Origin of the sequence: Streptomyces sp. CA-294286, from assembly GCF_050947155.1 — a bacterium.
Lineage (GTDB): Bacteria > Actinomycetota > Actinomycetes > Streptomycetales > Streptomycetaceae > Streptomyces.
Map to the genome: position 1 here is coordinate 3,368,510 of NZ_CP192005.1, position 228,265 is coordinate 3,596,774.

The following is a 228,265-nucleotide window of genomic DNA, read 5'->3' on the forward strand; positions in this document are numbered from 1 at the left end:
CGACGACACGCGCCACGGCAGGGTGGCACGCGCCGTCCTCACCTTCTGACGCTCGGGCAACGGTGAGGCGGATGGAGCTGCTACAGCTGTCGCCCCGTCAACGCTGCTTTGTCCGGCCGCCGGAGAGGTCTTGATCACGACGACCCCGAGCGACGGGGCTCGCGGCTAAGCGCGCGGAAGCGCCTGCCCGGGGGCGGTGCGGAAGGTGCGGCGATAGACCGTCGGCGGGACGCCGAGCGCGGTCTGAAGGTGCTGGCGCATCGACTGGGCGGTGCCGAAACCGGCTTCCCGGGCCACCTGGTCGATCGACAGGTCGCTGGACTCCAGCAGATGGCGTGCGCGTTCCACCCGCTGCTGGGCCAGCCACTGTCCGGGGCTGACGCCGGCCTCCTCGCGGAAGCGACGCGTGAACGTCCTTACGGACATCGCCTCCTGCTCCGCCATGTCGCGCAGTTGGATGGGCTCGTGCAGGCGGCCCAGCGCCCACGCGCGGGCCGTCGTCGTCGTGGCCAGTTGCGGTTCCGGGACCGGACGTCGGACGTACTGGGACTGCCCGCCGTCACGGTGCGGCGGCACGACGCTCCGCCGGGCCACGTCGTTCGCCACCGCCGCCCCGAAGTCCCGCCGCACCATGTGCACGCACAGGTCGATGCCTGCGGCGACGCCCGCCGAGGTGAGGACGTCGCCCTCGTCCACGTACAGCACTTCCGGGTCGACGTGGACGGCGGGGAAGAGGCGTTGGAAGGTCTCCGCCCAGTGCCAGTGCGTGGTGGCGCGGCGGCCGTCGAGGTAGCCGGCCGCCGCGAGGACGAACCCGCCGGTGCAGATGGACGCCATCCGGGTGCCGGGGCGTACGTGCCGGAAGAGGTCGGCGAGCTCGTCGGGGAGCAGGCCCTCCTGGTGCAGTGAAGCGGGCTCGTACGCGGCCGGGATCATCACCGTGTCGGCGGTGGCGAGCACCTCCGGCCCGTGCTCGACGAGCAGCTTGAAGTCCGCCTGTGTGGATACCAGTTGGCCGGGTCGGGTGCCGAAGGTGGTGACCTCGTAGAGGGGTGAGCCGTCGGCGGCGTAGGAGCGGCCGAAGATCCGGTGCGGGATGCCCAGCTCGAACGGGATGACCTCGGGCAGGGCGAGGACGGCGACCCGGTGCGGAGCCTGCCGTGGACGCGCGGAGGAGTGGGGCGCGGAACGCATGGCCCGATCGTAGCGAATGCTGTCCTTCGGGCCACTCGTTCGGGGCGGCCGGGGTCCGGAAGCTGGGGTCGTGACTCAGACGACACCACCCGCCCAGCCCACAGACCCCCAGCCCACAGACCCCCAGCCCACGGACCCCCAGCCCACGGACCCCCAGCCCACGGACCCCCGGCTCACGGACCCCCGGCTCACGGATCCCCGGCTCACGGGGCCCGCGCCTACGGGGCCTGCGCTCACGGGGGCTGCGCCTACGGGGGCTGCGCGCGTGGGGCCTGTGCCTACGGGGGCTGTGCCTACGGGGCCTGCGCGCGTGGGGCCTGTGCCTACGGGGGCTGTGCCTACGGGGCCTGCGCGCGTGGGGCCTGTGCCTACGGGGCCTGCGCTCACGGGGACGTCATGCGGCGTCGCCGTGCCTCCGGGGGAGTTGCCCGGTGAGGCGCCGAGTGAGCCGCGTGGTGCCGGTGTGCCCGGCAGGGTGCCGCCCAGTGACGCTGTGCCCCTCGGTGCTGCGCCCGGTGATGTGCGGGGCGATGTGCCCGGTGGTCGTGGCGGGTTCCGCAAGCGGCCCCGTGTTCACCGGGCCTGGTTCGTCGCGGTCGTCGCCTTCGTGACGATCATCGGCGCGGCGGGCTTCGCTTCGCTTCCGGGCCTGCTCATCGAGCCGTTGCACAGCGAATTCGGCTGGTCGCGCGGCACGATCGGGTTCGCGGTCTCGGTCAACCTGGCGCTGTACGGGCTGACCGCACCCTTCGCCGCCGCGCTGATGGACCGGTTCGGCATCCGGCGGGTGGTCGCCTGCGCGCTGACGGTCATCGCGGTCGGCTCCGCGCTGACGGTCACCATGACCGAGGCATGGCAACTGGTGCTGTTCTGGGGCGTGCTGGTGGGCCTGGGAAGCGGCTCGATGGCGCTCGCCTTCGCGGCGACGGTCACCAACCGGTGGTTCGTGGCCCGTCGGGGGCTGGTCACCGGAATCCTCACGGCGGCGGGCGCGTCCGGGCAACTCGTCTTCCTGCCCCTGCTGGCCTGGCTGATGAAGGACCACGGATGGCGGCCCGCCTCGATCACCGTCGCGCTCGCCGCCCTGGTCGTCGTCCCGTTCGTATGGCTGCTGTTGCGCGACCACCCGGCGGACGTCGGCCTGGCGCCCTACGGGTCACCGGACTTCGTGCCCAAGCCGCCGCCCGTTCCGGGAGCTGCCCGGCGCGCGGTCACCGTCCTCTTCTCGGCCGCGCGCACGGGCCCGTTCTGGCTGCTCGCCGGAACCTTCGCGATCTGCGGCGCGTCCACGAACGGACTGGTCAAGACGCACTTCGTGCCCGCCGCGCACGACCACGGCATGCCGGTCACCGCAGCGGCCGGACTGCTCGCCGTCATCGGTGTCTTCGACATCATCGGCACGATCGCGTCCGGCTGGTTCACCGACCGCTTCGAGCCCCGCCGCCTGCTGGCCGTCTACTACGCCCTGCGCGGCATCTCGCTCCTCTTCCTCCCCATACTCCTCGCGCCCACCGTCAACACCCCGATGATCTTCTTCATCGTCTTCTACGGCCTGGACTGGGTGGCCACCGTCCCGCCCACCATCGCCCTGTGCCGCGAGTACTTCGGTGCGGACAGTGCGATCGTCTTCGGCTGGGTGCTCGCGTCGCACCAGGTGGGAGCGGCCCTGGTCGCCTTCCTCGGCGGCCTGGCCCGTGACGTGTTCGGGGCGTACGACGTGGTCTGGTACGCCTCGGGCGCACTGTGCGCGGCGGCGGCGCTGATGGCCCTGATCATCCGGAGGCCGACCGTGAAGCCGGCTGCGTGAGGGACGCCTCACCCGCCGAGGGTGGCGAACGCCCCCCGGTGGAAGAGCAAGGGCGCGCCCCCGGCATCGTCCGCGGGCAGCGCGTCGAGCGCTTCGACGCGGCCCACCACGATCAGGTGGTCACCACCGGTGTGCACGGTCTGGATCGTGCAGTCGATCCAGGCCGGTACTCCGGCCAGCCGCGGCGACCCGGTCACCGGGGCAGCGTCGTACTCGACGCCCGCGAACTTGTCCGTACCGCTGCGGGCGAAGGCAAGGCACAGCTCGCCCTGGTGCGCGCCCAGGACGTTGACGCAGAAGACCCCGGCGCGGGCGATACGGGGCCAGGTCGTCGACGTGCGGGCCACCGTGAAGACGACCAGCGGCGGGTCGAGCGACAAGGACGCGAAGGACTGGCAGGCGAACCCGGCGGGCGGTTCGCCGTCCGGCCCGGACGCTTCCGATGCCTGCGAGGGCGCCGGCGCGGTGCTTTGTGGTGCGGTGCTTTGTGGTGCGGTGCATTCCGGTGTCGGGCTTTCCGGACGAGCACCGTCCGGCGCGGTGCTTCCCGGTGCCGTGCTTCCCGGTGGGGCACTGCTCGCGGAGGTGCTCCCCGGCGAGGTGACAACGGTGACGCCGCTCGCGAAGTTCCCGAGTACGCGCCGGAATTCGGTCGGATCAAGCGGAGGCCGTTCGTCCGGGCGTACGGCCCGCAGCTCGGGGCGCGGCAGCGCGTCCACCGTGCGCGGCTCGGCAACCGTCGCGGCGCCGACGGACCTGAGGTAACGAACGGCGGTGGCCGCCATCCCTGCGTGTCCCATCACACCGTCCATTGAAGCTGACGGCCCGTCAGAAGAGAAGCGGGCGGACCGCCCGCGACGCCCTTGCCTCACAGCCCCGTGTCACACCCGCAGCGTCATGCGCACAGGGCCATGCCCACGACGTCACGCTCTTGGGAGGCGGGTTAGGGCGGGGGCGGCCGGAAGACGTTCACAGTCCGCGATAGCGCGGAGTGCGGCGTTCCGCGAAGCTCGATACGCCCTCGTGCGCGTCGGCGGTGGTCATGTTGATCTCCTGGGCGGCTGCTTCGGCGGCCAGTGACGTGGCGCGGTCCGCGTCGAGGGAGGCGTTGACGAGCTGCTTGGTGAGGGCGAGGGCGCGGGTCGGGCCGGTGGCGAGGCGCTCCGCCCAAGCGCGTGCCGTCTTCTCCAGCTCTTGCGGTGGGACGACGCGGTTGACCAGACCCAGACGTTCCGCTTCGACCGCCGGGAGTGCGTCCCCGAAGAACATCAGCTCCTTCGCGCGTTGCGGGCCGATGAGGCGCGGCAGGAGATAGGCGCCACCGCCGTCCGGGACCAGCCCGCGGCGTACGAAGACCTCGATGAACGTGGCGCCTTCGGCGGCGAGGACGAGGTCGCAGGCGAGGGCGAGATGGGCCCCCAGGCCGGCCGCCGTGCCGTTGACGGCGGCGATCACCGGCTTCTCGCAGTCGAGCACGGCGGTGATCAGGCGCTGGGCGCCGAGGCGGATCGTCCGGGCGACGTCGCCGGGGACCCGAAGGGTATGGGGATTGCTGGAGGTGCCAGGGGTACGGGGGGCGCTGGAGGTATGGAGGGTGCCGGAGGTACCAGGAGCGCTGAGAATTCCAGAGGTACTGGAGGTGGCCGAGGTGCCCGGGGTGCCGCTTCTTCGCAGGTCGGCTCCGGCGCAGAAGCCCTTGCCCGTCCCGGTGAGGACAACGGCGCGGACGGCGGGGTCGGCGGAGGCTTCGAGGAGAAGCGAGATGATGCGTTCGCGCAGGTCAGGGGTGAGGGAGTTCATCGCGCCGGGGCGATTGAGGGTGATCCAGGAGACCCCGTTGTCAGTGGCGTGGAGTATCAATTGAGGCACGGAAAGTGACGGGGATTCCGAGGGGTCTACGGGGGAGGAAGTCATGGACGCAGGGCTCCAGTCGAGGGAGTGGTGCAGGGGGACGACGGCGGCCGTGAGGCCGGTCGTGTGGGTGAGGGCGAGGGCGGTCGCGGCGGCAGGTGCGGCACGGCGGGTGCGTGCGGGGCCGTCGGCGGTGGTGTGGCCGTTGCCCGGTCGGTGGCCGGGGGCGGGGGTTTGGCTGTGGTGGGGGCGTCGACCGTCGCTGCGCGCGTACCTGCGGAGGGGGGCGTGGCCGTGGGCGGGTGGGCGGCGGGTGCGTACGGGGTCGTCGGTGGCGACGCGCTCAGCGGCAGATCGCCAGGGCGTCCAGGGCCACGGCGCCCTGGCCGCGCGGCAGGACCATCAGGGGGTTGATGTCCAGTTCGGACAGGGTGTCGCCGAGTTCGAGGGCCATGCGCTGGATCCGGAGGATCACCTCCACGAGGGCGTCCACGTCGGCCGGGGGCGCCCCCCGGACACCTTCCAGCAGCGGGTGTCCGCGCAGTTCCGTGAGCATCGCGCGCGCGTCGGGCTCACCGAACGGCGGCACCCGTACCGTCGCGTCCCCGAGCACTTCCACGAGTACGCCGCCGAGCCCGACGGTGACGGTCGGACCGAAGAGCGCGTCGTGCCCCATCCCGACGACCATCTCCACGCCACGTTCGATCATCTGGCAGACGAGGACGCCGTCGAGCCCGACGCCCTCGTAGGCGGCGATGTCGGTCAGCTCCCGGTACGCGTCCCGCACCTGGCTCGCGGAGGTCAACCCGACCTTGACGAGGCCCAGTTCCGTCTTGTGGACGAGCTGCCTGCCGGATGCCTTCATGACAACCGGGTAGCCGACCTGCGCGGCCGACCGGACGGCCGCCGCCGCGCTCGTCACCAACTGCTCGCGCGGCACCCTGATCCCGTATGCCCGCAGCAACTGCTTCGCGGCGTGCTCGCTCAACTGCTCGCCGGGGCGCATCAGCGCCTGTGCCTTCCGGAAGGAGGGCGACGGGGTGCGCGGCGCGTCGTCGAAGGGCGACTGGTAGCCACGGACGAACCGGTGGTGGTCGAGGTAGGCCCGTACGGCGGTGACGCAGTTGCCGAACGTACGGAAGGTGGCGAGCCGGGAGGACCCCAGCAGGGTCTCGCGGTAGGCGGCCTCGGTTCCGACCGGCGAGCCCCACACCACGCAGATCAGCTTGTCCGTCGTCTCGGCAGCCTCCGCCAGGTCCCGGGCCAACCTGTCGCTCATCGGCGGGAAGGGCCCGGTGATCGGGCAGATCAGCACCCCCACCGCCGGATCGGCGAGGATCGCGTCGATGATCTTCCGTCCCCGCCAGTCGCCGGCCGGGTGGCCGCCGTTGTCGACGGGGTTCACGACGCTCAGGTGGTCCGGTATCCAGGTGTGCAGCTCGGCCTGCTTGGCGGCGGACAGCGCCGGCAGGCGGAGCCCCGCCGCCGTCGCCAGGTCCGCGAAGTGCGCGCCCGTTCCGCCCGAGATCGAATACACGGCGACCCCGTCGGCGGTCGGCCGCTGGGCGCGGGCCAGCAGGGTGGCGGTGTCCTGCAACTCGTCCAGTCCGTCCACCCGGATCACGCCGTACTGCCGCATCGCCGCGTCCACCACGTCGTCCGCGCCGGTCAGCTTCCCGGTGTGTGAGGCGGCGGTGCGGGCCCCGGTCTCGGTGCGCCCGACCTTGACGGCGACCACGGGGACCTTGTTGCGGGCGGCGCGGTCGGCGGCGAGGAGGAAGGAGCGGCCGTCCTTCAGGCCCTCGATGTAGGCGGCGATCGCCCCGACCTCGGGACGGGAGGAGAAGTAGGAGATGAAGTCGGCGGTTTCCAGGTCGGCCTCGTTGCCCGTCGGAGCCCAGTGCGACAGCCGTATGCCGATCTGCTGAAGGGAGAAGACAGGCCGCCCTTGGTGGCCGGACTGGGTGATCAGAGCGATGGCGGGACCTTCGAGGTCGTTCCGGAACTCCTCGAAGGCGTTGAGGTTGGTGTTCGGGCCCAGGAGACGCAACCCGGAGTCGGTGGCCGCGACGGCGGCGGCCAGGCGGGCCTGGGCGGCGGCCCCCTCCGCTCCGGTCTCGGCGAAACCGGAGGCGAAGGTCACGGCGAACCTGACCTTGCAGTCGGCGAGTTCGCCGACGAGCGGAAGGGGGTCCTTGACCAGTAGTACAGCGAGATCCACCGGCTCGGGAAGAGCGGAGAGGGAGGGTGCGCAGGGCAGGCCGAAGACGGACTCACGGGTGGGGTGTACCGGGTGCAGGCGGGCCCCGACGCGTTCGGCCCACGAGAGGAGCTGACGCGTGATGCCGGTGTTCGGGCGGCCCTCGGTGTCGGACGCGCCGACGACGGCGACGGACTCCGGCCGGAACAGGCGGTCCAGGTCGGGGACCGGGGCGTGCAGTGGGCGCCCGCTGACGTCCAGGTCGCCGGGGGTGGCGGTGGCGTGCGGAGCGGAACCGTGGACGGCGGCCGACCAGGATTCGTCGCCGCAGGCGACGACGCGAGTGCGGAGGCCGGAGGTGAGGGTGCCGTGCGTAGATCCAAGCATCGCTGAGCCCGCTCCTGCTCGTTGACCGGCAAGTCGAATCACTGACGCTCTGTCAGATTACTTAATTGACGGTCTGTCAGGAACAGTGCGGGACGCACGGGTTCGGTCGCACCTGCTGTGTGTGGAGTGTGCCCGTCACGAAGCCGGGAATTCGGCGCGAGGCGGGCGGGTTTCGGCCGGGGTTGCCGGAGGGGGTTCGGGGCGGGGTTGCCGGAGGGGGTCGGGCTGGGGTTGCCGGACGGGGTTCAGGTCCGGTTCCGCGCGGGTGGATTCTGGGTGCGGGTGCGGGTGTGGCTTCGTTGCACGCTCCGGGCGATGCGGTCCGCGTCGCGGGCCATCTCGCGGAGCATGCCGGAGATCGGGTTGGTGAAGCCCGTGAAGTGGAGGCCCGGGGCCTCGGGTGAGGTGCGGGCGCCGTGCACGGTGGGGCGGCCCCGGTCGTCCAGGACGCCGAGGTGACCGACCAGGCCCTCCAGGGCCCGACGGTAGCCGGTGGCGGCGACCACGACCTCCGGGGCGAGCAGGGTGCCGTCGTCGAGGACGGCCTCGCCGGTCGCGGGGTCGAAGGCGGTCAGAGCGGCGACGGGCTCGACCCTGCCCGCGCGGACCGCTGCGACGAGTCCCACGTCCTGCACGGGAATCGCGCCCTCACGGACCCGGGTGTAGACGCCGCCGGTGGCGCGGGGGAGCCCGTGGGCGGAGAGGTCGGGGACGGAGACGCGGACCAGCACGTCACCTATCCGGTCCACCAAGCCGGCCGGGAGGCGGCGCACCAGGACGGCGGTGCGCTGGGCGGGCCAGCCCGCCGTGGTGCGGCGCAGGATGTAGGGAGGGGTGCGGACGGCCAGGCGTACCCGGGACGCCCCGCCCTCGGCGAGGTCGACGGCGATGTCCGCGCCCGTGTTGCCTGTCCCGACGACCAGCACGTCCTTGCCGCGGTAGGGGGCGGGGTCGCGGTAGGCGGCGGCGTGGATCAGCTCGCCCGGGTAGGCGCTGCGACCGGGCCACTCGGGCAGGTGGGGCGTGTGGTTGTAGCCGGTGGCGACGACGACCGCCGCCCCGGTCAGCTCCCGCCCGCCGCTCGCGTGCAGCACCCAGCCGGTGCCGTCCGCGGCCGGGTCGACGCGGGCCACCTCGACACCCGTGACGATCTCCAGCTCGTGGTGCTCGGCGTACTTCTCCAGGTAGCGGACCACGTCGTCGCGCGACACCCAGCGCCCGAACGACCGAGGCATCCTGAGCCCCGGCAGGGCGGAGAGTGCGCGGGTGGTGTGCAGCTGGAGGCAGGCGTAGTGGTTCCGCCAGGAGGTGCCCACCTGGTCCGACTTCTCCAGCACGACGGCCCGTACGCCACGGGCGCGGAGCGCCGCCGCCGTCGCCAGGCCGCCCGGTCCGCCGCCGATGACGTACACGGGACGGTCGTTCGTGGTGGTGATCGCGGAAGCGGCCGGAGGGCGGGGGGAGTTGGGAGGCATGAGTGGTGAGGGTATCGGCGCTGCCGTGCGGTGGGTCTCGGGCGAGGGGGGAATCGGTTGCGAATTGATCACGCGGCGTCGTGGTGGCGGCGTACGGGCGGGACGAGGCGGGGTGCGCCCGTTGCGCACGACTGCCGCATCGGGCGGGCGTACGAGGCGGGGTGCGCCCCTTGCGCACGACTGCCGTATCCGCTCAACTGACCTACCGTCAGGAGAATGCGGGAAGGCAGAGGAGCGGAGGCTCATGCAGGCGTTCGTGGTCCTCGACCGGGCCGAGCAGGGCAGAACGCGATGACGGCGCCGATCTCCGTCGTCGCACTGCTCGCGACGGCCTGGCAGCTGCTCGCGACGGCCTGGCAGACCTGCTCCTCTGCCGCCGCGAATGGACTGTTCCCGTGACGGCGACCCCTGCGGCGGACGCCGCGACCCCCGACATCGACGCCTTCACCCGCCCGTACTGGACGGCCGCCGCAGAAGGCCGCCTGCTCGTCCGGCGCTGCGCGAGCTGTTCCCTCGCGCACCACTACCCGCGGGAGTTCTGTCCGTACTGCTGGAGCGAGGACGTGCGGTGGGAGCGGGCGAGCGGGCGCGCCGTCCTCTACACCTGGTCCGTCGTGCACCGCAACGACCTGCCCCCGTTCGGCGAGCGCGTGCCGTACGTTGCCGCCGTCGTCGACCTGGCGGAAGGGCCCCGCATGATGACGGAGATCGTGGACTGCGTGACGGGGGAGCTGTGGGTGGGGGCGGAGCTGGAGGTGTGTTTCCGGACGGGTGAGGGGATCGTTCGGGGCCCGGACCACGGGGCCCCGCCGGAGTACGCGGTGCCGGTGTTCCGGTGGCGCGGGCCGTCCGCCGTCCCGGCCGGCGATGCTCACGGCCACAGCAACTCGCGTACCCACGAATCGCCTTCGCGCCGGTAACGCAGTCGTACGTGCTGCCGCCTCTCGTCGCCCTGGAAGAACTCGACCTCCGTGGCGGCCAGGACGTACAGCGTCCAGGTCGGGGCGAGTGCGGTCGGTTCGGACTGCGCGCGGGACCAAGCGGCCTGTGACGCGGCTTGCAACTCGGCGCGTGAGGAGAGGACTTCGCTCATACGGCCGGTGAGGGCGGCGGCCAGCGCTCCCGTCGAGCGGGCGTGCAGATCCGCTGCGGCGGCCTCCGGTGTGCCGGAGCTGACCTGTCCCTCGACGCGGACCTGGCGGCCCAGGGCCTGCCAGTAGAAGCCGAGCGCGGCGTCCGGGCGGGCGGCGAGGTCGCGTCCCTTGCGGCTGGTGGCGTGGGTACCGAAGTGCCAGCCTTCGTCGTCGGCGTCGTGGAGCATGACCGTGCGGACGGAGGGGCGACCGTCCGCGTCGGCGGTGGCGAGGCTCATCGTGTGGGGTTCCGGCTGGCCTGCCTCGGCGGCTTCGTGGAGCCAGGCGCGGAACAGGGGAAGAGGGGTCGTGGGGGCGGTCTGCGGGTCGAGGGCCGGGAGGTGGACGCCGTCCCAGACGCGGAGTGAGTGGAGCAGAGCACGGAAGTCGCGGGAGGCTTCGTCGTCGTTGGTCATGGGGCGATTGTGCCGTCGGAGCGGGTGCGACGGGGGCGACGGTGCGAAGGGGGCGACGGCGTGACGGGACCGGCGCCACCGCGCGGGATCTGCCGGGCCGTGTGCGCTCGGTGTGCGATGGTGGCGCGCGGCCACCGCGTGGGGTCCGCCGGGCCGTGTGCGCTCGGTGTGCGATGGTGCCGCGCGGCCACCGCGCGGGATCTGCCGGGCCGCCTGCGCTCGGTGTGCGATGGTGGCGCGCGGCCACCGCGTGGGGTCCGCCGGGCCGCCTGCGACCAGCATGTGCGGGTGGTGCGCGCGGCCACGGTGTGTGGTCCGCCGGTCTGCCTGCGCCCGGCAGGGGATGGTGGTGCGCGGCCACCGCACGAGGGCCGCCGGGCCGCCTGCACCCGGCAAGCGCACATGGCGCACCGCCTCCCGGGCACGGTGTGTGTACCGCCTGCCGGGCGCGGCGTACGTACCGCCTCCCGGGCACGGCGTGCGCACTCCCTGCCGGGCACTGCCTGCGCCGCACCGCTTCGTTCCTGTGCCGGTGCGTCCGGCTGCGACGATTCGGGTGGTCAGCGGCCCAGCAGCACCGTCGCCGACGAGCAGAACCAGCCGCCGGTGCCCGAGACGGAAGCGATCTCCGGCAGGCGGCCCCCCGCCTTGCGGACCTGGCCCTCGCCCGCCTCGCCCCGCAGCTGCCTGACCGCTTCGACGAGAAGGAACAGCCCGCGCATTCCGGGGTGGCAGGCGGAGAGGCCGCCGCCGTCCGTGTTCACGGGGAGTTCGCCGTTCCGCAGCAGGCGGCCCTTCTCCACGAAGGCCCCGCCCTCGCCCTTCGCGCAGAACCCGAGGTCTTCGAGCGTCACCAGGGTCATGTAGGTGAAGGCGTCGTATATCTCGGCGATGTCCACATCGGCGGGCGTCAGGCCCGCCCGCTCGTAGGCGATCCGGCCGCTGGTCGCCGCCGGGGAGGTCGTGAAGTCCTCCCACTGCGACATGGCGGTGTGGGAGACGGCGGAGCCCGCTCCCAGGACCCACACCGGGGTCTTCGCCGTGTCGGGCACGTACTCCTCCGCGACCAGCAGCACCGCGCAGCCGCCGTCGCTGCGCACGCAGCAGTGCAACGTGGTGAAGGGGTCGGCGATCATCGGCCCCCCGAGAACGTCGTCCACGGTGATCGGGTCACGGAACATGGCGTCCGGGTTCGTGGCCGCGTTCGCCCGCGCCTGGACGGCGACCGAGGCGAGCTGTTCCAGGGTCGTCCCGTACTCGTGCATGTGCCGACGGGCGGCCATCGCGTACTTGGCGACCAGGGTGTGACCGTACGGCACCTCGAACTGGAGGGGGCCCCGGCCGCCGAAGGAGAGGTTGGCGGTGCGTCGGCCCGCCCTGACGTCGGCGCGGGCGGTGGATCCGTACACGAGGAGTACGGCACGCGCGTGACCTGCGGCGATGGCGTCCACCGCGTGGGCGGCCATGACCTCCCAGGTGGCACCGCCGACCGAGGTCGAGTCCACCCACCGGGGTCTGAGGCCGAGGTACTCCGCGACCTCGACCGGTGCGAGCGTGCCGAGCCCGGCCGAGGCGAAGCCGTCGATCACCGACCGGTCGAGGCCCGAGTCGGCGAGCGCACGGCGGGCGGCCTGCGCGTGCAGGGCGTACGGCGTGACTGCGTCCACCCGGCCGCAGTCGGAGAGAGCGACACCGACGACGGCGGCTTTGCGAGCGGCGGCGGTCATGTCTCTGACGGTACATCAGGTGCGCAACCATGGCAGAGGGTAAGTGGATTGAGGCGGACGCGTACGCCTGTGACGTGGACCCGGCCCCCGGGAACGCCGATGGCGGACCACAGGGGTGTGGTCCGCCATCGGGTGACAGGACTTCGTGGGGGTTCGTCCGGTACGGGTGCTACTTGGTGGGCTTCTTGCCGGTGATGCCCAGGTGTACCAACTGCGCCAGATTCGGCCGTAGTTCGGACTGCTTGACACCCCAGGTGGTGAAGCCCTTCTGGTGGGAGGCCACGGCAGCGAGCATGGCGACCAGTGAACCGGCCATCGCCGCCGGGCTGATGTCCTTGTCCACCTTGCCCTTCGCCTGGAGCTCCTTCACCGATTCCGTGAGGGAGTTGGTGACGGAGTTCAGGATCTTCATGCGGATCTTGTAGAACCGCTTGTCGCCCTCGGCCGCACCGAGGTCGACGACCCGCAGGATCGCGTCGTGCCGGCGCCAGAAGTCGAGGAAGCCGTCCACCAGCTCCTCGGAGGTGGCCCACCCCGCCTTCCCGACCCAGGAGCGACCGGCGACCAGGTCGGTCAACCCCGCACCCTCCTTGGCCATTTCCTCCGCGATCTCAAGGACGGCGCCCTCGACGTCGGGGAAGTACTGGTAGAAGGTCGCGGGCGAAGTCCCGGCCTTGCGGGCCACGTCGATGACTTTGACGTCCCGATAGGGGGACGAGCTGAGCATTTCACTGAGGCAGTCGAGCAGCTTCTGCCGCGTCGCCTGACCGCGTCGACCGGCCACGCGGCCGTCGACGGTGCGTACTTGTCCTGTCATGCCGTCAGCTTACCGAGGGGTGATCGGAGCGCGATTCGACGAGTGCAAATGGGTTTCCGGCCAGAGTTGGCGTGGTGGGCGGCCGGTTGTGAGCGGTGCGTGGGGTCGAGGGCGGGGGCGGGGGCGGCCTGGGACGGGCGTGCTACCGGATGGCGGTACGTGAGGCGGCGCCCGGAGCCCTACCCCAATAGTGTTATCAACAGCCTGTGGACAACATCGGTGGACATCCCCGAGCGGGGATGTCCGGGAGTGTGGAGGATCGGTCCATGACCGCAAGCGGAGAATACGCAGAAGGCGTGCCCTGCTGGATCGACGCGAGCCTCCCGGACGTCCAGGCGGGCAAGCGGTTCTACGGTGCGCTCTTCGGATGGACCTTCGACGACGGCGCGGACAAGGAGCACGGCTACTACACGCAGGCGTACACGGGCGAGGGCGTCGACCGGGCCTGCGTCGCCGCCCTCGCCGCCAAGGCCGACGGCAGGATGCCCACCGCCTGGGGCGTCTACCTGGCCACCCCGGACGCGGCGGCGCTCGTCCGCCGGGCGCGGAAGGCGGGCGGGCAGATCGTCACGGACGCCGTGCAGGTCGGCCCGTACGGCACGATGGCGCAGATCGCCGACCCCGGCGGGGCGGTCTTCGGGGTCTGGCAGGCCGACAGCCACCCCGGCTTCGACAAGAAGGCCGCTCCGGGCTGCTTCTGCTGGACCGAGGCGCACGTGCGCGCCGAGGACAAGGAGCGCGTGGACGCCTTCTACGATGCGGTCTTCGGGTTCGGCACGTACGACCTGCCCGAGGAGTCCGGGGCGGACTTCCGGGTCTGGTCGCCCGCCGGGACCGAGCCGGGGGACGAGACCGCGGTCGGCGGCCGGGCCGTCATCTCCCGTGACCTCCCGGCCGAGCTGCCCGCGCACTACCTCTCGTACTTCCTGGTGGAGGACTGCGACGAGGCGGTGGCGAAGGTTCAGCGGCTGGGCGGGCGGGTCGGCCAGCCGCCGTTCGACACCCCGTACGGACGGATGGCGGTCGTCGTCGACGACCAGGGCGCGGTCTTCGCGGTCATGGCGGAACCGGAACCGGAACCGGAAGCGGGTGTCGGCGCAGGCCGGGAGGAAGCGGAAGCGGGTGCCGGCGCGGACCGGGAAGAAGCGGAAGCGGCGTCCGGTGCGGGCCGGGAGCAAGCGGGAGCGGCGTGGGGTGCGCGTCCGGCGGAAGGGGAGGGGGCGGCTCGGGCGGTGCCGGAGGAAGGGAAGCCGTAAATCACACGGAAGCGGGGAAATGGGGGGAAACGCCAGATATTGGCCCCGGGTTAGCCACCGAGCCGGGAGACCGCAAGAATCAGGGGGGAGCGCACCGCTGGGGGTGCCCAGCGGTGAGACGCTGCACAGGGCTGTGTGACGCGGCCTGTGTACGGGGAGGTGGCAGGGCAAGTGGAGCAGCTGACGCAGCACGATCCGCGCCGGATCGGCCCGTTCGAGGTCCTGGGACGGCTCGGAGCCGGCGGGATGGGGCTCGTCTATCTGGCGCGGTCCGCGTCCGGGCGCCGGGTGGCGATCAAGACCGTACGGACGGAGCTCGCCGAGGACCAGCTGTTCCGGGTCCGCTTCACGCGGGAGGTCGAGGCGGCCCGCGCGGTCTCCGGCTTCTACACGGCGGCCGTCGTCGACGCCGACCCGCGCGCCGCGGTGCCCTGGCTGGCCACCGCCTATGTCCCCGCACCCTCCCTCGAAGAAATAGTGAACGAGTGCGGGCCGATGCCCGCGAACGCGGTGCGCTGGCTGGCCGCCGGCATCGCCGAGGCCCTGCAGTCCATCCACGGGGCGGGCCTGGTCCACCGCGACCTCAAGCCCTCCAACGTCCTCGTCGTCGAGGACGGGCCGCGCGTCATCGACTTCGGCATCGCGTCGGGCGTCTCCAACACCCGCCTGACCATGACGAACGTCGCCGTCGGCACGCCCGCCTACATGTCGCCCGAGCAGGCCCGCGACTCGCGCAGCGTCACCGGCGCGAGCGACATCTTCTCGCTCGGCTCGACCCTCGTCTTCGCCGCGACCGGGCACGCTCCCTTCCACGGGGCGAACCCCGTCGAGACCGTCTTCATGCTGCTCCGCGAAGGCCCCGACCTGGACGGACTCCCCGACGAGCTGCGTCCCCTGATCGAGTCCTGCATGGGCATGGAGGCGGCCCTGCGGCCCAGCCCCGCCGACCTCCAGGCGCAGCTCGCCCCGCATCTGTTCTCCTCCGGGGGAGACGACAGCGGCACCGCCTCCGCGTGGCTGCCCCCGCGGGCGACCGCCATGATCGAGCAGCGCAGGGGCGGCGGCCGGACCGCGCCGCCGGTCGCTCCCGTCGTTGCTCCGCCACGGCGCGCACCGTCGCCGCCCCGCCCGCAGAACCCGCCGCCGTACCCGCCGCCGCGCGGCGGCGGCCGTGACTGGGGGGCGGACCCGCGTACGGGACAGGCCCCTCCGCCGCCCTCGTACGCGGACGGGCCGGTGCGGCTCGGCAGCGCCAAGGTGCCGATCGGGCCGGGGCCCCGGGTGGCCGACGGACACGGTGCCGCCGCGGCTGCCGCCCTCGCGGAGGCCGCCGGTCCGGCGACGGGCTGGGTGCGTCCGCCGGGCGGCGGGGGCGCGCCGGGAGGTGCGCTGAACGGCGTACCGGCACCGGCGCACGGGCCCGCGCACGGCGGCGGGAACCCGATTCCTGCGGAGAGCCCCGCGCCCGCCGGGTGGCGGCCGTGGCGGTTCCGGATGTCGAACGACGTGTGGGGCACCCCGCAGGTCGCCGACGACCTGGTCTACGTCACCTCCTTCGAGGTGCACGCGCTGGACGTGGCATCGGGCCGCCGACAGTTCAAGACGCGCGACGTGGCGTGGGCGATGGCGGTCTCCGGCGGCCGCATCCACGCCTCCGACGGGCCGACCCTGTACGCGCTCGACGCCTCGGACGGCGCGGAGCGGTGGCGGCTGCAGACGGATGCCTGGGTGTACTCGCTCAAGGCGGCCCGGGGCACGGTCGTCACCGGCACGCGCGGCGGCGGCGTGCAGGCGTGGGAGGCGTCCAACGGCCAGAAGCTGTGGGGGATCACCGGCGCGCAGACGGACTTCGAGACGCCGGAGGCGGGCCCCGACGTCCACGGGGACACGGTGTTCGTCTGGCAGGACGCACGCCTGAGGGCCCTCGACTCCCGCTCCGGGAGGGAGCGTTGGTCGTACCCGATCGGGGACGCCGCGTCCTGCGGAGGGGTGCCGGTCCGGGTGACGTCGGCGGACGACGGATACGTGTACGTCTCCGCCGGGACGCGGGTGCTCGCCGTCGACCGGGAGTCGGGGCACGTGCGCTGGCACTTCGAGGCCCCGGCGGTCTTCCTCTGCGCACCGGCCTTCGCACCGGGGCCCGCCGTCACCGGCGGCGGTGTCTACCTCGCCGACTACCTCGGCACGGTGTACGCCCTGGACGCCTCCACCGGCAAGGACCGCTGGCGCATCGCCACCGAGTCCCGCCAGTCCATCGAACCGGTCCTGGTGACCGGCGGGCACGTCCACGTCGGCAGCGGAAGCGCGCTGTACACGCTGGACGCGGTGACGGGAACGCCGAAGTGGCGCTTCGCGGCGGGCGGCGAGGTGGTCGGCGCACCGGTGGTCGCCGACGGCCGCGTCCACTTCGGCTCCGCCGACCACTGCCTCTACACGGTGGACGCGGTGGGCGGTCAGCTGCGCTGGAAGCTCAAGACGGGCGGCGAGATCACGGGCTCGCCCGTGGCGGAGGCGGGCATCGTGTACGCGTGCAGCAAGGACAGGTGCGTGTACGCCCTGGACGCGGTCAAGGGGACGGCCACGGGGCGGGCGGCCAGGTGACCCGAGCGGGGGGCGCGGGGGCGTGCGGCGGCGAGGCGGTCGCCGACCGGCTCTCGCGTCCCCTCCCCGCTCACTGGAAGGGGCGCATGTCGTCCCTCGGCGGCCACGTCTCCCGCTGCGGCGGCCCCTGGTCGTTCGTGGGCCCCGGTGCGCCGTACGGGTTGCTCGCGTCGTAAGGCCGGCGTTCGTGGTCGGGCCTGCCGCCTTCGTACGGCCGGCCGCCTTCGTCGGGCCTGCCGCCTTCGTACGGCCGGCTGGCGTCGGACGATCCCGTTCCGTCGTAGGGTCCCGTTCCGTCGTACGCCCTGCCCTCGTCGTACGGCCTGCCCTGGTCGTAGGGCCTGCCCTCGTCGTAGGGCCGCGCTCCGTCGTGCGGGCTCGCCGCGGCGGCGGGCCGGTTCTCGTACGGCCCGCTCTCGTCGTACGGCCCGTCCTCGACGTACGGCCGTGTCCTGGCCGTGCGCCGCCTCGGTCGGCGGCCGGACATCAGGGCGGAGGCCAGCAGGAGCGCGATCCCGCCCGCCACGGCGTACGCGACCCCCCAGCCGAGCCCTGTTCCGTCCGCCCGCAGCGCCAGGCCGGAGGCCGCCTGACCCTGGCGGACCATCCAGAGGACGGTGAAGCCGAGGACCACGAGCCCGGCCAGGCCCATCAGCAGCCGCGACCGCAGCAGAACCGCCACCAGCGTGACCAGGGCCGCGAAAAGGAACGGCAGCAGCAGGGAACCGGCCAGCTCGGCCTCGGCGTCTGTGACCCCGTTGAAGAGATCCGCAATCCGGTAGTCGCGCCCGTGACGACCGTCGTACCAGGCTCGGAACGGGCTCCAGACGGCGGCCGTGGCTCCGGCGAGACCGAGGATCGAACCGAGAACATTCCTGACCATCTCGCACTCCCGGTGTGACGTTCTGTCGAGTGTGTCTCCAGGTCTCAGGGCTTCGACGGTACGCCCGGGATTCCGGACATGCCACGCGACAGCCGCTGCTAGGGTGTCATGCACACGTCCTTACGAGAACCTTATGTCGGGCGACTCCTCGCGAGTCGTATCCAAACGCTTCAAAACAACGGGGGTTGGAAGCATGAAGCTTCGCCATGTCCGCGCGGTGGCTGTGTGCGGTGTCGTCGTGTTCGCTCTCACCGGCGCACGGGGTTCGAGCGGTGGCAGTTGCGGTGGCAGCAGTGGATCCAGCAGCAGTTCCGGCTCGTCGAGCAGCGGCGGCAGCGACAGCGGCTCCAGCTCGTCGGACGGCGGGTACCAGGCGTCCACGGGCGGCTACGACGGCAGCAGCTCCAGCAGCGGTGGCGACTCCACCTCGTCCACCGGCGGCTTCGGCTCGTCCACGACGTCCGGCGGCACCGACAGCTCCGCCTCCTCCAGCACCGGCGGCTCCGTGCCGGGCGTCGGCGGCGGCAACCGAGGCTCGCGCGACCTGCGCATCTCGGGGTGCAAGTACGACCCGTCGCGCGGCATCGTCGCGAGCGTCACCGCCACGAACCCGAGTTCCTCGCAGACCTACAGCTACAGCTTCACGGTGAAGTTCACCAACGGCGGTTCCACCGTCGGCACACGTCTGTCGAGCATCGTGGCCGTCGGCCCCGGCCAGAGCCGCACCACCGACGTCTCCACCGTGTACGTGAAGAAGTCGACGGAGACCCTGTCCGGTCGCTGCGAGGTCAAGGACGTCGTCCGCTCCAGCTCCTGAGGCGAGTGCCCGGCACGCGCCGTACGGACGCGTGCCGGGTGGGCGGCCCCGCCTGCCGGTGCTCACCTGCCGGTGCCCATCCGCCCGCACGCACCTGCAAGAGAACGTCAACGGCCCGGGGCGGCTTCCCGCCGCGGGCCGCTTCGGCTCAGTCCGCGAGGCCGGCCCGCACCAGCGCCATCAGCTCGTCCTCGGACATCCCCAGCGTCCGGGCCTCCCGCACCAGTTCGCCGACCCGCTCCAGCAGGCGTGCGCGGCCGGGTGCCACAGGAGCGTCGACCACCACCGCTCCCCGCCCTCTGCGCAGCTCGATCAGACCTTCCTCGCGGAGCCGCTGGTAGCCGCGCAGCACCGTGTGGACGTTGATGCCGAGGGAACCGGCGAGGACGCGGGCGGCGGGCAGGCGCTCGCCCGGTTCGACCGTGCCCGCGGCGATCGCTCCGCGCACCGAGGAGGCGATCTGGTCGCCGAGCGGCACGGTCGAGGCAGGGTCCAGCTTGAACAGCATCAGGTCTCAGCGGCTTTCTCGGCGGTCCAGCAGGGTGGCGAGGAGGGCGGCCCCGGTGGCCGAGTCGCCCACGGTGACCGCGAACTCCCGGCCGTTCGTGCGCCGGACGACGATGGCCTCGCCCGCTCGCACGATGAGCCCCGTGCGATTGTGCCGGACGCGGTAGCCCCAGCCGCCGTACTCCGCGACGGGATTGACGTCACGGTTCGACACGGCCTCCATCGACTTGAGCGGGATGCGCACGGCCGGGCGGGACAGCAGGGCGGGCGCCACCGTCAGTCCCCTGCGGTCCACGGACACATGTGCGGAGGACAGCCACAGGGCCGGCAGCCCGACCGCCAGGAGCGGCAGCGCGACCGCCCAGTACCCCAGGGCGCCGCAGGCGACCGAGCCGCCGAGGAGGGCCACGGCGGCCACCACGGCCGCCCCCGGGGTGAGCCGCCGGGACCAGCTCGCCACCTCGCCCCTGCCGAGGTCGATCCGGCCGGTGGCCGTCCGGTCGTCGGAAGCGTGCGCGGGCACCGGCACCGTACGGGCGACCAGCAGCCCGGCCGCGCAGGTGGCCGAGGCGACCGCCGCGCCCACCGCGATCTGCCAGAGCGGGAAGCGGGCGTCGGCGGCGTCGGCGACCCCACGGTGGACGAGGGTGCTCACCGGCAGCAGATAGCCGAGGAAGCCCGCAAGGCCCCAGCCCCAGGCCAGCGTGGCCCGGATGCCACGGGCGGTGAGCTTGCCCCGGAGGGCGGTGAACGCCGTTGTCCCGGCGAGGAGGGCGAAGAGTGCGGAGCCGGCCAGGATCGAGCCGGTCCGGGACAGGTAGCTGACCGGTTCGCCCGAGACGTCGAAACGGCTGGCGAGCGGGTCGGGAAGGTGCTCGCTGACGAGCAGGAGCGCGGCGAGGTGGGCGAGGAGTGCGAGCGCCATCGGCATGGTGCTCAGGGCCAGGAGGCGCAGACGCCCCCGGTTCATGTGCAAGGTCATGATGAACCTCCAGTTGTTTGCATATTACTAGAACAACTGGAGGCGAGGGAAGAGTTGTTGGCTTCCCATGCGAACAATCAGCCGTGTGGGTGGCTCGGCGCGCGTCACCGGACGCGGAAGCCGGGCCCCCGCTCCCGTGCGCGGAACAGTTCCGTCTGCCGTTCCACCCCGAGGTTCCCCAGGGCGATCAACTGCGGCGCATGCGCGATCGCCCGCTCCCGGGCCGCCTCCTTCGCCGCCCACACCGCCCGTACCGTCCCCTGCACGGCCTCCGTCGGATGCCCGGCGATCACCTCGGCGCACCGCACCGCCGCAGCCAGCTCACCCCCGTCCTCCGTCAGCTCCGAGACCAACCCCACCTCGTACGCGCGCCGCGCCGACATCCGCTCGGCCGTGCCCATCAGGGCCAGCCGCGCCACCTCCCCGTACGGCATCCGCTGCGCCAGCAGGGCCGTCTCGTACGCGCTGACCATCCCGTACGACGTATGGGGATCGAAGAACGTCGCCCCTGCCCCCGCCACGACGAACTCCGACTCGCCCAGCAGGTAGAACGCCCCGCCGCACGCCATCCCACGCACCGCCGCCACCACCGGCTTCCACAGGTCGTTCGCCTTCGGGCCGACGGTGAGCAGCGGATCGTCGAGGGAGTACGGCGAGGACGGCTGCGGAACCTCGACCGCACGGTCGACGCCGGTGCAGAAGGCCCGGCCCCCCGCGCCGGTCAGCACGACGGCCCGCACGGCGTCGTCGCGTCTGAAAGCGCGCCACACGTCGGCGAGTTGTCGTGCCGTCGGCAGGTCGAGGGCGTTGAGCCGGTCGGGCCGGTCCAGCGTGACGACCGCGACCCCCGTCGCCGGGTCGGCCTCCACCCGTACACTCACGGCCGTTCCAGCTGCCAGCGCGGCACGGTCGTCCCGTCCGGCAGCTCCGCGAACACCGCCCGCACCCCGGCCCCGATCCGCAGCCGCCCCGCATCGACCGAGTCCAGCCGCGCGTCCGCCGCCGCGACCACGTTCCCGACCAGGCGGATGCGCGGCGCGTCGGCCAGCTCCACGACCACCGCGTTGTACGGGGCCTGCGCGGCGTAGGCGGGCAGCAGGGGCGGGTGCGGCACGACGTACGACCAGACGGCCCCCCGCCCGCTCATCCGCCGCCACTCGCTTCCGAACGCATGGCAGTGCGGACAGCACGGCCGGGGCGGGAAGCGCAGCTCGCCGCAGTCGGCACAGGCCTGGACGCGTAGCTCGCCGCGAGCTGCGTACGCCCAGAACGGAGCGCCGTCGTCGTCCACGACGGGGGAGAGGAGGTGAGGGGATGGCTCGGGCGCGGCGGGGACGAGGAGGTCCGGGGAAGGGGCGGGTGAGGAGGACACGGCGGGGGAGGGGAGGCCCGGGGAAGGGTCGGGTGAGGAGGACACGGCGGGGGAGGGGAGGTGGGAGGGGGGATCGGGTGAAGAGGACACGGCGGCTCTCAACTCCTCAGCAGCAGTGCGGAAGTGGGGACGCCCTCTCCGGCCGTCACCAGGCAGGTGGACGCGTTGGGGACCTGGGCGGTGGAGGTGCCGCGCAGTTGTTTCACGCCCTCGTTGATGAGGTTGAAGCCGTGCACGTACGCCTCGCTGAGCCCGCCGCCACCCGTGTTGACCGGCAGCCGGCCCCCGCTCTCCAGTGCCCCTCCCTCGGTGAACGCCGCCCCCTCGCCGCGCCCGCAGAAGCCGTACCCCTCCAGCGACAGCGGGATCAGCGGCGTGAACGCGTCGTAGATCTGTGCCACGTCGACGTCCTCGGGGCCGAAGTCGGCCTGCTTCCACAGGTGTCGGGCCGCTGTCCAGGCCGGCCCTGTGAGCGGATCGTCGTTCCAGTAGTTGACCATCCCGTGGTGCTGCGCGGGCAGCCCCTGGGCGGCGGAGTGCACGTACACCGGCCGCCGACGGCAGTCCCGGGCCCGCTCGGCGCTCACGACGACGCACGCCAGCGCCCCGTCCGTCTCCAGGCAGTTGTCGAAGAGGCACAGGGGCTCGCTGATCCAGCGGGAGGTCATGTAGAGGTCACGGGTCAGGGGGCGCTCGTACATCATCGCGGCCGGGTTCTGGTTCGCCCGGTTGCGGCAGGCGAGGGCGACGTTGAAGAAGTGGTCGCGGGTCGCGCCGTACTCGTGCATGTAGCGGCGGGCGAGCATGCCGATCTCGTCGGCGGGCCGCAGCAGGCCGAACGGGCGCGTCCACTGGGCGGGCGTCGGCAGCTGAACCGTGGTGCTGCGCCAGGGTCTGGGGCCGCTGCCCCGCTTCCGCGACCGCCAGGCGACCCCCACGCTCGCCTGCCCCGTCGCGACGGCCGCCGCCAAGTGCGCGACCGTCGCGCACGAACCGCCGCCACCGAAACCCACCTTGGAGAAGAACGTCAGGTCCCCCGCCCCGATGGCCTTCGCCACCTCGACCTCGTCGGTCTCCTCCATCGTGTACGAGGCGAGTCCGTCGACCTCGGCGGGAGCGATGCCCGCATCGTCGAGGGCGCCGAGGATCGCCCGGCAGGCCAACTCCCTCTCCGATTGCGGCAGGTGTTTGGCGAAGTCCGTCTGTCCGATGCCGACGATCGCCGTCGCGTCCTTGAGTCCCCGCATGTTCCGCCGCCACCTCCGCAACACCACGGCCTGCTGACAGCGCGTCAGGCTACAGCTAATCTGACGGTTAGTCAGCAGATGGTTCCAGGGAGGCCCGCGATGCGGTTCGACGCGCAATGGACCACCGTGCCGGAGCTGATCCGGTACGCCACGACGCGGTACGGCGAGCTGGAGGCGGTGGCCGAGGCCCGCACCCGTACCCGCATCTCCTACGCGGAACTCGGCGAGCGCGTCGAACGCGCGGCGGCGGCGTGCCTCGCCCGGGGCGTCGAGAAGGGCGACCGGGTCGCCGTCTGGGCCCCCAACACCCTCGACTGGATCGTCTGCGCCCTCGGCGCGGTCACCGCGGGCGCGGTCCTCGTCCCGCTGAACACCCGCTTCAAGGGCGCGGAGGCGGCGGACGTCCTGGCCAGGTCCGGTACGAAACTCCTCTTCGTCACCGGCACCTTCCTCGGCACGTCGTACGTCGCCTCCCTCCGCCGGGCGGCAGCGGAGGCCCCGGACAACGTGACGGCGGGCGAGCCCGGCGGCGGCACCACGGCCGGGCCCGGCGGGGGCTCGACGGCCGGCTCCGCGGTCCGCCCCGACGGTGCGGAGACCGGCCCCGCAACCGTCCCCCACAGCGGCCTCCCGAACGGTCCCGGCGCCCGGCCCGGCCGCGGTCCGCTCCCGGGGCTCCCCTGCCTCGCCGACGTGGTCGTCCTCGGCGACGACGCCGTCCCGGCCGACTTCCTGACCTGGAAGGACTTCCTCGTGTCGGGCGAGTCCGTGAGCGGTGCCGCGGTACGTGCACGCGCCGCCGAGATCGACCCCTCGGACCCCTCCGACCTCGTCTACACCTCCGGCACCACCGGCCGCCCCAAGGGTGCGGTGATCACCCACGCGCAGACCGTCCGCGCGTACGACATCTGGGCCGACCTGGCCGGTCTGCGGCAGGGCGACCGCTACCTGATCGTCAACCCGTTCTTCCACACCTTCGGCTACAAGGCGGGCGTCATCGCCTGCCTCACCCGGGGCGCGACGATGATCCCGCAGCCGGTCTTCCACGTGGACACCGTCCTCGCCAACATCGCCGCCGAGCGCATCTCCGTCCTCCCCGGCCCCCCGACCCTCCACCAGTCACTCCTGGACCACCCCTCCCGCTCCGCCCACGACCTCAGCGCCCTCCGCCTGGTCGTCACGGGCGCCGCGGTCGTCCCGCTCCGGCTCGTCGAGCGGCTGCGCACCGAACTGCGCATCGGCACCGTCCTCACCGCGTACGGCCTCTCGGAGGCGTCCGGGATCGTGACGATGTGCCGCCGCGGCGATGCCCCGGGCGTCATCGCCGCCACCTCGGGCCGCGCGATCCCCGGCACCGAGGTGCGGGTCGACGCGCCGCCGGGCGCCCCCGGCGAGGTCCTGGTCAAGGGCTTCCACGTGATGCGTGGCTACTACGAGGACCCCGCCGCCACCTTCTCCGCCCTCACCCCCGACGGCTGGCTCCGCACCGGCGACGTGGGCGTCCTCGACCCTGCCGGAAACCTGCGGATCACCGACCGGATCAAGGACATGTTCATCGTCGGCGGCTTCAACGCGTACCCCGCCGAGATCGAACAGCTCCTCGGTCTGCACCCGGACATCGCCGACGCGGCCGTCATCGGCGTCCCGGACCCCCGCCTGGGCGAGGTCGGCAGGGCGTACGTGGTGTGCCGCCCCCGCTCGCTGCTGACGGCCGACGACGTGATCGCGTGGTCCCGCCGCGAGATGGCTAACTACAAGGTCCCGAGGTCCGTCGAGTTCGTCCCCGACCTGCCGCGCAACGCGAGCGGGAAGGTGGTCAAGGGCGAGCTGCGGACACGTCACGGCTGACGCGACGCCCCGGGACACGTCACGGCCGACGCGACGCCCCGTGCGCCCCCGCGTCCCGTACGCACCCCCGCGTCCCGTGCACCCCCGCGTCCCGTGCACCCCCGAGTCCTGTGCACCCGTGCGCCCCCGCGCCCCTACGCCCCGTCCGCCGCCAGTGCCTTGCGGGCCTTCGTCTGGAGGTCCCGGATCTCGTCCATCGCCGTCCGCCACGCCGGGTCGTCCTGGCGGACCGAGCGGGCCGTGTGCTCCGCTTCCCGCAGGCGCGCCGCCGCCCGGGGGAAGCGAATGATCTCCACCGTCACCGCCCAACCGTCCAGGAACCGGGTCAGCGGGGCGAGCGTGCCGGTGCGGGCCGCGAGGCTGAGCGCCTCGTCCATCTGGCGCTCCATCTCCGGGAGCTGCTGCGGGGCGAGGCGGGCGAGGGCCGCGCGCAGGCCGGCGGTGGTGCGGTCGGGGCGGGGAAGGAGCGGGGTGCGGCCGTCGTCCGGCTCGCTGCCGGTGACGGAGGGGGTGGTCGCGGCGGCGTTGCGCTGGGCGGTCATTCCGGTCCTTCCAGGGCGGTACGGGACGGACGGTCCGGCCCGCCCGGCCTGGCGGCCTGCGGGTGCGGCGGAGCGCGCGTCCTGCGGGTCTCGTACGGGAGGAGGGCGGAACAGGCGTGCGGGTTGCGCCGGATGCGTACGTGTTCGTGGCGGGCGCACCGGTGCCGGCTTGACCCGCGCCCGGAAAAGCGACGGCCGCGGCGGCTCCCCCTCCGCGCCGCCGCGGCCGATCCCCGTGCAGGAAGGTCTACTTGGTGGGCTCCGAGGTGGCGTGCAGGTCCTCGGTCTTCGCCGGCTCCGAGGTGGCGTGCAGGTCCTCGGTCTTCGCGGGCGCGGACGTGGCGTGCAGGTCCTGCGGCTTGACCTCGGGCTCGGGCTGCTTGGCGTCGCTCATGGTGTGGGCTCCCGTGTGTGTGGTGCGTGGTGGTGAGGTGGGGGGCCCGCCCGGTCGTTCCCCCGTGGACGGCTGGACGGACCCCTCTTCGGGCCGCACCCTGTCCGGGCCGCCCCGTACTCGGCCCCGTCTGCCCCCCGACGCGACGGATTCGATGAACACGAGCATGCCTGACGGCGATAAACGAACGATGAACGCCCTACGCCGCGGCGGTCCGCGCGGCCATGAGCCTGCGGACCTCCTCGGCCTGCGGGGCGTCCGCCTCCTCGAAGATGGCCAGGGCCTCGTGCCAGCACACCTGGGCACGGCCGTCCTGCCCCACCTCGTGCAGGGCGCTCCCCAGCACGGACAGGACGTTGCCGCGCCGCCACTCGCCGCCGATGCCCCGCAGCACCGTCAGCGCCTGTTCCGCCTTCGTCGCGGCCTGGGCGGGGCGGTGGGCCGCCAGGTCGACCTCGGCCATCCGGAAGAGCGTCATCCCCTCCCAGAGGCGCTGGCGGGTGTCGCGGAACACGTCCAGGGCCTGGTGGAGCTGGGCCGACGCCGCCTCGTGCCGGCCGTCCTCGGCGAGTGCCAGGCCGAGGGCGTACCTGCCGTTGGCGCCGCGCAGATGGTGCCCCATCTTGTCGTAGACGCGGATGCCCTGCTGGGCGAGCGAGACGGCGCTGGTGGTGTGCCCGGTCGCGAGGCGGATGCGGGAGAGGTTGCACAGGGCGCTGGCCTCGCCGGGCTGGTCGTCCAGCTTGCGGAAGCCGGCGATGGCGCGGGTGAGGTGGCCCTCGCCCTCGTGGTGGTGGTTCTGGTAGATCGCCATGATGGCGAGCGCGTTGAGCGCCCAGCAGCTGGTCAGCAGGTCGCCCGCGGCCGTGGCGAGCACCCCGGCCTGCTCGGCCTCCCGCTTGGCCCGACCGAACCGTCCGGAGGTGCTGTGCACATCGGCCAGGTTCAACAGGGCGCGCCCCTCGGTCCGTTCGTCGCCGAGCGCGTGCGCGGCGGTGCGTACCGCCTGCGCCGTGGACTCGTACTCCCGGGCGTTGGCGCCCGACTCGCCCAGGTCGCGCGCCGCCCACAGCAGGTCCGCCGCCCGGCGTACCGTCCCCGCCCCGGCCGACTGCCGTACGCAGGCCAGCAGCGGGCCCGCCTCCCGGTACAGCCAGTCCTGGGCGTCGTGCCGGTCGGTGAACTCCAGCCCGGCCCGGCCGACCGGCTCCAGATGGTCCACCAGCCGGTCCCCCGGCCGCTCCAGCGCATAGACCCCCGCCGCCGTCGCCAGGTAGAAGTCGAGCAGCCGCGACAGGGCCGACTCCCTTTCCCCCGTCGGCTGTTCGTCGCGCTCGGCGCACGCTCGCGCGTACAGCCGTACGAGGTCGTGGTAGCGGTAGCGGCCGGGGGAGGCCGACTCCAGCAGGGACGTGTCGACCAGGGCCTCCAGCAGGTCCTCCGCGTCGTACAGCGGCAGGTCCAGCACGGCCGCCGCCGCGGCGAGCGAGACGTCCGGGCCGTCCGCGAGCCCCAGCAGCCGGAACGCCCGCGCCTGAGCGGGCTCCAGCTGACCGTACCCCAGCTCGAAGGTGGCCTTCACCGCGAGGTCGCCCGCCTGGAGTTCGTCCAGCCGCCGCCGCTCGTCCGCCAGCTTCGCCGCGAGCACGGAGACCGTCCACGTCCGCCGTGCCGCGAGCCTGGCCGCCGCGATCCGGATCGCCAGCGGCAGGAAGCCGCAGGCCCCCACCACGTCCAACGACGCCTCCCGCTCCGCCGCCACCCGCTCCTCGCCGACGATGCGGGTGAAGAGCTGGAGGGCCTCCTCGGGCGACATCACGTCCAGGTCGACGAGGTGCGCGCCCGCCAGGCCGACCATGCGGGTACGGGCGGTGACGAGGGCCGCGCAGCCGGGAGTGCCGGGCAGGAGGGGTCTGACCTGGGAGGCGTCGCGCGCGTTGTCCAGCAGGACGAGAACGCGGCGGCCGTCGAGGGTCGAGCGGTAGAGGGCCGCGCGGTCGTCCAGGGAGTCCGGTATCGCGGTGTCGGGGGTGCCGAGGGCCCGGAGGAAGGAGCCGAGCACCGTCTCGGGTTCGGCGGGGCGGGCACCCGCGCCCTGGAGGTCGACGTAGAGCTGTCCGTCCGGGAAGTGCGGGCGGGCCGCGTGGGCGACGTGGACGGCGAGGGTGGTCTTGCCGACGCCGCCGATTCCGGCCAGCGCGGACACCGCCATCACGCTGGTCTCGGCGTGCGCGAGGCGGTCGCCCAGCTCGTGCACGAAGGTGGCGCGCCCGGTGAAGTCCGGTACCGAGGCCGGGAGTTGGGCGGGGCGTACGACCGCGGGCACGGCGCTGGGCGGCGTTTCGACGGGCTGGGCCAGCTCCGTGTCCGCCGCGAGGATGCGCTGCTGGAGGCGGGAGAGCTCCGGGCGGGGGTCCACGCCGAGCTCGTCCGCGAGCAGCCGGCGCGTGTCCGCGTACACGGCCAGCGCCTCCGCCTGCCGTCCGCACCGGTACAGCGCGAGCATCAGGAGTTCGCGCAACCGCTCCCGCAGCGGGTGCGCGGCGGTCAGCGCGGTCAGCTCCGCGACCGCCTCGGCGTGGCAGCCGACCTCCAGGTCCAGGTCCAGCCGGGTCTCGGTGAGCTGGAGGAGCCACTCCTCCAGCCGGGCCCGCTGCGACTGCGCGTACGGGCCCGGTACGGAGGCCAGCGCCTCGCCCTCCCACAGCCCGATCGCCCTGGCCAGCAGGGTCCGCGCCCCGCAGCGGTCGCCGGCGGCGCGGGCCGCCTCCGCCTCCGCCGCCAGCTGCTGCGCCACCGCCAGGTCGAGGGCCTCGCGCTCCGGCCGGATCGCGTACCCGCCGGACTCGCTGACCAGCACGTCCGCACCGAGCGTCTTGCGCAGCCGGGAGGCGTACGTGCGCAGGGCGGCCAGCGCCTGCGAGGGCGGTTCGTCGCCCCAGATGCCGTCGATCAGCTCGGCGGCGGTGGCGGTACGGCCCTCGCGCAGCAGGAGCAGGGCCAGCAGGGCGCGCTGCTGCGGGGACCCGGCGGGCACCGGCTCGCCGTCCCGCCAGGCGCGGACCGGGCCCAGCAGGCTGAAGCGCACCCCGGGGCCCGCCACGGCCTCCGCGCCCGTCGTCGCCTTCGTCCCGTCCGACATGCCGTCGACCATCCCACTCCCCCTCGCCCTCGCCGATCCGTGCCCGGAAGCGGGCCGATCCGTTGCCCGGTACGGCTCGTACGGACCCGTACGGCAAGGGCCAGTTTGCCTTGTCCGCGCCGAGCGCGTCAGCACGCAAACCTCAGAGGAAGCTCAAGGAAAGGCGAAGGGGTCGTACCCGCCCCGTCCGCACGCACCCACCCCGCAGGCACGGTCCCGCCGAAAGGTCCCCACCCACGCACCTGACGGATCGTCAGATCGGCGCTACCGTACGGGACATGGACAGCTTTCCGAAGATCATCTCGGTGGACGACCACACGGTGGAGCCCCCCGGCGTCTGGCAGGACCGGCTTCCACGGAAGTACCAGGACAGCGGCCCGCGCATCGTCCGGGCCCCGCTCAAGGAAATGACCTTCCTCGGCGGCAGGTTCGCGCCCGTCATGGGCGGGAAGGGCGACGAAGGACCGCTCGGCGACTGGTGGGTGTACGAGGACCTGCACCGCCCCCTCACCCGCCTGGACACCGCCGTCGGCTACGACAGGGACGAGATCAAGCTCGAAGTCATCACGTACGAGCAGATGCGCCCCGGTTCGTTCTCCGTCCCCGACCGTCTCGCCGACATGAACGTCAACCACGTCCAGTCCGCGCTCTGTTTCCCCACCTTCCCGCGCTTCTGCGGCCAGACGTTCACCGAGGCGGCCGACCGCGATCTGGCCCTGCTCTGCGTCCGGGCCTACAACGACTGGATGGTGGAGGAGTGGTGCGGCCCCGACGCCCACGGCCGCCTCCTCCCGCTCACCCTCATCCCCCTCTGGGACCCCGTACTGGCCGCCGCCGAGGTCCGCCGGAACGCCGCACGCGGCGTCCGCGCCGTCGCCTTCTCGGAAATCCCCCCGCACCTGGGCCTCCCGTCCATCCACACGGACGCCTGGGACCCGTTCCTCGCCGCCTGCGCCGAGACGGACACGGTCGTCGCCATGCACATCGGCTCGTCCTCGAAGATGCCCTCGACCTCCGCCGACGCCCCGCCCGCCGTCGGCTCCACCCTCACCTTCGCCAACTGCTGCTTCTCCCTGGTGGACTGGCTGATGAGCGGCAAGTTCGAGCGCTTCCCCGGCCTGCGGATCATGTACGCGGAGGGCCAGATCGGCTGGATCCCGTACATCCTGGAGCGCGCCGACGTGGTCTGGGCGGAGAACCGGGGCTGGGGCGGCGTCGCCGACAAGGTCCACCGCCCCCCGTCCGAACTCTTCGCCGAGCACGTCTACGGCTGCTTCTTCGACGACGCGTTCGGCCTGCGGAACCTGGACGCGATAGGCGTCGGCAACGTCCTGTACGAGACGGACTACCCGCACTCGGACTCGACCTGGCCCAAGTCCAAGGAGGTCGGCGAATCCCAGATGGCCCACCTGGACGCGGCCGTGGTGGAACGGATCGTCCGGGGCAACGCGATCGAACTGCTGGGACTGACGGGGGAGGGCTTGTGGGTGGGGGGAACGGGGGTCGTGGGGCTTCAGCCGTAGTGGTAGCGGGCCTGGAGGACCACGATCTCGCTATCTCCGGGCAGGGGCAGGTAGATCAGCCGGTGTTCCTCGGTGATGCGACGCGACCAGGCTCCGGCGAGGGCGTGCTTAAGGGGTTCCGGCTTCCCGATGCCGGTGTACGGATCGCGGAGCGCATCGTCGAGCAACCGATTGATGCGCTTGAGGATCTGCCGGTCGGCGGTCTGCCAGTGGACGTAGTCCTCCCACCCCCGGGCCGTGAAGGCCAGCTTCAATTCCCCTCCTCGTCGCGGACCAGTTCGTGGTACTCGGTCCGACCCTCCTGAGCCTGCTGGTACGACTCCAGGAGTCGGCGCGCGTTCGCCGGGGAGCGCAGCAGGTACGCGGTCTCCTGAAGAGCCTCGTATTCTGCTGCGGCCACGAGGTAGGCGCTGCCGTTCTTCGAGACGATCTCGACGGCGTTCCTGTCGCTGTTGACCTCTTCGATCAGAGGGAACAGGCGACGACGTGCCTCACTGGCAGTTATTGACATAGCGGACACCTCCGTAGTGGTACCAAAAACAGTACCACTTGCTGACTGGCTGGGCGCGACGCTCGGCGGGGGGCCTGGCGGGCGGCGCTCGAAGGGGTCCGAACTCGGCACGCACCCTTTTGGCCGGAGGGGTTTCCGGGGTACAGGCCCGTAGCTCTCCCGCAAATTCCGCCGAGGGAGAAACAGGTGCGGGAGCGGTCTCCGTTCAGAAGGGTGCGGGAGGGGCCCACAGCGCCCCCAGCGGCGCCCACTCGCCACCGCGCTCCTCGTTCACGTGGGCCGCCAGTTGCGGCCACTCGCGGCGGCACGGTGGGCACATCGTCTCGTCGCCGACGGGACGGAACCAGTGCTCACCGGGCCGCCCGGGGCCCGTGCACTCGGCGATGTCCTTCTGTGCGGGCGGCACGGCCCCGCCCTCGTCCGGCGGAGGGACGACGGCCGCGCACACCCCCGCGTCGGGCACCTTCGTCCGCAGCCGGTTGGTCACGAAACCGGCGGCGTTGCGGATCTCCTCCTTGGGGAGGCCATGGGTCACCGCCTGGTACACCTCCCAGACGGGCACCCCGCGCCGCAGATGCTCGGCGACGGCACCGGCGAGGTACCGGACGTTGTGAAAGCTCATCCGCAGATCGGGGCGTTCGTTGCCGAGCTGGCGCAGCATGCGCTCGGCGGTGAGCCGTTGACTGTCGGGCTCGGGCTCGGGCTCGGCCACGGCGTCGACTTCGGGGCCGTCCTCCCCGGCCGGGGCCGGCTCTTGGGGTGGGCGGGTGGGAGATGTCTTGCTGCTGTTGGTCTTGGAAGTACCGGTAGAACGGCCGACGGGCCGAAGGGCCGCTTCACCGACGGTCGGCTGCCGTCCGTCGGTGCGCAGTGCGAGGAACTGGTCGTCCGTGAGAGGCACATTGCTGACCCACTGCTCGGTGAACCAGCGCCCGTTCGCTCCCTGTTGGCGGTGATCGTGGACGTACCCGTGCTGTACGAGTTCCTTCTTCGCGCGTTTGTACACGGCGGGCTTGAGGCCCAGCTCGTCCGCGTAGTGGGAGAGAGGATGGTAGTCCTCGGCCGGCGGCAGCCCGCTGACGTGGGCGATCAGCAACCGCCCGGCCGCGTCGAGACGCTTGTCGCGCACCACGGACTTGGAGACCTTGATGTAAGCGCGCACGGGGGAGATAACATGCAGGAACATTGCCCTGGCTCCTTGTGTAAGCCTCGGTGGTGAGGCCCTCGCCCGGTGTTGGTAGCACCGACGGGGGCCGCTCTACGCGTACGGGCGTGTGCGGAGAGTGATGATGCGGTCACCGTACCGCATCAACTGCACGGTGTGTGACCGCACTTGTGAAGTCGCAGGTGGAGGAGGTCGCGCGAGTACGTCCCTGATGTGCCAGTACCGTGCGCCGGAACCTGCTCAGGCCCTGATCTCGTCCATGAGCATCCGCAGCGTCAGTGAGTGCTTCTCCGTAGGGAGGGCGGCAAGTGCCGACTCGGCGTAGGCCACGCCCCCCGAGCGGTCGCCGGAGCGGGCCAGCATGAGGCCCCGGTGCATGTCGAGGTGCGTGGCGAACCTTGGCAGCGACGCCGGCAGTTCCGTCCGGGCGGCATCCTGCGCCGCGGCTGCTCCCTTTTCGTCGCCCAGCCGTGCCAGCAACAGGGATCGGAACACGTTCAGCCGCCAGTAGGGCACGGCGTAGTCGCTGGTCTGCTCGTGCGACCCGGCGGCGTCGAAGACGCGCCGCCCCTGTTCCGCCAGGTCGACAGCCGTAACCGTGTCGCCCCGCAGTGCGGCTGCGTGGGCCTTGCCGTAAATGGCGTTCAAGAGACCCAGGGAGGGCCGCTCGGTGATCGCCATGGCCTGGTCGGCGAACACGTCGGCGACACCCAGCGAGGCACCCTCGTAGCCGAGCGCGATGGCGGCTCGCCCCCGCACCCACACCCGCGTCGTGTCGTCCCCGGACTCGTCGGCGGCCCGGGCGGCCATCCGGTACCAGTGAACGGCCTTGGAGCCGTCCGTCCCCGGGAAGGTCTTCGCGTACAGGGTCATCAGGCGCGCCGCCACGGACCACAGCTGCGGCTTGTCCAACTGCTGCTGAACGACCACCAGCTCGCCGGCCACCCGGCGCTGGATGTCGGCAGCGCCGAGCGACATGTAATCGGTGCCGTACGTGGCGAGCTTCTGCTCCCACCCCTCCAGCGACGGCCCGCCGGACAGCCGGGCGGCGAACCCGTCCGACAGGAGGTCCGATGCGATCACCGGGGCTATGGCGACCCCGGCGACATCGGTCAGGAAGGTGCGCCGATCCACTTCGCTCTCCAGGACAGCTAGGGGTACGTCCAGCACTGCCGACAGCGCCCGAAGGTAGTAGGGCCCCGGCTGATGCTTCAGCCGTTCCCACCCCGACACGTATTCCCGGGTGAGCGCCGTCCGGTACCGCTCGTTGACCACCGAGGCGAGTCGCCCCTGGGACCAGCCGCGCGCTTGCCGGAGCTCCCGGATCAGCTCTCCGATGTCCATGCGCCCATCTTGCCCCCACGCCTGCCACGTGCCCGGCAAGTCCCGCAGGGCGCGCCCCACTTGCCCCTACCCATGCCACTAGGACGGTGGTGGCCCTCCCGGGAGGGTGGTGTCACACCACGCAACGGAGCGAGGAATGTCCCCATGCGCAATCACCGTCACGTCCAGGAGACGTCCACCGAAGTCCTCCCCCCGGTCGCCCGCTCCTGGTCCACCGAGTGCGCCCTCACCCCGCGCGCAGTGGCCCTCGCCCGCACCCGCGCGCGTACCCACCTCACTGCCCTCCGCTGGACCGGCGATGTCGACGACGCCGTACTCGTCGTCTCCGAACTCGTCACCAACGCCGTCCGGCACGCCCGCGTCCCCGGCCGGGTGGGCTGGCTTCGGCTGGCGGTGCTGGAGGGCGGGGACCTGCTGGTGGACGTGTCCGATCCGGTGGCCGGGTTCCGTAGGGGCGGGGGTGGCATGGACGTACCGGCGGGGCCCGAGGGGGAGGGTGGCCGGGGGCTTCATCTGGTACGGCGACTTGGGGAGTTGACCTGGTTCCTGCGGGGCGGCGCAGCGCAGGAGGAGGGCAAGACCGTACGGGTACGACTTGCGCCCGAGCCGCTCGCGGCCCGCTGAGGGCTGCCTGCATCGACCCGGCTCTGATCCATCAGTGCCCCTCTGCTCGTCACGACGGTGTGCGTCCGCACAGAAGGCGCGGAGCGTGCAGAACAGCCGAAACCGGAGGTCGGTCGCAGGTGTACGCGTTGGGGACCGGTCCTGCGATGTGCCCGGCGGGACTGATGCCCCCTTGACCGAAACGGGACCTACTCCGCCGCCGCCACCCGCAGCTGACGCACCGCACCGGGGGCCGTGTACGTCGTCTCGCCCGCCGCCATGCGGGCCTTCAGGGCCGCCACCGTACGGTCGAAGTGGGACGCGTCCACTCCCGCTTCGCGGGCCGCGGCGCCCATGTTCTCGGCGGCGGCGACCACCAGGTCCATGGTCTGCTCGTAGTCGGGCGGGCCGACCGAGTCGATGTCCGCCGCCATCGGGGGCAGCATGCCGATCATGCTCTGCAACCAGGCCGCCACGTGCGGCGTGAAACTCGACGCTGTCGTGTCCTTGTCGGACGTCGCGACCGCCACCGCGTGGAAGAAGCCCGCGAACATCATGTCCATCGCGCTCAGCAGCGCCAGGTCGTAGAGGGACGCCAGGCCGACGTCCTGGCCCAGGTACTTCGGGGCGCCGAAGGTGGCGAGCGTGGACCGGTGCGCCTCGAAGGGATCCGACGCACCGCTGTAGAAGAGGAACGCCTCCGGGGTGGCGATCTGCTCCGGGACCGCCATGATGCCGCCGTCCAGGTAGGACGCGCCCAGGGCGTGCGCCCAGGATTCGGTGGCGCGGGCCTGTGCGGGGGTGCCGTTGGTGAGGCTGACGAGGGTGCGGCCGTGCAGGGCGCCCGCCGCCGGGGTGAGCAGGGCGTGCTGGGTTTCGTAGTCCAGGACGCAGGAGACCGTGAGGGGACTCGCTTCGATCGCCTCGCGGACCGTCGCGGCCTGGGTCGCGCCGCGTGCGACCAGCGGAGCGGCCTTGCTGGGGGTGCGGTTCCAGACGGTGACCGGGTGGCCGGCGGCGAGGAGCGCCTCGGCGAGGGCCGTGCCCATCAGGCCGAGGCCCAGGATCGTCACGGGGGACGGGGACGGGGAGGGGGGAGGGGAAGGGGAGGAAGTCGGGCGGGTGGAGGTAGGGGGCGTTTCGGGCATGCTGGGCATGGGGCTCCCTTGGGTGAGGTGTGGGGTGTGCCCGAGTGGGCTGCTCCCAGCCTCGTGGCCCGGCGGTGCTTCCTCAAGTACGCACAAAAAGGTGGGTGGCCCTCGGGCAGCGGGTGAACCTTCCGGCGGCAGGTGCGCGGAACGGTCGCATCCGGGTACACGGAAGGAGACGTCCGACGGGCGGTGGTACGAGGAGTGAGCACATGAGTGACGGGACGATCGTTCTGCTGGTCGTGGCGGGCCTCGCGGTCCTCGCGATGTTCGTGGGCGCCGTGATCCTGCTGGTCAAGATGGTGAAGGCGCGGAAGCTGCTCACCGATGCCGGGGTTCCGGTGGAGAACAAGTTCCTGTTCTGGGGTGCCGTGGCCTACCTGGTCAGCCCGGTGGACCTGCTGCCCGATCCGATCCTGCTGGACGACATCGGCGTGATGATGATCGCCCTGCGGTCCCTGTACGCGGCGGCGGACAAGGCCGGCATCACACGGCGCCACGACGCGCTGCCCGCGTGGGAGGAGGACACCCGGGGGCGGGAGGTGCGCGGGGTCAGGTAGCGGCATGTGCGGCATGGCCCGATTGCGTCCCGGATGCGTCAGGGAGCCTGTCACCTGAACGGCAGCGTCCGCGTCCGGCTCGGCGGACCCGCCGTCGCCCGTTCCCGCACCGTTCGACGGGCTGCTGTTGCCCTGCCTGGGCCTGCGGCCGGACACCAGGACCGCGACCGACCCCGAGGCCCGATGACTGTTCCCGGGCCGCCGGGCCCGACGAGCCATGACCCCGGAAGAGCACGGCCGGACCCGGGCGTCCCTCGCGTCCTCCCACCCGGCCAACGACCACGGCAGGGACATGGGCAGGACGCGAACCCCGCGCAGCACTCAGGAAGGACAGGGGCTGCACCCCGGGTGACCACTCACGGTGCTCACGAGCCGCCGGAAACCTGAGGAACGCGCGACTGCCGGACACGCACGGTCGCCAGTGTCCTGCCACGCAGCGAGGGGGCGGGGAGGGGCTCTCGGCGGTGGAGGGGAGGGATGGGGCGCGGTGGGCGGGCGGAACCCGACCGGATCGCACCCTTGTCTGATGGAGTGTCAGCTATGACGATGTGGACGTGGCAGGGAGGGTGACGACGCGCGTCGGCTCCCGGTGTGCGCGACCGGACGAGGGGTCTTCTCATGGTGCGGGTCCTGCCCGAGGGGCGGCTGGCGTACGGCATGCAGTTGCCCGTGCAGTCGCAGAGCGCGCTCTACGCCGAGAGCTGGGAGGTGGCGGCCGGGGCCGAGGACCTGGTGGAGGTGGCGCGGGCCGCTGACCGCGGTGGGTTCGCGTACGTCGCTGTGTGCGACCACGTGGCGATACCGAGGCGGCTCGCGGACACGATGGGCACCACCTGGTACGACCCGGTCGCGACGCTCGCCCACCTGGCGGCCGTCACCGAGCGCGTACAGCTGCTGAGTCATGTGGCGGTGGTCGGGCTGCGGCATCCGCTGGCCACGGCGAAGCAGTACGCGACGCTGGACCACCTGAGCGGCGGACGGCTGATCCTCGGAGTGGGGGCCGGACACGTGACGGAGGAGTTCGCCGCGCTCGGCGTCGACTTCGCGCGCCGCGGAGCGCTGCTGGACGAGACGATCGACGCGTTGCGGGCGGCCCTCGGGCCGGAGGAGTTCCCGGAGTTCGCGGGGGAAAGGTACGCCTTCAGCGGGCTGGGGCAGAAACCTCGGCCCGCCCGGGAGCGGGTGCCGGTATGGGTGGGCGGGTCCTCGCCCGCCGCGGTGCGGAGAGCCGCGGTACGGGGGGACGGGTGGCTGCCGCAGGGCGACCCGCGACGCGACCTCCCCTCGCGGATAACCAGGTTGCGGGAGCTGCGTGAGCGCGCCGGACGCACCGGCCCCTTCGCGATCGGCGCCCTCACCGAACCCCTGTACGTCGGCGACGCGGGACGGGACCTGGGGCGGCGCACCCTGAGCGGGAAGCCGGAGGCACTGGCCGAGTCCCTGCGGGCGTACGGGGCGATGGGCGTGCACCAGATCCAGGTCCGCTTCCGCAGCCGCAGTCGCGGCGAACTCACCGACCAGATGGCCGCGTTCGCCGCCGACGTGGCCCCGCATCTCGACGGATGACGTGGGACGAGCCCACCCGCGTTCCGGTCACGCACCACGACGGGTGACCCGGCTCCACATCTCGACGGACAGGGAGTGCACGGGCATGGGCAAGCTGGACGGGCGGGTCGTCGTCATCACCGGGGCGGCGCGCGGGCAGGGGGAGCAGGAGGCGCGGCTCTTCGTCGCGGAGGGGGCGCGGGTGGTGCTCGCCGACGTACGCGACGAGGAAGCGGCGGCGGTCGCCCGGGAGCTGGGGAAGGACGCGGCGCTCCCCGTCCATCTGGACGTGAGCCAGGAGGCCGACTGGGCGGCGGCGGTCGCTGCCGCGAAGGACACCTTCGGGAAGATCGACGGGCTGGTCAACAACGCGGGCATCCTGCGCTTCAACGAGCTGGTCAACACCCCGCTGGAGGAGTTCCAGCAGGTCGTCCAGGTCAACCAGGTGGGCACGTTCCTGGGCATCCGTACCGTCGCACCCGAGATCGAGGCCGCGGGCGGCGGGACGATCGTCAACACCTCCTCGTACACGGGCCTGACGGGCATGGCGTACGTGGGCGCGTACGCCGCCACCAAGCACGCGGTGCTCGGACTGACCCGGGTGGCCGCCGTCGAGCTGGCGGCGAAGGGGATACGGGTGAACGCCCTGTGCCCCGGAGCGATCGACACGCCGATGACGAACCCGGCGGTGCTCGATCCGACGGCGGACCCCGAGGCGTCGGCCGCAGGGGTGGCGGAGCTGTACAAGAGGCTCGTTCCGCTCGGCCGGATCGGGAGGCCCGAGGAAGTCGCGGCCCTCGCGCTGTTCCTGACCTCGCAGGACTCCTCGTACATCACGGGACAGCCGTTCGTGGTGGACGGGGGATGGCTGGCCGGCGTCGGTCTCGCCTGAGCGCGCGCAACCCGGTTGTCTGACGGGCCGTCAGTATTGACGGTGTCCTGGCGCGGTGGAACAGTCGGTCGCATCAGCCGAAATCTGATGGTGCGTCAGAAAACGCAAAGGACGGTGGACTTCCGTGGAGTTCGGTCTCTTCGTGCAGGGCTACGTGCCTGCCGCGCGCGCCAAGGTCGACCCCGAGGCAGAGCACCACGCTCTGATCGAGGAGACCGAGTACGTCATCCAGGCGGACAGGTCCGGGTTCAAGTACGCCTGGGCGAGCGAGCACCACTTCCTGGAGGAGTACTCGCACCTCTCCGCCAACGACGTGTTCCTCGGGTACCTGGCGCACGCCACGGAACGCATCCACCTCGGATCGGGCATCTTCAACCCCCTGGCCCCCGTCAACCACCCGGTCAAGGTCGCCGAGAAGGTGGCCATGCTGGACCACCTGAGCGGCGGACGCTTCGAGTTCGGGTCGGGCCGGGGGGCCGGGTCGCACGAGATCCTCGGGTTCATGCCGGGGATCACCGACATGGACCACACCAAGGAGATCTGGGAGGAGACGATCGCGGAGTTCCCCAAGATGTGGCTCCAGGACGAGTACGCGGGCTTCCAGGGCAAGCACTGGTCGCTGCCGCCGCGCAAGATCCTGCCCAAGCCGTACGGGAAGGGCCACCCGGCCATGTGGTACGCGGCCGGTTCGCCGTCCTCGTACGCGATGGCGGGCAGGAAGGGGCTCGGCGTGCTCGGCTTCAGCGTCCAGAAGGTCTCCGACATGGAGTGGGTCGTCGAGTCGTACAAGACGGCCGTGAAGGACGCGGAACCGGTGGGGGCGTTCGTCAACGACAACGTCATGGTGACGTCGACCGCGATCTGCGCGGAAACGCACGAGAAGGCGGTGCAGGTGGCGGTGAGCGGCGGACTGAACTACTTGCAGTCGCTGCTGTTCCGGTACCACGACACGTTCCCCCGGCCGGAGGGGATCCCCAAGTGGCCGGAGCTGCTGCCGGAGTACACGGAGGAGATCATCGAGCTGCTGATCGCCGAGGAGCTGATGATCTGCGGGGACCCGGACGAGGTGCTGACGCAGTGCAGGCGGTGGGACCGTGCGGGTGCGGACCAGTTGTCGTTCGGGCTGCCGATCGGGGTGTCCAAGGAGGACACGATGACCACGATCCGCCTGATCGGCGAACACGTCATCCCGAAGATCGACACCGACCCGGTCCACCGCACCTCCCGCATGCGAAACGGGTCCTCCTGACCTCGGCACCGTAGCCGGGAGCGCCCCTTCAGGGGCGCGGGGAACTGCGCATCCACCCCGCCACTCCGCGCCCGGCGCGCCCGCGCCCCCCGCACGCCCGCCCCCGAAAGGAGCCCCATGCTCGACCACCTCATCCGCCACGCGACCCTCGTCGACGGGACCGGGCGCCCCGCCCGCCCCGCCGATGTCGGGATCCGCGACGGCCGCATCGCCGTCCTCGCGGGCCCGGGGGCGGTCCGGGAGCCGGCCGGGACCGAGGAGGACGCCACGGGCCTCGTCCTCGCCCCCGGCTTCGTCGACCCGCACACCCACTACGACGCCCAGCTGTTCTGGGACCCGTACGCCACCCCCTCCCTCAACCACGGCGTCACCACCGTCGTGGGCGGAAACTGCGGTTTCACCCTCGCGCCGCTGCACCCCGACCGTCCGGAGGACGCCGACTACACGCGTCGCATGATGTCCAAGGTGGAGGGGATGTCCCTGGCGGCGCTCGAAGAGGGCGTCGACTGGTCCTGGTCGTCCTTCGGCGAGTACCTGGACGCACTCGAAGGCCGGACCGCCGTCAACGCGGGCTTCATGGTGGGGCACTGCGCGTTGCGCCGGTACGTGATGGGCCCGGACGCTGTCTCCGACCGCCCGCCCACGGACGCCGAACTCGACCGCATGGTCGCGCTGTCGCACGACGCGATGCGCGCCGGGGCCTGGGGGCTGTCCACCACCCGGTCCTCCACCCACTCCGACGGCGACGGCGCACCCGTCGCCTCCCGCCACGCCCGTCCCGCCGAGCTCCTCGCGCTCTGCCGGGCGGTGGGCCGGCACGAGGGCACGCAGATCGAAGCCATCGTGGCGGGCTGTCTCGACCGGTTCGACGACGCCGAGATCGACCTGCTGGTCGAGATGAGCGCCGCCGCCGGACGCCCACTGAACTGGAACGTGCTGACCATCGACGCCGCCGTCCCCGACCGCGTGCCCCGCCAGCTCGTTCCCAGTGCGCGCGCCCGCGAGGCCGGTGGCCGGATCGTCGCGCTGACGATGCCGATTCTCACGCCGATGAACATGTCCCTGGGTACCTTCTGCGCCCTCAACCTCATCCCCGGCTGGGGCGAGGTCCTGTCCCTTCCCGTTCCCGAGCGGATCGCCCGGCTCCGCGACCCGGACGTGCGCGCCGGAATGCTGCGGCGCGCCGGCTCCAGGGAGGCCGGGGTGTTCCGGCGGCTCGCCGACTTCGAGCGGTACGTCATCGGCGACACGTACAGCCGCGAGAACGAGGGTCTCACCGGCCGTGTCGTCGGGGACCTCGCCGCCCGACGCGGTCAGGACCCGTTCCAGTGCCTCGTGGAGATCTGCGCCAACGACGACCTGCGCACCGTCCTGTGGCCCATGCCCCCCGACAACGACCCCGCCTCCTGGGCGCTGCGCCGCGAGACCTGGGAGCACGAGGACGTCCTGCTGGGCGGCTCCGACGCCGGCGCCCACCTGGACCGGATGTGCGGAGCCCCGTACACCACGCGCTTCCTGGGCGACTGCCTGCGCGGACGTCGACTCGTTCCGCTCGAAGCCGCCGTGCGGATGCTCACCGACGACCCGGCCCGGCTGTTCGGGCTGCGGGAGCGGGGCCGCGTCGAGCAGGGTTTCCACGCGGACCTCGTCCTCTTCGACCCGCAGCGCATCGACGCCGCCCCCGCCACCCTCGTCCACGACCTGCCGGGCGACAGCCCGCGCCTGGACTCCAAGGCGCTCGGCGTCGTGAGCGTCCGGGTCAACGGCGTGGAGACGATACGGGAGGACCGGGTGACCGGCGCCGTCCCCGGAACGGTCCTGCGCTCCGGCCGCGACACCAGGACGGTGTCCACCAAATGAACGCTCCTCAGCGGCTGTTGATCGACGGCGAGTGGGTCGAGCCCGCGGGCGGCCACTACGAGGTCGTCGACCCCGCCACCGAGGAGGTCGTGGGCCTGGCCCCCGAGGCGAGCCCCGAGCAGGTGCGGCAGGCCGCCGACGCCGCCCGCGACGCCTTCGACTCCTGGTCCCGTACGCGCCCCGAGGAGCGGGCCGCGATCCTCGACCGGGCGGCCGACGTCGTACGGCGCGAGTCGGACCCGTACACCCGGCTCGCGCGGGCGGAGACCGGCGCGACGACCGGCACCGCGCGCGCCCTCCAGGTCGCCGTCGGCGAGGCCCGCTTCCGGCGGTACGCGAAGGGGGCGCTGGAGCCGACCGCGACGCCGATCGCCCCGCAGGTCAACGAGGCCGGGCCGATGGGCCGGGCGGGCGTCCTCGGGGCGGTCGAAGTGCGCCGCCCGGTCGGGGTCGTCACCTGCATCACCTCGTACAACAACCCGTGGGCCAACCCCGCGGGGAAGATCGCGCCCGCCCTGGCCATGGGCAACACGGTGTTGGTCAAACCGGCCCCGCAGGACCCGCTCTCCGTCTTCAGGATGGCGGAGGCGCTGACGGAGGCGGGGGTTCCGCCGGGTGTGGTGAACGTCGTCAACGGCACGTCGGTGGGCGTGGGCGAGGCGGCCGTCGACTCCCCTTGCGTCGACATGGTGAGCTTCACGGGCAGTACGCGGGTGGGCCGGCGCATCGCCGAGGTGTGCGGGCGGGGCATGAAAAGGCAGCTGATGGAGCTGGGGGGCAAGGGCGCGGCACTCGTCTTCGAGGACGCGGACCTGGACGCGGCGGTGAGCGGGATCGGGACGACGTTCTCCTTCTACAGCGGGCAGATCTGCACCGCGCCGACCCGCGTGATCGCGCAACGGGGCATCTACGAGGTTCTGTTGGAGAAGCTGCGGGCGTACATGGGGCATCTGCGGGTCGGCGACCCGGCCGATCCGGACACCGTCGTGGGGCCGCTCATCTCCGCAGCGCACCGCGACCGGGTCGAGTCGTACATCGAGCTGGGCAGGAAGGAGGGGGCCCGGCTGGTGGCGGGCGGCGGGCGGCCGGACATGCGGCGCGGCTTCTACGTCGCGCCGACCCTCTTCGCGGACTGCACCAAGGACATGCGGGTGGTGCGGGAGGAGATCTTCGGTCCGGTCGTCGTGGTCGTCCCCTTCGGCGAGGAGGACGAGGGGATCGCGCTCGCCAACGACAGCGACTACGGACTGATCGACTACGTGTGGTCGGGCGACGTGGCGCGCGCCTTCCGGGTGGCCGGGCGGCTGCGCGCCGGGGGCGTCGGCGTCAACACCGTCGGCCGCAACATGGAGGCCCCGTTCGGCGGCTTCAAGCAGAGCGGGGTGGGCCGAGACGTGGGCTCGTACGCGCTGCGGGCGTACAGCGAGGTGCAGGCGGTGGTGTGGCCGGGGTGAGGGCGCCGGAGAGGGCCCGGACATGATCGGCCGCACGGCGGCCGGGGCGGGGACGGGAAAATTTAGAACCCGGACAAAGCGGGCGGGCCTGCGGTTTGCGTATTCAGGCGGACGTCATGTTCCTCTGTGTTCAGAAGGTGTACCTTCGATTTGCGCCTCAAGTTCCTTGATCGTTGGGTGGTTTGACCCCGCCAAGGAAAGGTTGGAAGACCGGAGTCTGTTCCTCCGTATGTGGAAACCGCAGGACTTAACGTCCTGTTCATGACTCAGGTGGAAACGAACCCGCAGGCCGGAGATGCGGTAAGGGGCGTCCCCGAGGGGGCGGGCCCTCGCCTCTCGGGCGACCGTTCATCCGGCGGGGCCCGGAACGGCCACGACGGCGTACGCGGCAAGGGGCTGGGCGGAAACTCCGTCGGTCTCGTCGGCAGCGCCGTCATCGGCGTCTCCACCGTCGCCCCCGTCTACTGCCTGACCTCGACCCTCGGCTCCACGGCCGGTGAGGTCGGCCTCCAGATGCCCGCGATCTTCCTCGCCGGGTTCCTGCCGATGCTGCTGGTCGCCTTCGCCTACCGCGAGCTGAACAAGGTGATGCCGGACTGCGGCACCTCCTTCACCTGGACGGTGAAGGCATTCGGGCCGCGCCTGGGCTGGATGTGCGGCTGGGGCCTGGTGGTCGCCACGATCATCGTGCTGTCCAACCTCGCGGGCGTCGCCACCTCGTACTTCTGGCTCCTCGCGGGCGAGCTCACCGGCAGTGCGGCGATCACCGCCCTCGACGACAGCAAACCCGTCCACATCCTCACCTGCCTCACCCTGATCGCCCTGGCGACCCTGGTCAGCTACCGCGGGATGACCGCCACCAAGGGCGTCCAGTACGCCCTGGTCGGCCTCCAGCTCGTCGTCCTCGCGCTGTTCGTCGGGATGGCGTTCAGCAAGGCCGGCGGCCGACTGCCCGAGTTCGCGGGCGGCGTCGACTTCTCCTGGTCGTGGTTCAACCCCCTCTCGGTGGGCTCCTTCGCCGCCTTCACCGCGGGCCTCTCCCTCTCGATCTTCATGTACTGGGGCTGGGACGCCTGCCTGACCGCCAACGAGGAGACCACCGGCAGCGAGAAGACGCCCGGCCGCGCCGCCCTGATCGCCATGGTCGTCCTGGTCGGCTCGTACCTCGCCACCGCCGTCGCCGTGCAGATGGCCGTCGGATCCGGCGACACGGGCCTCGGGCTCGGAAACCCGGAGACCTCCGACAACGTCTTCGCGGCCCTCGCCGGACCCGTCATGGGCCCCTTCCTGGGCATCCTGCTCTTCGTCGCCGTGGTCGCCTCCGCGACCGCCAGCCTCCAGACGACGTTCATCCCGGTCGCCCGCACGGTCCTCGCGATGTCCGCGTACGAGGCCCTGCCCGCGTCGTACGCCCGCGTGAACCCCCGCTTCAAGAGCCCCGGCCGCGCCACCGTCCACGCGGGCGTGGCGACCGGCCTCTTCTACACGGTCATGACGCTGGTCAGCGAGAACGTCCTCATCGACACCATCTACGCGCTCGGCCTCATGATCTGCTTCTACTACGCGCTGACGTCCTTCGCCTGCGCCTGGTACTTCCGCCGCGACCTCACCGCCTCCGTGCGCGACGCGTTCTTCAAGGGCGTCTTCCCGGTGCTCGGCGGAGTCCTGCTGGCCGCCGTGTTCTGCAAGACGCTGTACGACATGTGGGACCCGGCGTACGGCAGCGGCTCGTCGGTGTTCGGCGTCGGCTCGGTCTTCGTGATCGGCGTCGGACTGCTGCTCGTCGGCCTGGTGATCATGCTGGTGATGCAGCGCCGCAGCCCGGCCTTCTTCCGGGGCGAGGTGCTGACGAAGGACACCCCGGCGCTCGTCGTGCGGGACTGAGCCACCCGGCGGCGCGGTCCGGGCCCGTGTTCACGCGACGCCGCGCAGGAACACCGGATTGCTGAACGCCGCCAGCGGCCCCGGCAGCCCCGCCACCGCGACCGGGTGGCGGACCTCCGCCCGTACGTAGGAGGCGTACGAGGGCGTGGACGTCCACTCGGTCCCGCCGGTCGGCCCGCTGCGGACCGTGCCCTGGTCGGTGACCAGGTGGGTCGTGCACCCGGGAGCGGCCCCCTCGACGGTCAGACGCACCGTGACCGGGGCGGTCCGCGGCGCGGCGAGCCGCCCGCCCAGTGTGGCGGTGCGGCCCCGCGCGTCGCTGACGGTCAGGGTGAGCGAGAGCGCCGAGGACTCCGTGACGTACGAACGGCCCGAGCGCAGACCGGCGAGGATCGCCTCGCGGGAGAGCGCGTCGGCCAGTACGACGGTCTGCGGGTGCCCGATCCGGTCGGGGTCGCGATGGGCGTCGCTGTTGCCCATCGCGGGAAGCCAACGGCCGCCGCTGACGAGGGACTTGTCCCACATCTGGAGGGACACCTCGTCGTCCGGGGTGTACGGCCCGTTCCGCACCTCCACCGCGTCGGCGTCCGCGAAGCCGAACTGCCAGGCGCAGCCCAGGCAGGTGGCGTGCGGATGGGCCGGTACGACCAGGCCGCCCGCCCGGCGGATCTCCCGGGCGAACCGCGGGAAGCGCCCTTCGCGGGCCCGGTAGCGCCAGTCGGTGTGCGTGCCGAAAGCCGTGCCCAGAGCCAGGACGTGACCGTTGCGGGTGGTGACCTCCTCGCCGGCCAGCACGAGGAGATCGTCCGGCGCGTCTCCCCAATGGGCGTGCGAGGACGAGGTGTTGTGCTCGGTCGTGGCGATGAAGTCCAGTCCCGCCGCCCCCGCCAGAGCCATGATCCCGGCGGGCGTGCGGCGGCCGTCCGAGTGGACCGAGTGCAGGTGGCAGTCGCCGCGGTACCAGGCCCGGCCCCGGCCCGCGAGACGGTCCGGCGGATACACCGGGCGGGGCGTGGCGGCGGCCGGGCCGGGCGTGAGCGTGAGGGTCACGGTGTACGCAAGGCCCTGCGGGGCCACCGTGTAGGGGGCCAGCGCGATGTGCCAGGTGCCGGGGCGGACGGGCCCCGGCAGGTAACCGGGCGTCGCCGCGTCGCCCCGTACGAAGAACTCCGTGCGCGCACCGCCCGACCAGCCCCGGAAGCCCCGGCCGCCCAACGCGGTGCCGCGCTCGTCGAAGAGCCCGATGTCCAGCGCGTTGCCCAGGGCGCCGGACGGGACGGGCGGCCTCTCGTACGTGTACGAGACGTGCAACTGCCGTATCCCGCGCGGCACTTCGACCGGCAGATAGGCGAAGTCCGGCGCGCCGGGCGGCAGGGTGCCCCGGACGGTACGGGTCCACGGTCCTTCTCCGCTGCCGCCGCCCGCCGCGTGCGCGAAGCTCACCGTCGTCAGGGTGAGGGCGGCTGCCGCGCCCGCGGTGAACAGGGCACGGCGGCTCGTCGGGCGGGCCGGGCCGGTGGGTTCCGTCCAGGAGGGATCGTCCATGGGGCAATCGTCGCCGGGTCAGCTCTTGCGGCGGTTGCGGCGAACCGTCCACAGGATGACGAGGACGAGCACGATCAGGGCGAGCACACCGAGGACCAGCCCGATCAGGAGCCCGATCCCGAAGCCCTTCTTCTTTTTCTTCTTCGGCTTGGCGAGGGAGGCGGTGGAGCCGCTGTCCTGCGCCTGGGCCTGTGCGGCCGGGGCGAGGCCGGTGCCGGTCGTCGACGTGCCCGGTGCCGCCGTCGTGACAGTGGCCGTCCGTGCCGTCGGCGTCGCCGCCGCGGCCGACGACAGCGACACGGCGGGCGCGCCCACCGCCAGCGTGCCCGCGAGCAGCAGCGCCGTGAGGGTCCTGGTACGCATGAGCATGGCGTGACGCCTCTCCCCGGTCCGGCCGGGGACGTGGACGGCCCCTCGGCTTTCGGCACCGTACGCCCTAGCTTGAGATCATCAACAGGCCCTCGACGAAGGAGTTCGCATGCGGATCGCCACCACGATCTTCCTGACCGACGAGACGATCACCCCCGTGCGCATCGCCAGGGAACTGGAGGAGCGCGGCTTCGCCGGTCTCTACCTGCCCGAACACACCCACATCCCGGTCAGCAGGGAGTCCCCCTACCCGGCGGGCGGCGAGCTGCCGCGCGAGTACGGGCGGACGCTGGACCCGTTCGTCGCCCTCGGCCAGGCGGCGGCCGTGACCGAGCGGCTGGCCCTCGGCACCGGGATCACGCTCGTCGCCCAGCACGACCCGATCGACCTCGCCAAGCAGATCGCCACCCTCGACCACCTCTCGCAGGGACGCTTCACCCTCGGCGTCGGCTTCGGCTGGAACAAGGAGGAAGCCGCCGACCACGGCGTGAGCTGGGCCACCCGCCGCGCGCTCACCCGCGACCGGATGGGCCTGATGCGGGCCCTGTGGAGCCCGGAACCCACCGCGTACGAGGGCGAGTTCGCCTCCGTACAGGCCAGCCAGGCGCACCCCAAGCCGGTCGGCGGCGCCCCGCGCGTCCTGGTCGGCGGAGCGGCCGGTCCGAAGCTCTTCGCGGACATCGCCGGATACGCGGACGGCTGGCTGCCGATCGGCGGGCGCGGCCTCGGCGAGTCGATCCCGGCGCTGCGGGAGGTGTGGGAGGCGGCCGGCCGCGACCCGAAGGACCTGCACATCGTGCCGTACGCGGTCCTGCCGAGCCCCGGCAAGCTGGAGCACTACGCCGCGCTGGGCATCGAGGAAGTGGTGCTCCAGCTCCCGCCGGCGGGCGAGGCGGACGTCCTGCGCACCCTGGACACGTACGCGCCGTACCTTTAGCGGCCCGTCCGGGGGCGGTGGACGGGATGCTGCGAACGGGCCCGGGGCGAGCGCGGCGAACGGGGATGCCGTCAGGGAAGCGGGGCGCGGATCGCGGCGGGCGGCGCGTCCGGCACGCGGGGAGCCGCGTACCCGAGGGGCCGCCCGCCCCTCCGTGGCCCGCTCGTCGCGCCCTACGGCTGCGCCGCGTCGCGGTACGGCGACTTCGGCTTGGTGGGCGTCGCCTGCGTGTGCGGCAGGAGCGGGACCATCGCGTCCCACCGGGAGATCTCGCACCCGTTCGTGCGGCTGTACGCCGCGTCCACCGGACGCCCGGCCCAGGTCCCCGTGAGGCGGGCGGTCGCCGGGCCGCCGTACTGGTGGGTGCAGAGCGCGTCCGCCGCAACCGGGGCGAACGGGTCCTTGCCGTACACCGTCACCTCGTTCAGGCGGTCGCAGGCGAGCTGCGCCTCCGGGTGGCTGCCGCCCGTCGGGTGGCAGGTCAGCTCGTACGTTCCCTCCGTCCCGGGGAAGCCGGTCCCGGCGACGGTGAGGGTGAGCCGGTCCCCGGTGTGCGGTTCGGGACCCGCCTGGGCGGGGGCCGCCGTGCCCAGCACGGCGAGCAGGGGCAGGGCGGCGGCTGCGAAACGACGCGACATTGCGGGTCTCCAGGGGAGTCGGAGGATGTGCTGCGTCTAACGCCCCCGCATCCCGAACGTCACGTGCACGTCGAACGTATCCTCGGGGGATGACCAGCTCCGCAGCGCAGCCCCCCCGCCAAGGTCCGACGGAGAACGCCATGCGCCGGGCCCTCAGACGCGCCCGGGACGGAGTCGCCCTGGACGTCACGGAGGCGGCCGTGCTCCTCCAGGCGCGCGGTGACGACCTCAGTGATCTGTGCGCGTCCGCGGCGCGGGTGCGCGACGCGGGACTCGAAGCGGTGGGACGGCCGGGAGTCATCACGTACTCCAAGAAGGTCTTCATCCCGCTGACGCGGCTGTGCCGCGACAAGTGCCACTACTGCACCTTCGTCACCGTCCCCGGCAAACTGCGCCGCGCCGGTCACGGCATGTACCTCTCCCCGGACGAAGTCCTCGACATCGCCCGCGCCGGAGCCGAAATGGGCTGCAAGGAAGCCCTGTTCACGCTCGGCGACCGCCCCGAGGACCGGTGGCCCGAGGCGCGTGAGTGGCTGGAGGCGGAAGGGTACGACGACACCCTCGCGTACGTACGGGCCATGGCCATCCGCGTCCTGGAGGAGACCGGGCTGCTGCCGCACCTCAACCCGGGCGTCATGACGTGGACGGAGCTCCAGCGGCTCAAGCCCGTCGCGCCGTCCATGGGGATGATGCTGGAGACCACCGCGACCCGGCTGTGGTCCGAGCCCGGCGGCCCGCACCACGGCTCCCCGGACAAGGAGCCCGCCGTCCGGCTGCGTGCCCTTGAGGACGCCGGGCGCTCCAACGTCCCCTTCACCACCGGCATCCTCATCGGCATCGGCGAGGACTACGAGGAGCGCGCCGACTCCCTCTTCGCCCTGCGCAGGACGGCCCGCGCCTACCACGGCATCCAGGAAGTCATCGTGCAGAACTTCCGCGCCAAGCCGGACACCGCGATGGGCAGGATGCCGGACGCGGAGCTGGAGGAGCTGGCCGCGGCCATTGCCGTCGCCCGGCACGTCCTGGGGCCGGCCGCCCGCATCCAGGCCCCGCCGAACCTCGTGGACGACGAGTACGCGCTGATCATCGGCGCCGGCATCGACGACTGGGGCGGCGTGTCCCCGCTGACCCCCGACCACGTCAATCCCGAGCGCCCGTGGCCGCACATCGAGCAACTCGCCGAACGCACCCGGGAGTCCGGCTTCGAACTGCGCGAACGCCTCACCATCTACCCCGAGTTCGTCCAGCGCGGCGAACCGTGGCTCGACCCTCGGCTGATCCCCCACGTGTCCGCCCTCGCCGACCCCGGCACGGGACTCGCCCGGCCGGACGTCCGGCCCTCGGGCCTGCCCTGGCAGGAGCCCGACGAGGCGTTCACCGCCGCGGGCCGCACCGACCTGCACCGCACCATCGACACCGAGGGCCGCACCGGCGACCGGCGCGACGACTTCGACGCCGTGTACGGCGACTGGGAGGCCCTCCGCGAGGCCGCCGCACCCGGCATGGTGCCCTCGCAGCTCAGCGGCGACGTCAGCCGCATCGACGGCGAGGTGAAGGCGGCGCTCTCCCAGGCCGCTGCCGATCCGACGAAGCTGACGGACGCCCAGGCGCTCACCCTGCTGCACGCCGACGGACCCGCGCTCGACGAGCTGTGCCGGATCGCGGACGCCCTGCGGCGCGACGTGGTCGGCGACGACGTCACGTACATCGTCACCAGGAACATCAACTTCACCAACGTCTGCTACACCGGCTGCCGTTTCTGCGCCTTCGCACAGCGCCGCACGGACGCCGACGCGTACACGCTCTCCCTCGACCAGGTCGCCGACCGGGCCGCGCAGGCGTGGGACGTCGGCGCGGTCGAGGTCTGCATGCAGGGCGGCATCCACCCCGACCTGCCCGGCACCGCGTACTTCGACATCGCCAAGGCCGTCAAGGACCGCGTACCGGACATGCACGTGCACGCGTTCTCACCGATGGAGGTCGTCAACGGGGCCACCAGGACCGGGCTGTCGTTCCGCGAGTGGCTGACCGCCGCCAAGGAGGCCGGCCTGGGGTCGATCCCCGGCACCGCCGCGGAGATCCTCGACGACGAGGTGCGGTGGATCCTCACCAAGGGCAAGCTGCCGACCGCCCAGTGGATCGAAGTCGTCCAAGCGGCCCACGAGGTGGGGCTGCGGTCGTCGTCCACGATGATGTACGGGCACGTCGACCAGCCCCGGCACTGGCTCGGCCACTTCCGGACGCTGGCCCGCATCCAGCAGGAGACCGGCGGCTTCACCGAGTTCGTGACGCTTCCCTTCATCCACACCAACGCGCCCGTCTACCTCGCCGGCATCGCCCGCCCCGGGCCGACCGTCCGCGACAACCGGGCCGTCACCGCCATGGCCCGCCTGCTCCTGCACCCGCACATCACCAACATCCAGACCAGCTGGGTGAAGCTCGGCGCGGAGGGCGCGGCGGAGATGCTGCGCTCGGGCGCCAACGACCTCGGCGGCACGCTGATGGAGGAGACCATCTCCCGGATGGCCGGGTCCAGCTACGGCTCGTACCGCTCCGTCCAGGACCTCGTCGCGATCGCCGACGCCGCGGGCCGGCCCTCGCGGCCCCGCACGACGCTGTACGAGGAGGTGCCGCAGGAGCGGGTGGCGGCGGCGCACGCCTCGGACGGGCACCTTCCGGAACTGCTGCCCGTACTGGGCGACTGAACAGGAACCGCGCGCCCGCGCGGGGGCGTCGTCGCTGGTGCGGTGACGCCCCCGCGGGGCTCTCCGCACCTTGATCGTCCACCGCTCGGCGTCCGGCATCAAGAACGTGTAAAGATTGCCGGTACCAGGCAATGTCGAATGTCAGTGCTTCGTGCGACGCTTCGGTCACGTCAACGGATCGGCGCGTACGGAGGGAAGGAGCACGCATGACACTGTTTCTCGGTCTCGGCATCGCGGGCATTGCCCTGCTGCTCTTCGCGTTGGTCTTCGACGGGCTGCTGGAGAGCCTGTTCGACGGTTTTTCCGCCATGGAGGGACTGTTCGACGGGTGGCTCTCGCTGCCGGTCATCGCCGGGTTCACGGCGATGCTCGGCTTCGGCGGCGCGATCACGCTGGGCACCACCGGCCTCGGTGCCGCCGCCGCCACGGGGGTCGGCGTCGTCGCGGGGGCCGGTGCTGCCTGGCTGACGTGGAAGTTCAGCCGGGCCCTGATGCGGGACCAGACCGACGCGACACCGCGCGGCACGGACCTGATCGGAAGCTCGGGCTCGGTCGTCACGGCCATCCCGGCCGGGGGGTACGGCGAGGTGCTCGTCCACCTCGGCGGACAGCCGGTGAAGTACGCGGCGAAGAGCGAGACGCCGGTGGCGCGGGGCGCCGAGGTGTGGGTGGAGTCGGCCCTGTCGACGACCTCCCTGGCCGTACGTCCCGTCGAACGCTGACCCCGCCCTCGCCCGTCCGTAGCACCGCGCGCCCCGTCCATTCGTCACCGCACACCCATCACGAGGGATCTGCCCATGAGCCCAGTCGCACTCGCGGTCGTCGGAGTCGTCGTACTCCTCGTCCTGCTCGGCCTCGTCGTCGTCACGCGCTACAAGGTCGCCGGGCCGAGCGAGGCGTTCATCATCACCGGGCGGCGCGGCAAGAAGTCCACCGATCCGGTCACCGGCCGGACCATGACCGACAACAGCGGCCAGAAGGTCGTGGTCGGCGGCGGCGTCTTCGTCGTCCCCTTCGTCCAGCAGAAGTTCACGCTCGACCTGTCCAGCCGGCACATCCCGATCGCCGTGCGCGGCGCGGTCACCCTGCGCGGCGTCAAGGCCAACCTCGAAGGCGTCGCGATCGTCAAGGTCGGCGGCAACGAGGACGCCATCCGGGCCGCCGCCCAGCGCTTCCTCCAGCAGCAGGACGGCATCGTCGGCTTCACGCAGGAAGTGCTCTCCGGCGCCCTGCGCGCCATCGTCGGCCGGATGTCCGTCGAGGACATCATCCGGGACCGGGCCGCGTTCGCCGGTCAGGTCGCCGAGGAGGCCGAGGCCAGCCTGTCCGGGCAGGGCCTCATCCTGGACGCGTTCCAGATCCAGGACATCACCACCGAGGGCTCCTACCTGGAGGACCTGGGCCGGCCCGAGGCCGCCCGTGCCCGCCAGGAGGCCGACATCGCCGAGGCCATCGCCAAGCGGGCCTCCGAGCAGGCCCGGCTGAAGGCGGCCGAGGAGATCGCCATCGCCGAGCGGACCTTCTACCTCAAGCAGGCGGAGATCCGCGTCGAGACCGAGGCCGCCGCCGCCAAGGCGAACGCCGCGGGCCCCCTCGCCGACGCCGCCCGCCAGCAGGAAGTCCTCGCCGAGCAGGAGAAGGTCGCCCAGCGGCAGGCCGCCCTGACCGACCGCGAACTCGACACCAAGGTCCGCAAGCCCGCCGACGCCGCCCGCTACCAGGCGGAGCAGGAGGCGGAGGCCCGCAAGGTGGCGCTGGTCAAGGAGGCCGAGGCGGACGCCGAGCGCTCCCGGCTGACCGGTGAGGGCGAGAAGCTGCACCGTGCGGCGCTCGCCGAGGCCGTGCGCATCGAGGGCGAGTCCGAGGCCGCCGCGATCTTCGCGAAGGGTTCCGCGGAGGCCGAGGCCATGCAGAAGAAGGCGGACGCGTTCGCGCAGTACGGCGACGCCGCCGTCATCCAGATGCTGGTGGAGGCGCTGCCGCAGGTCGTCGCGAAGGCGTCCGAGCCGCTGAGCGCCATCGACAAGATGACGGTGATCTCCACGGACGGAGCCTCCCAGCTCTCCCGCACGGTCACCGACAACGTCGCCCAGGGCATGGAACTGCTCAGCTCCACCACCGGCGTCGACCTCGGCGAGCTGCTGAAGGGCATCGCGCAGAAGAAGGGCGGCCCCGCGGCGGAGCCGGCCACCGCGTCCACCACTCCCAACGGTCAGATCCCGATCACCGACTGACCCGGCCCGAGCGACCAGCTGCACACAACTGACCGACCGTGGCTCCTCAGGACCCGTAACCGATCGTTACGGGACCTGGGGAGCCACAAGTCGATCGGCTACCGTGGCGCGCCATGAGCAGCAGTCGTGCCAGCAGTGCGGCAGCCCCCACCGGCGCCCCCGCCCATGCCCCCGCCGGCCCCGCACCCTCGCCCGGCGCCTCCGGCACCCCCGGCGGAACGGCCGCCGTCGTCTGGGGCCGCGCCGAGCAGCAGGACTTCCGCAGCCGGGTGCGCGGCGCACTCCTCGGCGGGGCCGTCGGCGACGCGCTCGGCGCGGCCGTCGACCCGCTGCCCCTCGCGGAGATACGCCAGGCGCACGGCCCCACCGGAGTGCTCGACCTGCTGCCCGCGTACGGCAGACGCGGCGCGATCACCGCCACCACCCAGCTCACCCTCTTCACCGTCGACGGCCTGATCCGCGCCCAGGTCCGTCGCGACACCGGCGCCTGGCATCCGCCCACCGACCTCCACCGCGCCTACCTCCGCTGGTCCGCCACCCAGCACGACTGGGGCCCCGACGAACGCCGCGCCGACGACGGCTGGCTGGCCCGCGAGGAATGGCTCTACCAGCGCAGGTCACCGGGGCGCGACACGCTGGGAGCCCTCCGGGAGCCCACCATGGGCACCCTGGCGGACCCCAGGAACCCCGACTCACCGGACCCGGCCGCCGTCGCGCGCTCCGCACCCTTCGGGCTGCTGGTCGGCTGGGAACCGCAGCTCGTCTTCCAGCTCGCCGCCGAATGCGCCGCCCAGACCCACGGCAGCCCCGCCTCCCTCCTCGCCTCCGGGGCGTTCGCCGTCCTGGTGCACGGCCTGACCCGCGGCGAGGGCCCCGCCACGGCCGTCCAGCGGGCCCTGGCACAGCTCGCCGCCCGCCCGGGGCACGAGAGCGTGACCGCGGCGCTGGGGGCCGCCCTGGACGCCGTACGGCAGGGCCCGCCCACCCCGGAGCAGGTCACCGGCCTCGGCGACGCGCGGACGCCCGAGGGGGTCCTCGCGGTGGCGCTGTACTGCGCGCTCGTCGGAGCCGACCTCCGGCACGGGCTGCGGCTCGCGGTCAACCACGACGGGGCGTCCGCCACCACCGGCGCGCTCTGCGGGGCCCTGCTCGGCGCGATGCACGGCGAGACGGCCCTGCCGCCGGACTGGGTCGCGGAGCTGGAGGGGCGGCCCACCGTCCTGGAACTCGCCGACGACTTCGCGATGGAGATGACCCAGGGCCCGGCCCTGCACGGCCCGACGACGGGCGCACCCGGCTGGCTGGCCCGCTACCCGCGCGCGTGAGCCCGGACCTCCCGTACCCGCCTGCTCGCCGCCCACGAGCCACCGCCGCCGGTTGCACCGCTGCGGGGCCCGCCCCTGCCGGGCCTACCGCCGCGGGGCCCCTCTGCCGGGCCTACCGCTGTCGGACGCACCGCTGCCGGGCCTACCGCTGTCGGGCCCGCCCCTGTCGGACTCGCCGCTGCCGGGCCCGGCGTGCCACCCGCGCGCGTCTGCCCGCGCTCCGCGGGGCGGTGCTTCCGTACGGTGCGGTCCCGGTGCTCCCGTCGGCTTCGTGCGGCACGCCGTACCCCTAACGCATCACCTCGCCCAGGTGGACGTTGGGGCGACGGGTGCAGCCAGCGCTGCCCGGAGTGTGGTCGGCGACGGTGATGGGGCCGTTGCCGGTGTCGACGTCGGCGTGCGTGTCGTGCGCGGCGACGTGGACGACCGCGTCGATCGCGCCGAACCTCGCCACGGCCAGCTCCGCGAGGCGCAGGCAACTGTCCTCGTCGGTGATGTCCGCGACCCGGTACGCGGTCCGCTCGCCGTCCGGGTCCAGCTCCGCCGCGCAGGTGGCCAGCCGGTCCTCGGTGCGGGAGCCGAGCACCGCGTTCCCGCCGTCACGGAGCACTGCGGCGGCGACCTGGCGGCCGAGCCCCTCGCCCACCCCGGACACGACGACGGTCTTTCCCTCGACGAGCGCCACGACGGCTGCCTCCGACCTCTGGAAGTGGACCTGACGGTACGTCAGAGTAGGGAGCCGGCAACGCACTTGGAAGGAGCACGGCATGGGCGAGGACACCCGCAGTGAGGTGTACGCGGAACTGGCGGCCGTCGGGCCGTACGGAGCGAAGCCCGGCCACGCCCTGATCACCATGGTGGAACCGCATCCGGGCCAGGAGCGCGCGTACAACCGCTGGTACGAGGACGACCACTTCGTGGCGGGAGCGATGGCGATGCCCTGGATGTTCGCTGGACGGCGCTGGGTCGCCACCCGCGACCTGCAACTCCTGCGCCGCCCGGCCGATTCGGCGGTGGCCCGGCCGGTCACCACCGGCTGCTACCTCAGCACGTACTGGGTCACCGAGGGCCGCTACGACGAGCACATGCGGTGGACCGTCGCCATCAACAAGCGCCTGAACCGCGACGACCGCGTCCATCGGGCCCGCACCCATGTCTTCACCGCGTTCCACGACCACGAGACGACCGTCTACCGCGACGGCACCGCCGGTCCGCGCGACGTCCACGCCCTCGACCACCCCTACCGGGGCCTGGTGTTGGAGGTCGTCGACGCTCCCTCGCCGGAGCGGCGCGGGGAGCTGCTCGCATGGCTGCGGACCGAGCACCTGCCCGAACGGCTCGCCGGGTCACCGGCCGCGATGGTCACCGTCTTCGCGCCCACGCCGCTGCCGGGGGACCGAATGACGTACGTCAAGCAGGTCGAGGGTCTCGGCACCCGGCTGACACTGCTGTGGTTCCTGGAGGGGGACCCGCGCGAGCAGTGGCGGGAACGCTTCGGCGGACTGGGGGAGGCGGTCGCCGGAACGGGGCTCGGGCGGGTGGAGCTGGTGGCGCCGTTCATCCCGACGGTGGTGGGGACGGACCGCTACGTCGACCAGCTCCGCTAAGTGCTGCGCGACGGGGTGGCGACGACGAGGAGCCCCCTCGGCCAGGACGGCGGGCCGGTCGAGAGGGCTCTGCGGTCGTACAGGTGGTGTGCCTGTGTGGCGCGCTCGTCGCTCGGCGCGTCAGCGGCTGAAGGAGCCCTGGCCGACTTCCGTGATGAACGAGGTCCACGAACCGGGGACGAACGAGATCGAGGGTCCCTCGGGGGCCTTCGAGTCCCGCACGTCGATGGCGTGCACCGCCGGGGACTTCACTTCCACACACGCTCCGTTGCCACCGGAGTACGAGGACTTCGTCCACTCGGCCGTCGCGCCCTTGAGAATTGCCATGTCCCTACCGCCTTCACCAGTCGTGCGTCGGTCATCTTTCGAGCTGCCAACGAGCTTGCTTGGCGTGATCGACGCTACGCCTCAACTCCGCTGTCCACAGGAGTCGTTCACTCGACCGGATGGCATATTCCGGAGGCTCTACCGGCGATACGGGTGCAGGGTGTACGGTACGCGCCCGAGCTTGTCGGGTCGATGGGTCAGGCGGCCGGTTCCCCGCTCGCGTACCGCTTGGCGATCTTCTCGATGTGCCGCTGGGACTCCTCCGTGCTCAGCGCCTTCGCCCTCAAGTGCTCGTACATGCCGGTGTACTTCTGCACGTCGGGCGTCTTCTCCAGGTACAGGTCGCTGGTCACGCCCTCGATGTAGACGACGCTGGAGTCGGTCGTCTCCGGGAACTCCAGGATCGCGTAGTGACCGCTGAGCCCGGTGTGCGCACCCGCGCTGAACGGCAGTACCTGGATGGTGACATGGGGCAGCTTGGACAGCTCCTGCAAGTGCTCCAGCTGCGCCAGCATCAGGTGCCGGTCGCCGACCACCCGGCAGAGTGCCGCCTCGTCGATCACCGCCCACAGACGCAGTGGCGAGGTGGTCGTGGTGATGCGCTCCTGCCGGCGCAGCCGGACGCCGACGCGCTTGGCCCACTCCTCCGGCGTGGTCTCGGGCAGGCTGCCGGAGATGACCGCCTCCGCGTACTGCGGCGTCTGGAGCAGGCCGGGCACCACCTGCGGCTCGTACACGCGCAGGTTGTCGGCGTCGGTCTCCAGGCCGATGTACACGCTGTACGGGATGTCGCCGAACGCGTGCCACCAGCCCTGCTGACGCGAGTCCTTGGCCATCTGCATCAGCGACTCGACGACCCTCGGATCCTCCACCTCGTACACCCCGCACAGGTCGCGGACGTCCCGCGGGCTGATGCTGCGACGGCCGTTCTCCAGTCGGCTGATCTTCGACTGGGAGACCAGGAGCCGCTCGGCGACCCCTTCCGCCGTCATGCCCTTCAACTCGCGGAGCCGACGCAGCTCCTGACCGAGTCGGCGTCGCCTGACGGTGGGATTGACATTGGGGGACGCCACGGAACTGCACCTCCGGCTACGTGCTGCGCTTGTCTCTTGACCAGCAGACTGCCACCAACTTGCGCGGGCGCGCTGGTAAACGACAACACAGGGTGGGGCGACGGGCACGCATCCGTACCGGCACGGGCCGTGGAAACGCGCACGCGCGGGGCGTCGGGGCCGGCCCCCTCACGGACGGCCGGCCCACATGCCCCGCGCGCCGGGTGCGGCTCCGAGCCGGGTCCCGGTGGGACGACGGACGGTGCGGCGGTGTGCAACGGGTGGTGCTTTCAGTGCCTGTTCGGCGTGCGGTGCGTCAGTGGGCGACCGCCCTCGCCATGCTGCCGCGGTGCGGCTGGTGCTGCATGGCCAGAGAGGTCGGCCGCTCAGACGGATGCGTCGGCTGACGCGTGCCTCCGCCGCCGTTGCCGCCGCCCGGACCGCCCGGAGCACCGGAGGTGCCGGGCGCGGCACGGCGCGGCTGTGCGGCCACGCCGTTCTGGACGTCCATCACGGCATGCGCCACGAGTCCGCCCATCGGGTCGTGCCGAATCAGGTCCCGCAGGCGGGACCTGGACGACCGGCCCTCATTGCCGGGGTACAGGTGCTTGCCGAGCCCCACTGCGTGAGCGAGCGCGGCGAGCGCCGCGGTCCGCGGGTCCGGCGGAACGCCGGTGCGGATCGCACTGTCCAGCCGGGCACGGATGTCCCGGCTGATTGCCGTTTCCGTCGCCTGATAGCGAGTCGTCGGCAAGACCCCGCACATCTGTCCCGAGACGGCATGCACCATGCCGCACCGCTCCAGGTGCGCGAGATAGATCTGGCGCAGCCCCAGCCGGGGCCCGCCGATCCAGTGGACCGCCCGAACCGGACTGCCGCGACGGCGCAGCAGTTCCAGTGCGGAGTCCAGTGTCGGATCTCCGGTCGGCCGTGGCATCACCACGGCGATACGATCCCCGTCAGGGGCTATCCGTCCTGCCAGAGCCAGCTCCACTAGCTGTGCCCCGGCCAGGCCGAGGTCGAGCGACTGCGGCTGCGCTGTGGTACCCGTTGCCGGGTCCAGAGCGAGCAACAGAAGCTCCTCCGGAATTGTTCTGCGGCTCCTGCCCATCCATGCCTCCCCGCGTGGATGAATGACAGGGTGACCCCTCTCACATTCATCTGTCGAGAGTGCCTGAGTGCTTTGGACGGGAACCAGTAGGTATGTCGTTCTCGTCTAGCACATGGGTCCGGTGCCCGTAGCGGGACACTGGTTCATGGATCGGACAGGCGGGGGGCGGCCCCCGTACACGGCGTGTTGGCGTTCAGGAGGCATCGGTGGCGGGCGAGTCCCCCGGCAAGTCGGAGCAGCGGAAGTCGTCGGGGGAGACGGCTGACAACGAACGCGATCCCCGGCTCGCGATGTTCCGCGAGACGTCGCCGAAGCCCCCGGAACGGGCTGCGGACGACCCCGTGCGCGCGGAGACGGACGCGTCCCCGGACGAGGCCGCCGTCCCGGACGTACGGGCGGACCACGCGTCCGGGCCCGTACCCGAACCGGACTCCGCCGCGGGAGCGCAGGCGGCGAGAGGCACCGACGGCGACGACGGCCCGCCCGTAACAGACGACGGTCCGCCCGTGACAGCGGCGGAAGCCGACGCGGAACGTGACGCCGAGCAGGCGAAGGGCTCCGGACCGGCTGAGGCCGGCGAGCCCGACTCCCGGCTTCGTGCGGCGGTGGCCGCCTGGGTCGCCACCGCGGACGAACCCGCCGGGGACGGGACGGTCACCGCGGACGACGATGCCTCGGCCGATCCCGTGGCGGCCGACCCGGCCGCCGGTACGGGGAAGCCCGCGCCCCGGAAGCGGGACGCGGCCCTAGGGGCGGCAGACGACCGGGCCGACGCGGACGAGTCGGAGAGTGTGGCCGGTTCCGGCTCCCGTGCCGGTGCCGAGGGGGCGGAGGGCGCGGCCGATGCCGGCCTTTCCGTCATCCCCGCAGCGACCGGAGCCGACGACGCCCCGGCGGGAACGGAGCCGGAGGAGCAGCAGGAGCCGCGCCCGGCCGACGATTGCCCGGCCGGTACCGAGGGTTCCGCCGCGACGGCGGACAGCGGCGACACGGCCAGCGCGACCACGCGCGGCGCGACGGGGGGCAGCTCGACCACGGACCGGGCGACTGGGGCCAGCACGACCTCGCACGGGGCGACGGGGGGCAGCTCGTCCGCGGGCGGCGCGTCCGCGGGCGGCTCGACTGGGGGCGGCTCGTTCAGGGACAGTTCGACCACGGCCGTGTCCAGCGCGGACGCCGACGCCCTGGACACCGAGGATGCCGCGCCCGAAGACGGCGCGACCGAGCCCGCCGCGGCCGAATCCGCCTCCGTCGAGCCCGCTGGCACACGGGGCGATGCCTCCGCCGAGCCCGTTCCCACCAAGGGTGGCGATTCCGCCGGGGGCGGTGCCGGTGACGGTGGCGCGGGGGAGGACCGCGGTGGGATCGATCAGGCCACCGCCGTCTTCAAGGCCGTGCCGCCCGCTCCGGCAGCCGAGGAGGTCGATCAGCCGACGGCCATGCTCAAGCTCCCCGCCAAGGACCCCAAAAACCCCGAGAACCCCAAGGGCGGCACGGGAGCCAAGCCGGAGTCGGACGTCGAGCGGACCAGCACGTTCGTACCGCTCAAGCCCGCCGACGTACGACCGGCCGGCCCGCCGCGCAGGCCCGGGGAGACCGCCGCACAGCCGGGGCAGCCGGCCAGGCCGGACCGGACAGGGCAGCAGCCCGGCCCGGGGGCCCGTACGGGGGAGCAGGCGCGTCCCGCGGACCGGCGGACCGGACCGGCAGCCGCGGGAACCGGCGCGGGAGCCGGTGCCGCAGGGCTTCCGGAGGCCGAGCGGACCAAGCAGCAGCCGTTGCCTCCCAAGCCGCCGCTCGACCTGCTCGCCGAGCTGACCAACAAGCCGGCGCCGCCGGAGACCCCGGTGCGGACGACCGTGCGCCGGGTCAAGATCTGGACGCCGCTGCTCCTGCTCCTGGTGATCGTCTTCGCGGCCGTGCAGCTCCTGCGTCCGCCGCCGGAGACCGAGCTGGAACTCAGCGCCACGCCGTCGTACACCTTCGAAGGCGGCAGGACCGAGATGCCGTGGCCCGGCGAGGGGCAGTCGGCCATCGAGGTCGAGGGCGTCGGCAGCCTGGGTACCGAGGGCCCGCAGAAGCCCGCGCCGATCGCGAGCGTGGCGAAGGCCATGACCGCGTACGTGATCCTCAAGGACCACCCGATCAAGGGCAAGGAGAACGGCCCGAAGATCAAGGTCGACCAGCAGGCGGAGGACGACGGCAAGAAGGGCGACGAGTCGACGGCGCAGGTCAAGGCGGGTCAGGAGTACACGCAGCGGCAGATGCTCATGATGCTGATGATCCCGTCGGGCAACAACGTGGCGCGGCTGCTGGGCCGTTGGGACGCGGGTTCGGAGGAGAAGTTCGTCGAGAAGATGAACGCCGCCGCCCAGGACCTCGGTATGACCAACACCAAGTACACCGACTCCAGCGGTTTCGACACGGGCACCGTGAGCACCCCGGTGGACCAGATCAAGCTGGGCCGGGCAGTGATGAAGAACGACGTCTTCCGCGAGATCGTGGACATGCCGGAAGTCGAGATTCCGGGCCTGCCGAAGAAGATCTACAACAACAACAAGATCCTGCTGAAGCCGGGTGTCAACGGCATCAAGACCGGCTCGACGACCCCGGCGGGCGGCAACCTGCTGTTCACGGCGAGCACGGTCGTCGACGGCGAGACGCGCAGGATCATCGGCGCGGTGATGAACCAGAGCAGCGGGGCGCTGCTGAACGACAAGCTCGACAAGGCGATCTTCGACAGCCTGAAACTGATCCAGAAGGCCCAGGAGGCCGTCACGTCGGCGACGGTCGTCAAGAAGGGCGACGTCGTCGGGTACGTGGACGACGGGCTCGGCGGGCGGACGCAGGTCGTCGCGACGAAGGACCTCAAGGCGGTGGGCTGGCCGGGTCTGAAGGTGGACCTCGCGATCGGGGCCGCGGCCGGCAAGTCCGTGCCGCACACCGGCAAGAAGGGCGATGTGGTCGGGGAGGTCACCGTCGGTACCGGGCCGGGGCAGGTCCGGGCACCGGTTGCCTTGCGGAGCGACCTGGCGGAACCGGGCTTCGGCGCGAAGCTGACCCGGGTGGGGTGATGCGGTCGGTGTGGGGGCGCGGGTGACGTACGTACGTCACCCGCACCCCCGCACCCCCGCGCGCTCCGGGCGTCGGCGCCGCCACATCGGTGCGGCGAAGCAGGTTAGGTTCGCGCCCTCGGGGGTACATTCATCCGCGCACTCCGCGGGGTGGCAGGGCGCGAACGAACTTCTTCAATTCTCGCCGTGCCGAGAGGCTCGCGGCATGCTACGGTTTTAGTAGTTGCAGTTGTGGTTCCCGAAAAGACTTACAAGTGCTCTCCTCGGATTCGTCACATTCGTCTCCGTTGGGCGCACTTTTCTTTTGTATTTCCGGTGCTTTTCTCCCGGACGGGGTCATCATCGCGCGACGTGGGACATGCACAGTGTGTGTTCCCCGGGTTTTCACCCCGAAGGAGATTTGACATGGCTACTGGCACCGTGAAGTGGTTCAACTCGGAAAAGGGCTTCGGCTTCATTGAGCAGGACGGCGGCGGCGCCGACGTCTTCGCCCACTACTCGAACATCGCCACCTCTGGCTTCCGTGAGCTCCAGGAAGGCCAGAAGGTGAACTTCGACGTCACGCAGGGCCAGAAGGGCCCGCAGGCGGAGAACATCACCCCCGCCTGATCATCGGCTTCGTGCTTGATCAGCGGTGACAGCGCGGCTGGGACCTGCACCTCGGGTGCAGGTCCCAGCCCGTTTTTGCGCCCGAGGGAATGAAACGGGTCCGTTCGTTGTTCATACGAACCGGACCTACTTTTCGTTTTTAATTCATTTCGGCTCGTTCTTGAAATGCGGCCCGCCCGGCGGGATCGGCTTTTCCTCGATGCGTGCCGTATCGAGGAGGATTCTCCGTGAGTACGAACTACGCCCGCTTCGGCGGCAACCGCGACACCAGTGCAGGGAAGAAGAGCGGCGGCGGGAGCGGCACGCGTGCTGCGGGGGCCGGCGGCCGTGGCGGCAACCGCACCGGTGGAAGCAGCGGTGGCGGCGGCCGGTCGCGCCGCCCGGCGCCGCTGAAGGGCGAGTTCGCCCCGCCGGTGTCCGTCACCCCCGCACTGCCCCCGGTCGCGGGCTTCGCCGAACTGGACATGCCGGACAGCGTGCAGCGGGCCCTGGTCGCCGAAGGCGTCACCGAGCCCTTCCCGATCCAGGCCGCGACCCTCCCCAACGCCCTGGCCGGACGCGACGTCCTCGGCCGCGGCCGTACCGGCTCCGGCAAGACCCTCGCCTTCGGCCTCGCGCTGCTCACCCGTACGGCCGCGTACGGCAGGCGCGCCCAGCCGAAGCTGCCGCTCGCGCTCGTCCTCGTACCGACGCGAGAGCTGGCGCAGCAGGTGACGGACGCGCTCACGCCGTACGCGAAGACCCTGAACCTCAGCATCGCCACCGTCGTCGGCGGCATGTCGATCGGCCGGCAGTCCTCCGCGCTCCGCCGCGGGTCGGACGTGGTCGTCGCCACCCCCGGCCGGCTCAAGGACCTCATCGAGCGCCGCGACTGCCGCCTGGACCAGGTGCGCATCACCGTCCTCGACGAAGCGGACCAGATGGGCGACATGGGCTTCATGCCGGACGTCACCGAACTGCTCCAGCAGGTCAGGGAGGACGGCCAGACGATGCTCTTCTCCGCCACCCTCGACCGCAATGTCGACAAACTGGTGCGTACGTTCCTCACCGACCCGGTCGTCCACTCCGTGGACCCGTCGGCGGGCGCGGTCACCACGATGGAGCACCACGTCCTCGAAGTGCACGGCGCGGACAAGCACGCCACCACCATCGAGATCGCGGCCCGCGACGGCCGCGTCCTGATGTTCCTGGACACCAAGCACGCCGTGGACCGCCTCACCAAGGACCTCCAGGACGCCGGCGTACGCGCGGCGGCCCTGCACGGCGGCAAGTCGCAGCCCCTGCGCACCCGTACCCTCGACCGCTTCAAGACCGGCGAGGTCAACGTCCTCGTCGCCACGAACGTCGCCGCCCGCGGCATTCACGTCGACAACCTCGACCTCGTCGTCAACGTCGACCCCCCGACCGACCCCAAGGACTACCTGCACCGCGGCGGACGCACCGCCCGCGCGGGCGAGTCCGGACGCGTCGTCACCCTGGTCACCCCCGGACAGCGCCGCGACCTGCACCGGCTGATGCGCGAAGCCGGCATCCACCCCCAGACCGCCGCCGTCCGCTCCGGCGACGCGGAACTGAGCCGGATCACCGGCGCGCAGGCCCCGTCGGGCGTACCGGTCCGCGCCCCGAGGTCCCCCGCCCCGGAGGAGACGCGCACCCGCGCGCCGCGTGCCCGCCGCTCCCCGGCCCCTTCGCGCGGACGCCGCGAGTCGGCGGAGATGGCCGCGGCCCGCAAGGCGGCGGCGGTGCGCAGGGCTTCCTAACCACGACGCCGGGGGCCGGTCCCGCAGCCGCGTACGGCCGGTCTCCGCCCAGTGGCACACGAGTGGCACGGCCGCGATCACGCCGAAGGGCCAGTACCCGGGGATGACACCCCTGGTACTGGCCCTTCTCGCTGTGCCCCCGGCAGGATTCGAACCTGCGACACCAGCTTTAGGAGAGCGACCCTCAGCCCATACCCCCACTGAACTGCACTTCTGCCCTCCCTGAAGGGCCCTTTTGCCTAGGGAGGCCGACGTCGGCGGCCTCCCGCTACGAGGCCGCCGAGGGCGTGAAATGGCAGGTCAGCGCCCTGATGAGGGCGGTTTCGCAGAGGTTCGAGGCTCCGCTTCAGCCCTGCCCTTTCCTTGCCTTACTGGATCTGTCTGCGCCCTTCCGTCCCCCGCGTGTCCCCCGCGTCCCCCTCTGTCCCCCCGCTGTCCCCCTGAAGGGCGGAGGGGCCGGGCACCCAGGAGCAACGGAACCAGAGACGCAGGTCACGCCCCGTGACGTGATTCGGGGAGTGCCGCAGTCCCTTCGTTCTCGTCAGGGCTAAGCGGTGCCTACGTAGCGCCTACGAAGTCGGACAGTCGGCAGGAGCGCGGTGCTCCTTAGGGGTTCAGGCCGCTTACTCGCTGCCCCGCTTGTGCTCCGCAATGGTGATGACGCGACCGCCCTTGAGTGTCCGTTCGGACTGCCTGACCGTGTGCCTGACGGGGGACTTACGCTTCTCGTCCCCGGCTGGCTCGGCCTCGGTGGGTTCTGTGGAAGCGTCGAGGCTGGTGGGCCATTGGCCCTCGTTGAGGGCCGGGTCTTCGACGCGGTTGGTTTCCTTGGCGAGGGCTTCACGTGCCATGACGGTGAGGACCGCTCCGCCGATGGCGACGAGGACTCCACCGGCGGCGCGGATCTTCGGCTTGTGCTTCTTGTACAGGCTCTTCGCGGCTTCAGTGGCCGTGGCGGGTTTGGAGCCGGCGGGGATGCTCTCGCCGTCCTCTGGGGAGTCAGTCACGGGTACAGATTTACCGGGCGGCTCTAGCCGCTGTCAGGCGGTCTATTGAAGTCGTCTGGGCTGAGATGGTGGAGAGGGCCCCCGGGGGCCGGGCTCTGGGCTGGGCTGCTCTGTTCCGATTTAGGTGGGGAGCACCATGCGCTGTGTGGCGATGTCCCAGGTGCACACGGTGTAGAGGCGGTTGAAGTCGTGGTCGGCGCCGGGGTCGTCGGCGCTGCACTGTTCGTATCCGTTGGGACCTATGTGCCAGTAGAAGCCGTATTCCTCGCATTCCTCCTGACCGGGGTACTTGCCGGTCCAGATGGTGTTGCAGTCCGGGTGGCAGCCGTACCGCTGTCGTCCTGTGAAGGCGCAGCGGGCCATGTCGCAGTGGTCGGCGTGGAAGGTGTGGGGCGGTGCCAGGCAGTCGGGGCAGTGGTCGTCGGGGAGGGTGGGGGTTGCCGGTGTGGCGGTGGTGAGGTTGCCGGTCCACAGGGTGTGGAGGGTGCGGTCGAGTTTGCGGGTGTCGGCGATGGTGTGCAGGCCGAGGGTGCGGTGGAGGAGTTCGCGGAGGAGGAGGGTGGGGAGCTGGGCGGTTGCCCAGTGGAGGGTGATGCCGCGGGTGGGGTGGTGGGTGGTCCAGTTGGCGCGGAGGCGGGTTGAGGTAGTGAGGGGCATGTCGGGGTTGTTTGTGAATCGGGTGATGTGTGCGCCGTGCCTTTTGAGCCATTCTTGGCCTTGCCGGGCGTAGAACTGTGTCAGGGTTCGGCGTGCTTTGTCGGGGTTGATGGCGTGGCTGCGGTGGAGGTGGATTTCGTTGCGTCCGGGGGTGAAGTGGAATCGGTCGACGGGCTTGCTGTCGGAGTTATCGGGGACGATGCGGAGCTTGTAGGGGCGGCCGAAGAGGTGGAAGATCTCGCCGTTGGCGAGGTGGAGGGTGGGGTGGTCGGGGATGTTCTCGGCGATGTAGGCGAGGCGCCGGTAGATCCAGGTGCGGCGGCGTTCTACGAGTTCGAGGGCTGCCGTGTCGGTGGTGCCGTGGGGGGCTCGTACGACGATGTCGGCTTTGGTGGTGACGTAGAGGTCGAGGGTGGTGCGGTCGGTGGTGCGGATGGTGACGGGGTTGCCGCTGCGGGCGGTGATGGTGCGTTCTTGGGGCTGGTTCATGAGGCGTCTTTCCGTTGGGCGGGGTGAGGTGGGAGGGGGCGGCACCCCCTCCCAGTCGTGCGATTTCTACTATGAGTAAGCGGGGGATAGCCCCCTCCGACGTTTTTTCCGGCGTCAGTCGTGGAGGCCGCGCGCCATGGCGGATTGCACGGCCTCCACTTCAGCGGCCAGGCCCGCCTTCGCCTCCTCCAGCCTGGCCCTGGCCGCCTTCAACGACTTCGTGGTCCGGGCGACCCGCTTGGCCTGTGCGGCTCTCAGCGCCTGCAACCGCTCTACCTGCTGCTGATGGTGCTCGACCTGAGCCGCTCGGATCTTTGCTCGCGGCCTCGCAGGCGTCTGCTTCTGCCCCGCCCGCGTCCCATACTGGCGAGGTGTGCCGATCTGCTTGGCGGCGAAGGCAAGGAACTCCGCGAGCGGAACGAACTTCACCGGCTTCGGGTGGGTGCCGGTCAGCAGTGCCACCTGGGGGAAGTCCTCGTGCCGCGCTGCCCAGTTGGAGACCGCGGAGCGGGTGACGCCGACGAGCTTGGCGGCACCGCTGAGGTGGATCAGCTCGGCCTCGCGTCCGATGAACTCCGGGCGTATCCACGTTCCCGTGCCGTGGCTGCCGGTCGTCACTTGGCACCTGCCTGGGTGTGGCTGTCCACGAGGCCGAGGAGGAAGGCGAGATCGTCGGCGGCTTCGGTGAACAGTCCGGCCGCGGCGACGGCGCGTGCCTTGGCTCCGGCGGGGTCATTGCAGTCGTCGGGGTCGTGGTTGCAGGTGACTTCGGCGATGACGCTGCCCGGCGCGTCGACGATGGACAGGATCGTCCGTACGGCGTCCGGGTGGTTGCCGTCCACCTCGGTGCCGGCCGCGTTCCAGGAAGCCCGGTCGGTGAACAGGGTGGGGAGGGCCGCTGCGTTCAGGCGGGCGCGGATGCTGTCGAGGCGGGCGCGGGTTTCGTCGTGTTCGCCTCCCCACCGGGTGTGCTGCTCCGGGGTGGCGTACCAGTGGTAGCCGCTGCGGTGGTGCAGGGAGTCGGTGGTGAACTGTGCTCCCAGGAGGGAGCGCCACGTGCTGGCGGTCTGGAGGGTGAGGGTTCCTTCGGCGCGCATGGTGTCGATGAGGCGGGTCGTGGCGGATACGTCGCTGGTGTTGATGTCGCGGATGTGGCGGTGGGTCTGCTCGTCGTAGCCGGTGGTCCACAGGGCGCGAAGAGCGAGGTCGTACCGCTGCATGGGGTGGTCGTGTGCGATGAGGACACGAAGGATGTCGGTCCGGGTGGGCTGGTGCATGGCGCTGTTCTCCGTGGGTGGGTGGTGGGAGGGGCGGCCCGACGTCGTGTGCGGGGCCGCCCCGTCGGCTGAGATAAGGCTCAGGCGGCGTCGGCGTCGGCCGACTTCTTCGCGGCGTGCTCGGCTTCTTCCTTGTGGGCGCGCTCGTCCTTCTTCCGGCGCTTGGCGAGGATTTCGGCCTCGATCTCGCTGAGCGCGTAGCCGTGCGTCTTCAGGAGTTCGAGCCAGACGGCGGTCTGGTGGTCGGGGGTGTCCCAGTGCCGGTCGCTCATGTGCTCGTGCTCGAACATCGCTGCGACCTGGGCGAAGAGGAGACGCCAACGCCGCGTCTTGCCGGTGCGGTTGATGAGGTCTTGGAACGGCTTGGGTACCCGGTTCCACTGGTTGCGGTCGTGGTTGGGGTCTTCGACCTTGAGGAAGCGGGCCATCAGGTCGGTGCGGTGGCGGGTGAGGTAGCGGGAGTACTCGTGTGAGGTGCTGGTGATGACGGAGAGGATCAGCGCCCACATGTCGTCGGGGGCCTCTCCGGGCTTGTCGCACAGGGAGGTGATGAACGCCTGGCGGACCTCCCGGGCCGCGCGCCACGCCTTGTTGTAGCGGATGACCTTGCGGCGTGCCTCCTTCGCAGCTTCCTTGGCCTTGGCGTCTTCGGTGCCGTCGGTGCCGGGAAGTTCGTGCTGGTGCTTCTTGAAGTCAGCGCACAGCCAAGTCACTTCCGTGTCGCGGGGGTGCAGTGCGGCGGCGTGTCCGGGGCATCGGGCGTGGATGTCGGGGGTGAGGGGTGTGCCGAGCTGGGAGAGAAGGTCTTCGAGGGGGCGGGCGGGGGTTTCGCGCCAGCTCCATTTCCACTCCAGGAGGGTGATGCCGGAGGCGGTGAGTTCGGCGAGGAGCTGCACCCGCCGGGCCTGCTCGGCTTTCCGTTCGCGGAGATCTGCCATGGTGTGCGCCCAGGTGCCGCCGCTGGAGCCGTCGGCCAGGTCGCGGCGCTTGGCGTTCGACAGCTTGCGGTGGGCGTCGGCGATGTTCTCGACTTCCTGGAAGTCGGCCAGCTCCAGGAGGTCGAAGTCGGCGTTGACGCCTTGGGCGAGGCGGGCGTCGTTGAGCTGGGACGCCTTGTCGGCTGCGGCCATTTCGGCGGGGGAGATGCCGATGGTGCGGGCGTGCTTGTCGCGGACGGCCGGCGGGAGGTTCATGAGGGAGAGCTGCCGGGCGGCGTCGATGTAGTCGCGGGCGTGGGCGTCCTTGCGGTGCTTGTTCTCCAGGACAGACAGGGCCAGCGCCTCGTCGTCGACGCCCGCGAGGTCGTCGCGGACGAGGGCAGGCACCAGCCGGTAGGGGCGCCCTTCGGCCTTGGCCTTGTCCGCGGCGAGGATGGCGGCCTTGTTGCGGCGCTGTCCGAAGACGATGCCGAGGCGGCCCTCGTTGTCGCCGGTCTGCGGGCGCAGCAGCAACAGGCTCTGTACGCCGACCTCTTCGACGGAGGCGATCAGGTTCGGGTCGGGTTCGGTGCCGTCGCTCTTTCCGTCCTCGCGGTGGCGGCGGTGGTTGTACGGGTCGACGACCAGGTCGTACGGGTCGACCCAGGTGAAGTGGCCGGTGAAGCCGGGGACCGAGACGGTGGTGTCGAGGACTGGGGCGGTGTCGGTGGTGGTCATGGTGGTTTCCCTGGTGGTGGGGTGCGGGCAGGCCGGGGCCTGCCCGCACCGGTGAACGTGGGCTGGGGTCAGGCGGTGGGCGCGGGGGCCTTCGCCTTGCCCCTGGCCGGGGCCTTTGCCTTCGTGGACGGCTTCGCGGCCGTGGTGCGCGCGGCGGCCTTCTTGCGGGGTGCGGCCGGTGCGGACTTCTTCGGCGCGGCCTTGCGTACGGCGGGCTTCTTCGCCGGGGCCGTCGCGGGGGCGGGCTTGGTGACAGGAGCGGTGACCGGCGCGGACTCGTCGACCGGCGGCGCTGGGGCGGCGGGCTCGGCGGGTGCCGCCGCGGTGTCGGCGGCCACCGGCTGGGGGATGATGCGGGCCCCGCCCTGGGTGAGGGGGAGGCGGTGGCCGTAGAAGGCGGGGAAGAGTTGGATTTCAAGGGTGTGCATGACCGTGTCGAGGGCCGGGGTGGAGCCGTCGAAGTACCCGGAGGCGTGGTAGCGGGGGGCGTCGGGGCTGGTGCTGAAGGTCTGGAAGCCCTGGCCCCGGAACTGGCGGCGGATGCCGATGGTGCGGCCGTCCGTGTGGGCGAAGCGAACGGTCTCCTGGTCATCGACATCGGCGGTGTCGTCCCTGTCCCAGCTGTCGCCGAGGGCCTGGGCGACCTGGTCGGTCAGGACGTAGAAGTCGATGAGGGGCAGGCCGGTGAGGGGGGCGGTGCTCACGGGTGGATCTCCAAGAGGTGTGGTGTGCAAGGTGCGCGTAGGCCAGGGCGGTCGGTGCTCCGCCCTGGGGCGGGGTCAGAGCGGGATGTGGACGAGGACGGGGACGCCGGCGAGGTGGTCCGGGCGCAGGATGTGACGGATGAGGGCGGCGACCTCGGCGGGCAGGGAGGTCAGGTGTCCGTCGGCGGTGATGCCCGCGAAGACGACCGGCCCGTGGACGGGTTCGAAGTCGAAGGTCAGCTCGGTCTGGATGACTGCCGCGTACAGGTTGGGCAGGCGTTGGGCGCGGTGGAGTCCAGCGAAGATGACGATGCTGGCGCGGCCGGGGCAGTCGAGTTCGACGACGGCCTGGGGGGTGTCGAGGAGGGCGCGGGCGAGGGTCTTGGCCTGCTCGGGGCGGGTGTCGCCGAGGGTGTACTCGGTGACCTGGCCGTCGAGGGCGACGCGAAGGGCGGTGGCGGTGTCGGGCACGGGATTCTCCTTGGTGTGGGTGCTGGGTTTCCCCCCAGCTCTTAATCAAATTCTACTATCAAAGGAGGGAGGGTCAACTACGTTCATTCAGGTCAGAGGGAGTGTGCGGGTTACGTCATGCACCATCCGGAATCGCACCCGACGTCGTACGGCAGCGTCTCCTGCGCCGCCTCGACTGCCTGGATCAGTGGGCGGCCGGCACGGGTAAGGAACACCGGGTCTGCTCCCTTGCCGTCCCATGCCCGCATCTCGTTCAACACCGTCTCCAGCGCGCATGCCTTGGAGAACAGGGCGGGCCGGTCGCGGCGCATTTCCCTCCAGCTCCCCAGCGGCTTCAGAGGGCAGAACCAGCACGCCGACTTCGGCGGCATCGGCAGACCGGCATCCGCGATGACCCGCTGGCAGTCCGTCCGACGCATCCCCACATCCAGCAGCGGATAGACGACGTCCTCGTAACGCTCGGTGCGCCGGTTGCTGGCCCGGCTGATCTCGTCCAGGGAGATCCCGACCGCGACCGTCGCCGGATCGGCTGCGCACGCCCCGTGCGCCCGCAGCCACCGCCCCGTCACCTGGATCTTGAAATCCCGGGTGCAGCCACGAGTTCCAGGGGCCCCGTTCGACATACGGATCGGGATCGGCAGCGCCCGCGACCCCTGCCGGGTCATGCGACCCCACAGCGTTTCCGTCTCCCCGCTGCGCAGGGTGCGGTCCAGTAGGTGCAGGGCCAGGCCGTGGGCCTTCGCGTAGGGGACGGCGACCCGGCGCACGTACTCCAGAGTTTCGGGGTCCTCGCTGTCCTCGCCGACGTTGGCGAACAGGAACGTCTTGTAGGGGAGCTCCCCGCGGGCGGCAAGCACCATCAGGGCGGTGCTTTGCACCCCGCCGCCGTAACTCACCACACGCAGGCTCATGCGGCGGTCCCCGCAACCCGCCCCAGGAGCCCCTGCATCTGGCGGACCGCGGCGATCATCTTCGCCTGCCCGAGCGTCCTGTCCCTGTGCTCGAACGCCCCACGCGCCTGCTTCATTGCGTCCTCAACGGCGCGAGGATTGGCCAGGGAGTCGTCGCAGGCCACCGTGACGCGCGGTCCGAGCCCCCACACCATCGCGTTGACCGCTGCGCACGCTGCGGCGATCGGGTCGATGTCGACCATCGCCCAGGTGAAGTCAGCCGGATCGAGGCCCTGGTGGCGGATCTGCTGGGCGGCGGAGCGGAGCATGCCCCCGGTGCCGGCTGCGGGGTCAAGGATGCTCTGCCCGGGAGCGAGCGACTTCCCGTCGTCGCTGATTTCGGCGCTCAGGTCGGCGAGCGCGGCCCAGGCCATGGCGTCAGTGACCTGGGGTGGGGTGTGGAACTCGCCGAGGCCCTGCATGGCGCCGGTCGAGCGCATCATTGTCAGTGTCGGTGACAGGACATCGGCCTGCGAGCGCAGGTAGGGGTCGGCGTGCCCAGTGAGGTCGAACAGCCCCTTGTCCAGTGCGGTCTTGGTGACGGCTCGCACCATGTGCAGCTCGTGACGGGTGTGCTTTTCCTCGTTGGCCCACTCGTGGAGGATGCGGGCGCGTTCCACGAGGTCGGGACGGCGCATCCAGTGTGATGCCCAGATCTGCCGGTACATCTCCAACAGGTCCCGGTCGTTCTGGGCGAGGATCTGTGCCTTCAGGTCCGGGCCCTTCTTGTCCTTTTGCCCGATGAGCGCGAGCGAGGCGACGATGCCGATCGGTATCTCGATGCGGGTTCCGCCGTGGTTCTTGTGCCAGGTGTTCGCGACGGCCTCGCCCACGTTGAAGGCGTACTGGCTCGGGTCGGCGATCTTGCCCATCGGGAGAGTGCGCGGTGGAGCGGTTCGGGCGGGCACAGCCGTGCTGCTGCTCGCGCGGGTCTCGATGGGCGGGGCGGGCACCTCGTGGCGGACCGGCGGCTTGGCGGGCGCTGGTGCGGGAGGCTTCGGGGTGTCGTCGTCCTGGAGGGCGGCGAACAGGTCGAGCTGCATGGGTGATTCCTTGCTGGGTGCTGGGTGCTGGGTGCTGGGTGCTGGGTGTGAGGCCGCCCCCGGCCTTCTGGCCGGGGGCGGAGAGCGAGACGGTTAGGCCCCCCCACCTTGTAATCCAATTCTACTATGAGTAGGGGGACGGTCAACTTCTCACCTTCAGCTCTCTCAACCGTGGTTGATCCAGATCAGCCCGTACGGCGTCTGTCTCAGCTCGCTCATCGCGCCGTGCCGGATGTCGGCGCGCACCGCGTCCCAGTCCACCCGCCCCACGGCATCCCGGTACGGCTCCACATCCCACTCGGCGCCCGTGCCCGCGAGGGTGCCCATCATTGAGGCGAGTGAAATGCTGCACGCCACCAGCTGCTCGCGGTATCGCTCGTGGCGGTCGCGGACTTCCTCGCGCCATGCTTCATCCCGTGCGTGGATGCCACGGCCCGCCCTTACCCATCCCGCCGACACCGAAAGCGCCCCGCAGTCCACCAGTGCCGCCCATGCCGCTGCCCGGTCCGCCGACAAGGTCGCAGGGAGGAGGAAAACCTCCCCGATTGTCAGCCCCCGCCACCGGGCGCCGTCGTCTGCGCGGGCGCGGGCCTGACGGTGCAGGACCTTCGCCGCCCTGCGGGCGTGCGCCTCGGTACGGGCAGCACGGGCCGGTATCGCATACGACCACGAACCCCGGTCCTCCTTCGGGTCCTGGAAGATGATCCGCCACACCCCGAGCCGGGGCAGCCGGTCCCTGGTGTGTGAGCTGTTGTGCGCCATGGAGAAGGTCCTCAGGTTCAGTGGGAGTGAGAAGCGAAAGCGGCAACGGCCTGGGCCCGTAGGGCGATCGCCGGGCACGGGTCCAGGAGCCGTCCCAGCGCCTGGTTCAGTGCGTCCGGAGCGCCGAGCTGCCACGCGCGGTCGACGGCACCGAAGGCCGCCGTGACGTCGTGGACTGTGACGGGGTGGGTGGTGCGGCACGTGCACACTCCTGTGGCGTACGTGGCCAGGGCGGCGAGCGCGCGCGGGTGATCGGCGGCAGCGGCGCAGCCCTGATGCCTCTTGATCGGCTTGTTGCGGCGCAAGTGGGAGTAGAAGCGCAGACCCTGCCAGCCGTCGACCAGGCATGTCACCTCCCACAGGACATCGCTGCCGGGGTATCCGCCGCGCGCGGCCCACCCGAGTTCGTCGATGCGGGCGAAGGCCCGGACGGCGCTGATGATGTTGCGCGGCGTCGGGGCTAGACCTTCGAGGTAGCGGTTCGGCGCGCTGGGGTGCTGGGCAATCGGAGTGTTGTTCATGCCGGTGGTTCTCCTCGGGTGCGGGGAGGGGGGCGAGCACCCCCCTCCCCTTTGTTCAGGTTCTACTATGAAATGGGGGTCGGGTACCTCTCCGGAATCCGCAGACCCCGCCCTACTGGGCTGCGTCAGCCAGGATCTGCGCCATCTCCTCGGCCGACCGCCTGCCCGTCACCTCGTCGTACGGCAGCGTCGCGGTGAGGTTGCGCACCATGTCAGCGGCCGTGACCAGACGCTGGCCGGTGAAGATGTGCGGCACCGACACGGACTTCACGTTCACCCGCATCACTTCGTACCAGCGCCCCCGGCACCGCACGAAGTCACCCTTGGCGAAGTCGGCCTTCGACCACACCTTGAACCCCTCGGCCTCCGCCTTCTTGATGACGTCCTGCCAGTGGGCGATCTCCTCCGTCAGCTCCAGATGCTCACGGGCCAGCTCCGCAACGACGTCCGGGTTCTCGATGTTCACGGTGTCCCCGCCGGCGGACTTGCCCGCCTGCCACTTCTCCACCCGTCGAAGCTGCGCTTCGAGTTTGGCGATCCGGCGCAGTGTGCGCGGCGGGTTCTTGCGGAACTCCTTGTAGCTGGCCGCCGCCTGCTCGCGCCCGGCCCAGTGCGAGGCGCGGTCGCTCTCGGCGAAGCTCTTGCGCATCGTGGTGTCCATACGCTCCCGGTAGCGGCGGTCGCGCCCCTCCGAGTGGTGCCCGACCAGAATGGGCTGTCCGAACGGGATCGCGTCCCCCATGCGGTGGGCGCTGCCGGAGAGCGACGCCGAGCGGGAGGCCGCGTTGCCCGCGTATTCGCCGAAGCGTTCCGCGCGGGCCTCCGCCTTCTCCTCCCGGTCGGCCTCCGCCTCGGCGAAGGTGCGCCGCTGGTCCTCGTCGATGCTGACGGTCACCGTGAAGCCCATGTCCCGCAGACGCTGGGCGAGCTGGTTGATGGTGTAGGTGTCCGCTCGGCTGTCACGGCTGCGCGGCAGGTACCAGCAGCCCAGCATCCCCGACCACTTGAAGCCCAGGCCGCCCTTGCGTCGACTCAGTGCGGCGTCGGTACCGTCACCCTTGCCGGTGCCCTCGACGAGGGTTCCCTCCGCGCGGGTGTGGGTGATCGTGATGCTCATGAAACGGGTCCTTCCGTGAGGGTGAGGCGCTGGCCGGTGTGCCAGCCGCCGAAGATGTCCTGTGCGGTCGTGTGAGGCGTGGACAGCAGGTACCAGGTGCCGGACGGCGTGGAATCGACGCCGCCGATCTCGAACCGGATGGGCGTGCCCGCCGAGTCGGCCAGGGGGCGGCCGTTTTCCTGGCGCAGCCACACGTACTCGCCGCGATTCAACGGGCTCCCTCGGCGGCGCGCTGGCCCCAGGCGGTCAAGGTGATCGCGGTCGCCCACGACACGGTGATGTCGTCGTAGTCGCGTGCCAGCGCGTCGGCCAGGCAGGAGGCATGCGGGGTCGAGGCGAACCCTTCCTCGGTGCCGTAGTTCTCGTACACCCACTGGGCCGCGTAGTTGCACAGCTCGGCGGCGAATCGTTCCTGCGGGTCGCGCATCAGGTGCCAGCCGGCGGTGCGGGCCTGCCAGGCCGAGGACAGCAGGACGTGGGAGCGGGCATCGGGGGTGGAGCGGCGCCACAGGAAGAACAGCTGGCCCGTGTGCTCGATGACGGGAAGGTGTTCGCCGTCCTGGGCGGCGACTGCCCGGCCGATGAGGCGGGTCAGGAGGTGCTGCTCCTGGTGGGCGCTGAAAGTGTAGCTCCGTCGGGTCATGGTCAGTTGTCCTTGCTGCTGTGCGTGGCGGGGGTGCGGTGGCGTCCTGCTTCGACGTGGCGTTGGGCGGCGATGAGCGTGCACGCCTGGCGTCGGCGGCCGAGGTCGAGGAGCGCGCACACCTCGAACAGCAGCACCCAGTGGCACTCGGGCACTTGGTCGGCGAACTCCTCGTAACCGAGGCGGATCTTGTTCCCCCGGCGTCGCCGGTACGCCAGGCGGACCATGTGTTCCATGGCCACGGTGGCCCGGCCTATCTGTGCCGAGTTCAGGTCGAGTTCGGTGATGACGTCGCCGACTGCGAGCAGCGGCAGGCGTTTGTGCGGCATGGGTATGCCTGTCCTTCCGGATTTCCAAGAGGTGTGGGTGCCAGGCCCGTACTGGCCTGCGGTGCGGGTTTTGGCGGGGGTCAGTTGGGGGCGTAGCCGAAGAACAGCCAGCTGCGTGCGTCGCCTTCGGGTGAGTACTCCAGGGCTCCGGCGGGCCCCCACTTGTCCTCGATGCGCGGGTCGAAGCCGTTCAGCAGTTCCTCGGCGCGTCTCAGGGCGGCCTTGTACGTGTAGACCTCGGGTTCGATGAGGACGGCTTCGGTCTTGGTGGCGAGGCGGCCCGGGGCGCGACGCCATCGGCGCTGGACAGCGAGGTCATGGGCGGCGGTGAAGGCGGATTGCATGTCGGGGCCGGTGCCGACGGTGAAGAATTTGGTGGTTCCCACGGTGCTCCTTGGTACGTGGTGGTGCGGGGCGCACCGGCTGTTCGGTGCACCCCACCGGCTTCAGCAGGAGGCGTAGCCGAAGAAGAGCCAGTGGTGCTCGCCCTCGGCAGTGACGAACGGCAGGGCCCCGGCCGGCCCCCACTTGTCGCGGATGCGCGGGTCATCGGCCCTGATCAGGTCCCGGGCGAGCGTGCTGGCGTCCATCTCCGTGCCCACGGTGGAATCGATCAGCACGGCGCGGTCCTTCTCGTAGACGCTGCCCGAGTAGCCGCTGCGGCCGTGCTCGTGAGCGGCTTCTTCGCGGGCGGCTCGGAACGCCTCGTTCATGTCCGTTCCGGCCGCGAAAGCGGTGAAGTCGGTGGCTCCCATGGGGGTGCTCCTTGGTGCAGATTCGTGTGGGCGGGGAGGTGTTTTCCCCCTCCCCCTTCTAGTCCAATTCTACTATGGGAAAAGGGGGTGTCAATCGAGTTCTCGCAGGTCAGGGCCTTAAGTGGGGCGCTGATCCGAGATAGCGGCCAGGGCGATTCCGTCGTCGGCGAGACGTGCGATCACGGCGTCCGCGAGATGCACACACGCCCCCCACGACATCCCCGGCAGCTCGTCGTGCAGCGCCGCGATCAGCACGATCCTCGGGTCCGTCACGACGCCGCCGCCAGCGACTTGCGGCGCTGCTTGCGGGTGCGGATGCTTGCCGCCCCCGCCCGGCGTACGGCGGCGCGCTGCGCAGTCTCCTGGCAGCGGGCACACAGCGGCTCGCCCTGGCGCTCGTGCCCCGCCACTCCGGAACTGGAACCGCACATCCCCGCCCGCGAGGGCAGCTTGACCAGGCCGGGAGCCCCGTCGGCGGTGGCCACCACCCGCCCGTCCACCCACAGGCGTGCCGCGCACACCCCGTCGAACCGGCTCTCCGCCGGGCGAACACGCTCGTGGCACTCGGCGAGGACCGGGCACAGCTCCGCACACCGGCGCATCAGCGGTGCGGCGACCTGCCCCAGTTTCTCGGGCTGGCGCAGCAGGGAGTTGTCGGGGATGTATCCGCTGACGGCAACGCAGGGGGCGTCACTCATCCAGGCAGCGGACTTGGTCGCGGCGATCACAGCAGAACTCCAGAAGTGAGGGGGAGAGTGAGAACAGGGCGGGGTGGACGACGGCGGCGGGCAGGATCGCGTCCAGGGCTGCCGACGCGCTCAGCGCGAGCGTGGCCCGGCGGGCGGACCACTGCCGGTAGAACAGGTCGTGCCACAACTGCGGGGTGCGGTACGGCAGCGGGCAAGACACGTAGGCGTCCTCGTGGGCCTGCCCGGCGGTGACCGCCTGGACCAGCGCCCCGTACCGCACCGGTGTGAGGCGTTCGCCGATGTGCCTGCCGACCTCCGGCCAGGTGAGGTTCCCGTACCGGCGCCCGCTCGCCGCATCGATCGAGTAGTGGAAGCCGTCGGGGCCGGGAGTGAACCGTGCACGGCAGCCGGCATCCGGCTCACCCTCCAGCCGGACTACCGCCGTGGCGGCCGGGTGGAAGGAGGTGACGCGGTGGACGTCCCGGAGGTCGATGAACGCCAGCAGCCGGTCCGGGGTGAAGAAGTCCCGCACCGCCATCTGCCTGTCGTCGTCGGTGAGGTTCACCAGGTCCTCGCCCTCGGTGCGTTCGTGCAGCAGCCGGCATGTGCGCGCACCGCTTCGGTGACCAGTGCCAGGTCGAGCGTGCCGGGCGGCTCGCAGCACACATCCGCGGGCAGCGTGTCCAGGACGAGGCAGCGCCACGGCGGGCGCACCTCGTCCTCCGGGACGTGGGTGACATGCCAGCCCGGCAGCGGGGAACGGCTCCAGGGCAGAGCTCCGTTGGAGGCGACGATGAACGTGGTGCCGTCCTCGGCGAGGGCGCACACGGCCAGACCGCCGCGCGTTTCGATGTACGGGTGGAGGTCTGCGGCGTCGAGCGCGTCGAGCACGTCGCCGTACACGGCGGCACCTTCATGCTCCTCGGGCCCGCACTCGGCACGCAGGGCTGCAACGGCAGCATCAACATCCATAACCAGACTCTCTCTACTGTTGCGGCCTATTTCTAGACGTACGATGCGCGGTCGCTCCGGTTGAAGACGATGGCCTCGAAGTCGTCGTCCGTGTGCGTCCGGTGCCCGGTGTCGACGCCGTAGCGGATGAGGTTGTCGTCGTCGGCCATGGCGGTTATGAGGCGTACGTGCACGTCCAAGAGGAGCTTCACCAGGGCGCTCTCGATGGGCTGGAGGATGAGGGTGAGGGTGCGCGGCCCCCATGGCTGCTGGGCGGTGGCGACGGAGATCAGGGCCCACCGCCCGCCGGCCAGGCGCTGCGTTCGGATGCGGTAGCGGTGAAGGTCGACGATCACGGTCACCCGGTCGGCGATCGAGCGGAGCGTGCATCCGAACCCGCTGGCGAGCGCGTCCGTGAGGTCGGCCTCGATAAGCCTCGCGTACTTGGCGAGGCGCAAGGACTGGGCGTCGCTCTGTTCCTGATCCGTGTGCTGCTGGTCGGTCATTCCGGGCTCCAAGAGGTGGTGGCGGGCCTCTCCCGCGTATTCAAATTCTACTACGCGACCTTGGGGGTGCCAAGCGGACGGCTGCGACAAGATCATATCCATTTGTTGCGGCCTATTCGCCCTTCGTTCTCCCCGCCCCTTCCGCCGCCGCCCATCCCCTTGCGGATACGGCGCATCTCCTCCAGCCGCTTCCGCGCATGATCAGACAGGTCCCCACCCCCCGGACGCTCCCGCACCTGGGCGAGCACCCGCTCATTGGCCTCACGCTCGGCATCCTTGCACCGCTCCCTCTCTGCCTGTTTCTCCGCCTCGCGCTGCACCCGAGGACTCGTCCCGCACGCCCGGCACGACTTCCCAGGCTTCCCCGGGTGCACCTTGCATCCCTCACCCTGCGAACCCTCAACCGCAGCAGCAGCCGCAGCAGTAGACCCACCCCCCTGCACGACGTGCAGACGCACAGGTGCCGCCTCGCTCTCCTGCAAGACCTGAGGCCGGTCCCGCTCTCCCTCCACCGGACCACCAGCAGTAACAGCCCTGGGGGTAGGGGGAGTCTTTATCTCTGGATATTGACTCTGGTTACTACCTATAAAGCCTGACCCACCTGCGACGGGTTCACCTGCGACTGATCCACCGACGCCTGAAAACCCGTCTTCGGTGCCCCGGTCGACTTCCTGACCCTCGGCGTCCTGATCGTCGCGCTCCCACCGGCGCACCATCTGACGCGTGAGGCGACCCGCCTCGAACCGGTCGTACTCCTCCGCCGCCCACTCCTGCGCCGTGTCGTACACCTCCGTCACCCGCCGCAGCGTCCCGTCCGCCAACCGCTCGGTCACCACCCGGTAGTAGCCGAGCAACTTCAGCTCCTGCACCGCCTTACGGATCGCATCCCGCCCCTCCTTGCCCGCCTTCGCGATCGACTCGGTACGCACCGTCCACGTGTCCGGCTTCGCGATCAGGTACGCGAGGATGCCCCGCGCCCGAAACGACAACCGCGCATCCTCCAGGGTCGACGTCGGGAGCACGGTGAATCCGGTGCTGAGGTGGCGGCGCAAAATCGTCACGAGGGGGCCTCCAAGGCCGTACAGGGCGTTCAGATGATCAAGAAGGGTGCGGAGCCCCGCATCACACGCGCGGAGCCCGCCAGGGGCTGTCAGAGCTTCTTGGCCCGGGTCACCTTGATGGACCGGACCGTCTTCTGCCCCGCCACCTTCCGCCGGGGCACGACGATCCCCGCCCGCCGCAGAATCGCCACCATCGCGTCCTTGTCCGGAACCATCGGCACCACGAGGTCGGCGTCCTCGAACTTCTCCACCAACGCCTGGAGGTCCGTGTCCTCCTTGTCGTTGCCGCCACCCCACCCCAGGTGGTTCGCCCCGTAGTTCCCCTCCGGCGAGTCGTCGAGCATCGCCCGCGCCAGCTCCTTCACCCGCTTCGACTCCCTGAACTTCTCGTGGGCACGCACGTAGTCCGCCAACGCCTTCGCGCGGTCGGCGTCGTCGTGCACAAGGACCGTCTGCACCGGAGCCCCCGGCACCGCACCCTCCCAGCAGGCGTCACGGAAGGGGCAGTTGTCGCACACCGCCGACAATCCCGGCCCGTCGTGATCCCGGCGCAGCTCCTCCGGCGAATCGGCCTCCAGAACCCGGTCCACCCACCAACGGGCCTGCATCGCCAGCCACTCGTCGAACGGGAACTCCTGGATCTCCTCCTCGCCCGTGTCCCGGCACACGAACCGGAACCGGATGCGCTGCACGTCCACGGGGCCGAGCCGGTGCAGGTACCTCTGGCCCGGCACATCCGCGAACCCCACCGTCCGCAGCAGGTCGGCGTACAACAACACCTGCCGCATCTCCGCAGCCGTCGGCCCGTAGCGCACCACCCGGTCCCACACCCGCGCCGACTTCGTTTTCACGTCCTCCACGGTCACCACCTCGGCGGCCTCCACCGGGCGGTGTCGCTTCGGGAGGCGGGCAGCGGTCGCGGCATCCAGCTGCACCACGTCGATGTGCCCGCGGACCACCCCGTCGGTCACCGACCGCTCGACCAGCCACCCGTACTCGCGGCGCGCATCCTCCAGAAGCCCCTTGTGGATGTACGTCCCCAAGATGGCCGCCTTCTTGTCCCCCACGTGCGTGCGCTCGGCACCGGCAACGATGTACCCGGCCCGGCGCGAACAGATCGTGTCCGACGCCCCCAGCTCGGACTGAAGCGAGCGCGGCCGGCGGGCATCAACAGCGTGGGCGGCATCCCAGATCGAAATCGGGGCTTTGCCAGTGGTCAGGGTGGTCACAGCATTTCTCCAAGAGGGCAGGCCGAGGCCCGGCCTACAGGCAGCAGGCCCCGGCGTAAGACAGAAAGAGAGGGTGGAGGGTCAGGCGGCGGCGAACTCGTCGTCGAACGACGACTCGACACCGTCGTCGAACTCAAGGCCCTTCGCCGCAGCACGCAGCCGAGCCGCCTCGCTGGTGTCGTCTTCGTCGGGCTCACCCGTCGGGTCGGACAGCACCTCGGGCTTCTTCAGCGCGGCGGCCTTCTTCTCGATGGCAGCCCGCACGACGATCACCTCGTGACGAGCGAGTTCCTTCGCGGACTCGACCTCGAACCACAGCTTCTTGAGGCCGTTCAACCCGTCCTTCGCCGACTCCTCGACCTTCGGCAGCCAGGCTTCCGCCAGGTCGCCGGTCAACTCCGGGGCCGCCTGTGGCGCCGCGTGAGAAGCACAGCCCATCAGCCCGAACACCAGCCGCTCCACGGTGAAGTCCGGTACCTCCATCGGCTTGCCCTCGCGGGGCACCCGGAACTTCAGCGATCGGGCGGCGACGATCTGCGGCACCTCATCGCGCCGCAACCGCACCCACGCCGTCGCGTCGAACGCCAGAGACTTCTGGCCCTCGACCCGCCAGTCCTTCGTGTTCGGGATCGGGTCTCCGTTCCCGTCGACGGCTGCGATCTCCTTGCCCCGGGCCAGCATCACCACGATTCCCGGCATCGTCCGCACCAGGTACATCACCCGGTTCCACCGCTCGACCGCGTCGTTCCACAGGTTCATCGACGGCTTGATCTCGGCGTCAGGGTCCCGGTTCAGCTTCGCCTGGCCCTTGTTGGAGCGGCGGGCTCGCCCGTTGGCCCAGTTCACGAGCATCCGCCACAGCAGGGACACCGAGTCGATCACCAGTACCACCGGGGGCTCACCGGCCGCAGCGGCACGCTTGGCCTCGGCGTGCACCGCCTCGACCTGGCCGAGGATGTCGCGGTAGGTGCCGTTGTGGACGACGAGCAGGTACTCGGCCCCGGGGACAGCGGCGTACTCGTCGGCGGTGTCCTCGCCGAGCTCCAGCCAGTACGCCTGGCCAGTGTGCTTCGAGCCGGTGAACTCGGCGGCGGTGAAGGACTTTCCCGCCTTCTCCTCGCCTTCGAGCAGGATCTTCGGCCACGGCACGACGCCCGTGGGCTTGCGGGTGCGGAGCTGGGGAACAGCAGGGGTAGACATGATCTCTCCAAGAGGTCTATCGGATGGTAATGTTGCGGCCTATTTATGCGGCGCGGAGACCCCGCGTCTCGAACAGCGAAGACCACTCCGGATGCAGTTCCAGGAGCATTCGTACGTACCGGGACCGAAAGTCGTTGTTCAGTCGCCACGGATCACCGGAAGTGGCCCGCCCGTACTGCCAGCGCAGTACCTCGAAGAGCATCCCGATGCCCACCCGCCCCAACCCGCTGCTCACGCAGTCGGCAGTCAGCGACTCCAGTTTTCCCAGGATCCACGGGTTGAGCTGGTGAAACGCCTCGAAACGCTCCTGGATGCTCAACCCCGCGCCCTGCGATTCCGGGTGCCGCAGGGGAGCAACGGGCAGCTCAAGCTGTACGGGAACCATGATCCTCCTCATCTTTTTAGTGTTGGGGCCTATTTTGCGACACAGGCGGCGATGCTCTGTGCACCCCCTCCTCTCTTCTGGCAATTCTACTATCAATGAGGGTGGGGTCAAGCGCGCCGCAATCCGACCGAGACCCCGGAGATGTGCCCCTCCAGGCCCTCGGTCGCGAAGGGCGAACCTACTTCTTCGCCGCCAATCCGCGCTTCACGAAAGCCGACCCCGGCCCGTCGTACGTCCCCGAGCGCAGCGCCTCCACCACCTCTGTGTTCAGCCGCCACGTCCCGTTGCGTGACCCCGCCATCGTCTCCTCGGCCGCATCCAGCACAGACGTCAGCAACCACACCCGGGAACCGGACAGGTGGTAATCACATGCGGGCAGCCGCTTCAAGCCCTTCGACACATGCGACTGGGTCACCCCGAACAGGGTCGAGTACTCCTGCGCCCCCACCAGCGGCGGCAGCTCCCCCTTCTTCATCGGCCGAACCCCCGCCCCCTGCTCCGCCTCCAATGCCTCCAGCTTCCCCACATCCAGCTGCCGGCCATGCTTGCCGGGCGGCAGCGCCAGAGACACCACAAAGCCCCCCGGCCAGAACGGCTTGCCAGACACGATCACGGCATCCTCGTACGCGAGGATGCCGTGGGGCACCCAGTTGTCACTGACCGCCGTCGGCGCAATGTTGTAGACGGACGCAATCTCCTTGCGCCCCAAAAGCAATGGCTTCGCCATGACGGCGCGCTCCCCTCGGAAAAACACTCTTCATAGTAGAATACCTATGATGGGTGCCGGTTCGAGGCGCGAGGGCTCCCACTACGCACTGTTAGGCTGAGGGAGCACTTTCCAAGAGGTGTAACAAGGCCCCCGTCGTTGAAGCCGATGCGCGGGGGCCTTCATCATTTCGCCCGCCACGGCGTGGGCGACGACTGCAACGCCGCGAGTTCCCGCCGAGACCTTTCACGCGTGCTACTCGGTAGGGCCGGGTAGGACCGCCCGATGCCGCTGGGTAGGGTCCCGGTCATGGACTCCGCCCTGGTCGTCGCCTTCCTCAGCGCGTTCGCACTGATCGCGTTCGCCACTGGGCGCCTCACCGTCCGAGCCCTTCGCCGAGGCCCGCTGTGGGCCCGTTTCGGGCTCCCACCGGTCGTCACGTTGCTCTCCGGCGGCGCCGTGGCATGGCTGTTCTGGCCGTCCTACTACGCGGGCCTGCTCATCCTGCCTTGGTGGGGCGCCGCGTTCCTCGGCAACATCACCGCCTGGACCCGGCCCGGCCCTCGACGCGGCGTGAGCCCCGACCTCGAAGCCGCCCGCCGACGGTGCGCTTCCCGGGCAGCCCAGGCATGAAACGCAGTACGACCGCGTCGGGCAGTGGAAGCTACCCCGCCAATACATACCTGCTGAGGACATCCGCAAGGGCGCAGCGACGCCGTACGGAGCAAACTCGCTGAGCGGGGTGTGCAGTCGCCGGGCTCCTCCACCGCCTTTCGGCAGGCGGCATCCCGGCGTTGGCCTTCACCATTCCCGCCGCGCCTCACGGTTCGGCAGGTCGGCTCGGTAGGGTCGCAGCACACCGAGCAGGGAGGAAGTTGCATGTCCAGCGAGATCCTGATTGCCCAGACGACCATCGACGACGACGAGCAGGCGAAGACCCTCGCGCGGGGCGCGGTTGAAGCCCGACTGGCCGCCTGCGCTCACATCGACCAGCCGTTCACCGCGATCTACCGGTGGCAGGGCGCCATCGAGACAGCGCAGGAATGGCGGATCTCGTACAAGACCACCGCGGACCGTCTCCCCGAGCTTGCCGCGTGGGTTGCAGAGACACACACCTACGACGTTCCGGAGTGGATCACGCTGCCTGTCACCGGCGGGTCCGACGAGTACCTGCGCTGGGTAGTGGAAGAGACCTCCGTGCAGTAGAACCGCATGCCAACTCCGGCCCGGCCTCGGAGTTCACAGGCCGGGCCGGAGGTCAGGCAGCGAACTGCCCGAGATGCTGGGCAAGTTCCTGCTCACTGTCGGGGAGGCGGGCAGCGATGGACCGTGCGCGCTCACGCCCCATCGTGTTCGGGCGCGCCTCCGTCGCAGCGGCGAACTGCCGTGTGACGTGCACCCCCTGGTCGACGTTGCCCCCGCGAAGGAGTGCAGCCGCGAGATCACCGAGGACGACCACTCCAGAGTCGGGCAGATCGGTCCCCAACCGGCTCATGGCGACGTCTGCTGTGCTGGTGAGTTCCTGCCGGCCGAGGTGCCCGTACACCGACAGGGTCAGGGAGTCGAGACGGTACGGGGTCATGAACTGGACCCACGGCTGCTCGCTGGTGTGATCGGCGAAGTCGTAGACGACGCGCGCACGGTCGAGGGCACGCAAAGCGTCGATCTCAGCCCTGGCATGGGCGGCCTCTTCTGCGTGCCGGCCGTGTATCCAGGCTGCCGCTGTGGCATTTCCCCGCCCGCGAACGTATTCGCCTGCCTGGGCCAGGTACTCCACCGCCTGCGCGGGAGTGGCGGCCCCATAGCTGGCGTAGGCCAGGGCCAGGGCACGCAGAGGTGGATGGCCGGCTGCGTCTGCGCAGTCCGAGGTGACCTTGTAGTAGGCGCGGGCACGGTCGTGGTCGCCCAGATCCCATGCGGTCCATCCGGCGAGTGCCGCTGTCTCACCCGCTGCGATCGTAAGAGCCCTCTCGTGCTGGCTGGCCCTTGGCAATGCTGCGGTGATCGCGTCAAGGTGCGCCTCGACCATGCCCTGAAGCTCACGTGCCGTGAGGTGGCGCTCGCTCACGTGAAGGGCGCCCGCACGGTCGATAAGAGCCACCGCTGAGCTGGTGTCGATCTTGCTCCCTTTGCTCAGCGCGTAGGCGAGCCGACCCCAAGGTTCGGCAGCTGCCGAGGCCCCGATGATGGCGCCCCCGAGCAGAGTGCGACGTTTCACGTCGTCCGGGTCCTCTCCCTCACAGCGGCCCCTCCGCTTCCGCCTGGCACGCGCAGCAACCGCTTCTCGCTGTAACTCCTCCGGGTTGATACCGCAGACCACCGCGACGTAAGCGAGCGTGTGGTTGGTCGGGATGTGCTCACCATGCTCGTAGCGGTTGATCTCGCGCCGGGTCATGGTCTCCCGGCCGGAGACGACGTTGATTGCGGCGGCTTGCTGTTCCTGCGTGTGGCCGGCTTTTCGCCGGAGCGTACGGAGTAGTTCGCCGAACGGATCTGCTGGCATGAGTGTGACCTCTGTGGGCGTCGGAATCCAATCATGGCCACAACTCCCCCCGTAAATTCCCCCCTTGACAAAAATTTCCCCCCTTAGATTCCCCTGGTGGGCGTTGTGAGGGTGCGCTGCGATAGACCCATGACCAAGCTCCGCAAGGCGACATCGTGCCCGGCTGACAGGGGTACCGACAGCAACACGGCCCCTGCCCGTGGGGCAGAGCCCCGGAAGGCGAAAACAGAGACAGGGAAGGCCACCACGGGCCATCGGGACCTGAGCGGTCCGGCCCTGAAGGTCCACCCGCAGCCACAAGACGCCAACCGCGCAGAAGCGGGGTGCAGGGTCTTCATCGAGGCGTTCGCGCCTGATGCCGCGCACGTGAAGGGGATGCGGCACTCCGCGGCTGCCGTCCTGAAGGCATGGGGCCTCCACGGCCCCGCGGTCCCGGAGATCGTTCTCAGCGTCTGCGAGCTGGTCACGAACACCATCGTTCACGGGTGGGGCGACGGAACTCTGCGGATCAGGTACCGAGACCGCGTGGTGCACATCGAGGTGACGGACGACAATCCGGCGCCGGCCCGTCTGCGTCCGGCCAGCAGCGAAGACGTGTCAGGGCGCGGACTGGCTCTCATCGACGCGTTCGCGGACGGATGGGGCGTTTCTGACGACGGGCGGACGACGTGGGCCACATTCCTGACCGCCGCCGGAAGGCCGTAATGGCCGCCACCATGGGTACGGTCGGCCCACGTGGCCGCCGAGTAGCACCTGAGGGCCGGGAGTTAGGCGGCCATCTCACTCCGTATCCCGTCGAGGGCGGCACCCGCCGCGTCCCGCACGTCAGGCAACTGGCCCGCGGCAGTGCGGATGATGCGCTGCAACTGATGCGGAAGACGTTGACGGACCGCTTCTCCGAGCGCCACCGTCAAGGACTCCTCAGCCCCGGTGTGGTCACCGCCCAGGAGCCGCACCCGGGCGCTGGTGATTCGGGCGATCACCGCCCACTGAGCACCCGTCCCCATTGCGTCCGGGGCGTGGTCTACGAGTCGTATCGCTGCGTCCGGGCGCCCAGTCGAGACGAGCCCCCGCAAACGGATCTCGTGAAGCGCGAACGGGTTGAACAGCGACGTGTGTTCCGCATGGTCCAGCAGGCCGTCCGCCTCACGCACGACGGAGTCGAAGAGGGCACCGTCGCACAGGGCCCCGGCCGCACGGGCAAGGAGTGGGAGAGCTGCGGCGCGGGCGGTGTCGTCGGGGGCCAGCGCCACGGCCTGCTGCAGGCGGTCGACAGCGGCCCCGGTGAGGTGAGCTTTCCGCAGCTCGTTTCCGTGCATGCGCAGCACCTGCGACGTGAACGCAGGTTCGTCGAAGTACTGGGCGATCCTCAGGCTCTTGCCCGTCCAGCTCGCGGCGGTCGACAGGCGTTCCTCGGGCAGAACGTTCCCCAGGGCGACGCCGAGACCGACCCTTGCTTCGGCGAGGAGGCGCAGCACGTCACGTTCCGTGTGCCCGTCTTCGATACGCGCCTCCAACCGGGCCACCAAGGGCCACAGCTCCGCGACGGCTTCGGAGGCGTGACCGGACTGGCGGGCAACCTCCGCGAGCCGCACCGTGGACTGGCCGAACTGGAGCATCGCCCGGTGGTCGGTGTCGGCGGCGTCGGTGACGCCCAGGACGTGCGGGGGGATGCGCAGCTGCTCAGCGACATGGCGTCGTGCAGTGGCGTCATTCAAGGGCCGTTTGCCCAGTTCCATCGCCGACACCATCGTCTTGTCGTAGCCCAGCAGGGACCCCAGCTCGGTCTGGTTGATGCCGTGCACCGTCCGGTAGAACCGCAGGATCGGCCCCAGCTCACGTGCGGCAAGAAGCGCCTGCGCCTGGGGGGTTGCCCAGTGCCACAAGGCGTGGCGTGCGGACGGCCGGTTTCCCACCTCGCTGCCGGGCACCTCGCCTCACCCCCGGCGCCTGTGCCAGGCGGCGATCGACTGCTTGTACCCGTCGGGCATGTGCAATCCAGGAACCTCGTCGGCGCTGAACAGGCCCACCTGCTTGTGCTCGTGGCTGAGCACCGGCGTGGTGCCCGGGGTGAGGACGGTGCAGCCGTAGGTGACGATCACGACGCGCCGCTCGGGCTTCGTCTCCGGCAGGGGCTGGTAGATCCACACGTCCAGCAGCGGACCGGCCTTGACCGTCCATTCGGACTCCTCGCTGATCTCCCGCTCCATGGTCTCCTCGGGGGAGGCGTCGGAGGGTTCCAGACGGCCGCCTGGCAGCTCCCACTCCTCACGTTCGTTCTTGAGCAGCAGCACGCGGCCCAGTGCGTCCAGGGCTACACCTTTGACGGAAACGGGCCAGGTGGGGGGCGTGTAGGCCATCGCAGTCCCTCACGTTCACGGCGGTTCGCGGGTCGTCGGAACGTAGCACGCGGCCAGCAACTCGCGGACCAGCTGGGCGATTTGAGCAGGTCGACAATCTGTCGCTTTACCCCTGACCCGTACGCCCTCAGGTTGGTGTTCCACCCGACGCGAAGGAGTCCCGGAATGCGCCACGCCTCCCACCCGCGGCCGGACACCGTACTCACCCACCACCACGTGAACACCACCCTGCCCGGAGCTCTGGACCGCATCGCCGCAGGACTGCGGCACACCGGCCTCGTCACCCTGACCGGGCTCTCCTCCCGCACCGACGTGCTGACACTGGCCACCCGGCTCATGACCGTCACCGCGCACCGAGACTCCGACTCCGACGGCCTCACCACGCTCTACGACACCGGGCGGCACGCCCACCGTCCCGGATTCGCCGGCCTGGGGAACGGCCCTCTGGAACCCCACACGGAACGCTCCGGCACCCCGACGCCGCCCAGACTGATGCTGCTGGTCTGCGGGCAGCCCGCAGAAACCGGCGGCGACTGCCTCCTGGTCGACGGCCGCGCCGTCCACCTCGACCTGAGCACCCGTTCCGGCACAGCTGCCCGGGCACTCAGCCAACGCCGCACCGCCTACTTCGGGGGCGGTGACGGGCACCCCTCACAGGTCTTCACCGTCTACGACGACCAGCGTGTCTCCGTACGGCTCCGACTCGACGGACTGGCCCGGTTCAGCCCGATCGTGCAGCCCCACCTGCCCTTGCTCCGTACCGCACTCCAGTACCACCAGGTGCGGCTGCCCCGGGCGCCAGGGCAGGGCTACATCCTGGACAACAGCCGCTGGCTCCACGCCCGGAGCGCATTCACGGGAAACCGGTTGTGCTGGCGGGCCCTGGGCCAACCGCGGTTCCCGTTGCCCCAGGGCTTCGTACCTGCCCCCGCCGCACGCACGGTACCTGTGCTGGTGGGCTCATGACGGCCGGCAACAGGCACCCGTCCACCGCCGCGGTTCCGCTCCGGCCGACAGCGGCAAGCAGCAACGTCCCCGCTCAGCTCTGCGGCCCGGGACCGCGGGGTGCCGCGTGAACGACACGATGCTGCTACCCCGGACGGAAACCCGTGCGCTGGCGGGGTACTGGGTGCAGGTCAACGGCTACCGCGCCGCGACCGGTGTCCAGCTACAGGGCTACCAGCTTGGCGGATACGCGACCCCCACCGAAGCCCGCGCGGTGGCACAACTCCGCATCCGCGTCAGGCGAGTCGCCTGGCGGATGGAAGGGCTCGCCGCGCAGAGGGCGGCCTTCGAGTGGCTGACCAACCGCTGGGCCATGAGCCAGATCCTCGCCTCGCTCGCCGATGAGCAGATGTACATGCACCTCGTCACCGACGGCGACGTCACCTACGAGTTCTCCGCACGGCCGGTCTACCTCCCCGGCCAAGAGCAGGACCGCACGCCGTGTGACGTGGTGCCGATCCGTACGGGTGCCACCCCATGACCTTTCGCCGAACCGGAGTGACGACCATGACACCTCCCCCTGTGCGCAGAGACATCGCCCGAGACCTTGTGGACAGGGCCAACGCCTCCATGCAGTACCGCAGCCGCCTGGTGCGCGGCCTCCTCACCCCGGAGGAAAAGGAGATGGGCGCGCTCCAGGAGCGAGCCAACGCCGTCGTCCTGAGACGGCTCCTGCAACAGCACGGCTGGCCCGGCCGCACCCTCGTCGGGGAAGACGGCGCGACCGCCGCGTGGCGGCTCGCCCTCCACGCCGACCGCGAGCCGGACCTCCAGCACATGGCCTTACGGATGCTCACCACTGCCACCGAGCACCGCGAAGCCACCATCCAGCAGTGGGCCCACCTCCACGACCGGTGCAACGTCACCGCCGGCCACCCCCAGCTGTACGGGACGCAGCACCGCCTCCGCGCCGACGGCTCGTTAGAACTCCTGCCCGTGAGCAGCCCGGACACGCTGGACGTACGCCGCCGCAGCGTCGGCCTGCCACCCGTCGCAGAGGTTCACGACACGCTGCGCCTGCGCTACGCGCCCAGGCACGACGGCGACCAAGCGGAACCGGACCCGCCCGCCGGCCACCGGCTGGCTGCGCGAGCCGACCTGGTGGGGGCCTCAGCATGAACAACCCCGCCTTCGAGGATCAGCAGTACGTCACCGCCGCGAAGCCCGCCCGCATCTACGACTTCCTCCTCGGGGGCAAGAACTCCTACCGGCGCGACCGGCAGGCTGCGCTCGCCGTGCGGGAGGTAGCTTCCTGGACCCGGTCGGCCGCGCTCCTCAACCGCGACTTCGGGCAGCGCAGCACGCAAGTCTCCTTGAACCGGGGCATCCGCCAGTTCCTTGATCTGGGCTGCGGGTATCCCGCGCACTCCCTCAACCCCGAACACCGCGACCTGCACGAACTCACCGACCGCACACAACCCGGCTGCCCAGTGGTCTACGTCGATCACGACCCCTTCGTGGCCGCGCACGCCCGCGCCCTTCTGGACACCGGACCGCCGGACCGCGTCACCGTTGTAGAAGCAGACATCCTGCACATGCCCGCCCTGCTCGCGAACCCCGCCCTCTGCGCCGCTTTCGACTTGACGAAGCCCGTGGCTGTCAGCATCCACGACACCCTGGCATGGAACCCGGACGACACCGCAGTGGCCCAGGCACTACGCGCTCTGCGGGACTGGATGCCCTCAGGCAGCACCCTCTCCATCACCCACCTCTCCGACCACTGGCAACTCGACGTCGTGCACCGAGCTGCCGACACGTACAACGCGCACGGCATTGCTGTGCGTCCACGCTCCCGTGATCAAGTCGCCGCGCACTTCGGGGACCTCACCCACCTCGGCCCCGGCCTCACGCCCGTGGGCGCCTGGCACGAGGACAGCCCGTTCGCCCACCTCCCGCCCGAACACTCCTCCGCCTTCGCCGGCATCGCGGTCAAGGGTGAGCCGAGCAGACACACCCCGGCTGAGGAACTGCGCCCCCTCACCGCCGAGGAGCGCACCGTCGTGACCTACTTCGCATTCGGTACGTCACTGACCCAACTGGATGAGCTGCACGGCATCAACCGGCACGAGGCCCGCATCCTTCTCCACGCAGCACAGAAAGCCCTCGGCGCCCGCACCGCCCGCCCCTACGAGCTCGTGTTACGAGCCGTCGCCGTCGAACAGATCCCCGCCCCGCCCCTGCCCGCCAAAGCGCCGTCCGCCTCCGCCTTCGTGTTCCTCCACGATCTCGCTCACGGCAAGGACACACGTGCCATGGCCGATGACGATCAGCACAGCGTCCTTGGGCTCAACGCACTCGGCAAGGCGGTCCTCGCGGAGCTGAAAGCCAAGAGCTACCCGCACGCCGTGTACCTCCAATCCGCACTGCTGCTCGCCGTCTCTGCGGCGGACATGACCGCGATACGGAAACGCGCGGCTTCCTCGCGCACGGCTTTTCCCTAGACCGGCCGCCCCACGGTGCGTGCACCTTCACACCGCGTCGAGGGGCGGCCTACCACTCGGGTTCTGTCCTCCGGCCGGGCGGACGGCAGCCCCGGCCCACCGGCCGCCGACGGCCGGACCTGCCCGGGTACAGCGAGAGCGAACCGTCCGCCGGAGGCGACGACCACGTCCGCCCTCCGACTGCCGCCCCGTCCCGCGAAGGGACGGCAGCCGCCGACCTTCCCGTCCCAGCCCCCGCCGACCCACCTCCGTTCGGACGTACACGAGGAGCGCCCCATGCCCCACACGGACACCGACTACACCCGTCCCGGGCATCGCCGCATCGGTTGCTTGGCGCTCATCCGCAATCCCGCGGGTGACGTTCTGATCGTCCACCCGACAAATAAGGAAGGCGCCCAGCTCGTCGGCGGAGGTGCGAAGCCCAACGAAGCTCCCCATCACGCCGCCTACCGCGAGGCCGTCGAGGAGACGGGGCTCACGAGCCTGGTCATCGGTGACCTCCTCGTCGTGGACTACATCCCCGCCGCCAACGCCGAGACCGGTTCCGTCGAGGGTTACAACCTGGTCTTCGACGCCGGAGTGATCGAGCACAACACACAGATCACTCTGCCGCCCGCGGAAGAGGGCAGGGAACCCGAGTTGAGCGGGTGGACGTTCTGCCCTCCCTTCACCCTGGACGGATTCTGCGCCCCCTACCAGGCCCGCCGCATCCGCGAAGCCCTCAACGCCCTGGCCGACCCCAGCCGGCGCGGACTGCGCATCGAGGGCCTGCCCGCCTGAGCCCCCGGCGCGTCTTCTACAGGAGCGGCCCCCCAACCGCCCGCCCGCCGAACCACGGCGGGCGGGTGCACCGCCCGGCGACCGGGGCCCCAAACCGGTGTCAGTCGAGCACCCGCAAATCAAGGCCCCGACGAACAACCGGCCCATCAGACGCACACCGATCAGGAGGAACCGTGATCACTACCCGCAGGACGCCCCCACTTCGCCCTCCGACCGTTGCTGCCGACCCGTTCGACTTGGACATCGTCGTCGTCCAGTCATGCGAGCCGACCGCCACCACGACCGCATCCGCAGGCGGCTGCGCCGCCACCTGCGCCAGCGGCTCCTGCACCTCCAACAGCACCTGACCCACACAAGCCACCGGACCGGCCACACGCCGCTCCGGGCGCCGTCACCCGGCGGCACGAACAGGAAGACGACCACCTCGGCCGTCCCACCCCGCGAAGGAGACGACACCTCATGGAGAACGACGAATTCGACCTCGACATCAGCGTCCTGGAGTCCACCGACGGCACCGCTGCGCTGATCAACCTCACCGACGACGGCTGCGGCAGCACCTGCTCCAGCCCGTGCGCCACGAACGTCGCCTGACCTCGCCCACATCAACAGCCTGGGAGTTCCCCATGGACGGCACAGCGATACAGCAGATGACCACCCCGGCCGACGACGCGTTCGACCTGGACATCAGCGTCCTGGAGTCCGGTGACGGCTCCGCGACCGTGATCAACCTGACTGACGACGGATGCAAGCCCAGCTGCAAGGGGTCCTGCGCCACGAACGTGGCCTGACCTCACGCACCGACCGGTGCTGGCCCCCGCGACGTACACCGCGGGGGCCAGCACAGGCCACCGACACGGATCCGGAAGGGCTCATGAACATGAGGCGCGACGTGCTCTACCAGGCCGCGAACACCGCGCTCGTCCGCGCGGCTCGCTACGTGCGATTGCCGCTTCCCCCACTGCCGGACGTGTCCGACGACGCTCCGCACCACGTACGCCTGTGGCACCAGTGGCTCCGCACCGTAGCGAAGTGCGGCGAATTCACAGAGATCATTACGCACGCCAACCCCGGCTTCGCACGTCACCTGGCCACCCTGTGCGCAGCCCCCGCCCCGCAGGCCCGCCAAGTACGCCGAACCCTGGTGTCGGTCCTTCGGTACGTGCAGCGGATCGAGGGCCGGGCCACCCCAAACGGGCTGGTCGCCGGCGTCGCCCCCGTCACGTTCGGGTCGTGCACCCTCGTGTACTGGGGGCCGTGGCACCGAGCACGCGCGTGCGCCGACGGCGCGTGGATCGCCGACCTCGTGCAGCGGCTGGAGGAGGACCCGGCCCTGTTGCGCCGACTGCCCGTGATGGCAAGCAACACCCCCTTCATTCGAGGGGAACGCCTCGTGGTGCCCTACCCCTCCACCGTGCAGGCGGGGGAACGCCCCACGGCGGAAGTGTCGATGCGGTGCACCCCTGCCGTACGTGCCGCCCTTGAGCTGGCCGGCTCCCCGATCTCCTACGACCTCCTCGCCGAGAAGCTGCGGGGCGGCTTCCCGCATGTGCCGCCCGAGCGCGTCCGGGCTCTCCTGAGGAGCCTCGTCCGCCACGGTGCGCTCATCACATCCCTGCACGCCCCGGCCACCACACCCGACCCCCTCGACCACGTGCTTCAAAGCCTCGAAGCGGTCGCCGCCGACGAGCTTCCCTCCTGCACGCAGGTGCTGGACGACCTGCGAGCCATCCACAACGGGGTACGCCAGCACAACCGTGCTCTCGGCCCGTCCGACGGCCACCGCCTACGGGTAGCCCTCCACAACAAGATGGTGTCGGATGCCGTCCCCCGGCCACTCGCGGTGGACCTGCGCCTGGACTGCGCGCTGGTCCTGCCCATGACGGTTGCCCGTGAGGCGGAAAAAGCGGCCACCGTACTGACCTGGCTTACACCGGCTCCCTTCGGCACACCCGGCTGGAAGGCGTACCACGGGCGCTTCTTCGAAAAGTACGGCATCGGGTCGCTGGTGCCGCTGCGCGACGTCACGGACCCTGATGCCGGGCTCGGCTTCCCCGCCGGATACCTCGACAGCCCGCCGGAACCGCACGAAGGTCTCGCCAAGCGAGAACAGCGACTCCTCGCCCTGGCCCAGAACGCCGCCCTCGACGACCAGCACGAGATCCTGCTGAACGACGATCTGGTCGAAGAGCTGCGCCTCGGCGACCAGGACGGGATGCAGCCCCCACCACACATGGAACTGTGCTTCTCCATCGAGGCCGAAAGCCACGAAGCTCTCTCCCGCGGCGACTTCACTCTCACCGGTGCCCATCCGACGCGAGGCATCGGGACAACGAGCGGCCGGTTCCTCCCCGTCCTCGACGACGTGGGATGTGCCAGGGCCTCAGCACCGCTGAAACACCTCCCGGCCAACACTGCCGGCGCGCTGACCGCACAACTGTCCTTCGCACCGCTCAACCGCACGCACACCACAGTCACCCGGGTACCGGAGGTGCTGCCCACCGTGATCAGCGTCGCCGAGCACCGCACCGCCGACGAGCGAGTCATCGACCTGGACGACCTGGCGGTGAGCTGCGACCGCAGCCGCCTCTACCTCGTGTCCCTCTCCCGCAAGCGCGTGATCGAACCGCACACCTTGCATGCCCTCGACCTGCGTACGCACACTCCGCCGCTCGCACGGTTCCTCACCGAGATCAGCCGCGCCCAGTGCGCGATCGTCACAGAATTCCCGTGGGGGGCGGCCACGGAGATGCCGTACCTACCGCGCGTGCGCTACGGGCGCACGATCCTCGCGCAAGCCCGCTGGCTCCTGCACACCACGGACCTGCCCAACAGCTCGGCTTCCTGGAAGGACTGGCACGCGGCCATCGAAGAATGGCGGACCCGCCGCCGTGTGCCCGATGCGGTGGCGCTCACCGAAGGCGACCAGCGCCTTCCGCTGAACCTTGCCGAAAGCGCCCACCGGGCAATCCTGCGCGCCCACCTCACGAAGTCACCGACCGCCATCCTCAGCGAGGCCACCGAAGGAGGCGCGTGGTTCGACGGGCGGGCCCACGAAGTCACCGTCCCCCTCACCCTGACCCGCCCCTCGCAATGGCCGGCCGGGCCACCGGTGACCAAAGACCGCGTACTCTCCCGCGACCACGGGCACCTGCCCGGATCGCGGCCATGGCTCCTCGCCCAGCTCTACGGGCACCCAGAGCGGCATGCGGAAATCCTGGCCCGCCATCTTCCCGCGCTCCTCAACACATGGGATACCCCTCCCGCGTGGTGGTACTTGCGCTACCAAGACCCCCACCCACACCTTCGGCTCCGCATTGCCGTCCCCGCACCCGGCGACGCCGGACAGACGGCAGCCCGGATCAGCGACTGGACCGCCGAACTGCGCCGGGCCGGTCTCGTGAACGATCTGAAGTTCGCCACCACCTACCCAGAGACCGGACGGTGGGGGAGAGGCACGCTGATGGCGGCAGCCGAAAACGTCTTCGCCGCAGACTCCCGCGTCCTGGCCGCACAATTCACGCATCCGCACGGCCTGCCGTCGCAGGCGCTCACCGCCGCGAACTTCACGTCGATCGCCTCCGCGTTCACCGGCACCCCGGCCGACGGCATGCACTGGCTGATCGAACGCGCGAGGATCACCGCACCCCGCCCACTGGAACGGCGGATACTCACCGACGCTCTACGCCTGGCAGACCCGGCACAAGGGCGGGAAGCGATGAAGGCGGTACCCGGCGGACCCCACATCCTCCACGCATGGGACGACCGCGCCCGCGCCCTGACCCACTACCGGAGCCTCCTCACCGACGACAAGGGCCTCCAGGCGGCCGAAGTCCTCGACTCCCTCCTGCACGCCCACCACATCCGGGCCGCCGGCATCGACAAGGACGACGAGCGCACCTGCATGCGGCTCGCCCGCGCCGCCGCCCTGGCCTGGAAGGCAAGGAAGCGATGACCACAGAGCTGCGGCAGGCCGCGCGAAGAACAGCCAACACACTCACCGACCGCCTCGCCTCACCAACCGACGCGCACCACCTGAAACTTTCCCAAGGATGGCGGCCCCAGTCGCTGGCGCACGGCGCGCTCGGAGTAGCACTCCTGCACATCGAACGGGCCCGCACCGGTGACGGCTCCTGGCAACGCGCCCACGACTGGCTCAGCGCCGCCGCTACCAGTCCGGCCGTCGGCGGCGACGACAGCCACCTCTACTACGGGGTCCCGGCACTCGCCTTCGCCCTGCACCTGGCAGCCGAGGAACGCCCCGGCCAGTACGCCCGAGCACTCGACACCCTCGACAAGCACGTGGCGACCACGAGCAGGCGACGGCTGGCGCAGGCCCACACCCGCATGGACCGTGGCCGCTGGCCGGCACTCGCAGAGTTCGACACCATCCGCGGACTCACCGGCCTCGGCGCCCTCCTCCTGCGGCGCGACGTGCACACGGACCTGACCCGCCACGTCCTCACCTACCTGGTGCGGCTCACCGAACCCGTACGGCACGACGGGGAACTCCTGCCCGGGTGGTGGAGCAACCTGGGCCCCTCGGGGAAGCCCGCACCCACAGACTTCCCCGAAGGGCACGCCAACAACGGACTCGCCCACGGCATCACCGGACCACTCGCACTCCTTTCCCTGGCCGCGCTACGCGGTATCACCGTGGAGGGCCACACCGAAGCGATCGGCCGCATCTGCTCCTGGCTCGACCAGTGGCAGCAGCACACACCGGCGGGCCCCTGGTGGCCGTACTGGATCACCCGCGAACAACTACGGTCCGGACACCCCGGCCCGGGCCCCACCCGGCCCTCCTGGTGCTACGGCACCGCCGGGTTCGCCCGCGCCCAGCAACTCGCGGCCCTGGCAACCGACGACCTCGCCCGGCAGCGCACCGCCGAGGAAACCCTGTTCCGTGCCATGGCCGAACCCTCCCACAGGGACCTGACCACCGACCTGTCCCTGTGCCACGGCTTCGCCGGACTCGCCTACCTCACCCAGCGGACCGCCGCCGACGCCATAACCCCCGGCCTGGCGGACTGCCTGCCCGCACTCATCACCCCCCTCACCACCCACCCGCCCGCCGTCCTCGCCGACCAACTGCTCACCGGCCCGGGTGGCGGCGACCTCGGCCTTCTCGAAGGCGCCGCAGGCGTGGCCCTCGCCCTGCACAGCTACCAGGCCCAGACCCCCGCCCTGTCCGGCTGGGATGCCTGCCTGCTCATCAACTGACCCAGGAGAACGAACCATGCCCACCGACGAATGGCCGCAACGCGTCATCGAGTTCACCAACTGGGCCGACGCCGAACCTGTCACCACCAGCCGCCTTCTGCCCGCCCTCACCGAACTCGACTCCACCCAGTGGGCGTTCGTACGCAAACACCCCACCTGGCGGCTGCGGCTGCGACCGACCGACGGTATGAACCTCCAGCGCCTCGATGACGAACTCGACTCCCTGACCACCGCAGGACAACTCCGAACCTGGAACCGGGGCATCTACGAACCCGAGACCCACACGTTCGGCGGCCCCGCGGCCATGGAAGCCGCGCACGCCTTCTTCCACCACGACAGCCGCCACGTCCTGGACTACCTGAACCACCCGCACACCACCGACCCAGGCCCCCGCCTCGGCCGCCGCGAACTCGCCCTCCTACTCCCGAGCGTGGCCCTGCGCGCGGCCGGACTGGACTGGTTCGAACAGGGCGACGTGTGGGCCAAAGTCGCCGCCGAACGCCCACCCACCAAAACCCCTCGGACACCCAAACTCAGCACGGCAGCACACCGCCTCATGACCATCGAGACGCAACCGGCGAACCGTCCAGCCGGGGGCGGGCAGCTCGCGTACCTGGCCGACTGGATATCCACCTTCCACGATGTCGGCCAGCACCTCGCAGACCTCAACCGTCACGGACGGTTGGAGCGGGGACTCCGGGCCGTCCTGACCCACCACGTCATCTTCCACTGGAACCGCCTGGGCCTCCGCAGCGAGGACCAGAGCACCCTTTCCACCCTCGCGAAAGAAGCAGTCATGTCAACGAGTGACCACACCGCGTCGACCCCCGCGGCACGCGCCGTAATCACTACGGTCGGCGAGGTGAACAGCACCAGCACCCACGAGACCACCGCCGACCGCCTCCGCACCCAGCTTGTCGACAAGCTCGTTGCCGAGGGGGACGTGTACAGCCCTCAGATCGAAGAGGCCATGCGGACAGTTCCCCGCCACCTCTTCGTCCCCGACGCCCCGCTGGACAAGGCGTACGGCGACGCACCCGTGAACACCAAGCTCGACGAGACCGGGGCCCCCATCAGCTGCGCCTCACAGCCCTCCATCGTCGGCATGATGCTCGAACAACTCGACGTCCGGCCCGGCCAGAAGATCCTGGAGCTCGGCGCAGGCACCGGTTTCAACGCCGCCCTACTCGGCCACCTTGTAGGCGACGCAGGGCACGTCACCACCATCGACGTCGACCAGGACATCGTGGACGGTGCCCGCGCCGGCCTCGCCGCCGCCAGCATCAGCAACGTCACCGTCATCCTCGGAGACGGCGCTGTTGGCCACCAGAAGAACGCCCCCTACGACCGGATCATTGCCACCGTCGGCGCACACGGCATCCCGCAGGCCTGGTTCAACCAACTCGCTCCCGGCGGCCGCCTCCTCACCCCCATCCGGCTGCGCGGAAGCGTCTCCCGCTCCATCGCCTTCGAACGGAGGGGAGACACCTGGCGCAGCGTCGGCAGCAAGATGAACACCTTCATGCCGCTCCGGCAGGGCATCGCCGACGACCCTCGCGTGTTCGTTCCCCTCACCGCAGACAAGTCGGTCCAGCTAGTCACCAACGGAGACCAGAAGGTCGACGCAGACGTGCTCACTGACGTACTCCACCAGCCCCGCACCATGGCCTGGACCGGCGTGAACTTCCGGGGACCCGAGTCCGCAGAGTGGCTGGAACTGTGGCTCACCTGCACCATGCCCAACGGGCTCAGCCGGATGCCCGCCCAGGACTCAGCCCTCGAGGACGGCCTCCTCATCGCCCCCTACGCAAGTTCCACCGCCGTCTTCGAAGACGGAGCCCTCACCTACCTCACGCGCCGCACCGCCAAGCACAAGGCGGCCGATGGCGCCACCCTGTACGAGTTCGGAGTCATCGGCCACGGGCCGGGAGCCGAGGAGTTGGCCGAACAGGTCGCTGAGCAGATCCGCCTGTGGGACCGCGAATACCGCAGCCGCGGAGTCCACTTCGAACTCCAGCCTCGTGACGCCCAGCCCCTCGACGCCCGCTCCGGCCGCTTCGTCCTCGACAACGGCCTCAACCGCATGATCATCGAGTGGCGGTGACATGGACACCGACCGGATAGCCCAGCGATTCCCGCTGGTCGCACGTCCGCGCCCCACGTGTCCCACGCTCGCGGAACGCATCCGGGAAGTCAGCGCACTGGCTGAGGCCGCCCACCACGGTGGCGGCCTCAGCTCCGCCGCTACAGCCCTGAACCGGGCAGCCCTCATCGCAAGCGACTGCGGGCTGCCCGGCCTGGCCCAGGACTTGTGCTGGCGCCACACCGAGCTCCACCTGAACGCAACCCCCTTGAGCGAGCAGGGAGCGAAGTACGCCCTCGAACCCCTCATCAACCTTGCCCGCCTCCGCCTACGCGCCGGAGACGGAAATGGAGCCCACAAGCTACTCACGGACCTGACCCACGCGGTCAGGAACAAGACAGAAGTGAACTTCAACGGTCGAACCCTGGCATTCCAGGAGCTGACCGCGACACGGGAAGACCACCAGGCCGTTTGTCAGTGGCTCTGGACCGTCCTCCTGGGCGACGGCACGCGCGCTCTCACCACAGCGCGCCAATGGACCCGGGCGCGAGAGCACGTCATCAAACACAAAGGGGTCGGTCAACGGCTCCTCGACGGCCGCCAAGTGGTAATCGTTAGCCACTGCCTCAACGACGACCCAGAGACGGCACAACGCACACTGGACGAGAGCGCGCTCAACGACCCCTGGGAGACGCCAGTCGCCGCGCTTCTGGCCATGCTGTGCCTCTCGACCGCAGGAAAGCCCACCAGGGACGCGGAGAACAGGATGATCGCCCAGTACCTGGCCCTTGAAGGAGACCCGGAACTCGCCGTATTCCGTACACGGCTCGGGCTCGCCGCGCTCAACCTCTCCCATGCCCACCGTTACGAGGTCGCCCGACGCCTAGTGAACGACGCAGTCCACTCCCAGGATGGATACGTAGCCAGAGACGTCCTCACGCACGCCACGTGCGGCCAGGAGATGACCACTTGGGAACAGCAACAGCTGAACACCATCGTGAACGCGGCCGGCCTCGACAGACGCAGCATCCCCCCGAGACTCGAAAGCACTCTTATGAGTGCTTTCCATCACGGAGCTCTCGCCGTGATGGAACAGCATTCAACCGCGGTGCGGCCAGCCGACTGACATCGCGGCCAAGGGGCGGTGGCACCGACTCACCTGTGTCGGTGCCCTCCCGGCTACCTGGAGCGCCAGCATCTCCCCACTTAAAGTGATCGCGAAGGTGTGGAGAAAGAAACCGGCCGCCCGGTGGGGGCGGCCCCAGCGGTGGGTCAGGCGGCGGCCTTGTCTGGCTTGGGGAGCCGGAACATCAGCGCCCACATGACCGCGAGGGCGGCGACGACGTACCAGATGCTGCCTGCGAAGGCGTGGGTCACGGTGGTGCCGTGGCTGCCCGCGGGGGCGTACTGGAAGAACACCACGGAAGCCGAGGCGATCCCGAGCGCGGTGCCGAGCTGCATGGCGGTGTTGAACAGTCCCGCCGCTGACCCGGCGTCCTCGTGGCCGACCTGGCTGAGGGTGAGCCCGGCGAGTCCCGCGCCGACCATGCCGAACCCGGCGCCGACGAGGACCATCGGGGCGACGGCGGCCACGAACGGCATCTCGGCCTGCTGGGCAGAGACCTGCAGCTGGTAGCCGACCAGGGTTACAGCGATCAGCACAGCCCCGGCCTGCGGCACGCGCCGCAGGTGGCGTCCCGCCCACTTGGAGGCGAGCATTGCACCGGCCATGCCGCCGATGGAGATGGCGACGGACGCCGGGGCGAACTGCCCCGGCGTGAGCCCGAGGCCGGACTGCATGAACAGCACCCACGTCAGCAGGAAGACACCGGAGACCAGGCCGAAGACCAGCTGAGCGGCGAGCCCGCCGGCGAACGCCTTGCTCGTGAATAGGGACAGCGCGACCAGCGCGGAGCCGTCCTTGGCGGTCTTGGCCTTCTGCTGGATCACCAATACGGCCAGCACGCCCACGCCTGCCGCGATCATGAGGAAGCTCCAGGCGGGCCAGTGCTTCTCGCCGCCCACGGTCAGCGGGTAGGCGATCAGCAGCAGACCCGCGACGGACAGCAGCATGCCAAGCGGATCCAGACGCCTGGCCTGCTGGTCACGGGACTCCGGGAGGAACCGGAGTGCGAAGAGGACGGTGGCCACGCCGACGGGCAGGTTGATCAGGAAGATCGCCCGCCAGCCCAGGCCTGCGATGTCGGCTGAGGTCAGGACCGCGCCCAGGACGGGGCCGAGGACGCCGCCGAGGGACATGATCATGCCGTACATGCCGAACGCCCTGGCCTGGGACTCGCCCTGGAAGGTGACCGCGATGGTGGCCATGACCTGCGGCACCATCACCGCTGCCCCGGCGCCCTGGAGTGCCCGGGCGGCGACGAGGAAGTCCGGGCCGGTCGCGAGCCCGCACAGGAGCGACGCCACGGTGAACAGGACTGTGCCGGCGATGAAGACGCGCTTGCGCCCGAAGAGGTCGCCCAGGCGGCCGCCGGTGATCAGGGCGAGCGCGAAAGTGAGGGTGTAGGCGGCGGGGATCCACTGCACCGCGGCGCTCGTCGCGCCGGTGTCGGCCTGGATGGACGGCAGTGCGGTGTGGACGATGGAACCGTCGAGCGCGTTCATCAGCTCGGCGATCAGGATCACCACCAGGGTGATCCTGGCGGCCCGTCCGGCCCCGGTGGGGCGCGGGTGGCCGTGGGTATGGGTGTCGGTTGACACGAGGAAAGGGTCCTTGTCGCGTACAGAAGGGAAGGGGGGCGGGGCAGCCTGGGTACGCCCCCGCGCCATTCAGCGCAGCGCCATGCACGCCATTCAGCGCGACAGGGAAAGCAGGGTGCAACGAACCCAGGCCATGGGAACACCGCCGCCGAGGCATACGTCAGAGGTCCGCGATCGCGGACATCTGGAGAAGCGCCTCAAAGACGAGCGGCTACTTACTTGGCCTGGGGGATACGTCATCACCTCGGAATACGGCGTCGGGCTTGATGGGGCACCGACGCAAATACAACGGAACCACACCAGGTTAAGACGGCAACCGGCCTGTCCGCAACGGGATAGATTCTGCCTGCGCCGGGGGCGGTGCAGCGTCGCAGCGTGGCGCATGATCCACTCGCGCACCGCCCCAGGGGCACGCTTGTCGCGGAATCGAGGGTTGAGCGCAGGGGCTGGTAAACGATCCGGGGCGTATCAGTCCTGGGTCGCGGGCCGCAGACGACTCAGCAAGCGCGCACTGTGGTGCCCGTAGTCCGGGTCGTTGAGGGCTGCGGAGAGGAAATCGGTATGCACAAGACGGCGGTTCAGGCGTCGTTCGAGGCAGCCGATGCAAAGGATGCTGTCGGGGGCGGCCCCTGCGCATTCCCATACGCCGTCGAGTACGGTGTACCACTCGTCGGGGCCGTCCACGGGCGCAGTGGGCAACCCGCAGTCGCCGCAGGGGAATTCGTTCCGCAGTGGATGGTGCCGGGCACCAGGCACCACAGCACGGATACGGCTGAAGAGCCTGGGCGCCAGTTTCTCCCGCATGCTTACGCGGAAACGCGACGGTCCACCTTGCCCGCCTTGATACAGGACGTGCACACGTTCATGCGCAGGGGCGTTCCGTCCTTCACGGCCCTGACGGACTGAATGTTGGGGTTGAAACGGCGACTCGACCGTCCCCGGACGTGCCGGCTCTGGGCACGGGACCCGGAGCGGGCCACGCGCTTGCCGAAGCTGGGCTGCTTGCTGCATACATCACACCGGCTGGACACATTGTCTCCTACTCGCTCAGATCATGGCGGTCCGCGGCCTGTTTCAAGGACCGGGCCGGATTGGGATTTTTCCGGGAACATGACGGCTCGCGGGCCGGTTCTGGACCTGGCATTTCTCGCTGATACCGCGCTGACCAGCGGATATAAGGGATCTAGTGGTCGTCGTGAGGGTGCCGCAGAGGTGAAACGCATGAGTTCTCGTGCAGATTGCACTCCGGGGGCATGGCGGCGGAGGTGAGCCCGGTCAGATCCAGCCACGGGCGGCGGCGGTACGTATCGCCTCGATGCGGTTGCGTGCGCCGACTTTGCGGTTGATCGCGGCCAAATTGTTGCGGACCGTTCCGGGTGAGAGATGCAGGAGCTCGGCGATCTCCGGGGGCGTGTGGCCGTGCGCGGCCAGGCGGAGAAGGTCGGTGTCGCGTTCGCTGAGCGGGTTGGAAGGGGTGTGCAGGGCGTCAGCGACGAGCCGGGGGTCCAGGACGCGCCCGCCCCGGGCGACCTTGCGGACGGAGTCGGTCAGTTCGTTGACCGATACGCCTTTGCTCATGACCCCTTCGACCCCTACCTCCAGGGCAGTGCGCAGGGCCCCGGCGCGTTCCAGGGTGGTCAGGACGACGATGCGACAGGACGGCAGGGCGGCTTTGAGCTGTGCCGCGGCCGAGATCCCGTCGAGGCCGGGGAGGTCGGCGTCGAGCAGCGCCAACGTCGCGCCGGTGCGCAGGGCGTTCGGCACGATCTCGTCGCCTCGTGAGACCTGCGCGACCACGTGCAGGCCGGGCTCGGAGGCAAGGACGACAGACAGTGCTTCGCGCGTCAGTCGCAAACCATCGGCAATCAACACTCGGATCATGGGGGTCAGTTGTTCCTCATGGACGGATGTGACGGGGGCTGAAAGCAATGGCCCCGGACCGGCGTTCGCCGACCCTGCTTTCCGGGCGGCTGCCCAGCGGCAACCCAGGGCCCGGACTCTGTTGTCCGGGCCCCGGGAGGCTCGTTCTCCTACGTGGCGTGGCGTTTGGGCAGCAAGAGCATGAGGGCCCACATCGCCAGCAGGGCGGCGATGACGTACCAGAGGGTTCCGGTGAACGCGGTGGTGACGGTGGTGCCGTGGCTGCCGGCCGGGGAGTGGGCGAAGAACACGATGGCGGTCAGTGCCGTGCCCAGTGCGATGCCGAGCTGGGTCGAGGTGTTGAAGAGCCCGGACGCGGACCCGGCGTGGTCGTGAGTGACTTGACGTAGTGTCATGTCCGCGAGAGCCGCTCCGATCATGCCCAGCCCGAGCCCGACCGGCAGCATGGGCAGAACCGTCAACACCGGGGGCAGGCCGGTGTCTTGCACTGCGATCAGCCACGCGTATCCGCCCAGGGTGGCCGCTGCCAGCAGGGCGCCAGCCTGGGGCGCGCGCCTTCCGTGCCGGACGGCAAGGCTCATCGACAGCCAGGCACCGGCCATCTCACCCACCGAGGCCGCCACAAAGCCTGTCGCCGCCTGCTGGGGGGAGAACCCCAGCCCGTCCTGCATGAACAGGGTCCACGACAGGAAGAACACCCCGGACAGCAACCCGAAAACCAGCTGCGCGGACAGTCCCGCGGTGAACGCCTTGCTCCTGAACAGCGCCAGGACGACGAGCGGGTCGCGGCCCCGTGCGGTCCTGGCCCGCTGCTGGACCACGAAGACCGCCAGGGTCAGCACGCCCCCGGCCATCATGAGGAAGCTCCAGGCGGGCCAATGGTGGGCGCCGCCGACGGTGAGCGGGTAGGCGAACAGCAACAGCCCCAGACTGGCCAGGAGCGTGCCCGAAAGGTCCAGGCGCCGGGCGGTGGGGTCACGGGACTCGGGCAGGTACCGCAGGCCGAGGAGCACGGCCGCCAGGCCGATGGGCACATTGATCAGGAAGATCGGGCGCCATCCAAGGCCGAAGACATTGGCGCTGGTGAGCACTCCGCCCAGGACCGGTCCGGCGACGCTGCCCAGCGACATGATGGTGCCGTAGAGACTGAACGCCCTGGCCCTGGATCCCTCGTCGAAGCTGACGTGCAGGGTGGCCAGGACCTGCGGAACCATGATCGCCGCAGCGCCGCCCTGGACGACGCGGGCGCCGATCAGCAGGGCGGGCGTACCGGCGAGACCGCAGAGCAGCGACGCCGCGGTGAAGACGCCGGTGCCCAGGAGGAACAGCCGTTTGCGGCCGTAGAGATCGCCGAGCCGGCCGCCGGTGATCAGCCCGAGGGCGAAGGTCAGCGCGTAGGCGGCGTGGATCCACTGCACGGCGGCACCCGAGGCGCCGGTGTCGTGCTGAATCGAGGGCAGGGCCGTGTAGACGACGGAGCCGTCGAGGGCGTTCATCAGCTCCGCGACGAGGACGACGACCAGCATGACGGTGCGGCCGGCGCCGGGACGGGTGCCCGGCGGGGCGGAGCGGGAGGAGAGGGGTTTGGTGTCGGCGGACACGGAAGCGGTTCCTGTTCAGGCGGGCAGAAGTGGGAAAGGGGCAGGCCAGGCATGCCCTTCCCGCTTACTGCGCGACAGGAAGATCAGGGTGCGGCAACGCCCAGGCCGAAGGGCAGACCGCTGCTGTGAGACGACCGCGCGCTGCTCCACGGAGCAGGGGGTCAAGCCTCATGGCAAGCGGTTCTCAGGCCTGGGAGATAAGTCATCACCTCGTGACATATAGGAACGGAGCGGACAGCTCCACGAACCGCCCCAGGCTACGTCCCGGCCGTAGGACCAGCAATCGCATTTGGCCCCCTCACACCCCCGCCTCGGGCTGCATCACATGCACGCTTCAGTCCGGGGAACCCTCACCCCGAGCCTCCTACCTGGGCTTTCTCCGTATAGGCGGCGGATTCCGGGGGCCACGTATGCCGGAATTACGCTATGGCTACCGAGAAGCCGCCTGGATATGGCCGTGCTGTCTGCACGCCCATGTCGTGCAGACAGCACGTGCACCGCCAGGGGACCAGAGCAGACCTCGCGGGCGGGGAGGCGGAGATCGACTCTGCTCCCACGGGTGGCCTCTGCGTAGAAACTCGCCTTCGTCCACAAGCGGTCCTGCCAACTCACATGGCGTGAACCGTGCGCAGATGGGCCCCCAGTACCTCAACTATTCAGCCCTGGGAGCGGCCTTGGCGAGTCGCCGATGACGGCACCTATGTCGCACGAGGCACCGCACAGCTTGAAAGATGATGACGGGCAGTAACCCGCGTAAGTCGCTGCCCACACGTGATTCACGTGAGTCGCTGAGCATCCGGCCTCGACTGCAGTAGTCCGAAGCGACGCACTGCACCCGGACCACACCTCAACGTTGAGGTGTGGTCCTCCTCATCTGCGCACCGTCAGAGGCAAGCCGACTCCTGTCCCTGCTGAGCTACGCGGATGATCCGGTGCCACGCTCTGGCACAGACGAGGTCGCTTCGTTCCGGTAAAGCCAATTTGGCAGAAGCTGGCGGATGCCCGGCAGAGCCATCACCCGGGTGATGCCTGCCGCGACTGCCACGGCCACTGCCACACCGGCGGTGGACTGCGGGATGCCAGAGGCGTCGATGATCAGCGGCAGACCAGCGGCCAGACCCAGGAAAGTCTGGAGACAGGTTCGGAGGGTTCTCTGGTTGGCGTCGGACATGGGTGCCTCCTACTTCGCGGGGATCTTGAGGGTCTGCCCGGGGTGGATGGTGAACGGCTTGACGATGTTGTTCTCGCGGGCAAGGGCCTGCCAGTTCACGCCGAGCCGTTCACCGATCCCCGAGAGGGTGTCGCCACCGCGAACCGTGTACGTCGAAGAGCCAGCAGCCCCCGGCTTGCCCCTCAGCCGTGCCGCCACGCGCTGACGGAGCCCGCTCATCGTGAAACCCTTCGGATCGACCTTTCCGGGCTGCCACTCCAGGTGACCGATGACGCTCGCCGCACCCCAGCCGTGCGCCCGGCACAGGGCCGCCGAGACACGCTCGATCGCCTCCAGCTGGGCCGCCGTCCACGGGTCGCGGCCGTCGCCGAGGTTTTCGCATTCCCAGCCGTAGAAGTGGGGGTTGCCGTCCTTGTCGGCCTTGCCGACCCGGGGGAGCGGCTTCTCCGCGATGACCGCCTGGAGGACCGCGCTATCGCCCTTGCCCGCATGGTTCGCCCGGCCGTGACCGATCAGGTAGACAGTGCCGTCCTTCGCGATCACGCCATGGCACAGCGGGCCGGGAAGGCCTGCGTACCCGTCCTCGCAGATGCTGACCGTGCTGTCCGTGCCATGGGTGACCGTGTGGTGGATCATCACCCCGTGCGTCGGACCCCATGGGCCCTTCGCGTTGCGGTTGTGGGTTCGCCAGCCGGGCCGCTCAATCACGCGGACGCCTTCGGCCTGAAGTGCTGCGACCAGACGGTCGGCAGACAGTGGGGTAGCCACTGGTGGTACTCGAATCTCCCCGCGCCCAAGTCCCGGTACTGCGTCCTGCTGATGCGACCTACCGGGCAGTGCCCGCCGACAGCAGCCACAGCTGCAACGCCATCAACAGCAAAGGCGCCACGAACGAGCTGATCACCAACCGGCGCGTAGCCGCCGCTGCGGCCTGATCCTCGCGCCGCTGCCCCTCGCCGCGCTCAGTGATCTGATCGTGCTCGCTCCGCAGGCCGGCGAGACCAGCCTCGACCTGCCCGATGCGCTGCTCGGTCGCCCGCTGATCGGCTCGATAGACGTCCTGCGTCACCACCTGGTCCAGACGGGCGGCGAGCTGGGCGAGGTCGCCCCGCAGGTCCTCGCGGAGTTGCGAGACGGCGCGGTGCAGTTCCCACAGGGTGGGCTCGGCGCTCGGCGGCACAGACACCGCAGTCCTCCAACAGCCCCACGCCTGCACGTCAGCCTACGGGGGGCAAGATCGAGGACTTCCAGAAGATTCGACGGACCACCCTTGAACGTTTAGGTGTGGTCCGTGGCGATGTGAGTTCACGGTTGGGGAACGTGAATTACAACGTGGCACGTGGCAACCCAAACCAACACTGACAATGAAGCCACCTTTAGCCCGGACTGAAGCTAGGGTGAACCTACTCGCGTGAGTGCCTTCGGGCAGTGACTCACGTGAGTCACTGCCCGAATGAGATACCGAATCAAGTGCTGAAATCTGGTATGAAATGCCCGTTCGTTCCAGCGACCGGTGAACGAGCCCGCCGGATCACCCCTCCGTCGTTCGCCACCGGGCTACCCTCGCACCTATGTGCGAGGGGCCCCGTCCAGCTCACGCTGAACGAGGCCCCTTAGGTGCGATCACTAGACGGCTGGCGCCCACGGTGACCGCTAAGCACCGTGGTCGCCAGCTCTAAAGCAGGACCTCCACGAGCTTGCCGATCAATGCAGAAGCGCATGCCGCCACAAGGATCAACGCCAGCTCGCGGCGCCCTAACTTCCGGATCAGCTCCCTGATGTGCCGTCGCATGAGACTCCTCTCGAATCGTCCTCAACCGAACCGAGGCACAACAACTGAGAGAGGCAGATCTCGTGCAGAGGCACACCCGAACCTTATGGGATCGTGCGGAGCTGTGAAGCGGTTCCCGGAAACTTAGCGTAGGAAACTTCGATATCCGTGATGCCTTCTGGGAGGTGATCGGACAGGAATTGCTTAATTCCTTTTAAGAGTGTGCTCTTGCGGCCGCGGAGCGGTTCGCCCTCGATACTTGTACCGGCCGTCGATCAACCGTTCCGCGAGGAGTGATGAGCACCCTCCCGCAGGCACGCTTTGGGGCGCTCCTGCCAACCAGGCAGAAGCGACTCATCAGTGGTGTTCGCGGACCGCGTCGCGGATTCCGCGCAACTCTGCGGCGGTCCTCGGGCCGCAGATCACGTTGATGCCCTCCGTGCGCATTTCCCGCAAGACTCCGAGGGCCTCCACCTCCTCCATCACCCGGTCGCAAGCTGCTTCCGAGGTGACGCCGGATGTCGAAGCCCCCATGTAGGCACCCAGCTCGGCACGGCTGTCGGGGTCGAGCAGCACCGGAGTGCCTGCGCGCGCAGTCGCGAGCCATGCCGGGGCAGGACCCAGGTCATCCAGGTTGAGGCCCGCCTCCTGCAAAGCCGTGCGGATGCGGTCTGCACGCTCCACCACAGCGGCGTCAGCGAACACGGCTTCCGCCTCAGGACGGGTGGGCCCCGACGGTGCAGAAGCAGGCGTCGAGAAGCGGCGGCGAAGTACAGAGAGCATTTGTCGATGATGCCACGCACCCGACAGTGCTCTGTGGAGGTCGTCAGCCGCCGTCGATCAGCCGTTCCGCGAGGAACGGCGAGAACGTGCCCGCTGGCACGTCAGGGGCGCTCCCGCACATGCCGTCCGAGTCGCCCGGCACCTTGATCCACAGCAGGTACTCCGCTCCCCCCACCCCGATACTGCTCGGCACCCCGAGCCGCCTCCCGCCCGGGTTGCAGTAGTCGACGTGCTGCCCAGCCGCGTCCATCGCACCGTTCCCGTTGCGGGCCGTGTCGATCACGAACCGCACTCCGGGAACGCCGAGCCCCGCCAATGCCTGGGAGACCTGCGTCCCGTATGTCGCCGAGATGTCGGTGGCGTCGAAGTTCGACACCCCCACCGCGAAGCCCTTTGTCGCGGCGACTCCGGCCGCCTCCAGCCGGGCGGCCATCTCTTGCGGCTTGATCCACGTGGCGTTGCCACCGTCGAGGTAGGCCCGCACGTGCGGCAGCTTCCCCAACGCCTCCGCGGCGTACTTGATCAACCCCAGCCGCTCGGCCCGTGCAGCGTCGTCCCGCAGGCCCTGGATCTGGGCGAGCGCGTCCGGCTCGACGATCACCAGCGCGGGACGGTCCCCGATGCCGGCTGCTACAGCATCAACCCACCTGCGGTACAGCTCGGCGGACTTCGCGCCGCCGTGGCTCTCGCCGCCGTTGTCGCGGTTGAACACGTTGTAGACCGCGAGGATCGGCAGGAGCCCGGACGCGGCGGCAGCTCCCACGTAGGCGTCGACGTCGGCCTTCACGTCCTTGTTCCAGTCGCCGAACCATTTCGCGGTCGGCCGCCGTACGAGCCCGCGGGTGATCTTCTGCGCGCGCGGGTCCTTGGGGTTGGCGGCGACCCATTTCGCGGCGTTCGAGTCCGGATCGACGTAGAAGCCCTCCCTGGGGGTGCAGCACGTCAGGCGGACCTCGGTCAGGTGCACGGTGACGCTGGTGCCCTGCCCGATCTGGAAACTCACCTGGCCGGTGGTGGTGTCGAGGTCGGAGATGAACGAGTAGTAGAAGTGCTTGTTGACCGCCGACAGGGTGACGGTCTTGTCGAGAGCCACCGTCCACGGGTCAACCGCCAAGCCGACCTGGGCTCGCAGAACGGTGCCCGGCTGGCTGGCCCTCGCTGTGAAGCTGAGCGTGTAGGCGCAGCCCTTGCGCAGCACAATGCCGTCCTGGCCGAAGGGGGCGTCCCACAATTCCACGGCCTCGGTTGTGGCGGTAGCTTCCGCCCCCGCCCCCGGGGCAGTGAGGGTGACCTTGACCGGATCGCCTGCCCACCAACCTGCCGTCCCATCGATGAAGTTGGAGTTGGTGACGAGGTCTGCGTACGTGGATGCCACAGTTGATCTTTCTCTTGGTTACTTGACGTAGGTGACACGCAGCTGCGGCGCACGCGGTGTGGTCGCGCCGTCGAACTTGCCGTACCAGGTCTTGTTCGTGGTGTTCGGGTCCAGGGCGATGCCCCGGAAGGTGGCCGGGTTGAAGAGCGACGTGATGTCGACCCATTTGCCGCTGGCCCGCGCCCAGTTCGTGACGGTCTTCGACGCGGTCTGACTGGAGAACCGCGTCGGCCGGGAGGCGTGCGAGTGCGGCTTGAGGGTGGTCGCACCGCCGGAGGCGAAGTACCAGTGGTTCGCGTACAAGAACACCTCGGCCTTGAGGACCGTCGCCCCCGCCAGGTCCCCGGCGATGTTCCCGGCGAAGCCCATCAACGCTGCCTGCACACCGTTGTTCGACGAGAAGAACCCTGCTGCGAGGGCGGTGCCGTGGTAGGCGTTGAAACCGGCCCGGTTCGCGTAACTGCCCGACCAGGCAGCCTTGTACGTGCGGGTCATCCTTACGGGGGAGACAGGCATGACCGCGCCGCCCGTGTTGTACGCCCCGGTCTCCGGGACACGCTCCCCGATGTCCTCCACCGTGAACTGGCCCAGCCTGCCGGACGAGCCCGACATGGTGACCTGCTGCCCGGCCGGTGCCCCGCTGTCGCTCGTGAACGTGATCATCAACCGGTTGCGTCCCGGCCTCACGTAGTCCGTGGGCCCGCACCCGCTGACCAGACGCAGATCCACCTGCCTGCGCGTCGTCTGCGTCAGCGGGAAGCGGGCTTCCTGGATCTGCGCGGAGGTGATCAGCGGGGAATCCGCGTACCCGGTCCGCAGCCGCACCACCGCAGAGCCGCCCGCCGCCGAGCACTCCATGCCCGCGGTGAACTCCACCCGGTACATGCGGTCTTGGACCGCGTCGAATGCGAGTTCCACGTACCCCATCTCGGTGCCCGTGGCCGTCTTCACCGGCATCGCCATCCAGTCGATGGCGAGGATGCCGCGCGGCCCGTTGTAGAGAGACGTGAGGTCTTCACCGCCGACGTTGATCGAACCGGCGACGTTCAAGTTCTGGAACGAGGCATCCCCGGTCGATCCGATGGCCGCCACCCGGTCCGCACCGTCGCGGAACGTCAACGCGTTCGGCTGCCCAGAGAGAAGGGACACCACCTCGTCGCCGTCGTCGTCGAACAGCCGCATCCCCCGGGGGCCGACCTCCGCCCGGGCCCCGCCCGTGGCGTCGCCGAAGATCGTGTGCGCTTCCGTGTTGTCGAAGACGCACCAGCCACGGGATGCGGCAGACGCCTCCAGGCACAAGGTGACCCGGGTGGTGCCCTGCGGGGCCGCGACCTGCCCCGTGATGCGCCGCCACTCGCCCGGTACGAACTCCGTGGTCTCCGCGACCCCGTACCCGAGGACGTTGCCCGCGCTGTCCTCCCAGCGGGCGAGGATCTTCACCGCCTGCGCCACGAGGTCGTCCGACGTCAGCACGTCCGCCCCCAGGAACAGCTGCGACGCCGCAAGGATCGGCGCCGTCGCCAACGGCAGCGTGAAGTAGGCGGGCTCCTCCCCAGCCGCGTCGACCTTCACCCCCACACCGGTGCGGTTGCCGGGGGCGAACGACCAGGCCGCCCCGGCAGCGGCCAGGCTGTTCGCCGTCGTCGCCCCCTCAAAGCCCGCATCCGGGATCAAGTTCGTGCCCTGCCCGACAGAGAGCTGATCCGGGGTGATGGACCCCACCGCCAGATGCGCGGTCTGCACTGCCCCCGCAGCGATCTTCCCGGTCGTCACCGCGTTCGCCGCGAGCTTGTCCGTCGACACCGACAGGGCCTTCAACTCCCTGCCCGTCACCGTGTCAGCGGCGATCTTCCCCGCAGACACCGAGTCGACAGCCAGTGACCCGGCCTGCACCGCACCGGCCACCAGATGTTCGGCGTGCACAGCCCCGGCAGCGATCGCCCCCGCTGTCACCGACCCGGCGGACAACGAACTCGCCGTGATGCCGCCAACAGCGATCTGCGCGGCCGTGATCGTGTTCACGGTGATCTCCCGCGCACTCACAGCCCCCGCAGCGATCTTCCCCGCGGTCACCGCGTCAGCGGCGAGAGCTGCCGTCGTTACCGCCCCGGACACCAGGTTCGTCGAGTCGACCACCCCCGTCCGCAGGGCCTCCACCGTCACCACGTCGACCTGCATCACCGATGGCGCTTCCGGCACATCGGCGGATGCGAAGTTCAACCACAGGTACGGGGTGATGAACCGGACGTCCTGGTGCATGCGCCCCGGGGTACGGGCGTCCGGGTTCGGCCCCGCCGACCCCTGCCCGCCGGCCGGGGCACGGTCCTTGAGGTAACCGACGACCGTCACCCACCCGTCGGCCGCCGACACAGTCCGCCCCGATGCGCCCACGTAGTAGTGTCCGGACGCCGAGTTCGCACCCTGCCGGTTCACCAGCGTCGTCTTGTCCGCACCCACCCCGAGAACGCCCACGTACACGTTGTCCGGACCCGCGGGAAGCTGGGCTGTGGCACGGATACGGGCACTGACCCGGTACAGGGTTCCGGGCTCGTACGGGACCAGGGTGTTGCCTCGCACCCTTATGTGCCCGTTAGCCTGCCCCACTGTCTGACCAGTTGGGGCATCCGTCACCCCCGCCAGGTGCTCCCACGCGGCACCCCGGCCAGACTGGACGACCTGCCACGCCCCCGCATCACCCATCGCGTCCACGTACCGCTGCACGGCACTGTCCGCGAGCGCCCCGCCCAGCGTGTTCAGGTCGACGGCCCCGGCGGCGATCTTCCCCGCTTCCACCGCCTGCCGGCCGAGCTTCTCCGCCGTGACCGCACCCGCCGCAAGTGCGTCCTTGTCGATCGCGGCCACCGCGACCTTGGCAGCCGTCACCGCGCCCTCGGCGAGCTTCGTCTCGGTGATGATCCCGTCCAGGACTTCCTGCGCCACCACCTTCGACGGTTCCACTGGGCCCGCCACCTCGGACGGCACCGATCCGGCCCCTGACGTGTTGCGTGCCACGAGCCGCACGAACAGGGGCTGCTCAGTGGGGATGAGGCAGGTGCCGCCCCGCGGGGACTCCCACGTCGTCACCAGCGTTCCCGGCCCCGGCTCGAACTGGCCGGTGGGAGCGGCGTGCACCTCGACGCGGGCGAAGTCCATCGGCACCGTCGCCCCACGGGTGAACGTGCCGTCCCAGGTGGCCCCGGCCCCGCCCAACCGCGACACCACCAGTGGCGGGCTCGGCTGCGGCGGGGGCGGCCCGTTCACGGCGGTCACCCCGTTGGTGCCGTCCGGCTGCTGCCCGACCACCACGCGCAGCGACCCGTCATCGTCGTACACCTCGATGCTGCCGCCCTCTACGGAGGCGTTCGCCAGCTTCGGGGCGCGCACCGAGGCACGCAGCAGCTTCTCCAGACGCACGAGCCGGGCGCCTATGTCTGTGGGCAAGAGAGGGTTCCTTCAGGTGGTCAGGCGGAGCCGTAGTGGAAGGCGTCCGCGCGTTCGAGTTGGAGGGTTGCGGTCTCGCCGGCGTCGGTGTCCGGGCGGATCGTCCACCCGCTGATGCGGCACCAGCCCGTCCAGTCGGTGAACTCGTTGCGGACGGTGACCTGCACGTCGTCGCCGATCTGCCACGAACCGATCGGCGCGGACGGGTGATCGCGGACGGTGATTTCCTCGACGTGCCCGAGGGACTGCCGCCACCCGCGTTCGGTCTTCGCGCGCTGGGCCAGGACGTCCTTGCCGCGCACTTCGGGAAGTTCGAGGTGGTGTTCCAGGCGGAGCCGGTTGTTGCGTACCGCGTCGACGGCGCGCTGCTGCGCCCGTCCTTCACCGCTGCCGGTCGCGATGACGACCTGGGCGTACTCGTCGGCGCTGTACGTCACCGGCGGCGCGGTGACGATGTTGACCCCGGTCGAAAACGCGATGTCCATGCGGCGCGCCCCCAGACGGGGGTAGCCGAGCCGGATGCGCCGCACCGGCTGGTGGTCGGCGTCCCACCACGTGTCACAGGTGTAGTCGGGGGAGTCCGGCCCCTTCACCAGGTCATCGAGGTGATCGCCGAGCTTGGGCGTCTCCCACCACAGGGAGCGCCACGGCTCCTTCGGGGTCCCCACCTTGGCCCTGGACTCCGTGGTGTCGACGGAGATTCCGAGATTCCCGTCCGGAACGGACTGGGCGTACGTGACGACGTCGCGGAAGATCTTGCACGGGTCGGTGTTCACGTACGGGCCGCGCCCGCCGAGCTCACCGTCCAGGTCGTGCCGCTTCTGGAAGTACGACGACCAGCCCGCAGCCTCGACCTTCCGCTCACCGTCTTCGGGTTCCGCCTGCCAGATCAGGCCACCCCACCGCAGATGCCCGTCCCGCTCCGCGTACAGCAGAGTTGACCCCGGTTCGGTGAGCTCAGGGAACATGCCCAGCAGGCGCGGCTCCAGCGACCCCTTGAACGAGCCGGGCCCGTTCAGGTCCGGGCCGAACTCCACACCGGTCAACGGCAGGTGCGAGGAGAGCCACTGTCTGGTCAGGGCGTCCTGGGTGAGGTACCGGTAGCTCACACCGGGCCCTCAGTGAACTCGACGTCCGCCACCAGGGTGGACCCGACGTCCACGCTCAGGTCGCCCTTGGGGTTCTTGGCCATCATGGCGCGCAGAAACAGCGGCTGCCGGGTGCCCCGGTAGGCGGCCGGGATCGTGAGCGTGTCCGCCACGACCATGGTGGTGCGGCGGACACCCTTGCCTTGGTCGTCGTCCACGACGACGCTCTGGCCCTGCACCGTGCCGAAGACCGGGGCAACCGACCCGAAGACGTTGTCGAAGTCCAGGCGCAGCCCGGCCATCGTGACCGTGCAGATCATCTTGGTTGCCCAGTCCGGGACCGGGATCATCCACCGTGCTTCAGGCGGCCAGTTGTACCACTTTTCGTCATCCCTCCACGCCTTCGTCGCCGTCGTCGGGTACGCGGTGTACAGGGTGCGCTCCCGGCGCGGATTGGCCACCGTCCGCAGGTCACGGATCATGCCGGCGGTAACCGTTGCGGTATTCGCGGGGAGGTCGACACGGGCCAGGGCAACGCCGGTTACCCCCGCAGGCACCGTGTTTGCGGTGGACGCGACGTTGGGGACGACGTGGAAGATGTTCAGCTGGTCCCTCGCCGGGTCCAGGTTGCCTTCGTACTCGGGATCGATGACCCGTAGCACGATCAGGTCGGAGCGCGGGGTGGCCCCCGTCGGGGCGATCTTTACTGTCGACGTCCCGATGTTGTACGCCGTGTACGAGCCCTGCCAGGCGGACGACTTGCCCCGGATGACGGCGGAACCGTCCGAGACCTGCACCGCTGTCCCTGGTGTCGGCAAGGGGGTGACGCGCAGGTCCGCGGCTTCGGTGATGCCTTCCGCACCCCGCGACAGGTCCTTGATCATCGCCCGGAAGGTCTGGGCGGAGTGCGTGGCACCGTTCACGAGCAGCGGGGCCTGGGCGAGCGTCATCGAGTCGAGTCCTTGTCGTAGAGGGCCACATGGGCGTCACGCCAGCGCACGGTCAGGCGGGCGGAAGAAGTGGGATCGTTGGCGGCCCACCGGATCTCGGAACGGCCCGGCGGCAGCACGAACTCGTCCAGCCGGGAAGCGGCCGTCAACACGACGGAGCCCCCGTTTTCGCGGAGCACCGTCATACGGCCCGGCCGTGTGTCGAGTTCCACCCACTCCTCGGCGGAGAGGGTCAGCGACGGCAGGCTCAACGTCCGGCCCGTGCCGACGTGCCGGATCGTCGGGCTCGCGCATGGCCCGTACACGGTGAGGACGGGGTGGGTGTCGGTGTCGCCGCCGTTGAACACCCAGCCCGGCCGGTCGTCCGCGTCCACACCGTCCGTGACCCGGATCGGCGCCTTCACGGGTGCAGTGAACCCGCCGCCGGATAGCCATGCCAGCCGCAGCTGCACCTGCTGCTCGGTGTCGGCGTGGAAGCGGGGGTCGGTCACCAGGAACTCGACATCCAGCGGTATCCACCCGTGGGCGGCTTCCGCCCACACCGGGTCGAGCTTCCGCATCCGGCCGTACAGCACCCGCACGGGGGCGCCGGGCCACTTGATGCGCAACGGCATCAGTGCCCCGCCATGGGTCCGTACGGCGGTGGTGTCCGCAGCGCGCTGGAGAGCACCGAGGAGACGTCCGCCCGCAGCAGGGTCGCCGGGGGTTTTGATGCCGCAGTCGATCCGAAGGGTTCGGGTGCCGTACCAGTCCGGTGCCGGCCACGCCCCGTCCGCGCCGGGCCGAAGGACCGCGTCACCGCGCATGTCCGCCAAGCCGAGACCTTCGATCTCCGCCACTGGGATGCGGGTGTTGTGCCCGAGGAGGATGCCGCCGAAATCCAGCTGCCAATCCTGTAGTTGAAGAGTGCTCATCGCAGGACACCCCCGCGCTTGGCCCGGCGCATCTGGTACGCCACCGCGGACGCGATACCGTCCGGGGTCGCGTTGCTGCGGGTGACGTTGATGGTCTGGGTGCCGATCGCGGGGGCCTGATTCACGATGACGACACGGGTCCGCCCGTCGGAGGCACCCACGAGGGTCTTGGGGGTCAGCCCGTATCCGAACTTGTCGGCGACCTGGGAGAGCACCGCTGTCGACCGGCCCCGCTTCGCTTGCCCCATGGGCAGGTACGCCTCGCCGCCGGTGGAACGCTCGGCGAACTTGATCAGCCCGTTCGGCTGCGACGCGTACACGCCCGGCTCCCAGATGCCGCCGTCCGCGTACGCCCGGCCCGCGTTGGCTTTCACCAGGTCGGACAGGAACCGGTCGGCTTTGCTGCCCGCCTTCCTGAGGTGGCCCGTCGACAGGTTCGCGACCTCGATGAGCCGGTCCTCGTCCAGCCCGGTCAGCTCAGCGACCGAGTGGATGCCCCGGCCCGCCCCCAACGAGCCGATGATCTTCAGCAGGTCGGTGAGCTCATCGCCCTCCAGCACCTTCGACGCGGCCTTCGACGCGTCGTCGGCCTGCTTCGCCCTGCGGTTGTCCTTCACCGCCTGCAACGCCAACGCTTCGGCGTCGCTGTCGCCCTGCTGGGCCAGACGTGAGGCCAGCGCCCCGTACCCCTTCGCGGACAAGGTGGCCAGGTTGTTCTGGAAGGCCGTGGAGTCCTTCACCGCCTTCTGCAACTGGCCCGTGTAGTCGCCCAGCGACGCCTTCGCCGTGCCGGCGAGCTTGGTGAGCTGGGCGGCCATGTCGCTCACGTACCGGTTGGAGCCGCGCGCCATCTTGCGGGTAAGGGTGATGCCGTCCTCGCCCATGTCCTCCAGGGCCTTGGACACGTCGGTACCGGCACGCCGTGCGACCGTGGCAAGGTCGTTGCGCCAACCCGCTGCCAGCGTCGCGGACTTGCGGAGGTTGCGTTCGAACATGCCCAGGTCGAAGTGCTCGTTGCCCTTCTTGTCCTTGCGCTGCGACTTCGACACGACGTCGGAGACCGTGAACCCGGCCCCGGAAACGGGCTGGTAAGACCAGTTGGAGAGTCCGCCGATGGCGTTGTAGGTGACCTCGCCGCCGAACCGGGCGGCCACCTGGTCGAGGATGATTTTGGAGCGAGCACGCTTCGACGATGCAAAAGGGATATATGCCTCCCCAAAAGTCTCGTCCTCCGCCCACACCCGCCAGTCGCCGCCCTTGGCGATCTGCGCAACATGGTTCTCCTGGCGGACGCCGCCGTCGGCGTAGGTGACGATCCCGCCGTCCGCCTTGAATCTGTAGCCGTCCGCCCACGGGCCGGGGCCGCGATTCTGTGTCAGGAACTCGTTCTTGAAGATCGAGATGGTGACGGACTTGTCCCGCAGGTTGTTGATCGCGCCCTGAATGGAGGCGACATTCCCGGTGGCGGGACCGGTCGGCACCGTGACGGAGACGTTCTTCGTGCCGGGAATGTCGGTGATCTTGAACCCGAGCTGAGTGAGCTGTTCCCGTGCTGCCTCGGTCGGCGCGCTCACCGTGACGGTCTTACCGCCCGGCACGTCGACGATCTTCTGCCGCACCGCCTCCAGGCTGGCGATCGTGGCAGCTGTCGACGCGGTCACGTTGACGTGCTTCGCCCCCGGGGTCTGGCTGATCTTCGCGATCAGCGCGTCCAGATCGGTACGGGCAAGATCGGTAGGGGCGGAGATCTGGACCCGCCGGTCCTTGAGGTCCTGCACCTTGAACCCGAGCTTGTCCAGGTCCTCCCGGGCCTCGTTGCTGAGGGTGGCGATCGTCACGGTCTTTTTGTCCGGAGTCGCCTTCAACGACTGCTGAATAGCCATGAGTTCAGCAACGGACTCATCCATGCCGGCCGTCTGGAGGAGGATGGACACCTGCTCGGGGATGAGCCCGGCCGCGTCTGCGAGACGCCCTGCCGCATCGGCGCCCACCCCGTAACCCTGAGCGGTGGATATCGCCGCATCGCGGGCCGTCTGCATCTGCTTCTGAGCGGCGGCCAGAGCTTCCGGGAGGGTCTTCCCGTTCGCCTCCGCGTACTGGTAGGCCGCCAGGGCCGCGTCCGCCGAGTTCGTCGACAGCCCCTGAAGAAGGTCGTACAGCTTCTGACCGTTGCGGGTCACCGTAGAGAGCGAACCGTCCATGTTCAGCAGGGACTTGCCGTATCCGTCGGCGTGCTGCACACCGTCCTTCAGCGACTCCGTGGCGTCGGACACCGACCGGTTCAACCGGGCCTCGGCTGCCGACAAGTTCACCGACCCACCCGCCAGTACCGTCAGCGCGTCGTGCAGGGCGCGGGCCCGGGTGTCCGCGTCCGCTGTGCTGTCCGACAGGGTGCGCATCGCGTCGGAGAACTTCCCGAACGGGCCCACCGCGTCCGCAGCCGACCGGCCGCCGGACCCCGTGGCGTCGGCCAGGTTCTTGGCGTCCGTCACCGCCTGCGACATCTCGCCCTTGACCGAACCCAACGCGTCCGCCGCGCGGAGCGCCGCCCGCCCCTCCTCGTCGTACGACCGCACGACACCGGCCGCCGTGTACGTGACGTCACCGTGCACGCGCATGGTCTCGGACAGCCGGTTCTGCAGGGCGTTGAGACCGCCGTCCTGCCCGAGGTAGGCATTGGTCAGATCACGGACAGAGATGCCCGCCTTCTGCATCACGTCAACCAGACGCGACTTCCCGTCGAAGACCTTGGTGTCCATGACCGCCTGCGCGGCCGTCGTACGGACAGCGTCGTTGACCGCGCCGTTGGAGTCCCGCAACGCCTGGGTCAGGCTGCTGACCCGCGACTGGTGCTCGGCAGTCGCCTGCGCCGCTTTCTGCTGATGCGACGACAGGAGCGACAAACCCACACCAGCGGCGGCGATCGCCGCACCCCACGGCCCGCCCAGCGCGCCCATCAGCCCGCGGGCGGCACCCCCAAGTCCGGTTCCCATCGCGCGGGCGAGCCCGGTGACGGGACCGTTCGCAGCACGGAAGGCCGCCGTCATCTGCCCCACGATGGGGATGCGGGTCTGGAGGACGGCCAACGCCTGCCCCACCTTGCCGACGGACTGCCCCGACGCGGCCCCCAACTGGGCCTGCACGCGCATCTGCTCGCCGAAGGAGCGGTAGGCCCCCGTGAGGGGCCCGGCGACGGTGCGGGCCTGCTGGGTGAGGATCGGGGTGACCCGGCGCGCGAGGAGCATTGCCATGATCGCCGTCTGTACCGGACCGGGCAGTGCGCTGAACCCGCGCACCAGCCAGGCCACGGTCTGCCCGACCGGCACCAGCACCCCGGACACGGTGGCCGCTGCCGAGGACACCAGATTCAGGGCGGTGACCACCATGTCGAGAGCGGCCGACCCAGACTCTCCCTCGTCCGCCAGCTCCGTGAGTTCCTGCACCACGGGGGAGACAGCGGATCCGATGTTGCGCAGGATCTCCAACGCGGCCCGCCCCGCGTTGACCAGGACGTTCATCCCAGCCGCGACGACATCGAACGCGATGTTCTTCGCGGCGCCGCCGAGCCCGTCGAAGGAGTCGGTGATGTCGTTGAAGCCGGACGCCACGGCCTTCGACACGCCGGGGCTCGCCAGCGTCCACAGGTCTTGCACATAGTCGAGCGCCTTCGCCAGAGGCGGAGTCGCCGCGCTCATGCCGGCGGTGAGCAGGCGGGTGACCTTCTCCATGGCAGGGGCGGCGGCCGTGAAGAGGACCTGGCCCGTGTTCTTCGCCGTCGTCTTCAGCTGGGTGACCGCACCGGCCAGGCCCTTGGTCTGCGAAGCGGCAATCTCGCCAGCGGCACCGGTACGGGCGATCGCGGTGTGCATCTGGTCGTACGACTCGGCACCCTGATGCGCGAGCGCCGCAGCACCGGCGAGTGCCGGCTTCCCGACGACCATCGCGAGGTTGCCGAGAAAGTCCTTCTGCGACATCCGGTGCTGGGCCTTCTCGAACCCGTCGATCACCGTGCGCAGGCCCTTGAAGTTGCCCTGCGCGTCCCACGCCTCGATGCCGAGCTCCGACAGCCCCCGCTTCATCTGCTTGGTGGGCTTCGCAAGGTTGGTGAGCATCCCGCGCAGGGACGTGCCTGCTTTCGAGCCGAGGATGCCGGACCGGGCGAGCATCGCCACCGCGGCGGCGGTGTCCTCCAGGGAGATGCCGAGCTGGGCAGCGACCGGCCCGGTGTACGACATCGCGTAGTAGATGTCCTGGAGGCCGCCGGAGGCGGCGTTCGCGCCCGCGGCGAGGACATCAGCGGCGCGCCCGGCGTTGTTGGACGACAGACCGAACTGGTCCATCACGTCGCCCAGATAGCGGGAGGCGTCGGCGGCCGAGAGGTTGTCGGCCGCCGCCAACTGCATGGCGGCGCGCGCGTTCGCGATCGACGAGGTGGAGGTCTGGCCCGCCTTGGCGAGCTCCAGCATGGCGTCGGCGGCTTTCGCCGCAGACGTGCCGGGAATGTTGAGGTCGGCGCCGAGCTGACGGGCCTTCGCCGCCGCCTGCACCATTTCCTGGCCCGAAGCGCCAGTGACCGCACCCCATTTGTTGATGGCGCGCTGGTACTCGTTGCCTTCCTTGGCGATCTCCGCCAGACCGGAAACGATGCCGCCGCCGACGACCAGGCCCCGCAGGTGGTGCATCTCCTGCCGGGCGGAGAGCAGCCCGTGGCGGAGCTGCCGCATCGAGGCGTTGCCGTCCGTGCCGATCCGACGCAGACCGGCGCGCGCCCCGTCGGCGTCCCGGCCCAGGGTCCGCAGCCCGGAACCGGCGGTGCGGGCACCGGTGCCGATATTGCCGAGCCTGCGGTTGAGGGAGGACGTGTCCCGGCCGAGTTCGCGGAGGGCGCGGGAAGCCTGCCGTACAGACGACAGGAGGTGCGACGCGTCGGCGCGCATCTGCACGCTGAGCGTGTAGTTCGACACCGGGCGGTGCCCTTACTCCCCGCGCCCCTTTCTCTACCGGCCGACCCCTCGGCATCATCAGGAAGAACGTTCCTGCTTCTCCCACTCGGCGCGCGGCACCAGGCCGATCCGCACGCCGTACCCGTCGGCCCCGTCCGGGACCTGGTCCTGCTCGGCGGTGATCAGCTCGCAGCCCACGCACCGCACGGTCGTGGTGACGTAGGCGTACCGGTCACCGCCGTGTTCCTCGTCCCACTCCGCCGCCCTCGTGCCGCACTGGTCGCACACGCTGGTCCGGTACGCCTCGAACGCGAGCGCCTTCACCCGGTCCGTCTCCGTCCACCGGCCGTCGCCGGCCCCGAGGAAGAGGCTGTGGGGGATGTGGAAGCGGTCGCACAGCTCCAACTCCTGCCGAAGCTGAGCGTCCGCGATCAGTCTTTTCCCAGCTCCACGGTGCTGGCACGGGTGATCTGCTGGGCCTGCCAGGCGGCCGCGAACAGGGCATTGGACTCCGACACAGACCACGAGTCCAGGAGGTCCTGGGCGTCGTCCTCCGTGAAGCCCTCGACCGTCTGGCCCGTCTCGTCGCGCTCGATGTGGGCGGCGGCCACCAGGGCGGCGGGAAACGTCTCAGGGTTCCAGGTGTCGCCGTCCTCTGCCTGCTCCTCCGTCGGCGGGAACCGCTTGATCAGACCGTCCAGAATGGGGCGCGGCAGGGCCTTGAACGTCAGCTCCAGCGACGCCGCGTCGAACGCCTCCTGCGCCTCCCGCAGCTCCGTCTCCGCCGCCTTGATTTCCGCACCCAGCTCGGCGGTGTCCTCTTCGGCGGAGGCGATCCGCAGACGGGCCGCATTCAGCTTTGCCTGGTCCAGGCGCTTGCGTGCAGCCGGGTCGTCGCAGAGCTGGAGAGTGTGCTCGGGGAGCTGTCGGGAACGCAGCCGGGCCAGCTTCGCCGCCCAGTGGGAATCACGGGAAACAGCAGAAGCGGGCAGGGACGGGACAGAGCGGGTGGTGCTGGGCATACAGGACTCCACACAGACCAGATGAGGGGAAGTGGGAGCCCGGCCGGGTGCGCTGCGCAACGCATGGTGAGCAAGGAGGGGCGCTGTTCGCTCACCCGGCCGGGCAGTTCAAGGCCGGGCTACTGGGACAGCGACTTCGGCAGTGCGGGAATCTCCGCGTCCTGCGTCGGCTTCTCCGTGATCGAGAAGTTCACGGTGAACTTGGCCGCCTCGTTGTCCGTCGAGTAGTTCGGAGACCGGGAACCGATGCGTACCGGGAAGATGTCCATCGACTTCGACGCCGGGACGTCGCCCTTGCGGAGGAAGACAATCCAGCCGGTGTCGTCCTTCTTCAGCAGCTGCTCGATCTCGTCCGAGACCTTGTCCTCGTAGAACCCGAGGGACGAATCATCGGCCTGGTCCGTGCCGGGGATCTTCGACTCGAAGGTGCTGCCGAGGTCCGGGGTCTCGATCGCCTGATTGGAAAGGGACCAGCCGTCGATCGCTGCGATCGCGTTCGTCAGGTCCGTGCCGGCGGTCAGCTCCGGCCGGGTCGGCACGTGGCCCTCGTTGACCACCGTCTTGAGCCACAGGACGCGGGTAACACCGCGCCTCGAATACTTCTTGACCTGCAAGGCCATCCGTCCGATTCCGGGACGGCAGCCCACACAAACAAGGGTGGCCCCGCCCCTCGACGTCGTGTCGGGGAACCGGCCCACCTCAAGGGAGGAGGGCGTCCGCGCAGGGCCTCCGCGGTGAGGGTGCGATCGGCCTCAACGAGTCTCGAATAGCACGTCCACCACACTACTGTCGGCAGCGCGAGACCCGTTTCCGAAGAACATCAGATGTGGGTTCGTCGCCACGGGTAGTGTCTTCACAGTGGAAGACAGCCGAGGTTTGATGGGAGCGCCGACACCAGGCGTGGACATCTACGGGCTTGGCCTGGTGTTGTCCGAGCTGTTGCAGGCGGAGCCGCCGTTGGTTCACGGCGACGTCCACAGCGAAAACATCGTCTTCCCCGAAGACATCTTCGTCGTTCAGAACGGCAACACGAGGGTTCTTTACCAAGTTAAGTTCAGCGTTAAGGACCTCAACGCCACGGCTCGCATTGGGCGGTATGCAGACCTTGTTGAGGCGGCTGCGAGGCGCGAGCTCGGACGGCGAGCCCTCGAACGCGTTGTAGAGCACCTTCCGAAGGCGAGTCGCCCTTCCGCTTCGCGTAGTGAGTCGGACTGGCCGCAGCCGAGGAGACCACACTCTGCCTTCACTTGCCGACAGTCACCCACGGACGGTTCGACGTGGGTCCTGCCCGGCATCTCCGTAGAGATGAGCAGCAGTGCAGTCAGCCACCTTGCTGGACTAACGGACGAGCAACTGCGGGCTGTTGCCGTATATGCGGCCAAGTTCCGAGACGTCCTCGTGCAGCTAGTGCAAGACCTCCTGGAACCGCGTGCTTACGAGTACGTAGACCACTTCCCGCCCACCAGCACATCACCGTGCGGTGTGATCCGGTTTGCCGCGCCGGTGATGCCGAGGGCGCCGGGCAGCCAGAAGTCTTCAGACGTCTCTGTCCGACTTCCCGTGTTGGCGACTGCTTGACCTTTCGGGTCGGGCAGCTCCAGCCCAAACCGAAAGAACTGCGCAGTGGGTATCCTCCGTGACCTGGTATCGCTTCTCCAAGAGGACGTGACGAACGTCTGGCTGCTCGCAGCCGTACTGCTAGTGGTGGCCTTCTTTGCCATCCCCCGTGTGGGGTCGTCTGCGCGCTGGTGGAAGGAGCGTCTGCCCGAAGTGCACATGCACGTATCAAGGCGACGTCGCTAGTTGTGTACGTGCTGGTGGTAGTCCCGTCGTCGGTCCCATGGGGCGGGACTACCACCAGCGAATCCGGCTGCGACGGCACAGAACCTTCAGGTGTGGTCGCTCGTGTTGTGCCCGCCCCCGGGGTCGAACCGGGAACTCTGCGGGTTGTGTACGGATCTCCCCATTGGGGGGCCGGTACCGCGCACCTCTACCAGTTGGGTCAGGCGGGCTGGAGCATTGCTCTCGTCTTCGACGCTACCGTCATCAAGGCGACGCCTCCGGGGAGCTGGTGGCGGACAGCCGGAACCGCTGGCTGCTGGTCACGACTCCCTCGGCGGCCCCGGCATCGTCCGTACCTGCGTCGGCATCCAGTCCGCGCGCCCAGACGTCCACGCCTGCCGGGTCAAGTGCGTGACCCCAGACGCCTGTTGGCGTGCGTTCAAGGACGGCTCGACGCACTCGGTCAGCCAGCCATTCCGCCTGATCCGTGCGGGCGCCGACGGCCGTCACCTGATAGAGGAGATCGGCGTCCTCACCCTGATCAGCCAGGGGCGCACCGCTGATCGTCCCGCCGAGGGGGTACAGCACTGTGTACGGCGCGGGGGCCGGTTTTCCCGCAACCTGAGGAAGTGCGCCGAGCCCGCACGGCTTCCCGGTCGCCCTGGCCAGCATCTCCTGGAACGCCCGGTTCACGGGGGAACGGTCGATCACTCGTCGTCCTCGCTGAACTGTGCGGCGGCGGGCCCCTCGATGGACAGCACCCCGTACCGGCACAGCCCGAGCGCATCCCACTCCGGCACCCCCGGCGTGGCCAGGACGCTCAAGGACCGGTCCCCGTCACCGTCCAGTAGCTCCGCGATTACCACGGCACGGGCGAGCATCCCGCGCTCGTACCCGGCGAGGACTTCGGCCAACGCGTCTTCCATGTCGTCGGCCAGGCTCACAGCACAACCTCGACAGCCTGCCCAAGGGTGCGTACAAGCGAAGGCCCGGCCTGGTCGACCGCTGGCCCGAGGTGCGGGAACGGCCGCTGCGCGTAATGCCGGCCGAGCGAGTCGACGCCGATGAACCCGAACTCCAGCCTGCGCGCCTGCGGGGCGGCAGAACCAACCTCAGCCACAATCACCGATCCGCCACGGTGTACTTCGGAGCGCCAGGAAGCCCGGTACCGGCCGGTGATCACACGCGGCCCGGGACGTCCGGAAGCGTTCTGCTGGACCTGCTGCACGAGGGATTGCGCACCGAGCCGCATGACGGTCTCGGCAGCGGCCACCGACCTGCGAGCGCCGCGATCCAGAGCCGCCGCGAGCGCCCCGGGGGAAGCGAACGATCCGCCGCTCATGCCGTGGCCTCCCGGTTGTGCTCCTCCAGCCACACCGTGCGCAGCACAGGGAACGACGACACCTCGGACAGCGCCGTCACCCGGTACGTACGACCGACCGCCTGAACATCCCGCGCCTCGACCACCCGCACCTCGTCCCCCTCGCAGAGCTCGGGGGCCGACAGCGGCAACAGCATCCGGTATCCCGGCCGTACCTCCTTCACCCATGCACCGTCGGCGCCGCCACGGCTGCGGATGCGTTCCTGATGCCCGTACAGACCGGCCTGTCCGGAGTGCACCACCAACCTGTCCACGGGAACGAGGACCCCCGTCTCCGGGTCCAGAACCTCGCCGTCCGCCTCCCGCGTGATCCGTACCGTGTCGGGCATCAGATGCCGCTGTGCGAACCGGGCAATGCCCTGCTGATCAAGCAGCACCTTCGGCCCACTCCCTCAGCTGGGCGAGCAGTCCACGCGTCAGCTCACCAGGGGAACCGTCGAGATCGTCACGGTCGAGTACAGCCGCATCGAGCTTCGCCGCGTCCACCGAGTCCAGGAACCCGATCACCACATGCCGAACGTCCGCGGGCTCGACCAGAACGTCAGCGAGGCCGTCGAACTCCATCCCCCGCCAACCGGATGCGACGTAAAGGGTCACCTCGGGGCCCTCGTCCACAGTCTGGCTGATCCGGTATGCCTCGACCGCTGACGCGACGTTGTGGCCGTCGATCTCGATCACCGCACCCACATGAGGGCTGGCGGCTATCCGTACCCGGCGGGGCTCCTGATTCATGCTCATGATCTTGAGCGTAGGTGTGCCAAACACGGAGGAAACCGCTGGCAGGAAGGGCGTCGCCTTGGCTGCCGTAGCGTGGAGAACATCCAATCAACCGAGCTGCTGGCTGCTACTTGGTACTGCTGGATGTGCCCCGCCCCACGGTCACCTGTGGGGCGGGGCACCGGTGCGTCCGTACCCTCACGGGATACCGGCCCCGGACGGCTGCGGTCATGAGGGCGACACCCAGTCCCGAACCTGACGGCGCACCCACCCCGCGCGACGACCGGTATTGCGCCATAGCAGCACCAGCAGGACCAGTACGGCAACAGGCCACGCCTTGCCGACCATCTGCCCCGGCACAGCAGCCCAGACGGGACACCCGGCGATCGTGAGGAACACGATCGTGTCGAGAAGCGCACCGAGGAGGGTGGCGGGCACGACCGCCCGCACCCAGCCGTGTCGGCGCAGCGGGGTGTACAAGCACATGGCCGCGCTCTCGGCGACGAGCACGGACGTCGCGCTCGCGAACGCCAGAGCAGGCCGGGCGACAAGCGCGGACAACAGAGACCCGATGAGAATCGCCGTCATGACGCCACGACGTCCCAACAGATCCTGAAGGGTGTTGCGGACCATGAGCGCGACCCCGGCGAGGACCGTTCCGGCGGTCGCCGTCTGCCCGAGCCCGGCCGGGACCACGCCGTACGAAGCAGTCAGGACGTTCGCGCCGAGGAGCGCACCCGCGTACGCGGCCAGCCACGCCAGCGTCGGACCGAGAGGGAAGACCGGGGCCGGGGTTGGGTAGGTGCTCTGCGGCTGGCAGGCGGGCAAGGTCATCGGCGGGGACGCGCACGCAGCTGGATGGGCGTCACCAGGTCGTGGACGCCGGCCGGAGCGTCATCGGGGGCGGGTTCGGTCAGGAGCTGGGCGGCACGTCGTTCGAGGGCGGACACGTTGGCGGAGTTGTCGACCGTGACGACCCCGTTGACGGTGACCTTCAGCGGTTCGGCGAGCAGTCCCGCCATCCGCTCGTGCAGCACCTCCAAGGCGACTCCGCGGGCGGAGCGCAGCCGGTCGTACCGGAGGTCGAGATCGGTCCGATCGGTGTCGGGGCCGAGCTGGGACATGAGCCAGCTGAGGACGTCGCTGTTCACAGGGGATTCCAGAGGAGGAAGGGGGACGGCAGGGAGCATCCGCGCAGTGGGTTGCTCCCCGCCGTACGGGGGTCGGCCCTAGACGGTCTTCGTCTTCCGGGCGGACGTACTCGGGGCCGCCTTCGCAGCGGGCGGCGCGCCCTCCTGCCAGCAGCGCGGGTTGGTGATCTGCTCGGCGACCGCCGGGTCCGCCACCTCGGTACCGGCCAGGAGCACCACCGGGACGCGCTCCACCGGGTCCAGGACGTGAACGGCGCAGCTCAGCGTGCCGAGCGCACGGGCGGCGGCGCTCACAGGACGGTGGCCGTGATGTGGCAGTCCGGGGAGTACAGGACCGGCATCGCCGCGGCGGCGCCCTTCGTCCACACCTGCACCGGGTCGTCCTGGACGTCGCGGGTGATGACGATGCCCGGGGCTTCCTGCCGCTCGATCTGCGGGTTCGTGCCGCGGGACAGGGCCAAGGACTCGGCGGTGGTGCCGTACTGGGTCTGACCCCACTTCGCCCGGTCCGGCGGCAGCATGATCCAACGATCCTCCGGCAGGACCCGCTTGGACACGTCGTCCTGCCACACCTGCGCCTTGTACAGGGTGACCGGCGGCAGACCGTACGTACCGCGCACCGTGTTGACCTGCTGCGGGTTCAGGGTCGCCGTCGGCGTCTGCCCGCCCGCCGGAGTGCCGTAGTACGCCGCCCGGTACGCACCGTTCGACGCCAGGTGCGAGTACGCCTTGCGGCTGGTCAGGACCTGCTCGGGGGCCGGGGCGCCGATCGAGTCGAGGTATTCGATCCACCGCAGCTCGTCCGCGATCGGGTCTGCGTCGGGGGACGACCACGGCTTCGGGGCGGTCGGCATGTTCGCCGCCGGCACCCCGTAGTCGACCTCCACGGTGAGCCCGTTCTCGCCCTGGAGGGAGAACCTGCCGTCCACGAGGACGTCGCCCGCGGCGAGTTCGAGGCGGGAGCGGATCGCCTCGACGTGCCGCTCGGTGTCGTCGTAGAGGAGTTCCACCAGCCGGTCGTCGTCCGCACCCCGGGACGCGTCGAGGAGCAGCTGTTCCATCTCGCCGATCAGGAGCTTCTGGCCGAGGGCCGGGAGGGTGCCCTCGGTCTGGGTGGTCTCGGCCTGCCGCTTCGCGAACGGCACGCTCGTGTCGTACGCACGGTAGGAGGCCGCGTTCACGCGCCGCTTCGACTGCCGCACCCGCCACTTCACATCGTTGACCCGCGTCTCCGCGAACACCGACTGGGTGAGGAGGAAGTCCTCCGGGGTGGGCATGGTGCGCGCGTACGCCGTGAGATCGGCAACGGAGACGTTCTTCAGGAGGTCGGCGATACTCACGCGGTCACCGCCCCGAGGAAGCGGATCTGCGCACCAGCCTGGCTCGCGACGATCTTCGAGGGGTCGATGCCGCCGGGGATCTTCTCGACCTTGACCGCGCCGTGCCAGAACAGGGCGGCCGGGACCTTCGTGGTGCCCGGCGTGAACGCAGCCTCCGCGAACACGAGACCGGCGAACACAGCGCGCCCGTCGGTGGCCTCCGGATCGTACGGGCCGTACAGGCCGGAGGCGGTGATGCAGCCGACCGGGACGCCGGAACGCACGTAACCGTGGATGTTGCCCGGTGACGGATCGACGTAGTGGGCGCCCTTGGTGAACTTGCCCAGATCAAGGGTGATGGTTTCCGTGCTGTCGGTGCCGTGCCGGGAGGCGAGCCAGTCCCGGTCAGCGGTCACCGTCACGGAGGTCGTGTACGGCTGAATCACGCCGCGTCTCCTGGTGGTGCTTGAAGCTGCACACACTCACCGGGCGGTGGCGTCGTCCACGGGAGAACGGGGCGTGGTCCCCAAGCGCGCTCGAAGGGTCAGTCGTCGGCGGCGAGCAGACCGCGGCGGCGGGCCATCTCCATACCGGCCGAGCCAGGCTTGCGCTCCACGCCACCCGGGCGCGAGGGCGGTACGGAAGCGGGGGCGCCGCCAGGGGCCGCCGGAAGAACCGAGGTGCCGGGCGGGGCAGGGCTGAACAGCTCCGGTCGGCGGGACTTGAGGTCCTGCACCGCCTCGCCGACGGCTGACTCGTCTGCGTCATCGGGAACCCGCAGGAGCGCCACCGCGTCATCGAGATCACGGCCCAGCGCACCCACGCCGGCGAGCAGAGCGCGCCGGGCCGCATCCCTCTCCCGCGACAGCGCCTGTGCCTCTCGGGCGACGGCAGCCTTCTCCCGTTCCGCAAGCAGCTGCTCACGCCGCTGGGCTTCGGTCAGCTGTTCCTGCTCGGCCTGGCGCTGCCCGCTCACGTAGTCGGACAGGTCGCTGGTGCTGGAGAAGCCGAGCTTTTCGGCGAGGGCCCTCAGTGCAGCCCGACCGCCCTGGTCCTTCTCGCGGGACAGGAGGGTGTTCAGCTTCGCCTGGGAGAGGGTGACGTTGTGCTCGTCGTTGGACTCGTCCTCGGGTGAAGCGCCGAGGACCGGAAAGATGGGGCGCCCGTCACGTCGGTAGCCGAGCACGGAGTGCGGGGCGGGCAGGCTGCGGGTCATCAAAAGAGTGCTGCTCCCACGATGGCCCCGCGCCACGAGTGAGTCTACGGACGCCAAGGTCACGCCCGAAGGGGAGACTACGTGCCGGGCCCTGCCATGATCATCACCATGAGCATGGGCGGGGAATTCGTGAAGGCAACAGCGGGGCAGCAGCCGACCCGCTCACGCACAAAGAGGATCGACGTGGCGATCACCGTTGTGGCCGTGATTGCCGCGGGCGTGGCGCTGGCGGTCTGGGACCCGTTCACCGGCCGCGACTCGTTCACCGCGTACGCCGTCGGGCTCCAGGACGGCACGCACACGAAGCCCGGGTCGACGCCGGGTTCGTGCGTCCGTACGGCCGCCTCCGAGGAGGAGACCGTCATCTACGACGAAGACGGCAAGAAGCTGGCCGCCGGACGCGCCGAGAAAGAGGGCAAGGTTCTGGGACCCGAGTTCAACGACTACGCCGGCTTCTGCATGGTCGTCACCCGCATCGACGCAGTGCCCGGCGACCTCGGAACGTATCTCTCCGAGTGGGGCAGGGGCGATCGCCTCAAGCTGGAGGAGAGCGATCTGCGCCGATCCGTAGAAGACCAACTGAACGGCTTCAAGCAGGAGAAGCCTCCGAAGAGCTGACCCGTCCCGCGCCAGAATGGCGGCCGACGGTGCTGTGCTCATCAACCGGAGCCTCCGCGGCGGCCCCCGCATCTCGTTCGCCCCAGACACCTGCCTGCGGCGTGCGGGCCCCGCGCCGTGCCGCTGCTTCATGCAACCGGACGATCCGGCGGACTTCCTCCCGCGCGTCCTCGATGGGGTAGCCCGCGTCCTGCAACATGCGGATGCCGGTCTCCAGGGAGAGCACCCCTGCGGTGAAGCCCTTCACGACCTCGTCCAGCGTGCCGGTTCGGTCCGTGGGGGTGTGCGGGCCGAACACCATGCGTGCCGGAAAGCACTCGCCCACAGGCCAGCCGGGAGCCTGACCGGCCTGGTGGATGCGCTGCACCATCTTCAACAGCAGGCTGTACTTGTGGGCGCGCGCCAGCCGCAGCGTGTCCACAAGGGAGTCCAGTGGGCCGAGCGACAGCTGAAGCGCGTACCCGCTGGGGACCTTCGAAGGGTCCACCGTGCCCAGGCTCACCGCAGGCAGGCGGGCGTTGACGGCAGCACGGTCCCGGATCTCCTCGACGCGCGCCCGCAGCTCGGCGAGCTGCCCCGAGGTGTCCAGGACGTCCATTCGGCCCCCATCGGCCAGCTGGAACACGGTGCCGGGCTCCACGGACAGCGGTTTCGGACGACCGGTGACCCGGTCGACCTCTGCGCGCGCCCCGGCGAGCCCGATGATCGGCGCACCCGTGGTCGCGGAAGCGCGTGCCGAGTCGGTGTCGGTCTCCGCCAGCTCGTCGAGGGCCTGCATGACCTTCGCCAGCGACGACTGTCCGAAGTGCTCTCCGTCCGCGACGGTGTTGCTGATGTGCACTACCGGAATGAAGTCGAGACGCAGGTCCAGACGGTGCAGGACCTCCCCGTCGACGCGAGTGCGGAACCGGGCCTTCTCCAGCGGCAGATCTTCGAGGGACTGCCCGTGGCGCAGGTCGTCCACGTCCCACTCGGCGTCAGTCAGGTAGCAGGTGGTCGCTGACGTCTCACCTGGAGCCCATGGGTAGCTGCGCTCGATACGGCCGGTCTCCGACCGGTACACGTCCCCGGGGGAGAGCATGATGCCCTCACTGGTCTCCACCGCTTCCCGCCAGCTGCGACCGTGCTTGTCCTGCACCACACGGGCGGCGACGTCGATCGGTCCCAGTTCGTACGTGATCCGCCGAACCCTGGCCTTCACTCCCCGCCTGGGGTCCTCAGGTATCTCCCAGGCCAGGTGCACCCGGTTCGGGTAGTCGCCGGGGTCAGCATCGTCATCGAGGACCGGGAAATAGAAGCCGGGGTCGTACGTCTTCAGCCGCACCCGCCCCTTTACCGGGTCCCACGCCAGGAGGTACACCCCGTCACCCAGCAGTACGGCTTTGCGCTCTGCGGCCTGCATCCGCAACGCCAGCAACTCCAGCTCGGCCCAGCTCCGCAGCCGCTCCTGAGCATCGGCTGCCGCCACGGCCTCCGGGGGAGCGCCTTCGTCGCAGGCGTGCTCGGCGCCGGGCACCGTGATCTGCTGCGACTTCCCCAGCAGATGCGCCAGCGCCGTATCCACGAACGTTGCCGGATCACCGAACTCACGACGCTCGGACGCAGCCTCGTTTCCGGTGAGAGTCGCGAGTTCGCCTGCCTGATTCGAGTCGTAGGCCGCGAGCAGCTTGTACGCGGCGAGACGCCGCACCGCGTCATCGGGAACCCATGATGCGTGCGCCTCCGGAGACAGCACCCGGTGGGGCCGCCGGTCGAGGGAAGAGGCCATGGACGGCTTGTAGTTCAGCCAAGACCAGGCATCGGTAAGGAAGGCGTGCAGACCCACGAAGGACGGTCCCGTCGACAGCCCCACGCCACACACCAGCGTAGGTGTGCGGAACTACTCTCCCTGACTTGTTCCCCGCCCGGGATGCGCGGGTGCGCGGCGAAGGACCGAGGCGAGCTCGGCAGTCACGTCGACTTCGTTCCTCTGCCAAGAAGAGAGACGCGCACGTCACCGAGTTCCTCGTCAGGCGACATCTGATCGTTCGATACCGCGAAGTTGCGATCTTTGATCGACTAGTAGTCGAAAGGTAATCAAGGAAGACCGTAGTGCTTAGTGCGACAAGAATGAGATTTCACGAGAGCTCGAAGATGCCGATTGGGTGCGTCGGCGCGGTAGCTTCGTCGTGGGGCCTCGCTTGACGGCCCGCCCGGGAAAGTGCACCACCACGATCCCGGGGACGTTCAGTCCGAAGGAAGCAATCAAATGATCGAACCGTTTCGTCGAGGGCACCTAGAGCAGCCCTCCGGGCAAATTCACGGTACCAGTTTCAATATCACGCCCGTGGGCAATCACCGCAGCCCGAGTGGCCAGGTGGCGATCCGTCTGAGCGCGCTTGTCGCTACTTTCGCGCTCGTGTGGATTCTGGCCACGAAGGCCACTATGGATGCCGCCGAGTCTGCCTTCATCGTGACGCTGCTCGGCTTCACCTGGCACGCCGGAGTAAACGTCACCTGGGTCCAGGGCAAGTAGAAGACCGAGGCGTCGTTGTCCCGCGCCCCTCACGAGGGTGCGGGACTCTCCCTGGTCGTTGATGCTGCTGTGTGGCCACCGCCGAGTACACGGGCCGGCACGGCGCTCCCGCACGCCCGAGGAACCTATATGCCACTTTCCCCTCGAACGAGTCCTTGTGGTGACGTCCTTCCCGCCCTGGGCACTGGATCCGGCGCCGCTGGTCTCGGATTCCTTGCCTTCACCGAACGAAATCAGCCTCGTTACCAGCACTATGCCGCCGCTCGCCTGGACGCGGATGGCAGCGCGTCGGAAGCCGTGCGCGCCACCTTGGACTACGCCCGCCGTCACTGGCTCTGGCTCCTCGAAAGGCCATGCCTCGCAGGCGACGTCTGGGTAGAGCTCCGCAACCAAGTACGGCTCCAGTCCTGCGAGTCCCCGCCCCGGGACCCGGGCGTCCGTGCGATGTACGACGGTCTGCCTACAAGGGGTGCCGACAGTGCGGTGCTGTGCTGCCTGCTGGATTTGGAAGTTGATGCAGCCGCCGAACTCATGGGGACCGATACCCCGACAGTCGTAGCTGCTTTGGCTGTTGCCCGGCGTAACTTCCCCCACCTGCCATAAGGGAGATGCTTCTGAAGATCCTCTGAGAACCCCGCGCCGGTCCTATGCCACCGGCATAGCCCTATGCGCCATATCTCGCCACCCTGCGCCACCCTTCACTCGTTTCAGCGGTGGTGCGCTCCGAGCTGCCCTCCTAGGATGGGCAGCTCACTTTGAACGCGGCGGTAGCGGCGAGGGGGCACGTCCGTTGGCGGAGCAGAAGCATGTGGTTGATCTGTCGGTACCGAGTGCGGCACGGATGTACGACTGGCTGCTGGGTGGCAGCAACAACTACGAAGTCGATCACGAGGCTTGCGAGCTACTTCTGAGAGTTGCTCCCACCTCCCGTGAGCTCGCACTGAACAATCGCTGGTTCCTCCAGCGTGTGGTGCGCGCTCTCGCCGGGGATCACGGCATCCGGCAGTTCATCGACTTCGGCTCGGGGCTGCCGACGCAACGCAACGTGCACCAGATCGCCCAGGAGGTCGACCCTCAGGCGCGTGTCGTGTACGTCGACAATGACCCTGTCGTTCTGGCGTTGGGCCAGTCGTTGCTGGATGAGAACGACAGCACTGCGATCCTGCCATTCGACATGGCCGACACCGAGGGGATCTTCGCGCACAGAGATCTGAAGCGGCTCATCGACCTAGCCGAGCCCGTGGCTGCCTTGTTCGTCTCCGTACTGCACTGCCTGCCCGACAGCGCGGATCCTAAGCAGGTGGTCCGGCGCGTTGTCGACAGGCTTGCTCCAGGAAGTTTCGTCGTCGTGTGCCAGCTCGTCAGTGACGATCCCAAGGTCCGTGACGGCGTCACTGAACTCATGCGTGTTCAGACCCGCGGCAACTGGGGGCGTGTGCGGGAGAAGGCCGATGTGGCGGACATCTTCACCGGCCTCATTGTGGAGCAGCCGGGTCTCGTCGATGTGACCGACTGGCGACCCGACTCAGAGCTCCAGCAGCGCCAACGTTCCATCGAGTGGACGGAATACGGCGGGCTGGGCCGGGTCCCGAACCGAGACTAAAAGGGCAGAGACGGCGATTCTCTAGGAGTACCGCCTGATGGCCTTCTCCAGCATCTTCTGGCTCTTGGCGGGGGACGCGCATCCCTCGCCCTGGATGCGGAGAAGCAGCTGCAAGTGCCGCTCGTAATCGCTCTGTTTGGGCGTGGGGGGCTTGGCCGGGCTGCCAAGCCCCCTTGGCGGCTGAAAGAAGTAGTCCGCCTTCTCATACCCTTCCGCGTACACGAAGTCGGGGAGGCCCTCGCGACCGAACTGCAACTGGGCCATGGAACCTGCCATGGCAGCCGCGTTGCCCGCGATCATCCGGCTCGACAGGACGAATCGGATCGTAATGTGCGGCAGATCGGTCATCTCACGCAGGTGAACTACCTGGCCACGCATGGTCTTCTTCGTGCCGGCCATCCGGCCCAGAATGGACTGGTCCAGCAGGAAAATGCATCGCGGAGGGTCGGACTGTCCGAGAACCCGTTGCTGACGCTCGCGCCGCTGGGCCCGGCGCATCTCCACCTCGGGGCCGTCCCACTCGCTCAGGTGCAGGCCCGTGCGGACGATGTGGTCGGTGTACTCCGGTGTCTGCAACAGCCCCGGCACAAGCCGCACGTCGTACGTCGTGATGTCGACCGCCATGGACTCAAGGCCCAGTAGGCGGTGGAGATAGTCCGGTGTGCAGTCGCCGAACCGCTCCTGGAACCATTCGGGCTCCTGGGCGCGGGATAGGAGCATCAGCAGTTCATCGCGCTTCGCCTGGTCGAGATCGAAGAAGCCGATCACCGCCTCGACCGTGCGCCGCATGGGTTTGGTTTCCGCGGCCTCCAGGCGGTGGAGCGTTGGGTTTGAGACGTGAATGGCTCGTGCGAGATCCTTCTGGGTGAGGCCCGCCTTCTCACGCAGTTCCCGGACAGCCCGCCCCAGCATGGTGTTCGCGGCCGTCTTGGTCCAGTCTGGCCCGGCGGGCCGGGCCAGACGGACGATCGGATTCAAGTGCGAGGACACGCGTGCTCCTTACCGAGGTGTCATATGCAGCATAATGACACGCCCGGCAGGAGGGTGAAGCCCGAACTTGCCTTCTACGACCGTGGGTTGTATGCGACGAAGGCGTCGAACTCGCCGTTCTTCGCGCCGTCGAGGAAAGCGTCCATCTCGGCGGCGGTGAAGACCAGAGCGGGACCGCTGGGATGCGTCGAGTTGCGCAGGGCCACTCGCCCGTTCGGGAGCTGAAGGGCCTCGATACATGTGCCGTTGGCTTCGCTCTTACGGCTCTTTACCCAACTGCCCGGAATGAGGGTAGCAGGCATGCCGTTGGTGAAGTTCTGCATCTGAGCGGCTCTCTCTCTGTTCGATATTCCCGGGCGCAGTAAGTACTACTGGCGGCCGTGGGGACAGTGCAGTTGGAGGCCCTGTGAAATTCCTCCATGAAATTTCATGGGCGGCGTATGAGGGATGCTAGCCGCCGAAAATCGAACAGCGCCGTCCTGCGAAAGGGTGAGCTGAAGGTTCTCCGTCGTCAGGCGCTGGCTGGCTACTGTCGCCGGGATCGTGATGCACTTTGATGCGCGGGCGCACAGTGGACGGGGAATCGTTGCGTGCGTCACCGACGACCAGAGAGCCGTCCGTCCCGGTAGACGGTCGAGGAAACGCCGCTGTGCTGCGGGTCGGCCAGTTGCGTCATCGCGTGCACCGCCGCGTCCATCCGGTCCGGGCTGTCCATGCCGGCGACCCACGTCACCATCTGCTGTTCGAGCACCGGCCACTCGCCAACGTGGTGAATGCGGCCCTGCTCGTACAACTGGGCGATCGGCTCCGCCCTCAGTCTCTTGCCGTGCTTCGCCGTGACGGACAGGACGGCGGGCATCAGCATGTCCTCCGTGCGCTTCTCTCGATGAAGCTCCTGCCACGCCTGGTTGAGGATCTGCCGGGACATGTCGCCGCCGTAGTTCGACTCGACGACGATCGCGTCCGCCCGCAGCTCGATCGCGAGCAGGCACGCTTCCCGCCCCCAGGCGTCCGCGCCTCGATTGCCCGAGCGGTCGTCCAGGACGTACAGGTGCCCGTCGCGGTCGGTCGCGGCAGCCACGATGCCGGTCTCGTCGCCGACAGCGGATTCCCCACCTGCGGGGTCGACGGCGACCACGATGCGTGTGAGATCGATGCCGCGGAACTGGGCGGCGCTGATGCGGTTGCTCGTGATCCACGCCCATTCCCACACGCCGCCGTCCTGCGGGCGGGGCTGCTGCATGTACAGCGACCACCACACGCGTTCGCCGACGGATCGGCGGATCTCGGCGAGGGCGTCGTGGTCATAGCGTTCGGGCCACAGGGGTGTGCCAACCGGGCGGCCGAGCGCGTCGTCCTCGGAGAGGGCGAGGGCGGGCAGGTCGATGACCGTCCACCGGTCGCCCTCGTCGGCCAGCACGCGGCCGGCGAGGTCGTCCTCGTCCCACCGGGTCTGGATGAGGATGACGGAGCCGCCCGGCTCGATACGGGTGAGGAGGACGGCCTGCCACCACTCCCACAGCCGCTTGCGCATGGTGGGGGAGGAGGCTTCGGCGGCGTCCTTGATCGGGTCGTCCACCACCGCGAGGTGGGCGCCCTTGCCGGTGAGGCCGCCGCCGACACCGGCCATGACGGCTCCGCCCTCGGTCCCGGCGAGGTCGAAGCGGTTCGCAGCTGAGGAGCCGGGGCGCAGGCTGATTCCGAGCTGGGGGCTGTAGTTGAGGATGGCGTCCCGGATCCACCGGCCGTGGTCGTCGGCCAGGTCGGAGGAGTACGAGGCGATCATCACCCGGTGTTCCGGGCGGCGCCGCAAATACCAGAGCGGAGCCCACCTCGCGGCACGGCGGCTCTTGCCGTGCCGCGGAGGCATCGTCAGGAGCAGCTTCGTTGGCTTCCCGGCGGCGACCCGCTCGAACGCTGCGTCGATCTTCGCCAGGTGCGGGGCCTGCATCTCGCGGCCCTCGGTGAGGACCGACGCCATCGCACCGGGGGAACGGTCCATCGCCAGCTCGCGCTCAATGCGCACGAGCCGGGCACGGAGTTCTGGGGTGGAGGCTGCGGCGATCTCGCGGCGCTGGTGCGCGGGAAGCGACCGGTACAGGGCGAGGACCGCAGCCTCATCAGCCTTCGGCACCCTCGCCCTCGGTGGTCCCGGCGAGGGCGATCAGGCGCTCCAGCTCGGTCAGACCCGCCGTCTCGACCTGCACCGCGCCACCGTCAGGCCCGGACAGCTCCGCACGGACCGGCCGGTCGAGGCCCAGGAGGCGGCTGCTGCGCTCGATGATCCGCACCGCACGGTCCACGGCCTGGTAGTCGCCGGAGCGGATCGCCGCCCGGTAGACGGTGAAGAACAGCCGCTCCAGGCGTTCCACCATGAGCTGCCGGAGTTCGTCGCTGTTCCCGTCAAGGGCGGTGGTGCGCTCCAGCAGGGCCTTCGAGACGTCCTTGCACGCCAGCTCGATGAGGCGCTTGTCCGTGGGTGGTTCCTGGCCCCGTTTGTACTTGTCGATGCCGTACCCCTGCGGGTACGCCACACCGTCGGTGTTCACCGACGGGTCGGCGGCGAGCTTGCGGGCGATGGTCAGCCAGTCGACGCCCGCGAGCTTGAGGTCGATCGCGTCCGCACGGCGCTGGGTGATCGCGGCCCTAATCGCCCGGTTGGGGCGGCCCATGAACAACTCCCGGACCCCACGCCGCCCTTCCATGATCCTGTAGCGAAGACAGGCACGGGGGACTGTTGGTCTGGGGGGCTTGCCCCGCGCCGGTCAAGGCGCGGGGCGTGAGCAGCGGCCTAGATGTGCTTGCCCAGCGTCCAGTGAGTGAGGCGGTCCACGAGGTCGAGGATGTGGCGGCGCGGACCGGCCGCCACGAACGGGAACACGACGAACGCGGGGATGAAGGCGATCACGGCGAACAGGGCCGGGATGAGGCGGACGACGATCGTCAGGAAGTCGACGAGGGCGCGGAGAGTGCGTCCCTGGGACAGGATGTCGAGAAGGCGGTCGAACAAGGCGGGCTCCTAGGGGGTCGGTTCGGTGGAACGACCTGGCTAACCGCCTGAAGGCACACGTCTCCCTCAGGTGGCGCCGTCGCATCTGGCGACAGCAGCCGGGTCAATGAACCGCACCCCCTGGCCCGCTTGTTGCGAGTCAGGGGCGGGTTCTACGCCGCTCCCTCATAGGTGCCTCCTGGAGCCCGAGTGGGGTCCTCGTCAGTAGAGCCGTCGTGTCACGCTCGACGGCCCGGAAAGATTACCGGGCCGTCGACAGTGTTCACAAGGGGATTAATTGCGCGATCAGTTGGGCCTCTTTCGGGCGGTCAGAAGGCCAGCTGTTCGCCCCGGCTGTCCGGCTCCACCTTCGGCGGTCGCGGTGCAGCGTCGGGTACATCCCGGTGGGTCTTGAGCCACCATCCGAACTGCCAGTTCCGGCATGTTCGGTAGCGGCGGCCGGACCGCAGCGGGGCGTCCAGGGGGATGCTGTGCTCGCCCCACGCGGTGATGGGGAGGGCGTTGGTCAGCTTGACCTTCAGGCCGGGGACGGTCGCGTCCCCTTCCCAGTTCCCACCAGGTGCGTGCTCGAACGCGAGGTGTGCGTTGCGGCCCCAGTCCCAGGGGATGGGCAGGGCGCACAGGTACCAGGCGGCGGGCGGGTTGTGTGCCGGCAGCAGAAGAGTCTGGGTGCGTCGGCGGTGGGTGACGTCGTGGCGGTCGCACTCGGCGAACGTCTTGAGGCAGTGCTCGGTGAGGTCGACCTCGCGGACACCTGCCAGCCACATGATGCGGTAGGTGTCCGTCGCCTCTATTTCGATGCGAACCTGTTCTGGGTCCGCCCCCGATTTCATTCCGTTCACCCCTCCATTTCGCTATTCCTATCCTTGATCAATTCTACCAGAATGCCGACAATTCCCTCATGCTTGTTATGCCGGTACTCATTCGGATACGGCATATTGAATTCATTGCGGAATGCCTCTTCGTATTCCTCGGCGGCAAACGCGCGAGGATTGTGGCAGACGGCCTTGACGGTTGCCCGGGAGGCGTCGCTGAGCTGCACGTCCTCGAAGTACCGCAGCAACAGCCCGCGCAGGGATTCGGGGGTATGGAAGCGGATGCGCTGCCACTTCCCCTTCACGAACCGCATGTCGACGTTCTCACTGTCGAGGAAGTTCAGGCGGGTCGAGTCACGGCTGATGGAGTGGCCGGAGTTCTCGTACGCCAGCTCCCTGTCCAGGTTGCGGGTGCCGATGCAGACCTGGCCGTCTGCCGCGCACAACGCATTCACGGTGAGGAGCACCCAGTGCTGGTAGTCCAGCGACGTGGTGGCATTGATGACGGAGTCCAGCACCACCACCTCGTACAGGCCCCTTGCCCGTAGCTCCCGTTCGATGCCGCGGATCTGGCCGACGATCGTGCGGATGTCGAGCGAATACTTGCCCTTGAGGGTGCGGTAGGGCTCGTAGTCCTGAACCTTGTACCCCTCGGCGCGCAAGTGCCGGGCGTAGTCCCCGTGACCGGCCCCGAAGTCCACGATCCGGGTAGAAGTGGTGATCCTTGGCCGGACGAGCCGTTCCCACACTTCGGACTTGTAGCGGACCTGGTCGGCCTTCGCCTTCGAGGAGTGCTCGCGCAGCCGGTTGGGCTGCACGATGTGCTGGTTCCACACCGGGGCCTGTTCCTCCAGGCCGGTCCAGTCGTAGACGCCGTACTCGCCGGTGAGATCCTGCACCAGCTCGCCGGCGTCCGAGGATGCACAGGTCCAGGCGAGGACGTCGAACCGCTGGGTCTTTGCGACGGCCGCGTATTCGGCGTTCAGGACGACGCGCCCCTGGTCGTCGATGACGACGGACCCCCACGCTCCGTGGGCGGCGGTCATGAACGCGATCGCCTGCTGGAAGGGGACGTTCTTCGACTCGGCAACCTGGATGGACTGCCACGGAATCCAGCACCACTGGCCGATCGGCCCGGGCTCCGCGTAGACGAGAGAGGACTCGGTCTCGACTCGGTTGTGGAGGAGGTTGAACTTGATCTCGTCCTGGAGGCGGACCTTCTGCGGCAGGATCATCGCCGGAGTCGTCTCCTGCCCGATCGCCTTCAGACCCTTGGTCCTCTGGTGGCCGGCGACGAGGGTTCCATCCGCGTTGAGGATGACCGGCTTTACGACACCGTGGCGGCTCAGTGAGCCCTGGAGGCGGATGAACGACTCGGGGGAGAGGCGGCGCGGGTTGTAGTCCGCGGGGCGCAGCTTCGCCAGCGGGTAGACGGGATCGAAGCGGACGTCGAGGCGGGTCATGCGATGGCCCCCTCGGACGCGTGGTGCTCCTCGTTGAGGACGTGCCACCCGAACCCGAGATCGCTGTCCTGGTCGGCCACGAACCGCTGGTAGAGGGCGTCGAGGAGTTCGACCTCGGCCTGGGTGATGCGCACGCGGGTCGAGGACCACTGCATGTACCCCCACTGGAGGTAGTCCACCGTGGCGGCGGCACCGGTTCCGGTGCCGTCGGTCGGCAGCTCGATCGGGGCGGGCAGGGCGGTGGTGTCGAGGAGATCGTCCACCTGCTCCTGGTCGTAGCCGGTGCCCTCCAGGTCGGGCAGCTCGGAGAGAACTTCCGCGAGGAGGGCGGTGTCGTATCCCGCGAGGTCGTTGGATCGGTTGTCGACGATGACGATCTTTGCCGCCGCGTCGTCGTCCACATCGAGCCAGGTGACGGCTATCTGCTCCCAGCCCAGGTGCCGGGCGGCCTTCAGGGTGTGGTTCCCCGCCAGGACCTCGTTGGCCCGGCCGGTCAGGGTGCCCCGGTTGACGACGATCGGCCTGTACTGGCCGTTCGCGGACAGGCTTGCGCAGATCGCTCCGAGATCACCGGTGCGCGGGTTGCGGTGGTAGTGGGACAGGTCGGCGACGGGTACGGCGAGGGCCGCGAGCGACGAGGGGATACGGGCTTGAGGCACGGCAGGGCTCCAGCCCCGCGCCCATCCCTAAGCCTAGGTGAGCAGGGACGCCAACCTCAGGCTAAGGATGGTTGGGCGGCACAACGGTGGGCCGAGGGTTCGCCAGTATGGTCGCTTGCCGTCAACCTCTATGGCCGCTCCGTCGTTGCGTCTTCGCCGGCGAGCACTGCTGTGCACGTGGTGCGACCGTATGGCCCGGAGGCCGTCGCGCGCTGCTGGTGCTGGTCGCGGATCGCGAGGCGGCAGGTGGCCTCGCCTCCCTGCTGCGGTAGTTGGACCTTGACTGACGGTTCTTGGCCGAGAGGTACCTGGACTGTCTTCTTCCAGGGGAGGTTCACGGCATTTTCCGTGGTGGCGGTGCCTTGTTCACTGGTGGCGAGGTAGGTGATGTCGGCGGTGCCGGTGCCTGTGACGGAGTAGGTGACGGCGGCGGTGGGGGTTGGTGGCTTGGCTAGCGTGTTCTGGCCGGTCAGGGTGTAGACGCCGTATGCCGCCGCAGCAGCTACGAGGAGGGCGGCCCCGCCTGCGAGAGCCCGGCGCCGGCGGCGTGATGCGGGTGATTTGTGGGGACTCGTGGAATCAGCAGGCTCGGCGGGATTCTCGTCGGATCTGGGGTCAGCTATGGGTGTGGGCATGGGTGGGTTTCCTGTCGTCGGAGATATGCCGGGAAGTTCTACAGCAGGTGCACCGCGTGCGCCAACCCTTGGCTTGATAGGGCCGTAAGGGCTTCCTGAATTCCATGGAATACCCGGATGTAGACGCAAGTTACGGACATTCACGGCCCGTTGACGATGTGACAGGAGCATGCCTAGGTTTTCACTTCTTCATCACTGGCGGGGAAATTCCCCGCCAGTGCATAGCCCTGCCCGAATTTGGCCGCGTAGGCGAATTCCGGCCAGGGGGAAGGAAGTTGAAGCAAGTGAGGATTCGGCACCGAAGATTCACCGCCGCCCTCGTCGTCTCGGCCGTGCTGGGGACTGCGGTTCCGCAGATCGCCTACGCGGCACCCGCACCCGGGGGCGGTGACGACGGAGACGGCAAGAGCTTCGCGGACACCGTCTCGGGGTGGTTCGGCGGAGACAGCGACGATGACGACAAACCGCCGGCGGGCGGCAAGCTGGAGATCTCAAGCAGGGAGCGTCTCCCGCAGGGCAAGAACGCGCCGCAGGCCAAGCGCGTGAAGGAATTGACCGGTGAGCGTACTTCCAGCGCCCGCTTCTGGCAGCTCTCGGACGGTCGGGTGGAGGCGGAGCTGTCCGCGTTCCCGACCTCGTACCGTCAGGGTTCTTCCTGGAAGCCGATCGACACGGCGGTCCGGAGCTCCGGCAAGGCACTCACCAATGCCACGAACACCGCCACCAGCCACTTCGGGCGCACGGCCGAGGAACTGTTGCGGTACGAGGTCGGGGGCGGCCGGTTGGTCACGCTCGGCCTGGACGGTGCGTCCGGCGCGCTGACGCCGGCGGTCAAGGGCGACACGGTCACCTACAAGGACCCGAAGTCGGGGGCAGACCTCGTCTATCAGGTCGGCGCGGGGCAGGTGAAGGAGAACATCGTCCTGGCCAAGAAGCCGGACGGGCCGCTCTCCTTCACCTTCAAGCTGCGCACCGAGGGGCTGACGCCCAAGGCCCGCGCGGGCGGGTCGATCGCCTTCTACGGGGAGACGTCGAACCACCCGGTGCTGGTGATCCCCGCCCCGTACATGACGGACTCCAAGAAGTCGGAGACCTCGGCGTACGGGCAGGTCAGCACCGACAAGGTCACCCAGAAACTGACCGCGGACGGGAAGGACTGGCGGCTGACCGTCACCCCCGACGCGCAGTGGCTGGCCGACCCGGCACGCCAGTACCCGGTGACCGTCGACCCCACGCTCACCGTGGCCCCGCAGCCGGGTCAGTCGCAGGACACCATGGTCCTGTCCGACACCCCGGACGAGAACTTCGGCGCCTCGTGGAAGATGTCGGTCGGGCGCACCGGCGCGGGCGTGGCCCGCTCGCTGCTGAAGTTCCCGCTCGACCAGATCCCGGCCGGAACGAAGATCGACTCGGCGCGCCTCGGTCTGTACTTCGACCAGGTGCACGCCACCAACGCCTACGACGTACCGCTGGCCGCGCACCGGGCGACCGGCGCGTGGGACGAGTCGACCGCGAACTGGACCAACACCAACGCCCTGGTCGGCGAGGTCTCGGGCACGTCGGTGCAGGCCGATGCCGGCACGCAGGGCAGTACGGCTGCCGTCGGTGAGTGGCCCAAGGAACAGGCCGCGGAGGGCGACTTCGCGTACAACAAGAACGCCGCGAAGGGCGAAACGTACACCTGGCAGCCGAAGGTCCCGGAAACCGGTGCGTACCGGGTGGACGTGCGCGTCCCCAACACCGACCTGGAGAACGCGGCCACGAAGGCCCCGTACACGGTGACCGGCAGCAAGGGCACCGCGAAGGCCACCCTCGACCAGAGCGACGCCAAGGGCGGGGAGTGGAAGCCCCTGGGCGCCCCGGTGGACTTCGCGCGCGGTACCGCCGGGAAGATCACGCTCGGCGACAGCGGCGACGAGGACGAGCGCGCCCTCGCCGGTGACGTGCGCCTGGTCGCCGACGCCCAGGTCGTGAAGACCAAGGGCCAGCACAGCCAGTGGCACCGCTTCCCGGTGAAGGACACCGTGCAGAAGTGGGTGGACGGCGCGGCCGCCAACCACGGCTTCGTCGTCAAGGCGGTCGACGAGTCCGCCACCGGCCCGCTCGGCGGCCCGCGCTACGAGTCCGCCGACGGCGACTACGACGGCGAGACGGCGAACTTCCCCCGGCTGACCGTCACATACGGCGCGGTCGGCACGGAGCTGCGCGAGCCCACGGTGGTGCACGGCAACGGCCCCGAGCTGTCCTGGGCCGCGTACACCAACACCTCCGGCGACGCGGCGAACGACCTGGCCGAGTACCAGATCCACCGCTCCGACCAGCCCGGCTTCACCGCCGGCCCGGACACCCTGATCGCACCCGTGGCGAAGGGCAGCACGTCCTACCGGGACGTCTCGGCCGCCCCGACCCCGGCCGCCAGTGCGAACGAGATCGGGCGCACGCACTACTACCAGGTCGCGGTGAAGACCAAGGGCGGCAAGGTCCTCGGCTCACCGGTGCGCGACGTCGGCGTGCCGAAGGCCGGCCGGACCCTGCGCATCCTGCCCGCGACGGCCGACACCACCCTGTCGTCGCTGAAGCCGGACACCAACCTGGACAAGCTGCCCGCCGACGGCGGCGAGCAGACCTGGCTGAGCGTCGGCAACAACTCCAGTACCGAGGGAACGACCCGCAGCGCGTTCACGTTCCCGACCGGCTCCGTCCCCGACACGGCGACGGTCCTCCAGTCGCAGGTCCAGCTGTGGGGTGCGCAGACCACGACGGGCAGCAAGGGCGCGACCTACGAACTGGCGCCGCTGAGCCGTGAGTTCGCGGAGACGGCCGCCACCTGGAACAAGGCGGACGCCACCACCGCGTGGACCAAGCCCGGCGGTGACATCGGCCCCGCGGTCTCCGACTCCGTCGGCGGCATCGTCAGCGACCTCGGCCGCCACACCTGGGACGCCACCTCGCTGACCCAGAAGTGGGTCGAGAAGCCGGCCGACAACAAGGGCGCGGTGATCAAGCTCAACAACGAGGCCACCACCGCCCCGCAGGAACGCACCATGTTCCTCTCGGGCGAGGCCCAGGAGGAACGTCTCCGCCCGCAGCTGCGCGTGATCTACGTCGATTCCACCCCGTGGAACACGTACTACGCACCGCACACCCCGCAGCGTATGACCGAGGACAACACCTACCCGGTCGACGTCACCCTCACCAACACCAGCGACAGCGCCTGGCCCGCGGGCGAGCGCAAGCTGTCCTACCGCTGGGCACTGCCGGACGGCTCGCAGCTGACCGACACCCCCGCACTCAACCTCCGCACCGACGTCCCCGCGCTGCTCCCCGGTGAGGGAGCGGTCGTCAAGGCGACCGTCAAGGCCCCGCCGGTGGAGGGCAACCGGCGTGAAGGCCACGTCCTGATCTGGGACGTGTTCAACGCCAAGAACAGCACCTGGTTGTCGAGGACCGACTCCATCGGCGGCCTGGAGCAGCCCGTCGCCGTCGAGGACCCGACCGCCGACCGCCTGGGCATGGAGAAGTACCACTCCTACACCGGCAAGAACACCGGCGCCGGTTCGACGTTCATGTCCAACCTGGGATCCGGCAACGGCGTGTGGTCGTACAACGCCTTCAACAACCCGGGCCGCGGCCTCAACACCTTCCTGCGCCTGTCCTACAACGCCCAGGACACCTCCGACACCCAGCTGGGCCACGGCTGGTCCGCGCAGGCGGCCGGTCCGATGCGGCTCGGCACGATGCTCGACTTCCACCCGGACCGCGCGCCGGGCGAGGTCTACATCACCGACGGCGACGGCACCCAGCACCTCTTCCGCAAGCAGGGCGACGGCACCTGGCGCTCCTCCGCCGGGTACCACTACCTCCTCAAGCCGAAGGCGGGGGTGACCTGCACCGACGGCATGGACGACGTGGCGGACGCGTGGACGATGACGCGCCCGGACGGCACCCGATTCAAGATCGACTGCGACGGATACCTCCGCTCGGTCGTCGACAAGAACGGCAACACCCAGACCTACGTCTACGAGGTGCGCGACTCCGGCAACCGCTGGGTCAAGTTCCTCAAGGAGATCAAGGACCCGGCCGGCCGCACCTCGCTCAAGCTGGACTACTGGCTGCCGGGCGACAAGACGTACGAGTACATCGAGGCGAACGGTGAGATCGCCCCGGGCTACGTCCTGTGGGACCCCAAGATCTACGACCACGTGAAGTCGATGACCGACATCTCGGGCCGGAAAGTCACCTTCCACTACACCCGGCAGGGCACCCTCGGCCGGCTCACGGACGGCGACGGGAGCGCGCAGCCGAAGGTCTTCAAGTTCGGCTACGACGCGGCGCAGGGCAACAAGAACGTCAAGCTCACCAAGGTCACCGACCCGCGCGGGAACGCCACCTCGGTCGCCTACGACCGGGACCCGGAGTACCGCTGGTCGACCAAGACCCTCACCGACCGCCTCGGCGGTGGGACCACCTTCGCCTACACCCCCACCGGCAGCGGCCGCACCACCAAGGTGACCGACGCCCAGAACCACACCTCCACCTACCTCACCGACGGCCTCGACCGCGCCACCACGGTGACGAACGCCAAGTCCCAGACCACCAAGATGACCTGGGACGACGACCACAACGTCACCCTCATCGAGGAGAACAACGGCGCCAAGACCGCCTACTGCTACGACCCCAAGACCGGTTTCCCCATCTGGCAACGCAGCGCCGAGGACAACAAGGCGGGCGTCCCGACCGCAGCGGAATGCGCGGGCCCGGACGTCTTCCCGGCCCACTCGGTCCGCTACAAGTACCAGACCCGGGCGGACGGCTACGCGGCCGACCTGTGGAAGAAGACCTCAGCCGAGGGCTATTCCTGGCAGTTCGACTACGACGGGTTCGGCAACCTCAACAAGGTCACCGACCCGCTGGGCGTCAAGTCCGGCGATGTCCAAGATGACTTCACGACGAAGTACGACTACGACGGCTTCGGCCAGCTCACCAGGGCGACGGACGCCAACGGCAACGCGACCCTGACATCGGACTTCACACCCACCGGCTACCCGCGCAAGACCACCGACGCCGAGGGCCGCAGCACGCTCACCGCGTACGACGAACGCGGTCAGGTCACGACGGTCACCGACGCGCTGGGCAAGAAGACCACCCAGACCTACGACACGTACGGGCGTCCGTTGGTCTCCACGGTCCCGAAGGATCAGGCTGCTGGCAAGGTCCTCCAGTCGATTGCTCCGGACTACGACGCCAACGACAACGTCACCCAGTCGAAGGCGATCAACGGTGCGATCTCGACCGCCGTGTACGACAAGGCCGACCAGCTCATCTGGGCCACGGCCCCGCAGGACACGCCGACCTCGGCAAAGCGGGAGTCGACATACGCCTACGACAAGGTCGGCAACCTGACGTCGACGACCGAGCCCAAGGGCACGGCGACGACGGCGGACGCTAAGGACTACGTCACCACTAACACCTACGACGAAATCTACCAGCTCACCGACGTCACCAACGCGGCCGGTGAAAAGGTCAGTTACCTCTACGACGGCGTCGGCAACCCGGTCAAGGTCATCGACCCGAAGAAGAACAAGACCCCGTCCCCGGACGACTTCACCGCCAAGACCGACTACGACCTCAACCACCGGGTCATCGCGACCACGGACGCCGCAGGCAAGACCAGCCGCCAGGAGTATGACAAGGACTCCCGCCCGGTCGCCGCGACGGACGCCGAGGGCAACCGCGTCGTCCGCCACTTCGACGACCGCGCCAAGCTGGTGTCGGTCGAAGCCCCGCATGCTGACAAGTTGATCCGGGAGACGAAGTTCGGGTACGACCAGGTCGGCAACCGCATCAAGACCTTCTCGCCGCGCGGCGTAGCCACCACGGACAACGCCGACGACTTCACCTCCGAGACGACCTACGACGCCCTGAACCGCCCGAAGAGGCAGTACCAGCCCTACGACCCCAAGGACGGCCGCTACAACAAGAAGGTCTTCACGGAGACCACCTACGATGCGGTCGGCCGGGTGGCGAAGGTCTCCATGCCGCCCAGTTCCGGCGAGACCACTCGCAACGACACCACCTACGAGTACTACGACAACGGTTGGGTGCGCTCCTCCACGGACCCGTGGGACATCGTCACCAAGTACGACTACGACGACTTCGGCCAGCAGTCCAAGCGCACCCTGGTTTCGGCGGGCGGCTCCGCCACGCGCACGATGACGTGGGAGCACTACCCCGACGGCAAGCTCAAGTCCCTCCAGGACGGCGGCATTCCGGTCGGCACGTCGGTGGTCATGGTCAACAACACCGACAAGCAGAACGTCTCCGCCACCGGCGCACAGGAGTGGAAGAGCACCCTGGGCCGCGACAACGTCCATGCTCCCGGTACGGGCACGGACGCCTTCCAGTGGACGCTGAACATCCCCAAGGACGGTAAGTACGCGGCGTACGTCAAGTACCCGAAGGTGGCCGGGGCCTCCCCGTCCGCGACGTACTCCCTCTCCCACGCCAAGGGCGCCACGAACGTCAAGGTCGACCAGCGGACGAACACCGACGGCTGGGTCAAGATCGGCGACTACGACTTCAAGGAGGGCACCGAAGCCCACCTCAAGCTCGCCGAATCCGGTCTGGGAACGGTCGCCGCGGACAGCGTCAAGCTGGTCCGTGACAACTCTGCCGAGGCGGACGTCGAGAAGAAGCGGTTCGACTACGCCTACGACGTCAACGGCAACCTGACCTCGGTCGACGACACCTCCTCGGGCCGCCGCATCGACGCGTACACGGTCACCTACACCGGCCTCAACCAGGTCGAAACGGTCACCGAAGCCCTCGCGGGCCAGGAGAAGAAGAAGACCGCCTACACCTACGACGAGAACGGCCAGCCCAAGACCCAGACCCACCCCGACCAGTTCTCCTCCTACACCTACGACCTGCGCGAACTGGTCAAGACGGTGACGGTCGGCAAGTCGTCCTCGGACCCGGCGGCGAAGGTCTCCACCTACGACTACACCGACCGGGGCCAGAAGAAGCAGGAGATCAAGGGCAACAAGAACGTCGTCGGCTACACCTACTACCTCGACGGCGCCCTCAAGACCCAGACGGAGAAGAAGCCCGACGGGACCCTGATCTCCGACCACGCCTACGCGTACGACGCCAACGGCAACAAGGCGGAGGACGTCGCCCAGAAGCGCAACGCGGACGACGCGACGAAGCTCCTCTCCTCCACCACCAAGTACACCTACGAACCCGCCGACCGCCTCGCCACGGCGACCAAGACCGGCAACGGTGCAGGCGTTGAGACGTACGTCCACGACGACAACGCCAACGTCATCTCCCAGACGGTCAAGGGCAAGACGACCACCTTCGGCTACGACCGCAACCGGTTGTTGAAGACCACCGTCGGCACCGCCGTCGCGGACCACGTCTACGACCCGTTCGGCCGCCAGGATTCCGTCAAGTCCGGCACCCAGGTCATCGAGAAGAACACTTACGACGGCTTCGACCACGTCGTGAAACACGACAAGGCCGACGCCAAGGGCGTTCTGAAGTCCACGACGTACGCCTTCGACCCCCTCGACCGCACCACCTCCAAGACCGAGGACGGGAAGAAGACCGAGTACAACTACCTGGGTATGTCCGGCGAAGTCCTCACCGAGGAAGTCGCCACCAAGCTCACCGCGTCCTACCAGTACAGCCCCTGGGGCGAACGCCTCTCCCAGGTCAAGCACACGGCCGACGGCAAGACTGACGAGTCGTACTACGGCTACAACAGCCACACCGACGTCGAAACCCTGACGGACAAGGACGGCAACGCGAAGGCGACGTACGGCTACACCGCCTACGGCTCCGACGACACCACCGAGTTCACAGGCATCGACAAGCCCTCGGCCACCAACCCCACCAAGGATGCGTACAACCCCTACCGCTTCAACTCCAAGCGATGGGACGCAGCCTCGGCCACGTACGACATGGGCTTCCGAAATTACAGCCCCGGACTCAACCGGTTCACCAGCCGGGACATGTACAACGGGGCGCTCGCGGACATGGGCCTCGGTAGTGACCCCATGACCGGCAACCGGTACGCCTTCGCGGGCGGCAACCCCGCTAGCTTCGCCGAGCTCGATGGGCACCGTCCAAACGGGGACGATTGGAAGTACGCCCCCCTGACCTACTATCCAGATTCTGGAGTGTATACAGACGAGAACAGAATTCCGCACGTCGTAGCGGCTGATGGGGATAGTCCCTCTAGTAGGGCTGTCCTTCCCCACATGAATAAAACACTTTCAGACTCAGGTAAATACTATGACTCATCCACTGGAACCGGGTCTAAGTATCTTCACCAGGACGATCTGAATGCAAAGATGGAGAAGGGGCGTGTGGACCTTCCCAATGGGGAATCACCGGTGCGTGGAACGACCGCAGACTTCATCAAGGTGACATGGGATTCCGGGGCAATCGTCAGTGTTGAATCCGTCGATGACGTCACATCGAATGGAAAAGCAGGTGCCGAAAAGATTGCACAGACGATCCGAAATAAGATGGGTAGTAAGAATCAGACTAAGTACGTAGTGTTCTCGGCGCAGACTCGTGAGATGGCGGAGGCGGTAGCCAAGATATTTGTTGACGACGTCAACGTCCGTTCCGTCCATCTGCCGTCAGGGTATGACACCGGGGAATTCGGGCTCCTCAAACAGGGAAGCGCCGCCTTGCGGGGCGGGGTAAAGGGTGGCGGGAAGGCTCAGGGGCCTGGACGCGGGGTCGGCGGGAAGATCATGGGAGGAGCTGGCGCTTTGGGCGACATACTCTTCCTGCGGGACGCCATAGGGTCGATCTGGGATAGTGTGAATGGACGCCCAGTGTGCCCACCGTGGCCCCTGGACTGCACGGTATACCGGAACGACGCGTAGGCTGGTAAGTGGGTCCCGCAAGGCGCGGGGCCCACTTATCCTCAGTTTTCTTTCAAGTCTAGGAATGAAGAATGTCGAGAAGCGTAGTCACAGTCTGTCTACCCTCGGGAAAATCTGAGGATGTAATGAATCTGCTTACTCAGGCACTTTCTCCGTATGATCAAAACGACGATCTCAGTCGACCAGGTAAAGAGTGGCAGGGGGAATGGGATAGTTGGTGGATTTATAATGGCCATCATGAAAAGTGCTTCTTTGTTAAAGCTGGTTTGGAACATGATGATCGTTTGGTGCGTGTCATGCTGGGCCCTAGAGGAGAGATGCGTGAGATCCCTCTCAGTAGGTGTGACGGGGGCCCGGTTGCCTTGCTCGATTTCAATACAGAGATGTCGCGCGTTGAGGCCCTAGAGGCAGCCAGGTGGAATAAACTGGCAGAACTCGCTCAAAAGTATCCTGAGGCCGCTTCAGTGGATGAAATATACCGCCAGGCGTGCGATGCAGGAAAGCCTTCTATGCTTGAGGTGCAAAAGCGATACCTAGCGCAAGAGTTCGTTACTGCCGCGGCAGCTGCTGAATGGCTACCCTCAACTTACCGTAATGATGTATTCGATCCTGTTGGATGGCTGCAAGGGGGAATCGATCAATTCGTAGAGTCCAGCAGGTTGAACGTCTTTCCCACTGACGCTATTTTGAACCTAGATGGAGACTGGATGGATAGTTCCAATTTTCATGCCGAGGGTAGTGGTGTGTGGCGGGATGGAGATATGAAATATCGGAGATATTTTACTGACTATCTGCAATCGTTGGATGATGGGGAATTCGTGGTGCGGGTGCTCTATCGCTCTTAAGGTGTGCAGGTAATTAACTCGCGGTTATCCGTGTGTTGATTCGTCGGACGGGCGCAACGGTGGTGGAAGGGCTGCGCTGGTCCCGCCGGGGGCTGTGACCGGGGTAAGCAGGAAGCCCTACGGACGTGGGTCTCCGCAGGGCTTCGCGCAGGGAGGCTACTTCTGCGCCTGCAGTCCGAGTAGTGAAAGCAGTGCACGGGTGGCGGCGTTGCGAATGACGGTGCCGTGGTAGGTCGGGGGTGAATGGTGTGGCCGTACCCCGCGCCGCAGCCCACCCCCCGTCTCCGGTGTCCCACAGATAGACGGCCCCTACCCATTCCCTGTCGTACTGGTAGGCGGCCTAACTCTGGCGCTGTCGTCGGCAGGAGGGGAGGCCCCTGACTCTGCTCAGATGGCCCGCTCTTCGCTGGGGCCGGTGTAGCGGGCCCAGACCTCGGCGGTTCCCTCTCGGGTGCTGTGCGCCTTCGCCTCGAATGTGCCCGCTGGCCGGAACGCGGCGAGTTTGCCGGTGCGGATGCGGTGGGACTGGTTGGCGGCCCGGTTGATCGTTTCGTGGGTGTCGATGTGCGCCCACTCGCCGGGGCGTTCCCGGAGGGCTCGGGCGGTGTCGAACGCCTCCTGGCTGCGGTGGGGGGCGGGCAGGGTGTCGAACCGTACGTGCATCAGGAGGCTCCGTTCGGGGTGTTGGCGGCGAGGGCGGTTTCGGCGAGATGGCGGATGCGGTCTGCGGTGCGCCACTGGTCGTCGGCAAGGTGTTCGCACAGGCCGTTCGCCAGGTCCGCGATCACGGCCAGAGCGTCGTGGTGCTGGTCGTGGGGGGGGCTGGGGGGACGGCTCGGCGGTGATGGGCTTCGCGGGGTGGTTCATGTGGTCAAGCATCGCGGTCAACGGTTGTTGCAGCGGCAGGTGTTGGTGATGATGTTGAACCAGCTGTCGCAGCTGGAGCACCACACGGAACCCGGGTGCGGGGGTGTGCCGTGGGTGTGGTCGTTGCCGGTCATGATGGTCTTTCGGTTTAGAGGTTGTCGGGGAGCTGGGCGCGGGGCCCGGCGGGGGCGAGGGTGTTGACGATGAGGCCGAGGTCGCGGGGCCGCCACAGGGCGACCTCGAACCCGCATCCGGCGAGGTGCTGGAGCCATTCGCGCTGGGCGGGTCGTATGCGGCCGGTGTTGGTCTTGAGTTCCACGAACAGGGTTCGCGCTGCTTTGGGGTGGCCGTAGACCTCGTCGGGCCAACCGGCGTCGCTGCGCCGCGAGTTGTGGGTGTGGTAGGCGAGGGTCCATCCGCGCATGGCGGCGAGCTGTCGGACCTGGCGGCGGAACCGCTCCTCGGTCATGTCGGTGCTCACGTGTTTCTCGGGCGCCGGGGTGCGGTCGCGGCGTAGGCGATGGCGCAGTGTTCGGCGGCGTTCGGGTCCGGGCTGGGGATGGGGGTTTGGGGCCTGCGGGTCTTCGCGGGGCGGCGGCGTTGTTCCTTGAGGAGTTCCTGCACGGGGCGGGGGGCTGCCTCTTGGAGGATGTCGGCCAGTGGGCGGCCGTACCGCTCGGCGATGAGTGCGGCGTAGAGGTCGGTGTCGTAGGGGATGGGGTCGGCAGGCATCTTGGGTGTCTCCGTGGGTGGGCCGGGACCCGCTGGGTGGGCGGGTCCCGGCCTGAGGGGTGGCTCGTATCTGACGAGCCGTTCCGGGCGGGCGGGGCGCGGGGGGTCGCTGCCCGTCCGGAAGGCGGTGGGTGGTCAAGTCGTGCCTGAACCTGACAACGATCAAGAACCTAGCACGGTTTAATGTTGCGGCCTATTCAAGGGGTCTCAGTCCACGTATGCCAGCTTGCTCGGCCGATGCGGGGTGGCCCTCTGTGATCCGTCCCAGCGCACCATGATGAGTTCTTCGCCGCTGAAGGGGCAGGTGCCGTGCCCTGTCACGACGCCGAACGGGGGGAGCCTGTCCGCAGGTACGGGCGAAGCGGTGGTGACGTGATCGTCCTTCTCGAAGCTCATGATGCGCCCTTCGGGGTCGGGGTGCCGGATGCCAGGGCTTCCAGGCCCTTGCCCCAGGCGGCGGAGACGGGTTCGTCGAACGCGAAGTCCCCCAGCGGGTCGTCAAGATCGGTGGCCCGCCAGTCGCTTGCCCCTCCGCCGGCGGGGCGCTGGAAGTGCTGGGTTCCATCCTCGGTGCGGATGGCGAGGCGGAGAGCGCCGTCGTCGGAGTGGTGTCGGGTGAATCCGCCCCCTGCGGTGAGGGCGGCGCGGGTCAGGGAGTCGCCAAGCGTAAGGGTCATGGCATTCCTTTCAGTAGTTACGGCCTATTTGAGGTCAGAGGAAGAAGGCGTAGCCGTCGCACGACGGGCAGGAGTCTCCAGTGGGCCACGTCCCGTCGGAGCAGTCCGGGCACTTGAGGGCGCGCCCCGAGCCGTGGCAGTCGGGGCACTCGCGTGGCACTTCGTACGGCCCGAGCAGGTAGGCATCCTGCCCTGAGCCCTCGCAGTTCTCGCACTCGGGTGCGTCGTGGCCGTACCGCTCGAAGCACTCGACCGGTGCTGTGGACATGCGCTCCTCCTTGGTGGCCGGGAGGGGCTTTCCCGTTCCCTCTTGTCTAAATTCTACTATGAACGAGGGGGGTGTCCAGTCCTGCCGAGAAACAACACCCCCCACCAAAACACCTGCTCACAGCCCCGATCGAGGGACCGTGGGACTGGCGGAGCGAAGTTCCAGTGCCAGGGGCTGTCAGGCCACGTGATCCAGCAGCGCCGCCCAGGCCCCTGCCACTTGGGCCTGCGACCACCCGCCGCCATGGAATGACAGCCGGGCAACCAGCCTGCTGCCCTCCTGAAGGGCGACATGATCACTGCCCGGCACCAGCCTCCTGTCACCGCGCGCCCCCGCAGGGACAGGCACCCTCCACACCCGCATTCCCAGCGGGTCGTCATCAGGCTCCTCCGGCACGAAGTGCCCGATGCGGTTGAGAAGTTCACCGCTGTCGTGGCGGCAGCCGCCCGAGCACGTCAGCAGCGCCGCCCTCACGCCCCCCACCAGGAACGCGTGCCGCGTCATCGAGGACCAGGACTTCGTGCGCACCTCCACATGAGGAGCGACAGCGTGGGCGGTGCGGTGCACCCACAGCCCCGCGCTGGCGGCGTCCTGGTACGGAGCCCCCACCGCCCACCCCTCAAGGCGGGCCAGGCGCTCCCACGTCCACGGCTCCCGCTCCTGGAACGACATATCCTCGGGCCCCAGCGTCAGCCACAGCCTGTCCACCGCCGCCGTAGTGAACACGTCCCCGACGTGCAGCGTCTCGATCCTGACCAGCACCGCGGGCGCGTTCAACGGCATCACCTCCCTCGCTTGAAGAAGAGGGCACGACCGGCAGTCGGCCCCGGGCTGTATGCAGTCTCCGAAGCCGCCCCACCGGGCGCGGAAGGTGTTCTGGCTCTCGGTGAACGTCGGGTACGAGCGAGGGCGCAGGGCACACTGCTGGCCTCCGTGCCACATGTGCGCGTTGAGGGAGAGGCGGTTCCAGCCTCCGGCAGGTCGTGCCGGTGCGGGCGGGTCCAGGCGTACGGGCATCACAGTCTCCTGATCAGAAAAGTTCGTCTTGGCCGTCGGCGTCCTGTGGCTTCGCCGGAGCGGTGCGAGGCCGCCGCTGCGGTGCCGGTACGGGCTCGCCGAACAGGGCCTCGGTCCCCGACCTGTCAACGGCGGCCGGGATGGGCGCCGGAATCGGTTCCAGGGGAAGTGCGTGGTGGGCGGTGCGGTCGAAGTCGGCGCGCTGCAGGGAAGTCCACTGCGGCCGGCGGGAAGTGCTGCTCATGACGGTGCTCCAGCGGCAGAGAGGCTTGCGGGAGGGGGCGTAAGGGCCGCCCCCAGGCCGAGGGGCGGCCCGCTCGCGCGGGCCGCCACGCCCCTTCTCAGACCGCCACAAGCTCCTTCTCCGGAGCCTTCGCCTGCGGGCTGACCTCCACGGCCACCTTCTGCGGGGCTTCCGCCTCCGGGTTGACCGTCACGACCTCCTTGGCCTCCGCGTGCGCCTTGGCCTGCTTCAGCTGGAACCGCGCCTTCGTCAGCGTCTTGGCCACCCGCTCCAACTTCTCCTGCTGGGCCCCGATCTGCCCCTCAAGGGCCTCGGCCAGCTTGAACGGGTCCGTCTGCGCGATCTCGTCCAGCTTCGCTATCAGGCGCTCGATGTCGTCCAGCGTGCTGCGCGTCTTGGTGCGGGTCGCGGTGCGCTCCGCGCGCTGCTCCTCCGTCATGTCCTCGACGATCATCAGCACCGGCTGGTCCTGCTGCTGCTTCATCGCGAACGCGAAGTGCACGATCTCGTTGTCCGACTTGAACTCACCGCGCACGAACTTGCTCAGCAGCGCACCCTGATTGGCGAAGTTCAGCTGTGCGATCTGCACTGCCGCCTGAGTGCCGATCTTCTCTTCCTTCACGAGCTCCTGGAACTCCACCCGCAGGTCCAGCAGCTGAAGACGCAGCTTGACGTATGCCACGGTCTTCCCGAAGTCCTTGGCGACCGTCTCGACCGTCGCACCCTCCTCCTCGTCCAGGATGCGCTGGTATCCGTGCGCCTCCTCGAAGGGGGTCATGTCCTCACGGTTCACGTTCTCCGACATCGACCGCTTGAACCGCTGAAGTTCGCTCTTCTCCGAGGTGATCGTGGCCTTGATCGTGGTCAGCCCGAGCATCTGGTGGGCGCGGTAGCGGCGCTCACCGGAGACGATCTCGTACCCGCCGTTCTCGTTGTCGGGCCGGACCTCGATGGCCTGGATCTGGCCGTAGGTCTTGATGGCCGTCGCCAGCTCGTTCAGCTTTTCCTCGTTGAAGTACTCGCGCGGCTGGTTCGGGTTGGCGTGGATCTGGGTCATCTTGAGCTTGCGCAGCATTTTGGTTTCCAAGAGGTGTTTTCGGTGTGACTTCCTGCCCTCACCTTGTAATCCAATTCTACTATGAGCTGGGGGAGGGTCCAGCTCCCCGAGCCTGGGGGCAAGTGATCCACGCCACATGCAAGTTGGGGTTTTTCTGGCGCTCTGAGCTGCGGAAACGCGCTCTCGGAAGGCCGAGCCCCTAGGCCGCGAACTGCCCTCCGCCAGCCCTCACGCTCAGCCGCGAACCCCTACCCCCGAAACGCACGAAGGGCCTGCGGCGGCACCGGAATCCGGTACCACCGCAGGCCCTTTCCCCTCCTGCCGTTCAGTGGCCCTGCGCGCGACCCCCGTCCGCCCGCTTACGCCACTGACGTACTGCGGCGGGCGCACCCGCCATCAAGGCCCTCGCGCAGTCCTCACGGATCGGGCAGCGCGCACACACCGCGCGCGCCTCCTCCCCCGTGGTCTCCGGCCCTGATGCATCGTCCCCGCCCGTGCGGTTCACGCACGCCGCCGAGCTCCATGCGACCGGCCTTCCCAGCCGGTCATCCGTCCCGCCGTACAGGCCCAAAACCTGGGTCAACTGCGACGGGTCGAAACTGCTGCTGCCCTGTCGTCCCCGCCTGGGCAGCTTTGCGAGCGCAGCTACGCGCTGCGCGTCGATGGTCACGTTGCCGGTGCCCCTCTTTCCGGGGCCGCTTCCTTGCGCCCCCGCGGTGTTCGGACCGCCCCCTGGGTGTCCGCCAGTTGTGGGCTCAGTGGCCCATGCCCACGCCGCCGTCGACCGGAAGCACAGCTCCGGTGATGTACGAGGCGGCGGGGCTGGCCAGGAAGCGCACGGCTGCGGCGATCTCCTGCGGCTGCGCGATACGGCCCAGGGGGATCTGCGACAGCAGCGCGTCGGTCCGTTCCTGAGGGAGGCCCTGTGTCATGCGGGAGGCCGTCAGGCCGGGGGCGACCACGTTCGAGGTAATGCCGCGTGAGCCGTACTCGCGGGCGAGGGAACGGGCGAAGCCGACCAGCCCGGCCTTGGAGGCCGCGTAGTTGGACTGGCCTGCCTCGCCCAGGAGGCCCACGGCCGAGGACACGAAGATCATGCGCCCGCCCTTGGCGCGGAGCATGCCGCGGCTGGCGCGCTTCGCCACGCGGTAGGCGGACGTCAGGTTGGTGTCGATGACGTCGGTGAAGTCGGGCTCCGACATGCGCATGAGCAGCCGGTCCCGGGTGATGCCGGCACAGTGCACCAGGACCTCGACGGGGCCGTGTTCCTCCTCGGCCCGCTTGAAAGCCTTGTCGACGTCCTCAGTCGAGGTGACGTCGCAGTCCAGACCCAGGATTCCTGCGGGGGGTTCTCCCGAACGACAGGTGACCGCGATCTTGTCACCGTCGGCCGCCAGGGCCTGGGCGATCGCGAGGCCGATGCCTCGGTTGCCACCGGTGATGAAGACGCTGCGTCCCATGGGGGTCCCCTTTTTTGCGGTTCTGGTCGGTGCAGCTCGGCGCGGACTGGTCGGCCGTTGCGGAGCCCGTCCGCAGGCCCCCTGCGGGCGTCCTGCGGCACATCAACCTTGGCACCTGCTCGGTCGTCAGTTCGAGGCGAAAAGCCGGAGGTTGCGCTTCCGGTAGTGACGGAACGGGTACCGCTGCTCCCGGTACCCCGCTGTCCTCCCGCGTATATGCGTGCCATTACGCTCATATGTCCAGTTGCGTGTGTGGCGTGAAGGATGTTCACGTACGCGGGCGGGGGAACCGGCTTGGGTGATATGCCCAACCAATCGCCCATATGTTTTGCACTTCTTTACCAAACGTGAGGGATAGCGCAGGTATGACCACAACTCGGCCGATCACGCCGTTCTTGAAGGACTGGCGCAACAGGTGTGATCCGAACCAGGTGGCCGGGTTCACCGCCAAGTTCGGACAGCGCACGAAACTCGGCCTGACCCAGGCCGAGATGGCCTCCGTGCTCGGCATCACCGAAGGCTGGTACCAGAAGTTGGAAGCCGGCCGGATGACCACACCGTCCAAGGAACTGCTGGAGAGTGTCGTCCGTGTTCTCGACCTCGACGAGGCGCAACGGCACACCCTCTACATCTACACCTGGGGCGAAGTCCCTCCGCAGGTCTTCAAGCCCACCACCGAGGTGGACCCGTCCACGGCCGCGCTCATACGCGTACAGCCCTGGCCCGCCTACATCTCCGACTGGGCGTGGAACGTCCTGATGTACAACGAGGCCGCCGGCCGGGACTGGCCGTGGATGAAGCACGGGGTCAACGTCATGGTCTGGGCCCTGACGTACCCCGAAGCCCGCTTGCAGCTGATCAACTGGGAAGAGGACTGGGCCAAGCCCATGGCCTCCCAGCTGCGGCTGCGCGCGGAAGCGAATCTGAAGGACCAGCAGCTCCAGGCCGTGATCGAGGAAATCAAGCAGCGCGACAAGGTCGCCGCACGTCTCCTCACCAGCGACCTGACGACCGTCACCCACCCCGACGGCGACCGGCGCTGGCTGTACCTGCCCGGCCACGGCGACGCGGAGTTCGAAGTCGTCTTCCGCGCATACGAGCCGATGGGCGCCCGCTCCCAGCGGCTCATGCTCGTCGTCCCCGCAGCCGAATGCGAAACGACCGCCGGGGCTCTCACCGCTACCGGCCAGGTACCAGCCGCCGGGTAGAGACAGGGTTTGCCCCTTCGCCCGCGCCGCCGTACGGGAACTGGGTCCGCTGCGACCGGCCCCAGGACCCCGAGCGGTACCATCCCGCAGCGTCAGACCTGCGCCAGGTCCGCCATACCTTCGACCAGGGGGAGGGTTCCGGCAGGAATGCCAGGGACTCCCACGTCCTTGTAAGCGGCCGCGACGGCGGTGAACAGCCGCTCCGGGTGCGCCAGCTGCCCCGCGTGCTGAGCTGACACCCGACGTGCCGCCTCACGGAGGGGGACACCGGCGGCGGCAAGACCGGCAGCGGTGTCGAAGACGCGGGCCAGGAGATCACGGATGGCGGTGACTCCGCCCCGGTCGGTGATCTTTCCGTGCCCGGGGACGAAGACCGCTGCACCCGTGCCGAGAAGGGTGTCGCACGCGCTGATGCAGGCACGCAGGGAGTCGGACCAGACGACCATGTGGGCCCCGTTGAACAAGGCGTCCCCGGCGAACACGACTCCGTCCTCGGGAACATGTACGGCCACGTCGCCATGGCTGTGCCCGGGTCCCAGGTCGATGAGTTCCACCACCATCTGCCCCACCTTGAGCTCCAGGCGGCCGGAGAAGGTACGGGTCGGCCCCTGCACGGTGATCCCGGAGAAGTCGAAGGATCCGAAGTGCTCCGCGGCGTAGGCGGCAACCGGCGTGGACAGAGCCGACCGGCTCAACGCCGTCAGCTGGCCCGGGGTCATCTCCTGACACAGGTTGACACCCGAGGCCGTCGAGGTGATGAACTGCGCCCCGGATACGAGCTGGTTGCCCCAGGTGTGGTCACCGTTCTGGTGGGAGTTGACCACCGTGGTGATGCGTGCCCCTGGAACGCTGTCGGCTATCGCGTCCAGCAGGTCCTGGGTCTCCGCCAGGGTGAACTGCGTGTCCACCAGCAACGCTTCACCGTCCGAGGCGATGAGCCCGCAGTTGCTGAAACCCCAGGCGATGCGGTCGTGCACCCAGGCCCAGGTCGTCGTGGACAGGGGGCGCAGGGACGGCGCAGTCAAGGCATGTTCCAGTTCTGTTGTGCTCGGCGTGGGGGGAGTGCGGAGCCCGCCGAAGGCGGGCCGCCAGCCCAGTATCCCGTGCCTGGTCGTCAGCTCGGTGTGCGCCAGACGATGTTGATGCGCTCGTGCGGATCGTGCGGTCCGTGCCCGGACGGCAGCACGTACACCACCTCGATCACAAGCCCCACCAGGGCGCGGCGTGACGTCTGCGGTGCACTGTTCCACCACGCGACGACATCCGTCACCGTACTGATGTCGAGGCCGGCGATCTGCTCAAGGTTCCGCAGACGCGTGCGCGACTCCTTGAGGTCCTGCTTCGTTGCGTCCTGGGCGGCGAGGAAGGCAGCCTTCACCAGCAGGCCCCGGCCGTGCAGGTCGCCGAGCTCGGCGAACCTCTGATTCGCACCCTGCACGTGGGCACGCAGGCGTGACACCTCGTCCTTGATGTCCTGTTGCATGCGCGCCAGTCGCTCCTGGACGCCGGGGCGCATCAGCTCGGCCAACACCTCTTCCGCAACGGCGGTCTCCAGCCGCTCGGCGGTCATCCGGACGCCGCCGCACGAGGCAACCCCCTCGGTGGGAGGCGGGCACCGGTAGCCAGGGGCGGCATCCCCGGTCACCCGGGCACCCACCGCCGGATGCTTGCACTGCCCGCACGCGGACAGGCCACAGGTCAGGAGGTAGTCGTAAGCCGGGCGGGGTACGGCCTGCGCCTCCCCCTCCTCGTCATGTGCGGACGGGGCGTACTTCGCGTTCAGCTTGTTGTGCTCATCGACGGTAAGGACGGTCTCGCCGAAGTCCTCGATCGGATTGCCCTCCTCATCGAGTCCCGCCATTCGGGGGTGAAGGAGCGTGCGCATCAGGACCGAGGTGCGCCACTCGCTTCCGCGTGCGGTGCGGTACCCCTTGCTGTTGAGGGTGCGAACCACGTCGCTCTTGGTCGGTGCCGGCTCATCCAGCAGCAGGGAAGCGGCAATGCGCAGTCCCTTGGTCTCGTGAGGATGCAGTACCCCCATGCTCGTGTAGCCAGTTGGCCGACCACCCATGACAGTCCCTCCGGTGGGAAGCCCGGTCGCCTGCCCGTTAGCAACCGCTTAGCTCCTTAATAGGCCAGAGTACTGGTCTAGACAAGATGTGAGGTTGTACTCGCTGGTCAGCTTGCCAACATGTTGACAAACGTGCAGGTCAGCGCAGGAACGGGTGTCGCGCCGACACTTAGATGTGAGCGGCATCACTGCAAGCTGGGACGGTTACAAGGTCATTGCTTTCATCCGGTGTCACCCATAAGTGCAGGTGGGGGCCCTGTTGCGATCTCCTTGCAATAAGGAATAGGTGACAACACATTAGGCATGGGGTGAGATCCCGAGCGCCTTCCAGATCGTCACTGTCGCCACCTTCAACGTGTCACCCACCGGCACCGTCATCGCCGGGAACGTCCCCGCCTTGATCAACGCATACGCCTTGTCCGGGCCGATCCCGAACGCCCGCGCCGCCACCGACACGCTCACGCTCACCGGGAGCGCCAGCACCTCATCCAGGGTCATCCCCTGAGAAACGGAACCCGAACGACGGACACCAGAAGAAACAGACATAAGTGGGCACATCCATCTTCCCCGCGCCACCTGGCCAAAAGCATACGGCGGCCAAGGAAGCGCCTCCTTCGCTACAGAAAGATCAGGACACGTAAGGAAAGCCCAGCTCACCAGGGGGAACCCGTGGCCTTCAAAGGCAGCACCTACAAACGATGCAAGTGCACCGCACCGAGGCTCGATGCCGACGGCAACCCCGTGCTCTCCGCCAACGGCACACCCAAGACGTACGAACTCGGCGCCGCATGCCCCCACCTCGACTCCCGCGGCCACGGGTCCTGGTACTACTACGTCCACCTCCCCGACGGCCCCCGAGGCGAACGCCGCCGTCCCCGCAAGGGCGGCTTCGTCACCCAGAAAGAAGCCGAGAAGGCGGCCCAGAAACTCTGGGACCAAGAGTCAGCCGGCGTCGACACCTCCTCGAAAGAGACCGTCGCCGAATATCTCCTGCGCTGGCACAGGAAGCGCGTCGACCTCAAGCGCGGCACCAGCGACGACTACAAGGACTACATCGACCGCGTCTTCATCCCCGCCCTCGGCCACCTCAAGCTCATCGACCTGCGCACCCAGCACATCCAGGCGATGTTCGAGGACATCTGGGCGTACAACGAGATCAAGGCCACCAACCGGATCGTCGCCCAACAAGCCGAAGCGGAAGCCGAAGCCGCCCACGCGGCGTGGAAGGCCGCCCCCAAGCCGCGCCCCCACCACTACCGCCAACGCTGGGACGCAGCCCGCGCCGCCCTCAAAGAGGCCCGAGCCCAGCCCCGACAGGACACCGGGCCCGGACGGCAGAAGAAGTACCTCGACACCCTCTCCGGGGCCCTCGCCCACGCAGTCCGAGAGAAGTCGATCACCGAAAACTGGTGCAACGAGGTCGTACTCCCCAAGTACGAAAAGCCCGAGCCGCTCGTCTGGACCGACGCCCGCATCGCCCGCTGGCGCGAGACCGGCGAAGTGCCCGGCCCCGTCATGGTCTGGACCCCCCAACAGGTCGGCGAATTCCTCGACGCCGCCGTCCACCACACCCTCTACCCGATGTGGCACATCATGGCCTTCCGCGCCCCCAGACGCGGCGAAGCCGTCGGCCTGCCCTGGGCCGAGACCGACATGGTCGAGGGCTACATCGAGATCGTCGAGACCATAGCCACCGGCGGCAACACCTACGGGTCCTACGAAGACACCCCCAAGAGCCGCGCCAGCAAACGCGGCGTCAAGCTCGACTCCGCCTCACACGCCCTCCTCCTCGCCTGGCGCGACGTCCAGCAGGAACAACGCTTGGAGTGGGAAGCCAAGCACCGCGAAGACCCGGAAAAGTACGGACCCTACGTCGACAGCGGCAAGGTCTTCACCATGGCCGACGGGCGCCCCTGGAACCCCCGCAACGTCAGCCAGACCTTCATGCGCCTCATCAAGCGCCTCGGCCTCCCGCCCATCCGCCTCCACGACCTCCGCCACTGCGCCGCATCCCTCAGCCTCGCCGCCGGCCTCTCCATGAAGGCCATCCAGGCTCTCCTGGGCCACTCCTCCTACTCCCTCACCGCAGACACGTACACCTCCCTCATGCCGCAGTTTGCGACGGAAGCCGCCGACGCCCCCCTCGGCCTTGTACCGCGCGCAGGCCAGGCACCCCCGCCCGAACCCCCGACACCCGACCCGGAAAAGGCCCGAGCAGCCTCAGCAGGCCACGCGCCCACCAAGCTCGCCCTCGTCCCCGAGAAAGGCGACCAACCCGCGCTCGACCAGGTGGCCTGAACGGCGAAGAGGAGGGGCCTGCACGGTGCGGGCCCCTCCTCAACACTCAAACGGTCATCGACGGCGCTTCACCCACGCCACGGCACCGGCGATCACCGGGGCCAGCACGGCCCCCACCATGTGCTCGGCCACGATCGGCCCCACGAACTCCGCCGATGCCTGCACGGCGGCGCCCAATTCCTCCTGGTGAACGCCCACGGCGTAGCCACAGACCAGCGCGGCGAACACCGCCACCGGCCACGGCGCACCATCGTTTTCGGCTCGGCATAAGGGCATACTGCCCATGACTGCTCCTCTCTGTTGGTGAGCGGGTGGTCCCGCCGGGCCCTTGCCTCCGTCGAAAGTTGCTCGGGCCTGGCGGAGTCTTAGGTCTTCGGGTCTGCGCTGACGGACGCTTCGAGTGCCGCCAACCGGCGAGTGAGGTCACGAAGTTGGGCCGCCATCTCCTCCGCCGTGCTGTGGAGCGGCACACTGACGCGCCGAATCGGCGTGCCCCAGGGCCCCTGCTCCGAGCCTCCTGCTCCGGGAAAGGGGCCGATCACGAACACCCCTGACACGTCGCCTAGGCCGTTGGCCTCCTCCATAGCCCTGGAGACCCAGCGCAGTTCCTTTTCTAGGCCAGCCCGCTCTGAGGGCATAGGCGAACCATCAGAACCTTCTGCGGGGGGAGTTGTACCCGGTGGAACGGAAAACTCTTCTCCGCACCGCTCGCCTGGTGTCCTGGATTGCGCATCCTGCCCCCCGAGCCGCCTGGAGCAAAGCTTGCACAGCGCGCCACCGACATCGAGTCGCGAACCGCTCTCGAAGGGCCGTTGACAGCTCAAGCACGACTTCTCTGTAGCTGGGGTCTCGGCTCCCTTCGCCGCGGCTGAGTACCAAACAGGGAGCGGTACGGGAACTTGGCATGTCCCGCAAAGCCCGTCGCCAGCGAAGATCTCACGCGTCTCGTGGAACCGACCGCACTCCACGCAGTACGTCTGGTAGGGACGCAATCCTCCGTCTCGCCAGTCTTCAGAGGGATGAGATAGCCGAGGCATGGGCGGGTGGTGGCGGCGATGCTCTCGCGCGGAAGCGACTCTGAGGACTTCGCTCCATGCCTCGTTCAGAACCCGGCGCGCAGCGTCTACGTTCCCATCCTGATCGGGGAGCTCCGAGGGGCGGTTGGCGTAGCGAGCATGTGCGGCTTGCCTTGAGATCCCCAAACTGGCTCCGATGTCATCCCATGTTGCGCCCTCGGCCCTCTCCAGGTGCACCGTGCGCTGCATGACCAGGTCTGCGAGGCGCGACAGGCGCTGCGCGACGAGCAGGGCGTCTGCGCCGTGTTGTCGTTCCTGCATGCGTCCCCCTGTGAGATCGCTCCCGTGCCTGTCAATCAGCCCAGACAGAAGTGTCAACGATGGGTTGCATTGCTGTCAGTCAGTTCGGACAACTCGTACGCCAATACCGTGGAAACCCCCTGTCCCCCGCCTGTCCCCCGGGGCACGCAAAGGGCCCTCGGGGATCTTTCCCGAGGGCCCTTTGTGATGCTCTACACCCTGTTGACCTGGTGTTTCTCTGTGCCCCCGGCAGGATTCGAACCTGCGACACCAGCTTTAGGAGAGCTGTGCTCTATCCCCTGAGCTACGGAGGCGACACTGCCCCTGAGGACAGCTCAGGACAGGTTAGCGGATGGACGGTGCGGCTCGCTCGAAGGGGAGGGCGTTGCGGGGTCGGGGGCGTGCCGGGGGTCAGGGGCGGGTGATGCGGATGCGGTGGTTGCCGGAGGCGTCGCGGTCCAGGACGTCGATGCGGACGCCGCGTTCGGCGTCGATGAAGGAGGCGCCGGGGGTGAAGGCGGCGTCGGAGAGTTCGAGGTGGACGTTGGGGCGACGGGTGCAGCCAGCGCTGCCCGGAGTGTGGTCGGCGACGGTGATGGGGCCGTTGCCGGTGTCGACGTCGGCGTCGACGCGGTAGATGAGGACGCCGGGCTTGCAGACGGCGTCGTCGTTGCCGGCGCGGGTGCGGACCTCGACGGCGTAGCCGGTCTTGGGGGTGAGAGGGACGAAGGCGAGTTTGCGGCCGTCGGTGGGGGAGGCGAGGGGCGCCAGTGAGAGGTCGGTGGTGCCGCTCGCCGCGGCGCAGCCGACCTGACGGCTGTCCAGCCAGCCGAGCTTCCACTTGTGCCAGCCGAGCATGTCGTTGTTGGCGCCCCAGTCCTCGGACATGATGTCCCAGTGCCCGACCGAGCCGCCGCCGTCCTCGGTGTAGAGGTCGGGCAGGCCGAAGACGTGGCCGTTCTCGTGCGGCAGGACGCGGAAGCCGGTTTCGGCGTACGAGCCCGACCCGTCGTCCTGGCGGCTGTAGACGAACGACGTGTTGGCGAGCGGGACGCCGTCGGCCACGGGCGCGTCGTGGTTGCCGGAGAAGGTGACCGACAGGACCGTGTCGAGGGCCGAGGGGCCGGCGTTCGGGGTGACCAGGATGTTCACCAGGTCGTAGGCGGAGAAGTCGACCCGGGGGTCGGCGAGGGACACGATGTCCCGGACGAGCTGCTGGTAGCCCGGCTCGAAGGGTGCTCCGCGCTCTATCCCGTACTCGGAGAAGGCCAACGGCATGCGAAGCCACTCGGTGACCGGGGCCTCGGGAACGTAGCGCAGGCGGCCGTAGCTGCTGGCGTCGAACCAGGCGGCGGTCTGCGGCGCGAACTCCTGGAAGCGGTCGAGCGCGCTGCCCTGCCCGGGGGCGTCCGGAAAGTCGATCATCAGGTTGAGAGCCCGCACCTCGCCCGTCGAGCGGGTGTAGCCGGAGGGCGTGGGCATGCCCTCCGACATCTGGATGCCCCGGGTGCCGGTGAGGCGGCAGGGCCGGGCCGCCGCCTCGGCCGCTTCGAGGGAGCCGGGCGGGCCCGCGGGTTCCGTTCTCGTACGGATGAGGCCCGGCGCGTCGGCGGTGTCGGCGGCGCGCGGGGTTCCGGAAGGGCCCCAGGAGGCGCGGCCGGGGCCGACGAGGGGGGCGCTCGCGGTGGCCGCGGCGGCGAGGGCGACGGCGGTCAGGGCGCTGAGAGCACGGGGATGACGCGGGCGGGATGAGCGACGGGTGCGGCGGGCGGTGCGAATCCCCCGGAGCGGGGCGCGGTGGGATCCGGGGGACGGATGGGGGCCGTCGGGTATGTCGGGGCGGGGGCGGGAGTGCTGCATCGAGGTCGCCTTCCGCTCCGCGCAGCCCTGTCCGTGCCGTTCCGGACAGTCCCGACTGCTCCTGTTCGCCCACCTTCCGGCGGGGGGCGCGACGGCGCGCGTTGGGTGGGCCGATGGTGGGTTTCCGGCGGCGCCCGTGTGAGGTGAGTCACATTGAATGGGTGGCACCAGGTGGAAATAAACGGGGAGCGTCTCCCCGTTTGTAGGTGAGACCGCGGAAAACGGGGAGGACGTCCCCGTTTCAGTGCGGCCCGTTCCGCGCCCCCGTGCGGGAGCGGCAGCCGGAAGGAGAGTCGTGGCCCCCAGCGAAACCGGTACCTCCGGCGCGCGCAGCGGCGCGTGCGAGGAGGCGCGGAGCGGTGCGTCCGTCGCGCAGAGGCGTGGCGGTCGTCCGCGCGCCGACGCGCTGCGCAACCGGGAGCGCATCGTCAGCGCGGCGCGCGAGATGCTCGTCGAGTTCGGGCCCGACGTGCCGCTCGACGAGATCGCCCGCCGGGCTGTCGTCGGCAACGCCACGCTCTACCGGCACTTCCCCGACCGCAAGGACCTCGTCCACGAGGTCGTGGTGTCCGTGCTGTCCCGCACGGCGGAGATCGCCGAGTCCGCGGTCATGGAGATCGCCGAGGAGCGGGGCGACGCCTTCGGAGCGCTGCGGCGCTTCGTGCACGAGGCCGCCGACGAGCGGATCGGGGCGCTGTGCCCCATGCTCTCCGAGGGCTTCGACGCACAGCACGCGGATTTGCTCGCCGGACGCGAACGCCTCGAAACGGCCGTCGGAGACCTGATGGGCCGGGCCCGCAAGGCCGGCCGCCTCCGCGGCGACGTCGCCGTCGGAGATCTCATGGTGGCGCTGTCGCAGCTCACCCGCCCGCTGCCCGGCAGCGGGTGCGTGGACTTCGACCAGTTCGTCCACCGCCACCTGCAACTGTTCCTCGACGGCCTCGAAGCTCCCGCACGCTCCGCACTCCCCGGCTGCGCGGCAACCCTCAAGGACCTCCGCCGACCCCAGTAGAAGTACGACCGTCCGCTCCCTCGCCGGCGCGGCACATGTCCCTTTTTTCTGTCTTCACCTCCCTAGGCGGCTACTCCCATGCCAAAAACAGACCTTCCCCTGTCGAAGACGGGGACCGCGACACCGGATCCCCTCCGCTGGAGAGCGCTCGTCTTCATCGCGCTCGCCCAGCTGATGGTGGTGCTCGACGCAACGATCGTGAACATCGCGCTGCCCTCGGCGCAGCAGGACCTCGGCATCTCCGACGCCAACCGCCAGTGGGTCATCACCGCCTACGCGCTCGCCTTCGGCGGGCTGCTGCTCTTCGGCGGACGGCTCGCCGACCTGTGGGGCCGCAAGCGCGTCTTCGTCATCGGCCTGGCCGGTTTCGCGGCGGCCTCCGCGCTCGGCGGCGCGGCGTCCGGTGAGGCGATGATGCTCGGCTCCCGGGCCCTCCAGGGCGTCTTCGGCGCCCTGCTGGCACCCGCCGCGCTCTCCCTGCTGGCCGTGACGTTCACCGACGGCAAGGAGCGCGCCAAGGCCTTCGGCATCTTCGGCGCCATCGCGGGCGGCGGCGGTGCGGTCGGCCTCATCCTGGGCGGCTTCCTCACCGAGTACCTGAACTGGCGCTGGACCTTCTTCGTCAACATCCCCTTCGCGGTGGTCGCCGGCGTCGGCGCGTACTTCGTCGTCCGCGAGCCGGCCGGTGGCCGCAACCGCTCCCCGCTGGACATCCCCGGCGTCGTGCTGTCCACGGCCGGCCTCGTGGCCCTCGTGTACGCCTTCACGCTCGCCGAGACCGAGGCGGACGGCTGGACGGCCACGATGACTCTCGGGACCTTCGCCGCCGCCGTCGTCCTGCTGGGCGCCTTCGTGGCCGTCGAAGCGAACGTCAAGCACCCGCTGCTGCCGCTGCGCGTCCTGCTGGAGCGCAACCGGGGCGGGGTCTACCTCTCGCTCGGACTCGCCGTCATCTCCATGTTCGGGCTGTTCCTGTTCCTGACGTACTACCTCCAGATCGTCAAGGGGTACTCGCCGGTCATGACCGGCTTCGCGTTCCTGCCGATGATCGTCGGCATGATCACGGGCTCCACCCAGATCGGCGCCCGCCTGATGACCCGGGTGCCGCCGCGCCTGCTGATGGGGCCGGGCTTCCTGACCGCCGCGCTCGGCATGCTGCTGCTCACGCAGCTGGAGATCGGTTCCTCGTACGCCGGGCTGATCCTGCCCGCGCAGCTGCTGCTGGGCCTCGGCATGGGCACCGCGTTCATGCCGGCCATGTCGCTGGCCACGCACGGCGTCGAGGCGCGGGACGCCGGAGTCGCCTCCGCCATGGTCAACACCTCGCAGCAGGTGGGCGGCGCGATCGGCACCGCCCTGCTGAACACCATCGCGGCCAGCGCCACGACCGCGTACGTCGCCGCCCACGCGGCCGGCGCCTCCAGTGAACAACTGCTCCAGGCGCAGGCCATGGTGCACGGCTACGCCAGTGCCATCTGGTGGGCGGTCGGCATCCTCGTCGTCTCGGCCGGTATCGCGTTGGCGCTGATCAACACCGGACGGCCGGGCACGCACCCGGTGGCCTCCGGCGGTCAGGGCGCGGGCGCCGAGGACGAGCTGAGGGTCCCGGTGGTCGCGCACTGACCCGTACCGGACCGGGTGCTGCCCCGGTTCCGCCGAGGAGGTGCGTCCTCAGCGGAGCCAGGGCAGATCCGCGCCCGTGCCCGTCGGCTCCAGGCCGTCGGCGATCGTGCACATGATCTCGCCGAGCTGCCGCACCTGTTCGGGGCTCAGCCGGTCGAACATCGCCCTGCGTACGAGTTCGACGTGCCCCGGTGCCGCCTGCACGAGGACGCGGTGGCCCTCCTCGGTGAGGAAGGCGTTCTGTCCGCGCTTGTCGGAGGGACAGTCCTGACGGCGCACCCAGCCGTTCTTCTCCAGCCGGGCGACCGCGTGCGAGAGCCGGGAGCGGGTGATCTTGGCGTTCTTCGCCAGCTCGGTCATCCGCAGTTTGCGGCCCGGGGCCTGGGCGAGCTGTACGAGCAGTCCGTAGTAGACGTGCGGCATGCCCGCGTCGCGCTGGAGCTGGCGGTCCAGGGTGTCGTCGAGGAGGGTGGTGGCGTGGACGTACGCGCGCCAGACCCGCTGCTCCTCGTCGTCGAGCCAGCGCGGCCCGGCCGGGGACGCCTCTGCGCGGGTGGCGTTCTTCTCGGTGCTCATGCAATCCACTGTACGACCATCTACTTGAAGCTTAAACTAGAGTGCGGGGTGTGCCGTGCGCACGCCTTCCCGCCCTCCCGGGGGCACGTCCTCAGACCGGTGCTTCGGTCAGTTCGACGGCATGGAGCACCGCGTCCAGGGCCCGCTCGTCGCCGACGTCGAGTGCGGTGTCGGCGAACTTGATCACGTGCTCGTCACCGTGTGCGGCCGCCCGCTCGAAGACTTCCTCGGAGGTGAGCGAGCCCGTCCCGTGCGGACGGTACGGGAGTGCCTCGCGCGGCGCGTACATCGCCGTCACCGCGGCGGAGGCCGTCCACGCCGCGTGCAGGCTCGGCGTCCACAGGCGCCGCGGCAGGGCGGGCAGGGCGCGCAGTACGGCGTTGGGCGCGGTGGCGGCGTGCACCAGCATCGTCGCCTCGCCGTGTCCGTGCGTGGCGTACCGGTGGACGGCCGCCCGTACGAGCTCGGCCAGCTTCACCCGCGCCTCGTCGGGCGTCGCCGGGGACGCCGCCCACACAGGCATCCGGGTGACGCGTGCGAGGCGGTCCGGGAAGCCTCCGTCGCGCACAGCGATGGGCGGCACCGCGTCGAGGGCGCGGACGGCGTCGGCCGCCTCGGGCAGCGGAAAGGCCACCGGGGCGGGGTGGTGGCGGGCGGCCCAGTAGCCGAGACCGTGCGCGAGTTCCGCCAGCCGGGGTGCGGTCGCACCGGCGGCCACCCGGCCGCTTCCTCCTTGCGCGAGCAGGCCGCGCACCGCGTGGCCGACCCGGATCACCGGGTGCGTGGAACCGCCGTACATGCCCGGCAGCAGTCGCGGCCACCATGCGGCGAGTACGTCGCGCCAGGGCCGCTGTGCGAGCTGCTCGTGGAAGTACGCGATCCAGTCGGCGGCCCTGCGCGGGTCGCCCAGCGCCTGTGGCCAGTTCTCGTGCGTCACGCACGCGTGGGCGGCGGGGAACTCCTCCAGCTTGCGGGCGTAGAGGTCGAGCCAGCGGTGCACGGCGGTGGCCCGGCCCCGGGCGGCGAGCGCTTCGACGGCCATCGGCGCGTGGTTGGAGAGCCGGCCGAGCCGCTCCGGACCGGAGGCGTGCAAGCGGGTCAGGGCCTCGTCGTGTATCCCGGTGGTGTCCATGCGGGGGACAGTAGGCGCCAGGTCTGCGCTCCGTAACGGACCGCAGACCTAGGGCGCGGGACGGGGGCGCGCCCAGCCGGTGGCCCCTGGTCTCGTCGGCCCGGTGAAGCCTGGTGATGCCCGCGTGCGCACGGTGCAGGCCCCCGCCCCTGAGGGCCGCCGCACCGGAGCGTGCCGATCCCCGGCCGCCCCCGCCCCGGCGCGCAGCGCTCGACCGCCTCCACGGAAGGACCCTGCGCGGCCTCGGGGCGGAACGGACCGCTCGTCCCGTTCCGCGCAGGCCGGGCGGTCCGGAGATCGCGAGCAACCCTCAGCGGGCGGGGGCCGTCTTCAAGGTGGAAGAGCAGCCGCGGACGACCCTCGTCGGACGCGAAGCGGCTGGGAGGAACGTGATCGAGGTCTCAGGGATGAAGTGGCCGTAAAACTCCGCGAGCTCCGTCAGATCCGCCGCCACACCTGCTCTGACCTGCGTTTCTGGGGTGATTTGAGGCAAGATTCCGCCGTGGCGGGGCGACAGGGTACTGCAAGATCAGGAAATTGAGTGCGGGTGCGGGGAATTCTGTCCCGATTCCAACCGTTGGATCCATTGGAAGCGGGGAACCCGGAAGGTGTCCCGGTAGCCACAGTCACACCACACGCGACCTACTCACGCAAGGGAGCACCAAGCATGGCAACCCGTGCCGTCGCCCGTCGGTCCACCGGATCGACCCGGGCCAGCAGCGTTCGCGCCGTAGGCGGGGAGATCGCCGACCGCGACCTGGTCGGCATGTACCTCGACGAGATCGCACGGACGCCACTGCTCGACGCCGCCAAGGAAGTGGAGCTGTCCCAGACCATCGAGGCCGGTGTGTACGCACGCCAGATCCTCGACGGCGAGATCGCGGACTCCGCAGCCGCCGGTGCCTCACGCGAGGAGCTGGAGGCGCTGTACGAGGCGGGCGAGCGCGCCAAGGACCTGTTCATCCGGTCCAACCTCCGCCTCGTCGTCGCCGTCGCCCGACGCTACCCGCGCAGCGGCCTGCCGCTGCTCGACCTCATCCAGGAGGGGAACGCCGGCCTGGTCCGCGCGGTCGAGAAGTTCGACTACGCCAAGGGCTTCAAGTTCTCCACGTATGCGACCTGGTGGATCCGCCAGGCCATCACCCGCTCCATCGCCGACCAGTCGCGCACCATCCGCCTGCCCGTCCACCTCGTGGAGGAACTGGGCCGGATCCGGCGCGTGCAGCGCGAGTTCAACCGGGAGAACGGGCGCGACCCCGAGCACGAGGAGATCGCGCGTGAGCTCGACTCCAGGCCGCAGCGCGTCAGCGACGTGCTGGACTGGGCGCGTGACCCCGTCTCGCTGAACATGCCGGTCGACGACGGCGGTGACACGCAGTTCGGCGACCTGTTGGAGGACACCTCCGCGGTGTCTCCGGAGCAGTCGGTGCTGTCCATGCTGCGCAGTGAGGAGCTCGAAGACCTCATCGGGAAGCTCGACGAGCGCACGGCGTCGATCATCCGTATGCGGTACGGCATCGAGGACGGCCGGGAGCGCACGCTCACCGAGGTCGGCAAGGAGCACGGGCTGACCCGCGAGCGGATCCGGCAGATAGAGAAGCACGCCCTGCTGGAGCTCAAGAAGATGGCCCGCGACACCGGCTTCGACGCGGCGGCGTAACTGCGCCTGCTGCGGCGGGCAGGGAGGACGGACCAGGACGCGGGGGTGCCGCGCCGCGGTGTCCTTTCCGGGACGGGGCTCGGCGCACCCACGGCGCCGGACTTGCCGGGGGCCGCGAACAACTGCGCCGTACGGGCGGAGGGGCGCCCCCCTCTGGCCGTAGGGGGCGGATTCTCGTCGTAGAGCGCGAGGGGTCGCGCCGCAAAGGCAGCGCGAAGGGATCGCGCCGCAGCGAACAACTGCGCCGTACGGGCGGAGGGGCGCCCCCCTCTGGACATAGGGGGCGGATTCTCGTCGTAGAGCGCGGGGGATCGCGCCGCAAGGGCAGGGGGTCAACTGGCCGTTCACTCCTGCCGTATGGCGACCGCCCTGCGGATCCTGTTGCCGAGCGACGTCAGGCAATCCACCAGCTCCGGCGGCTCCTGCACGGTGAACTCGCAGCCCAGCATGGCCAGTCGGACCCCCAGCCACTCCACCGAGTCCCCGAAGTCCGTCTCCAGTCGGCAGCTCTCGTCGCCGGTGGCCACCGGCGCCCCCAGCGAGGCAGGCAGCCGTGCCGCCACGAACTCCGCGGACGCGTCGAACGTCGCCACGAGACGGTACGACTCCGGCCGCCCGGCACCCATCCTGTGCATCGACTGCCGCAGGAAGTCCGCCGCATTGCCCGTCGGGACCCCCCGCGGCACGAACCGCGCTCCCGTGGCGAAGGGGGCGCTGACCCGATCCACCCGGAAGGTGCGCCAGTCCTCGCGGTCGATGTCGTAGGCCACCAGGTACCACCGGCGCCCCGTGCTGACCAGGCGGTGCGGCTCGACGAGGCGCTTGGACGCCGTACCGTCGCCCGAACGGTAGCCGAACCGCAGCCGTTCCTGGCCGGCCGCCGCTCCCGCCATCACGGTCAGCGTCCGCGGGTCGATGCTCGCGCCGTCACCGTCGGTCAGCGGGATGGTGGCGGCCTGGAGCGCGGCCACCTGGTGGCGCAGCCGCGACGGCAGCACCTGCTCCAGTTTGGCCAACGCCCGTACCGACGCCTCTTCGATGCCCTCCACGGCGTGCCCGGCGCCGGCCCGCAGTCCCACCGCGATGGCCACCGCTTCCTCGTCGTCGAGGACCAGCGGGGGCATCGCCTTGCCCGCCACCAGGCGGTACCCTCCCTCCGCGCCCATCGACGCCTGGACGGGGTAGCCCAGGTCGCGGAGCCGGTCGATGTCCCTGCGAACCGTGCGGCGCGAGACGTCGAGCCGGGTCGCCAGTTCGCTGCCCGGCCATTCGCGGGGCGTCTGGAGCAGCGAGAGCAGTTGCAGCAGCCGTGCCGGTGTGTCCGTCATAACGCCAAGGATGCGCGCGATGTGGGCCATAGCGTGTCCTACATAAGGACTAACGTCTGCGACATGACTCCAGCACCCCCGTCGGAGACCCCCGCAGGGTCTCCGATACCCGCCGTCGCCGCTCCCGCCGTCACCCCCGCCTCCGCTTCCGCCGCCGGTCCCGCCCCGACGGGCGCTGCACCCGCCGACCGCCGCCGCTGGTTCGCGCTCGCCATCGTGATGACCGCCGCCTTCATGGACCTGGTCGACGTCACGATCGTCAACATCGCGATCCCCAGCATTCAGGGCAGCATCGGCGCATCCTTCAGTGCGATCCAGTGGATCACCGCCGGTTACGCCCTCGCGTTCGCCGCCGGGCTCATCACGGGCGGCCGCCTCGGTGACATCTACGGCCGGAAGCGGCTGTTCCTCATCGGCATCGGCGGCTTCACCGTAGCCTCGGCGCTCTGCGGTTTCGCCGCGAGCCCCGACATCCTGGTCGCCTCGCGCATCCTCCAGGGAGCGACGGCGGCGCTGATGGTCCCGCAGGTGCTCTCCATCGTGCACACCACCTTCCCCGCCCACGAGCGCGGCAAGGTCTTCGGCCTGTTCGGCGCGATCGTGGGACTCGGCGCGGTGATGGGCCCGCTGCTCGGTGCGCTGCTCACCGAGTGGAACCTCTTCGGTCTGGAATGGCGGCCGATCTTCCTGATCAACCTGCCGGTCGGCATCGCGGGCCTGATCCTGGGCCACAAGTTCATCACCGAGTCCAAGGCGCCCCGGGCCCTCCGCCTGGACCTGCCGGGCGTCGCCCTGGTGACCCTCGCTCTCCTCGCGCTGATCTACCCCCTGATCCGGGGCCGCGAGCTGGACTGGCCGGTGTGGGGTTACGTGTCCATGGCGTGCAGCCTGGGCGTGCTCGCGGTCTTCGTCGCGTACGAGAAGGCGAAGACGCGTCGGGACGGTTCTCCGTTGGTCGAACTGTCGCTGTTCAGGGTGAAGAGCTTCGCCGCGGGCATCGCCGTGCAGCTCACCTTCGGAATCTTCACCGGCATCTTCTTCATGGTGTGGACGCTGTACATGCAGATCGGGCTCGGCTGGAGCGCGCTGCGCGCGGGCGTCACCGGCATCCCCTTCTCGATCGCGGTGTCGGTGGCCGCGGGCCTCTCGGTGCAGAAACTGGTGCCGCGCTTCGGGCGCAAGGTGCTCCAGGCGGGTGCGCTGACGATGGCGGTCGGCATGCTGCTGTACATCTTCGAAGCGCGTCACTTCGGCGCGGACATCACCTCCTGGCAGATGGCGCTGCCGCTGGTCGTGATGGGCCTCGGCATGGGGCTCATCGTGGCGCCGCTGACGGACGCGGTGCTCTCCGAGGTGCCCAAGGAGCACGCGGGCTCGGCGTCCGGGCTGATCAACACGACCGGGCAGACGGGCAACGCGTTCGGCATCGGTCTGGTGTCGGTGGTCTTCTTCGGGCTCGTCGACGACAAGGTCGAGGCGGCCCGGGGCGCGCAGAGCGCGGTGCCCACGGCTTACGCGGAGGCCTTCCAGAACGCGATGGGCTGGGTCGTGGGCGTCATGGTCGTGATCTTCCTGCTGATGTTCGCCCTGCCGAAGAAGACGGCACGGGACGAGGGCGGGCCGGACGCGCCGACCGGCGCCGGGGACGCGGGCGACGTACCCGGCGGGTTCGACGTACCCGGCACCCCCGCCACGCCCGGTGCGACGGGCGGTGAGAAGGAAGCTGCGCTGACTGTGTGAGCGACGTAGCGCGGGGGCGGAGGCCCGTGCCGGTCCGGAAACGGACCGGCACGGGCCTCCGCCCCTTTCGGTTTGTCCAACGGTGCTGGTCTGTCACCCGAACGGTGCCGTCTGTCGCCCGAACGGTGCCGACGGATGCCCGAATGGGTTTACTTGCCTTCGGCTCGGGCGTACCCTGGCGCTAAATCCACAAGTTCGGGCATGGAACGGACGTAAAGCCACATGTACGCACCGGAGCGTCAGCAGGAGATCCTCCGTCTCGCCCGCGAGGGCGGGCGGGTCGACGTGCTCTCGCTCGCGGACACCTTCCAGGTGACCGCCGAGACCGTACGACGCGACCTGAAAGCCCTCGACAGGGCCGGTCTGCTGCGCCGCGTGCACGGTGGCGCCATTCCTGCCGGACGGCTCGACTTCGAGCCCGACCTCGCCGAACGCGAGTCGACCGCCGCCGACGAGAAGGACCGCATCGCGCAGGCCGCGACCGCCGAACTGCCCGACGAGGGGAGTGTCGCCCTCGACGCGGGCTCCACCGCGGCCCGGCTGGCCGCCGCCTTCCCGTTGGAGCGCGGGCTGACCGTCGTCACGCACTCCCTGCCGGTCGCCGCCCGTCTCGCCGACCACCCCGGAATCGACCTGCACCTCGTCGGGGGCCGGGTCCGCCACCGTACGCGCGCGGCCGTCGACGCCTGGGCGCTGCGGGCGTACGGCGAGATCCGCGCCGACGTCGTCTTCCTCGGCGCCAACGGCTTCTCCCTCGCCCACGGTCTCACCACTCCCGACCTCGCCGAGGCCGCCGTGAAGCGAGCGGTGATCGCCGCGGGGCGCCGGGTGGTCCTGCTCGCCGACTCGGCGAAGCACGGACAGGAGCACTTCGCACGGTTCGGCAGCCTGACGGACGTGGACCTGCTGATCACCGACACGGAACTGAGCGCGGCGGACACCGCAGCCATCGAAGCGGCCGGAACCGAGGTCCGACGTGTCTGAACAGCCCCACAGCGGTGACAACCCCGGCGCGGCCGACCGGTCCCGCGCGGCACGCCCGCCCGAATCGCAGGACCGCCCCGGTGCGGCCCGCCCGCCCGAATCGCAGGACTGCTCCGGCGCGGCCCGCCCACCCGAAGTGCAGGACTGCCCCGGTGCGGCCCGCCCGCCCGGCGCGGTGGACCGCATCGACGCAGTGGAACGCCCCGGTCCGGTGGACCTGATCGGGGCGATGGAACGACCCGGCGCGACGGACCGGTCCGGTGCGCCCGAAACGAGTGCGAGCCCCATGATCCTCACCGTCACCCCGAACCCCAGCCTGGACCGCACCTACGAGGTTCCCGCCCTCATGCGCGGCGAAGTCCTGCGCGCGACCTCCGACCGGATGGACCCGGGCGGCAAGGGTGTCAACGTCTCGCGTGCGGTCGCCGCCGCCGGTCACCGCACCCTTGCCGTCCTCCCGCTGGGCGGCGCGCCCGGTGCGCTGGTCGCCGAACTCCTGGGCGCCGAGGGCATCGAGGTCGCCCCCGTCCCGGTGGCCGGGCAGACCCGCTCCAACATCGCCGTCGCCGAGCCCGACGGCACCCTCACCAAGATCAACGCGACCGGCCCGGAGCTGACCGTCACCGAGTCGGAGGCCCTGCTGACCGCGGTGCGCACCCACTCGGCCGACGCGGACTGGATCGCCTGCTGCGGCAGCCTGCCACGCGGGCTCGGCCCTCAGTGGTACGCCGCTCTGGTCGCCCGCGCGCACGAGGCGGGCGCCCGGATCGCACTCGACACCTCCGGGCCCTCCCTGCTCGCCGCCCTGCGCGAACGCCCCGACGTGGTCAAACCGAACGTCGAGGAGCTCGCCGAAGCAGTTGAGCGACCGCTCAAAACTGTGGGGCAGGCGCTCGAAGCGGCCGAGGAACTGCGCAGCCGGGGCGCACGCGCCGTACTCGCCAGCCTGGGCGCCGACGGTCAACTCCTGGTCGCGGACTGCGGTGCGTACTTCGGCCACGCGCGCGTGCAGGCGGTACGCAGCAACGTCGGCGCCGGGGACGCCTCGCTCGCCGGGTTCCTCGCCGCGGGCGGCGAAGGCCCCGGGGCACTGGCGGCGGCAGTGGCGCACGGCGCGGCGGCGGTACAACTGCCGGGCAGCGTGATGCCGACCCCGGACGACCTGGACCCCGCGGGCGTGACGGTCACGGCGGACGTCCCGCTGGACCGCGTACTGACAGAACCCGCGGAGTACGCGCGATGAGCGCGGCAAGCGCGTGGAGCGCCGGGCACGCGGTGCGTGTTCCCGTGCGCCCTGCCCCCACCCCTGCCCCCACCCCCGCCTTCCCCGATTCCGCATCCGTGCGAAGGAGCCCGCGATGAGCCAGATGATCACCGCGGACCTGGTCGACCTCGACCTGGCCGCCGACAGCAAGCAGGAGGCGGCCCGTTCACTGGCCGCCCGGATGGCGGGGCTCGGCCGGGTCACCGACCTGGACGGGTTCCTCGCCGACGTCGCCGCGCGCGAGGCGCAGATGCCGACCGGCCTGGAGGGCGGCATCGGCATCCCGCACTGCCGCAGCGCACACGTCACCGAACCCACGCTGGCTTTCGGCCGCAGCGCCGCCGGGGTCGACTTCGGCGCCCCGGACGGACCGGCCGACCTGATCTTCCTCATCGCGGCCCCGGCGGGCGCGGACGACGCGCATCTGACGATCCTCTCCAGCCTGGCGCGATACCTGATGAACGCCGAGTTCACGGCTGCACTGCGGGCGGCGGGCGACGCGGAGTCGGCGGCCGCACTGATCCGCGGGGACGTCCCGCCCGAGGCGGCGACCGCGGCTCCGGCACCCACGGCACCCTTGGCTGCCGCGACGCCGACACCCGCCGCGCCTGCTGCACCCGATGCGCCTGCCGCACCCGCCGCACCGGCCGCACCGGCCGCACCGGCCGCACCCGCCGCCGGCGAGGCTCCTCCCGCAGCGGACGTCCCTCCCGCAGGGGAGACTTCTCTCGCAGGGAAGGCTCCTACCGTGGGGCAGGCTCCTCTTTCAGGGGAGGCTCCGTCCGCAGGCGAGGTTCCTCTCGATGCGGAGGCGGCCGAGCCCTTCCGTATCGTCGCCGTCACCTCCTGCCCCACCGGCATCGCGCACACCTACATGGCCGCCGAGGCCCTGGAGCAGGCCGGCAACCGGGACGGTGTCCTGCTCACCGTCGAGCCCCAGGGCTCTTCCGGCTTCACCCGTCTCGATCCCGCCGTGATCGCCGCCGCCGACGCGGTGATCTTCGCGCACGACGTGCCGGTACGGGACCGCGAGCGGTTCGCCGGCAAGCCGACGGTGGACGTCGGGGTGAAAGCAGGCGTCAACCGCCCACTGGAACTGATCGCCGAAGCCCGACAGAAGGCCGCCCGCGGCGACCTGTCGACCGCGTCTGCGAAGGGCAGCCCGGTCGAGGAGTCGGGCGAGGTGGGGGAGGGGTACGGCGCCAAGCTGCGCAAGTGGCTGATGTCCGGCGTGAGCTACATGGTGCCGTTCGTCGCGGCCGGCGGGCTGCTGATCGCTCTCGGTTTCGCCATCGGCGGTTACCAGATCGACAAAGCGCCTTCCGTCATGGAGCACTTCGCGTGGGGCGATCACACCAGCTGGGCGGCGCTGCTGTTCCAGATCGGCGGTCTCGCGTTCGGCTTCCTGATCCCGGTGCTCGCGGGATACATCGCGTACGGAATGGCCGACCGGCCCGGACTCGTGCCCGGCTTCGTCGGCGGCTCGATCGCGGTGACCATCAAGGCCGGTTTCCTCGGCGGACTGGTGGCGGGTCTCCTCGCCGGCGCGGTCGTCATGGCCATCCAGAAGCTGCGCGTCCCGGCCGCCCTGCGCGGGATCATGCCGGTCGTCGTGATCCCGTTGCTGTCGTCGATCGTCGTCGGCTTCCTGATGTTCCTGGTGATCGGCGAACCCATCGCCACGCTGCAGTCGGCGCTGACCGACTGGCTGTCCGGGCTCAACGGCAGCAACGCGGTCGTCCTGGGCATCGTGCTCGGCCTGATGATGACCTTCGACCTCGGCGGCCCCTTCAACAAGGTCGCCTACACGTTCGCCATCGGCGGCCTCTCCGCCGATGCGAGCGACGGCAACCTCAAGGTCATGGCCGCCGTGATGGCCGCGGGCATGGTTCCGCCGCTCGCGATGGCGCTGGCCACCACGGTGCGCGGCAAGCTCTTCACCAAGACCGAGCGGGAGAACGGCAAGGCCGCCTGGGTACTCGGGGCCTCCTTCATCACCGAGGGCGCGATCCCGTTCGCGGCGGCCGACCCCCTGCGCGTCATCCCGGCCTCCATGGCGGGCGGCGCGGTGACCGGCGCGCTGACGATGGCCTTCGACAACACCCTGCGCGCCCCGCACGGCGGCGTCTTCGTGGTCCCGCTGATCGGCAATCCGCTGCTCTACGTGGTGGCGATCGCGGCCGGTGTCGGCGTCACGGCGGGCCTGGTCGTACTGCTGAAGGGCATGCGCGAACAGCCCGCAGCCGCCGCCGGACACGAGGCGGCGACCGAGCCCGACGCGAAGGTGACCGTCGCGGCCTGACTCCGGTGCCGTACCACCACGCGCACGGCGCCGGTTGCTGCATGCCCCGCCGCCACGCGCACGGTGCGGCATGCCGTACCACCACGCGCACCGCCCCGGTTGCTGCATGCCGCCACGCGCACGGTGCGGACGGCGGGCGAACGGTCGACCGGGCTGGTCAACGCGCTCGGTGGCCAACGCGCCCGCCGGTCAACCCGCCGGGTGATCGACTGCCCGGTGTGCCACGCGTGCGGGGGTCGACCGTCGGTGCCCACCCGGTGGTCGACCGTCCGGCGTGCCGTGTGCCCGTGTGCCCGTGGGGCAGCGACCGGTCAGCCCACCCGCCCGCGAGGCTCCATCGCCTCGCGGGCGGTCCGTTCGTCGGCGTACACCTCACACATGTGGCGGCCGTCGGGGGTGGCCGTGTGCTCGACCTCCCACACGCTGGCCTCACTGCCGTCCATCAGCAGAAACGCGTGCTCGTAGAGCGTGAACCCCACCGCCCTCCCCTTGATGCGGCACTGCCGGCCGTACACCTGCGTGATCTCGTGCGCCAAGGCGTCCGCGAGCAGCCGGGCGGTCTCCGGGCCGGGCCGGTCCGCGTTCTCCGCGCGGCGCAGGACGCGGCGCGCGTGGTCGGCCGACTCGTCGGGAACGAATGCACGCCTGGCCTGCCGGTGCGGATGGGCCAGCAGTCCGGCCAGCGTCTCCAGGTCCGTCTCCACCCCGCCCGTCTGACCGCACGACAGATCGTCGGAGAAGCCGTCGCAGAGGTCGTCGGAGAAACCGTGGGGCGAGGCGAAGCCGGCGGAGACGTCCCCGTACTCCGAGGGGAGCGGCAGGTCGGCCGCGGGAGAACCGGCTTCCCCCGGCAGTCGATTGGCGGCGAGCCTGGCCTCGCCCACGTCGACGTACAGCTCGTGCTCGGTGCTGCGGTCACGTCCGGCGTTGTGCACCAGCTCCCAGAGAGTGAGGGAGGAGCCGTCGGCCAGCAGGAAGGCGTGCCGGTGCAAGGACCGGCGCAGTCCGGCGCTGTGGTGCGAGGAACGCAGCGACGAACTGTGCGCCAAGGCCGTCTCCAGCCGCTCCACGGTCTCGTCGGGCAGGTCGAAGGAGTTCAGCGCGCGGCCCAGGAGCTGTCCGAGGTGATCCTCGGTCGTTTCGAGGCCGTCGCTCTCGTACTCGTGCGGATCGTTCAAGGACTTCTCCAGGCCGTCGCCGCGGGTAATGCTCGTGGTACTCAAAGTAGCCACTAGGTCTGACATCGCGCCCCGGTTTGCAGGAAAACGAAGGGCGGCCTACGCGAGGTTCCCGCAAACCGCCCCGGTTTTCCTCCGGTTCCCGATCACCGGGATGCGGCATACAGGTCCTGGTACGCGGGGAAGACCCCGCCCGGCCCGTCGACGCCCGAAGCGACCCGCACCGCCTTCACGATCGCCCTGGTCACCGTGTCCGCCCCGGCCGCCAGCACCTCGTTGACAGCGACCGCGGTCAACTGCTGCACAAACGCCGGTTCCTGAGGCCCCGACAGCAACGGAACGTCCCCAGTCGACAGTGCGAACACCGTGTCCCCGTCCGTCAGCAGGTGTACGGGCCGCAGGGCGCGCGCGAAGCCGTCGTGCGCCGTCCCCGCGAGCTTCTGCGCCTGGGCACGGGTCAGTCCGGCGTCGGTGGCGACGACGGCGAGGGTCGTGTTCAGCGGCGGACGCACGGACGCTGCGTTCCTGCGACCCGACTCCTCCTGCGCCGCCCGTACGCGCCGCAGCGCCTCCCGATGAACCTCCTCGGAGGGATAGGCGACCCGTCCCTGGAGGTACTCCCCGTACAGCACCCCGGTCAGCGGGTCCACCGCCGAACCCGCCGCGTTGACCACCACCAGCGCCGCGACCGTCGCCCCGGAGGCCAGCCGCACGCTCGCCGTGCCGACGCCGCCCTTCAGTCCGCCGACCACCGCCCCCGTACCGGCCCCGACCACGCCCTGCTCGACCGGGGCGCCCACCTCGGTGGCTGCGGCGGACGCCACGGCAGCCCGTCCTGTCGACGCGTTCGGTCTGGCCCGCCAGTCGCCGCCGCGCCCCAGGTCGAACACGCACGCCGCGGGCACCACCGGCACCACCTGGGCCGGATCGAGCCCGATCCGGAAGCCGCGTCGCTGCTCCTCCAGCCAGCCGACCACGCCCGAGGCGGAGTCGAGCCCGTACGCACTGCCCCCGGTCAGCACGACGGCGTCCGTGCGCTGCACCAGGTTGCGCGGATCCAGGGCGTCCGTCTCCCGTGTGCCGGGGCCGCCACCCCGTACGTCCACAGCGGCGACCGCTCCCCCTTCGGGGGCGAGGACGACGGTGGTGCCGGTCAGGGCGTGCGCTGCCGCCACGCGCGCGTGGCCGACCCGTAGTCCGGCCACGTCCGTCAGCGCGTCGTTCGGTCCCGGCTTGCCGGTGAGGTCTGCCATGGTGCCCTGCGTATCACGCCACTTAAGGCTTGCGAAGGGTGTCGGAGTCGGGCCTGGCGGACAGCGACACGCCGATGGCCACGCTTGCCGACATGACCAGGCCGGCTGCCAGCACCCCCCAGTTGCCCAGGAAGGTGCAGGACAGTACGGCGAGCACCGTCACCGGCATCAGCGCCTTCTCCGCACCGTCCCGCTTGAAGTGGCGTGCCTGTAGCAACCAGCTGGTGAACAGGAACAATGCCGTCGGGACCGTCACCGCGCCGGTCGCCGCGACCGGGGAGATGTGCGCCTGCCCGGTCACCTGCTCCACCGCCACCTCGATGCCCGCGCCGATGGCCGCTGCCGACCCGAGGATGAGCAGGTGGCCGTACCCCCACTGCACCGCCCGCCGCATGGAGGTGAGGCGTTCCTGCGCGGGGACGGCGAAGTAGATCCACCAGGCGGCGAAGACGATCAGCAGGCCGCCTCCCGCGATCGACAGCAGTTCCCCCAGCGCCTCGTGCTCGTCCAGGCCCTCCTGCACGGCGATGGTGGCGGCGGTGACCGTCTCACCGAGGACGATGATCGTGAACAGGCCGTAGCGTTCGGCGACGTGGTGCGGGTGCCAGGGGGTGTGGAAGCCCCGCTCGGCGACGAGCGGCACGCTCAGCTCGGCGGCGGCCAGCACCAGGAAGAGGGAGAGACGCGCGCCGTCCGGCACGAACAGAACGACGAACCACCCCACCTGGACGAGCGCGAGGCCGACGGCGTACTTGAGGGCGGTGGCGCGCTCGGCCCCGGTGTTGTGCCGGGCGACCCGCAACCACTGGCAGGTCATCGCCAGGCGCATCACCACGTAGCCGGCGATGCAGACCGCCCAGTCGCCGTCGTCGAAGGCGCGCGGCACCCCGGCCGCCAGCACCAGGACGCCCGCGATCTGCACGAGCACGGCCAGCCGGTAGAACACGTCGTCGTTGTCGTACGCGGAGGCGAACCAGGTGAAGTTCACCCACGCCCACCAGATGGCGAAGAAGACCAGGAAGTAGCCGAGGACGCCCGACCCGAAGTGCCCTTCCGCGAAGGCGTGCACCAGCCGGACCCCGGCCTGGGCGACGGCGACCACGAAGCACAGGTCGAAGAACAGCTCCAGGGGGGTGGCGGAACGGTGCTGCTCATGGGGGCTGCGCGACGTCATCCGGCGCAGTAGCCCGGTGGGCGCGGTGGGGTGGCTCATGCGTACCAAGAGACCAGAGGCGGCGGCCGAGCGCGCGCGGAGGCGACTCAAAAGGGGGTCGCCCGCCACTCGTGCTCTTTTGCGAATGTAAACACAAATGCATCAATGACTTCAGGACTGAGAGAGACCCGACCTCAGGTCAGAGGAGAGGAGGTGCGTTCTCGGCGTCGAAGAAGGGCCCTTCGGTTCTTTGGTGAGGACCATTGCGCGCCGCCGCGGCACCTCGGCAGGAGTGCAATGGAGACACAGCGACGAAGCAGAAACGGAAGGTGCGGACGATGACCACAGCCCCCGTGGACACGAAGGCGACCGACACGTACGCAGCGGACGCCTGGGACGGCTTCACCGACGGTCCGTGCGCGAAACCGTCGACGTCTGCGACTTCGTCCAGCGCAACTACACCCCGTGCGAAGGCGACGCCGCCTTCCCGTGTCGTCCGCGTCGGCATCCACGGCAGGGCGACCGCTGAGCACGCCGGCGAAGGCCGGGCCGGAGGAGTGCATCCACACGGCCGGGTCGGCCCCACCGCGCGCACCGCCGCCGTCTGGCGAAAACCCCTGTCGATGTTCTCCGAGGAGAACAGCAGGGGCGTCTACGACGTCGACATATCGATGCCTGCTTCGTCACCTTCCTCGTCGGCTGCCCGCTGTGCTGCTTGTACTGCCACAACCCGGACACCATGCGGATGCGCGGCGGCAGGCGGTACGCGGCGGACGACATCGTCGCGGAAGCGGCCAAGTACGCGACGTTCATCCGCGCGGCGGGCTTCCACAAGCTGGGCGAGGCGACATGGGATGCCCTGGGGAAGACCTTCCCCCTCCGCGCCACCCCCTCTCCCGGCCCGGCGCAGGTCGCGGCCGCCCGCGCGATCTTGGCAGCACACGGCCTGTGCGCCATATGAGTCACCCGGCGGGTGAATGATCCATGTTCGTCCTAATTTGAGTGAGTGACCGAGCCCCTGCCCTCGCCGCCACCCGCACCCCCCTCCCCGAGCCCCGACGGCACGGGAAGGTCATCGGTGGACGCCACCCCCTCGTTGCCCTCCGCCTCCGCCGCCCCGCCCTCCGTCACGCGAAGAGCGACGCTGGCCGGCACCGTGGTCTCCGTACTGCTGGTCCTCGCCATCTACTTCGGCAGCCGAATGCTGAGGGACTTCGACTCCGCACTCCTGCCGTACGCGGTGGCCACCGTCTTCCTCGCCTTCGGCGTCGCCTACCGGTACACCGTCTGGGTCTCCGCCCCCGGCGCCCGCCGCCTCTTCACCAAGGGCTGGAGCAGCCTCTTCTCCGCCGAGAACTTCCGCAAGGCGCCCACCGCGCTGCCCAGGATGATCGCCACCTACCTCGGCTTCCAGAAGTTCCTCGGCGCCCGTTCGCACGCCCGCTGGGCGGCACACCAGCTCATGTTCTGGGGCTGCCTGCTGGCCGCCGCCATCACCTTCCCGCTCACCTGGGGCTGGTTCACCTTCACCTCCGGCAGTGGCTCGGGCCCCGGCTACGAGATGCGTGTCTGGGGCGTCAAGGTCCTCGGCTTCAACTCGGCGAACATCCTCGGCTGGCTGATGTTCCACGGCCTCGACATCGCCGCCGTCCTGGTCATCCCCGGCGCCTCGTACTTCCTGTGGCGACGCATGAAGGACCGCGGCGCGATGACCGGCCAGCGGTTCGCCTACGACCTCGTACCGCTCATCGCACTGATCGTCATCTCGGTGACCGGCCTGCTGCTCACCTTCTCGTCGATCTTCCTGCACGGCGGCGGCTACGAGTTCCTCGCGCTCCTGCACATGGTGTCGGTGGTCTTCACGCTCATCTACATCCCGTTCGGGAAGTTCTTCCACATCGTGCAACGGCCGGCCGCCGTCGGCATGCAGCTGTTCAAGTACACCGCCCGGCAGAAGGACGAGGTCTTCCGCTGCCGCCGCTGCGACACCCTCATCGACACCGCGCCGTACGTCGAGAACCTCGAAGCCACCATGCGCGACCTGAAGCTCGACTTCGCCCAGTGGGCCGAGTACTGCCCGCGCTGCAAGCGCGAGCTGCGCGGCAACGCCTACCTCTCGCACGTCAAGAAGGGCTTCAAGTGACCGCGCAAGACGTCCCGCTGGGACCGACCGTACGGGCGCACGTCCCGCTGGACCCGTCCATCGCCCCTCCCGGCACCCGTGGCTTCCGCGACGCCGGCGGCATTCCGGCGGACCAGTGGCACGCCGACCAGAACGGCGAGACCCTCGTGCCCACCCACTGCTGTTTCTGCGGCGTGCAGTGCGGCATGTACCTGCGTGTCGACAAAGGCGGCAAGGTCTTCGGCGTCGAACCGCGCAACCACGACATCAACCGGATGCGGCTGTGCCCGAAGGGCATCAACGCCTACCAGCAGGTCAACCACCCCGACCGGCTCACCGCGCCCCTGATGCGCCGCTCCCGCGACGAGGAGTTCCGTGAGGTCTCCTGGGAGGAGGCCCTCGACTTCACGGCGTCCGAGGTGCGCCGCATCCAGCAGGCGTACGGGAACGACGCGTTCGGCGTACTCGGCGGCGCGAGCCTCTTCTCCGAGAAGACGTACCTCGTAGGCAAATTCGCCCGGGTCGCTCTCAAAACACGACATGTCGACTACAACGGTCGCCTGTGCATGGTCTCCGCCGCCGGCGCCAACAAACTCGCCTTCGGCATCGACCGAGCGGGCAACCCGTTCTCCGACATCCTCCTCACCGACTGTCTGCTCATTGCCGGCTCCAACGTCGGCGAGTGCTTCCCGGTGATGACCCAGTACCTGTGGGGCGCCCGGGACCGGGGGGCCACACTGATCGTCATCGACCCGCGCGAGACCGCCATCGCGCGTACCGCCGACATCCACGTCGCCCTCAAGCCCGGCACCGACGCCGCGTTCTTCAACGCGGTCCTGCACGTCGTGGTACGGGAGGACCTCGTCGACGAGGCGTACCTGGCCGCCCACGCCACCGGCTGGGAGGAGGTCAAGGCGAAGGTCGCCGAGTACCCGCCGGAACGCGCCGCCGAGATCTGCGGGATCCCCGCCGCGCAGATCGTGCAGGTCGCCCGTACCTTCGCGAACGCCGGCAAGGCGATGGCCTGGCACGCACGCGGCATCGAACACCACTCGCAGGGCGTCGAGAACTGCCTGACCGTCATCAACCTGTGCGTCGCCACCGGCCACATCGGCAAACCGGGCGCGGGTTACGGCACCATCACCGGCCAGGGCAACGGGCAGGGCGGCCGCGAACACGGCCAGAAATCCGACCTGCTGCCGGGCGGACGTTCCATCATGAACGAAGAACATCGCCGGCAGATCTGCGAGATCTGGGGCATCGAGGAGTCCGAGCTACCGCCCGCCGGCACCTCGATGATGGAAATGGTCTGGCAGATGCAGCGCGGCGAGATCCGCGGACTGATCGGCGTCTGCAACAACCCCTTCGTCTCCCTCCCCAACTACCGGGTGGTGAAGGAGGGGTACGACGCGACCGAGTTCCACGCCCAGTTCGACTTCTTCCTGTCGGAGACAGCGGCCAACGCGCACGTCGTCTTCCCGGTCACCACCTGGGCCGAGGACGAAGGCGTGATGGCCAACGCGGAGGCCCGCGTCGTCAAGCACAACAAGGCCCAGGAGCCTCCGGCCGGCGTCCGCACCGACACCTGGGTGATGTGCCAGCTCGCCCAACGCCTCGGAACGGGTAACAAATTCGCCTTCGCCGGGTCCCGCGAGGTCTTCGAGGAACTGCGCACCGCCTCCGCCGGCACCGTCAACGACTACTACGGCATCACCTACGAGCGACTGGAAGAGACCGGCGGCATCGCGTGGCCCTGCCCGGACACCGACCACCCCGGCACCCCGCGCCTCTTCGAGGACGGGACGACCTACCACCCCGACGGCAAGATCCATCTCCAGGTCGTCGAGTGGCACCAGCCGATGGACCCCTACGACGACGACTTCCCCATGTCGCTCACCACCGGCCGCACCGTGGCGCACTTCCTCTCCGGGAACCAGACCCGGCGCCTGGGCGCCCTCGTCGAGCAGACCCCGCGTCCGTGGGTGGAGGTGCATCCCTCGCACGGGTTCAGGAACGGCGACCCGGTGCGCGTCGTCACGCGGCGGGGGAGCGCGGTCTTCCCGGCGCTGGTGACGGAGGCGATCCGCCCCGACACCTTCTTCGTTCCCTACCACTGGCCCGCCCCGACGGCCGCGAACGTCCTCACCATTGACGCCCTCGACCCCCGGTCCAAGATCCCCGAGTACAAGGTCTGCGCCTGCCGCATCGAGCGCGCGGACCATGTCGACGAGGTCCCGGGACCACCGGTCGCCCCCGGCCACCAGGCGTACCCGGAGACCCAGGTCTCCCGCACCGACATCCTGCCGCCCACCGCCCCACAGGGCCGGGCGACCGCAGAAGAGAGGCGCTGACCAGCCATGATGGGTAAGACAATCTTCATTGACCCGGGTCGCTGCATCGGCTGTCAGGCCTGCGTCTCGGCCTGTCGCGAGTGCGACTCCCACCGCGGCAAGTCGATGATCCACCTCGACTACACCGAGCCCGGCCAATCCGTGGCCTCGCTCCCCACTGTCTGCATGCACTGCGAGGACCCGGTCGCACCCTGCGCCGAGGTCTGCCCCGCCGACGCCATCCTGGTGACCGCCGACGGGGTCGTGCAGCAGGCGGACACCACCCGCTGCATCGGTTGCGCGAACTGCGTCAACGCCTGCCCCTTCGGCGTACCCAAGATCGACCTGGAGGCCAAGCTCCAGATGAAGTGCAACCTCTGCTACGACCGCACCGCCTACGGCCTCGCCCCCATGTGCGCCACGGTCTGCCCGACCGGCGCCCTCTTCTACGGCACGCTCGAAGAACTCCAGGCCGAGAGGCCCGGCGTGCAGGTCGCCGACTCGTTCGCCTTCGGGGACGTGATGGTCTCCACCGGGGTCGCGATGGTCGTCCCCGCCGACAAGGTCCAGTGGCCGGTGCCCGGAGGGCTCCCGGTCGTCGAGGTGAACGGAGTCGACGTCCGATGAGCACCGTCCAGCCCCCCTCGCCGGGCGACACGGACATCCCTCCGGGGGCCGGCGACGCCCAGGCGGCCCTGCACGACCGGATCAGCGCCGACTCCCTCACCACCCGCCGCGACTACCTCCGCATCGTCGCCACCGTCTCCGGCGGCCTCGCCGTCGGCGGCCTGGCGGTCGCCGGGGGAGTGTTGCACCGGCACGGCGAACCCGACGGAAACGGCGTTCCCGAGGCGAAGAAGATCGCCGACGGCCTGCCTCCCGGCGAGTCGCTTTCCTTCCGCTACCCCGGCGAGGAGGACCGCGCGGTCGCCGTACGCCTGGAGGACGGCTCACTCGTGGGCTACTCCGCGGTCTGCACCCACCTCGCCTGCGCCGTCCTGTGGCGCAAGGACCGCGGGCGCGAGGGCGAGCTCTACTGCCCCTGCCACGAGGGGGTCTTCGACGCCCGCACCGGCGAGGTCACCGCCGGGCCACCGCCCCGCGGGCTGCCCAAGGTGGTCGTCGTCGAGGAACAGGACGGCAGCATCTGGGCGATCGGTACGACCCGCTCCGGCGAGAGCGTGGAAGCCGGCCTGTGCCGCCAGCTCCTCGGTGAACGACCGGACTTCGCCGCCCGCGTCGGTTGCCCGGGGGCCGCCACCGAGCAGCCCCCCGGTGTCGACCCCCGTCAGCAGAGCAGGCAGACATGACCCACCCGCATCTGCCCCCCAGCCCCGGCGACCTGCCGCGCCCGGAGACCTCCGACGGAGCGCCGCCCTTCCCGAACACCCCCGTCGGCGCCCCGTCCCACCGTGACTACCGCCCCGGCAGCGCCGACCCTCGCCTCAACCGGCCCGTCCACGAGCGCTACCCGCAGATCCGGGCCACCAGCGGTTACGGAGATCCCCGCGTCCGTCACACCGGGCCGGGGCCGGGCGCGGGGTCCGAGCAGGAGCCGGAGCGCTCCGCCAAACTCACCGCCCGCCTCGTACTCGCCCTGTCTGTGGTGATCGGCCAGCTCTGGGCCCTGACCATCACCGTCAACGAGTGGATGAAGGGAGACACCAGTACCGCCTGGTGGGGAGCAGGCTTCCTCTGCCTCTCCTTCCTCGCCGTCCTCCTCCTCTGGCTCCTCGACCCCAAGGACCGGTGACCTCCATGTCGACGGCAGCACCCGCCCGGGAAGGCCAGGGGCCCGGCGCCGACACGTACAGACCCGGCACGACGATCAACGACTGGCGCCCCGAGGACGAGGCCTTCTGGCGGACCACCGGTCACAGGGTCGCCAAGCGCAATCTGTGGGTCTCGGTTCCCGCACTGATGCTGGGCTTCGTCGTCTGGCAGGTATGGTCGGTCACCGTCGTCAAGCTGGGCGACGTCGGCTTCGACTACTCCAAGTCCCAGCTCTTCTGGCTGACCGCCGTCCCCGGCATCACCGGCGGCACCTTCCGGATCCTCTACACCTTCATCGGGCCGATCTTCGGCGAGCGCAGGTTCACCGCACTCTCCACCGTCATCCTGATCGCTCCGATGCTCTGGCTCGGCTTCGCCCTCCAGGACACCAGCACCCCGTACTGGGAAATGGTGCTCATCGCAGCGGTCTGCGGTCTCGGAGGCGCGAACTTCGCCTCCTCGATGGCGAACATCGGCTTCTTCTTCCCGAAACGGGAAAAGGGCAACGCCAACGGCATGAACGGTGGCCTCGGCAACCTGGGCGTGTCCGTCGTCCAGCTCGTCGCCCCGCTGGTCATCACGGCCGCGGTGCTTCTGGCCCCGGCCGGCGGCCCGCTGAAGAGCAAGGAGACCGGCGAGGACGTCTGGCTCCAGAACGGCGCCTTCCTCTGGGTACCGCTGCTGGTGATCATGGCCCTGCTCGCCTGGTTCCTGATGAACGACCTCAAAGTCGCCGCGGCCCCGTTCAGCCAGCAGAAGATCATCTTCAGGCGCAAGCACAACTGGCTGATGACCTGGCTGTACGTCGGGACCTTCGGTTCGTTCATCGGCTTCGCCGCGGCTCTGCCCAACCTGATCCACACCACGTTCACGCCGATCGATCCGGACTACTCGGCCACCACGTACGCCTGGATCGGTCCGCTGGTCGGGGCCCTCGCCCGCTGGGGCGGCGGCTGGCTCTCGGACAGGATGGGCGGCGCCCGCGTCACCATGCTGTCCTTCGTCGGCATGGGAATCGCCCTGGTGGTCGTCATCACCGCTCTTCCGCACAGCGGCGACAACGGCAACTTCTGGGTCTTCTACGCCGGCTTCCTCGTCGCGTTCCTCTTCTGCGGACTGGGCAACGGGTCGACCTTCCGGCAAATTCCGGTGATCTTCCGCGAACAGCACCTCCAAGAGGTGGAGGGCAAGGGCGAACAAGCGCGGGTGGCGGCGCTCAAGCAGTCCGAGATGGAGGCGGGCGCGGTCACCGGTTTCAGTTCCGGTGTCGCCGCCTACGGCTTCTTCTTCATCCCCGCCATGTTCGCGAATTTCCCCGTGGTCAACTCGCTCTGGGTGTTCGTGGCCTTCTACGTCACGTGCCTGGCCGTCTGCTGGTGGTTCTACGCCCGTAAGGGTGCCGAGGCCCCCAGCTGACCGGGCGATCGGCTCCGCAGGTCGGGTCGGCTCTGCGCCGTACCCTTGAGGGATGAACACCTCCGACCACGCCGCCCCGGCGCCGGCCCGCCCCGAACCGGCGACGGGCCCCCCACCCAAGCTGATCTTCGACGATCCGCTGGACCAGCAGTCGTCGGACGACTCGGACCGGGGCTGGGGCGACCGGCCGACGGCGAGCGGCGGTACGACGGACCTCGCCCGCTTCCTCGACGAGAAACCGCCGCACCACGTCTGATTCGAACGCCGTCCTACGGGTTGCTTTGCCCCGAGCGGCGCTGGGCGACCAGGACGTCCCTGATCTCCTTCAGCAACTCGATCTCGGTGGCCTCCATGACCTCCTCGGTCGCCGCCTTCGCCTTCTCCCGGGCGGCCCGCCTGGCCAGGTACTTCGCCATCGGCAGCACCATCAGGAAGTAGACGACGGCGGCGGTGATCAGGAAGCTGAGCGCCGCGCTGAGCACGGAGCCCCACATGATCTGAATCCCCTCGACGGTGCCGTCCGGGGCCTTCCCGCACGTCGTGAGACAGGAGCTGTACTTCTCCAGGTCCTGCGTGCCGAAGGCGCCGACAAGGGGGTTGATCACGCCCTTGACGATCGAGTTCACAATGTTGGTGAACGCAGCACCGATGACCACAGCAACCGCGAGATCGATCACGTTGCCGCGCATCAGGAAGGCTTTGAAGCCTTCCAGCAGACTGGTCTTCTCGTCGCTCACGAATGAGCCTCTTTTCGCATGTGCAGGGGGCTGAGCAGACTTCTCCGCCACTTAAGGCAGCACCTGTGGCCGCTGTCCAATCTGCCAACCCGTATCGGTGACCGGACTGTTCGTCAGTGCAATTCGGTGCACGAACTGCGCAGGAAACGCAAAGAGTCAGCACACCGTCACCGCCAGCCGCGACGTCGCTCCCGCGCCCGCCAACTGCGTTGCCGTGGCACGGGGGACGGACAGCACCACCAGGGCACCGCCGTCCGGTGAGCCGCCCCAAGACACCTCCCCGGGCCGCGGCACGTCGGCCACGCGAGCCCCCGACGCCACCACCCTCGCCGCCGAAGGCTGCGCGCCGGACGATGAGTCGGCGGACGCGATCACGTCGACCCGGTCCCCGCGTCGCAGCAGCCGTACCGTCGCCGCGTCCGCGATCCGCACCGGTGCGGACACCAACTCCGCAGGCGTCACCGCCCGGCGGCCGGCCGATACGTCCGCATCGGCGGCCTGCGTGTGTGCCCCCGTACGGTCCGCGGCCCGTGGCACCGAGGTCACCAGTACCGCGGCGGTCACCGCGAGCCCTGCCGCCACCACCCGTCGCCTGCGCCGCAGGATCCGTCGCAGCCTGTGCCGACCGCCGCCACCACGTACCCGCAGAGGTGCGAACTCCGGCACGCCGCACGGCTCGGGAGGTGGCAGGGACAGAGGGAGCGAGGGAAGCAGCGAGGCAGGAAGCACAGGGGAGGACATGGAGGATCACCGCCTGGTTCGTGAGGGGTGCTCGGTCTGAGCTCCACTCACGATCCCTGCCTCCTGCACATCCCGCTGATACCTGTGTACAGACCGCCGGCTGTGGACAAGCCCCTCACTCCCGCGAGCGACACGCGGAGGGGAATCCGGCCTTCAGGGAAGCGCGATCCCCGTCTCGATCCCGTCCAGCGCATGCGCGCACAGACAGTCCCGCGACGCGTTCGACGGCAGTCCTGCCACCGCGTCGAACAGCACACCGCGCAACCGGTCGACATTCGCGCCGAACACCTTCAGCACCTCCTCGTGGCTGACGCCCTCACCCGTCTCCGCGCCCGCGTCCAGATCGGTGACCAACGCCATCGACGTGTAGCAGAGCCCCAGCTCACGCGCGAGGACCGCCTCGGGGTGCCCGGTCATGCCGACCACCGACCAGCCCATCGACGCGTGCCACAGCGACTCGGCCCTGGTCGAGAAGCGCGGCCCCTCGACGACCACCAGCGTCCCGCCGTCCACCGGCTCCCAGCTCTGCCCACGCGCGGCGGCCAGTGCCGTCGTGCGGCCCACCGGGCAGTACGGGTCGGCGAACGACATGTGCACGACCTCGGGAAGCTTCCCGTCGACGGCGCTCTCACCGTCGTAGTACGTCTGCGCCCTGGCCTTCGTACGGTCAACCAGCTGATCGGGCACCAGCAGCGTGCCCGGTCCGTACTCTGTCCGCAGTCCGCCGACCGCGCACGGCCCGAGCACTTGGCGCGCGCCCACCGAGCGCAGCGCCCACAGGTTGGCCCGGTAATTGATCCGGTGCGGCGGCAGGTGGTGGCCGCGCCCGTGCCGAGGGAGGAACGCCACCTTCCGGCCGGCGATCTCGCCCAGGAACAACGAGTCGCTGGGCCGGCCGTAGGGGGTGTCCACCTCCACCTCGGTCACGTCCTGCAGGAAGGAGTAGAAGCCCGAGCCGCCGATGACGCCGATCTCCGCCTGCCGGACTTCGCTCCGAGGGGACTGTGCCTGCGCTGTGTTCGCCATGGCCGTCACCCTAGCCCCGGCCCGAAACGCCGGAGCCCCCGCCGTCCAGGACGGCGGGGGCTCCGGGAAGAAACGATTCTCAGGCGGCCGAGGACGACCCCGAGGAGGAGCTCGACGAACTCGCAGAGGACGACGTCGACGACGAGGACGCGGACGACGAAGCTGCGGGCTTCGAGTCCGACGTGCTGCCCGACGTGGACGACGCAGCGGCCTTCGAGGCCGAGGACGACGCGGCCGTGCTGCTCGACGACGAGCCACGGCTGTCGTTCCGGTAGAAACCTGAGCCCTTGAAGACGATGCCGACCGCAGAGAAAACCTTCTTCAGGCGTCCCTGGCAGTTCGGGCACTCGGTCAGTGCGTCGTCGGTGAACTTCTGAACGGCCTCAAGGCCTTCGCCACACGCGGTGCACTGGTACTGGTAGGTCGGCACTTGCTCCTCCTGGCACTCTCACTCGTTGAGTGCTAACGACGGTCCATAGTGACGTATTCCGCTGGATCAGTCCACCGTGACCGGCACGCGGTGACCCACGCCACGCGCCGCGACCCTTCCCGCCGAGGGCGGCAGCAGTCGCGAACGCAGCACGATCAGCACGGTGAGCGCGAGGGCCGTGCCGCCCAGCGGGACCAGGAAACCGGCGGTCGACCCGAACGCATCGGTCAGCCGCCCGGCGACCGTCACGGCCATGGCCTGCCCGAACGCCACAGCGCCGGTCAGCCAGGTGAACGCCTCGGTGCGCGCGGTTGCCGGGACCAGCGTCTCCACCATCGTGTAGCCGGTGATCAACGCGGGCGCGATGCACAGGCCGACCAGGAGACCGAGTCCTGCCAGCAGCGGCACGGAGTGCACGGCCCACAGCCCCGATGCGAACAGGGCCAGGCCGGCGTAGCCGGTCATCAGGCGGCGACGCGGGCCCACCTTCCAGGCGATGGTGCCGCAGGCGACGCCCGCCAGCATGTTTCCGGCCGCGAAGACTCCGTACAGCAGCCCGTTGATGCCCGGGTTGCCGATCTCTTCGGAGAAGGCCGTCAGCGAGACCTGCATGCCGCCGAAGACGGTGCCGATGCCGAGGAAGGCGACAGCCAGGACGCGCACGCCCGGTACGGACAGCGCGGAAGCGTGCTTGACGCGCGCTTGACCCTTGATGTGGCTCGGGGCCGGCTGGGTGCGCTTCTGCGCCGCGAAGAACAGTCCGCCCGCCAGAGTCAGCGTCGCCTCGGCGATCAGCCCTGCCGCCGGGTGCACGCCTGTGCACAGGGCGGTGGCCAGCACGGGGCCGACCACGAACGTGAACTCGTCCGTCACCGATTCGAAGGCCGCGGCCGTCGACATCAGCGGCGAGCCGTCCAGCTTCGCCGCCCAGCGCGCCCGCACCATCGGACCGACCTGCGGCACCGAGGCGCCGGCCGGAACCGCCGCCGCGAACAACGCCCACATGGGCGCGTCGGAGAGCGCGAGAGCCACCAGCGCGCCGACGGACGCCGCGTGCACCAGCACGCCGGGCAGCAGGACCGCCCGCTGGCCGAAGCGGTCGGCGAGTTTCCCGCTCTGCGGGGCGAACAGCGCCATGGACACACCGGTGACGGCAGCGACGATGCCGGCGCTGCCGTACGAGCCGGTGGTGTGCTGCACCAGCAGCACGATGCCGATGGTCAGCATCGCGAAGGGCTGCCGGGCCAGGAAGCCGGGGATCAGGTAGCCCCACACCCCGGGGGTGCGCAGCAGCTGCCCGTAGCTGGGGCGCTTGCCGCTTTTGGGCGCGGTGGCGTCGGTCGTGACCGTGTTCGTCACGGCCCTTGCCTTTCTGCCGCCTGGTAGCGCTCCCCTTGCACGTACGGTCGACATGTCGCCGTACATGGGCACGCATTGCGTGCGGGATCCGCCGAGAGCTGTCCTCTTGCGCAGGACCGGCGGTAGATACCAGGCCCCCCGCCACGAGTTCATGCGGTAGGAGGCGGCCGCCGTGCGGTCGCGCCAGCTCTGCGTCAGGCAGAGTTGGTCGATCAATTCACCTTCATGTTACAGGTGCTTCCGGGTGAAGGGCCTTGCTTTCGGAGATTTTCCTCCTGTGCGGGCCGGAGCGGGTTCCTCACCCGTGCCCAGCCAGTCCGCCAGCTTGCCGCCCTGGCCGACCGCGCGCAGCCGCCTCTCGGCCGCGTCCCGCACCGGGTCCGTGGCCACCACCAGCAGTTCGTCCCCGCGCTGGAGGACGGTCGTCGGCTGCGGTACGAAGCTGGTGCCGTTGCGGACGACCAAGGTGACGGCGGCGCCGGGCGGCAGCCGCAGCTCTCCCACCTCCACGCCGTGCATGCGCGATTCCCCGGGGACGGAGACCGACAGCAGGTGTCCGCGCAGCCGCTCCAGCGGCGCGGATTCGATGCCGAGGTCGGCCGCGGTGTCCTCGGACTCCTGGAGGCGCAGACGCCGTGCCACCCAGGGCAGCGTCGGCCCCTGCACCAGTGTGTAGACCACGACCAGGACGAAAACGATGTTGAAGATCTTGTCGCTGCCCTCGATGCCGCTCACCATGGGGATGGTGGCGAGCACGATGGGCACCGCACCGCGCAAGCCGGCCCACGACAGAAGTGCCTGTTCGCGCATCGACGTGCGGAACGGCAGCAGGCTCAGGAGTACGGACGCGGGCCGGGCGACCATGGTCAGGACAAGGCCGACGATGATCGCCGGCCAGATGTCGGCGACGAGTTTGTGCGGCGTGGCCAGCAGTCCGAGCAGCACGAACATGCCGATCTGTGCCATCCAGCCGAGCCCGTCGGCGAAGCCGCGGGTCGCCGCCCAGTGCGGCAGTCCCGCGTTGCCCATGATCACTGACGCCAGGTAGACGGCGAGGAAGCCCGAGCCGTGCGCCATGGCGCCCGCCGCGTACGCCGTCACCGCGATGGCCATCACGGCGATCGGATACAGGCCGGAGGCGGGCAGGGCGACGCTGCGCAGCCCGAGCGAGCCCAGCCACCCCACCGCGAGGCCGATGGCCGCGCCGATCGCGAGTTCCAGCCCGATCTCGCCGAGCAGGTGGTACCAGCTCTCCACGGGGCCCACCGTGGAGAACGCGACGACCAGAATCACCACCGGGGCGTCGTTGAATCCCGACTCCGCCTCCAGCACACCGGTCAGCCGGCCAGGCAGCGGCACTTTGCGCAGCACCGAGAAGACGGCCGCGGCGTCCGTCGAGGACACCACCGCGCCGATGATCAGCGCCTGCCGCCAGTCGAGACCGACCAGGTAGTGCGCGCCGGCCGCGGTGATCCCCACGCTCACCGCGACACCGAATGTCGACAGGACGACTGCCGACGGAAGTGCCGGTTTGATCTCTTTCCACTGCGTCCCCAGGCCGCCCTCGGCCAGGATGACGACGAGCGCCGCGTAGCCGATCACCTGAGTCAGTTCGGCGTTGTCGAACGCGACGTTGCCGATGCCGTCCTGGCCCAGTGCGACGCCGATTCCGAGGTAGATCAGCAAGCTGGGGAGGCCGGTGCGGGAGGACAGGCGCACCGCCGCGACGGCGACCAGGAGGACGACGGCACAGATGAGCATGAGTTCGTTGAGCTGGTGGACAGTCAGGGGCCGGTCCTTTCCTGGGGCCTGCCGGATCGTTCCTTCCGACGGCGAGGTAGTTTCATTACCTTACCTAATCTTTGACGCTTCCTTAACGCCGCACCACTGCTGCCCCTTGGGGTGTTCCGGAGACCGAGTCGGGAGCGGTACAGGGCTGCGCCTATGGTTGCTCCAGCACTCCAGGACCACCCTGCCCCGCGAAGGACAGCGATGCCCGCCACCACCACAGACCCTTCCGGAGCCGCCCCCACCGGCAAGAAGAAGAGGGGGCGTCGCGCTCGTCTGCTCGTGATCGTGCTGGTGCTGGCGATCGTCGCGGGCGTCGGTTACGGCGCGTACTGGGGCGTGAGCACCGTGCGGGCCTCGTTCCCCCAGACCAGCGGCGAACTCACGCTCGACGGTCTGACGGGGCCGGTCGACGTGAAGCGCGACGCCAACGGCATCCCGCAGATCTACGCCTCCTCCGACGCCGACCTCTTCCGTGCCCAGGGCTTCGTCCAGGCACAGGACCGCTTCTGGGAGATGGACGTACGCCGGCACATGACGTCGGGACGTCTCTCGGAGATGTTCGGTGAAGGTCAGGTGGAGACCGACGCCTTCCTCCGCACGCTCGGCTGGCGGCAGGTCGCGCAGCAGGAGTACGACACCAAGCTGTCGCCGGAGACGAAGAAGTACCTCCAGGCTTACGCGTCCGGGGTCAACCAGTACCTCAAGGGGCGTTCCAACAAGGACATCTCCGTCGAGTACGCGGCCCTCGGCTTCAAGTACGACTACACGCCCGAGGAGTGGACCCCGGTCGACTCGGTGGCCTGGCTCAAGGCGATGGCCTGGGACCTGCGCGGCAACATGCAGGACGAGATCGACCGCTCGCTGCTGGCCGGCCGTCTGGACCAGAAGCAGATCGCCGACCTGTACCCGGCCTACCCCTTCGACCGGAACAAGCCGATCGTCGAAGAGAACAAGGCCAAGTCCGGCAGCAGCGGCAACGGCCTGTCCGGCAACGGCACAGGCATCAACAACGGCGCAGGCAACAACGGCACAGGCATCAACAACGGCACAGGCAACAACGGCGCAGGCATCAACAACGGCACAGGCACCGGTAGCAGCGGCGGCACCGACAACGGCACAGGCACCGCCGGAACCGGTACGGGAAGCGGCACCAGCAGCACCGCCGGAACCGGAACCGGCACGGGCACGGGCACCAGCACCGGCGGCAGCGGCGATTCCGTCGGCAGCGCCACCCAGAACCTCAACACCCAGCTCTCCCGCATCTCCGACGCCCTCGACAAGGTCCCCGCCCTGCTCGGACCCAACGGCAACGGCATCGGCTCCAACTCCTGGGTCGTGTCCGGCGCGAAGACGACGACCGGTAAACCGCTCCTCGCCAACGACCCGCACCTCGCCCCGCAGATGCCGTCGCTCTGGTACCAGATGGGCCTGCACTGCCGCCAGGTCAGCGCCCAGTGCCAGTACGACGTCGCCGGCTACACCTTCTCCGGCATGCCCGGCGTGGTCATCGGCCACAACCAGAACATCGCCTGGGGCATGACCAACCTGGGCGCCGACGTCACCGACCTCTACCTGGAGAAGGTCGGCCCGAACAACACGTACCTGTACGACGGCAAGGAGAAGCCGTTCCGGACCCGCGAGGAGACCATCAAGGTCGCCGGCGGCGAACCGAAGAAGATCACCGTCCGTTCCACGGACAACGGTCCGCTGGTCTCGGACCGCGACTCCCGGATCGAGGCGGTCGGCCAGAAGGCGCCCGTCGACAACGCCGCCCCCGACCGCGGCAACGGCTACGCCGTCTCGCTGAAGTGGACGGCGCTGGAGCCCGGCAGGTCCATGGACGCCGTCTTCGAACTCAACAAGGCCAAGGACTTCACGGCGTTCCGCGCAGCCGCCGCCCATTTCGAGGTGCCGTCCCAGAACCTCATCTACGCCGACACCGCGGGCAACATCGGCTACCAGGCCCCGGGCTCGATCCCCGTCCGCAAGGGCGGCCGCGACGGCAGCATGCCCGCCGCGGGCTGGCTTTCGAGGAACGGCTGGCAGGGCTACATCCCCCAGGACGAGCTGCCGTACGAGTACAACCCCCGTCGCGGCTACATCGTCACCGCCAACCAGGCCGTGATCGATCCCAAGAAGGACAAGCTCTTCCTCACCAAGGACTGGGGCTACGGCGCCCGCTCCCAGCGCATCAACGACCTGATCGAGTCCAAGACCAAGGACGGCGGCAAGATCAGCTCGGACGACATGCGCACCATGCAGATGGACAACAGCAGCGAGATCGCCAAGCTGCTCACGCCCTACCTGCTGAAAATCGACATTTCCGACCCGTACATCCGTGAGGCGCAGAAGCTCCTCGAAGGCTGGGACTACACCCAGGAGTCCGACTCGGCGGCCGCCGCCTACTTCAACGGCGTCTGGCGCAACATCCTGCGGCTCTCCTTCGGGAACAAGCTGCCGAAGGAGCTGCGGGTCGAGGGCTCCTGCCTGTACGTGCGCTCCGCCGACGGCTCCGGCCCCGTCGACGACCTCGCCAAGCCGACCCGCGAGTGCGGTGAGCGCGACGGTGACAGCGCACAGCCCGACGGCGGCGACCGCTGGTTCGAGGTCGTCCGCAAGCTCGTCAAGGACGAGAAGAGCGACTGGTGGTCCTCGCCCGCCTCCCGCACGGACAAGGCCACCACCACCCGTGACGAGCTGTTCGCCCGTGCCATGGAGGACGCCCGCTGGGAGCTGACCGCCAAGCTCGGCAAGGACATCAGCACGTGGGAGTGGGGCCGCCTGCACCAGCTGACGCTGACGAACCAGACCCTCGGCGTCGAAGGCCCCGGCTTCGTCCAGCACCTCCTCAACCGCGGTCCCTGGAACCTGGGCGGCGGCGAGGCCACCGTCAACGCCACCGGCTGGAACGCAGCCGGCGGCTACGAGGTCGTCTGGGTTCCCTCGATGCGCATGGTCGTCAACCTCGGCGCCCTCGACAAGTCCCGCTGGATCAACCTGACGGGCGCCTCGGGCCACGCGTACAGCCCGAACTACAGCGATCAAACGGACATGTGGGCCAAGGGCGAACTGCTCGACTGGCCGTTCAGCAGGGAAGCGGTCGACAAGAGCACCAGCGAGACCCTGGTCCTCAAGCCGGCCTAGGACGGCGGGTGGCCCGCCTCGCGGCCACCGCCCCCGAAGCCCCCCGTCCCCTGCAAGCCACCACCTGCCCGTAAGCCACCACCTGCCCGTAAGCCACCACCTGCCCGTAAGACACCACCTGCCCGTAAGCCACCCTCCGCCGGGCAGCCGACCACCGCCCGCCCGCAGATCACCACTCGCCGGGCGGTCACGGCCCGAACCGGCGTACGCCGCCGGGCGTCACCACCGCGTGAACGGGGTGGTCGTGGGGTTCCGCCGGAACCTTCGCGACTACCTCGTTCTCGTACAGCAGCACCACCAGCCGCGCCCCGCGCTCCGGCGCCCGCGCCCCCTCCGCCGCCGCTACGCGTGCGTGCGCGCGTGCCCCCTCTGCCGCCTCGCGCTCCAGGCGCTCCAGTACCCGGTCGTAGGACCCGCCGCCGCGCCCCAGCCGCATCCCCCGCCCGTCCACCGCGAGCCCCGGCAGCAACACCGCCTCCGCCTCCCGTACGGCCTCCACACCGAGCCTGGGCCCGCCGGGCTCCCACAGGCCGCGTCCGGCCCGTACAAGTCCGTCCACGCCCTCGTACGCCGCCCAGTCGAGGTCGTTGTCGGGCAGTAGGACCGGGAGCAGTACGCGCACCCCGCGCGCGTGCAGCTCCTCCAGCAGTACGCGCGTGCCGGGCTCGCGGCCGACCGAGACGTACGCGGCCACCGTGCGCGCCCCGGCCAGTTCCGGCAGCTCCCCCGCGCGCCGGGCGAGAACCGCGGCGGCCTCCCGTGCGTCCTCCTCGGACAACAGGCGTCTCGCGGCCAGAAGTTCCCGGCGCAGTACGGACTTCGCAGCCGCCGTTGTGGTCATCTCTTCTCCACTCGAAGCCACTTGGCCTCCACTATTCGCTCATACAGCAACAAAGTGTCCGGAACCCGACCTTCCGTACCGCAGCAGCCGATATCGTTCCGGCATGACTCAGGCGCACCGCAGAATCAGCAAGGCTGTCATTCCGGCAGCGGGACTGGGCACCCGCTTCCTTCCGGCGACGAAGGCCACTCCCAAGGAGATGCTGCCCGTCGTCGACAAGCCCGCGATCCAGTACGTGGTCGAGGAAGCCGCCGGGGCCGGACTCTCCGACGTCCTCATGGTGACCGGCCGCAACAAGCGCCCGCTTGAGGACCACTTCGACCGCAACTACGAGCTGGAGTCCGCCCTCACCAAGAAGGGCGACGCGGACCGTCTGGCCCGTGTGCAGGAGTCCAGTGACCTGGCGACCATGCACTACGTCCGCCAGGGCGACCCCCGGGGCCTGGGGCACGCCGTCCTGTGCGCCGCCCCGCACGTCGGCGACGAGGCCTTCGCCGTCCTCCTCGGCGACGACCTGATCGACCCCCGCGACCCCCTCCTCGCCCGCATGGTCGAGGTCCAGCAGACGTACGGCGGCAGCGTCGTCGCCCTCATGGAGGTCGACCCCGCACAGATCCATCTCTACGGATGTGCGGCCGTCGAACCGTCCGGGGACGGCGACGTCGTCAAGGTCACCGGCCTCGTCGAGAAGCCCGGACCGGAGGAGGCCCCCAGCAACCTCGCGGTCATCGGCCGGTACGTCCTGGACCCGGCGGTCTTCGGGATACTGCGGGAGACGGCGCCGGGTCGCGGCGGCGAGATCCAGCTCACCGACGCCCTCCAGAAACTGGCCGAGGACGAGAAGGTCGGCGGCCCTGTGCACGGCGTCGTCTTCAAGGGACGGCGCTATGACACCGGGGACCGCGGGGACTATCTTCGGGCGATTGTCAGACTCGCATGCGAACGTGATGACCTGGGCCCGGACTTCAAGACCTGGCTTCGCAGTTACGTCACCGAGGAGATGTAGCAAGTGAGCACCACCGAAGCACCGTCCGCCGCCTCCCCCGACAACGGGAGCGGACCCGACCGCGTCTGGTCGGTGGACGAGCACCTGGACGACGTCCTCGGCGCGATCCACCCGTTGGAGCCCATCGAGCTGCAACTGCCGGACGCGCAGGGCTGTGTACTGGTCGAGGACGTCACCGTTCCGCTCGCGCTGCCGCCCTTCGACAACAGCTCGATGGACGGGTACGCGGTCCGGGTGGCCGACGTCACCGGCGCGAGCGCGGAGTTCCCCGCCGTGCTCACGGTGATCGGTGACGTGGCGGCGGGCTTCGGTGGCGCCCGGGACATCAACGTCGGTCCCGGCGAGGCCGCCCGCATCATGACCGGCGCCCCGCTCCCGCCCGGCGCGGAGGCGGTCGTTCCGGTCGAGTGGACCGACGGCGGCAGCGGCGGCGGCCCCGCCACCACCATGCGCGCGGCGGGGGCCCACCCCGACGACTCCACCGGCGAGGTCCGCGTCCACCGGCCTGCCGAAGCCCGCGCGCACGTCCGCGCGGCCGGCAGCGACGTCAAGGCCGGCGACACGGCCCTCGAAGCCGGAACGGTGCTCGGCCCGCCCCAGATCGGCCTGCTCGCCGCGATCGGCCGGCCCTCCGTCCTGGTCCGCCCGCGGCCCCGCGTGGTCGTGATGTCCACCGGATCCGAGCTGGTCCAGCCCGGCGAGAAGCTGGAAGCGGGCCAGATCTACGACTCCAACAGCTTCACCCTCACCGCCGCCGCACGCGCCGCCGGAGCCATCGCCTACCGCGTCGGCGCGGTCACCGACGACGCCGACGAGCTCCGCGCCACCATCGAGGACCAGCTCGTCCGCGCCGACCTCCTGATCACCACGGGCGGTGTCAGCGTCGGCGCGTACGACGTGGTCAAGGAGGCCCTGGCCTCCGTCGCCGACGAGGACGAACCCGGCAGCGGTGTCGACTTCCGCAAGCTGGCCATGCAGCCGGGCAAGCCGCAGGGCTTCGGCTCCATCGGGCCCGACCACACCCCGCTGCTCGCGCTTCCCGGCAACCCGGTCTCCTCCTACGTCTCCTTCGAGCTGTTCGTCCGCCCCGTCATCCGCGCCCTGATGGGGCTGAAGGACGTCCACCGCACGACGGTCCGCGCCACCCTGGAGGCGTCGGAGCCCCTGGCGTCGCCCGCAGGGAAGCGCCAGTTCCTGCGCGCGACGTACGACGCCGCCGCGGGCACCGTCACTCCGGTGGGCGGTTCCGGCTCCCACCTGATCGCCGCCCTCGCGCACGCGGATTCGCTGCTCGTGGTTCCCGAGGACACCACCGCCGTGGAGCCCGGCACGGAAGTCGGAGTGGTCCTGCTCACGCAATGACCCGCCGGTGGCGGTACGGTGTCTGCCGCTGCGCCGTGGCAACGACTGCCAACGTCTGCCCACGACTGCCGAGGCAACGACCGGCGCCGGAACGCGAGGCGGAGACATGAGTACGCAGAGCAGGCTGACGCACATCGACGAGGCCGGTGCGGCCCGGATGGTCGACGTCTCCGAGAAGAACGTGACCACCCGCACCGCGCGTGCCAGCGGCCGCGTCCTCGTCGCACCCCGAGTGATCGAACTCCTCCGTGGCGAGGGCGTCCCCAAGGGCGACGCCCTCGCCACCGCCCGCATCGCCGGCATCATGGGCGCCAAGCGCACCCCAGATCTGATCCCGCTCTGTCACCCGCTCGCGGTCTCCGGCGTCAAAGTCGACCTGTCGGTCGCCGACGACGCGGTGGAGATCCTGGCCACCGTGAAGACCACGGACCGTACGGGCGTCGAGATGGAGGCCCTGACCGCCGTCACCGTCGCCGCCCTCACCGTGATCGACATGGTGAAGGCCGTCGACAAGGGCGCGGTCATCACGGACGTACGGGTCGAGGAGAAGACCGGCGGCAAGTCCGGCGACTGGAACCGCTCATGAGCACCTGGCACCTGACGTTCTCCCCGACCGTCTCCACGCAGTCCACGCAGTCCACGCACGCCACGCACGCCACGCACGCCACGCAGACCACGCACGCCACGACGCCAGCCGCATCGACGGACGCCACGGGACCGTCCGTCGCCCCCGTGGGCCCGCCCGGAACGGGGGGCTCCGGGGTCACCACCCGCGTCACGGCCCTCGCCCCCGACTCACCGCTGAGCACCGACGCCCCCGTCTCCGAGGCGCACGCGCACCCGCGGACCATTCCCGGGCCCGTCTCCGAACCCGGCTACCAGTCGCAGGTACCGGGCGAACCCGCGCACGCGGGCCCCGACGTGCGCCCGTACCGCGCCCTCGTCGTCACCGCCTCCAACCGGGCCTCCGCCGGCGTCTACGCCGACAAGGGCGGCCCCCTCGTCGCCGAGGGACTGACCCGGATGGGCTTCACCGTCGACGGACCGGTGGTCGTTCCCGACGGCGACCCCGTCGAGGCGGCCCTGCGGGACGGCGTGGCCGCCGCGTACGACGCGATCGTCACCACCGGCGGCACCGGCATCTCACCCACCGACCGCACCCCCGACGCCACGCGCAAGGTCCTCGACCACGAGATCCCCGGCATCCCCGAGGCCATCCGCGCCGAAGGCCGCCCGCACGTTCCCACGGCATCCCTCTCCCGCGGCCTGGCGGGCGTGGCGGGCGGCGGTACGACGCTGATCGTCAACCTTCCGGGGTCCACCGGCGGCGTCCGTGACGGCCTCGCGGTACTGGACCGGATCCTGCTGCACGCCGTCGACCAGCTCCGCGGCGGCGACCACCCGAGGACCGGTGGACCCGCCGGTTCCTCCGGAGGTCCCCACTGAACGGCTCCGTCTGGCCCGTAGAGCTGGTGGACGGTGACGTCGCCCTCCGTCCGATAAGAATGCGCGACCAGCGGGCCTGGCGCGAGGTCAACCGGCGCAACCGTGACTGGCTCCGCCCGTGGGAAGCGACCATTCCGCCACCCGCACCGCTGGGCCCGGTAACCCACCGGCCGACCTACCGTCAGATGGTGCGCCACCTGCGGGCGGAGGCGAACGCCGGCCGGATGCTGCCGTTCGTCATCGACTACCGAGGTCGACTTGTCGGCCAGCTCACCGTCGCCGGCATCACCTGGGGCTCGATGTGTTCCGGGCACGTCGGTTACTGGGTCGACCGGGACGTGGCAGGCCGGGGCGTCATGCCGACCGCGGTGGCGCTCGCCGTCGACCACTGTTTCCGCAGCGTGGGCCTGCACCGCGTAGAGGTGTGCATTCGCCCGGAGAACGGCCCCAGCCGCCGCGTCGTCGAAAAGCTGGGTTTCCGTGAGGAGGGCCTGCGCCCGCGCTACCTGCACATCGACGGCGACTGGCGTGACCACCTGGTCTTCGCCCTGACCTCGGAGGAGGTGCCCGAAGGCGTCCTCGGCCGGTGGCGGCGCCGTTCCACCTCGCAGAGCGATCTCTAGGGAGTAGAATAAATGTTCGAATATCTCTGTAGCTGGAATCCCGCGCACCTAAAAAGTTCGGAATATCAGACAGATACGTACGACACACCGGCCCAATTGGCCGATGCCTCCCTTCGGGCACCTCTACGGTGTGGGGTGTGAGCAGCAGCGGCCTGATCTACGCAGTCATTGTCGGGGCCTGGGCCGCCTACTTGGTGCCGATGTGGCTCCGCAGGCAGGACGAACTCAACGAGGCCCGTCCGACGGAACGCTTCAGCACCGCCATCCGACTGCTGTCCGGACGGGCGGCCATGGAGCGCCGGTACGCCAAGGAACTCCGACAGCGCGACGCCGAGGACGTCCACGGCGACCCGGACGGTGCGGACGGTAGGGAGCCCGGCGACCCCGACGCCCGGAACAGTGCGGATACGGCGACCGATTCGGTCGACGTCCGCGCCTTCGCGACGCCCCCGGCCAGGACCGAACACCCGGCCCCGGCCCGTCGGCAGTCCGCGCGCGAGCACGCGAAGGCCCCCGTGCGGGAGTCCGTACCCGAGCCCGAGCCGGCGCGCGACGCTCCTGCGCACGACCACGCCTCGCGTGACCACTCGTCACCGCATCAGTCGGCGCGCGACCGGTCCACGCGTGACCAGGTGGCCCGCGAGCCCGAACGGCAGCGCGAGAAAGCCGTTCCCGTCCAGTCGGCCCGGGAGCAGTCGGCCTCCGCTGAGCGGGCCCGCCGCTCCAAGGTGCTCGCCCGCAGGCGGCGTACCACCGTCATGCTCTTCGCCGCGTTCACCCTCGGTGCGATCGTCGCCGCCGTCGGCGGCCTCGCCTACCTCTGGGCGCCCGGCGTCCCGGCCGTCCTCCTCAGCGCGTACATCGTGCACCTGCGCGGCCAGGAGAAGCGCCGGTTCGTCTTCACCATGGACCGCCGTCGCGCCGAACTCGCCGCCCAGCGACTGCGCGAACAGCGCACCCAGCAGGTCCGCCGCCCCGCACCGCCGTCGCAGCAGACGCCGCCCGCCCCCGGCGAGCTGCACCCGCACCAGCCCCACCAGCAGTCGCACCAGCGACACCCCCGCCAGCAGCACGCCCACCCGTACCGTCGTCCCGAGCCCGGCGAGCGCCCCGAGCCGGAGCCCGCCCCCGTCGTCTCCCCCCAGGAGGCCGGCCGGCGGGCTCTGGTCGAGCAGACCGACCACGCGGAGTGGGTCGACCAGCAGCGCGAGCGCGAGCGAGGCGCCGCCCGCGGCGAGAGCTGGGAGCCGGTGCCCGTCCCGCTTCCCACGTACGTCACCGCCCCCGTCGCCCCGCGCGCCAACGGCGACCTCGACCTCGGCGCTCCCGACACCTGGAGCGCCGCCCGCTCCAGCACCGCCGACCCGACGCCTCCCGCCGAGGACGTCCCGTCCTCGGCCGAGCGACGCCCCTCCGCGGGTCGCCGCTCCCGCGACCGCGGCCGCACCCCGCTCTTCGACCAGTACGACGATGACGACGAACGCCCCCGTGCCGCCAACGAGTGACCCGCCGCAGGTGAGGGGCGTCGGAACGGATTTCCAAGCACCCCGCAGGAGGTGCTAGAGTTCATCTCGTTGCAAGGGCCTGTGGCGCAGTCTGGTAGCGCACCTCGTTCGCATCGAGGGGGTCTGGGGTTCAAATCCCCACAGGTCCACAACAAGGATCGTTCTTGAGTGTGCTCAGGATCGGTTCGCGAGTCCCGTCCGATCATGTTGATCGGGCGGGACTTCGTCGTTTCCGGGGCCCGTCGTGAGGTCTGGGGTGCGCAGCTTGTGCCGGACGGGCACGGGCACGGGCGTGAGCCGTAGGGCATGTGGGCGTGGTGCGTCCGCCCACGGCAGCAACCGGCCGGCCGCAACCCTGTCGGCCGCGACCGGCCGGCCGCGACCCTGTCGGCGGCAACCTGTCGGCCGCAACCCGGTCAGCACCGAAGCGGCCGGCACCCACCGCGGACGTTCCCGCTCCCCGGGCGCGCTTCGAGCTCGTCCGGCAGCTCGTGGCTCCGGAAGTTCTCCGCCCCGTCTTGCACCGCGCTCGACGCCTTCGCCCCCAAGCCTGGGTGTCTGCGCGGCGATGCCCCGTTGCGGTCATGAAGTTCCCTTTCGGGCACTGATCAAGGCTGGGGAAGGAGGTCACGGCGTGGTAAAGGACACATCGCATTCTGGATGTTTGGCCCTCTGGCGGGGCCGCCCGGAGGTGCACGCGTCTCTTCCGTCCTCCCAGGCGGACGATCGTCTCGTATGGGTGGCCGGAAGATCTCTTTACTTTTCCCGTCTTGATGCGTGCTAAGGGATCTGGATCCAATGGAACGCTCTGACCAGGTGCATCGGCCACTGGAAGCTGTTCCTCATGACTCATCACATACGTGCGGCCACACCGCAGTTGCGAGCCGCGAGACGACCGTCGGTCACACAGCACAAGGGGGACCCCACTGCATCGCTCCCGCCGGTGGCCATGGATGCGCCGGGGTGGGACGCGCCTGGTGCCAGGTACTTCGCGGACGCCCATGTCCGGCGGCACGAGCGGCGCAACGCGTTGCACACCCTGCAGGGACTGAGGGAGCTCGCACGGTACGCCGAGAAGCAGCCCGAACTGTTCGCCGCCTCCACCGGCGCCCCACTCGCCGAGATCGGCGAGATCAACAAGCGGGTCGGCGACCCCCTGCTCCGTGCCCAGCTGGTAGGCAAGCTGCTGGCTGCCGCGGAACACGGAGTGGAGCTGCGGCTCGGCCCCGGGTCCTGCCTGCCCGACTCCGTCGGGGGCGCGGGTGAGGTCGCCACCGTTCTCGGCAACCTCATCGACAACGCCATGGACGCGGCCGTGAAGACCGGCCGCCCCGGGCCCCGTGTGGAGGTGGCACTCCGTCAGGAACAGGGCGTCGTCGAACTGCGTGTGACCGACAACGGTCCTGGCGTCGCCCCGCACCTACGGCAGTGGATATTCACCCGGGGGGCCACCACCAAACGGTCCGCGTCGGGGCGGCCGCGGGGGATCGGGCTCGCGCTCGTCCTGGCCATCTCACGGGAACGCGGCGGATCGGTCGCGGTCACCGACAGGGAGGAGGGCGGTGCCGTCTTCACCGTGCGAATGAAGGCGGTGTCAAGGCGCTCAGCGGCGCCGGCCGGCGTGTAGGCGCCGGGCAGTCTCAAGAATTCTGTACCAATCGGGGGGACCGATGATCAACGTGCTCGTTGTCGACGACGATTTCTACGTGGCGAAGATAAACGCCCATTACGTGTCCGCGGTGCCGGGCTTCCGTGTCGCGGGCATCGCGCACAGCGCCGCTCCCGCCTTCGCCGCCGTCGAGCGCGGCGGCATCGACCTGATCCTCCTCGATCAGCATCTGCCGAACGAGAGCGGACTGTCCCTCACCCGGCGGCTCCGGCGTCTGGGTCACGACATCGACGTCATCATGGTCACGGCCGACCGTCGGTCCGAATCGGTGCGCGAGGCACTTCGCGCCGGCGTCCTGCACTATCTCGTGAAGCCGTTCACCGGCGACGGGCTGCGCAGCAGGCTGGAGGCATACGCCCACCTGCGCGGCACCATCGACGACGCCACGGAGATGGACCAGGCCCGCATCGACCGGACGCTCGGCACCCTGCGCACCGCCGAGGCCGAGCACGCCATGCCCAAGGGGTACTCGGAGCGCACCGTCGAGCTGGTTTCGCGCATCGTGAGGGAGCACGGGAGCGACCAGCAGCTGTCCACCCAGGAGGTGTCCGAGCTGGCGGGGATCAGCCGGTCCACCGCCCAGCGGTACCTGAAGTTGCTCGCGGAGAGCGGCAAGTTGCGGCTCACCCTGCGGTACGGCGACAGCGGGCGGCCCGAGCACCTGTACACCGGTGTGTGATGGCGGCGTACGACAGTGGACTGCACGCGTGGTTCCAGCAGTACTTCGTCGTCTCCGGCCGGCTGCCGCTCCTCTCCTTCCTCCTCGGGCTGCTCGGCGCGTTCATCGGGATCCGGGTCAGTGTCCGGCTGATCCGTGCAGAGGCGCGCTGGTGGCCGGGGAACGTCCGGCTGGGCGGTCTCCATGTCCACCACGTGGTCTTCGGCGTGGTCTTCATGGTGACCGCGGGCGTCGCGGGGTTCGTCGTGCCGGACGGGATGACGGTCTGGCGCACCGCCCTCGCGGTGCTGTTCGGCATCGGCACCGGGCTCGTTCTCGACGAGTTCGCGTTGCTCCTGCACCTGGAGGACGTCTACTGGACCGAGCGCGGGCGCATCTCCCTCGACGCGGTCTTCGCCGTCGTCGCGCTGAGCACCATGGTGCTGATGGGGTTGCGCCCGCTCGGCCCGTACGGCTGGTGGGCCTCCGGTCGGGAGGAGAGCGTCACGCGCTTCGTCCTCGCGGTGGCCGGCGCCCTCCTCCTCGTTGTCGTCACCCTGCTCAAGGGCAAGACCTGGACCGGGCTGGTCGGCATCTTCTGGCCGCCGCTGCTGGTCGTCGGCGCGCTGCGGCTCGGCCGGCCCCGGTCGCCCTGGGCGCGCCGGCGGTACGGCACCCGGCATCCGGGCAAGCAGGCGCGTGCGGAAGCGCGGGAGCGCAGGCTGCGGGTGCCCATGGTGGCCGCCAAGGTGCGCGTCCAGGAACTGGTCGCCGGGCGGCACGACCTGCCGGACCCCGTTCCTGCGCCGCCGCGACGAGCGCGGGGGTGCCCGCCCCGGCTTCCACGCGCCGCCGCGCGGCCCTGGTCGGGCCGTGGCACCCGTCAGCGGAGCGGCCGTTGGATTTACGAGCAGAACAGGCTTTCCGCAGTCAAATCGGTTTGCGCCCACAACGGTGGCGGGGCTCCGCCCATGACCTAGCCTCCCAACGAATCCTCGGCGATCGACAGGAAACCGATCCGTGCTGTCTCGTGTTCTCCCCCCGCCCGGCCCTGCCCGGATGCTCACCTTCATCACCATGGTGATGAGCCTGGGGCAAGGGCTGTGGATGGCCATCAACGCGATCTACGCGGTGACGATCGTCCGCCTCACACCGGGACAGCTCGGTATCAGCCTGGGTATCGCGGCCGTCCTGGTCCTCGTGTCCAGCATCCCGCTCGGTCATCTCGCCGACCGGGCGGGGCCGCGCACCGTTCAGCTGTGGTCGTTCCTGTCGCTGGCGCCGCTGACCGTCGCGCTGGTGTTCGTGCAGGGCTTCTGGTCGTACCTGCTCGTCACGTCCGTCCAGGGTCTGGCCTACCGGGCCGGCAACAACGCACGGAAGGCGATGATCGCGGCCAATGTGCCGCGTGCGGACCGGCCGCACGTCATGGCGTACATCCGGGCCGCGCTCAACGTCACCATGGCGATCGGAGCCTGCCTGGCGGGCCTCGTCCTGGTGTGGGGCGAGCGGATCGGCTACCAGGGCGCCGTCGTCTTCACCGCCTTCTGCTTCCTCGCCACCGGTCTGCTCACCCTGAAGGAGGCGCCGGTGGCGCCGGTGCCGGCAACGGCCGGCACCGCCTTCGCGGTGCTGCGCGACAAGCCGTTCCTGGCGTTCACCGTCCTGGACGGGATGCTCGTCACCCACGCCCTGCTGCTGGACCTCGTACTGCCCCTGTGGGTGATCCACCACACGGACGCCCCGCGCTGGATGAGCGCGGCCATCCTGCTCGTCAACACCGCCTTCGTGGTGGCCTTTCAGACCCGGGCCGCACGGGGCACCGGCGACCCCAGGTCCGCGTCCTGGGCGAGCCTGCAGGGCGCCGGCTGCGTCGCGGCCGCCTGCCTGATCTTCGCCACGACCAGCGGGACCGGGCTGCTGGCCTCCTGCGCACTCCTCGTCGTGGGCGCGCTGCTGCACGCGCTCGGCGAGATCCGGCAGGCGGCGGGCAGTTGGACCATCGTCTTCGACCTCGCGCCCAACCATGCCCAGGGCCAGTACCAGGGCATGTACAAGATGGGCGGCGACATCGGCAAGATGTTCGCTCCCGCCGTCCTGACCTGGCTGATCATCGGCCACGGCGTGATCGGCTGGATCGTCCTGGCCGTGTCGTACGCCGTGCTGGGCGCCGCCATGCCGGCCGTCGTGGCCCGCGGCACCCGCAGCCGGTCCACCGCCGAAGAAGCGCCGGCCGCTGCCTGAGGCGCGGCCGGACGCCTGCCCACCAGACCCCTCACCTCGACGAGGTTTCCCCCATGACCTGCACCATCGCTCCCCGGAGCGTCAACCTCCAGGGTGTCTGCCTGGTGGACGAAACACACGGCTGGGCCGTCGGCGACGGGGGCATGATCCTCGCGACCGACGACGGCGGCCTGCGCTGGCACTCCCAGGGCAGCACGGACAAGGACCTGCGCGCGGTCTGCTTCGCCGACACCGAACGCGGCTGGACAGCGGGTCGCGACGGCGTCATCCTGCACACCACCGACGGCGGCCGCCGCTGGGAGCAGCGGGCGACCGGCACGGACCGGAACCTGTACGGCATCTCCTTCGAGCCCGCCGGCCGCACCGGCTGGGCCGTCGGCGACAGCGGCACCGTCCTCGCTTCCTTCGACGGTGGGCTCACCTGGCAGCCGCAGTCCTCCGACGGCACCCACTTCACGCGCTGTTTCACGTGGGACGAGAAGACCGCGTGGATCATCGGCAAGCGCGGCAGCATCCACGCCACCACCGACGCGGGCATGACCTGGGTCGTCCAGCAGAGCAACGCCGAGGTCGACCTGCGCGGCATCTTCGCGGTCTCGCCCGAACTGTGCTGGGCCGTCGGCCGCATGGGCACCGTCCTGCGCTCCGAGGACGGCGGCACCACCTGGACGAGAGAGGACAGCGGCACCGGTCTCGATCTGTACGGGCTGTGGGCGGCACCGGACGGCCGCGAGGTCAGGACCTCCGGCGACGACGGGATCGTCCTCGCCTCCCACGACGGCGGGCGCACCTGGTCCCCGCAGCCCAGCGGCACGACCAAGGACGTGGTGTCGCTCGCCTTCATGCCCGACACCCGGCACGGCTGGACGGTCGGCGACTCCGGCCTCATCCTGGCCACCCCCGACGGCGGCGACACCTGGACACCGCAACTCAGCGGCATCCACAAGGATCTCGTCGGCCTGCACGGCGCGGGCGCCGCCCGCTGGGTGGTCGGCGGGGAAGGCGTGCTCGCCGTCACCACGGACGGCGGCGGCACCTGGCAGGTCGGCGACACCGGCACCGGCACACAGCTCTGGGACGTGACCTTCCTCGCCGACGCCCGGCGCGGGTGGGCCGTCGGGGACACCGGCCTGGTCCTGGCCACCGACGACGGCGGAGCGTCCTGGAGCCGCCAGGGGGCTCCCACGGCGGAGCCGCTGCTGAGCGTCCACTTCGAGGGCGAGCACGGCTGGGCGGCCGGCGGCGCCGGTACCGTCCTGGCCACCGTCGACGCCGGCGCCACCTGGCGCCCGGTGGACACCCCTGCCGAAGTCCCCCTGCTGAGCGTCCACTTCGCACCCGGCGGCGAGCGGGGCTGGGCCGTCGGGGCCGAGGGCGTGATCCTGGCCACCGACGACGCGGGCGCCACCTGGCAGGAACAGGACTCCGGGACGAACAGCACCCTGACGCACGTGCACGCGGGTACCGGTGGCAGGGCACGCGTCGTCGGCCGCTCCGGCACCCTCCTCACGACGAACGACGGCGGCGCCACCTGGGCAACGCAGGCCACCGGCACCGACGTCAGCCTGTGGGGCGTCGCGTTCACCGAGGCCGGCGAGCACGGTTGGGCGGTCGGCGACGGCGGCACGGTCCTCGCCACCGAGGACGGTGGCAGCACGTGGGCGCACCAGGACAGCGGCGTCGCCGACAACCTGAAGGCGGTGTGGACGCAGCCCGACGGCACCCGGGTGTGCGCCGCAGGCGACGGCAGCTCCGTCATCGCCACCGACAACCACGGTGCGACCTGGTTCTCGCAAGTCGCCAGCACCGGCCGGAACCTGTACGGCGTCCACCTCCTTCCCGACGGCCGGGACGGCTGGGCGGTCGGTGACGGCGGCACCGTCCTGGCCACCCGCGCCGGCTGCCGCTGGGCGCCGCAGCCCAGCGGCACGGCGGCGAACCTCTACTCCGTCTCTCCCGTGGACCGCGCCACCGCCTGGGCCGTCGGCCGGGCCGGCACCGTCCTGGTCACCCGCGACTCCGGCACCACCTGGCAGCAGCAGCCCAGCGGCAGCACCAGGGACCTCCTCGAAGTCCACATGCGCCCCGACGCCCGCACCGGCTGGGCCGTCGGCGACCGCGGCACCGTCCTCGGCACCCGGGACGGCGGCACCACGTGGGTGCACCAGTCCGGCCCGTACACCGGCTGCGCGCTGTGGGCGGTGGATTTCGCGGACGATCGTACGGGCTGGGCCGTCGGTACCGGCGGCCTCGTCCTCGCCACCCGGGACGGCGGCACCACCTGGGAGTCGCAGGACAGCGGCGGCGAGGACGACCTGATCGACATCCACGCCGTCGACACCGTCACGGCGTGGGCCGTCGGCCACCGCGGCACCGTCCTGCGCACCGGGGACGGCGGCCGTACCTGGGAGCGGCGCGAGAGCCCGACCCGGCAGAACTTCACCGCCGTGCACTTCTCACCCGACGGCCGGTTCGGCTGCGCGGTCGGCCGCAGCGACACCGTCATGACCTCGTACGACGGCGGCGCCACCTGGCAGGTCGGCACCACGGGCACGGGGATGTCCCTGTGGAACGTGCAGGTCCTCTCCGAGCGCGAGTCGTGGATCGTCGGCGACGAAGGCACCGTGCTGTCGACCTCCGACGGCGGCGCATCGTGGGGCCGGCACTTCTACAGCCCGGAGAAGGACGCGGCAGCCCGGCGCTGACCGACACACTGGATCACGACCACCGCAACACCGGAGCAGAGGAAGCAATGGACCACACATACCAGGACGTTCCTACCACCACCCTCGCCGACCTGCTGGGCCGCGAGCAGGTCATGGACATCGGCATCCGCCCGCTGTGGAACTCGCCGCGGATCGCCGGACCCGCGTACACGGCGCGGTGCGAGCCCGGCGACAACCTGATGCTGCACGCCGCGATCTACCGCGCCGAGCCGGGCTCGGTCGTCGTCGTGGAGTCGGGCGACGTGGACTACGCACTGGCCGGCGGCAACGTGTGCGCCGTCGCCCAACGCCGGGGCATCGCGGCCTTCGTGGTCGACGGCGTCATCCGCGACCTCGGCGAGGTGCGCGAGGCCGGGTTCCCGGTCTTCTCGCGCGGCGTCATCCCCATCCCCGGCACCAAGGAGAAGATCGGCGCGCACGGTGAACCCGCCCGCGTCGGCGGTGTGCTGGTGCACCCCGGCGACATCGTGGTCGCCGACGAGGAGGGCGTCGTCGTCACCCCCGCCGCCCGCCGGGAGGAGATCCTCGTGGCCGCCCGCGCGAAGCTCGCCAAGGAGGCCGAGCAGTCCCTCGACGCCTGGGAGGAGAACCACCGCGCCCGCATCGAGAAGGCGCTGAGCGACCAGGGCTTCAGCGGCTGACCGACCCCGCGCTCCGGTCCGCTCCGGCGGACCCCTCTTCAGCGACGTACGCCCGGACACCACCGGGAGTACGTCGCTGTTGCGTTTCCTGCCCCCGGTGATGCTCCGTCTCCGCCGGGGCCAACAGCCCCTCGCCGAGGGGCAAACGAGCAGAACGCCTTTTTCTCGGGTTAAGAGCGTTTAGAGGTTCAGCGCGCGCAATAGAGCCACCGGGAAACGCCGTGACTAGCGTCGTCGGAGTCCAGTCATCGATGAGTTCGGATCGACATGACCACAGCACTGAACGTGCGCCTGGGCGCCGGTCTCCTCCACCACGCGCGCGTCCTGCCCGACCGCGTTGCTCTGACCATCGGCCGCCGCGACTATTCCTACGGAGAGGCCGCGGCCACCGCGCGCCGGTGGGCTGCTCTGCTGGTCGAGGCGGTCGGCGGCCGTCCTCGCCGGGTCGGCGTGTTCGCCCACCGCAGCGAGGCCTCCTACCTGGGGGTCGTCGCCGCGCTGTGCGCGGGCGCCGCCTTCGTACCGCTGAACCGGAAGTTCCCGGACACGCGCACCCGCTCCATGCTGGAGCGCGCCGACGTCGACGCGCTGATCGTCGACGCGGCCTCGTTGCCCGGCCTCGCCGCGCTGCTGCGGGACCTGCCGCGCAAGCCGGTCGTGCTGCTGCCCGACGTCGTACGCAGCCAGGCGGGAGACCTCCCGGGCGTACGGGTGCTGGACGCCATGGACCTGGCCGTGGCCGCGCCGCTGGAACAGCTGCCGGAGGTGTCGCCCGACGACCTCGCCTACCTGCTGTTCACCTCGGGCAGCACCGGCGTCCCCAAGGGCGTGCCGGTCACCCACGGCAACGTGCGGGCGTTCCTCGACGCCAACCAGGAGCGTTACCGGCTCACCCCCGACGACCGGGTCACCCAGACCTTCGACCAGACCTTCGACCTGTCCGTCTTCGACCTGTTCATGGCATGGGAGAACGGCGCGCGGCTCTGCTCGATGGAGTCCATCGAACTCCTGGCGCCCTTCAAGTACCTGGAGCGCAACGGGATCACGGTGTGGTTCTCCGTGCCCTCCGTGGCCGCCGTACTGCGCAAGCGCGGCGTGCTCAGGCCCGGCACCATGCCCTCACTGCGCTGGAGCCTGTTCTGCGGTGAGGCGCTGCCCCGCGCCACCGCCGAGGCATGGCAGGCCGCCGCTCCGCAGTCCGTGGTGGAGAACCTGTACGGGCCGACCGAGCTCACCATCGCCTGCACGGTGCACCGCTGGGACCCGGCGACCAGCCCCGCGGCCTGCGTGCACGACAACGTGCCGATCGGCCGCCCCTACCCCGGCCTGCAACCCCTGGTGGTGGACGCCCGGCTGAACCCCGTACCGGACGGGGAGACCGGGGAGTTCTGCATGGCGGGACCGCAGACCACGCCCGGCTACTGGCGGGCCCCCGAGATCACCGCCGAACGGTACTTCGTGCACCAGGGCCGCACCTACTACCGCACCGGGGACCTGGTACGGCTGCAGGACGGCGAGTACGTCTGCCTCGGCCGCGACGACCAGCAGGTCAAGGTCGGCGGCCACCGCGTCGAACTGGGCGAGATAGAGGCCGTGCTGCGACGCGCGGGCGCTGTGGAGGCAGTCGCCCTGCTGTGGCCCGATCCCGACACCCTCACCGCCGTCGTCTCCGGCGCCGTCGCCCCGGCCGTGCTGGCCGAGGCCTGTGCCGCGGCGTTGCCCGGCTACATGACGCCGACCTCCGTGCGCGTCGTCGACGACATGCCGGTCAACGGCAACGGCAAGATCGACCGCGGTGCGCTGCGCAGCAGGCTCGACGAAGGTCTCTGACCCCAACCGAAGAAAGTGAATCGTGAGCAACGCCGACCAGCTCATCGCCCGTACCCTCGGCATCGCCGGGGACCGCGTCACGGACGGGCTCGAATACCAGTCGATCAGGGAATGGGACTCGCTCGGCCATGTCTCGCTGATGGTCGCCATCGAGCAGGAGTACGGCGTCGAGGTCGACGACGACCTGATGCTGGAGCTCCGTTCGGTGGCCGCCATCCGTGAGTTCGCCGCCGGCCGGGGCGCCCCGCGGGCCCCCGGGCAGGCAGGCACGGCCACGGCCGCCGCCGATCGGGACGAGCGCCGTACCGTGCACCGCGGCCTGGAGGGCGTCACCTTCGACCAGACCGCCATCACGCACATCGACGGCGCCGAGGGCGTCCTCGAATACCGCGGCTACAGCATCCACGACCTGGCCGAGCAGGCGTCCTTCGAGGAGGTCGCCCACCTGCTGGTGCACGGTGAACTGCCGGACGCCGCCGCCCTGCGGCACTTCGAGAAGCAGCTGAGCGCCGCCCGTGCGCTGCCCGCCCCCGTCCTGGACCTCGTCCGTTCACTCGCGCACGCGCACCCCATGGAAGTACTGCGCACGTGCATCTCGGCGCTCGGTGCGTTCGGTCCGCGGCGGACGCCCGGCACCGACGAGAGCCATGCCGAGGCACGCGAGACCGGCATCTCGCTGATCGCCCGCATACCGATGATCGTCGCCGCCCACCACGCGTTCCGCAGTGGCCGCGAGCCGGTGCGGCCGGCCGAGGACGCCACGCACGCCGAGGCGTTCCTCACCGTGCTGCTCGGTGAACGGCCCTCGCCGGCCGCGGTGCGGGTCATCGACAAGGGCTTCATCGTGCACGCCGACCACGGTTCCAACGCCTCCGCGTTCGCCGCCCGCGTCGCCATCGGCTGCCGTGCGGGCATGACGGCGGCCCTCACCGCCGCGGTCGCGGCCTTCGCGGGCTCCGTGCACGGCGGGGCCGCCGAGCGCGTCGTCGGCCTGGTCGACCGGGTCGGCTCCCCGGAGAACGCCGCCGACCACGTCGCGGCGCTACAGGCCCGGGGCGAGCCCGTGATGGGCTTCGGCCACCGCGTCTACCGCACCGAGGACCCCCGGGTACGTCATCTGCGCGCCTCGGTCGTCGAGCTGAGCGAGGAGCGTGGCGACAGCACGGGGCTCGACGTCCTCGACGCCGTGGCCGCAGCCATGCGCCCGTACAACCGGCACGGCGTCGCCGCCAACGTGGACCTGTACGCCGGGCTCGCCTACCGGCTCCTCGGCCTGCCGGACGACCTGGCGGTGCCGCTCTTCGTGGTCGGCCGCGCCCCCGGCTGGGTCGCCCAGGCGCTTGAGCAGCAGTCCAACAACGTGCTGATCCGGCCGCTGCTCGGCTACGTCGGCCCGCACGGGCGGACCTACCGGAAGGCGGACGACCGATGAGCCCTGCGACACCTGCGACGCTCTCGCTGCCCGACTTCGCCGCGGAGCAGGGCTTCGACCTCGGCGCCGTCCCGTTCACCGGGCGCGTTCTGCTCGAATCGCTGCTGCGCGGCGGCGACCGGCCGCGGGCAGCCACCCTCGGCAAGCGCCTCGCACAGGGCGAGGACCCCGACGTGGAGATGCCGTTCCGTCCCGCCCGCATTCTCGTGCAGGACTACACCGGCATCCCGCTGCTCGTCGACCTCGCCGTCCTGCGCGACCGCGTCGCCGAGCCGGGCCGGGTCAACCCCGCGCTGCCCATCGACGTCGTCGTCGACCACTCGGTACAGACCGACTGGGCGGGCCGTCCGGACGCGCTGGGTCTCAACGAGGCGCTGGAGATGTCCCGCAACCGCGAGCGCTACGCGCTCCTCAAGTGGGCCGAGGCCTCGTTCGACGGGCTGCGCGTCATTCCGCCCGGCCGCGGCATCGTCCACCAGGTCAACCTGGAGCAGCTCGCCACCGTCGTCGGCGAGGGCCCGGACGGCACCCTGTTCCCCGACACCGTACTCGGCACCGACAGCCACACCACCATGGTCAACGGCCTCGGCGTGCTGGGCTGGGGCGTCGGCGGCCTGGAGGCGGAGGCGCAGATGCTGGGCCTCGCCCAGCCGATCCGCATCCCCCCGATCGTCGGCGTCCGCCTCACCGGCGCGGTGAGCCCCGGCACCTCGCCCACCGACGTGGTGCTCGCCCTGACCCGCCGGCTCCGCGAGGAGAACGTGCGGGCCCTGATGCTGGAGTTCACCGGTCCGGGCGTCGACGAGCTCAGCGCGCCCGACCGCTGCACCATCGCCAACATGGCTCCCGAGTACGGCGCCATGTCCGCGTTCTTCCCGGTGGACGAGGAGACCCTGGACTACCTCCGCCGTACGGGGCGCACGGAAGCCGTGGTGTCCCGGGCACGGGACTACTGCCTGCGCCAGGGGATGCTGCGCGGGGGCGCCGAGCCCGTCTTCGGGCGGACCATCGACTTCGACCTCGGTGAGGTCGGCCCGAGCATCGCCGGCCCGAGCCGCCCCGACCAGCGCATCTCCCTCGGTGAGCTGCCCGCCTCCTTCGCGGCGCTGCACCCCGGCAGGATCCGCACCGAGGCGGGCGTCTCCGACGGCGACCTGGTCATCGCGGCCATCACGTCCTGCACCAGCACCTCCAACCCGAAGGCGATGCTGGCCGCCGGGCTGCTCGCCCGGCGCGCGGTCGAGCGCGGCCTGAAGGTGCCCGCGCACGTCAAGACCAGCCTCTCGCCCGGCTCCCGCGCCGTCACGCGCTACCTGGCGGACTCCGGGCTGCTCGCCGATCTGGAGACACTGGGTTTCCACGTCACCGGCTACGGTTGCATGACCTGCAACGGCGGCAGCGGGCCGCTCAACACCGGGGTCGGCGAGGCCGTCGACGAGGCGGGCCTCACGGTCGCCGCCGTGCTCAGCGGCAACCGCAACTTCGAGTCCCGCGTGCACAGCCAGGTCCGCGCCGGCTACCTCGCCTCCCCGGCCCTGGTGGTGGCCCTGGCCCTGGTCGGCAGCGTTCGCGCCGACGTGGAGAACCAGCCGCTCGGCACGGACGCCGACGGCCGACCCGTCCACCTGCGCGATCTGTGGCCGCACAACGGCGAACTGAGGCAACTGGAGGAGCAGTTCGTCACCCCCGAGGTGTTCGCCCACCAGGAGGCGCCCGGCCGCGCCTGGGAGGCCATCGGCGTGCCGGACAGCGAGGTGTACGCCTGGGACGAGACCTCCACGTACATCCGGCCCCCCGCCTACGTCGAACCGGGGCCCGGCCTCGGCTCGCTGACCGGGGCCCGTGCCCTGCTCGCGCTCGGCGACGACATCAGCACCGACCACATCTCACCCGTCGGCGCCATCCCGGCGGACTCGCCGGCCGGGCGCTACCTCGTCGAGCGGGGCGTCCGCGACTTCAACTCCTACGGTTCGCGCCGCGGCAATCACGAGGTGATGGCCCGCGGCACCTTCAGCAACCCGAGGCTGCGCAACCTGCTGATCGGCGAGAGCGAGAGCGGCGGAAGGACGCAGCACCTGCCGAGCGGTCCGGTGCTGCCCGTCTTCGACGCCGCCACGCGCTACGCCGAAACCGGCACCCCGCTGATCGTGCTGGCCGGTCGCAGTTACGGCATGGGGTCCTCCCGCGACTGGGCGGCCAAGGGCCCCTGGCTGCTGGGCGTCCGGGCCGTCCTCGCGGAGAGCTTCGAGCGCATCCACCGCGCCAACCTGTGCGCCATGGGCATCCTGCCGCTGCTGCTGCCCGCCGGACACGGCTGGGCCGACCTCGGCCTGACCGGCCGTGAGGAGTTCGCGCTGGACCTCGGCCGGGTCCGGGAGACCGCGGAAGTGCGGGTCACGGCCGACGGCCTGGACTTCACCGCACACGCCGATGTGCAGTCGGCGGGGGAGTGGGACGTCCTGCTGGCCGGCGGCACCCTGCCGTACCTGTTGCGGCGGATGCGCGCGGAGGAGGCCACCTCCTCATGACGCATGTTCTCGACCGGCTCGGTCTCCGTCGGGCGGCCGGCGCCGACGCTCTCACCGCCGGGGCGAAGACCTTCGTCCCGGTGCACGTCGGCACCCACGACGTGCCCATCGGCGCACTCCTCGACGCCCTGGACGCCGACCCGACGCTGCTGCCGCCGCGCACCGGTCACCTGGGCAACTGGGAGGACATCGCGGCCGGCCGCTCCGGACCGATGGACTTCAACACCGCCGTCTGCGGCGGTGGTCACGGCTACCCGCTGATCTACGGCTTCACCCGCACCGAGGCCGACACCGAGGGCGGCGACGAGGCGTACCAGCCCGGATCGCTCATCGACGGGGGCAAGCGGCACACCCTGCCGCTGCACACGTGGAACGGCGTCCGCTTCGTCCGCCGCGACCGTGCCAAGCCGCTCTTCTGCCCCCTGGTGCAGGCGGAGGTGGACGGGCAACTGGTTCCCCTGGTCGACCTGCACTGGCAGCGGATGCTGGCCCTGCCCGGCTACCGCTTCCGGCAGTGGGCCGCCGCCCTCACCGACAACGCCCCGCTGGTCACCGACATGCTCACCCTGCTCTTGGAGCAGGCGGCCCAGCAGGGCCGCAACCAGGCGTTCGCCGAGCTGATCAGTCAGGCCGTGCGCCTGGACGGCGAGGTGCGCCGCTGCGACCTGCGACCGGACGGCGCCGGCTATGTGCTCGACGGCCACCGCTATCCGTCGGCCCGTGCCCTCGCCGAGGCGGTCATGCTCACGGTGCACGCGCTGGTGGAGCCGGCGGAGTTCTTCGCGCGGCTGCCCGCGTTGCCGCCGGTCCTGCCGGTCATGTCGCTCCAGCTCACCAACGTGTTGTTCGCGCTGCTCGACATGCACCATCCCGACGCCCCGGCCGGTCCCCCCGAGAGCCCGTTCATCACCCACCTCCACTGGGGCGCACGGGCCATGGCCGGCTGCCCGCCGCGGCGCGGCGGCTACCTGTCCCGGCGTTCCACGGTGCGTTCCCTGCGCGCCCTCACCGACCCGCTGGTCCGGCACTTCGACGCGGCGAACCCGGTGGCCTTCGTGCTGCTGCCCGCCCAGGTCTTCATGCTCTGCCCGCCGAGCACGTCGCCGTACGACGCCGAAATCGTGGCGGAGCTGTTCCGAGAGGTGCGGGCGGCGCGTCCCGACGCCGCCTACGAGACGACGCTCACCTGGCTGGACGGAAACCGTGACCGGCTCTCGGAGTACCTGCGCGGCCGGTTCAGGAGCGGTAGCGGCGTGCCCGCCGACGACACTCTGCGCGAGCCCGCCGTGCCGACCGAGCCCGAGGGCTTCCGCGAGCTGACCTTCCGGCAGGCGTGCGGTGCCGTCGCCGCCTTCGAGGAGGTACTGGGATGAGGCTCACCCACCGCGAATACGTCATCGCCCTCAAGGAGCCGTTCGTCAGCAACACCGGCGTCACCACCGAAGTGCGCCAGCGCGTCGTCGAGACGACCTGGCAGGGGCTGCGGGGACTCGGGACCGCACGCGGCGCCGACCCCGCGGAGCTGGACGCCTGCGTACCGCTGCTGGCCGGCGCCTCGCCGTTCGCACTGCGCAGTGCGCTCGACCGGCTCAGGTGCGTCGGCCCCGCGACCCGGTCCGCCGTCGACATGGCACTGCACGACCTGCTCGGCAAGGCGACCGGGCAGCCCCTGCACCGCCTTCTCGGCCTCGACGGCCTGCCCGTCGAACCCACCGCACTGTCCATCGGCGCGTGTCCGGACGACGAACTCGTGCGGCAGGGGCGGCGGTTGGCCGACTGGCCCGTCCTCAAGCTCAAGCTCACCCCCCAGGACGACGGCAGCCGCGTCGCGGTGCTGCGCTCGGTCTACGACGGCCGCATCCGCGTCGACGCCAACGGCTCCTGGTCCCCCGACCGGGCCCTCTCGGTCGCCGCGGAGCTGCACCGGCACGGCGTGGAGCTGCTGGAGCAGCCCGTCGCCCCCGGCGCACTCGACGAACTCCAGTACGTGCACGAACGTTCCCCGGTCCCCGTCTTCGCCGACGAGGACTGCGTCGGACCCGAGGACGTGCTGCGGCTGCGCGGTCGCGTGAGCGGCATCAACATCAAGCTGGCCCGGTGCGGCGGTCTGGCGCGTGCGCAGGAGATGCTCGCGCTCGCCCGTGCCTGCGGTCTGCGGACCATGCTCGGCTGCAAGGTGGAGAGCGCCCTCGGCACGACTGCCATGGCGCAGCTCTCCGGTCTCGCCGACCACCTCGACCTGGACGGGCCCGTCGGCCTGCTCGACGACCCCTTCACCGGCGTACGCGTCGACCGCGGCGCCCTCACTCTGCCCGTGGCGCCCGGTATCGGGGCCACCCCCGTCCACGGACACCACGGACACCACGGAAAGGTCTGACATGCGGCTTCGCTGCGCCGTGCTCAACGACTTCCAGAACATCGCCACCCGCGTGGCCGACTGGAGCCCCGTCCAGGAACGCGTGGAGGTCGTCGGTTTCACCGAGCACTTCGCCACCGAGAACGAACTGGTCTCCGCGCTGGAGAACTTCGACATGGTGGTGACCCTGAGGGAGCGCGTCCCCTTCCACGCCTCCCTGCTCGACCGGCTTCCCCGGCTCAAACTGCTCGTCGCCTCCGGGATGCGCAACTCGGTGATCGACTACGCGGCCGCCGAGCGCAACGGAGTGGTCGTGTGCGGTACGGCAAGCACGTCGACCCCGCCCGTCGAGCTGACGTGGGCGCTGCTGCTCGGACTCGCCCGCGGCATCGTCACCGAGAACGAGGCGCTGCGGACGAACGGTCCCTGGCAGTCCACGGTGGGCGCCGACCTGCACGGTCGGCGGCTGGGTCTGCTCGGTTTGGGGAAGATCGGCAGCCGGGTGGCCCAGGTGGGCCTCGCCTTCGGCATGGAGGTGGTCGCGTGGAGCCAGAACCTCACCGAGGAGCGCGCCGACGAGGTCGGTGTCCGGTTGGCCGCCTCCAAGGAGGACCTCCTTTCCACCAGCGACTTCGTCTCCGTCCACCTGGTGCTGAGCGATCGGACCCGCGGGCTGCTCGGCGCGCCCGAGCTGGCCCTGCTCAAGCCGACGGCCTACCTGGTGAACACCTCGCGGGCGGACCTCGTCGACCAGGACGCCCTGCTCGCCGTGCTCCACGAGGGGCGGATCGCCGGAGCCGGGGTCGACGTGTTCGACGTCGAACCCCTGCCCGCGGGCCATCCCCTGCGCACCGCGCCCCGGCTCCTGGCCACCCCGCACCTCGGCTACGTGTCGCAGAGCAACTACCGCACCTATTACGGCCAGGCCGTCGAGGACATCCAGGCGTTCCTGGCCGGTGCTCCCGTACGGCGACTCGGCTGACCCCCCTCCGCCCACCCGACCTTCCCGTCACACGCCCCTTGGAGACCACCCGGTGAGCCCGCACCGCCGCATGATGAAGCTCGGCGCCTTCCTTCCCGCGCCGGGGCACCACGTCGCCGCCTGGCGGCACCCCCACGCCCGTCCCGACGGCGGACTCGACTTCGACTACTACCGCTCGTTGGTCCAGACCGCCGAACGCGGCAGGTTCGACATGATCTTCCTGTCCGACGGAGCCGGAGTACGCACCAAGTACAAGGACGCCGACGAACTGAGCCGTCAGGGCCGCATGGTGCACTTCGAGCCCATGACACTGCTCTCCGCGCTCGCCGTGCACACCGAGCACATCGGCCTCACCGCGACCGCTTCCACGACGTACAACGAGCCGTTCACCGTCGCCCGCCAGTTCGCTTCGCTCGACCACCTCAGCGCGGGCCGCTCCGGCTGGAACGTCGTCACCTCGGCGACCGACGCCGAGGCACGCAACTACAACCTGGACAAGCAGCCGGAGCACGCCGCGCGCTACCACCGTGCCCGGGAGTTCATGGAGGTCGTCACCGGCCTGTGGGACAGCTGGGAGGACGACGCCTTCCTCTACGACAAGGAGTCGGGCCGCTTCTTCGACCCGGACAAGCTCCACATCCTCGGGCACAGGGGCGAGCACTTCTCCGTACAGGGACCGCTCAACGTGGGCCGCCCGCCCCAGGGACACCCGGTGATCGTGCAGGCCGGCTCGTCGCCGGACGGCCAGGACTTCGCCGCCCGCTGGGCAGAGGTCGTCTTCACGGTGCAGCAGACCCTGGACCAGGCGCAGACCTACTACCGCGGACTGAAGAAGCAGATAGCCGACTACGGCCGCGATCCGGACGACGTGAAGATCCTGCCGGGTGCGTTCATCGTCGTGGGCCGCACGCGGGCGGAGGCCGAGGACAAGTACGCCACCCTCCAGTCGCTGGTCGACCCGGTCGTCGGCCTGGGGATGCTCTCGTACCAGCTCGGCATGATCGACATCTCCGGGTACCCGCTCGACGGACCGCTGCCCGAACTGCCCGCCGTCGAGGGTAGTACCAGCAAGCAGCAGGTGATCTACGAACAGGCCAGAAGGCAGGGCCTGACCATCCGTGAGCTGTATCTGGCCGTCGCGGCCGGACGGGGACACCGCTTCCTGCTCGGCACGGCCGAGTCCATCGCGGACGAACTGGAGGACTGGTTCGTCAACGAGGCCGCCGACGGCTTCAACATCATGCCCGATTTCCACCCCGACGGTCTGGACGCCATCGTCGACCTCCTCGTCCCCGAGCTCCAGCGGCGCGGGCTCGTACGCACCGAGTACGAGGGGACCACGCTCCGGGACAACCTCGGGCTGCCGAGGCCCGACTTCCCGTCCGTGCCGGGAGCGAAGGCGTGAGCGTCGACGCGTCGGCGCTGCGGTCCGTCCTGCGTGCGCATGCCTCGGGAGTCGCGGTACTGACCGCCCTCGGGTCCGACGGCCCCGTCGGGGTGACCGTCACGTCGTTCACCTCCGTCAGTGCCGCGCCGGCCCTGATCTCCGTCGCGCTCGCCGAGACCTCGAACACCCTGGCCCGGCTCAAGGAGTGCGAGTGGTTCGGCGTACAGGTGCTCGGCGCGCACCAGACGGACCTCGCCCGTCGCTTCGCTGCGCCCGACGTCGACCGGTTCGCCCCGCCCACCACCTGGCACCACGGGCCGCAGGGGGTGCCGCTCCTCGACGACTGCCTGAGCCGGCTCGTCTGTTCCCGGTACCACCAGGTCCAACTCGGTGACCACCACCTGCTGGTGGGCGCCGTGGAGCACGTGGAGCACGGGATGCCGGGCGACAGCCTGGTGCATGTGCACGGAAACCTGCGGCCAGTCACCTCCCCCGTCCCAGCAAGGACCTGAAACATGCCCAAAGTTCTGTTGTTCTCCCGTCAGCCGCTCACCTCCCGCCCCTTGCAGGAGTGGCTGGAGCGCCCTGCGGAAGACATCGTCCTGATCACGACCCCGCAGGCGGTCGTCGGTGCGGAGACCGTCCTGGCCTCGTGCTTTCCGCAGCACAGGCTCGTCGACGACTACCACTCCTGGTCCACGGAGCAGGTCGCCGAGGAGGCGGCCCGCGAGCACGGGGTGGACCTCGTCGCGAGCACGAGTGAGAGCGATGTGCTGCGCGCCGCCCGGCTGCGGGCCCGCCTGGGCCTGCCGGGACAGGACGTCGCGTCCGCGACCGCGTACCGGGACAAGGTGGTGATGAAGCAACTGGCGCGTGCGGCCGGCATCCGCGTCCCCGCGTTCACCGCGGTCGACAGCCCGCAGGACCTGCTCGGCTTCGTCGAGGCCGAGGGCCTCCCCGCCGTGGTCAAGCCGCGCTCCGGGGCAGGGGCCGAGGGGGTGGCGATCCTGCGTACCGCCGCGGACGTGACCGCCTTCCTCGGTCGTGGGCGCACCTCGGACGTGCCCTATCTGCCGGGCCAGTGGATGGCCGAGAGCTATGTGACCGGCGAGTTCTTCCACGTCGACGGCATCATGCACGAGGGCCGGGTCGTCTGCGCCTGGCCGGGGCAGTACAGCGGAGGTCTTGCGGAGCGGATCCGTGATCAGCTGCATGTGGGGAGTGTGCTCCTCGCGCCGGAGGACGAGCGCACCCCGGTCATGCTGCGGATGGCCGACGACGTCGTCGCGAGTCTGCCGGGGGCCGAGTTGCCGCTCGCCTTTCACCTGGAGGCGTGGATAGGCCTCGACGGCGTACCGGTGCTGTGCGAGATCGCCAGTCGTGCGGGCGGATCCCTGATAGGCGAACAGTTCGAGCGGGCCTTCGGCGTTCACCTGGCGCGGGAGGGTCTCCGGGCGCAGTGCGGCCTG

The 228,265-nt window shown here is 69.9% G+C and carries 210 protein-coding genes, 2 tRNA genes and 1 pseudogene (2 of these 213 cut by a window edge); 86 read left to right on the forward strand and 127 right to left on the reverse strand.

All coding sequences use genetic code 11. From position 1 onward, the window contains the following. Positions 1-49, forward strand: partial view of a Zn-dependent alcohol dehydrogenase gene (locus ACQPZG_RS19745; protein WP_433547054.1) — the 3' portion only. Its footprint begins 1,004 nt before the window's first position; 49 of the gene's 1,053 nt are visible here — the last part of the coding sequence; its start codon lies beyond the left edge, outside the window; it ends in the stop codon at positions 47-49. 116 nt (positions 50-165) lie between these two features. On the opposite strand, the gene ACQPZG_RS19750 is transcribed toward ACQPZG_RS19745, so the two are convergent. Then, a complete protein-coding gene (locus tag ACQPZG_RS19750) occupies positions 166-1,194 on the reverse strand; it encodes a GlxA family transcriptional regulator (RefSeq protein WP_433547055.1) in 1,029 nt (342 codons plus the stop codon). Positions 1,195-1,726: 532 nt separating this feature from the next. Here ACQPZG_RS19750 and ACQPZG_RS19755 point away from each other — a divergent pair. Next, on the forward strand, positions 1,727-3,001 hold the full coding sequence (locus ACQPZG_RS19755; protein WP_433547056.1) for an MFS transporter: 1,275 nt from the start codon (positions 1,727-1,729) through the stop codon (positions 2,999-3,001). A gap of 8 nt (positions 3,002-3,009) precedes the next feature. On the opposite strand, the gene ACQPZG_RS19760 is transcribed toward ACQPZG_RS19755, so the two are convergent. The 4 genes from ACQPZG_RS19760 to ACQPZG_RS19775 form a co-directional block, all read right to left on the reverse strand. Next, on the reverse strand, positions 3,010-3,801 hold the full coding sequence (locus ACQPZG_RS19760) for a flavin reductase (protein ID WP_433547057.1): 792 nt from the start codon (positions 3,799-3,801) through the stop codon (positions 3,010-3,012). A 169-nt stretch (positions 3,802-3,970) separates the two neighbouring features. After that, positions 3,971-4,915, reverse strand: coding sequence for an enoyl-CoA hydratase/isomerase family protein (locus tag ACQPZG_RS19765; RefSeq protein ID WP_433547058.1), 945 nt, complete (start codon positions 4,913-4,915; stop codon positions 3,971-3,973). A 280-nt stretch (positions 4,916-5,195) separates the two neighbouring features. Continuing rightward, the gene (locus ACQPZG_RS19770) at positions 5,196-7,439 is read right to left on the reverse strand and encodes an acetate--CoA ligase family protein (RefSeq protein WP_433547059.1); all 2,244 of its coding nucleotides are present in this window, start codon (positions 7,437-7,439) and stop codon (positions 5,196-5,198) included. A 245-nt stretch (positions 7,440-7,684) separates the two neighbouring features. Then, positions 7,685-8,914, reverse strand: coding sequence for a flavin-containing monooxygenase (locus ACQPZG_RS19775; protein WP_433547060.1), 1,230 nt, complete (start codon positions 8,912-8,914; stop codon positions 7,685-7,687). A 395-nt stretch (positions 8,915-9,309) separates the two neighbouring features. Here ACQPZG_RS19775 and ACQPZG_RS19780 point away from each other — a divergent pair, with 395 nt between their 5' ends. Further along, complete coding sequence (locus ACQPZG_RS19780) at positions 9,310-9,834, forward strand: Zn-ribbon domain-containing OB-fold protein (protein WP_433547061.1); 525 nt, start codon at positions 9,310-9,312, stop codon at positions 9,832-9,834. Here the strand turns inward: ACQPZG_RS19780 and ACQPZG_RS19785 are convergent. The 3 genes from ACQPZG_RS19785 to ACQPZG_RS19795 all read right to left on the reverse strand — a co-directional run bounded on the left by ACQPZG_RS19785 (position 9,786) and on the right by ACQPZG_RS19795 (position 13,007). Then, a complete protein-coding gene (locus tag ACQPZG_RS19785) occupies positions 9,786-10,463 on the reverse strand; it encodes a pyridoxine/pyridoxamine 5'-phosphate oxidase (RefSeq protein ID WP_433547062.1) in 678 nt (225 codons plus the stop codon). The genes ACQPZG_RS19780 and ACQPZG_RS19785 overlap by 49 nt on opposite strands. Positions 10,464-11,023: 560 nt before the next feature. Further along, a complete protein-coding gene (locus tag ACQPZG_RS19790; RefSeq protein WP_433547063.1) occupies positions 11,024-12,190 on the reverse strand; it encodes a thiolase C-terminal domain-containing protein in 1,167 nt (388 codons plus the stop codon). 169 nt (positions 12,191-12,359) lie between these two features. Next, complete coding sequence (locus tag ACQPZG_RS19795; RefSeq protein ID WP_433547064.1) at positions 12,360-13,007, reverse strand: TetR family transcriptional regulator; 648 nt, start codon at positions 13,005-13,007, stop codon at positions 12,360-12,362. A 266-nt stretch (positions 13,008-13,273) separates the two neighbouring features. Here ACQPZG_RS19795 and ACQPZG_RS19800 point away from each other — a divergent pair, with 266 nt between their 5' ends. Next, positions 13,274-14,263 (forward strand): VOC family protein, encoded by a 990-nt coding sequence (locus ACQPZG_RS19800; protein ID WP_433547065.1) that lies wholly within the window; start codon positions 13,274-13,276, stop codon positions 14,261-14,263. Between the two features lie 171 nt (positions 14,264-14,434). Continuing rightward, complete coding sequence (locus tag ACQPZG_RS19805; protein WP_433547066.1) at positions 14,435-16,864, forward strand: serine/threonine-protein kinase; 2,430 nt, start codon at positions 14,435-14,437, stop codon at positions 16,862-16,864. 70 nt (positions 16,865-16,934) lie between these two features. On the opposite strand, the gene ACQPZG_RS19810 is transcribed toward ACQPZG_RS19805, so the two are convergent. Then, positions 16,935-17,747 carry a hypothetical protein gene (locus tag ACQPZG_RS19810; protein WP_433547067.1) on the reverse strand — a complete coding sequence of 271 codons (813 nt, stop codon included), beginning with the start codon at positions 17,745-17,747 and terminating at the stop codon, positions 16,935-16,937. Between the two features lie 193 nt (positions 17,748-17,940). Between ACQPZG_RS19810 and ACQPZG_RS19815 the strand changes: the two genes are divergently transcribed. Beyond that, positions 17,941-18,564 carry a hypothetical protein gene (locus ACQPZG_RS19815; protein WP_433547068.1) on the forward strand — a complete coding sequence of 208 codons (624 nt, stop codon included), beginning with the start codon at positions 17,941-17,943 and terminating at the stop codon, positions 18,562-18,564. A gap of 148 nt (positions 18,565-18,712) precedes the next feature. Here the strand turns inward: ACQPZG_RS19815 and ACQPZG_RS19820 are convergent, their stop codons facing one another. The 5 genes from ACQPZG_RS19820 to ACQPZG_RS19840 form a co-directional block, all read right to left on the reverse strand. Beyond that, on the reverse strand, positions 18,713-19,072 hold the full coding sequence (locus ACQPZG_RS19820) for a GntR family transcriptional regulator (RefSeq protein WP_433547069.1): 360 nt from the start codon (positions 19,070-19,072) through the stop codon (positions 18,713-18,715). 6 nt (positions 19,073-19,078) lie between these two features. Further along, positions 19,079-20,053: a DUF1648 domain-containing protein gene (locus ACQPZG_RS19825; protein ID WP_433547070.1), complete on the reverse strand. Its 975-nt coding sequence runs from the start codon at positions 20,051-20,053 to the stop codon at positions 19,079-19,081. 104 nt (positions 20,054-20,157) lie between these two features. Next, positions 20,158-20,934, reverse strand: coding sequence for an enoyl-CoA hydratase/isomerase family protein (locus tag ACQPZG_RS19830; RefSeq protein ID WP_433547071.1), 777 nt, complete (start codon positions 20,932-20,934; stop codon positions 20,158-20,160). Continuing rightward, complete coding sequence (locus ACQPZG_RS19835) at positions 20,931-21,344, reverse strand: Zn-ribbon domain-containing OB-fold protein (RefSeq protein ID WP_433549474.1); 414 nt, start codon at positions 21,342-21,344, stop codon at positions 20,931-20,933. Before ACQPZG_RS19835 ends, ACQPZG_RS19830 begins: the two co-directional genes overlap by 4 nt. Positions 21,345-21,523: 179 nt before the next feature. After that, a complete protein-coding gene (locus ACQPZG_RS19840) occupies positions 21,524-22,672 on the reverse strand; it encodes a lipid-transfer protein (RefSeq protein WP_433547072.1) in 1,149 nt (382 codons plus the stop codon). A 99-nt stretch (positions 22,673-22,771) separates the two neighbouring features. On the opposite strand from ACQPZG_RS19840, the gene ACQPZG_RS19845 reads away from it, so the two are divergent. Further along, entirely contained in the window at positions 22,772-24,520 is a 1,749-nt protein-coding gene (locus ACQPZG_RS19845; protein ID WP_433547073.1) for a fatty acid--CoA ligase family protein, read from the forward strand. A gap of 134 nt (positions 24,521-24,654) precedes the next feature. Here ACQPZG_RS19845 and ACQPZG_RS19850 read toward each other — a convergent pair whose 3' ends face one another. The 3 genes from ACQPZG_RS19850 to ACQPZG_RS19860 all read right to left on the reverse strand — a co-directional run bounded on the left by ACQPZG_RS19850 (position 24,655) and on the right by ACQPZG_RS19860 (position 28,598). Then, a complete protein-coding gene (locus ACQPZG_RS19850; protein ID WP_433547074.1) occupies positions 24,655-25,062 on the reverse strand; it encodes a DUF6247 family protein in 408 nt (135 codons plus the stop codon). Positions 25,063-25,309: 247 nt separating this feature from the next. Next, positions 25,310-25,456 carry a hypothetical protein gene (locus tag ACQPZG_RS19855; RefSeq protein ID WP_433547075.1) on the reverse strand — a complete coding sequence of 49 codons (147 nt, stop codon included), beginning with the start codon at positions 25,454-25,456 and terminating at the stop codon, positions 25,310-25,312. 199 nt (positions 25,457-25,655) lie between these two features. After that, a complete protein-coding gene (locus ACQPZG_RS19860; protein WP_433547076.1) occupies positions 25,656-28,598 on the reverse strand; it encodes a BTAD domain-containing putative transcriptional regulator in 2,943 nt (980 codons plus the stop codon). A gap of 278 nt (positions 28,599-28,876) precedes the next feature. Here ACQPZG_RS19860 and ACQPZG_RS19865 point away from each other — a divergent pair, with 278 nt between their 5' ends. Continuing rightward, complete coding sequence (locus tag ACQPZG_RS19865) at positions 28,877-30,121, forward strand: amidohydrolase family protein (protein ID WP_433547077.1); 1,245 nt, start codon at positions 28,877-28,879, stop codon at positions 30,119-30,121. Here the strand turns inward: ACQPZG_RS19865 and ACQPZG_RS19870 are convergent. The 4 genes from ACQPZG_RS19870 to ACQPZG_RS19885 form a co-directional block, all read right to left on the reverse strand. Beyond that, positions 30,112-30,375: a Txe/YoeB family addiction module toxin gene (locus ACQPZG_RS19870; RefSeq protein WP_433547078.1), complete on the reverse strand. Its 264-nt coding sequence runs from the start codon at positions 30,373-30,375 to the stop codon at positions 30,112-30,114. The genes ACQPZG_RS19865 and ACQPZG_RS19870 overlap by 10 nt on opposite strands. Then, positions 30,372-30,632, reverse strand: coding sequence for a type II toxin-antitoxin system Phd/YefM family antitoxin (locus ACQPZG_RS19875; RefSeq protein ID WP_433547079.1), 261 nt, complete (start codon positions 30,630-30,632; stop codon positions 30,372-30,374). Before ACQPZG_RS19875 ends, ACQPZG_RS19870 begins: the two co-directional genes overlap by 4 nt. A gap of 205 nt (positions 30,633-30,837) precedes the next feature. Then, positions 30,838-31,818 carry a hypothetical protein gene (locus ACQPZG_RS19880; protein ID WP_433547080.1) on the reverse strand — a complete coding sequence of 327 codons (981 nt, stop codon included), beginning with the start codon at positions 31,816-31,818 and terminating at the stop codon, positions 30,838-30,840. 219 nt (positions 31,819-32,037) lie between these two features. After that, entirely contained in the window at positions 32,038-33,141 is a 1,104-nt protein-coding gene (locus ACQPZG_RS19885) for a helix-turn-helix domain-containing protein (protein WP_433547081.1), read from the reverse strand. A 144-nt stretch (positions 33,142-33,285) separates the two neighbouring features. Between ACQPZG_RS19885 and ACQPZG_RS19890 the strand changes: the two genes are divergently transcribed. Beyond that, positions 33,286-33,765 carry an ATP-binding protein gene (locus tag ACQPZG_RS19890; RefSeq protein ID WP_433547082.1) on the forward strand — a complete coding sequence of 160 codons (480 nt, stop codon included), beginning with the start codon at positions 33,286-33,288 and terminating at the stop codon, positions 33,763-33,765. Between the two features lie 188 nt (positions 33,766-33,953). Here the strand turns inward: ACQPZG_RS19890 and ACQPZG_RS19895 are convergent, their stop codons facing one another. After that, positions 33,954-34,817: an NAD(P)-dependent oxidoreductase gene (locus ACQPZG_RS19895; protein ID WP_433547083.1), complete on the reverse strand. Its 864-nt coding sequence runs from the start codon at positions 34,815-34,817 to the stop codon at positions 33,954-33,956. A 287-nt stretch (positions 34,818-35,104) separates the two neighbouring features. On the opposite strand from ACQPZG_RS19895, the gene ACQPZG_RS19900 reads away from it, so the two are divergent. The 7 genes from ACQPZG_RS19900 to ACQPZG_RS19930 all read left to right on the forward strand — a co-directional run bounded on the left by ACQPZG_RS19900 (position 35,105) and on the right by ACQPZG_RS19930 (position 44,336). Further along, a complete protein-coding gene (locus ACQPZG_RS19900) occupies positions 35,105-35,452 on the forward strand; it encodes a YkvA family protein (RefSeq protein ID WP_433547084.1) in 348 nt (115 codons plus the stop codon). A gap of 618 nt (positions 35,453-36,070) precedes the next feature. Next, entirely contained in the window at positions 36,071-37,018 is a 948-nt protein-coding gene (locus ACQPZG_RS19905) for a TIGR03619 family F420-dependent LLM class oxidoreductase (protein ID WP_433547085.1), read from the forward strand. Between the two features lie 85 nt (positions 37,019-37,103). After that, complete coding sequence (locus ACQPZG_RS19910; protein WP_433547086.1) at positions 37,104-37,889, forward strand: SDR family NAD(P)-dependent oxidoreductase; 786 nt, start codon at positions 37,104-37,106, stop codon at positions 37,887-37,889. A gap of 124 nt (positions 37,890-38,013) precedes the next feature. After that, on the forward strand, positions 38,014-39,138 hold the full coding sequence (locus tag ACQPZG_RS19915; RefSeq protein ID WP_433547087.1) for an LLM class flavin-dependent oxidoreductase: 1,125 nt from the start codon (positions 38,014-38,016) through the stop codon (positions 39,136-39,138). A gap of 117 nt (positions 39,139-39,255) precedes the next feature. Next, positions 39,256-40,998: an N-acyl-D-amino-acid deacylase family protein gene (locus tag ACQPZG_RS19920; protein ID WP_433547088.1), complete on the forward strand. Its 1,743-nt coding sequence runs from the start codon at positions 39,256-39,258 to the stop codon at positions 40,996-40,998. Beyond that, positions 40,995-42,452: an aldehyde dehydrogenase family protein gene (locus tag ACQPZG_RS19925; protein ID WP_433547089.1), complete on the forward strand. Its 1,458-nt coding sequence runs from the start codon at positions 40,995-40,997 to the stop codon at positions 42,450-42,452. Before ACQPZG_RS19920 ends, ACQPZG_RS19925 begins: the two co-directional genes overlap by 4 nt. A 261-nt stretch (positions 42,453-42,713) precedes the next feature. Then, the gene (locus tag ACQPZG_RS19930; RefSeq protein ID WP_433547090.1) at positions 42,714-44,336 is read left to right on the forward strand and encodes an APC family permease; all 1,623 of its coding nucleotides are present in this window, start codon (positions 42,714-42,716) and stop codon (positions 44,334-44,336) included. 30 nt (positions 44,337-44,366) lie between these two features. Here the strand turns inward: ACQPZG_RS19930 and ACQPZG_RS19935 are convergent, their stop codons facing one another. Both ACQPZG_RS19935 and ACQPZG_RS19940 read right to left on the reverse strand, forming a co-directional pair. Further along, positions 44,367-45,881: a CehA/McbA family metallohydrolase gene (locus ACQPZG_RS19935; RefSeq protein WP_433547091.1), complete on the reverse strand. Its 1,515-nt coding sequence runs from the start codon at positions 45,879-45,881 to the stop codon at positions 44,367-44,369. Between the two features lie 18 nt (positions 45,882-45,899). Then, complete coding sequence (locus ACQPZG_RS19940) at positions 45,900-46,244, reverse strand: hypothetical protein (protein WP_433547092.1); 345 nt, start codon at positions 46,242-46,244, stop codon at positions 45,900-45,902. A gap of 115 nt (positions 46,245-46,359) precedes the next feature. On the opposite strand from ACQPZG_RS19940, the gene ACQPZG_RS19945 reads away from it, so the two are divergent. Further along, complete coding sequence (locus tag ACQPZG_RS19945) at positions 46,360-47,187, forward strand: LLM class F420-dependent oxidoreductase (RefSeq protein WP_433547093.1); 828 nt, start codon at positions 46,360-46,362, stop codon at positions 47,185-47,187. A 173-nt stretch (positions 47,188-47,360) separates the two neighbouring features. On the opposite strand, the gene ACQPZG_RS19950 is transcribed toward ACQPZG_RS19945, so the two are convergent. After that, positions 47,361-47,825, reverse strand: a complete 465-nt coding sequence (locus ACQPZG_RS19950; protein WP_433547094.1) for an SSI family serine proteinase inhibitor — start codon at positions 47,823-47,825, stop codon at positions 47,361-47,363. An 89-nt stretch (positions 47,826-47,914) separates the two neighbouring features. Between ACQPZG_RS19950 and ACQPZG_RS19955 the strand changes: the two genes are divergently transcribed. The 4 genes from ACQPZG_RS19955 to ACQPZG_RS19970 all read left to right on the forward strand — a co-directional run bounded on the left by ACQPZG_RS19955 (position 47,915) and on the right by ACQPZG_RS19970 (position 54,089). Next, a complete protein-coding gene (locus tag ACQPZG_RS19955; protein WP_433547095.1) occupies positions 47,915-50,530 on the forward strand; it encodes a bifunctional FO biosynthesis protein CofGH in 2,616 nt (871 codons plus the stop codon). A 206-nt stretch (positions 50,531-50,736) separates the two neighbouring features. Beyond that, positions 50,737-51,252 carry a hypothetical protein gene (locus tag ACQPZG_RS19960; protein ID WP_433547096.1) on the forward strand — a complete coding sequence of 172 codons (516 nt, stop codon included), beginning with the start codon at positions 50,737-50,739 and terminating at the stop codon, positions 51,250-51,252. Positions 51,253-51,327: 75 nt separating this feature from the next. Beyond that, positions 51,328-52,764, forward strand: coding sequence for a flotillin family protein (locus ACQPZG_RS19965; protein WP_433547097.1), 1,437 nt, complete (start codon positions 51,328-51,330; stop codon positions 52,762-52,764). A gap of 113 nt (positions 52,765-52,877) precedes the next feature. Continuing rightward, the gene (locus tag ACQPZG_RS19970; protein ID WP_433547098.1) at positions 52,878-54,089 is read left to right on the forward strand and encodes an ADP-ribosylglycohydrolase family protein; all 1,212 of its coding nucleotides are present in this window, start codon (positions 52,878-52,880) and stop codon (positions 54,087-54,089) included. A gap of 397 nt (positions 54,090-54,486) precedes the next feature. On the opposite strand, the pseudogene ACQPZG_RS19975 reads toward ACQPZG_RS19970, so the two are convergent. Next, positions 54,487-54,774, reverse strand: a pseudogene (locus ACQPZG_RS19975) (SDR family NAD(P)-dependent oxidoreductase); the annotation flags it as partial. Between the two features lie 82 nt (positions 54,775-54,856). Between ACQPZG_RS19975 and ACQPZG_RS19980 the strand changes: the two are divergent. Then, the gene (locus ACQPZG_RS19980; RefSeq protein ID WP_433547099.1) at positions 54,857-55,696 is read left to right on the forward strand and encodes a hypothetical protein; all 840 of its coding nucleotides are present in this window, start codon (positions 54,857-54,859) and stop codon (positions 55,694-55,696) included. Positions 55,697-55,816: 120 nt separating this feature from the next. On the opposite strand, the gene ACQPZG_RS19985 is transcribed toward ACQPZG_RS19980, so the two are convergent. From ACQPZG_RS19985 to ACQPZG_RS19995, 3 genes are all read right to left on the reverse strand, one after another. Continuing rightward, the gene (locus ACQPZG_RS19985) at positions 55,817-56,023 is read right to left on the reverse strand and encodes a DUF397 domain-containing protein (protein WP_433547100.1); all 207 of its coding nucleotides are present in this window, start codon (positions 56,021-56,023) and stop codon (positions 55,817-55,819) included. Between the two features lie 197 nt (positions 56,024-56,220). After that, positions 56,221-57,096, reverse strand: coding sequence for a helix-turn-helix domain-containing protein (locus ACQPZG_RS19990; protein WP_433547101.1), 876 nt, complete (start codon positions 57,094-57,096; stop codon positions 56,221-56,223). Between the two features lie 295 nt (positions 57,097-57,391). After that, the gene (locus tag ACQPZG_RS19995) at positions 57,392-58,186 is read right to left on the reverse strand and encodes a GOLPH3/VPS74 family protein (protein WP_433547102.1); all 795 of its coding nucleotides are present in this window, start codon (positions 58,184-58,186) and stop codon (positions 57,392-57,394) included. Positions 58,187-58,392: 206 nt separating this feature from the next. Between ACQPZG_RS19995 and ACQPZG_RS20000 the strand changes: the two genes are divergently transcribed. The 3 genes from ACQPZG_RS20000 to ACQPZG_RS20010 all read left to right on the forward strand — a co-directional run bounded on the left by ACQPZG_RS20000 (position 58,393) and on the right by ACQPZG_RS20010 (position 63,629). Continuing rightward, positions 58,393-61,260, forward strand: coding sequence for a D-alanyl-D-alanine carboxypeptidase (locus ACQPZG_RS20000; RefSeq protein WP_433547103.1), 2,868 nt, complete (start codon positions 58,393-58,395; stop codon positions 61,258-61,260). A gap of 405 nt (positions 61,261-61,665) precedes the next feature. Next, positions 61,666-61,869 (forward strand): cold-shock protein, encoded by a 204-nt coding sequence (locus ACQPZG_RS20005; RefSeq protein ID WP_185029111.1) that lies wholly within the window; start codon positions 61,666-61,668, stop codon positions 61,867-61,869. Positions 61,870-62,096: 227 nt separating this feature from the next. Next, positions 62,097-63,629, forward strand: coding sequence for a DEAD/DEAH box helicase (locus tag ACQPZG_RS20010; protein WP_433547104.1), 1,533 nt, complete (start codon positions 62,097-62,099; stop codon positions 63,627-63,629). A 623-nt stretch (positions 63,630-64,252) separates the two neighbouring features. Here the strand turns inward: ACQPZG_RS20010 and ACQPZG_RS20015 are convergent. The 27 genes from ACQPZG_RS20015 to ACQPZG_RS20145 form a co-directional block, all read right to left on the reverse strand. After that, positions 64,253-64,636 carry a hypothetical protein gene (locus ACQPZG_RS20015; RefSeq protein ID WP_433547105.1) on the reverse strand — a complete coding sequence of 128 codons (384 nt, stop codon included), beginning with the start codon at positions 64,634-64,636 and terminating at the stop codon, positions 64,253-64,255. Positions 64,637-64,756: 120 nt separating this feature from the next. After that, on the reverse strand, positions 64,757-65,782 hold the full coding sequence (locus ACQPZG_RS20020; protein ID WP_433547106.1) for a YgjP-like metallopeptidase domain-containing protein: 1,026 nt from the start codon (positions 65,780-65,782) through the stop codon (positions 64,757-64,759). Positions 65,783-65,896: 114 nt separating this feature from the next. Continuing rightward, positions 65,897-66,400, reverse strand: coding sequence for a hypothetical protein (locus ACQPZG_RS20025; protein WP_433547107.1), 504 nt, complete (start codon positions 66,398-66,400; stop codon positions 65,897-65,899). Next, positions 66,397-67,059 carry a hypothetical protein gene (locus ACQPZG_RS20030; protein WP_433547108.1) on the reverse strand — a complete coding sequence of 221 codons (663 nt, stop codon included), beginning with the start codon at positions 67,057-67,059 and terminating at the stop codon, positions 66,397-66,399. The genes ACQPZG_RS20025 and ACQPZG_RS20030 overlap by 4 nt, the downstream gene beginning before the upstream one ends. Positions 67,060-67,139: 80 nt before the next feature. Then, positions 67,140-68,714 carry a ParB/RepB/Spo0J family partition protein gene (locus ACQPZG_RS20035; protein ID WP_433547109.1) on the reverse strand — a complete coding sequence of 525 codons (1,575 nt, stop codon included), beginning with the start codon at positions 68,712-68,714 and terminating at the stop codon, positions 67,140-67,142. A 68-nt stretch (positions 68,715-68,782) separates the two neighbouring features. Next, on the reverse strand, positions 68,783-69,418 hold the full coding sequence (locus tag ACQPZG_RS20040; RefSeq protein ID WP_433547110.1) for a hypothetical protein: 636 nt from the start codon (positions 69,416-69,418) through the stop codon (positions 68,783-68,785). Positions 69,419-69,493: 75 nt separating this feature from the next. Beyond that, the gene (locus tag ACQPZG_RS20045) at positions 69,494-69,889 is read right to left on the reverse strand and encodes a hypothetical protein (protein ID WP_433547111.1); all 396 of its coding nucleotides are present in this window, start codon (positions 69,887-69,889) and stop codon (positions 69,494-69,496) included. A gap of 110 nt (positions 69,890-69,999) precedes the next feature. Next, positions 70,000-70,800: a phosphoadenosine phosphosulfate reductase gene (locus ACQPZG_RS20050; protein ID WP_433547112.1), complete on the reverse strand. Its 801-nt coding sequence runs from the start codon at positions 70,798-70,800 to the stop codon at positions 70,000-70,002. Then, the gene (locus tag ACQPZG_RS20055; protein ID WP_433547113.1) at positions 70,797-71,882 is read right to left on the reverse strand and encodes an N-6 DNA methylase; all 1,086 of its coding nucleotides are present in this window, start codon (positions 71,880-71,882) and stop codon (positions 70,797-70,799) included. Before ACQPZG_RS20055 ends, ACQPZG_RS20050 begins: the two co-directional genes overlap by 4 nt. 165 nt (positions 71,883-72,047) lie before the next feature. Next, on the reverse strand, positions 72,048-72,644 hold the full coding sequence (locus ACQPZG_RS20060; protein WP_433547114.1) for a hypothetical protein: 597 nt from the start codon (positions 72,642-72,644) through the stop codon (positions 72,048-72,050). Positions 72,645-72,661: 17 nt separating this feature from the next. Further along, entirely contained in the window at positions 72,662-73,165 is a 504-nt protein-coding gene (locus ACQPZG_RS20065) for a hypothetical protein (RefSeq protein ID WP_433547115.1), read from the reverse strand. Between the two features lie 112 nt (positions 73,166-73,277). Then, complete coding sequence (locus ACQPZG_RS20070; protein ID WP_433547116.1) at positions 73,278-74,282, reverse strand: DUF3560 domain-containing protein; 1,005 nt, start codon at positions 74,280-74,282, stop codon at positions 73,278-73,280. Beyond that, positions 74,279-74,494: a hypothetical protein gene (locus ACQPZG_RS20075; protein WP_433547117.1), complete on the reverse strand. Its 216-nt coding sequence runs from the start codon at positions 74,492-74,494 to the stop codon at positions 74,279-74,281. The genes ACQPZG_RS20070 and ACQPZG_RS20075 overlap by 4 nt, the downstream gene beginning before the upstream one ends. Beyond that, on the reverse strand, positions 74,491-74,925 hold the full coding sequence (locus ACQPZG_RS20080) for a hypothetical protein (RefSeq protein ID WP_433547118.1): 435 nt from the start codon (positions 74,923-74,925) through the stop codon (positions 74,491-74,493). The genes ACQPZG_RS20075 and ACQPZG_RS20080 overlap by 4 nt, the downstream gene beginning before the upstream one ends. Before the next feature lie 2 nt (positions 74,926-74,927). Beyond that, positions 74,928-75,254, reverse strand: a complete 327-nt coding sequence (locus tag ACQPZG_RS20085; RefSeq protein WP_433547119.1) for a hypothetical protein — start codon at positions 75,252-75,254, stop codon at positions 74,928-74,930. An 80-nt stretch (positions 75,255-75,334) separates the two neighbouring features. Then, entirely contained in the window at positions 75,335-75,640 is a 306-nt protein-coding gene (locus tag ACQPZG_RS20090) for a hypothetical protein (protein WP_433547120.1), read from the reverse strand. Positions 75,641-75,700: 60 nt separating this feature from the next. Continuing rightward, on the reverse strand, positions 75,701-76,009 hold the full coding sequence (locus ACQPZG_RS20095; RefSeq protein WP_433547121.1) for a hypothetical protein: 309 nt from the start codon (positions 76,007-76,009) through the stop codon (positions 75,701-75,703). A 117-nt stretch (positions 76,010-76,126) separates the two neighbouring features. Further along, positions 76,127-76,282, reverse strand: a complete 156-nt coding sequence (locus ACQPZG_RS20100; RefSeq protein WP_433547122.1) for a hypothetical protein — start codon at positions 76,280-76,282, stop codon at positions 76,127-76,129. Next, the gene (locus ACQPZG_RS20105; protein WP_433547123.1) at positions 76,279-76,707 is read right to left on the reverse strand and encodes a hypothetical protein; all 429 of its coding nucleotides are present in this window, start codon (positions 76,705-76,707) and stop codon (positions 76,279-76,281) included. The genes ACQPZG_RS20100 and ACQPZG_RS20105 overlap by 4 nt, the downstream gene beginning before the upstream one ends. Further along, a complete protein-coding gene (locus tag ACQPZG_RS20110) occupies positions 76,700-77,263 on the reverse strand; it encodes a hypothetical protein (RefSeq protein ID WP_433547124.1) in 564 nt (187 codons plus the stop codon). Before ACQPZG_RS20110 ends, ACQPZG_RS20105 begins: the two co-directional genes overlap by 8 nt. Further along, a complete protein-coding gene (locus tag ACQPZG_RS20115; RefSeq protein ID WP_433547125.1) occupies positions 77,260-77,670 on the reverse strand; it encodes a hypothetical protein in 411 nt (136 codons plus the stop codon). The genes ACQPZG_RS20110 and ACQPZG_RS20115 overlap by 4 nt, the downstream gene beginning before the upstream one ends. A 32-nt stretch (positions 77,671-77,702) precedes the next feature. Further along, entirely contained in the window at positions 77,703-78,155 is a 453-nt protein-coding gene (locus ACQPZG_RS20120; protein WP_433547126.1) for a hypothetical protein, read from the reverse strand. 92 nt (positions 78,156-78,247) lie between these two features. Further along, positions 78,248-79,216 (reverse strand): hypothetical protein, encoded by a 969-nt coding sequence (locus tag ACQPZG_RS20125; protein ID WP_433547127.1) that lies wholly within the window; start codon positions 79,214-79,216, stop codon positions 78,248-78,250. Positions 79,217-79,305: 89 nt separating this feature from the next. Further along, positions 79,306-80,445, reverse strand: a complete 1,140-nt coding sequence (locus ACQPZG_RS20130; RefSeq protein WP_433547128.1) for a PD-(D/E)XK nuclease family protein — start codon at positions 80,443-80,445, stop codon at positions 79,306-79,308. A gap of 81 nt (positions 80,446-80,526) precedes the next feature. Next, a complete protein-coding gene (locus tag ACQPZG_RS20135) occupies positions 80,527-81,645 on the reverse strand; it encodes a hypothetical protein (protein WP_433547129.1) in 1,119 nt (372 codons plus the stop codon). Positions 81,646-81,688: 43 nt separating this feature from the next. Beyond that, positions 81,689-82,030, reverse strand: a complete 342-nt coding sequence (locus tag ACQPZG_RS20140) for a hypothetical protein (protein WP_433547130.1) — start codon at positions 82,028-82,030, stop codon at positions 81,689-81,691. A 178-nt stretch (positions 82,031-82,208) separates the two neighbouring features. Beyond that, positions 82,209-82,757 carry a hypothetical protein gene (locus ACQPZG_RS20145; protein ID WP_433547131.1) on the reverse strand — a complete coding sequence of 183 codons (549 nt, stop codon included), beginning with the start codon at positions 82,755-82,757 and terminating at the stop codon, positions 82,209-82,211. 288 nt (positions 82,758-83,045) lie between these two features. Here ACQPZG_RS20145 and ACQPZG_RS20150 point away from each other — a divergent pair, with 288 nt between their 5' ends. Both ACQPZG_RS20150 and cutA read left to right on the forward strand, forming a co-directional pair. Next, the gene (locus ACQPZG_RS20150; RefSeq protein ID WP_433547132.1) at positions 83,046-83,369 is read left to right on the forward strand and encodes a hypothetical protein; all 324 of its coding nucleotides are present in this window, start codon (positions 83,046-83,048) and stop codon (positions 83,367-83,369) included. A gap of 246 nt (positions 83,370-83,615) precedes the next feature. Beyond that, on the forward strand, positions 83,616-83,942 hold the full coding sequence (gene cutA / locus ACQPZG_RS20155; protein WP_433547133.1) for a divalent-cation tolerance protein CutA: 327 nt from the start codon (positions 83,616-83,618) through the stop codon (positions 83,940-83,942). A gap of 52 nt (positions 83,943-83,994) precedes the next feature. Here cutA and ACQPZG_RS20160 read toward each other — a convergent pair whose 3' ends face one another. After that, positions 83,995-85,239, reverse strand: coding sequence for a helix-turn-helix domain-containing protein (locus ACQPZG_RS20160; RefSeq protein WP_433547134.1), 1,245 nt, complete (start codon positions 85,237-85,239; stop codon positions 83,995-83,997). Between the two features lie 129 nt (positions 85,240-85,368). On the opposite strand from ACQPZG_RS20160, the gene ACQPZG_RS20165 reads away from it, so the two are divergent. Further along, complete coding sequence (locus tag ACQPZG_RS20165) at positions 85,369-85,944, forward strand: ATP-binding protein (RefSeq protein WP_433547135.1); 576 nt, start codon at positions 85,369-85,371, stop codon at positions 85,942-85,944. 62 nt (positions 85,945-86,006) lie between these two features. Here the strand turns inward: ACQPZG_RS20165 and ACQPZG_RS20170 are convergent, their stop codons facing one another. Both ACQPZG_RS20170 and ACQPZG_RS20175 read right to left on the reverse strand, forming a co-directional pair. Further along, on the reverse strand, positions 86,007-87,170 hold the full coding sequence (locus ACQPZG_RS20170; RefSeq protein ID WP_433547136.1) for a helix-turn-helix domain-containing protein: 1,164 nt from the start codon (positions 87,168-87,170) through the stop codon (positions 86,007-86,009). 6 nt (positions 87,171-87,176) lie between these two features. Further along, a complete protein-coding gene (locus ACQPZG_RS20175; protein ID WP_433547137.1) occupies positions 87,177-87,599 on the reverse strand; it encodes an NUDIX hydrolase in 423 nt (140 codons plus the stop codon). Positions 87,600-87,764: 165 nt separating this feature from the next. On the opposite strand from ACQPZG_RS20175, the gene ACQPZG_RS20180 reads away from it, so the two are divergent. From ACQPZG_RS20180 to ACQPZG_RS20235, 12 genes are all read left to right on the forward strand, one after another. Next, the gene (locus ACQPZG_RS20180) at positions 87,765-88,565 is read left to right on the forward strand and encodes a TauD/TfdA family dioxygenase (protein WP_433547138.1); all 801 of its coding nucleotides are present in this window, start codon (positions 87,765-87,767) and stop codon (positions 88,563-88,565) included. Between the two features lie 106 nt (positions 88,566-88,671). Further along, complete coding sequence (locus ACQPZG_RS20185; protein WP_433547139.1) at positions 88,672-89,085, forward strand: hypothetical protein; 414 nt, start codon at positions 88,672-88,674, stop codon at positions 89,083-89,085. 26 nt (positions 89,086-89,111) lie between these two features. Further along, complete coding sequence (locus ACQPZG_RS20190; RefSeq protein ID WP_433547140.1) at positions 89,112-89,723, forward strand: DUF6624 domain-containing protein; 612 nt, start codon at positions 89,112-89,114, stop codon at positions 89,721-89,723. After that, entirely contained in the window at positions 89,720-91,045 is a 1,326-nt protein-coding gene (locus tag ACQPZG_RS20195) for an SAM-dependent methyltransferase (protein WP_433547141.1), read from the forward strand. The genes ACQPZG_RS20190 and ACQPZG_RS20195 overlap by 4 nt, the downstream gene beginning before the upstream one ends. 276 nt (positions 91,046-91,321) lie before the next feature. Then, the gene (locus ACQPZG_RS20200) at positions 91,322-91,825 is read left to right on the forward strand and encodes an NUDIX domain-containing protein (RefSeq protein WP_433547142.1); all 504 of its coding nucleotides are present in this window, start codon (positions 91,322-91,324) and stop codon (positions 91,823-91,825) included. Positions 91,826-91,998: 173 nt separating this feature from the next. Continuing rightward, entirely contained in the window at positions 91,999-92,172 is a 174-nt protein-coding gene (locus ACQPZG_RS20205; RefSeq protein ID WP_433547143.1) for a hypothetical protein, read from the forward strand. 112 nt (positions 92,173-92,284) lie between these two features. Further along, positions 92,285-92,416, forward strand: coding sequence for an FxLD family lanthipeptide (locus ACQPZG_RS20210; protein ID WP_384342522.1), 132 nt, complete (start codon positions 92,285-92,287; stop codon positions 92,414-92,416). A 32-nt stretch (positions 92,417-92,448) separates the two neighbouring features. After that, complete coding sequence (locus ACQPZG_RS20215) at positions 92,449-92,613, forward strand: FxLD family lanthipeptide (RefSeq protein ID WP_433547144.1); 165 nt, start codon at positions 92,449-92,451, stop codon at positions 92,611-92,613. Between the two features lie 83 nt (positions 92,614-92,696). Next, positions 92,697-95,777 (forward strand): lantibiotic dehydratase, encoded by a 3,081-nt coding sequence (locus ACQPZG_RS20220; RefSeq protein ID WP_433547145.1) that lies wholly within the window; start codon positions 92,697-92,699, stop codon positions 95,775-95,777. Then, a complete protein-coding gene (locus ACQPZG_RS20225) occupies positions 95,774-97,045 on the forward strand; it encodes a lanthionine synthetase C family protein (protein WP_433547146.1) in 1,272 nt (423 codons plus the stop codon). Before ACQPZG_RS20220 ends, ACQPZG_RS20225 begins: the two co-directional genes overlap by 4 nt. Before the next feature lie 16 nt (positions 97,046-97,061). Continuing rightward, positions 97,062-99,149, forward strand: a complete 2,088-nt coding sequence (gene fxlM, locus ACQPZG_RS20230) for a methyltransferase, FxLD system (RefSeq protein ID WP_433547147.1) — start codon at positions 97,062-97,064, stop codon at positions 99,147-99,149. Position 99,150: 1 nt separating this feature from the next. Next, positions 99,151-100,254, forward strand: a complete 1,104-nt coding sequence (locus ACQPZG_RS20235; RefSeq protein WP_433547148.1) for a hypothetical protein — start codon at positions 99,151-99,153, stop codon at positions 100,252-100,254. A 146-nt stretch (positions 100,255-100,400) separates the two neighbouring features. Here the strand turns inward: ACQPZG_RS20235 and ACQPZG_RS20240 are convergent, their stop codons facing one another. The 18 genes from ACQPZG_RS20240 to ACQPZG_RS20325 all read right to left on the reverse strand — a co-directional run bounded on the left by ACQPZG_RS20240 (position 100,401) and on the right by ACQPZG_RS20325 (position 123,409). Then, positions 100,401-101,849, reverse strand: a complete 1,449-nt coding sequence (locus ACQPZG_RS20240; RefSeq protein WP_433547149.1) for an MFS transporter — start codon at positions 101,847-101,849, stop codon at positions 100,401-100,403. 468 nt (positions 101,850-102,317) lie between these two features. Next, complete coding sequence (locus tag ACQPZG_RS20245) at positions 102,318-102,533, reverse strand: hypothetical protein (RefSeq protein ID WP_433547150.1); 216 nt, start codon at positions 102,531-102,533, stop codon at positions 102,318-102,320. A gap of 122 nt (positions 102,534-102,655) precedes the next feature. Next, entirely contained in the window at positions 102,656-102,880 is a 225-nt protein-coding gene (gene rpmB / locus ACQPZG_RS20250; protein ID WP_078594325.1) for a 50S ribosomal protein L28, read from the reverse strand. Positions 102,881-103,124: 244 nt separating this feature from the next. Next, positions 103,125-103,721 (reverse strand): response regulator transcription factor, encoded by a 597-nt coding sequence (locus tag ACQPZG_RS20255; protein ID WP_433549475.1) that lies wholly within the window; start codon positions 103,719-103,721, stop codon positions 103,125-103,127. A gap of 158 nt (positions 103,722-103,879) precedes the next feature. Then, complete coding sequence (locus tag ACQPZG_RS20260) at positions 103,880-105,331, reverse strand: MFS transporter (protein ID WP_433547151.1); 1,452 nt, start codon at positions 105,329-105,331, stop codon at positions 103,880-103,882. Between the two features lie 916 nt (positions 105,332-106,247). After that, on the reverse strand, positions 106,248-106,502 hold the full coding sequence (locus tag ACQPZG_RS20265; RefSeq protein ID WP_433547152.1) for a hypothetical protein: 255 nt from the start codon (positions 106,500-106,502) through the stop codon (positions 106,248-106,250). Between the two features lie 9 nt (positions 106,503-106,511). Next, on the reverse strand, positions 106,512-107,270 hold the full coding sequence (locus ACQPZG_RS20270) for an N-acetylmuramoyl-L-alanine amidase (protein WP_433547153.1): 759 nt from the start codon (positions 107,268-107,270) through the stop codon (positions 106,512-106,514). A gap of 58 nt (positions 107,271-107,328) precedes the next feature. Then, the gene (locus ACQPZG_RS20275) at positions 107,329-107,688 is read right to left on the reverse strand and encodes a hypothetical protein (protein ID WP_433547154.1); all 360 of its coding nucleotides are present in this window, start codon (positions 107,686-107,688) and stop codon (positions 107,329-107,331) included. 942 nt (positions 107,689-108,630) lie between these two features. Continuing rightward, positions 108,631-109,056: a hypothetical protein gene (locus ACQPZG_RS20280; protein ID WP_433547155.1), complete on the reverse strand. Its 426-nt coding sequence runs from the start codon at positions 109,054-109,056 to the stop codon at positions 108,631-108,633. Positions 109,057-109,099: 43 nt separating this feature from the next. Continuing rightward, positions 109,100-110,431 carry a glycoside hydrolase family 6 protein gene (locus tag ACQPZG_RS20285; RefSeq protein ID WP_433547156.1) on the reverse strand — a complete coding sequence of 444 codons (1,332 nt, stop codon included), beginning with the start codon at positions 110,429-110,431 and terminating at the stop codon, positions 109,100-109,102. Between the two features lie 18 nt (positions 110,432-110,449). Next, positions 110,450-113,872 carry a hypothetical protein gene (locus ACQPZG_RS20290; RefSeq protein ID WP_433547157.1) on the reverse strand — a complete coding sequence of 1,141 codons (3,423 nt, stop codon included), beginning with the start codon at positions 113,870-113,872 and terminating at the stop codon, positions 110,450-110,452. A gap of 20 nt (positions 113,873-113,892) precedes the next feature. After that, positions 113,893-114,981 carry a hypothetical protein gene (locus ACQPZG_RS20295; protein ID WP_433547158.1) on the reverse strand — a complete coding sequence of 363 codons (1,089 nt, stop codon included), beginning with the start codon at positions 114,979-114,981 and terminating at the stop codon, positions 113,893-113,895. After that, positions 114,978-115,910, reverse strand: a complete 933-nt coding sequence (locus ACQPZG_RS20300; protein ID WP_433547159.1) for a hypothetical protein — start codon at positions 115,908-115,910, stop codon at positions 114,978-114,980. The genes ACQPZG_RS20295 and ACQPZG_RS20300 overlap by 4 nt, the downstream gene beginning before the upstream one ends. After that, positions 115,907-116,824 (reverse strand): hypothetical protein, encoded by a 918-nt coding sequence (locus tag ACQPZG_RS20305; RefSeq protein WP_433547160.1) that lies wholly within the window; start codon positions 116,822-116,824, stop codon positions 115,907-115,909. The genes ACQPZG_RS20300 and ACQPZG_RS20305 overlap by 4 nt, the downstream gene beginning before the upstream one ends. After that, positions 116,821-121,788 carry a phage tail tape measure protein gene (locus ACQPZG_RS20310; protein ID WP_433547161.1) on the reverse strand — a complete coding sequence of 1,656 codons (4,968 nt, stop codon included), beginning with the start codon at positions 121,786-121,788 and terminating at the stop codon, positions 116,821-116,823. Before ACQPZG_RS20310 ends, ACQPZG_RS20305 begins: the two co-directional genes overlap by 4 nt. Positions 121,789-121,845: 57 nt before the next feature. Next, complete coding sequence (locus tag ACQPZG_RS20315; RefSeq protein ID WP_433547162.1) at positions 121,846-122,172, reverse strand: hypothetical protein; 327 nt, start codon at positions 122,170-122,172, stop codon at positions 121,846-121,848. A 26-nt stretch (positions 122,173-122,198) separates the two neighbouring features. After that, positions 122,199-122,789, reverse strand: coding sequence for a hypothetical protein (locus tag ACQPZG_RS20320; RefSeq protein WP_433547163.1), 591 nt, complete (start codon positions 122,787-122,789; stop codon positions 122,199-122,201). A gap of 119 nt (positions 122,790-122,908) precedes the next feature. Next, the gene (locus ACQPZG_RS20325) at positions 122,909-123,409 is read right to left on the reverse strand and encodes a hypothetical protein (protein WP_433547164.1); all 501 of its coding nucleotides are present in this window, start codon (positions 123,407-123,409) and stop codon (positions 122,909-122,911) included. 280 nt (positions 123,410-123,689) lie between these two features. Between ACQPZG_RS20325 and ACQPZG_RS20330 the strand changes: the two genes are divergently transcribed. Then, the gene (locus tag ACQPZG_RS20330; RefSeq protein ID WP_433547165.1) at positions 123,690-124,367 is read left to right on the forward strand and encodes a hypothetical protein; all 678 of its coding nucleotides are present in this window, start codon (positions 123,690-123,692) and stop codon (positions 124,365-124,367) included. A gap of 468 nt (positions 124,368-124,835) precedes the next feature. Here ACQPZG_RS20330 and ACQPZG_RS20335 read toward each other — a convergent pair whose 3' ends face one another. From ACQPZG_RS20335 to ACQPZG_RS20385, 11 genes are all read right to left on the reverse strand, one after another. Then, positions 124,836-125,264 (reverse strand): hypothetical protein, encoded by a 429-nt coding sequence (locus ACQPZG_RS20335; RefSeq protein ID WP_433547166.1) that lies wholly within the window; start codon positions 125,262-125,264, stop codon positions 124,836-124,838. Positions 125,265-125,278: 14 nt separating this feature from the next. Further along, positions 125,279-125,515, reverse strand: a complete 237-nt coding sequence (locus ACQPZG_RS20340) for a hypothetical protein (RefSeq protein ID WP_433547167.1) — start codon at positions 125,513-125,515, stop codon at positions 125,279-125,281. Continuing rightward, positions 125,512-125,913, reverse strand: coding sequence for an HK97 gp10 family phage protein (locus tag ACQPZG_RS20345; RefSeq protein ID WP_433547168.1), 402 nt, complete (start codon positions 125,911-125,913; stop codon positions 125,512-125,514). Before ACQPZG_RS20345 ends, ACQPZG_RS20340 begins: the two co-directional genes overlap by 4 nt. After that, the gene (locus ACQPZG_RS20350; RefSeq protein ID WP_433547169.1) at positions 125,910-126,329 is read right to left on the reverse strand and encodes a DUF6093 family protein; all 420 of its coding nucleotides are present in this window, start codon (positions 126,327-126,329) and stop codon (positions 125,910-125,912) included. The genes ACQPZG_RS20345 and ACQPZG_RS20350 overlap by 4 nt, the downstream gene beginning before the upstream one ends. Continuing rightward, a complete protein-coding gene (locus ACQPZG_RS20355; protein WP_433547170.1) occupies positions 126,319-126,690 on the reverse strand; it encodes a hypothetical protein in 372 nt (123 codons plus the stop codon). Before ACQPZG_RS20355 ends, ACQPZG_RS20350 begins: the two co-directional genes overlap by 11 nt. Positions 126,691-126,897: 207 nt before the next feature. Next, on the reverse strand, positions 126,898-127,503 hold the full coding sequence (locus ACQPZG_RS20360; RefSeq protein ID WP_433547171.1) for a VUT family protein: 606 nt from the start codon (positions 127,501-127,503) through the stop codon (positions 126,898-126,900). Then, positions 127,500-127,820, reverse strand: coding sequence for a hypothetical protein (locus tag ACQPZG_RS20365; RefSeq protein ID WP_433547172.1), 321 nt, complete (start codon positions 127,818-127,820; stop codon positions 127,500-127,502). The genes ACQPZG_RS20360 and ACQPZG_RS20365 overlap by 4 nt, the downstream gene beginning before the upstream one ends. Positions 127,821-127,898: 78 nt before the next feature. Continuing rightward, positions 127,899-128,114: a hypothetical protein gene (locus ACQPZG_RS20370; RefSeq protein ID WP_433547173.1), complete on the reverse strand. Its 216-nt coding sequence runs from the start codon at positions 128,112-128,114 to the stop codon at positions 127,899-127,901. Continuing rightward, entirely contained in the window at positions 128,111-129,160 is a 1,050-nt protein-coding gene (locus ACQPZG_RS20375) for a major capsid protein (protein WP_433547174.1), read from the reverse strand. Before ACQPZG_RS20375 ends, ACQPZG_RS20370 begins: the two co-directional genes overlap by 4 nt. After that, positions 129,157-129,585, reverse strand: a complete 429-nt coding sequence (locus tag ACQPZG_RS20380; protein ID WP_433547175.1) for a head decoration protein — start codon at positions 129,583-129,585, stop codon at positions 129,157-129,159. The genes ACQPZG_RS20375 and ACQPZG_RS20380 overlap by 4 nt, the downstream gene beginning before the upstream one ends. A gap of 98 nt (positions 129,586-129,683) precedes the next feature. Further along, positions 129,684-130,355, reverse strand: a complete 672-nt coding sequence (locus ACQPZG_RS20385; protein ID WP_433547176.1) for a hypothetical protein — start codon at positions 130,353-130,355, stop codon at positions 129,684-129,686. Positions 130,356-130,463: 108 nt separating this feature from the next. Between ACQPZG_RS20385 and ACQPZG_RS20390 the strand changes: the two genes are divergently transcribed. Next, positions 130,464-130,973 carry a hypothetical protein gene (locus tag ACQPZG_RS20390; RefSeq protein WP_433547177.1) on the forward strand — a complete coding sequence of 170 codons (510 nt, stop codon included), beginning with the start codon at positions 130,464-130,466 and terminating at the stop codon, positions 130,971-130,973. Here the strand turns inward: ACQPZG_RS20390 and ACQPZG_RS20395 are convergent. Next, a complete protein-coding gene (locus tag ACQPZG_RS20395; protein ID WP_433547178.1) occupies positions 130,945-132,825 on the reverse strand; it encodes a hypothetical protein in 1,881 nt (626 codons plus the stop codon). The genes ACQPZG_RS20390 and ACQPZG_RS20395 overlap by 29 nt on opposite strands. A 396-nt stretch (positions 132,826-133,221) precedes the next feature. On the opposite strand from ACQPZG_RS20395, the gene ACQPZG_RS20400 reads away from it, so the two are divergent. Both ACQPZG_RS20400 and ACQPZG_RS20405 read left to right on the forward strand, forming a co-directional pair. Further along, positions 133,222-133,488, forward strand: coding sequence for a hypothetical protein (locus tag ACQPZG_RS20400; protein WP_433547179.1), 267 nt, complete (start codon positions 133,222-133,224; stop codon positions 133,486-133,488). A 790-nt stretch (positions 133,489-134,278) separates the two neighbouring features. After that, a complete protein-coding gene (locus tag ACQPZG_RS20405; RefSeq protein ID WP_433547180.1) occupies positions 134,279-135,091 on the forward strand; it encodes an SAM-dependent methyltransferase in 813 nt (270 codons plus the stop codon). A 21-nt stretch (positions 135,092-135,112) separates the two neighbouring features. On the opposite strand, the gene ACQPZG_RS20410 is transcribed toward ACQPZG_RS20405, so the two are convergent. The 8 genes from ACQPZG_RS20410 to ACQPZG_RS20445 form a co-directional block, all read right to left on the reverse strand. Beyond that, positions 135,113-136,081 carry a helix-turn-helix domain-containing protein gene (locus ACQPZG_RS20410; RefSeq protein ID WP_433547181.1) on the reverse strand — a complete coding sequence of 323 codons (969 nt, stop codon included), beginning with the start codon at positions 136,079-136,081 and terminating at the stop codon, positions 135,113-135,115. Between the two features lie 74 nt (positions 136,082-136,155). Then, entirely contained in the window at positions 136,156-136,383 is a 228-nt protein-coding gene (locus ACQPZG_RS20415) for a DUF397 domain-containing protein (RefSeq protein ID WP_433547182.1), read from the reverse strand. Positions 136,384-136,676: 293 nt separating this feature from the next. Next, positions 136,677-138,215 carry a terminase large subunit domain-containing protein gene (locus ACQPZG_RS20420; protein WP_433547183.1) on the reverse strand — a complete coding sequence of 513 codons (1,539 nt, stop codon included), beginning with the start codon at positions 138,213-138,215 and terminating at the stop codon, positions 136,677-136,679. Continuing rightward, positions 138,202-138,753, reverse strand: a complete 552-nt coding sequence (locus ACQPZG_RS20425) for a hypothetical protein (RefSeq protein ID WP_433547184.1) — start codon at positions 138,751-138,753, stop codon at positions 138,202-138,204. The genes ACQPZG_RS20420 and ACQPZG_RS20425 overlap by 14 nt, the downstream gene beginning before the upstream one ends. 119 nt (positions 138,754-138,872) lie before the next feature. After that, complete coding sequence (locus tag ACQPZG_RS20430; RefSeq protein WP_266663669.1) at positions 138,873-139,091, reverse strand: hypothetical protein; 219 nt, start codon at positions 139,089-139,091, stop codon at positions 138,873-138,875. Between the two features lie 308 nt (positions 139,092-139,399). Then, positions 139,400-139,924 carry a hypothetical protein gene (locus ACQPZG_RS20435; protein WP_433547185.1) on the reverse strand — a complete coding sequence of 175 codons (525 nt, stop codon included), beginning with the start codon at positions 139,922-139,924 and terminating at the stop codon, positions 139,400-139,402. A gap of 5 nt (positions 139,925-139,929) precedes the next feature. Then, on the reverse strand, positions 139,930-141,369 hold the full coding sequence (locus ACQPZG_RS20440; RefSeq protein WP_433547186.1) for a ParB N-terminal domain-containing protein: 1,440 nt from the start codon (positions 141,367-141,369) through the stop codon (positions 139,930-139,932). Further along, positions 141,366-142,028, reverse strand: coding sequence for a ParB/RepB/Spo0J family partition protein (locus ACQPZG_RS20445; RefSeq protein WP_433547187.1), 663 nt, complete (start codon positions 142,026-142,028; stop codon positions 141,366-141,368). Before ACQPZG_RS20445 ends, ACQPZG_RS20440 begins: the two co-directional genes overlap by 4 nt. A 919-nt stretch (positions 142,029-142,947) precedes the next feature. Between ACQPZG_RS20445 and ACQPZG_RS20450 the strand changes: the two genes are divergently transcribed. Continuing rightward, positions 142,948-151,566, forward strand: coding sequence for a DNRLRE domain-containing protein (locus ACQPZG_RS20450; RefSeq protein WP_433547188.1), 8,619 nt, complete (start codon positions 142,948-142,950; stop codon positions 151,564-151,566). Positions 151,567-151,691: 125 nt separating this feature from the next. Continuing rightward, on the forward strand, positions 151,692-152,411 hold the full coding sequence (locus tag ACQPZG_RS20455) for a hypothetical protein (protein WP_433547189.1): 720 nt from the start codon (positions 151,692-151,694) through the stop codon (positions 152,409-152,411). Between the two features lie 387 nt (positions 152,412-152,798). Here the strand turns inward: ACQPZG_RS20455 and ACQPZG_RS20460 are convergent, their stop codons facing one another. From ACQPZG_RS20460 to fabG, 11 genes are all read right to left on the reverse strand, one after another. Further along, entirely contained in the window at positions 152,799-153,074 is a 276-nt protein-coding gene (locus ACQPZG_RS20460; protein WP_433547190.1) for a hypothetical protein, read from the reverse strand. Further along, positions 153,074-153,199 carry a hypothetical protein gene (locus tag ACQPZG_RS20465; protein ID WP_433547191.1) on the reverse strand — a complete coding sequence of 42 codons (126 nt, stop codon included), beginning with the start codon at positions 153,197-153,199 and terminating at the stop codon, positions 153,074-153,076. The genes ACQPZG_RS20460 and ACQPZG_RS20465 overlap by 1 nt, the downstream gene beginning before the upstream one ends. 227 nt (positions 153,200-153,426) lie before the next feature. After that, positions 153,427-153,759: a VRR-NUC domain-containing protein gene (locus tag ACQPZG_RS20470; protein ID WP_433547192.1), complete on the reverse strand. Its 333-nt coding sequence runs from the start codon at positions 153,757-153,759 to the stop codon at positions 153,427-153,429. Then, the gene (locus tag ACQPZG_RS20475; RefSeq protein ID WP_433547193.1) at positions 153,756-154,010 is read right to left on the reverse strand and encodes a hypothetical protein; all 255 of its coding nucleotides are present in this window, start codon (positions 154,008-154,010) and stop codon (positions 153,756-153,758) included. The genes ACQPZG_RS20470 and ACQPZG_RS20475 overlap by 4 nt, the downstream gene beginning before the upstream one ends. A 207-nt stretch (positions 154,011-154,217) precedes the next feature. Beyond that, the gene (locus ACQPZG_RS20480; RefSeq protein ID WP_433547194.1) at positions 154,218-154,406 is read right to left on the reverse strand and encodes a hypothetical protein; all 189 of its coding nucleotides are present in this window, start codon (positions 154,404-154,406) and stop codon (positions 154,218-154,220) included. Then, positions 154,403-154,687, reverse strand: a complete 285-nt coding sequence (locus tag ACQPZG_RS20485; protein ID WP_433547195.1) for a hypothetical protein — start codon at positions 154,685-154,687, stop codon at positions 154,403-154,405. Before ACQPZG_RS20485 ends, ACQPZG_RS20480 begins: the two co-directional genes overlap by 4 nt. A gap of 34 nt (positions 154,688-154,721) precedes the next feature. Continuing rightward, positions 154,722-154,955: a hypothetical protein gene (locus ACQPZG_RS20490; protein WP_433547196.1), complete on the reverse strand. Its 234-nt coding sequence runs from the start codon at positions 154,953-154,955 to the stop codon at positions 154,722-154,724. Between the two features lie 177 nt (positions 154,956-155,132). Then, positions 155,133-155,732 (reverse strand): hypothetical protein, encoded by a 600-nt coding sequence (locus ACQPZG_RS20495; protein WP_433547197.1) that lies wholly within the window; start codon positions 155,730-155,732, stop codon positions 155,133-155,135. A gap of 253 nt (positions 155,733-155,985) precedes the next feature. Then, positions 155,986-156,216 (reverse strand): hypothetical protein, encoded by a 231-nt coding sequence (locus tag ACQPZG_RS20500; protein ID WP_433547198.1) that lies wholly within the window; start codon positions 156,214-156,216, stop codon positions 155,986-155,988. 97 nt (positions 156,217-156,313) lie between these two features. Next, the gene (locus ACQPZG_RS20505) at positions 156,314-157,291 is read right to left on the reverse strand and encodes a ParB/RepB/Spo0J family partition protein (protein WP_433547199.1); all 978 of its coding nucleotides are present in this window, start codon (positions 157,289-157,291) and stop codon (positions 156,314-156,316) included. A 737-nt stretch (positions 157,292-158,028) separates the two neighbouring features. Continuing rightward, on the reverse strand, positions 158,029-158,733 hold the full coding sequence (fabG, locus tag ACQPZG_RS20510; protein WP_433547200.1) for a 3-oxoacyl-ACP reductase FabG: 705 nt from the start codon (positions 158,731-158,733) through the stop codon (positions 158,029-158,031). A 365-nt stretch (positions 158,734-159,098) separates the two neighbouring features. On the opposite strand from fabG, the gene ACQPZG_RS20515 reads away from it, so the two are divergent. Next, positions 159,099-159,941, forward strand: a complete 843-nt coding sequence (locus ACQPZG_RS20515; RefSeq protein ID WP_433547201.1) for a helix-turn-helix domain-containing protein — start codon at positions 159,099-159,101, stop codon at positions 159,939-159,941. Between the two features lie 92 nt (positions 159,942-160,033). On the opposite strand, the gene ACQPZG_RS20520 is transcribed toward ACQPZG_RS20515, so the two are convergent. The 3 genes from ACQPZG_RS20520 to ACQPZG_RS20530 form a co-directional block, all read right to left on the reverse strand. Then, on the reverse strand, positions 160,034-160,966 hold the full coding sequence (locus ACQPZG_RS20520; RefSeq protein ID WP_433547202.1) for an MBL fold metallo-hydrolase: 933 nt from the start codon (positions 160,964-160,966) through the stop codon (positions 160,034-160,036). 89 nt (positions 160,967-161,055) lie between these two features. Further along, positions 161,056-161,982, reverse strand: coding sequence for a hypothetical protein (locus ACQPZG_RS20525; protein WP_433547203.1), 927 nt, complete (start codon positions 161,980-161,982; stop codon positions 161,056-161,058). A 327-nt stretch (positions 161,983-162,309) separates the two neighbouring features. Continuing rightward, a complete protein-coding gene (locus ACQPZG_RS20530) occupies positions 162,310-162,510 on the reverse strand; it encodes a DNA-binding protein (RefSeq protein ID WP_433547204.1) in 201 nt (66 codons plus the stop codon). 171 nt (positions 162,511-162,681) lie between these two features. Here ACQPZG_RS20530 and ACQPZG_RS20535 point away from each other — a divergent pair, with 171 nt between their 5' ends. Continuing rightward, the gene (locus ACQPZG_RS20535; protein WP_433547205.1) at positions 162,682-164,310 is read left to right on the forward strand and encodes a tyrosine-type recombinase/integrase; all 1,629 of its coding nucleotides are present in this window, start codon (positions 162,682-162,684) and stop codon (positions 164,308-164,310) included. A gap of 54 nt (positions 164,311-164,364) precedes the next feature. Here ACQPZG_RS20535 and ACQPZG_RS20540 read toward each other — a convergent pair whose 3' ends face one another. The 3 genes from ACQPZG_RS20540 to ACQPZG_RS20550 form a co-directional block, all read right to left on the reverse strand. After that, positions 164,365-164,595: a hypothetical protein gene (locus tag ACQPZG_RS20540; RefSeq protein ID WP_433547206.1), complete on the reverse strand. Its 231-nt coding sequence runs from the start codon at positions 164,593-164,595 to the stop codon at positions 164,365-164,367. Positions 164,596-165,867: 1,272 nt separating this feature from the next. After that, a tRNA-Arg gene (locus ACQPZG_RS20545) sits at positions 165,868-165,940 on the reverse strand. 97 nt (positions 165,941-166,037) lie between these two features. Next, entirely contained in the window at positions 166,038-167,486 is a 1,449-nt protein-coding gene (locus ACQPZG_RS20550) for a M6 family metalloprotease domain-containing protein (RefSeq protein WP_433547207.1), read from the reverse strand. Positions 167,487-167,892: 406 nt separating this feature from the next. On the opposite strand from ACQPZG_RS20550, the gene ACQPZG_RS20555 reads away from it, so the two are divergent. Together ACQPZG_RS20555 and ACQPZG_RS20560 are read left to right on the forward strand one after the other, a co-directional pair. After that, positions 167,893-168,498 carry a TetR/AcrR family transcriptional regulator gene (locus ACQPZG_RS20555; protein WP_433549476.1) on the forward strand — a complete coding sequence of 202 codons (606 nt, stop codon included), beginning with the start codon at positions 167,893-167,895 and terminating at the stop codon, positions 168,496-168,498. A gap of 78 nt (positions 168,499-168,576) precedes the next feature. Next, positions 168,577-170,121 carry an MFS transporter gene (locus tag ACQPZG_RS20560; protein WP_433547208.1) on the forward strand — a complete coding sequence of 515 codons (1,545 nt, stop codon included), beginning with the start codon at positions 168,577-168,579 and terminating at the stop codon, positions 170,119-170,121. A 48-nt stretch (positions 170,122-170,169) separates the two neighbouring features. Here ACQPZG_RS20560 and ACQPZG_RS20565 read toward each other — a convergent pair whose 3' ends face one another. Both ACQPZG_RS20565 and ACQPZG_RS20570 read right to left on the reverse strand, forming a co-directional pair. Further along, positions 170,170-170,697, reverse strand: coding sequence for a MarR family winged helix-turn-helix transcriptional regulator (locus tag ACQPZG_RS20565; protein ID WP_433547209.1), 528 nt, complete (start codon positions 170,695-170,697; stop codon positions 170,170-170,172). A gap of 91 nt (positions 170,698-170,788) precedes the next feature. Continuing rightward, positions 170,789-171,829, reverse strand: coding sequence for a questin oxidase family protein (locus ACQPZG_RS20570; RefSeq protein WP_433547210.1), 1,041 nt, complete (start codon positions 171,827-171,829; stop codon positions 170,789-170,791). 667 nt (positions 171,830-172,496) lie between these two features. Between ACQPZG_RS20570 and ACQPZG_RS20575 the strand changes: the two genes are divergently transcribed. Further along, the gene (locus tag ACQPZG_RS20575) at positions 172,497-173,489 is read left to right on the forward strand and encodes a sigma-70 family RNA polymerase sigma factor (protein ID WP_433547211.1); all 993 of its coding nucleotides are present in this window, start codon (positions 172,497-172,499) and stop codon (positions 173,487-173,489) included. A gap of 344 nt (positions 173,490-173,833) precedes the next feature. Here the strand turns inward: ACQPZG_RS20575 and ACQPZG_RS20580 are convergent, their stop codons facing one another. Beyond that, the gene (locus tag ACQPZG_RS20580) at positions 173,834-174,817 is read right to left on the reverse strand and encodes a helix-turn-helix transcriptional regulator (RefSeq protein WP_433547212.1); all 984 of its coding nucleotides are present in this window, start codon (positions 174,815-174,817) and stop codon (positions 173,834-173,836) included. 63 nt (positions 174,818-174,880) lie between these two features. On the opposite strand from ACQPZG_RS20580, the gene ACQPZG_RS20585 reads away from it, so the two are divergent. The 4 genes from ACQPZG_RS20585 to ACQPZG_RS20600 all read left to right on the forward strand — a co-directional run bounded on the left by ACQPZG_RS20585 (position 174,881) and on the right by ACQPZG_RS20600 (position 181,107). Further along, a complete protein-coding gene (locus ACQPZG_RS20585; RefSeq protein WP_433547213.1) occupies positions 174,881-176,557 on the forward strand; it encodes an MFS transporter in 1,677 nt (558 codons plus the stop codon). Positions 176,558-176,779: 222 nt separating this feature from the next. After that, the gene (locus tag ACQPZG_RS20590; RefSeq protein ID WP_433547214.1) at positions 176,780-177,541 is read left to right on the forward strand and encodes a DeoR/GlpR family DNA-binding transcription regulator; all 762 of its coding nucleotides are present in this window, start codon (positions 176,780-176,782) and stop codon (positions 177,539-177,541) included. Positions 177,542-177,827: 286 nt separating this feature from the next. Continuing rightward, positions 177,828-178,784: a 1-phosphofructokinase gene (gene pfkB / locus ACQPZG_RS20595; protein ID WP_433549477.1), complete on the forward strand. Its 957-nt coding sequence runs from the start codon at positions 177,828-177,830 to the stop codon at positions 178,782-178,784. Positions 178,785-178,899: 115 nt separating this feature from the next. Continuing rightward, positions 178,900-181,107 carry a PTS fructose transporter subunit IIABC gene (locus ACQPZG_RS20600; protein ID WP_433547215.1) on the forward strand — a complete coding sequence of 736 codons (2,208 nt, stop codon included), beginning with the start codon at positions 178,900-178,902 and terminating at the stop codon, positions 181,105-181,107. A gap of 311 nt (positions 181,108-181,418) precedes the next feature. Here the strand turns inward: ACQPZG_RS20600 and ACQPZG_RS20605 are convergent, their stop codons facing one another. From ACQPZG_RS20605 to ACQPZG_RS20615, 3 genes are all read right to left on the reverse strand, one after another. Beyond that, a complete protein-coding gene (locus ACQPZG_RS20605) occupies positions 181,419-182,285 on the reverse strand; it encodes a DUF6227 family protein (RefSeq protein WP_433549478.1) in 867 nt (288 codons plus the stop codon). Between the two features lie 146 nt (positions 182,286-182,431). Further along, entirely contained in the window at positions 182,432-183,538 is a 1,107-nt protein-coding gene (locus ACQPZG_RS20610) for a P1 family peptidase (protein WP_433547216.1), read from the reverse strand. Positions 183,539-183,560: 22 nt separating this feature from the next. Further along, complete coding sequence (locus ACQPZG_RS20615) at positions 183,561-184,751, reverse strand: low temperature requirement protein A (RefSeq protein ID WP_433547217.1); 1,191 nt, start codon at positions 184,749-184,751, stop codon at positions 183,561-183,563. A 655-nt stretch (positions 184,752-185,406) separates the two neighbouring features. Between ACQPZG_RS20615 and ACQPZG_RS20620 the strand changes: the two genes are divergently transcribed. The 8 genes from ACQPZG_RS20620 to ACQPZG_RS20655 are packed head-to-tail and all read left to right on the forward strand — an operon-like array spanning position 185,407 to position 192,588. Continuing rightward, complete coding sequence (locus ACQPZG_RS20620; RefSeq protein WP_433547218.1) at positions 185,407-185,652, forward strand: hypothetical protein; 246 nt, start codon at positions 185,407-185,409, stop codon at positions 185,650-185,652. Positions 185,653-185,697: 45 nt separating this feature from the next. After that, positions 185,698-186,834, forward strand: coding sequence for an MFS transporter (locus ACQPZG_RS20625; protein WP_433547219.1), 1,137 nt, complete (start codon positions 185,698-185,700; stop codon positions 186,832-186,834). Beyond that, entirely contained in the window at positions 186,831-189,164 is a 2,334-nt protein-coding gene (locus tag ACQPZG_RS20630) for a molybdopterin oxidoreductase family protein (protein ID WP_433547220.1), read from the forward strand. Before ACQPZG_RS20625 ends, ACQPZG_RS20630 begins: the two co-directional genes overlap by 4 nt. A gap of 6 nt (positions 189,165-189,170) precedes the next feature. Then, the gene (locus tag ACQPZG_RS20635; protein WP_362417721.1) at positions 189,171-189,770 is read left to right on the forward strand and encodes a 4Fe-4S dicluster domain-containing protein; all 600 of its coding nucleotides are present in this window, start codon (positions 189,171-189,173) and stop codon (positions 189,768-189,770) included. Further along, on the forward strand, positions 189,767-190,453 hold the full coding sequence (locus tag ACQPZG_RS20640; protein ID WP_433547221.1) for a Rieske (2Fe-2S) protein: 687 nt from the start codon (positions 189,767-189,769) through the stop codon (positions 190,451-190,453). The genes ACQPZG_RS20635 and ACQPZG_RS20640 overlap by 4 nt, the downstream gene beginning before the upstream one ends. Next, a complete protein-coding gene (locus ACQPZG_RS20645; protein WP_433547222.1) occupies positions 190,450-190,896 on the forward strand; it encodes a hypothetical protein in 447 nt (148 codons plus the stop codon). Before ACQPZG_RS20640 ends, ACQPZG_RS20645 begins: the two co-directional genes overlap by 4 nt. Before the next feature lie 5 nt (positions 190,897-190,901). Next, entirely contained in the window at positions 190,902-192,332 is a 1,431-nt protein-coding gene (locus ACQPZG_RS20650) for an MFS transporter (RefSeq protein ID WP_433547223.1), read from the forward strand. A 52-nt stretch (positions 192,333-192,384) separates the two neighbouring features. Next, positions 192,385-192,588, forward strand: a complete 204-nt coding sequence (locus ACQPZG_RS20655) for a hypothetical protein (protein ID WP_433547224.1) — start codon at positions 192,385-192,387, stop codon at positions 192,586-192,588. A gap of 13 nt (positions 192,589-192,601) precedes the next feature. On the opposite strand, the gene mscL is transcribed toward ACQPZG_RS20655, so the two are convergent. The 6 genes from mscL to ACQPZG_RS20685 form a co-directional block, all read right to left on the reverse strand. Beyond that, positions 192,602-193,069 (reverse strand): large conductance mechanosensitive channel protein MscL, encoded by a 468-nt coding sequence (mscL, locus tag ACQPZG_RS20660; RefSeq protein WP_433547225.1) that lies wholly within the window; start codon positions 193,067-193,069, stop codon positions 192,602-192,604. A gap of 156 nt (positions 193,070-193,225) precedes the next feature. Continuing rightward, entirely contained in the window at positions 193,226-193,810 is a 585-nt protein-coding gene (locus ACQPZG_RS20665) for a hypothetical protein (protein ID WP_433547226.1), read from the reverse strand. A 153-nt stretch (positions 193,811-193,963) separates the two neighbouring features. Beyond that, on the reverse strand, positions 193,964-194,836 hold the full coding sequence (locus tag ACQPZG_RS20670; protein WP_433547227.1) for an S-methyl-5'-thioadenosine phosphorylase: 873 nt from the start codon (positions 194,834-194,836) through the stop codon (positions 193,964-193,966). Positions 194,837-194,915: 79 nt separating this feature from the next. After that, complete coding sequence (locus ACQPZG_RS20675; RefSeq protein WP_433547228.1) at positions 194,916-195,266, reverse strand: FmdB family zinc ribbon protein; 351 nt, start codon at positions 195,264-195,266, stop codon at positions 194,916-194,918. A gap of 66 nt (positions 195,267-195,332) precedes the next feature. Next, positions 195,333-196,625 carry an MFS transporter gene (locus tag ACQPZG_RS20680; RefSeq protein ID WP_433547229.1) on the reverse strand — a complete coding sequence of 431 codons (1,293 nt, stop codon included), beginning with the start codon at positions 196,623-196,625 and terminating at the stop codon, positions 195,333-195,335. A gap of 228 nt (positions 196,626-196,853) precedes the next feature. After that, positions 196,854-198,386, reverse strand: coding sequence for a potassium/proton antiporter (locus tag ACQPZG_RS20685; RefSeq protein WP_433547230.1), 1,533 nt, complete (start codon positions 198,384-198,386; stop codon positions 196,854-196,856). Between the two features lie 231 nt (positions 198,387-198,617). On the opposite strand from ACQPZG_RS20685, the gene ACQPZG_RS20690 reads away from it, so the two are divergent. Continuing rightward, positions 198,618-201,560 (forward strand): penicillin acylase family protein, encoded by a 2,943-nt coding sequence (locus ACQPZG_RS20690; protein ID WP_433547231.1) that lies wholly within the window; start codon positions 198,618-198,620, stop codon positions 201,558-201,560. A 187-nt stretch (positions 201,561-201,747) separates the two neighbouring features. Here ACQPZG_RS20690 and ACQPZG_RS20695 read toward each other — a convergent pair whose 3' ends face one another. Beyond that, the gene (locus tag ACQPZG_RS20695; protein ID WP_433547232.1) at positions 201,748-202,401 is read right to left on the reverse strand and encodes a 5-formyltetrahydrofolate cyclo-ligase; all 654 of its coding nucleotides are present in this window, start codon (positions 202,399-202,401) and stop codon (positions 201,748-201,750) included. A gap of 103 nt (positions 202,402-202,504) precedes the next feature. Here ACQPZG_RS20695 and galU point away from each other — a divergent pair, with 103 nt between their 5' ends. The 22 genes from galU to ACQPZG_RS20805 form a co-directional block, all read left to right on the forward strand. Further along, positions 202,505-203,407 carry a UTP--glucose-1-phosphate uridylyltransferase GalU gene (galU, locus tag ACQPZG_RS20700; protein ID WP_433547233.1) on the forward strand — a complete coding sequence of 301 codons (903 nt, stop codon included), beginning with the start codon at positions 202,505-202,507 and terminating at the stop codon, positions 203,405-203,407. 3 nt (positions 203,408-203,410) lie between these two features. After that, positions 203,411-204,769, forward strand: a complete 1,359-nt coding sequence (gene glp, locus ACQPZG_RS20705) for a molybdotransferase-like divisome protein Glp (protein ID WP_433547234.1) — start codon at positions 203,411-203,413, stop codon at positions 204,767-204,769. Positions 204,770-204,875: 106 nt separating this feature from the next. Beyond that, a complete protein-coding gene (moaC, locus tag ACQPZG_RS20710) occupies positions 204,876-205,355 on the forward strand; it encodes a cyclic pyranopterin monophosphate synthase MoaC (protein WP_433547235.1) in 480 nt (159 codons plus the stop codon). Positions 205,356-205,690: 335 nt separating this feature from the next. Then, on the forward strand, positions 205,691-206,215 hold the full coding sequence (locus tag ACQPZG_RS20715; RefSeq protein WP_433549479.1) for a MogA/MoaB family molybdenum cofactor biosynthesis protein: 525 nt from the start codon (positions 205,691-205,693) through the stop codon (positions 206,213-206,215). Then, positions 206,212-206,838, forward strand: a complete 627-nt coding sequence (locus ACQPZG_RS20720) for a GNAT family N-acetyltransferase (RefSeq protein ID WP_433549480.1) — start codon at positions 206,212-206,214, stop codon at positions 206,836-206,838. Before ACQPZG_RS20715 ends, ACQPZG_RS20720 begins: the two co-directional genes overlap by 4 nt. A 137-nt stretch (positions 206,839-206,975) precedes the next feature. Beyond that, positions 206,976-208,343, forward strand: a complete 1,368-nt coding sequence (gene sepX, locus ACQPZG_RS20725; protein ID WP_433547236.1) for a divisome protein SepX/GlpR — start codon at positions 206,976-206,978, stop codon at positions 208,341-208,343. A 75-nt stretch (positions 208,344-208,418) separates the two neighbouring features. Further along, positions 208,419-208,492: transfer RNA gene (locus ACQPZG_RS20730), tRNA-Ala, on the forward strand. Positions 208,493-209,292: 800 nt separating this feature from the next. Further along, positions 209,293-209,970 carry a sensor histidine kinase gene (locus ACQPZG_RS20735; RefSeq protein ID WP_433549481.1) on the forward strand — a complete coding sequence of 226 codons (678 nt, stop codon included), beginning with the start codon at positions 209,293-209,295 and terminating at the stop codon, positions 209,968-209,970. A 43-nt stretch (positions 209,971-210,013) separates the two neighbouring features. Further along, the gene (locus tag ACQPZG_RS20740) at positions 210,014-210,691 is read left to right on the forward strand and encodes a response regulator (protein WP_433547237.1); all 678 of its coding nucleotides are present in this window, start codon (positions 210,014-210,016) and stop codon (positions 210,689-210,691) included. Continuing rightward, entirely contained in the window at positions 210,691-211,650 is a 960-nt protein-coding gene (locus tag ACQPZG_RS20745; protein ID WP_433547238.1) for a hypothetical protein, read from the forward strand. The genes ACQPZG_RS20740 and ACQPZG_RS20745 overlap by 1 nt, the downstream gene beginning before the upstream one ends. A gap of 40 nt (positions 211,651-211,690) precedes the next feature. Then, positions 211,691-212,914: an MFS transporter gene (locus ACQPZG_RS20750; protein WP_433547239.1), complete on the forward strand. Its 1,224-nt coding sequence runs from the start codon at positions 211,691-211,693 to the stop codon at positions 212,912-212,914. 53 nt (positions 212,915-212,967) lie between these two features. Further along, positions 212,968-215,619, forward strand: coding sequence for a YCF48-related protein (locus ACQPZG_RS20755; protein ID WP_433547240.1), 2,652 nt, complete (start codon positions 212,968-212,970; stop codon positions 215,617-215,619). A 47-nt stretch (positions 215,620-215,666) separates the two neighbouring features. Beyond that, positions 215,667-216,281 carry an RraA family protein gene (locus ACQPZG_RS20760; protein ID WP_433547241.1) on the forward strand — a complete coding sequence of 205 codons (615 nt, stop codon included), beginning with the start codon at positions 215,667-215,669 and terminating at the stop codon, positions 216,279-216,281. Between the two features lie 267 nt (positions 216,282-216,548). Beyond that, positions 216,549-218,111 (forward strand): amino acid adenylation domain-containing protein, encoded by a 1,563-nt coding sequence (locus ACQPZG_RS20765; RefSeq protein ID WP_433547242.1) that lies wholly within the window; start codon positions 216,549-216,551, stop codon positions 218,109-218,111. Between the two features lie 22 nt (positions 218,112-218,133). Beyond that, a complete protein-coding gene (locus ACQPZG_RS20770) occupies positions 218,134-219,543 on the forward strand; it encodes a citrate/2-methylcitrate synthase (protein ID WP_433547243.1) in 1,410 nt (469 codons plus the stop codon). Continuing rightward, positions 219,540-222,071 carry an aconitate hydratase AcnA gene (gene acnA / locus ACQPZG_RS20775; RefSeq protein WP_433547244.1) on the forward strand — a complete coding sequence of 844 codons (2,532 nt, stop codon included), beginning with the start codon at positions 219,540-219,542 and terminating at the stop codon, positions 222,069-222,071. The genes ACQPZG_RS20770 and acnA overlap by 4 nt, the downstream gene beginning before the upstream one ends. Continuing rightward, a complete protein-coding gene (locus ACQPZG_RS20780) occupies positions 222,068-223,444 on the forward strand; it encodes a DUF6025 family protein (protein ID WP_433547245.1) in 1,377 nt (458 codons plus the stop codon). The genes acnA and ACQPZG_RS20780 overlap by 4 nt, the downstream gene beginning before the upstream one ends. Further along, complete coding sequence (locus ACQPZG_RS20785) at positions 223,441-224,448, forward strand: mandelate racemase/muconate lactonizing enzyme family protein (protein WP_433547246.1); 1,008 nt, start codon at positions 223,441-223,443, stop codon at positions 224,446-224,448. Before ACQPZG_RS20780 ends, ACQPZG_RS20785 begins: the two co-directional genes overlap by 4 nt. Before the next feature lies 1 nt (position 224,449). Then, positions 224,450-225,409, forward strand: coding sequence for a D-2-hydroxyacid dehydrogenase family protein (locus tag ACQPZG_RS20790; RefSeq protein WP_433547247.1), 960 nt, complete (start codon positions 224,450-224,452; stop codon positions 225,407-225,409). 52 nt (positions 225,410-225,461) lie between these two features. Then, positions 225,462-226,814, forward strand: coding sequence for an LLM class flavin-dependent oxidoreductase (locus ACQPZG_RS20795; protein ID WP_433547248.1), 1,353 nt, complete (start codon positions 225,462-225,464; stop codon positions 226,812-226,814). Beyond that, complete coding sequence (locus ACQPZG_RS20800; protein WP_433547249.1) at positions 226,811-227,308, forward strand: flavin reductase family protein; 498 nt, start codon at positions 226,811-226,813, stop codon at positions 227,306-227,308. Before ACQPZG_RS20795 ends, ACQPZG_RS20800 begins: the two co-directional genes overlap by 4 nt. Positions 227,309-227,311: 3 nt before the next feature. Then, on the forward strand, positions 227,312-228,265 hold the 5' portion of the coding sequence (locus ACQPZG_RS20805; RefSeq protein ID WP_433547250.1) for an ATP-grasp domain-containing protein. 279 nt of this gene lie beyond the right edge of the window; only the first 954 of its 1,233 coding nucleotides appear in the window; the start codon lies at positions 227,312-227,314; the stop codon falls past the right edge of the window.

Bases quoted from the DNA above. Each gene is read 5' to 3' on its own strand.
- ACQPZG_RS20600 (WP_433547215.1), top strand. From the start codon at position 178,900: ATGAGCCAGATGATCACCGCGGACCTGGTCGACCTCGACCTGGCCGCC.
- ACQPZG_RS20160 (WP_433547134.1), bottom strand. From the start codon at position 85,239: ATGCCAGCAGATCCGTTCGGCGAACTACTCCGTACGCTCCGGCGAAAA.
- ACQPZG_RS20640 (WP_433547221.1), top strand. From the start codon at position 189,767: ATGAGCACCGTCCAGCCCCCCTCGCCGGGCGACACGGACATCCCTCCG.
- ACQPZG_RS20005 (WP_185029111.1), top strand. From the start codon at position 61,666: ATGGCTACTGGCACCGTGAAGTGGTTCAACTCGGAAAAGGGCTTCGGC.
- ACQPZG_RS20300 (WP_433547159.1), bottom strand. From the start codon at position 115,910: ATGACGCTCGCCCAGGCCCCGCTGCTCGTGAACGGTGCCACGCACTCC.
- cutA (WP_433547133.1), top strand. From the start codon at position 83,616: ATGTCCAGCGAGATCCTGATTGCCCAGACGACCATCGACGACGACGAG.
- ACQPZG_RS20690 (WP_433547231.1), top strand. From the start codon at position 198,618: ATGCCCGCCACCACCACAGACCCTTCCGGAGCCGCCCCCACCGGCAAG.
- ACQPZG_RS20645 (WP_433547222.1), top strand. From the start codon at position 190,450: ATGACCCACCCGCATCTGCCCCCCAGCCCCGGCGACCTGCCGCGCCCG.
- ACQPZG_RS19950 (WP_433547094.1), bottom strand. From the start codon at position 47,825: ATGTCGCGTCGTTTCGCAGCCGCCGCCCTGCCCCTGCTCGCCGTGCTG.
- ACQPZG_RS19785 (WP_433547062.1), bottom strand. From the start codon at position 10,463: ATGACCAACGACGACGAAGCCTCCCGCGACTTCCGTGCTCTGCTCCAC.
- ACQPZG_RS19955 (WP_433547095.1), top strand. From the start codon at position 47,915: ATGACCAGCTCCGCAGCGCAGCCCCCCCGCCAAGGTCCGACGGAGAAC.
- ACQPZG_RS20080 (WP_433547118.1), bottom strand. From the start codon at position 74,925: ATGACCCGACGGAGCTACACTTTCAGCGCCCACCAGGAGCAGCACCTC.
- ACQPZG_RS19765 (WP_433547058.1), bottom strand. From the start codon at position 4,915: ATGACTTCCTCCCCCGTAGACCCCTCGGAATCCCCGTCACTTTCCGTG.
- ACQPZG_RS19855 (WP_433547075.1), bottom strand. From the start codon at position 25,456: ATGAGCGACGCCAAGCAGCCCGAGCCCGAGGTCAAGCCGCAGGACCTG.
- ACQPZG_RS20425 (WP_433547184.1), bottom strand. From the start codon at position 138,753: ATGGGCCGCCCCAACCGGGCGATTAGGGCCGCGATCACCCAGCGCCGT.
- ACQPZG_RS19940 (WP_433547092.1), bottom strand. From the start codon at position 46,244: ATGCGTACCAGGACCCTCACGGCGCTGCTGCTCGCGGGCACGCTGGCG.
- ACQPZG_RS19815 (WP_433547068.1), top strand. From the start codon at position 17,941: ATGAAGCTTCGCCATGTCCGCGCGGTGGCTGTGTGCGGTGTCGTCGTG.
- moaC (WP_433547235.1), top strand. From the start codon at position 204,876: ATGAGTACGCAGAGCAGGCTGACGCACATCGACGAGGCCGGTGCGGCC.
- ACQPZG_RS20345 (WP_433547168.1), bottom strand. From the start codon at position 125,913: ATGAGCGGCGGATCGTTCGCTTCCCCCGGGGCGCTCGCGGCGGCTCTG.
- ACQPZG_RS20565 (WP_433547209.1), bottom strand. From the start codon at position 170,697: ATGAGCACCGAGAAGAACGCCACCCGCGCAGAGGCGTCCCCGGCCGGG.
- ACQPZG_RS20435 (WP_433547185.1), bottom strand. From the start codon at position 139,924: ATGAAATCGGGGGCGGACCCAGAACAGGTTCGCATCGAAATAGAGGCG.
- ACQPZG_RS19920 (WP_433547088.1), top strand. From the start codon at position 39,256: ATGCTCGACCACCTCATCCGCCACGCGACCCTCGTCGACGGGACCGGG.
- ACQPZG_RS20500 (WP_433547198.1), bottom strand. From the start codon at position 156,216: ATGAGCAGCACTTCCCGCCGGCCGCAGTGGACTTCCCTGCAGCGCGCC.
- ACQPZG_RS20610 (WP_433547216.1), bottom strand. From the start codon at position 183,538: ATGGCAGACCTCACCGGCAAGCCGGGACCGAACGACGCGCTGACGGAC.
- ACQPZG_RS20325 (WP_433547164.1), bottom strand. From the start codon at position 123,409: ATGGCCTTGCAGGTCAAGAAGTATTCGAGGCGCGGTGTTACCCGCGTC.
- ACQPZG_RS20105 (WP_433547123.1), bottom strand. From the start codon at position 76,707: ATGAGTGACGCCCCCTGCGTTGCCGTCAGCGGATACATCCCCGACAAC.
- ACQPZG_RS19840 (WP_433547072.1), bottom strand. From the start codon at position 22,672: ATGCGGGGACTCAAGGACGCGACGGCGATCGTCGGCATCGGACAGACG.
- ACQPZG_RS20070 (WP_433547116.1), bottom strand. From the start codon at position 74,282: ATGAGCATCACGATCACCCACACCCGCGCGGAGGGAACCCTCGTCGAG.
- ACQPZG_RS19865 (WP_433547077.1), top strand. From the start codon at position 28,877: ATGGACAGCTTTCCGAAGATCATCTCGGTGGACGACCACACGGTGGAG.
- ACQPZG_RS20525 (WP_433547203.1), bottom strand. From the start codon at position 161,982: ATGGGGGTACTGCATCCTCACGAGACCAAGGGACTGCGCATTGCCGCT.
- ACQPZG_RS20165 (WP_433547135.1), top strand. From the start codon at position 85,369: ATGACCAAGCTCCGCAAGGCGACATCGTGCCCGGCTGACAGGGGTACC.
- ACQPZG_RS19985 (WP_433547100.1), bottom strand. From the start codon at position 56,023: ATGGCAATTCTCAAGGGCGCGACGGCCGAGTGGACGAAGTCCTCGTAC.
- ACQPZG_RS20670 (WP_433547227.1), bottom strand. From the start codon at position 194,836: ATGGCGAACACAGCGCAGGCACAGTCCCCTCGGAGCGAAGTCCGGCAG.
- ACQPZG_RS19910 (WP_433547086.1), top strand. From the start codon at position 37,104: ATGGGCAAGCTGGACGGGCGGGTCGTCGTCATCACCGGGGCGGCGCGC.
- ACQPZG_RS19810 (WP_433547067.1), bottom strand. From the start codon at position 17,747: ATGGTCAGGAATGTTCTCGGTTCGATCCTCGGTCTCGCCGGAGCCACG.
- ACQPZG_RS20085 (WP_433547119.1), bottom strand. From the start codon at position 75,254: ATGCCGCACAAACGCCTGCCGCTGCTCGCAGTCGGCGACGTCATCACC.
- ACQPZG_RS20035 (WP_433547109.1), bottom strand. From the start codon at position 68,714: ATGACCACCACCGACACCGCCCCAGTCCTCGACACCACCGTCTCGGTC.
- ACQPZG_RS20790 (WP_433547247.1), top strand. From the start codon at position 224,450: ATGCGGCTTCGCTGCGCCGTGCTCAACGACTTCCAGAACATCGCCACC.
- ACQPZG_RS20140 (WP_433547130.1), bottom strand. From the start codon at position 82,030: ATGGTTCCCGTACAGCTTGAGCTGCCCGTTGCTCCCCTGCGGCACCCG.
- ACQPZG_RS20050 (WP_433547112.1), bottom strand. From the start codon at position 70,800: ATGAGCCTGCGTGTGGTGAGTTACGGCGGCGGGGTGCAAAGCACCGCC.
- ACQPZG_RS20390 (WP_433547177.1), top strand. From the start codon at position 130,464: ATGAGCATGGGCGGGGAATTCGTGAAGGCAACAGCGGGGCAGCAGCCG.
- ACQPZG_RS19825 (WP_433547070.1), bottom strand. From the start codon at position 20,053: ATGACCTTGCACATGAACCGGGGGCGTCTGCGCCTCCTGGCCCTGAGC.
- ACQPZG_RS20615 (WP_433547217.1), bottom strand. From the start codon at position 184,751: ATGAGCCACCCCACCGCGCCCACCGGGCTACTGCGCCGGATGACGTCG.
- ACQPZG_RS20305 (WP_433547160.1), bottom strand. From the start codon at position 116,824: ATGAGCACTCTTCAACTACAGGATTGGCAGCTGGATTTCGGCGGCATC.
- ACQPZG_RS20590 (WP_433547214.1), top strand. From the start codon at position 176,780: ATGTACGCACCGGAGCGTCAGCAGGAGATCCTCCGTCTCGCCCGCGAG.
- ACQPZG_RS20150 (WP_433547132.1), top strand. From the start codon at position 83,046: ATGGACTCCGCCCTGGTCGTCGCCTTCCTCAGCGCGTTCGCACTGATC.
- ACQPZG_RS20265 (WP_433547152.1), bottom strand. From the start codon at position 106,502: ATGTCCGACGCCAACCAGAGAACCCTCCGAACCTGTCTCCAGACTTTC.
- ACQPZG_RS20695 (WP_433547232.1), bottom strand. From the start codon at position 202,401: ATGACCACAACGGCGGCTGCGAAGTCCGTACTGCGCCGGGAACTTCTG.
- ACQPZG_RS20400 (WP_433547179.1), top strand. From the start codon at position 133,222: ATGATCGAACCGTTTCGTCGAGGGCACCTAGAGCAGCCCTCCGGGCAA.
- ACQPZG_RS19750 (WP_433547055.1), bottom strand. From the start codon at position 1,194: ATGCGTTCCGCGCCCCACTCCTCCGCGCGTCCACGGCAGGCTCCGCAC.
- ACQPZG_RS20320 (WP_433547163.1), bottom strand. From the start codon at position 122,789: ATGCCCAGCACCACCCGCTCTGTCCCGTCCCTGCCCGCTTCTGCTGTT.
- pfkB (WP_433549477.1), top strand. From the start codon at position 177,828: ATGATCCTCACCGTCACCCCGAACCCCAGCCTGGACCGCACCTACGAG.
- ACQPZG_RS19770 (WP_433547059.1), bottom strand. From the start codon at position 7,439: ATGCTTGGATCTACGCACGGCACCCTCACCTCCGGCCTCCGCACTCGC.
- ACQPZG_RS20030 (WP_433547108.1), bottom strand. From the start codon at position 67,059: ATGCACCAGCCCACCCGGACCGACATCCTTCGTGTCCTCATCGCACAC.
- acnA (WP_433547244.1), top strand. From the start codon at position 219,540: ATGAGCCCTGCGACACCTGCGACGCTCTCGCTGCCCGACTTCGCCGCG.
- ACQPZG_RS19880 (WP_433547080.1), bottom strand. From the start codon at position 31,818: ATGTTCCTGCATGTTATCTCCCCCGTGCGCGCTTACATCAAGGTCTCC.
- ACQPZG_RS19930 (WP_433547090.1), top strand. From the start codon at position 42,714: ATGACTCAGGTGGAAACGAACCCGCAGGCCGGAGATGCGGTAAGGGGC.
- ACQPZG_RS19980 (WP_433547099.1), top strand. From the start codon at position 54,857: ATGGGCGAGGACACCCGCAGTGAGGTGTACGCGGAACTGGCGGCCGTC.
- ACQPZG_RS20455 (WP_433547189.1), top strand. From the start codon at position 151,692: ATGAATCTGCTTACTCAGGCACTTTCTCCGTATGATCAAAACGACGAT.
- ACQPZG_RS20020 (WP_433547106.1), bottom strand. From the start codon at position 65,782: ATGAACCAGCCCCAAGAACGCACCATCACCGCCCGCAGCGGCAACCCC.
- ACQPZG_RS20095 (WP_433547121.1), bottom strand. From the start codon at position 76,009: ATGGGAGCCACCGACTTCACCGCTTTCGCGGCCGGAACGGACATGAAC.
- ACQPZG_RS20685 (WP_433547230.1), bottom strand. From the start codon at position 198,386: ATGCTCATCTGTGCCGTCGTCCTCCTGGTCGCCGTCGCGGCGGTGCGC.
- ACQPZG_RS20460 (WP_433547190.1), bottom strand. From the start codon at position 153,074: ATGCACGTACGGTTCGACACCCTGCCCGCCCCCCACCGCAGCCAGGAG.
- ACQPZG_RS19875 (WP_433547079.1), bottom strand. From the start codon at position 30,632: ATGTCAATAACTGCCAGTGAGGCACGTCGTCGCCTGTTCCCTCTGATC.
- ACQPZG_RS20745 (WP_433547238.1), top strand. From the start codon at position 210,691: ATGGCGGCGTACGACAGTGGACTGCACGCGTGGTTCCAGCAGTACTTC.
- ACQPZG_RS20560 (WP_433547208.1), top strand. From the start codon at position 168,577: ATGCCAAAAACAGACCTTCCCCTGTCGAAGACGGGGACCGCGACACCG.
- ACQPZG_RS20115 (WP_433547125.1), bottom strand. From the start codon at position 77,670: ATGGATGTTGATGCTGCCGTTGCAGCCCTGCGTGCCGAGTGCGGGCCC.
- ACQPZG_RS19860 (WP_433547076.1), bottom strand. From the start codon at position 28,598: ATGTCGGACGGGACGAAGGCGACGACGGGCGCGGAGGCCGTGGCGGGC.
- ACQPZG_RS19850 (WP_433547074.1), bottom strand. From the start codon at position 25,062: ATGACCGCCCAGCGCAACGCCGCCGCGACCACCCCCTCCGTCACCGGC.
- ACQPZG_RS19760 (WP_433547057.1), bottom strand. From the start codon at position 3,801: ATGGGACACGCAGGGATGGCGGCCACCGCCGTTCGTTACCTCAGGTCC.
- ACQPZG_RS20530 (WP_433547204.1), bottom strand. From the start codon at position 162,510: ATGACCCTGGATGAGGTGCTGGCGCTCCCGGTGAGCGTGAGCGTGTCG.
- ACQPZG_RS20135 (WP_433547129.1), bottom strand. From the start codon at position 81,645: ATGTCTACCCCTGCTGTTCCCCAGCTCCGCACCCGCAAGCCCACGGGC.
- ACQPZG_RS20585 (WP_433547213.1), top strand. From the start codon at position 174,881: ATGACTCCAGCACCCCCGTCGGAGACCCCCGCAGGGTCTCCGATACCC.
- ACQPZG_RS19935 (WP_433547091.1), bottom strand. From the start codon at position 45,881: ATGGACGATCCCTCCTGGACGGAACCCACCGGCCCGGCCCGCCCGACG.
- ACQPZG_RS19965 (WP_433547097.1), top strand. From the start codon at position 51,328: ATGAGCCCAGTCGCACTCGCGGTCGTCGGAGTCGTCGTACTCCTCGTC.
- ACQPZG_RS20780 (WP_433547245.1), top strand. From the start codon at position 222,068: ATGACGCATGTTCTCGACCGGCTCGGTCTCCGTCGGGCGGCCGGCGCC.
- ACQPZG_RS20360 (WP_433547171.1), bottom strand. From the start codon at position 127,503: ATGACCTTGCCCGCCTGCCAGCCGCAGAGCACCTACCCAACCCCGGCC.
- ACQPZG_RS20220 (WP_433547145.1), top strand. From the start codon at position 92,697: ATGAACATGAGGCGCGACGTGCTCTACCAGGCCGCGAACACCGCGCTC.
- ACQPZG_RS19885 (WP_433547081.1), bottom strand. From the start codon at position 33,141: ATGGACATCGGAGAGCTGATCCGGGAGCTCCGGCAAGCGCGCGGCTGG.
- ACQPZG_RS20055 (WP_433547113.1), bottom strand. From the start codon at position 71,882: ATGCAGCTCGACCTGTTCGCCGCCCTCCAGGACGACGACACCCCGAAG.
- ACQPZG_RS20145 (WP_433547131.1), bottom strand. From the start codon at position 82,757: ATGGCGAAGCCATTGCTTTTGGGGCGCAAGGAGATTGCGTCCGTCTAC.
- ACQPZG_RS20475 (WP_433547193.1), bottom strand. From the start codon at position 154,010: ATGCCTGCCGACCCCATCCCCTACGACACCGACCTCTACGCCGCACTC.
- ACQPZG_RS20210 (WP_384342522.1), top strand. From the start codon at position 92,285: ATGGAGAACGACGAATTCGACCTCGACATCAGCGTCCTGGAGTCCACC.
- ACQPZG_RS20735 (WP_433549481.1), top strand. From the start codon at position 209,293: ATGGATGCGCCGGGGTGGGACGCGCCTGGTGCCAGGTACTTCGCGGAC.
- ACQPZG_RS20190 (WP_433547140.1), top strand. From the start codon at position 89,112: ATGACACCTCCCCCTGTGCGCAGAGACATCGCCCGAGACCTTGTGGAC.
- ACQPZG_RS20485 (WP_433547195.1), bottom strand. From the start codon at position 154,687: ATGACCCTTACGCTTGGCGACTCCCTGACCCGCGCCGCCCTCACCGCA.
- ACQPZG_RS20505 (WP_433547199.1), bottom strand. From the start codon at position 157,291: ATGCTGCGCAAGCTCAAGATGACCCAGATCCACGCCAACCCGAACCAG.
- ACQPZG_RS20200 (WP_433547142.1), top strand. From the start codon at position 91,322: ATGCCCCACACGGACACCGACTACACCCGTCCCGGGCATCGCCGCATC.
- ACQPZG_RS20635 (WP_362417721.1), top strand. From the start codon at position 189,171: ATGATGGGTAAGACAATCTTCATTGACCCGGGTCGCTGCATCGGCTGT.
- ACQPZG_RS20235 (WP_433547148.1), top strand. From the start codon at position 99,151: ATGGACACCGACCGGATAGCCCAGCGATTCCCGCTGGTCGCACGTCCG.
- ACQPZG_RS20740 (WP_433547237.1), top strand. From the start codon at position 210,014: ATGATCAACGTGCTCGTTGTCGACGACGATTTCTACGTGGCGAAGATA.
- ACQPZG_RS20575 (WP_433547211.1), top strand. From the start codon at position 172,497: ATGGCAACCCGTGCCGTCGCCCGTCGGTCCACCGGATCGACCCGGGCC.
- ACQPZG_RS20385 (WP_433547176.1), bottom strand. From the start codon at position 130,355: ATGACCCGCAGCCTGCCCGCCCCGCACTCCGTGCTCGGCTACCGACGT.
- ACQPZG_RS20580 (WP_433547212.1), bottom strand. From the start codon at position 174,817: ATGACGGACACACCGGCACGGCTGCTGCAACTGCTCTCGCTGCTCCAG.
- ACQPZG_RS19900 (WP_433547084.1), top strand. From the start codon at position 35,105: ATGAGTGACGGGACGATCGTTCTGCTGGTCGTGGCGGGCCTCGCGGTC.
- ACQPZG_RS19790 (WP_433547063.1), bottom strand. From the start codon at position 12,190: ATGACCGCCGCCGCTCGCAAAGCCGCCGTCGTCGGTGTCGCTCTCTCC.
- ACQPZG_RS20655 (WP_433547224.1), top strand. From the start codon at position 192,385: ATGAACACCTCCGACCACGCCGCCCCGGCGCCGGCCCGCCCCGAACCG.
- ACQPZG_RS19905 (WP_433547085.1), top strand. From the start codon at position 36,071: ATGGTGCGGGTCCTGCCCGAGGGGCGGCTGGCGTACGGCATGCAGTTG.
- ACQPZG_RS19775 (WP_433547060.1), bottom strand. From the start codon at position 8,914: ATGCCTCCCAACTCCCCCCGCCCTCCGGCCGCTTCCGCGATCACCACC.
- ACQPZG_RS19795 (WP_433547064.1), bottom strand. From the start codon at position 13,007: ATGACAGGACAAGTACGCACCGTCGACGGCCGCGTGGCCGGTCGACGC.
- ACQPZG_RS20550 (WP_433547207.1), bottom strand. From the start codon at position 167,486: ATGCAGCACTCCCGCCCCCGCCCCGACATACCCGACGGCCCCCATCCG.
- ACQPZG_RS20215 (WP_433547144.1), top strand. From the start codon at position 92,449: ATGGACGGCACAGCGATACAGCAGATGACCACCCCGGCCGACGACGCG.
- ACQPZG_RS20060 (WP_433547114.1), bottom strand. From the start codon at position 72,644: ATGGCGCACAACAGCTCACACACCAGGGACCGGCTGCCCCGGCTCGGG.
- ACQPZG_RS20665 (WP_433547226.1), bottom strand. From the start codon at position 193,810: ATGTCCTCCCCTGTGCTTCCTGCCTCGCTGCTTCCCTCGCTCCCTCTG.
- ACQPZG_RS20515 (WP_433547201.1), top strand. From the start codon at position 159,099: ATGACCACAACTCGGCCGATCACGCCGTTCTTGAAGGACTGGCGCAAC.
- ACQPZG_RS20570 (WP_433547210.1), bottom strand. From the start codon at position 171,829: ATGGACACCACCGGGATACACGACGAGGCCCTGACCCGCTTGCACGCC.
- fxlM (WP_433547147.1), top strand. From the start codon at position 97,062: ATGCCCACCGACGAATGGCCGCAACGCGTCATCGAGTTCACCAACTGG.
- galU (WP_433547233.1), top strand. From the start codon at position 202,505: ATGACTCAGGCGCACCGCAGAATCAGCAAGGCTGTCATTCCGGCAGCG.
- ACQPZG_RS20650 (WP_433547223.1), top strand. From the start codon at position 190,902: ATGTCGACGGCAGCACCCGCCCGGGAAGGCCAGGGGCCCGGCGCCGAC.
- ACQPZG_RS20760 (WP_433547241.1), top strand. From the start codon at position 215,667: ATGGACCACACATACCAGGACGTTCCTACCACCACCCTCGCCGACCTG.
- ACQPZG_RS19945 (WP_433547093.1), top strand. From the start codon at position 46,360: ATGCGGATCGCCACCACGATCTTCCTGACCGACGAGACGATCACCCCC.
- ACQPZG_RS19970 (WP_433547098.1), top strand. From the start codon at position 52,878: ATGAGCAGCAGTCGTGCCAGCAGTGCGGCAGCCCCCACCGGCGCCCCC.
- ACQPZG_RS20180 (WP_433547138.1), top strand. From the start codon at position 87,765: ATGCGCCACGCCTCCCACCCGCGGCCGGACACCGTACTCACCCACCAC.
- ACQPZG_RS20440 (WP_433547186.1), bottom strand. From the start codon at position 141,369: ATGACCCGCCTCGACGTCCGCTTCGATCCCGTCTACCCGCTGGCGAAG.
- ACQPZG_RS20490 (WP_433547196.1), bottom strand. From the start codon at position 154,955: ATGTCCACAGCACCGGTCGAGTGCTTCGAGCGGTACGGCCACGACGCA.
- ACQPZG_RS20280 (WP_433547155.1), bottom strand. From the start codon at position 109,056: ATGCTCTCTGTACTTCGCCGCCGCTTCTCGACGCCTGCTTCTGCACCG.
- ACQPZG_RS19960 (WP_433547096.1), top strand. From the start codon at position 50,737: ATGACACTGTTTCTCGGTCTCGGCATCGCGGGCATTGCCCTGCTGCTC.
- ACQPZG_RS20755 (WP_433547240.1), top strand. From the start codon at position 212,968: ATGACCTGCACCATCGCTCCCCGGAGCGTCAACCTCCAGGGTGTCTGC.
- ACQPZG_RS20065 (WP_433547115.1), bottom strand. From the start codon at position 73,165: ATGAACAACACTCCGATTGCCCAGCACCCCAGCGCGCCGAACCGCTAC.
- ACQPZG_RS19800 (WP_433547065.1), top strand. From the start codon at position 13,274: ATGACCGCAAGCGGAGAATACGCAGAAGGCGTGCCCTGCTGGATCGAC.
- ACQPZG_RS19820 (WP_433547069.1), bottom strand. From the start codon at position 19,072: ATGCTGTTCAAGCTGGACCCTGCCTCGACCGTGCCGCTCGGCGACCAG.
- ACQPZG_RS20480 (WP_433547194.1), bottom strand. From the start codon at position 154,406: ATGAGCTTCGAGAAGGACGATCACGTCACCACCGCTTCGCCCGTACCT.
- ACQPZG_RS20175 (WP_433547137.1), bottom strand. From the start codon at position 87,599: ATGGCCTACACGCCCCCCACCTGGCCCGTTTCCGTCAAAGGTGTAGCC.
- ACQPZG_RS20415 (WP_433547182.1), bottom strand. From the start codon at position 136,383: ATGCCTGCTACCCTCATTCCGGGCAGTTGGGTAAAGAGCCGTAAGAGC.
- ACQPZG_RS20355 (WP_433547170.1), bottom strand. From the start codon at position 126,690: ATGAGCATGAATCAGGAGCCCCGCCGGGTACGGATAGCCGCCAGCCCT.
- ACQPZG_RS20120 (WP_433547126.1), bottom strand. From the start codon at position 78,155: ATGACCGACCAGCAGCACACGGATCAGGAACAGAGCGACGCCCAGTCC.
- ACQPZG_RS19845 (WP_433547073.1), top strand. From the start codon at position 22,772: ATGCGGTTCGACGCGCAATGGACCACCGTGCCGGAGCTGATCCGGTAC.
- ACQPZG_RS19925 (WP_433547089.1), top strand. From the start codon at position 40,995: ATGAACGCTCCTCAGCGGCTGTTGATCGACGGCGAGTGGGTCGAGCCC.
- ACQPZG_RS19995 (WP_433547102.1), bottom strand. From the start codon at position 58,186: ATGGGCAGGAGCCGCAGAACAATTCCGGAGGAGCTTCTGTTGCTCGCT.
- fabG (WP_433547200.1), bottom strand. From the start codon at position 158,733: ATGGGACGCAGCGTCTTCATCACCGGTGGCAACCGAGGCATCGGCCTC.
- ACQPZG_RS20225 (WP_433547146.1), top strand. From the start codon at position 95,774: ATGACCACAGAGCTGCGGCAGGCCGCGCGAAGAACAGCCAACACACTC.
- ACQPZG_RS20765 (WP_433547242.1), top strand. From the start codon at position 216,549: ATGACCACAGCACTGAACGTGCGCCTGGGCGCCGGTCTCCTCCACCAC.
- ACQPZG_RS20540 (WP_433547206.1), bottom strand. From the start codon at position 164,595: ATGGGCAGTATGCCCTTATGCCGAGCCGAAAACGATGGTGCGCCGTGG.
- ACQPZG_RS19890 (WP_433547082.1), top strand. From the start codon at position 33,286: ATGCGCAATCACCGTCACGTCCAGGAGACGTCCACCGAAGTCCTCCCC.
- ACQPZG_RS20195 (WP_433547141.1), top strand. From the start codon at position 89,720: ATGAACAACCCCGCCTTCGAGGATCAGCAGTACGTCACCGCCGCGAAG.
- ACQPZG_RS20785 (WP_433547246.1), top strand. From the start codon at position 223,441: ATGAGGCTCACCCACCGCGAATACGTCATCGCCCTCAAGGAGCCGTTC.